The sequence below is a fragment of the Pseudoalteromonas mucoides genome (assembly GCF_049257175.1).
Taxonomy (GTDB): domain Bacteria; phylum Pseudomonadota; class Gammaproteobacteria; order Enterobacterales; family Alteromonadaceae; genus Pseudoalteromonas.
On sequence record NZ_JBMMUC010000009.1, the window covers coordinates 1 to 192,768 of the forward strand.

At 40.1% G+C, this 192,768-nt stretch carries 157 protein-coding genes, 25 tRNA genes and 4 pseudogenes; 81 read left to right on the forward strand and 105 right to left on the reverse strand.

Annotation, left to right across the window (positions count from 1 at the left end):
- From AAEU30_RS11110 to AAEU30_RS11130, 5 genes and pseudogenes are all read right to left on the reverse strand, one after another.
- Window positions 1–1,041: pseudogene (locus AAEU30_RS11110) on the reverse strand (transposase); the annotation flags it as partial.
- 349 nt (window positions 1,042–1,390) lie between these two features.
- Window positions 1,391–1,957 (reverse strand): hypothetical protein, encoded by a 567-nt coding sequence (locus AAEU30_RS11115; protein ID WP_421960567.1) that lies wholly within the window; start codon window positions 1,955–1,957, stop codon window positions 1,391–1,393.
- 120 nt (window positions 1,958–2,077) lie between these two features.
- Window positions 2,078–2,386 carry a hypothetical protein gene (locus tag AAEU30_RS11120; protein ID WP_200911295.1) on the reverse strand — a complete coding sequence of 103 codons (309 nt, stop codon included), beginning with the start codon at window positions 2,384–2,386 and terminating at the stop codon, window positions 2,078–2,080.
- Between the two features lie 119 nt (window positions 2,387–2,505).
- A complete protein-coding gene (locus AAEU30_RS11125; RefSeq protein WP_421960568.1) occupies window positions 2,506–2,784 on the reverse strand; it encodes a hypothetical protein in 279 nt (92 codons plus the stop codon).
- A gap of 130 nt (window positions 2,785–2,914) precedes the next feature.
- The gene (locus AAEU30_RS11130) at window positions 2,915–3,379 is read right to left on the reverse strand and encodes a hypothetical protein (RefSeq protein ID WP_421960569.1); all 465 of its coding nucleotides are present in this window, start codon (window positions 3,377–3,379) and stop codon (window positions 2,915–2,917) included.
- 377 nt (window positions 3,380–3,756) lie between these two features.
- Here AAEU30_RS11130 and AAEU30_RS11135 point away from each other — a divergent pair, with 377 nt between their 5' ends.
- Window positions 3,757–4,257 (forward strand): hypothetical protein, encoded by a 501-nt coding sequence (locus tag AAEU30_RS11135; RefSeq protein WP_421960570.1) that lies wholly within the window; start codon window positions 3,757–3,759, stop codon window positions 4,255–4,257.
- A gap of 217 nt (window positions 4,258–4,474) precedes the next feature.
- Window positions 4,475–5,446 (forward strand): integron integrase, encoded by a 972-nt coding sequence (locus tag AAEU30_RS11140; RefSeq protein ID WP_421960571.1) that lies wholly within the window; start codon window positions 4,475–4,477, stop codon window positions 5,444–5,446.
- A gap of 148 nt (window positions 5,447–5,594) precedes the next feature.
- Here the strand turns inward: AAEU30_RS11140 and AAEU30_RS11145 are convergent, their stop codons facing one another.
- The 6 genes from AAEU30_RS11145 to AAEU30_RS11170 all read right to left on the reverse strand — a co-directional run bounded on the left by AAEU30_RS11145 (window position 5,595) and on the right by AAEU30_RS11170 (window position 17,780).
- Window positions 5,595–8,000 (reverse strand): glycoside hydrolase family 15 protein, encoded by a 2,406-nt coding sequence (locus AAEU30_RS11145; RefSeq protein ID WP_421960572.1) that lies wholly within the window; start codon window positions 7,998–8,000, stop codon window positions 5,595–5,597.
- A 44-nt stretch (window positions 8,001–8,044) separates the two neighbouring features.
- Window positions 8,045–9,532, reverse strand: coding sequence for an MFS transporter (locus AAEU30_RS11150; protein ID WP_421960698.1), 1,488 nt, complete (start codon window positions 9,530–9,532; stop codon window positions 8,045–8,047).
- Window positions 9,522–11,417, reverse strand: a complete 1,896-nt coding sequence (locus AAEU30_RS11155; RefSeq protein ID WP_421960573.1) for an alpha-amylase family protein — start codon at window positions 11,415–11,417, stop codon at window positions 9,522–9,524. The genes AAEU30_RS11150 and AAEU30_RS11155 overlap by 11 nt, the downstream gene beginning before the upstream one ends.
- Before the next feature lie 116 nt (window positions 11,418–11,533).
- The gene (locus AAEU30_RS11160; RefSeq protein ID WP_421960574.1) at window positions 11,534–13,390 is read right to left on the reverse strand and encodes a glycoside hydrolase family 13 protein; all 1,857 of its coding nucleotides are present in this window, start codon (window positions 13,388–13,390) and stop codon (window positions 11,534–11,536) included.
- 1 nt (window position 13,391) lies between these two features.
- Window positions 13,392–14,891, reverse strand: a complete 1,500-nt coding sequence (locus AAEU30_RS11165) for a tryptophan halogenase family protein (protein ID WP_421960575.1) — start codon at window positions 14,889–14,891, stop codon at window positions 13,392–13,394.
- Between the two features lie 96 nt (window positions 14,892–14,987).
- Complete coding sequence (locus AAEU30_RS11170; RefSeq protein ID WP_421960576.1) at window positions 14,988–17,780, reverse strand: TonB-dependent receptor; 2,793 nt, start codon at window positions 17,778–17,780, stop codon at window positions 14,988–14,990.
- 700 nt (window positions 17,781–18,480) lie between these two features.
- Here AAEU30_RS11170 and AAEU30_RS11175 point away from each other — a divergent pair.
- On the forward strand, window positions 18,481–20,106 hold the full coding sequence (locus AAEU30_RS11175; RefSeq protein ID WP_421960577.1) for an alpha-glucosidase: 1,626 nt from the start codon (window positions 18,481–18,483) through the stop codon (window positions 20,104–20,106).
- Window positions 20,107–20,206: 100 nt separating this feature from the next.
- Here AAEU30_RS11175 and AAEU30_RS11180 read toward each other — a convergent pair whose 3' ends face one another.
- The 7 genes from AAEU30_RS11180 to AAEU30_RS11210 form a co-directional block, all read right to left on the reverse strand.
- Window positions 20,207–20,761: a YceB family lipoprotein gene (locus AAEU30_RS11180; protein ID WP_421960578.1), complete on the reverse strand. Its 555-nt coding sequence runs from the start codon at window positions 20,759–20,761 to the stop codon at window positions 20,207–20,209.
- Between the two features lie 63 nt (window positions 20,762–20,824).
- A complete protein-coding gene (locus AAEU30_RS11185; protein WP_421960579.1) occupies window positions 20,825–23,506 on the reverse strand; it encodes a DUF349 domain-containing protein in 2,682 nt (893 codons plus the stop codon).
- Window positions 23,496–23,777 carry a YeaC family protein gene (locus AAEU30_RS11190; RefSeq protein WP_087533641.1) on the reverse strand — a complete coding sequence of 94 codons (282 nt, stop codon included), beginning with the start codon at window positions 23,775–23,777 and terminating at the stop codon, window positions 23,496–23,498. Before AAEU30_RS11190 ends, AAEU30_RS11185 begins: the two co-directional genes overlap by 11 nt.
- Before the next feature lies 1 nt (window position 23,778).
- Window positions 23,779–24,105 (reverse strand): hypothetical protein, encoded by a 327-nt coding sequence (locus AAEU30_RS11195; RefSeq protein WP_087533642.1) that lies wholly within the window; start codon window positions 24,103–24,105, stop codon window positions 23,779–23,781.
- Between the two features lie 149 nt (window positions 24,106–24,254).
- Complete coding sequence (locus AAEU30_RS11200; protein WP_421960580.1) at window positions 24,255–25,769, reverse strand: alanine/glycine:cation symporter family protein; 1,515 nt, start codon at window positions 25,767–25,769, stop codon at window positions 24,255–24,257.
- A 318-nt stretch (window positions 25,770–26,087) separates the two neighbouring features.
- Window positions 26,088–27,218, reverse strand: coding sequence for a M14 family metallopeptidase (locus AAEU30_RS11205; RefSeq protein WP_421960581.1), 1,131 nt, complete (start codon window positions 27,216–27,218; stop codon window positions 26,088–26,090).
- Between the two features lie 209 nt (window positions 27,219–27,427).
- Window positions 27,428–28,870: a glyceraldehyde-3-phosphate dehydrogenase gene (locus AAEU30_RS11210; protein WP_421960582.1), complete on the reverse strand. Its 1,443-nt coding sequence runs from the start codon at window positions 28,868–28,870 to the stop codon at window positions 27,428–27,430.
- Window positions 28,871–29,047: 177 nt separating this feature from the next.
- Between AAEU30_RS11210 and AAEU30_RS11215 the strand changes: the two genes are divergently transcribed.
- A complete protein-coding gene (locus AAEU30_RS11215; protein ID WP_421960583.1) occupies window positions 29,048–29,848 on the forward strand; it encodes a DUF2989 domain-containing protein in 801 nt (266 codons plus the stop codon).
- A gap of 46 nt (window positions 29,849–29,894) precedes the next feature.
- Here AAEU30_RS11215 and ihfA read toward each other — a convergent pair whose 3' ends face one another.
- The 5 genes from ihfA to AAEU30_RS11240 form a co-directional block, all read right to left on the reverse strand.
- Window positions 29,895–30,194 carry an integration host factor subunit alpha gene (ihfA, locus tag AAEU30_RS11220; protein ID WP_002960690.1) on the reverse strand — a complete coding sequence of 100 codons (300 nt, stop codon included), beginning with the start codon at window positions 30,192–30,194 and terminating at the stop codon, window positions 29,895–29,897.
- Window positions 30,195–30,196: 2 nt separating this feature from the next.
- Window positions 30,197–32,584, reverse strand: coding sequence for a phenylalanine--tRNA ligase subunit beta (gene pheT / locus AAEU30_RS11225; RefSeq protein ID WP_421960584.1), 2,388 nt, complete (start codon window positions 32,582–32,584; stop codon window positions 30,197–30,199).
- A 15-nt stretch (window positions 32,585–32,599) separates the two neighbouring features.
- A complete protein-coding gene (pheS, locus tag AAEU30_RS11230; protein ID WP_421960585.1) occupies window positions 32,600–33,580 on the reverse strand; it encodes a phenylalanine--tRNA ligase subunit alpha in 981 nt (326 codons plus the stop codon).
- 143 nt (window positions 33,581–33,723) lie between these two features.
- Window positions 33,724–34,434, reverse strand: coding sequence for a DnaA inactivator Hda (hda, locus tag AAEU30_RS11235; protein ID WP_421960586.1), 711 nt, complete (start codon window positions 34,432–34,434; stop codon window positions 33,724–33,726).
- Window positions 34,434–35,489 carry a DUF8605 domain-containing protein gene (locus AAEU30_RS11240; RefSeq protein WP_421960587.1) on the reverse strand — a complete coding sequence of 352 codons (1,056 nt, stop codon included), beginning with the start codon at window positions 35,487–35,489 and terminating at the stop codon, window positions 34,434–34,436. The genes hda and AAEU30_RS11240 overlap by 1 nt, the downstream gene beginning before the upstream one ends.
- A gap of 211 nt (window positions 35,490–35,700) precedes the next feature.
- Here AAEU30_RS11240 and AAEU30_RS11245 point away from each other — a divergent pair, with 211 nt between their 5' ends.
- The 3 genes from AAEU30_RS11245 (at window position 35,701) to AAEU30_RS11255 (ending at window position 38,433) form a co-directional block, all read left to right on the forward strand.
- Window positions 35,701–36,324, forward strand: coding sequence for a LysE family translocator (locus tag AAEU30_RS11245; RefSeq protein WP_421960588.1), 624 nt, complete (start codon window positions 35,701–35,703; stop codon window positions 36,322–36,324).
- Between the two features lie 555 nt (window positions 36,325–36,879).
- The gene (gene cysK / locus AAEU30_RS11250) at window positions 36,880–37,848 is read left to right on the forward strand and encodes a cysteine synthase A (RefSeq protein WP_421960589.1); all 969 of its coding nucleotides are present in this window, start codon (window positions 36,880–36,882) and stop codon (window positions 37,846–37,848) included.
- Window positions 37,849–37,992: 144 nt separating this feature from the next.
- Window positions 37,993–38,433 (forward strand): hypothetical protein, encoded by a 441-nt coding sequence (locus AAEU30_RS11255; RefSeq protein WP_421960590.1) that lies wholly within the window; start codon window positions 37,993–37,995, stop codon window positions 38,431–38,433.
- 48 nt (window positions 38,434–38,481) lie between these two features.
- Here the strand turns inward: AAEU30_RS11255 and AAEU30_RS11260 are convergent, their stop codons facing one another.
- Entirely contained in the window at window positions 38,482–40,758 is a 2,277-nt protein-coding gene (locus AAEU30_RS11260; protein ID WP_421960591.1) for an acyl-CoA dehydrogenase, read from the reverse strand.
- A gap of 181 nt (window positions 40,759–40,939) precedes the next feature.
- On the opposite strand from AAEU30_RS11260, the gene AAEU30_RS11265 reads away from it, so the two are divergent.
- Together AAEU30_RS11265 and AAEU30_RS11270 are read left to right on the forward strand one after the other, a co-directional pair.
- On the forward strand, window positions 40,940–42,784 hold the full coding sequence (locus AAEU30_RS11265) for a M2 family metallopeptidase (RefSeq protein WP_421960592.1): 1,845 nt from the start codon (window positions 40,940–40,942) through the stop codon (window positions 42,782–42,784).
- 362 nt (window positions 42,785–43,146) lie between these two features.
- Window positions 43,147–44,196 carry a polysaccharide lyase family 7 protein gene (locus AAEU30_RS11270; RefSeq protein ID WP_421960699.1) on the forward strand — a complete coding sequence of 350 codons (1,050 nt, stop codon included), beginning with the start codon at window positions 43,147–43,149 and terminating at the stop codon, window positions 44,194–44,196.
- Window positions 44,197–44,268: 72 nt separating this feature from the next.
- Here AAEU30_RS11270 and AAEU30_RS11275 read toward each other — a convergent pair whose 3' ends face one another.
- Window positions 44,269–45,066, reverse strand: a complete 798-nt coding sequence (locus AAEU30_RS11275; protein ID WP_421960593.1) for a M48 family metallopeptidase — start codon at window positions 45,064–45,066, stop codon at window positions 44,269–44,271.
- Window positions 45,067–45,255: 189 nt separating this feature from the next.
- Here AAEU30_RS11275 and AAEU30_RS11280 point away from each other — a divergent pair, with 189 nt between their 5' ends.
- Window positions 45,256–46,452, forward strand: a complete 1,197-nt coding sequence (locus AAEU30_RS11280) for a Bcr/CflA family efflux MFS transporter (RefSeq protein WP_421960594.1) — start codon at window positions 45,256–45,258, stop codon at window positions 46,450–46,452.
- 31 nt (window positions 46,453–46,483) lie between these two features.
- On the opposite strand, the gene grpE is transcribed toward AAEU30_RS11280, so the two are convergent.
- Both grpE and AAEU30_RS11290 read right to left on the reverse strand, forming a co-directional pair.
- The gene (gene grpE / locus AAEU30_RS11285) at window positions 46,484–47,092 is read right to left on the reverse strand and encodes a nucleotide exchange factor GrpE (RefSeq protein ID WP_087533658.1); all 609 of its coding nucleotides are present in this window, start codon (window positions 47,090–47,092) and stop codon (window positions 46,484–46,486) included.
- A gap of 58 nt (window positions 47,093–47,150) precedes the next feature.
- Window positions 47,151–48,116 carry an HrcA family transcriptional regulator gene (locus tag AAEU30_RS11290; protein WP_421960595.1) on the reverse strand — a complete coding sequence of 322 codons (966 nt, stop codon included), beginning with the start codon at window positions 48,114–48,116 and terminating at the stop codon, window positions 47,151–47,153.
- A 105-nt stretch (window positions 48,117–48,221) separates the two neighbouring features.
- Here AAEU30_RS11290 and nadK point away from each other — a divergent pair, with 105 nt between their 5' ends.
- The 5 genes from nadK to AAEU30_RS11315 all read left to right on the forward strand — a co-directional run bounded on the left by nadK (window position 48,222) and on the right by AAEU30_RS11315 (window position 52,522).
- A complete protein-coding gene (gene nadK / locus AAEU30_RS11295) occupies window positions 48,222–49,106 on the forward strand; it encodes an NAD(+) kinase (RefSeq protein WP_421960700.1) in 885 nt (294 codons plus the stop codon).
- A 77-nt stretch (window positions 49,107–49,183) separates the two neighbouring features.
- Window positions 49,184–49,741, forward strand: a complete 558-nt coding sequence (locus tag AAEU30_RS11300) for a hypothetical protein (RefSeq protein WP_421960596.1) — start codon at window positions 49,184–49,186, stop codon at window positions 49,739–49,741.
- A 215-nt stretch (window positions 49,742–49,956) separates the two neighbouring features.
- On the forward strand, window positions 49,957–51,630 hold the full coding sequence (recN, locus tag AAEU30_RS11305; RefSeq protein WP_421960597.1) for a DNA repair protein RecN: 1,674 nt from the start codon (window positions 49,957–49,959) through the stop codon (window positions 51,628–51,630).
- A gap of 50 nt (window positions 51,631–51,680) precedes the next feature.
- Window positions 51,681–52,100, forward strand: a complete 420-nt coding sequence (locus tag AAEU30_RS11310) for a hypothetical protein (RefSeq protein ID WP_421960598.1) — start codon at window positions 51,681–51,683, stop codon at window positions 52,098–52,100.
- A gap of 98 nt (window positions 52,101–52,198) precedes the next feature.
- On the forward strand, window positions 52,199–52,522 hold the full coding sequence (locus AAEU30_RS11315) for a hypothetical protein (protein ID WP_421960599.1): 324 nt from the start codon (window positions 52,199–52,201) through the stop codon (window positions 52,520–52,522).
- Window positions 52,523–52,823: 301 nt separating this feature from the next.
- Here AAEU30_RS11315 and AAEU30_RS11320 read toward each other — a convergent pair whose 3' ends face one another.
- From AAEU30_RS11320 to gltB, 5 genes are all read right to left on the reverse strand, one after another.
- Window positions 52,824–53,333: a hypothetical protein gene (locus tag AAEU30_RS11320; RefSeq protein ID WP_421960600.1), complete on the reverse strand. Its 510-nt coding sequence runs from the start codon at window positions 53,331–53,333 to the stop codon at window positions 52,824–52,826.
- 557 nt (window positions 53,334–53,890) lie between these two features.
- On the reverse strand, window positions 53,891–54,817 hold the full coding sequence (locus tag AAEU30_RS11325; RefSeq protein WP_421960601.1) for a DMT family transporter: 927 nt from the start codon (window positions 54,815–54,817) through the stop codon (window positions 53,891–53,893).
- 100 nt (window positions 54,818–54,917) lie between these two features.
- A complete protein-coding gene (locus AAEU30_RS11330; RefSeq protein WP_421960602.1) occupies window positions 54,918–55,625 on the reverse strand; it encodes a helix-turn-helix domain-containing protein in 708 nt (235 codons plus the stop codon).
- A gap of 505 nt (window positions 55,626–56,130) precedes the next feature.
- Complete coding sequence (locus AAEU30_RS11335) at window positions 56,131–57,546, reverse strand: FAD-dependent oxidoreductase (protein ID WP_421960603.1); 1,416 nt, start codon at window positions 57,544–57,546, stop codon at window positions 56,131–56,133.
- 9 nt (window positions 57,547–57,555) lie between these two features.
- Window positions 57,556–62,013 carry a glutamate synthase large subunit gene (gene gltB / locus AAEU30_RS11340; protein WP_421960604.1) on the reverse strand — a complete coding sequence of 1,486 codons (4,458 nt, stop codon included), beginning with the start codon at window positions 62,011–62,013 and terminating at the stop codon, window positions 57,556–57,558.
- A 791-nt stretch (window positions 62,014–62,804) separates the two neighbouring features.
- On the opposite strand from gltB, the gene AAEU30_RS11345 reads away from it, so the two are divergent.
- The 6 genes from AAEU30_RS11345 (at window position 62,805) to AAEU30_RS11370 (ending at window position 70,096) form a co-directional block, all read left to right on the forward strand.
- Entirely contained in the window at window positions 62,805–64,058 is a 1,254-nt protein-coding gene (locus AAEU30_RS11345) for an efflux RND transporter periplasmic adaptor subunit (RefSeq protein WP_421960605.1), read from the forward strand.
- Window positions 64,059–64,098: 40 nt separating this feature from the next.
- Window positions 64,099–64,809 (forward strand): ABC transporter ATP-binding protein, encoded by a 711-nt coding sequence (locus AAEU30_RS11350; RefSeq protein WP_421960606.1) that lies wholly within the window; start codon window positions 64,099–64,101, stop codon window positions 64,807–64,809.
- Between the two features lie 3 nt (window positions 64,810–64,812).
- Window positions 64,813–66,126 carry an ABC transporter permease gene (locus AAEU30_RS11355; protein WP_421960607.1) on the forward strand — a complete coding sequence of 438 codons (1,314 nt, stop codon included), beginning with the start codon at window positions 64,813–64,815 and terminating at the stop codon, window positions 66,124–66,126.
- A 10-nt stretch (window positions 66,127–66,136) separates the two neighbouring features.
- A complete protein-coding gene (locus AAEU30_RS11360) occupies window positions 66,137–67,345 on the forward strand; it encodes an ABC transporter permease (RefSeq protein WP_421960608.1) in 1,209 nt (402 codons plus the stop codon).
- Between the two features lie 100 nt (window positions 67,346–67,445).
- Window positions 67,446–68,783: a sigma-54-dependent transcriptional regulator gene (locus AAEU30_RS11365; RefSeq protein WP_421960609.1), complete on the forward strand. Its 1,338-nt coding sequence runs from the start codon at window positions 67,446–67,448 to the stop codon at window positions 68,781–68,783.
- Entirely contained in the window at window positions 68,783–70,096 is a 1,314-nt protein-coding gene (locus AAEU30_RS11370) for a sensor histidine kinase (protein WP_421960610.1), read from the forward strand. The genes AAEU30_RS11365 and AAEU30_RS11370 overlap by 1 nt, the downstream gene beginning before the upstream one ends.
- Window positions 70,097–70,140: 44 nt before the next feature.
- Here the strand turns inward: AAEU30_RS11370 and AAEU30_RS11375 are convergent, their stop codons facing one another.
- Window positions 70,141–70,479 (reverse strand): Grx4 family monothiol glutaredoxin, encoded by a 339-nt coding sequence (locus AAEU30_RS11375; protein ID WP_016709200.1) that lies wholly within the window; start codon window positions 70,477–70,479, stop codon window positions 70,141–70,143.
- Between the two features lie 276 nt (window positions 70,480–70,755).
- Between AAEU30_RS11375 and AAEU30_RS11380 the strand changes: the two genes are divergently transcribed.
- The 4 genes from AAEU30_RS11380 to AAEU30_RS11395 all read left to right on the forward strand — a co-directional run bounded on the left by AAEU30_RS11380 (window position 70,756) and on the right by AAEU30_RS11395 (window position 76,346).
- The gene (locus AAEU30_RS11380) at window positions 70,756–71,337 is read left to right on the forward strand and encodes a superoxide dismutase (RefSeq protein WP_087533674.1); all 582 of its coding nucleotides are present in this window, start codon (window positions 70,756–70,758) and stop codon (window positions 71,335–71,337) included.
- Between the two features lie 235 nt (window positions 71,338–71,572).
- A complete protein-coding gene (locus AAEU30_RS11385) occupies window positions 71,573–73,495 on the forward strand; it encodes a PrkA family serine protein kinase (RefSeq protein WP_290210770.1) in 1,923 nt (640 codons plus the stop codon).
- Between the two features lie 31 nt (window positions 73,496–73,526).
- Window positions 73,527–74,810 (forward strand): YeaH/YhbH family protein, encoded by a 1,284-nt coding sequence (locus tag AAEU30_RS11390; RefSeq protein WP_421960611.1) that lies wholly within the window; start codon window positions 73,527–73,529, stop codon window positions 74,808–74,810.
- Between the two features lie 21 nt (window positions 74,811–74,831).
- Window positions 74,832–76,346, forward strand: a complete 1,515-nt coding sequence (locus AAEU30_RS11395) for a SpoVR family protein (RefSeq protein ID WP_421960612.1) — start codon at window positions 74,832–74,834, stop codon at window positions 76,344–76,346.
- 26 nt (window positions 76,347–76,372) lie between these two features.
- Here AAEU30_RS11395 and AAEU30_RS11400 read toward each other — a convergent pair whose 3' ends face one another.
- Together AAEU30_RS11400 and AAEU30_RS11405 are read right to left on the reverse strand one after the other, a co-directional pair.
- A complete protein-coding gene (locus tag AAEU30_RS11400) occupies window positions 76,373–77,335 on the reverse strand; it encodes a sensor domain-containing diguanylate cyclase (RefSeq protein ID WP_421960613.1) in 963 nt (320 codons plus the stop codon).
- A gap of 4 nt (window positions 77,336–77,339) precedes the next feature.
- Window positions 77,340–78,344, reverse strand: coding sequence for a response regulator (locus tag AAEU30_RS11405; protein ID WP_290210766.1), 1,005 nt, complete (start codon window positions 78,342–78,344; stop codon window positions 77,340–77,342).
- Between the two features lie 204 nt (window positions 78,345–78,548).
- On the opposite strand from AAEU30_RS11405, the gene tpx reads away from it, so the two are divergent.
- Window positions 78,549–79,130 carry a thiol peroxidase gene (gene tpx / locus AAEU30_RS11410; protein WP_421960614.1) on the forward strand — a complete coding sequence of 194 codons (582 nt, stop codon included), beginning with the start codon at window positions 78,549–78,551 and terminating at the stop codon, window positions 79,128–79,130.
- A 76-nt stretch (window positions 79,131–79,206) separates the two neighbouring features.
- On the opposite strand, the gene adk is transcribed toward tpx, so the two are convergent.
- Both adk and htpG read right to left on the reverse strand, forming a co-directional pair.
- Window positions 79,207–79,851 (reverse strand): adenylate kinase, encoded by a 645-nt coding sequence (gene adk / locus AAEU30_RS11415; RefSeq protein ID WP_421960615.1) that lies wholly within the window; start codon window positions 79,849–79,851, stop codon window positions 79,207–79,209.
- 175 nt (window positions 79,852–80,026) lie between these two features.
- Window positions 80,027–81,943 (reverse strand): molecular chaperone HtpG, encoded by a 1,917-nt coding sequence (htpG, locus tag AAEU30_RS11420; protein WP_421960616.1) that lies wholly within the window; start codon window positions 81,941–81,943, stop codon window positions 80,027–80,029.
- Window positions 81,944–82,448: 505 nt separating this feature from the next.
- On the opposite strand from htpG, the gene AAEU30_RS11425 reads away from it, so the two are divergent.
- Window positions 82,449–82,643 (forward strand): hypothetical protein, encoded by a 195-nt coding sequence (locus tag AAEU30_RS11425; RefSeq protein WP_421960617.1) that lies wholly within the window; start codon window positions 82,449–82,451, stop codon window positions 82,641–82,643.
- A gap of 283 nt (window positions 82,644–82,926) precedes the next feature.
- A pseudogene (locus AAEU30_RS11430) lies at window positions 82,927–83,895 on the forward strand (IS30 family transposase).
- Between the two features lie 60 nt (window positions 83,896–83,955).
- Here AAEU30_RS11430 and AAEU30_RS11435 read toward each other — a convergent pair.
- From AAEU30_RS11435 to AAEU30_RS11445, 3 genes are all read right to left on the reverse strand, one after another.
- Window positions 83,956–84,873, reverse strand: coding sequence for a class I SAM-dependent methyltransferase (locus AAEU30_RS11435; protein ID WP_421960618.1), 918 nt, complete (start codon window positions 84,871–84,873; stop codon window positions 83,956–83,958).
- A 111-nt stretch (window positions 84,874–84,984) separates the two neighbouring features.
- The gene (locus AAEU30_RS11440; protein WP_421960619.1) at window positions 84,985–87,630 is read right to left on the reverse strand and encodes a TonB-dependent receptor domain-containing protein; all 2,646 of its coding nucleotides are present in this window, start codon (window positions 87,628–87,630) and stop codon (window positions 84,985–84,987) included.
- A 260-nt stretch (window positions 87,631–87,890) separates the two neighbouring features.
- Window positions 87,891–90,248, reverse strand: a complete 2,358-nt coding sequence (locus AAEU30_RS11445) for a DNA polymerase II (RefSeq protein WP_421960620.1) — start codon at window positions 90,246–90,248, stop codon at window positions 87,891–87,893.
- Window positions 90,249–90,308: 60 nt separating this feature from the next.
- On the opposite strand from AAEU30_RS11445, the gene dinG reads away from it, so the two are divergent.
- The 5 genes from dinG to AAEU30_RS11470 all read left to right on the forward strand — a co-directional run bounded on the left by dinG (window position 90,309) and on the right by AAEU30_RS11470 (window position 94,272).
- Window positions 90,309–92,384, forward strand: coding sequence for an ATP-dependent DNA helicase DinG (dinG, locus tag AAEU30_RS11450; RefSeq protein ID WP_421960621.1), 2,076 nt, complete (start codon window positions 90,309–90,311; stop codon window positions 92,382–92,384).
- Window positions 92,384–93,160 carry a sulfite exporter TauE/SafE family protein gene (locus AAEU30_RS11455; RefSeq protein WP_421960622.1) on the forward strand — a complete coding sequence of 259 codons (777 nt, stop codon included), beginning with the start codon at window positions 92,384–92,386 and terminating at the stop codon, window positions 93,158–93,160. The genes dinG and AAEU30_RS11455 overlap by 1 nt, the downstream gene beginning before the upstream one ends.
- 1 nt (window position 93,161) lies before the next feature.
- Window positions 93,162–93,770, forward strand: coding sequence for a primosomal replication protein (locus AAEU30_RS11460; RefSeq protein ID WP_421960623.1), 609 nt, complete (start codon window positions 93,162–93,164; stop codon window positions 93,768–93,770).
- Window positions 93,771–93,848: 78 nt separating this feature from the next.
- Window positions 93,849–94,121, forward strand: a complete 273-nt coding sequence (locus AAEU30_RS11465) for a late competence development ComFB family protein (RefSeq protein ID WP_421960624.1) — start codon at window positions 93,849–93,851, stop codon at window positions 94,119–94,121.
- Window positions 94,114–94,272, forward strand: coding sequence for a DUF2496 domain-containing protein (locus AAEU30_RS11470; RefSeq protein WP_421960625.1), 159 nt, complete (start codon window positions 94,114–94,116; stop codon window positions 94,270–94,272). The genes AAEU30_RS11465 and AAEU30_RS11470 overlap by 8 nt, the downstream gene beginning before the upstream one ends.
- Before the next feature lie 19 nt (window positions 94,273–94,291).
- Here the strand turns inward: AAEU30_RS11470 and AAEU30_RS11475 are convergent, their stop codons facing one another.
- Both AAEU30_RS11475 and AAEU30_RS11480 read right to left on the reverse strand, forming a co-directional pair.
- On the reverse strand, window positions 94,292–95,326 hold the full coding sequence (locus AAEU30_RS11475; protein WP_421960626.1) for an isoaspartyl peptidase/L-asparaginase family protein: 1,035 nt from the start codon (window positions 95,324–95,326) through the stop codon (window positions 94,292–94,294).
- Between the two features lie 125 nt (window positions 95,327–95,451).
- Window positions 95,452–96,156 carry a SapC family protein gene (locus AAEU30_RS11480; protein WP_421960627.1) on the reverse strand — a complete coding sequence of 235 codons (705 nt, stop codon included), beginning with the start codon at window positions 96,154–96,156 and terminating at the stop codon, window positions 95,452–95,454.
- A 606-nt stretch (window positions 96,157–96,762) separates the two neighbouring features.
- Between AAEU30_RS11480 and AAEU30_RS11485 the strand changes: the two genes are divergently transcribed.
- Window positions 96,763–97,479 (forward strand): DUF6445 family protein, encoded by a 717-nt coding sequence (locus AAEU30_RS11485; RefSeq protein ID WP_421960628.1) that lies wholly within the window; start codon window positions 96,763–96,765, stop codon window positions 97,477–97,479.
- Window positions 97,480–97,511: 32 nt separating this feature from the next.
- Here the strand turns inward: AAEU30_RS11485 and AAEU30_RS11490 are convergent, their stop codons facing one another.
- From AAEU30_RS11490 to pgi, 5 genes are all read right to left on the reverse strand, one after another.
- Window positions 97,512–99,047, reverse strand: a complete 1,536-nt coding sequence (locus AAEU30_RS11490) for a tryptophan halogenase family protein (RefSeq protein WP_421960629.1) — start codon at window positions 99,045–99,047, stop codon at window positions 97,512–97,514.
- A 101-nt stretch (window positions 99,048–99,148) separates the two neighbouring features.
- On the reverse strand, window positions 99,149–101,767 hold the full coding sequence (locus AAEU30_RS11495; protein ID WP_421960630.1) for a TonB-dependent receptor: 2,619 nt from the start codon (window positions 101,765–101,767) through the stop codon (window positions 99,149–99,151).
- Window positions 101,768–102,631: 864 nt separating this feature from the next.
- Entirely contained in the window at window positions 102,632–103,342 is a 711-nt protein-coding gene (pgl, locus tag AAEU30_RS11500) for a 6-phosphogluconolactonase (protein ID WP_421960631.1), read from the reverse strand.
- Between the two features lie 2 nt (window positions 103,343–103,344).
- Window positions 103,345–104,817, reverse strand: coding sequence for a glucose-6-phosphate dehydrogenase (gene zwf / locus AAEU30_RS11505; protein WP_421960632.1), 1,473 nt, complete (start codon window positions 104,815–104,817; stop codon window positions 103,345–103,347).
- Window positions 104,818–105,079: 262 nt separating this feature from the next.
- Entirely contained in the window at window positions 105,080–106,723 is a 1,644-nt protein-coding gene (pgi, locus tag AAEU30_RS11510) for a glucose-6-phosphate isomerase (protein WP_421960633.1), read from the reverse strand.
- A gap of 349 nt (window positions 106,724–107,072) precedes the next feature.
- Between pgi and AAEU30_RS11515 the strand changes: the two genes are divergently transcribed.
- Window positions 107,073–108,101, forward strand: coding sequence for a LacI family DNA-binding transcriptional regulator (locus AAEU30_RS11515; RefSeq protein ID WP_421960634.1), 1,029 nt, complete (start codon window positions 107,073–107,075; stop codon window positions 108,099–108,101).
- Between the two features lie 55 nt (window positions 108,102–108,156).
- Here AAEU30_RS11515 and AAEU30_RS11520 read toward each other — a convergent pair whose 3' ends face one another.
- The 3 genes from AAEU30_RS11520 to AAEU30_RS11530 all read right to left on the reverse strand — a co-directional run bounded on the left by AAEU30_RS11520 (window position 108,157) and on the right by AAEU30_RS11530 (window position 111,819).
- Window positions 108,157–110,412 (reverse strand): aminotransferase class V-fold PLP-dependent enzyme, encoded by a 2,256-nt coding sequence (locus AAEU30_RS11520; RefSeq protein WP_421960635.1) that lies wholly within the window; start codon window positions 110,410–110,412, stop codon window positions 108,157–108,159.
- A 113-nt stretch (window positions 110,413–110,525) separates the two neighbouring features.
- Window positions 110,526–111,608, reverse strand: coding sequence for an AI-2E family transporter (locus tag AAEU30_RS11525; RefSeq protein WP_421960636.1), 1,083 nt, complete (start codon window positions 111,606–111,608; stop codon window positions 110,526–110,528).
- Window positions 111,601–111,819: a hypothetical protein gene (locus AAEU30_RS11530; RefSeq protein ID WP_421960637.1), complete on the reverse strand. Its 219-nt coding sequence runs from the start codon at window positions 111,817–111,819 to the stop codon at window positions 111,601–111,603. Before AAEU30_RS11530 ends, AAEU30_RS11525 begins: the two co-directional genes overlap by 8 nt.
- Window positions 111,820–111,956: 137 nt before the next feature.
- On the opposite strand from AAEU30_RS11530, the gene AAEU30_RS11535 reads away from it, so the two are divergent.
- The 5 genes from AAEU30_RS11535 to AAEU30_RS11555 are packed head-to-tail and all read left to right on the forward strand — an operon-like array spanning window position 111,957 to window position 115,485.
- Window positions 111,957–112,622 (forward strand): hypothetical protein, encoded by a 666-nt coding sequence (locus tag AAEU30_RS11535; protein WP_421960638.1) that lies wholly within the window; start codon window positions 111,957–111,959, stop codon window positions 112,620–112,622.
- Window position 112,623: 1 nt separating this feature from the next.
- Window positions 112,624–114,084, forward strand: coding sequence for a beta-barrel assembly-enhancing protease (gene bepA, locus AAEU30_RS11540; RefSeq protein ID WP_421960639.1), 1,461 nt, complete (start codon window positions 112,624–112,626; stop codon window positions 114,082–114,084).
- A 53-nt stretch (window positions 114,085–114,137) separates the two neighbouring features.
- Window positions 114,138–114,485, forward strand: a complete 348-nt coding sequence (gene arsC, locus AAEU30_RS11545) for an arsenate reductase (glutaredoxin) (RefSeq protein ID WP_421960640.1) — start codon at window positions 114,138–114,140, stop codon at window positions 114,483–114,485.
- On the forward strand, window positions 114,485–115,039 hold the full coding sequence (gene wrbA, locus AAEU30_RS11550; protein WP_421960641.1) for an NAD(P)H:quinone oxidoreductase: 555 nt from the start codon (window positions 114,485–114,487) through the stop codon (window positions 115,037–115,039). The genes arsC and wrbA overlap by 1 nt, the downstream gene beginning before the upstream one ends.
- Window positions 115,036–115,485: a DUF2069 domain-containing protein gene (locus tag AAEU30_RS11555; protein WP_421960642.1), complete on the forward strand. Its 450-nt coding sequence runs from the start codon at window positions 115,036–115,038 to the stop codon at window positions 115,483–115,485. The genes wrbA and AAEU30_RS11555 overlap by 4 nt, the downstream gene beginning before the upstream one ends.
- A 66-nt stretch (window positions 115,486–115,551) precedes the next feature.
- On the opposite strand, the gene AAEU30_RS11560 is transcribed toward AAEU30_RS11555, so the two are convergent.
- Together AAEU30_RS11560 and AAEU30_RS11565 are read right to left on the reverse strand one after the other, a co-directional pair.
- Window positions 115,552–116,889 carry an ankyrin repeat domain-containing protein gene (locus AAEU30_RS11560; protein ID WP_421960643.1) on the reverse strand — a complete coding sequence of 446 codons (1,338 nt, stop codon included), beginning with the start codon at window positions 116,887–116,889 and terminating at the stop codon, window positions 115,552–115,554.
- Window positions 116,890–117,143: 254 nt separating this feature from the next.
- The gene (locus AAEU30_RS11565) at window positions 117,144–117,731 is read right to left on the reverse strand and encodes an MlaC/ttg2D family ABC transporter substrate-binding protein (RefSeq protein WP_421960701.1); all 588 of its coding nucleotides are present in this window, start codon (window positions 117,729–117,731) and stop codon (window positions 117,144–117,146) included.
- A gap of 243 nt (window positions 117,732–117,974) precedes the next feature.
- Between AAEU30_RS11565 and AAEU30_RS11570 the strand changes: the two genes are divergently transcribed.
- The 6 genes from AAEU30_RS11570 to AAEU30_RS11595 all read left to right on the forward strand — a co-directional run bounded on the left by AAEU30_RS11570 (window position 117,975) and on the right by AAEU30_RS11595 (window position 122,340).
- Window positions 117,975–118,508 carry an acyloxyacyl hydrolase gene (locus tag AAEU30_RS11570; protein ID WP_421960644.1) on the forward strand — a complete coding sequence of 178 codons (534 nt, stop codon included), beginning with the start codon at window positions 117,975–117,977 and terminating at the stop codon, window positions 118,506–118,508.
- Between the two features lie 53 nt (window positions 118,509–118,561).
- Window positions 118,562–118,693 (forward strand): DUF2897 family protein, encoded by a 132-nt coding sequence (locus AAEU30_RS11575; RefSeq protein WP_421960645.1) that lies wholly within the window; start codon window positions 118,562–118,564, stop codon window positions 118,691–118,693.
- A gap of 511 nt (window positions 118,694–119,204) precedes the next feature.
- A complete protein-coding gene (locus AAEU30_RS11580; protein ID WP_058558405.1) occupies window positions 119,205–120,092 on the forward strand; it encodes a LysR substrate-binding domain-containing protein in 888 nt (295 codons plus the stop codon).
- 53 nt (window positions 120,093–120,145) lie between these two features.
- Entirely contained in the window at window positions 120,146–120,910 is a 765-nt protein-coding gene (locus AAEU30_RS11585; protein WP_421960646.1) for an ElyC/SanA/YdcF family protein, read from the forward strand.
- Between the two features lie 100 nt (window positions 120,911–121,010).
- On the forward strand, window positions 121,011–122,039 hold the full coding sequence (locus AAEU30_RS11590; protein WP_421960647.1) for a DUF3549 family protein: 1,029 nt from the start codon (window positions 121,011–121,013) through the stop codon (window positions 122,037–122,039).
- 1 nt (window position 122,040) lies between these two features.
- Window positions 122,041–122,340 carry a DUF3301 domain-containing protein gene (locus tag AAEU30_RS11595; RefSeq protein WP_421960648.1) on the forward strand — a complete coding sequence of 100 codons (300 nt, stop codon included), beginning with the start codon at window positions 122,041–122,043 and terminating at the stop codon, window positions 122,338–122,340.
- Between the two features lie 1,127 nt (window positions 122,341–123,467).
- Here AAEU30_RS11595 and AAEU30_RS11600 read toward each other — a convergent pair.
- The 10 genes from AAEU30_RS11600 to AAEU30_RS11645 all read right to left on the reverse strand — a co-directional run bounded on the left by AAEU30_RS11600 (window position 123,468) and on the right by AAEU30_RS11645 (window position 124,768).
- Window positions 123,468–123,559: transfer RNA gene (locus tag AAEU30_RS11600), tRNA-OTHER, on the reverse strand.
- A 63-nt stretch (window positions 123,560–123,622) separates the two neighbouring features.
- Window positions 123,623–123,714, reverse strand: a tRNA-OTHER gene (locus AAEU30_RS11605).
- Window positions 123,715–123,778: 64 nt separating this feature from the next.
- Window positions 123,779–123,870, reverse strand: a tRNA-OTHER gene (locus AAEU30_RS11610).
- A gap of 63 nt (window positions 123,871–123,933) precedes the next feature.
- Window positions 123,934–124,009 (reverse strand) — tRNA-Val (locus tag AAEU30_RS11615).
- A gap of 19 nt (window positions 124,010–124,028) precedes the next feature.
- Window positions 124,029–124,104, reverse strand: a tRNA-Val gene (locus AAEU30_RS11620).
- Between the two features lie 38 nt (window positions 124,105–124,142).
- A tRNA-Val gene (locus AAEU30_RS11625) sits at window positions 124,143–124,218 on the reverse strand.
- Between the two features lie 16 nt (window positions 124,219–124,234).
- A tRNA-Val gene (locus AAEU30_RS11630) sits at window positions 124,235–124,310 on the reverse strand.
- Between the two features lie 33 nt (window positions 124,311–124,343).
- A tRNA-Val gene (locus AAEU30_RS11635) sits at window positions 124,344–124,419 on the reverse strand.
- Between the two features lie 49 nt (window positions 124,420–124,468).
- Window positions 124,469–124,544, reverse strand: a tRNA-Val gene (locus tag AAEU30_RS11640).
- A 148-nt stretch (window positions 124,545–124,692) separates the two neighbouring features.
- Window positions 124,693–124,768 (reverse strand) — tRNA-Val (locus AAEU30_RS11645).
- Between the two features lie 820 nt (window positions 124,769–125,588).
- On the opposite strand from AAEU30_RS11645, the gene AAEU30_RS11650 reads away from it, so the two are divergent.
- From AAEU30_RS11650 to AAEU30_RS11680, 7 genes are all read left to right on the forward strand, one after another.
- Window positions 125,589–125,664, forward strand: a tRNA-Ala gene (locus AAEU30_RS11650).
- Window positions 125,665–125,704: 40 nt separating this feature from the next.
- A tRNA-Glu gene (locus tag AAEU30_RS11655) sits at window positions 125,705–125,780 on the forward strand.
- Between the two features lie 137 nt (window positions 125,781–125,917).
- Window positions 125,918–125,993 (forward strand) — tRNA-Glu (locus AAEU30_RS11660).
- Between the two features lie 80 nt (window positions 125,994–126,073).
- A tRNA-Glu gene (locus tag AAEU30_RS11665) sits at window positions 126,074–126,149 on the forward strand.
- A 170-nt stretch (window positions 126,150–126,319) separates the two neighbouring features.
- A tRNA-Glu gene (locus AAEU30_RS11670) sits at window positions 126,320–126,395 on the forward strand.
- A 204-nt stretch (window positions 126,396–126,599) separates the two neighbouring features.
- Window positions 126,600–128,237, forward strand: coding sequence for a response regulator (locus AAEU30_RS11675; RefSeq protein ID WP_421960649.1), 1,638 nt, complete (start codon window positions 126,600–126,602; stop codon window positions 128,235–128,237).
- A 121-nt stretch (window positions 128,238–128,358) separates the two neighbouring features.
- Window positions 128,359–128,544 (forward strand): response regulator, encoded by a 186-nt coding sequence (locus tag AAEU30_RS11680; protein WP_421960650.1) that lies wholly within the window; start codon window positions 128,359–128,361, stop codon window positions 128,542–128,544.
- 14 nt (window positions 128,545–128,558) lie between these two features.
- Here AAEU30_RS11680 and msrB read toward each other — a convergent pair whose 3' ends face one another.
- From msrB to AAEU30_RS11720, 8 genes are all read right to left on the reverse strand, one after another.
- On the reverse strand, window positions 128,559–128,999 hold the full coding sequence (msrB, locus tag AAEU30_RS11685) for a peptide-methionine (R)-S-oxide reductase MsrB (RefSeq protein ID WP_421960651.1): 441 nt from the start codon (window positions 128,997–128,999) through the stop codon (window positions 128,559–128,561).
- Window positions 129,000–129,034: 35 nt separating this feature from the next.
- Window positions 129,035–129,475 (reverse strand): hypothetical protein, encoded by a 441-nt coding sequence (locus AAEU30_RS11690; protein WP_421960652.1) that lies wholly within the window; start codon window positions 129,473–129,475, stop codon window positions 129,035–129,037.
- Window positions 129,476–129,492: 17 nt separating this feature from the next.
- On the reverse strand, window positions 129,493–129,990 hold the full coding sequence (locus AAEU30_RS11695) for a DUF2919 domain-containing protein (RefSeq protein WP_421960702.1): 498 nt from the start codon (window positions 129,988–129,990) through the stop codon (window positions 129,493–129,495).
- Complete coding sequence (locus AAEU30_RS11700) at window positions 129,987–130,331, reverse strand: DUF3392 family protein (protein ID WP_421960653.1); 345 nt, start codon at window positions 130,329–130,331, stop codon at window positions 129,987–129,989. The genes AAEU30_RS11695 and AAEU30_RS11700 overlap by 4 nt, the downstream gene beginning before the upstream one ends.
- Window positions 130,324–132,345: an NAD-dependent DNA ligase LigA gene (gene ligA / locus AAEU30_RS11705; protein ID WP_421960654.1), complete on the reverse strand. Its 2,022-nt coding sequence runs from the start codon at window positions 132,343–132,345 to the stop codon at window positions 130,324–130,326. The genes AAEU30_RS11700 and ligA overlap by 8 nt, the downstream gene beginning before the upstream one ends.
- Window positions 132,346–132,436: 91 nt before the next feature.
- A complete protein-coding gene (zipA, locus tag AAEU30_RS11710) occupies window positions 132,437–133,189 on the reverse strand; it encodes a cell division protein ZipA (RefSeq protein ID WP_421960655.1) in 753 nt (250 codons plus the stop codon).
- Between the two features lie 38 nt (window positions 133,190–133,227).
- Window positions 133,228–136,623: a chromosome segregation SMC family protein gene (locus AAEU30_RS11715; protein ID WP_421960656.1), complete on the reverse strand. Its 3,396-nt coding sequence runs from the start codon at window positions 136,621–136,623 to the stop codon at window positions 133,228–133,230.
- Window positions 136,624–136,690: 67 nt separating this feature from the next.
- Window positions 136,691–137,422, reverse strand: a complete 732-nt coding sequence (locus AAEU30_RS11720) for an RNA methyltransferase (protein ID WP_421960657.1) — start codon at window positions 137,420–137,422, stop codon at window positions 136,691–136,693.
- A gap of 176 nt (window positions 137,423–137,598) precedes the next feature.
- Here AAEU30_RS11720 and AAEU30_RS11725 point away from each other — a divergent pair, with 176 nt between their 5' ends.
- Genes AAEU30_RS11725 through AAEU30_RS11735 form a run of 3 tightly spaced genes read left to right on the forward strand, consistent with a single transcriptional unit; the run spans window position 137,599 to window position 140,023 of the window.
- Window positions 137,599–138,696 (forward strand): YjgN family protein, encoded by a 1,098-nt coding sequence (locus tag AAEU30_RS11725; RefSeq protein WP_421960658.1) that lies wholly within the window; start codon window positions 137,599–137,601, stop codon window positions 138,694–138,696.
- Window positions 138,696–139,733: a M48 family metallopeptidase gene (locus tag AAEU30_RS11730; RefSeq protein ID WP_421960659.1), complete on the forward strand. Its 1,038-nt coding sequence runs from the start codon at window positions 138,696–138,698 to the stop codon at window positions 139,731–139,733. The genes AAEU30_RS11725 and AAEU30_RS11730 overlap by 1 nt, the downstream gene beginning before the upstream one ends.
- Window positions 139,730–140,023 (forward strand): hypothetical protein, encoded by a 294-nt coding sequence (locus AAEU30_RS11735; protein WP_421960660.1) that lies wholly within the window; start codon window positions 139,730–139,732, stop codon window positions 140,021–140,023. The genes AAEU30_RS11730 and AAEU30_RS11735 overlap by 4 nt, the downstream gene beginning before the upstream one ends.
- A 45-nt stretch (window positions 140,024–140,068) precedes the next feature.
- On the opposite strand, the gene speB is transcribed toward AAEU30_RS11735, so the two are convergent.
- The 15 genes and pseudogenes from speB to AAEU30_RS11810 form a co-directional block, all read right to left on the reverse strand.
- The gene (speB, locus tag AAEU30_RS11740; protein ID WP_421960661.1) at window positions 140,069–140,992 is read right to left on the reverse strand and encodes an agmatinase; all 924 of its coding nucleotides are present in this window, start codon (window positions 140,990–140,992) and stop codon (window positions 140,069–140,071) included.
- A gap of 1 nt (window position 140,993) precedes the next feature.
- Window positions 140,994–142,907, reverse strand: coding sequence for a biosynthetic arginine decarboxylase (gene speA / locus AAEU30_RS11745; RefSeq protein ID WP_421960662.1), 1,914 nt, complete (start codon window positions 142,905–142,907; stop codon window positions 140,994–140,996).
- 210 nt (window positions 142,908–143,117) lie between these two features.
- On the reverse strand, window positions 143,118–143,579 hold the full coding sequence (locus AAEU30_RS11750; protein ID WP_421960663.1) for a GNAT family N-acetyltransferase: 462 nt from the start codon (window positions 143,577–143,579) through the stop codon (window positions 143,118–143,120).
- 138 nt (window positions 143,580–143,717) lie between these two features.
- Window positions 143,718–144,338, reverse strand: a complete 621-nt coding sequence (locus AAEU30_RS11755; RefSeq protein ID WP_421960664.1) for a sulfotransferase — start codon at window positions 144,336–144,338, stop codon at window positions 143,718–143,720.
- A gap of 32 nt (window positions 144,339–144,370) precedes the next feature.
- Window positions 144,371–145,545 (reverse strand): annotated as a pseudogene (locus tag AAEU30_RS11760) (IS3 family transposase).
- A 61-nt stretch (window positions 145,546–145,606) separates the two neighbouring features.
- Window positions 145,607–145,885 carry a hypothetical protein gene (locus AAEU30_RS11765; protein WP_421960665.1) on the reverse strand — a complete coding sequence of 93 codons (279 nt, stop codon included), beginning with the start codon at window positions 145,883–145,885 and terminating at the stop codon, window positions 145,607–145,609.
- 358 nt (window positions 145,886–146,243) lie between these two features.
- Window positions 146,244–147,289 (reverse strand): annotated as a pseudogene (locus AAEU30_RS11770) (transposase).
- Between the two features lie 277 nt (window positions 147,290–147,566).
- Window positions 147,567–147,974: a DUF6210 family protein gene (locus AAEU30_RS11775; protein WP_054205977.1), complete on the reverse strand. Its 408-nt coding sequence runs from the start codon at window positions 147,972–147,974 to the stop codon at window positions 147,567–147,569.
- Between the two features lie 17 nt (window positions 147,975–147,991).
- Window positions 147,992–149,017: a DUF1308 domain-containing protein gene (locus AAEU30_RS11780; protein WP_421960703.1), complete on the reverse strand. Its 1,026-nt coding sequence runs from the start codon at window positions 149,015–149,017 to the stop codon at window positions 147,992–147,994.
- A 48-nt stretch (window positions 149,018–149,065) separates the two neighbouring features.
- The gene (locus tag AAEU30_RS11785; protein ID WP_421960666.1) at window positions 149,066–149,623 is read right to left on the reverse strand and encodes a YjaZ family protein; all 558 of its coding nucleotides are present in this window, start codon (window positions 149,621–149,623) and stop codon (window positions 149,066–149,068) included.
- Window positions 149,624–149,815: 192 nt separating this feature from the next.
- Window positions 149,816–150,763, reverse strand: a complete 948-nt coding sequence (locus AAEU30_RS11790) for a tyrosine-type recombinase/integrase (RefSeq protein ID WP_421960667.1) — start codon at window positions 150,761–150,763, stop codon at window positions 149,816–149,818.
- On the reverse strand, window positions 150,750–151,229 hold the full coding sequence (locus AAEU30_RS11795; RefSeq protein ID WP_421960668.1) for a hypothetical protein: 480 nt from the start codon (window positions 151,227–151,229) through the stop codon (window positions 150,750–150,752). Before AAEU30_RS11795 ends, AAEU30_RS11790 begins: the two co-directional genes overlap by 14 nt.
- Window positions 151,226–151,981: an IS21-like element helper ATPase IstB gene (gene istB / locus AAEU30_RS11800; protein WP_421960669.1), complete on the reverse strand. Its 756-nt coding sequence runs from the start codon at window positions 151,979–151,981 to the stop codon at window positions 151,226–151,228. Before istB ends, AAEU30_RS11795 begins: the two co-directional genes overlap by 4 nt.
- Window position 151,982: 1 nt before the next feature.
- Entirely contained in the window at window positions 151,983–153,518 is a 1,536-nt protein-coding gene (gene istA / locus AAEU30_RS11805; protein ID WP_421960670.1) for an IS21 family transposase, read from the reverse strand.
- A gap of 229 nt (window positions 153,519–153,747) precedes the next feature.
- Window positions 153,748–154,044 carry a hypothetical protein gene (locus AAEU30_RS11810; protein WP_421960671.1) on the reverse strand — a complete coding sequence of 99 codons (297 nt, stop codon included), beginning with the start codon at window positions 154,042–154,044 and terminating at the stop codon, window positions 153,748–153,750.
- Window positions 154,045–154,226: 182 nt separating this feature from the next.
- Here AAEU30_RS11810 and AAEU30_RS11815 point away from each other — a divergent pair, with 182 nt between their 5' ends.
- Window positions 154,227–155,189, forward strand: a complete 963-nt coding sequence (locus AAEU30_RS11815; protein WP_421960672.1) for a hypothetical protein — start codon at window positions 154,227–154,229, stop codon at window positions 155,187–155,189.
- Between the two features lie 252 nt (window positions 155,190–155,441).
- Here AAEU30_RS11815 and AAEU30_RS11820 read toward each other — a convergent pair whose 3' ends face one another.
- The 3 genes from AAEU30_RS11820 to AAEU30_RS11830 all read right to left on the reverse strand — a co-directional run bounded on the left by AAEU30_RS11820 (window position 155,442) and on the right by AAEU30_RS11830 (window position 158,467).
- A complete protein-coding gene (locus AAEU30_RS11820; RefSeq protein ID WP_421960673.1) occupies window positions 155,442–155,885 on the reverse strand; it encodes a hypothetical protein in 444 nt (147 codons plus the stop codon).
- 12 nt (window positions 155,886–155,897) lie between these two features.
- On the reverse strand, window positions 155,898–157,811 hold the full coding sequence (locus AAEU30_RS11825; protein WP_421960674.1) for an RHS repeat domain-containing protein: 1,914 nt from the start codon (window positions 157,809–157,811) through the stop codon (window positions 155,898–155,900).
- A 311-nt stretch (window positions 157,812–158,122) separates the two neighbouring features.
- Window positions 158,123–158,467, reverse strand: coding sequence for a hypothetical protein (locus AAEU30_RS11830; protein WP_421960675.1), 345 nt, complete (start codon window positions 158,465–158,467; stop codon window positions 158,123–158,125).
- Window positions 158,468–158,670: 203 nt separating this feature from the next.
- Between AAEU30_RS11830 and cysZ the strand changes: the two genes are divergently transcribed.
- Window positions 158,671–159,381 (forward strand): sulfate transporter CysZ, encoded by a 711-nt coding sequence (gene cysZ, locus AAEU30_RS11835; protein ID WP_421960704.1) that lies wholly within the window; start codon window positions 158,671–158,673, stop codon window positions 159,379–159,381.
- A gap of 49 nt (window positions 159,382–159,430) precedes the next feature.
- Here the strand turns inward: cysZ and AAEU30_RS11840 are convergent, their stop codons facing one another.
- From AAEU30_RS11840 to hemA, 13 genes are all read right to left on the reverse strand, one after another.
- Complete coding sequence (locus tag AAEU30_RS11840; protein ID WP_421960676.1) at window positions 159,431–159,784, reverse strand: YkgJ family cysteine cluster protein; 354 nt, start codon at window positions 159,782–159,784, stop codon at window positions 159,431–159,433.
- 175 nt (window positions 159,785–159,959) lie between these two features.
- Complete coding sequence (gene rlmM, locus AAEU30_RS11845) at window positions 159,960–161,045, reverse strand: 23S rRNA (cytidine(2498)-2'-O)-methyltransferase RlmM (RefSeq protein WP_421960677.1); 1,086 nt, start codon at window positions 161,043–161,045, stop codon at window positions 159,960–159,962.
- 39 nt (window positions 161,046–161,084) lie between these two features.
- Window positions 161,085–161,453, reverse strand: a complete 369-nt coding sequence (locus AAEU30_RS11850) for a DUF423 domain-containing protein (RefSeq protein WP_421960678.1) — start codon at window positions 161,451–161,453, stop codon at window positions 161,085–161,087.
- A 20-nt stretch (window positions 161,454–161,473) separates the two neighbouring features.
- On the reverse strand, window positions 161,474–162,100 hold the full coding sequence (locus tag AAEU30_RS11855) for an alpha/beta family hydrolase (RefSeq protein WP_421960679.1): 627 nt from the start codon (window positions 162,098–162,100) through the stop codon (window positions 161,474–161,476).
- 2 nt (window positions 162,101–162,102) lie between these two features.
- Window positions 162,103–162,999 (reverse strand): transcriptional regulator GcvA, encoded by an 897-nt coding sequence (locus AAEU30_RS11860; protein ID WP_087534247.1) that lies wholly within the window; start codon window positions 162,997–162,999, stop codon window positions 162,103–162,105.
- Between the two features lie 120 nt (window positions 163,000–163,119).
- The gene (gene kdsA / locus AAEU30_RS11865; RefSeq protein WP_290210737.1) at window positions 163,120–163,974 is read right to left on the reverse strand and encodes a 3-deoxy-8-phosphooctulonate synthase; all 855 of its coding nucleotides are present in this window, start codon (window positions 163,972–163,974) and stop codon (window positions 163,120–163,122) included.
- A 9-nt stretch (window positions 163,975–163,983) separates the two neighbouring features.
- Window positions 163,984–165,237 (reverse strand): DUF819 family protein, encoded by a 1,254-nt coding sequence (locus AAEU30_RS11870; RefSeq protein ID WP_087534245.1) that lies wholly within the window; start codon window positions 165,235–165,237, stop codon window positions 163,984–163,986.
- Between the two features lie 17 nt (window positions 165,238–165,254).
- Window positions 165,255–166,082, reverse strand: a complete 828-nt coding sequence (locus AAEU30_RS11875; protein ID WP_421960680.1) for a tetratricopeptide repeat protein — start codon at window positions 166,080–166,082, stop codon at window positions 165,255–165,257.
- Window positions 166,083–166,207: 125 nt separating this feature from the next.
- Window positions 166,208–166,582, reverse strand: coding sequence for a SirB2 family protein (locus AAEU30_RS11880; RefSeq protein ID WP_421960681.1), 375 nt, complete (start codon window positions 166,580–166,582; stop codon window positions 166,208–166,210).
- Window positions 166,583–166,630: 48 nt separating this feature from the next.
- Entirely contained in the window at window positions 166,631–168,169 is a 1,539-nt protein-coding gene (locus AAEU30_RS11885; protein WP_421960682.1) for a DUF3369 domain-containing protein, read from the reverse strand.
- 53 nt (window positions 168,170–168,222) lie between these two features.
- Window positions 168,223–169,065 carry a peptide chain release factor N(5)-glutamine methyltransferase gene (gene prmC / locus AAEU30_RS11890; protein ID WP_421960683.1) on the reverse strand — a complete coding sequence of 281 codons (843 nt, stop codon included), beginning with the start codon at window positions 169,063–169,065 and terminating at the stop codon, window positions 168,223–168,225.
- A gap of 2 nt (window positions 169,066–169,067) precedes the next feature.
- On the reverse strand, window positions 169,068–170,153 hold the full coding sequence (gene prfA / locus AAEU30_RS11895; protein ID WP_099296051.1) for a peptide chain release factor 1: 1,086 nt from the start codon (window positions 170,151–170,153) through the stop codon (window positions 169,068–169,070).
- A gap of 7 nt (window positions 170,154–170,160) precedes the next feature.
- Window positions 170,161–171,417 (reverse strand): glutamyl-tRNA reductase, encoded by a 1,257-nt coding sequence (gene hemA, locus AAEU30_RS11900; protein WP_421960684.1) that lies wholly within the window; start codon window positions 171,415–171,417, stop codon window positions 170,161–170,163.
- Between the two features lie 83 nt (window positions 171,418–171,500).
- Between hemA and lolB the strand changes: the two genes are divergently transcribed.
- The 16 genes from lolB (at window position 171,501) to AAEU30_RS11980 (ending at window position 178,136) form a co-directional block, all read left to right on the forward strand.
- Complete coding sequence (gene lolB, locus AAEU30_RS11905) at window positions 171,501–172,097, forward strand: lipoprotein insertase outer membrane protein LolB (protein ID WP_421960685.1); 597 nt, start codon at window positions 171,501–171,503, stop codon at window positions 172,095–172,097.
- A complete protein-coding gene (gene ispE / locus AAEU30_RS11910; RefSeq protein WP_421960686.1) occupies window positions 172,090–172,971 on the forward strand; it encodes a 4-(cytidine 5'-diphospho)-2-C-methyl-D-erythritol kinase in 882 nt (293 codons plus the stop codon). Before lolB ends, ispE begins: the two co-directional genes overlap by 8 nt.
- 76 nt (window positions 172,972–173,047) lie before the next feature.
- Window positions 173,048–173,995 (forward strand): ribose-phosphate pyrophosphokinase, encoded by a 948-nt coding sequence (locus AAEU30_RS11915; RefSeq protein ID WP_421960687.1) that lies wholly within the window; start codon window positions 173,048–173,050, stop codon window positions 173,993–173,995.
- A gap of 151 nt (window positions 173,996–174,146) precedes the next feature.
- Window positions 174,147–174,764, forward strand: a complete 618-nt coding sequence (locus AAEU30_RS11920) for a 50S ribosomal protein L25/general stress protein Ctc (protein ID WP_421960688.1) — start codon at window positions 174,147–174,149, stop codon at window positions 174,762–174,764.
- A gap of 18 nt (window positions 174,765–174,782) precedes the next feature.
- Window positions 174,783–175,367: an aminoacyl-tRNA hydrolase gene (pth, locus tag AAEU30_RS11925; protein ID WP_356948027.1), complete on the forward strand. Its 585-nt coding sequence runs from the start codon at window positions 174,783–174,785 to the stop codon at window positions 175,365–175,367.
- Window positions 175,368–175,416: 49 nt separating this feature from the next.
- Window positions 175,417–176,508, forward strand: a complete 1,092-nt coding sequence (gene ychF / locus AAEU30_RS11930) for a redox-regulated ATPase YchF (protein ID WP_421960689.1) — start codon at window positions 175,417–175,419, stop codon at window positions 176,506–176,508.
- Between the two features lie 278 nt (window positions 176,509–176,786).
- Window positions 176,787–176,863, forward strand: a tRNA-Met gene (locus AAEU30_RS11935).
- A gap of 142 nt (window positions 176,864–177,005) precedes the next feature.
- Window positions 177,006–177,090 (forward strand) — tRNA-Leu (locus tag AAEU30_RS11940).
- 39 nt (window positions 177,091–177,129) lie between these two features.
- A tRNA-Gln gene (locus AAEU30_RS11945) sits at window positions 177,130–177,204 on the forward strand.
- A gap of 5 nt (window positions 177,205–177,209) precedes the next feature.
- Window positions 177,210–177,286, forward strand: a tRNA-Met gene (locus AAEU30_RS11950).
- 169 nt (window positions 177,287–177,455) lie between these two features.
- Window positions 177,456–177,540 (forward strand) — tRNA-Leu (locus tag AAEU30_RS11955).
- 40 nt (window positions 177,541–177,580) lie between these two features.
- A tRNA-Gln gene (locus AAEU30_RS11960) sits at window positions 177,581–177,655 on the forward strand.
- Window positions 177,656–177,696: 41 nt separating this feature from the next.
- Window positions 177,697–177,781, forward strand: a tRNA-Leu gene (locus tag AAEU30_RS11965).
- Window positions 177,782–177,821: 40 nt separating this feature from the next.
- Window positions 177,822–177,896, forward strand: a tRNA-Gln gene (locus AAEU30_RS11970).
- Window positions 177,897–177,937: 41 nt separating this feature from the next.
- Window positions 177,938–178,022 (forward strand) — tRNA-Leu (locus tag AAEU30_RS11975).
- Window positions 178,023–178,061: 39 nt separating this feature from the next.
- A tRNA-Gln gene (locus AAEU30_RS11980) sits at window positions 178,062–178,136 on the forward strand.
- A 120-nt stretch (window positions 178,137–178,256) separates the two neighbouring features.
- Here the strand turns inward: AAEU30_RS11980 and AAEU30_RS11985 are convergent.
- Window positions 178,257–179,426, reverse strand: coding sequence for an FAD-dependent monooxygenase (locus tag AAEU30_RS11985; RefSeq protein ID WP_421960690.1), 1,170 nt, complete (start codon window positions 179,424–179,426; stop codon window positions 178,257–178,259).
- Window positions 179,427–179,696: 270 nt separating this feature from the next.
- On the opposite strand from AAEU30_RS11985, the gene miaB reads away from it, so the two are divergent.
- Genes miaB through lnt form a run of 5 tightly spaced genes read left to right on the forward strand, consistent with a single transcriptional unit; the run spans window position 179,697 to window position 185,159 of the window.
- The gene (miaB, locus tag AAEU30_RS11990) at window positions 179,697–181,142 is read left to right on the forward strand and encodes a tRNA (N6-isopentenyl adenosine(37)-C2)-methylthiotransferase MiaB (RefSeq protein ID WP_421960691.1); all 1,446 of its coding nucleotides are present in this window, start codon (window positions 179,697–179,699) and stop codon (window positions 181,140–181,142) included.
- A gap of 51 nt (window positions 181,143–181,193) precedes the next feature.
- The gene (locus AAEU30_RS11995; RefSeq protein WP_290210760.1) at window positions 181,194–182,255 is read left to right on the forward strand and encodes a PhoH family protein; all 1,062 of its coding nucleotides are present in this window, start codon (window positions 181,194–181,196) and stop codon (window positions 182,253–182,255) included.
- 4 nt (window positions 182,256–182,259) lie between these two features.
- A complete protein-coding gene (gene ybeY / locus AAEU30_RS12000) occupies window positions 182,260–182,718 on the forward strand; it encodes an rRNA maturation RNase YbeY (RefSeq protein ID WP_256826926.1) in 459 nt (152 codons plus the stop codon).
- Between the two features lie 22 nt (window positions 182,719–182,740).
- Window positions 182,741–183,625 carry a CNNM family magnesium/cobalt transport protein CorC gene (gene corC / locus AAEU30_RS12005; protein ID WP_290210725.1) on the forward strand — a complete coding sequence of 295 codons (885 nt, stop codon included), beginning with the start codon at window positions 182,741–182,743 and terminating at the stop codon, window positions 183,623–183,625.
- Window positions 183,606–185,159: an apolipoprotein N-acyltransferase gene (gene lnt / locus AAEU30_RS12010; protein ID WP_421960692.1), complete on the forward strand. Its 1,554-nt coding sequence runs from the start codon at window positions 183,606–183,608 to the stop codon at window positions 185,157–185,159. Before corC ends, lnt begins: the two co-directional genes overlap by 20 nt.
- 216 nt (window positions 185,160–185,375) lie before the next feature.
- On the opposite strand, the gene AAEU30_RS12015 is transcribed toward lnt, so the two are convergent.
- Window positions 185,376–186,140, reverse strand: coding sequence for a class II glutamine amidotransferase (locus AAEU30_RS12015; RefSeq protein WP_421960693.1), 765 nt, complete (start codon window positions 186,138–186,140; stop codon window positions 185,376–185,378).
- A 229-nt stretch (window positions 186,141–186,369) separates the two neighbouring features.
- On the opposite strand from AAEU30_RS12015, the gene fadE reads away from it, so the two are divergent.
- On the forward strand, window positions 186,370–188,826 hold the full coding sequence (fadE, locus tag AAEU30_RS12020; protein ID WP_421960694.1) for an acyl-CoA dehydrogenase FadE: 2,457 nt from the start codon (window positions 186,370–186,372) through the stop codon (window positions 188,824–188,826).
- Window positions 188,827–188,837: 11 nt separating this feature from the next.
- Here fadE and AAEU30_RS12025 read toward each other — a convergent pair whose 3' ends face one another.
- Together AAEU30_RS12025 and AAEU30_RS12030 are read right to left on the reverse strand one after the other, a co-directional pair.
- A complete protein-coding gene (locus tag AAEU30_RS12025) occupies window positions 188,838–189,947 on the reverse strand; it encodes a DUF6136 family protein (protein WP_421960695.1) in 1,110 nt (369 codons plus the stop codon).
- Window positions 189,944–190,534, reverse strand: coding sequence for an ABC transporter ATP-binding protein (locus tag AAEU30_RS12030; protein ID WP_421960696.1), 591 nt, complete (start codon window positions 190,532–190,534; stop codon window positions 189,944–189,946). The genes AAEU30_RS12025 and AAEU30_RS12030 overlap by 4 nt, the downstream gene beginning before the upstream one ends.
- Before the next feature lie 162 nt (window positions 190,535–190,696).
- On the opposite strand from AAEU30_RS12030, the gene AAEU30_RS12035 reads away from it, so the two are divergent.
- A complete protein-coding gene (locus AAEU30_RS12035) occupies window positions 190,697–192,640 on the forward strand; it encodes a S9 family peptidase (RefSeq protein WP_421960697.1) in 1,944 nt (647 codons plus the stop codon).
- Window positions 192,641–192,768 lie beyond the last annotated feature (128 nt).

Here is a 192,768-nt window from a genome sequence, read left to right on the forward strand (position 1 = left end):
CGAATAACTTTTCACAGTTACTCATGTTTGTTCGCCGTTTGCGGTTGAGGTTTTCACAATAACTTTCATGTGATGATGCCCTGCCTACTGCACCATGAAACACACGTGTAAATTGAGTGGTTATTTTTAACCAGTTTTCTGGGGATATATTTAATCTTTCTAGTAAAGGAAGACTAGAATTATCAATATGCCCTCGTTTATCCTCCCGTACTATTCGTCCTGTTAACTCAACAAGTTCAAGGTATGATTTAACCTCAAATGGCAGTCCTTTAGGCATTATTTGACGCGACATACCTGCAAAGCGAAGTAACTGTTTAGGTTGCTTACCTTCTGTCGCGCTTGTTAAACATTTTTGAACACTGGTATGGTCAGACTCTTCTAGGGTATTAGCCATTTTCGCTCTAATGGGGTTTAAGTCTACATAGGCCATACATGCTGCAAGTGCTGCTTCGTCTAACAAAGCTTGTGATTTAAAGCGACCTTCCCACAAAGTTGTAAGGAACAACTTTGAACGCCTTAGGCGGCCCGAAGGGTGAGCGCCATGGATGGCAGCGAATAAAACCGGCCTGTGCAGTTGTCTTCCTTATTCGCTTTGCGCGCTATATCTTCATTTAGCAACCGCATAAACCAGCTAATGTTTGATAAGCGTTCGCGATACTGTTTGACCGTTTGATTAAAAAAGATGAGCTCTGATTTGCTTAGCTTCTCACCTTGTACGTATTTCTGCGTTAGCAAGGTGCCTTTACACAGTTTATGCCAGCGCATAACAATTGCTTTGTCATTCAACCTGTTTGCTTTTTTATCATCAACATAGAGTACTAAGTGGCTGTGGTTACTCATTACGGCATAAGCACACACATCAATACAAAATACCTTGGCTAACTCTAATAGCTTATCTTCAACCCAACCTCTGCGGTGTTCGTAGGATTGGCCAGTAAAATGATCTTCACCACATAAAAATGCACGCCGAACGCAACGTGAAATACAGTGATAATACTTTGTATCTGCCAAACTTACTTGCCGTTTTCTTGCAGTAGCCATATTTCACCCTATTTGTTTTTTATACTAATTAAACTTTAGTAAAAAATTGACGAAATACAAACTTTAGGATGGGTGTCTTCTCTATTTTGCTAACGATATTCGTAAAAAACATTATCAATAATGCTGTTAGCAGCTTTACTAGAAAGTTGACTGTCAAACCATCTTTGCTGTGACACAACTTTACAGTTTGGACACTTAAATTTTTTACTTTTGAATTCAGGAATCATTTCCAGCAGATACTCCAGTTTGATTTTGCATATAACGCCTTACTAAGCGGCGCAAAATTGTTGGCTAAAATGTACGAGGAACGAGTGCTAGCCAACTGTTTAGCGTCCGTTTGAGTAACTTGTTATATGCTTGTATGACAAAGTGTTTCTATCATTTTTTCTATATAGGTTACAACTTGTTCAATTTGACTTTTAAAATTGTCTACACTTATGTAGTCAACACCTCCAAGAGTCTCTTTCCCTTTTTTATCTGATGCATATCTAAAAGAAAATGAATCTTCATCAATTTGGTTAAATTGATTAACAATAATGCGCTCTTTATGTGATGTTGAGGTAAACACGAGAGTTATATTCTCTTGTTTTATAAAAGTATCATATTGTTTTATTGCGGCGTCCCAAAGTGGCAGTAATTTGTGCTGTGCAAGAATATTGTCATTTCTTTTATAGCCTAATTTATTATCTAACTCACGAATAAGGTCTTTTAATGTTAACTCTATATATTGCCGATAAAGAAATACAACAGGAAATACCAAAGTATCTTTTTCAGTTGTTGATCTACCACCATAATCTAAAGTTAACTCACGCGCGGCGGCTTTATAACCTTCGTTATAGAAGGGAGACTTATTGTTCATCCATCCAATGTCTGCATTGGAGTGATCTTTTTCTATACCTTCAAATAATTTTGCCAAGTTATACTCCGTAGTTTGAAAAGCATATAACGCCCGCCTAACACGCAATGTGTTGGCATGGCTTTTTGCGTTGTTTGCCAAAACCATGACAACTTTACATTGTCGGAGTTTAGGCGCTTGTTATATTTTGTCTTTCACAATTCTAACGTGGTATAGCGTTATTTGGTCATTTACTTCACGTAAACTTGTATCTAAATCGGCGACCTTTTCTCGGACTGCTTGCATTCCACTGGAACTCGTTTGAAGTGTTTCCGCTAATTTATATTGATGTTCTATTAGCTTAAGGTAGTGCTCTTTCATTGCTAGTAAAGCATTCAATCTACCAATGTCGTTCGCACGCTTAGCTTGATTTGCTGACCACCTTGCATATAAAGCAGAAAGAGCTCCAACGATTAGAGCTATAATTGATACCACCAGAGAAGTTTCCATACACCTAGCTTCCAATAAAAATATAACGCCTACTTAAGCGGAAAAAACAGTTGGCTAAAATGTTGAACGGAGTGAAAACAGCCAACTGTATTTTTTCCGTTTGAAGTTCTTGTTATGTGCTATTTAGCTAAGCACATTTTGATAACTTCTAAAGCTAGTGCACAAGCAGCAATAATTACGGCAGCTAAAGTAAGGCGATTTAAACTTTTAGTTAACTTTGTAGATGAATCATTAGCGCTTGCTATTTCTTGTGTTAAAGCTTCAGTATTAACAGCTAACTTTTCAAGTGCTGATGCAGATCTATTTACAGATGATAAAATAGTATTTTTACTCAGAGTTTCATAAAACGTTTTTTCAACGTCAGCTAAAGTTCTTTCTGAATTATCTGAATCTTTCAATGAAACCTCCATGGCACATAACGCTTTGCTAAGCGGAAAATAATGGTTGGCTATAATGCGCGTAGCGCAAGCCAACTGTTATTTTTCCGTTTGAGCAACTTGTTAGTTGTTTCGTTAATTGCAAAACACTTCAAGCATAGGTGTCGACTTTTGTCAATCCTGACTTAACTTGATAATCCATTGGTAGTGAATGATTAAACGACAATAACTCTTTAAAAATTTCTTGGTCTGATGAACCTTGTGATTTCATTTCATTGAACAACTCGATTCGTTGTCCCGTCACTTTTGATGCGACTTCATCAAACTCTTCGGACATACCCGCCCAATTCTTGTACGCTACAGGATCAGAAAGTGGGGGGGCGTCATTTAAATTCATCAATAACTTATCAGGTATAAATGCAACGACTTCAGCCATTTCTTTAGCGAATAAAGGATCTGCTTCGACATCCGGAATGAATGTATCCAAGCCATGTCGTACATTTTCTGTACTTTTCGTTTCCTGTACAGTTGAAGGTACAATAGAATTTTTAACCTCGGAAGTTTTGTACTGTAATAATGAATTAGCTACGCTTAAAGTATTTGTGATCTGTGTCATAGGTCGTCTCCATAGTCAATGTCCAATATCATGCAGGAAGTGCGCCAAATTAGAAATAACTCTACTACCTTTCGGTAAAGAGAAGTCGATATATTGGATTGCCGTCGTGCGGTCTATCTTTGCCGTTTGTTGCCATTCAATGAACTAAATACTGCCTATCATTGTTAATTGCTCAATAAGGAAGATTAGATTTTTCAGCACTCCCATTACCAAACTAAATAATTGAACCACACGCAAAATAACCGTTGAGCACACAAGAACAAAAGCAATTTAACGAAATTTATGCCGACAACTAACCTTTGCGCTATGCGGCTAAGCGTAGCGTGTCCGACATAAGTGCGTTGTTATATTGCAATTAAACAGAAGAGTAAAAAAGAATGAAAACACCTAAAATTTTAGATCCGTGTTGCGGTAGTAAGATGTTTTGGTTTGATCATGATAACCCAGACGTTTTATTTGGTGATATTCGTGATGAAAGCCATATTTTGTGCGATGGCAGAAAGCTAGAAATAAAACCTGATCAAATACTAGATTTTAGAAACTTACCTTTTGATGATGGAAGTTTTAAATTAGTGGTGTTTGATCCTCCTCATTTTGTCAGAGCTGGGGATAACGGTTGGCAAAAGAAAAAATACGGAAAGCTTAACGAAAGCTGGAAAGAAGATTTAAAACTCGGTTTTTCAGAATGTTTTCGTGTGTTGGCCACAAATGGTGTTTTGATTTTCAAGTGGAACGAAACACAGATTAAAACAAGCGAAATATTAAAGCTAACCGATGAAAAGCCACTATTTGGTCACGTGTCAGGAAAGCGAGCTAATACGCATTGGGTTTGTTTTATGAAAACAGCAATAAGCACAAAGCTCGATATTGCAATATAACAACTTTATCAAAGGACACTTTCCTCTTTTTATGAGCAATGTATGTCCTATTATTTATTCTTATAATTAATAACAAATACTGTAACACATTGCCAGCTTTAAACTTTAAGTCGGGCTGTTCTTTTAATAATGTGTAAAAAAAGGAAAGTGTCCTTATTTCTTGACTTAGAAGGAAAATCACCAACACTGTATATAAACACAGTTAATAGCATTTAAAATGAAAACTAAATCCCCTTTTCTTAATAATCTTATCGACTATATGTATAGCCATCACTATGCTAAAAAGTCTATTGAAACTTATGTATTTTGGACTAGTGCCTATATCCATTTCCATAATAAGCGTCATCCAGCCAGTATGGGGAATAATGAAGTAGAAATATTTTTAAATCACCTAACAGTCACTAAGAAAGTGGCAGCGAAAACACAAGCAACCGCTTTAAATGCACTTGCTTTTTTATATAAACATATTATTAGGAATGAGCTTTCATTAGATTTAAATTTCATTAAGAGTAGCCGTCAGCAGAAACTTCCTGTCGTACTTACACAAGCTGAGGTATCGCTATTTTTTAAACATATAAATAAACGACATTATTTGATAGCAAGTTTACTATATGGAAGTGGTTTAAGGCTGATGGAAGCAGTAAAAATAAGAGTTCATGATATTGACTTCGACTATAAAAACATACGCATTTGGAACGGAAAAGGTAATAAAAATCGTATTGTGACACTTGCTGAAGAATTAATACCAATGCTAAGAAATCAAATAATTCAAGTTGATGAATATTTACAGTTAGATTTAAAAAATGATGCGTACGCCGGTGTATGGATGCCTTATCGACTTAGTAAAAAATACCCAAGTGCTAATAAGTCATTACAATGGCAGTTTCTGTTCCCATCACATAAATTAAGTACAGACCCTGAAACAGGAGAAATAAGACGCCACCACTTAGATCATTCAGGGGTAAGAAAGGCAGTAAAATTGTCTTCGGCAAGAGCACAAATTAATAAACATGTTACACCGCATACCTTACGCCATTCGTTTGCAACGCATTTACTCCAAAATGGCGCTGATATTCGAACGGTTCAAGCGCAATTAGGCCATAGCGATGTGCGAACAACTCAGATATATACACATGTTTTACAACAAGGTGCCAATGGCGTGGTGAGTCCATTTTCGAGATTATCATAGGTAAAATCAAGGTATTTTATTTATGTATAATACGCAATATAAAATCGCTGATACATAACTTGATACAGCATTAATATTTTAAATTTCCATAAAAGCCACGGCTATAAACCGTGGCTTTTGAGTGCTCAGTATTACTGATTAAACAAACTTACTTTAGTGCTTTTTCAACCACTGGGTAGTGATCCCATACGTGTTTGTCGCTTAATGAGCGTACCAGTTTAACGTACTCTGCATGTGTCCACGCAAGTGGTGTGGCAGAGTTGGTGCCCTCGCCAAGTTGGTAGCCTGCTTTGTTGTTGCCTACGCCATCCCATACTTGCTCAGGTAGCATCATGCCTTCGTTGGCAAACTGCTCTAACCCTTTCACATAAGTGTTTTTAATAGATTGTTGCTTGTCTGCGTTTAACGATTGTGTGGCATTTGCAGCGGCTATTTCATAATGACCGCGCTCACCAGTGAAAAACGGCCATACACGACCACGTTGCCCAGGGGTATTTTGCCCGCCTTCGGCGTAGTTGGTGCCAGTTACTTCGTCTTCGCCATAACCGTCATTACCATAGCGGCGATAGCCTGGAAATGAACCGCTGCCATCGCTAAACTGGTAGCTGTATTTAACTTGTAAATTATCGGCTAATGTTTCATCGTCATACTCAGGTAGGGTTTTTACAATACTTGGGGCGAGTGCATCGCGCACGCCATAACGTACTAGCTCTAAAAAGCCACCGTCTAAAATTTGCTTTTTATTAAAGCCTTCGCGGCCATTATTGGCATTAATTTTAGTATTTGAATTGGCGTCTTTATCTTGGCCGATACGAATAAAATACTCACCGTCTGAATTGCTTGATTCTAAATTACCTGCGGTGGTGAACATCATGCTTTCAATATCACTATTGTATTTTTTAGCGGTTTCAAGGTATCGCTTAGCGTTTTTGTCATCACCAGCAAGTGTAGCAATATCAGCGGCGGTAATTAAACCTGCTACAACAGCAGCGGTTGTTGAAGGTGAGTAACCTTCTTGCTCTTCCCAGCGCTCTTGTTGTGTGGCTGGCGGCGTGATTTGCATGTCGTTCCACAAAATTTTAGCAAGACCACCATCAACTAAAAAATCAGCAGCAGGTTTTAACATACGGCCGTACCAATCAGTTAGCTCTGCATCGGTTAACACATCGGCTTGGTGCAGTTTCCACGCAAGCATAATAGGCATGGCTGTTTGGTCAAGCTGTACGCCTACCCATTCAAGCTCACCGTCAACGTGCGTTTTTTGTAAAAACCAGCCAGTATCGCCATTGTTGCCTGGTGTATTAGCGTTTACTTGTACTTTTTCAAGGTATTCGAATGCAGTTTTAGCCGTGGCGGTATCGCCCATTGCCATAAAAGCCATGGCTACTTGATAAAAGTCACGTACCCATACCGCTTTGTAACCGGTTGAACCCGTTTTTGCTGATACTGTTTCGCCCCACGGATTTGATAACGACGCAATAAGCGCGCCCGCATGTGTTTTGTCTTCTTGCGCTTTTAACACCATGGCACTGGTGTAAAGAAGTTTACCGTTATCAGCCGTTTGCGCTGTCATGGTGTTAATTGGTGCAAGGTTTTGTAGGTAATCTTGCCAGCCCAACGCTTCGCCTTTACCATTATAGTTATCAAGTACTTGTTGATAGCCACGATTTAAGCTGGCTTGACCTTCTTTAAAGCTTGTTTGCTCGTTGTTACCAAAACTCAGAGTTAAATCAAATTGGCTGTTTTTGCCAATCTCACCCAACTCAGCGAGTAAGCTCACATTACCTGATTGCTCACCGGTGTTGGTATAAACATTATTTAGTTGCTGTGAGGTTTTAAGATCACTTAGGCCATCGCTCTTGCCTGTAAAACCAACACTGGTTTGTTTAAACGGTTTTGCGCCTTGCAGTGATAAGTAATTATCACCCTGCCAAGCAACCAAGCCTTGCTCCGTTGTTTTTGCAAAGTCATCAAGGCCGTTGTTATTTATATATGGGTTAACCGTTACATAGGCTTTAACGCCTTCAAGCTTGGTATTAAAAATACTGCGTACAAACAAGGTTTGGCCATCTGGGTCGGTAAATATGTGTTTTTCTAGGCTAAAGCGGCCTTGCTTGTCACTGCTGGTTACTTTGTAAGCCAGTGATAACGGGCGACCTTGCGCATCTTTGTATAAATAATCAATCGTAACATCAAGGTCGTCGGCTTCTGTGACGGTAAAGTCTTTACCGACGACCACAAACTGCATGTCTTTAATTTGCGCTTGGTGAATAAGCCCAAACATGGTTTCAGTGATCATGCCTTTAGCAATCGAAAACCATACTTTTGATACTGTGCCTGTTGCTGCATTATCGCTGTATGCGCCGTTTTGGTATTGCTCAAATGACGTGCCAATACCGGTTTTACCTGAGTATGCCCAAAATGGCTCTGCGCCAGGCGCACCCGGTGCTGATAATTGCGAAGTGACGTGTGTATCTGTTTTTGCTTGTTCTGTGCTGCAAGCTGTTAAACCGAGCATAAGTAAACTTGTGGTGATGATGTTGTATTTTTTCATTTTTTACCCTTAATTCTTTCTCTTAGTGATAGAGCGTGCAAACGTTACTGTGTGTGCTTAACACGCAACACAGCAACAGCCGCCAATACAAATGACACAGCGCCTAGCACTAATGCATATATAGGTTGATTCTCAAAAAAGTGACGTAAAATGAGGCCAAGTACGCTAGCTGCCAGTAATTGTGGGATCACAATAAAGAAATTAAAAATCCCCATATATACGCCCATTTTGTGGCTCGGTACTGAGGTACTTAACATGGCGTACGGCAGTGATAAAATAGACGCCCACGCAAAACCAATGCCTATCATTGGCCAAATAAGTAACGTTGGATCTTTGATGACAATAAAGCTAACCAGCCCTAGCGCACCTAATATTAAGTTGATGGCATGCGCGAGCTTTAAACCCACACGTTTTACGATGATCGGGATACATAACGCGGCAATTGCGGCAAAACCGTTGTAAGCAGCAAACAAAATACCGACCCAATCAGCGCCGTTATTGTACGCCGCAGAGCTGGTATCGCTGCTACCATAATGAAAACTGGTCACCGCTGACGTGGTGTAAATCCACATTGCAAACAGTGCAAACCAACTAAAAAACTGCACCCAGGCGAGTTGCTTCATCGCCTCTGGCATAGTGAATACGTCATTTACTACTTGGTAAAAACCGCCTGTCGTTGCTTGCTTTGCCTTAAGTGCACCCGCAATAAATTGAATAACGCCAAAGCTCACTAAGCCACCAGCTAGTAGGTAAAGCTCTTTTTCAAGACTTAGCCCTGTTACAAGCCCAAGCACAGCTAAACCAAGTACAGTAAAAATAATACCGCCTTTCGTAAAGTTAACTGTATTGGTTATATTTTGTGGTTCATCAGCGCGGTCTTGCTCGTTAAATTTAGCCAGTTGCTCAGGTGAATATTCTTTGGTGGTTAGAATCGTCCAGCCAACGGCAATTAATAAAATGACTCCGCCAAAGTAGAATGAATACTTCACAGAATCTGGAATTTGCCCCAGTGGTGCGGTATTAGCAATATCAAACCAGTTGGTCATCATCCACGGTAATGCTGACGCCACAACCGCACCTACACCAATAAAAAAGCTTTGCATGGCATAGCCCGTTGCTCGCTGTTTTTTTGGAAGATTATCGCCCACTAAAGCACGAAATGGTTCCATGGTTACGTTGATAGAAGCATCCATGATCCACAGCATACCTGCCGCTATCCATAATGTAGGAGAGTTAGGCATAATAAACAGTGATAAGGTCGTTAAAATAGCGCCGTATAAAAAGAACGGACGACGACGCCCTAGTTTGCCCCAGGTTTTATCGCTCCAATACCCTATGATTGGCTGCACAATTAAGCCTGTTAACGGCGCTGCCACCCATAAAATAGGAATGTCATCAACGTTTGCACCCAATGTTTGAAATATTCGGCTCACGTTACCGTTTTGCAGCGCAAAGCCAAATTGAATACCTAAAAAGCCAAAACACATATTCCATATTTGCCAAAAGCTTAAATCGGGTTTGTTATCTCTCATCATGTGCTCCAGTGGTTAATACTGCACTGCTAAGCGCATTTAAAGTTAAACTGATTTGTGCCTGTTGTTCGGTGATATTCATCATTGCGGTTTGGTTTGCTTCAAGTAAATCCAGTAACTTAAACTCGCCACGTTCATCATTAACTAAGGTAGTCATTGGTATTTCAATGGTGACTGTGGTTTGTACGCTCGAAAAATTACTCACAAGCCACAGTTGTTGCTTGCCAATATTGCGGCTAAACGCGGCAACCTGCTCATTGCCTATTACCGTAAGTGGTTGCATGTCACCGGCCACAATTGCTGGGTGCTTACTCAGTGCCATCACTGATTTATAATATTCACGTAATTGGCTTTGTTCAGCAGTTAACGCGCCACCGTCGAATTTGCCATTGTTCATCCATGCTTGATGCGCTGGCACGCCAATATAATCAAAAATACTGGTACGGGTTGGTTTACCAAAGCCTGCATCTTCAGAGCCGTCTTCACCCACATCTTGTCCAAAATATAACAGTGTCGGAGCACGGCTAATAAGGTTTGATACCACCAGCGCTGGTTTACCTTTGTCAGCACTGCCGGCAAAGTCAGGGCTTGCGATACGTTGCTCGTCATGATTTTCTAAAAAGTGCAGCATGTGTTGTTCAATATCTGCAACGGCTTGCTGTGGTGCAAAAATGCTGTTTGCAGCTTGCTTGCCTTGCATAACGCCTTTAAGCGTGTCGTAAAAGCCTACTTTGTCGTAGAGGTAATCCATCTTCCCTTGATGAATATAAGGGCGGTATAAAGTTGGGTTGTATACTTCGGCTAGCAAAAATGCATCTGGGTTATGCATTTTAATCGACGAGTTTAAAAAACTCCAAAACTCCACTGGTACCATTTCAGCCATATCATAGCGAAAGCCATCTACGCCTTTATCAAGCCAGTACAGCGCAATGTCTCTAAATTTGTACCAGCTGTTAGGTAAATCTTTGTCTTGCCAAAACTCAAAGTGGGCACGTAAATCTTTATTGGCATAATCGCTTGGTAAAGTGGGAAAGTCATAACTGCCGTCAGGTTTCACCCCATAGTTAACTTTAACTGTTTCGTACCAGTCGTTTATATCTGGTTTAGCAGCACGCGCGCCGTTACCCGTCCACTTTGCGGGTGTTTCATCAAATAGGTTATCGGCTAATGGATGCGTGTTACCACCAAGTACTTGGTAGCCTTCGCTGGTTGGCACTTGAAACGACTGCCCTGTTACATAATAAAAGTTATTATCGCGAGCATACTCTACGCTGGTGTCATCTTGTTCACCAAAGTCTTTTACACCAGCAGGTTTTGCGCTTGATTGATAATGGCGCGCAACATGATTTGGCACGATATCAATAACTACTTTCATTCCATGTTGATGAGTGCGCTCTATTAATGTTGAAAACTCTTCTAATCGACGTTCAGGGTTTATTGCTAAATCTGGGTTTACATCGTAATAGTCTTTAATCGCATAAGGTGAGCCTGCACGCCCTTTTACAACATCAGGGTCATCTTGGCTAATTCCATACTGGCTGTAGTCGCCCACTAATGCGTGATGTAACACACCGGTATACCAAATATGAGTTGTGCCAAGCTCTTTAATACCCGCTAAAGCCGCATCATTAAAGTCACTAAATGTGCCTACACCATTTTGCTCTTTTGTGCCCCAAGGCACATTGGCCGTTTGCGTATTACCAAACAGACGGGTAAACACTTGGTATACCACTGGCTTTGAATGTTCACTAAAGTGCTGCTTTGCAACTTGTTGCTCATTTGCTTTAGGCTCAGGTTTCTCAGAGCAAGCAGTTAAAAGTACACTGCTAGCTAAAAGCAACGAGCCGTACTTAAGTGAGCTAATTGTGGTTTTGTTTGTTGTCATAATCTTCTTACTTATCCAGACGGTTTAACAAGATGTAATTAAACCGTCATTTTTATTATAGCTATGATATTAATGTGAACTGCCGATGACTGACAGTATTTGCATACGTATTCACGTTATTCAATCACCAATACAACGGCGCTCATCGCAGGTAAGGTGAGCGGTTTGGTTAGTTTCACTTTTTGCTTGTTGAATAAGCCGGTTGCACTTTTATGGTTGCCTATAACTTCACGCATGTAATCTAACGACCACGTTTTAGCTGTGGTATTTTTATTTAAAAACACCAACACAGTTTGTTGTTCGCTAACACGGGCGTAGCTATACACCCCCTCTTTTGGGCTAAAGTGTGTCAGCTTTCCTTTTGCAATCGCGGGGCTGTTTTTTCTAAAGTTAAGCAGTGTTGTTATGGTTTGCTGCATATCTACTTGATCAGCGTTTAGGCCTTGGCCTGTAAACGCGTTCGTTTTTTGTCCTGCAAAGCCACCGGGAAAATCAATACGTATATCACCATGGTCGTTACTGCCCGTGTTATCTAATAGCACCTCAGTGCCATAATACATTTGGGCAATACCACGCGTGGTAAGCAACATGGTCATCGCCATTTTGGTTTTTGCTAGGTCTTGTTCAAGCTCTGTATAAACGCGACTCATATCGTGGTTATCTGCAAACACGAGTAAGTTATCTGGGTTTGGGTATAAAAAATCATTCGCCAAAGACTCATACACTTTGACCCAACCTGTATTCCAGCTTTCGTCTTCATTAAGTGCTTGAATGAGCGATTCTTGCAATGAAAAGTCCATTACACTTGGCAGGCTTGACGTATAGCCATCGCTATTTATTTTTCCAGCTTGCCAGTACGAAGCAATCGCAGGGTTTGAAGTCCACTCTTCGCCCACAATATTAAATGCGGGGTACTCAGTCATAATCGCTTTGGTCCAATCGGCTAAGAATGCCTTGTCTGAATATGAATAAGTGTCAACGCGAATACCGCTTAAGTCGGCGTATTCAATCCACCAAATCGCATTTTGGATAAGGTAAGTAGCTAATAAAGGCTGACGCTGATTTAGATCAGGCATGGTTGAGACAAACCAGCCATCACTAAACTGGCGTTTATCAAACTCACTGGCATGCGGGTCTTGAATTGTTTGCCGCGCGTGGCTTGTGGCATTTTTACCGTTTGCAAAATCACCATTAAAATTTATCCAGTCAGCGGTGGGTTTATCTTTCATCCACACATGCTCTGAGCCAAAATGATTCAGTACTAAGTCCATTACCAAGCCGATGCCGTGTTGCTTAGCAATAGATGATAACTCACGGTAAAGTTCATTTGAGCCCATACGTGAGTCTATGTTGTAAAAGTCTGTTATGGCATAACCATGGTATGAGTAGCTTGGCATGTTGTTTTCAAGCGGTGGAGTCAACCATAACTGCGTGACACCTAATTCATCTAGGTAGGGTAATGCATTGATAATACCTTGAATATCGCCACCATGACGCCCCCCTCGCTCACTTGGGTTTGCAGCCTCCGACATACCGCGTACCGAGTCGTTACTGCTATCGCCATTGGCAAAACGGTCAGGGTTAATTAAATAAATGGTATCGCCACTATCAAAGCCTTGGCGCTCTGCACTTTGCTTATCGCGTGCAAGTAGTGGGTATTCAAACTGTTCACCCGTTTGGCTTTTAAAGAGTAACATGCCCGGCTTGGCACTTGGGCTAATATCAAGGTTTATAAAGGCGTAATTTACATTATCAGTTTTGGTAATACTTTTTAGCTCAACGCCTGAGTATGGCACCATTTGCCACTGCTGTTTTGCAACCTCAGTTTCATGCAACATGATTTGCAATGAGCCGTTTTGCATGCCCACCCACCAATTTTGTGGTGATACAGTCATTGCATTAGCTGTTAACGCTGTGGCTAGACAAGTCGTTAATAATGAGCTGGCTAAAAGTGTGTGAATGAGTTTGTTCATTTTAATTGTTTTTCATCCTGTGTAAAAATTCATTATGGGTCGGCAATTGGTTTACTGTACCGTCAATTAAGGTTTTTAAATTTGTAAATAGCTCTGCTAATTGCTCGTCGTTGAGGGCATTGGCTAAAGGGTGAAAATCTTCGGCAATAAGGCCTTGTCCTATCATGACTTGTTGCCACGCAACTTCGGCAAATAGCTCGTCGTCTTGACGTATAATTTTGCCTGTGGCTTTAAAAAGCTCGATTTTCTTTTGCAGAGTGTCTGGAATACTCATTTGCTTACATTGACGCCAAAATGCACTGTCAGTGCGTTCGGTTAATTTGTAATGCAAAATGATAAAATCTCGTATGCGCTCAAATTCTGTTTGGCTTTGTTGGTTGAAGGTATCAACCAAGGTTTCATCAATTCCGTTATGCGGGAAAAGCTTAATTAGCCGAATAGCTGCCGTTTGAATTAAATGAATACTGGTTGACTCTAATGGTTCTAAAAAGCCACTCGATAACCCCACCGATACCACATTTTTATGCCACTGTTTACGGCGACGCCCCGTTTTAAAACGAATAACTCTCGGCTCAGTGATAGGCTCGCCGGGTAGATTAGCTAATAACTGTTGTTTAGCTTGTTCATCCGTCATATGGCGGCTTGAAAACACCAAGCCATTACCAACCCGGTGCTGAAGTGGTATTTGCCATTGCCAACCCGCATTGTGGGCAATTGAGCGTGTGTAAGGAACGGGATCAGCTGCGCTTTTAGTTTGTACTGCAATTGCACTATCACACGCTAACCAATGCGACCAATCTTCAAAACCGGTATTGAGGGTTTGCTCAATTAACAAGGCACGTAACCCAGTACAATCAATAAATAGGTCACCGGATATTGACTGCCCATCATCAAGCGCTAAGGCGCGAACAAAACCGCTCTCTTCACATTGTTTTACGGTGGCTATTTTACCTTCAATACGTTTAACGCCGCGCGAAATTGTAAGCTCTTTTAAAAATTCGCCATATAGGGTGGCATCAAAATGGTAAGCATAGTTTAAGCCTGTAAGCTGTGTGTTTGGTATATGCGTTAAGTGGGCAAACTTATGCTGTTTGGCAGCTTGGTAATTGAGGGAAAAGTCCCAAAAGTCTGACGCTGTACCTTGTTGCTTGGCCCTTAACCAAAAATGGTAAAATTCACAAAATGGAAAATCTTTGCCAATATCGCCAAAGGCGTGCATATATTTATGATTTTGCTTTTGCCAGTTTTCAAACTCGATCCCCAATTTAATCGTCGCTTGGGTTGCTTTAATAAACTCGTTCTCTGGTATACCTAATGCCGCATTAAGATGAAGTATCGGCGGAATACTCGCCTCACCTACGCCTACAGTACCTATTTGATCTGACTCAACAAGGGTAATGTTAACAACCTTGCCGAGCACTTTATTAAGTAGTGCTGCGGTTATCCATCCAGCCGTGCCACCGCCCGCTATTACCACGTTTTTTATTTGTTTATTCTGCATAGCCCCTGCTCCACTTGCTTTTACTTAAGTGTAGTCGATATAAAAAAGCCCTTGTAAAACAATTCACAAGGGCCAAATATCTTAACTAAATTTTAGTTAAAGCTTGTAGCTGAAACCTAGAATAAAGTTACGTCCATAATCTTGGTAATCACGAACTTGCAAGGCATTATCACCACTTAATGTTGTAAATGGTTCTTCAGTGATATTTTGAACTTGGAATGTCACATTTAAGCCATCTAAGCTCTCAACACCTGCTTCGCCAAAATCGTAGCCAACTTGTACGTCCCAAATTGTTTCACCTAAGATATTCACTTGCTGAGTTTCATAACCTGCGTTGTAAATATCACCTTTAAAGTCGCTGCGTTTACGCATGCTGGTACGCGCTTGGAAGCCATAGTTTTCATAATAAAAAGTTAAGCTTTCTATTTTATCCGACAGACCAGGTAGCTCGTACTCGTTACCATTTTGATCTTCAACATCTTGTTCAATCCCAGTATGGCTGGCAATTAAACCAAACCCTTCTAATGAGTCGCTAAAAACGTTAAACGGTAGAGCAAGAGACAATTCATAACCCCAAAGGTCTCCACCACCACCATTCACTTTACCAGATGCAGTACCGCTACTATTCTCAGGTACCTCTCCCGTTGAAGGATCAGCCACTCCTGACATATCAACTTCGTATACACCATCAAATATCCATTGATTTAAGTCTTTATAAAATATAGCCGCTGAGAAGTAACCTTCTGCACTAAAGTAGTTTTCATAAGTAAAGTCAAAACCCGTTGCTTCTTTTGGCTCAAGTGAAGGGTTACCACCAGATACTGACCAATAGTTGCCGTTTTCATCCGGGCGTTCAGAGTTGTAGCTCGCATTAACTGAAGCATTCATCTCATCTAAGCGAGCTCGTGAGATGGTTTTTGCTGCACCGAAACGGATTGTTTGATCTTCATCAAGCGCCAAAGATAAATTAATGCTTGGTAAAACATGACTATAATCATGTGACACATTATTAGGAACAGCCTCAACCAGACCCGTATCATTATTAGGCACTGCCGCAAAACCTTGCGAAGATTGCTCAGTTCTCACATAACGAACACCAAAGTTACCTGTAAGCGGTAGTTCACCTACTTCGGCATTAATATCTGCTTGTACAAAAAAGGCAGTGACTTTTTCTTGCACTGTGTATGATTGCGTCGTGTGTTTTATATCCGTTAAACTTTCTTGGATTGAGCCATAATACCCATCATCTACCAGTGCACGGGTATCATAGGCAATTATATCCCCCATGCCGATAAAATCTAAACTAGCAATTCCGAGACGATATTGCTCTGGCACAACAAGCGTACCTGGATTATCTAATGAGAAGTCACTTAATGTTAAGTAATATCCCTCAGACTTTTTGCTCTTCTCGCGGTCGCGATATGACATACCAAAACTAACTTTGCTTAAGTAATCATTTTCTAATAGCTTACTTGCCGCTAGCTTTAAAGTATGCAGTTCATCGTTAACCTCAGGGGCATTGATAAAGCCATCTTGGGCTGTATCTTGATAAGATGTACCTGACAAACCGTATTTATCATTAAGCGCCGCGCTAGTCCCCCAAGATAAAGGGCCGCCTAACTGAATCAGATTATAATCACTATAATCAAGCTCGTGGCTAAATTGTGCGCCTGTGTTACCACCATCAAGTGAATAACCAATGTTGTCAGCAATACCATTTGCATCACCACGGCCGGTGCCAGAGTAACTTTGTAAGCTCCAATCCTTTCGCTCAACTTCAGACAAGCTCGCATCAAACTCTACCGACCATGAGTCGTCAATATCATATTTAGTATTAAAGCCAAACTGCGTTAGTTCAGCATCTCGTTCTTCAACATCGTTACGAACTACTACACGTTGACCTTGCGTTACAGCACTGGTGATAAATCCTGTTTCAGGGTCTACAGTGGCTGAATCAGCCGAAATTGAGCCTTGTCCCCAAGCAAATGGTACTTCGATACCTCGTAGAATTTTTTCATCTGAAAAATCCACATATAAGGCATCAAATGTCATACTTAAGCGATCTGTTGGTGCGGCTTCAACTACTAGCATTGCGGAATCACGCTCAAGGGTTGATGAACGCACGAATGGTTTTGCACCACCTAAGATTGAATAATTTTGTCCATCAACCTCGAATTCAGGATACCCCCAAGAGTTCCAACGCTTTTCTTGATTAGGTGAGCTCATGGTGTTGTAGGCAAATGCGACACCAATCGTGTCATCTGCAAACTGGTCAATGTACGAAACCGTGCCACGGAAACCTTGATCATCGCCATCAGGGTTGAGCTTATCAAAGCCTGACTGCTCTAATTGACCATTAAACATGATCACACGCTCACCTTTACTTAACGGTTTTACAGTTTGCATGTCGATAACACCCGCAATACCCTCAGCGTCGAGGCTAGCGCTTGGTGTTTTATATACGGTAACACCGCTCATTATTTCTGATGGGTAAAGGTCGAACTCAACACCACGGTTATCACCAATTGATACTTGCTCACGACCATTAAAGGTCGTTGCACTTTCATTTTCGCTAAAGCCACGAACACTCACTCGGCTTGCGCGGCCATCAAGGCGTTGTGCTGTTAGACCTGGTAAACGAGCAATTGATTCAGCAATAGATGTATCTGGAAGTTTACCGATATCTTCTGCAGAGATAGATTCAACCACTTCTGATGAAAAACGCTTTGTATTGATTGACTCTACTACGCTGCCACGAAAACCTTTAACTTCGATGACTTCAACGTCACTCTTTGCTGTTGGTTGTTCTTGTTGTGCGTATGAAGCGAAACTGCTAATACCTGCTGTTGCAAGTGCAATTGTTAATATACTTGGTTTGAACATAGACATGATGTTTTCCCGTTACCCATATTTTGTATTACTACCGTAATAACGTGCTTGTGATAGAAGCGATGTTATTCGTTAGCTGATTTTGTTGTCAGGATGAATATTAACGCTGGCTTTATTTTATTAACAACTTTATGCATACGTATTCAGGCTAGTGCAAAAACAATCTATTTAACAAAGTTTTCACAAACCAAGTGGCAACACCTTGTTTTTATAAGGATAAACAACAACAGTTATAGTGCAACTAATCAGTAAATTAATTTCGCCAACCACACTTAGTGTATTTTCACTCTTTTAACCTCTAAGCATTTAATTTCAAACAAACTTGATAATATAGCGCACTAAAAATTGTTACTTTTTACAATAGAAAATTGGTAAGACCATTATGAGCGTGCACCAACAACTCGCAAACCCTTTTAAAATCGCACCAAAATGAACGGAGTAGAATGTTAATTTTTATTAAGCTGTAATTGGTAAGGTTTTATGATGAGAGGATATTGTGTTGTTAAAGCGCAATTTGCTGTGCTGTATCTATAGCTTTTGAAATCTATTTATCATGCATACGTATGCAGGCTTTTTACAGTCTTGTAGCCTTCACGTATGCTTTTTAAAAAATAACGTGGCGAAGTAGTAGCCACATATAAGATTGACGTAATCACTACGACTAATGTGGTGAAGCAGCATTGTCACGATGGAGAAAAACATGGCTCAGCAGCAATGGTATAAAGGTGCGGTTATTTATCAAGTTTACCCGCGCAGTTTTCAAGATACCAATGGCGATGGAATTGGTGATTTAAAAGGGATCATCTCTCGAATTGACTATATTAAAAGTCTTGGTGTTGATGCTATTTGGATCTCACCATTTTTTAAGTCCCCTATGAAAGACTTTGGCTATGATATCAGTGATTATCGTGATATTGACCCATTGTTTGGTGACTTAAATGACTTTGATGATTTAATTGCTCAAGCTCACCAGCGTGATATTAAAATTATTATTGACCAAGTATTAAGTCATACGTCAGACCAACATCAATGGTTTTTAGACAGCCGTGAAGATAAAACCAATGATAAATCTGACTGGTACGTATGGGCAGACTCAAAACCAGATGGTACACAACCAAATAATTGGTTAAGTATTTTTGGTGGGCCTGCTTGGCAATGGGAGCCGCGTCGTGGCCAATACTACCTACATAATTTTTTAACTGAGCAACCTGATCTAAACTTTCATAACCCAGATGTTCGTAAAGCGGTTTTGGATAACGTGGAGTTTTGGCTTAAAAAAGGGGTAGATGGCTTTAGATTGGATGCAATTAACTTTTGTTATCACGATGCACAGCTGCGTGACAACCCTGCTAAGCCGCCTGAAAAACGCCAAGGTCGCGGCTTTAGTGAAGATAACCCGTATGCGTTTCAATATCATCACTACAATAACACGCAGCCTGAAAATATCAGCTTCATGCAGGATATTCGTGCCTTACTCAACAAATACCCAGGCACGGTATCATTAGGTGAAATATCATCAGAAGACTCACTCGCTACAATGGCTGAATACACTTCAGGTGGTGATAAGCTGCACATGGGTTACAGCTTTGAGCTTCTTACAAATGACTACAGTAGCGAATACATTCGTACAACAGTTGAAACATTAGAGAATAGAATGACTGAAGGCTGGCCATGCTGGGCGTTCAGTAATCATGATGTGGAACGTGTTGCGAGCCGCTGGAGCAGTGATAGCAGTATTAATCCAGCGCAATGTAAGATGCTCAGTGCCCTATTAGCTTCACTACGTGGCAGTGTTTGTATGTATCAAGGTGAAGAACTAGGACTTGGTGAAGCAAACGTTGCATTTGAAGACTTACAAGACCCATACGGCATTACCTTCTGGCCAAACTTTAAAGGCCGTGATGGCTGTCGAACTCCGATGCCTTGGCATAATGATAACTGCGAACAAGCTGGGTTTTCTCATGCGAAACCTTGGTTGCCTGTTGATGCGAATCATAAGAAGCAAGCAGTAGATGAACAAGATGCTAATTCCGACTCTATTTTAAATGCTTTTCGTGAATTTATGGCATGGCGAAAAAACCAAGCTGTATTAGTTGAAGGTGACATTGAGTTTATCGATACAGCTGAGCCGTTACTTGCCTTCTATCGTCGCTTTGAAAATAAAACAATGCTATGTGTATTCAACTTAGCTGGCAGTAATGCATCTCTTACAATGAGAAATACAATAGTTAACACTCATGAGGAGCTTGCTCATCACACTGGCACTGTAACAGATAACACGTTAACCCTGCCCGGTTTTGGTTGTTTTTACGCAGATGTGAATTAGTTTAGCCCTTAGCAAATTCCCCCCTGGAATCAAAAAGCCCTGAACATCAGGGCTTTTTTGTCAATATGCGTTTTAGGTCTGTCTACTTAACTTGCACCTATTATATACTCGGCACGAGTTTTATCGCACCTTGCTCAACTTTCATATCTAATGGCAGTTTACTTAATAATGCCACTTTTGGGTCATTCATATTAAGCGTATACACAGGATTGACCGCTAAAAAGCCATTAATAACTTTCATTGCTTCATCATCAAGTACACCTAAATTTCCTTTAAAGCCACCTGCGTCGATTGATGAATCCAGTAACTTTACATTACGTAAAAATACGGCCTTTTTCTCGCTGTCATAAAATGGCGCACCTTCTATCTGTAGCTTCAGCCGCACAGGGTATTTAATAGCAAAGGCATTAATAATTGCACTTGAATCAGCACCCAGCACCACTACATCACGGTTGTCAGGGCCTACATTCACACTAAGGTCGTTGACATCAAATTGTACCGGTAACCCCATTAACTTAACTTGTTCACTCAGCTTTGGTAATTGCTGGTTAAGAACAGACTCTATTTCACTGTTTGTAAATGAATAAACAGACACACCATTGGTGGTATTACATGCTGACAAAAATAAGCAGCCAATTAATAAAATATACTTCATGAAACTTCCTTTAAAAATAAAGCCGCAAAATGCGGCTTTATTATTGTGTAACGTATTTATTTACTAAACACTGAAAACCGTTTTTAAGCGTGTTAGTGTGTCAGTATCAACTGAACCCCCACTGAGCGCTAATAATTGTTTTAGATAAAAATGTAAGTCAGCTTGCTCACCGCGGTGCTTATCATCCAACATGGCAACTTGCTCAGCCATACGTTCACTGCCTGCTGGGCTTGTAACGTTAGCTAAAATTTCCATGCGGATAAGTAACTGTGCAACCGAAAGTGGCGTGCTAGCATTACCTTGCCATTGTGCAGGGATCGGCTGTTGGTTCTCTAGGGCGCTAAACAAAGCGGCAAAATCAGCTTTTGCAGCTTGCTCTGTCAACCGGGCTAACTTAGCATCAATATTGCTAAGCAATGTGCTCACTCTATTTGCCAGTTCTTTTGCATTAGGCAATGCCGTGACTTTTGTTTTTAAATCAAGCAACTGCGCTTTTTGATTTACCGCTCCAAGGGCATCTTCAAGTTCAGCTAATTGCTGTGCAATTATTGCATTGTCGGCATCTTGTTGTTCTTTATGTTGAGCGAACTCTTCACTGCGCTTAGCGAAGGTTAGGTCGTTAAATTGACGAAACTTTTGCCACAGCGCATTTTCAGCTTTAACACCTGCAAACCCCACTTTTTGCCACTGTTGCTGTAGCTCTTTGAGCTGCTGACACGCGCTGGCTAAATCGTCTGATTGGCTAAGTTGCTGTGCTTGCTCTACTAAGGCATTTTTAGCTGCGCTATTTGCTTTATGAAACGCATTAAGTGCATTAAATACAGCTTGTTGATGCGGTTTATACTGCTCTTGTAATGCTCGATATACTTTAGGCTCAACATTACCAGCGTTGCGCCATGCCTTGTTTATGCGGTTGTACTGGCTTTCATAGTCTTTCCACTCAAACCCATCAATGCTGGTATCTGTTTGTGCAAGTGCCTGCATTTGCGCAATGACTGCTTCACGCTGTTGCTTAATTTGCTCACGTTGTTGCTCTAATTGCGCAAAATGCTCACGACATGGTGCAAACAATAGTTCAATTTTTTCATCAAACTCTTTGCCTTGAAGCTGCTCTTGCTCTGTGTCTAAACGGCCAAGCTCATTCCAACGACGACGTAATGTTTTCACTTCGTTAGCACGTACTTTAGCATCTGTACATGGTTGCTCAAGCTGCGCTGTGATCTCTGCCAGTAACTCTTCACGTTTAGGTGCAGATGCGTATTTTTGCCAATCACGCGCATCGGCAAGTTGCTGCTCAAGTTCATCTTTAAGTTTATCTAATTGCTGAGCGTAAACAGGAGTGAGTGTGTCATACAGCTCAATAAAGCCTTTAAACACACCAAAAGCAACATTAAAGCGCCCTTGTTCAATTAAGCGTTTAACATCACGGCCTTTACGGCTCGCCTGTTGCTGACTTTTTGTCAGTTGCGTGCTCAACGGCGCGACGGCTTCTTGCCAAGCTTGTTTCTTCGCCTTTAATTGCGCTTTAAAAGGGCCTTGCAATGACACTGGTAATTGCTTTAAAGGCGTATTTGCTGCTTTTAATGCGTTATTAAAATCACTATTTACTTGGTCAAATGTACTCTTATCAACTTCGGTAGGAACTGTATTTAACACGTCAAATGCAAGTTTAAAGTCACTAATTGCTTGAGTTAATTGTGGTAATTGCGCAACTTGCTTAAACAACTGAGTCAGTTTACCTACTACTTGTGTTTTTTGTTCGCTATTACCAAGTTCACTTTGCGCAATTGCAACTTGCGCTTGTTCAACTTTTGCATCTAACCAGTCTTGTTGTATTTGCTCTGGAGTTTCTAAACCAAGCTGTAATGCATTCTCAATTTCTTCACTTAAAGCTTCGAGGTTAGCCAGCGCTAACACTTCGTGTTGCTTTTGTATTAATAGAGCTTGCTGCTGCTCATACTGCGCATTAAGCTGCGCTAAATGCGCATCTAATTTTGCCGTGATTGATTGGTACTTTTCGTCTAAAACAGCTACTTGCTCTGCATTTAGCCACTTTAGTTCTATTGCTTGCCACTGGGCGACTAATAGTTGGTTTTGCTGATTTACCTGTTCATAATCTTGTTTGTCACGTAATGCATTGAGCTTGGCTAAAATAACACGTGTTTCATTGTGTACTTGCACTGGCATTTCGACAGCTAAACGTTCATTTTCTAAATGTGTTTGTAAGGCTGTTTTAGCTTCACCCTGAGCATGCTTTACTAAATTTTTAGCTAATTGTTGATTTATAACTAATTCAACTAGCTGCTGCTGTAGTTCAACAGCGCCTTCTTTAAACGCCTTTTCGGTTAATTTAGGGTTCGCTAAACGCTTTAGTAGTTTAACTCTTACTTGTAGCTCTTTTTCAGCAAAAGCGAGCTTTTCTAAAGTTTTAACCGGCGCAAAACGTTCAATGTATTCATTCTTTATATCACTGGTAAGTGATTGTTCATTATTTAAAACTGCATTAGAAATATGCTGTTCAGCTAAATCTTTTAAACTTTGATCTTGCTTATATGCTTTCCACCAAAGTACTAAATTATCTACTTTATTAAGTGCTTTCTTACGAATTTCAGCAGATGTGTCATCTAAAGCAAGGGTGTTCAGAATAGTCGCATCACGTTGGGCATCTAGCTGTTCTATCGCTGCTAAACGGATGTGTAGTTTTGGATGCTTCCATTTAGGGGTAAAAAGGTGTTTAAAGATCATGTTCACTAAACCTTGCTATTTCGTTATCTGCGGTGAATTCTTTTTGTAGTTGTGCTTTAGTTTTTTGTACCATTTCGCCATTTGAGCCAATGGTAAATTGCTCGTTAGACTGGGCTACTTTAGCTTGATAAAGCATAACCAGCTGTACGGTTTGTTCTTTTTGCTCATCACTTAATACTGTGCCATCAGGCCATTTTCCTGTTGCAGCGCCATACTGCAAGCGTTCAAATAATTCAGGGGTAATGCTATTTACAAGATTGTCGATGTTCATGTCATTTTTTCTTCTTGAGTGTTACTAAAATAACGCGGTTAATTAAATACCAAATACAACCAATGCCAATCGCAGCAGTACATGCGTACCAATTGGCGCTTTTTGGCTCTGGCTGTAAGAAATATAAGCAGAAGAAACCACCTAAGAATATAAATAATGCGAAAAAGGAGTGGTTCATAAACATTTGCTGTTTTTGAATGCGTTTTTCACGCGCTAATTGCTGGCGTTGCTCGTCGTTAAGCTCTGCCACATTATTTTCACAGTGAGGGCACTGCTTATGTTTATCTGATATCGACTTATTACAATTAGGACAACTAACAATCGCCATACATCTCTCCATACTTCGCATAAAAAAAGCGCCTTGCGGCGCTCTTTATTGTACGTGTTTTATTGGTCGATGTCTTTTTTGAATTTCACTCAATTGTGAAGATTCGAAAAAAATGCAAGCTGCACAGCGATATCAACAAATTAAATGCGTTAGTCTGCTAGATTGCTTTTTTCTTTTCTCTTTTGTTCTAAGCGTTTTTCCCAGAAAGTCGCATTTTTAATGCCTAATTTAATAGGGTCAAATGTGATTTCTCCGCCCGCTTTCTTTTGTTCTTCGTAATCGCGCAAACAGTTCAAAGCAGGCTTTGCAACAAAGAAAATAGCCAATATACCAACAATGTTGATCCACGCCATTAGGCCCACACCGATATCGCCAATGCTCCAGATGTAGCCGGAGTTATTAACCATGCCGTATGCCACCATAAACATAATAACCAACTTCACGATTAAAAGTGGGATACTGCCTTTAAAGTAGCGATTTAAGTAAGCCACATTGGTTTCTGCTATGTAGTAGTACGCAAGTATCGTTGTAAATGCGAAGAAGAATAAAGCGACACCAACAAAAGCTTCACCAAAACCACCAAATACACTAAATAAAGCCATTTGCGTAAATGCAGCTGAGCCAACTTCAGTTGCAGCATCAACATTTTGTACAATAAATTGCCCCGCAGGTAATTCACCAACAATATTATATTGTTTAGTGATTAATATCATGAACGCGGTAGCCGTACATACAAATATAGTATCAACATACACTGAAAATGCTTGTACTAAGCCTTGCTGTGCTGGGTGATCAACTTCTGCAGCAGCGGCTGCATGTGGACCTGTACCTTGGCCGGCTTCGTTAGAATAAATACCACGTTTAACACCCCAACCTATCGCAGCACCAAAACCAGCTTGCGCGGTGAATGCATCCGTAAGAATTAATGAGAAAATACCCGGTACTTTATCCACGTTTAAAAATACAACGATCAACGCTAATACAATGTAACCAAGCGCCATAAATGGCACAACTATTTGGGTAAAGTTTGCAATACGCTTAATGCCGCCAAAAATAATAAAGGCTAACACAATTAAAATAATGGCTAGTGCTACAAGCTTAAACGTACCAACTTCACCAAAACTCGTTGTTACCATTTCACCATTACCAAATACTTGGGTAAACGCGTTACCAACGGCATTGGCTTGAACACCAGGTAGAAATACTCCACAGGCAATGATTGCAGAAACAGCAAATAAAATACCTAACCACTTTTGCTCTAGACAACGGTCAAAATAATAAGCTGGGCCACCACGATATTGGCCGTCTTCTTCTGTTTTATAAATTTGTCCTAATGTAGACTCTGCATAAGCAGTACTGGCACCTAAAAAGGCAACAATCCACATCCAAAAAATGGCACCTGGACCACCAAAGCCAATAGCAGCAGCCACACCGGCAATGTTACCTACACCTACACGGCCAGATAACGAAACAGCTAACGCTTGAAAAGATGAAATACCCGTAGTTGAACGATTAGAAGTGAGTAATAGTTTACACATTTCTTTAAAGTGTCTAACTTGCGCAAAGCGAGTTAGAATTGAATAAAATAGACCTGCGCCTAGACATAAGTAAATGAGTGCGCTACTCCAAACTACGTCATTAACGGCACTTACAAAAGCTTCCATGGATATCCTCTATAATTATATTTTTTATTTTTAGTTACGAGACTCTGTTTAGTTACTCAGAATGCGCGACATACGTAATAAATAAGAAAGCTTAATTAACTTTCAGCTTTTTCATATTAACTTAAACCAACCGCTTTAGTTAACACTTAATTTTCATAATTACTAATTTATTCAACTGTCCGCACAAATTTTATAAAATCTTATTTAATTTTTTGTTTTATATTTAAACAACTAAAGAGTTTCCTGCTGAATTTATAATAAAGTTATCGCTCATATTGTGATGGGCATCACCCTTAGCTAATGCCCATTACTTAGTGATTATCTAAGCTTATCAACCACATTAACAATTGCTGCTAATGTGTCTTGACCAAACTGATAAGAGCGACGATCAGACCAGCCATAATCTGGATCCGGTAAGCCATCATTATCTTTAAATGGCATTTCAACGGTGTAAGCAAGTGCATTAAACTCTTGTGCAACCGCAGAGGAGCCAACGGTTAAGTTAGCTTGCCCTGGTTCGTCTTTGTCATAGCCATGAACATCCTGAAATTCAGGTGTTACGATATGCATTGCTGCTTTAAAGCTATCTTCTAAACCTTTTAAGCGTTCGTCATAACATGGGATACCTTCGCTACCAGCAAAGAAGTTATACGGGATAGCTTCATCACCGTGGATATCTAAATGCATGTCTAAGCCCGTCTCACGCATTTTATTAAGCACTAAGTACACTTCAGGGCTATTTTCCATGCTTGGTGTTTGCCATTCACGATTTAAGTTAACCCCTTTAGCATTAGTACGTAAGTGTCCACGAGCACTGCCATCTGGATTCATGTTAGGCACTATATAGAATACCGCTTTTGAAAGTAACGCCGCTGCATGTGGGTCTTCGTCATCGAGAAGCTTATGTAATACACCTTCAACAAACCATTCAGCCATGGTTTCGCCCGGGTGTTGACGTGCGGTGATCCAAATTGTTTTTTTGTTCTCATCGCTATCACCACCTACGCGTAATACACTCATATCACGGCCGTCGAGTGTTTCACCTAAGGTTTCTAGCTGACATGCTTCTTGACTTTGTGCCCATGTAATTAAGTCTAGATGACGCTCATAGCTGTAAGGTGCAAAGTATGCAAAATAGACTGTGCCGCACTCAGGCTCAATCTCAAAGCTTAATGTGCCCTCTTCGTAGCTTGACGGTACACGAAACCAAGTTTGACGGTCATAAGATGCAACTGCATGATAACCTACCCAGCCATCTGGGTACGCTGAGTTTTCAAGGTTGTTGATGTGTAGCTTATGATTTTGAAAAGGTGTGGTCTCGAGACGGAAGTGAAACCATTGGAAAAAGTCAGACTGGTGATCTTTGTTGATCTCAAGCTGTATATTTAATGGATCAGTGGCTTCAATAACATTGATATTACCACTGTCAAAATTACTGGTGATTTTCATCTAAAATAAACCTTTAGGTTAAAAGTAACTCCTAACAGTCAGTCGCTTGTCAGTTAGAAATTAAACAACACCCCAATGAAAGGATGCTTTGTTAGTAAAATGTAGCTGAGTAAAGTTACCCTACCACACGCTTAAAGCTTTGGAAAAAGTTCACGATTAAAAAAGCCAGCATTCGCTGGCTTTTTGTAAATATTTATAGCTATTACAGATTAACGTGGCAAGCTTGGGAATGAAACCTCAGCCATATCACGCATACAACGCACAACCTGACAGCTGTAGCCAAATTCATTATCGTACCAAACATAAAGTACAACACGGTTGCCATCAACAATCGTTGCTTGTGAATCAACAACACCAGCGTAACGACTGCCGACTAAGTCAGTTGATACGATTTCTGTAGAGGCGGTGTAATCAATTTGATCACGTAAATCAGAATGCAGTGCAGCATCACGTAAGAAAGAGTTTAACTCTTCTACTGATGTGTCTTTTGCTAAGTTAAGGTTCAAAATGGCTAAAGATACATTTGGCGTCGGAACACGGATAGCATTACCTGTCAGCTTACCTTCAAGTTCTGGTAGCGCTTTTGATACTGCTTTCGCAGCACCCGTTTCGGTAATTACCATGTTAAGTGCCGCAGCACGGCCACGACGCTCAGCTTTATGGTAGTTATCAATCAAGTTTTGGTCATTGGTATAAGAATGCACCGTTTCAACATGACCGTTGTTAATACCAAACTTATCGTTTAATGCTTTAAGTGTTGGTGTAATTGCGTTTGTTGTACAGCTTGCCGCACACACAATTTTATCTTCAGGTAAAATATCTTGGTTATTTACACCATAAACGATATTTTTGATATTACCTTTTGCAGGGGCTGTTAATAATACTTTTGCAGCACCTTTTGACTCTAGGTGTTGACCAAGGCCTGCTTCATCTTTCCAGATACCCGTGTTATCAACAACTAATGCATTTTCAATACCGTAAGCGGTGTAATCCACTTCACTTGGCGAGTTAGCATAGATAACTTGGATGTAGCTACCATTTGCTTTAATTGCATTACGCTCTTTATCAATGGTGATAGAGCCATTGAATGGTCCATGAATTGAATCACGACGTAAAAGGCTTGCACGTTTTTCAAGGTCACCCTCTTTACCGCCACGCACAACAATTGCACGTAAACGTAAGTCAGCATACGGGCCTGATTTTTCGATTAGCAAACGCGCTAATAAACGACCAATACGGCCAAAGCCATATAATACAACATCACGCGGCTCTTTTGCTTTTGAGTTAATGATTTCAGCTAGCTCATCATTTAAGTATTCTTCAACTGAACGGCCTTTAGCAGCATCGTTAAATAAATAACCATAGGCAAGTTTACCAATATCAATGCGTGCTGAGTTTAAATCCATTTTGCTGATAGCTTCTAAAAACGGGAAGCTTTCACGTAAACGCAGTTTAGTGCCTTCGAATTGTGCCACTGTTTTATGAGATTTAATGATATCAATGGTGCTTGCATTAACAAGCGGACGACCATAAACGGCAATTTCAACACCACGACTACGGTAAAGTTTACCAATAATCGGTTGCATGCTTTCAGCGTAATCTTGGCGTTCTTGCCAGCTATTTGTATATTCTAACTCGTGAGATGAGGTCATGTTTTTTACCTAATTAAACAATTTTTGAACGGATAACCATAATGCGAATTATGCATGTGAGAGCAACTCGCTAGTATGGGCAGGGCTATTCTAATTTAAACTCACATTATTCTCCACTGTTACAGATCAATTCATTGGGTTAGAATAAATAACAAGATATTACTATGGGGTTAAGGGATGTTGCTCAGAGCAAGTGTATTATTGAGTTTATTAGCACTAACCGGCTGTGAAGAGCCGCTTACGCAAGCAAAGGTGTGTAAAGAAACTCCAGGGTTATGTAACGATTTAAATAAAGACAGCCACTGTAAAAAACAACGTGCTGATGTAATCATGGCACGATACCATGAATATAAGCAGCCTACAGAAGAAAACAAGTACGCCCTGTTACAAGGCTTTGAAGAGTATAGTCAGTGTGTATCACTTGCAGCAAAAATTGAACACATCAAACTAAAAGAAAAAACGACGTCACGTGTTGAAGGTCATTTAACAAGCATTAAAGAGATGACACGAATTTATCAAGATACCAAAGGCACTAATCACCCTGGGTTACTTTATTATCATTGGTCTCGCAATAATGATCAGTCTGCATTGACTAAACTTTTAGCACTTGAAGATGATCCAAGTGTAACGCAAGATGCACAGATGCAATTTTTCTTAGCATCTTACTACATTAAGTTTGATGAAGAAAAAACCATTGATTTACTCTACAAAACGTTGGAACTCAATGAAGCAGATCAAATTCCAAACCCTGAAGTGTATATGACGCTAGTGAGTTTATTTAACAAGCACGAAAAATATAAACACGCATATACCTTTGCCCGCGTCGCTCAGTTATCTGGCATAAAAAATATTGATATTTTACCAATTGAGCACCAATTAACAGCCACAGGTAAAAGTTTAGACAGTTTGGAGGCACTGGCACAGCAAACATACGACAGCATTCAAAGCGGTCAATTTGTATCCCCGCGAGGATTTTAGTTTCGCAATAGCCATAAAAGAAAAAGGCAGCTTACGCTGCCTTTTTTTATTTTGCTTTACTGGTGCCTACTTCGACACGGGTCTTTAATTTCTGACCCGGTCTAAAAGTGACCACTCGACGCGCCGAAATAGGAATATCTTCTCCTGTTTTCGGGTTACGTCCAGGCCTTTCTTTTTTATCACGAAGATCAAAGTTACCAAATCCAGAGAGCTTAACCTGCTCGCCTTTTTCAAGCGCTGAGCGGATTTCTTCAAAAAACGCTTCAACTAAATCTTTGGCATCTTTCTTATTGATCCCGAGTTTTTCAAATAGGTGTTCAGCTATGTCGGCTTTAGTAAGCGCCATATCTAGTCCCTCAACGATGCATTAAACTGTTCGGCCAATGCGGCCACCACGTTATCAACTACCTGATTGATATCTTTCTCTTCGAGTGTTCTATCAACCGCCTGCAGTGTTAGAGCAATCGCCAAACTCTTATAATTTGGCTCAATACCTTTGCCCTTATACACATCGAATAAGTTTAGGTCAACCAATTGATTTCCGCCAACTTTTTCTATCACTGATAAAATGTCGCCAGATTTCACCTGATCTTCCACTAAAATAGCGATGTCGCGGCGGTTTGAAGGGAACTTAGATACCCCTACAGCTTCAGGTAAATTTCTTTTTTCAATTGCTGACATTTCAATTTCAAATACATAAGCCGCATTATTAATATCTAGCGATTTTTGTACTTGAGGGTGAATGGCACCAAAGAAACCTACTTTTTTGCCATCAACATAGATAGCTGCAGATTGACCTGGGTGTAAACCATCAGATTGCTCTGCTTTGATCTCAAAACGATTTATATCATTAGTTAATGAAAGTAATGCTTCAACATCACCTTTTAAATCATAAAAATCAACATTACGCTTTTCTTCAACCCAATGCTCACCATGAGCAAGGCCCGTAATAACACCACCAATAACTGCCACTTGGTTAACGCCGTTTTCTGCGTTTTCATCACGTAAGAATTTAAGGCCATGTTCGAATAAACGAATTCGAGGCTGCTGACGGTTTTGGTTATAAACCAATGACGCTAACAATCCTGGCATCAAACTTACACGCATTGCTGACATATCACTTGAGATCGGGTGCGGTAAGATAAGTGCATCGCTGTCTGGGTGCAAAATAGTTTGCGCTTTTGGATCAACAAAGCTGTAAGTAATGGCTTCTTGATAACCACGTGTCACAAGTGCATTGCGAAATTTATTCACGGCAATGGTTGCTTCATTATGCGTCGTCATTTTCAATTTAGCTGTAGGTGCTACATTTGGAATACTGTTGTAACCAAATACACGCGCTACTTCTTCAATTAAATCTTCTTCGATGCGAATATCAAAGCGGTAGCTTGGTACATCTGCACTCCACACACCATCAACAATTTTCACATCAAGACCTAAGCGCGTTAGGATATCCGTTACTTTTTCATCTGCGATGTGATGACCTATTACGCGGTCTAAGCGTTCGCGGCGCAAGCGTACTTCTGTTACTTTTGGTAACTTGTCTTTAGCAACGGCTTCAACAACGGGACCAGCTTCACCACCGACTATATCAAGTAATAATGCTGTTGCACGTTCCATGGCATCATGTTGCAAAGCAAAATCAACACCGCGTTCATAACGATGCGATGCATCAGTGTGCAAGCCGTAGCTACGTGCTTGTCCAGCAATAGCTACTGGGTTGAAAAACGCGCTTTCTAATAAAATGTCAGACGTTTTCTCAGTTACACCTGATTGCTCACCACCAAAAATACCGGCAATTGCCAACGCTTTACTGTGATCGGCTATTACTAAGGTTGACTCATTTAGCTTTGCAGTGTTGCCGTCAAGTAGAACAAGTTCTTCACCTGCATTTGCACTGCGAACTTTAATGCCGCCTTCAATCGCATTTAAGTCAAACGCATGCATTGGGTGACCAAGTTCAAGCAACACAAAGTTAGTTACATCAACCACAGGGTCGATTGAGCGAATACCACTACGGCGTAGTTTTTCTACCATCCAAAGCGGTGTTTCTGCATCAAGGTTAATGCCTTTAATTACACGTCCTAAATAACGAGGACAAGCATCTTCATTAACTAGCTCAATTGATACTTTATCGTCAATTGTGGCTTTAACTACTGGAATTTCTAGCGCTTTAACATCAATACTGTTAAGTACACCTACTTCACGAGCAATCCCTTTGATACCTAAGCAGTCACCACGGTTAGGTGTTAAATCAACATCAATGATATTGTCATCAAGCCCTAAATATTCACGTAAATCAGTGCCAACAGGGGCGTCTAATGGCAATTCCATAATGCCATCGCCCTCTTCGCTAATACCTAGCTCAACAAACGCACATAACATGCCGTGAGATGGTTGACCACGAAGCTTGGCTTTCTTAATTTTAAAATCACCCGGTAATACAGCACCTACAGTTGCTACTGCAACCTTAATACCTTGACGACAATTTGGTGCGCCACACACAATATCAAGTAGCTCATCGCCACCAACATTGATTTTTGTTACACGTAATTTGTCTGCATCAGGATGTTGACCACATTCAACAACTTCACCAACCACAACACCGTTAAATTTGGCTGCTGCTGGCTCTACAGCATCAACTTCAAGACCGGCCATCGATAACTGTTCCGAAAGAGCCTGCGTGTCAATTGCAGGATTAACCCACTCTCTTAACCACTTTTCACTAAATTTCATTTTATATCTTCACTCTTAACGGAACTGGTTTAGGAATTTTAAATCGTTTTCGAAAAACGCACGTAAGTCATTTACGCCATAGCGCAACATAGTTAAACGCTCTACACCCATACCAAAGGCAAAACCGGTGTATTTTTCAGGATCAATACCCACTGATTTAAGTACATTAGGGTGAACCATGCCGCAACCTAATACTTCTAACCATTTACCATTTTTACCCATCACATCTACTTCAGCTGACGGTTCTGTGAATGGGAAGTAAGATGGACGGAAACGAATTTCCATGTCTTCTTCAAAGAAGTTACGTAAGAAATCGTGCAAAATACCTTTAAGCTCTGTGAAGCTCACATCTGTATCGACCATTAGGCCTTCAACCTGATGGAACATTGGTGTGTGTGTTTGATCGTAATCATTACGATAAACACGGCCCGGAGAAATAATTCTCAGTGGTGGCTGCTCAGTTTCCATAGTACGTATTTGTACACCACTTGTTTGGGTACGTAACACAAGCTTTGGATTAAAATAGAAGGTATCGTGATCAGCACGTGCTGGATGATGCTCAGGAATATTTAGCGCATCGAAGTTATGAAAATCATCTTCAACTTCAGGACCTGATTTTACAGCAAAACCTAATTCACCAAAAAAGCTTTCAATACGCTCAATTGTACGTGTAACTGGGTGAAGGCCACCAGTAGGCATAACGCGTCCTGGCAGTGTTACATCAATTGTTTCTGCGGCAAGTTTTTCTTCAAGTGCTTTGCTAGCAAGTAATTCGCGTTTTGCGTTAATCGCGACTTGTACATCTTGTTTTGCTTGATTGATAACTTGACCGGCTTCTTTACGCTCTTCTGGCGCAATCTTACCAAGCGTTTTTAATAAGCTGGTGATTTCGCCCTTTTTACCAAGATAATTTACCCTGATATCTTCAAGCTGCGCGATTTCATTGGCACTGGCAACGGCCTCAAGTGCTTGCGCTAATATATTTTCTAAGTTCATTCGATACCTGATCTTTCACAGAAGGTGATTACATTTTTGTTGACTAATGATAACTGAAAGCAAGGACTAGATTCTAGGCTTTATACTAATCTTATTGAATTCTTTCTGATTAGTAAGCACCTAATAGCAGGTAAAAGCCGATTTTATAGCTTTAATGCCGATTTTATGAAGGGAATGGTCAGTTTTCTTTGCGCAGCCATAGACGCATGATCGAGTTTATCTAGTACTTCTAACAGCGCTCTCATATCACGGCTTAGACGAGTTAATAAAAAACGAGCACATTCATCACTAAGTTCAAGTCCTCGCATATTTGCACGTTTTACTAACGCTTCAGCCTTATCATCATCACTCATTGAGCGAATTTGAAACGTCGTTCCCCATTTAAGTCGAGAAACCAAATCCGGCAGTGTGATATTAAGCATATCTGGGAGTAAATCCGCGGTGACCACTAGACACTTACCAGGCTCGTTAAAACGGTTAAAAAAGTTAAATAATGCTTTTTCCCAAGCATCATTACCCGCAACTAAGTGCACGTCATCTATGCACAACACATCTAAAGCATCTAGGCCATCAAGTACCATAGGGCCAAAATCAATTACTTCACGCATTGACAGCAACATGGTTGATAAACCACGTTCTTGAGCATGAATGCAGGTAGCATATAATAGGTGAGATTTACCAGAATCACCTAGCCCACACAAATAAGTGTATTGAAAAGTAGTTGTTAGACTTTTGAACGCATTTTTTAAATGGCTCACTTCCAAAGAGTTCTCACCACCAAAATATGATGCAAACGTTTCATCATCTGGTAGCGTTACAGGCAGCGCCATTTGAACGGGCTCTAATGCCTGCATTATAAGCCGACCCATTGGTAATCAAGGTCATTTTCAGACGCAACCTGATAAAACGCTCTAGGGTCAACAAAGGCTTCAAATGTACGGTCTAACTCCAGCGCTTTTTTAAAGTCACTTAACGAGCCAGTATGATTAACTTCAAAGTAAACAGTTTGCGTATCACGTGAGCGAATAATTACTTTTGTAACCACACTTAAGCTTTGTAAACGTCGTTTAGCTAGCTCGATGTCTACAAAGTTTTTTGTGCCTTTAAGCTTAAATACTGCTTGGGCAAGTTGTCCTGTCGCATTTGGATCAATAGCATATTCAGCGGCAAGCCCAGCAGCTAAGCTATCTATCATAAGGGCAATAGTTTGTTGTTTATCACCCGTTAAACGATTTGCTTCAAATAAGTCATCATTTGTGAAGCGCCAATCAAGCACCCAGTTATCGCTGTCTTGCTGCGTGTATAATCGTGCAGTAATACTTCGCTCAGCTCTGTATCTGCTCGATGCTTGTTCTACTGGCTCAGAAAAATTCCCCCATACCTCAGGGATACCTACTAATGCTCTGTCTTGTAAATCAAGTAACGGGACCACGACGGGTAAACCACGGCGAGATGCAGTGTCATAAATAAGCTGCTCGAGTTGCGGGTAACTCTCTTGAGTAACAAGCTCTCTACGCCAGTTATCTTCGATTGCTAACCAGATTGCAACTAAAGGTCTACGAGTTCCCCATAGCGGCAGGTTAAGCTCCTTAACCAATGCATTAATTTTATTGGCTTCAAATTTTACAACAAGATTAAGCGTGCCATCTACTTTCTCATCATATTCAAATTTAAGCATATAATCAGAGATATCTTTACTACGCTGTTTCGCAAGTGGGTTTTGATCGGCATACGGATCACCACTTACTTTTACCAAAACATTCAATAGTGCAGCACGACTTGCCGTTAAGCGTGCATCTCGGGATTTATCTTCAACTTTGAGTATATCTTGATATAAATCAGTAACCTCAACAGCTTTAATCGAATAGCTGAAGAATATAGCAGTAAGTAAAATTAATAATCTAGACACAGGCCATTAGTTCTTGGTTTTAAACTAATTTGATCCTAATTCAAAGCACCGCACAAAGCAAAAATATATTCAAAATACCAAGCTATTTTATGTTTCTAATCACAGTGAAGCCTTAACTCTATGTTTATTCCTATAAAGATAGCTGATTCCTTGGTCTAGAGCGCTACTTCTTGATATTGTCTACGCCAGATAATTTGCAGTGAGTATTTTGATGTTTGATTTAGCAATATTGGCGGTATTTATACCGACATTCTTTTTTGTATCAATCACACCCGGTATGTGTATGACACTAGCAATGACACTCGGTATGAGTATCGGCGTCAGACGGACTATGTGGATGATGCTAGGTGAGTTACTGGGTGTAGCCTTAGTTGCTATAGCTGCCGTATTAGGCGTGGCAAGTATCATGTTAAATTACCCGCAGGCATTTTCAATCTTAAAATGGGCCGGCGGTGCATATTTAGTCTTTATAGGCATTAGCATGTGGCGCGATGAGACTAAACTCAATCTAGATAATCATCAAAAGAGTAAAATAAGTCGCAAAACATTATTTAGCCAAGGGTTGGTGACTGCTATGGCTAACCCCAAAGGTTGGGCCTTTATGATCTCGTTACTGCCCCCTTTTATTAATCTTGACTATGCTATTACTCCTCAACTGAGTATTTTGGTCGCTATAATACTTGTTAGTGAATTTGTTTGTATGATGGCCTATGCAACGGGTGGTAAAAGTTTACGCTTATTTTTAAACCGCGGCGATAATATCAAATGGATGAACGCAATCGCTGGCAGCTTAATGATAGCAGTAGGTGTCTGGTTGGCTATTGGATTACATTAAAGAGAGAACTAGGAGTGTGCATGTAGATAAACATCAAACTAAAATATCACTGACATATGTATAATCCGTGCTGAAGGCACATTAATAAACCACAACTGCATTATAAAAAGAATTTTAATAACAAAAAACATACAAAACTTAAAAGTTAATTTCATTTTATTATAAGCCGAATAGATCTATACCCAAACCATCTCAAGATACGAGCTTCAGTTGGAGTTCAAAGCGATTTAGGCAAGGCATTGATTGCAAATAATAGTGGTTCTATTGTTAAAATCAATAACGCAGTATTAATCGCTTTTAAACCAACCCGTAGGGCGTTTCACAGGAACTTACTCTCATCGTTGTTACTTCTTAAAAGGGACTACCATTCTTGCAAAATAACGCCTTGATATTAAGCCCCTGTGAAACGCTGAATTCTGTATTTTGAGTTGGTTTGGGTATATCTTATACCCAAACTTTACTTTAGTTTTTTTTATTGAGCAGTAAAGTGTAGCTATTACAGATCGATTGCTATAATTCGATCCCGATTGAACAAATTGCACCCAAGGGACCACTATGTCTACAATTTTTGAAGATAATTCACTCAGCATTGGTAACACACCACTGGTAAAACTTAATCGAGTTACATCAGGCAATGTATTCGCTAAAATTGAATCTCGTAACCCAAGCTTTAGTGTTAAATGCCGTATCGGTGCATCAATGATTTGGGAAGCTGAAAAGTCAGGTCAATTAACAGCCGACAAAGAGCTAATTGAGCCAACTTCGGGTAATACGGGTATCGCTCTTGCGTTTGTTGCTGCTTCTCGCGGTTATAAACTTACGCTTACTATGCCTAATACAATGAGCTTAGAGCGTCGTAAGCTATTAAAAGCATTAGGTGCTAATTTAGTACTTACCGAAGGTGCTAAAGGTATGAATGGCGCAATCGAAAAAGCAAAAGAGATCCAAGCAAGCGATCCAGCTAAATTCATCTTGCTACAACAATTTGAAAACCCAGCGAACCCTAAAATTCACTTTGAAACAACAGGCCCTGAGATTTTCAATGCAACTGACGGCAAAGTTGATTTCTTCGTAGCGGGTGTAGGTACTGGTGGTACAATTACTGGGGTAAGCCGCTATTTAAAACAAGAGAAAGGCTTAGATGTAAAATCAATTGCGGTAGAGCCTACAAACTCTCCTGTTATTAGCCAAACACTAGCAGGTGAAGACGTGACACCTGGGCCTCATAAAATTCAAGGTATCGGTGCTGGCTTTATTCCTGGAAACTTAGATTTAGATGTTATTGATGCAGCTGAGCAAGTGTCTAATGAAGATGCTATTGCTATGGCGCACCAGTTAATGAAAGATGAAGGTATTTTAGTCGGTATTTCATCTGGTGCTGCAGTGGTTGCCGCAAAACGTATTGCTGAACTACCAGAAAATGCAGACAAAAATATTGTTGTTATCTTACCAAGTGCTACAGAGCGCTATTTATCTAGCCCATTATTTGCTGAAGAGTTCTCTGAACAAGAGCTTGTACAATAAATAGTAACTGATTGTCTAAAGGATGCTAATTAGCATCCTTTTTTATTATTTATTGTCGTTTAAAGCACTATTATAAGTGATTAACTTTACATATACCTCGTTTAGTCTCACACTAAATCATCAATAATAATTCAACTATTGCAAATGAAATTATTTCTAACTATTTGCACATTCATTTGTGCACTCATGCTACAAGGTTGTGGCGATGACGGTATCCCTTCAGGCGAAAACAATACCCCTGGCGAAAGTGCCGCGCTCTATTTTGATACATTGTACAATGCTAAAGATCTCAACAAAGCAATGACAATGGCAACACCTAAGCTTGCTCGTATTATGAAATCATACGGAACCGCAAAGCAATTTGCGCGAAACTTAGTCAACATGCAGTACGATGAAGTTGTTATTGAAGTTGATATGACCAATATGAGTCTTCGTGAGCAATACGGCGAAAAAGCAAACATTAACTTAATATTCACTGGTTATTTTAACGGGGATAAAATAGATGATATGCGCAGCGTCAAAATGGTCCGTAAAAAAGGCAAATGGTACGTTGATAAAATAAACGCCGACCCATTTGCCAGATAAGACACAAAGTTAAAATATAAAGCCTCGCTACTGACGAGGCTTTTTTATCTATAGCTCGCCTTGTTTATAATTATCGACAGCGATTGCTTGTTTTCTTAACTCATTTGCTTGATGTAACCTTTGCCCTTCCTCTGATGTAATGAGCTGTTTTTCAATCGCATTATTTATTGCAGTTTCAATATCAGCATTGCGATTTAGCGTACCTTCACGTTGCCATTTTTTTAATCGCTTAAACGCATTAGCGGTATCATGCATAGCAATGAATGCATTTTCCATGACGCCTGTGCCAGCATTTTCATCAACATAACATAAATGTGTTAAGCGGTTTCTAAATACGCCCGGCTGCGTCATGTGTTCACACATCGTTTGTGCAATATCATCACTAGGACGGTGATAATGATTACCCAATGGGAAAACAATACGTTTTAATAAAAAGTTAACCACTGGATTTGAGAAGTTTTTAAAGAAACCATCAAACGCTTGGCCTATTTCAAACAATGAACGCTCTACTGAATATTGCACAAAGGCTAAGTCAGCTTGCTGGCGACCTTCGTCTTCAAAACGCTTTAACACTGTTGACGCGAGATAAAGATGACTTAGTACATCACCTAGCCGAGCAGAAATCATCTCTTTACGTTTAAGCTCCCCGCCTAAAATAAGCATGGCTACATCTGTACAAAATGCTAAACCTCGGCTCATTCTACCTAGCTGTTTATAATAGTTAGTTGTGGCACCACAAACAGGCGATTTTGCAAAAACACTACGCGTTAAACCATGAATAAACGCCATCCCTGCATTAGTACCTGCAAAAATAATATGCTGTAGTAGCAATGAGTCAAACTCTTTTAATGCTAAGTCGTCATCTTCCATTGCCGCCGCTTCCATTTCTTTAAGCACAAATGGATGGCATCGCGTAGCCCCTTGACCAAAAATCATTAAGTTGCGAGTTAGAATATTGGCACCTTCCACAGTAATAGAAACAGGAATTCCCATGTAACCATGAGCTAAGTAGTTATTAGGGCCAACTTGAATTCCTTTACCAGAATGAATATCCATCGCATCGTTCATTACGGTACGACCCATTTCTGTCATATGATACTTAGCAATAGCTGTAACCACTGACGGGCTTAATTTAAGATCGATTGCACCAGCTGTCATTAACCTACAGGCTTCTAGGCTATAAGTTAGCCCACCTATACGGGCAAGCGCTTCTTGAACCCCCTCAAATTGGCCAATTGATAAACCAAACTGCTGACGAACCATGGCATAAGCCGAAGTCATACGTGAACATAAATGCCCTGTTGCACTGCTAAGTGCAGGCAATGATATGCCTCGCCCAGCACTTAAACATTCAACTAACATACGCCAACCTCGGCCAGCGCCTTGTTGACCGCCTATGATCCAATCAAGTGGTATAAATACGTCTTTACCGTAAGTGGTGCCGTTCATAAATGCCATGTTCAGTGGAAAATGGCGCTCACCGGTTTCAACACCTGGATGGTCAGTTGGGATCAACGCACAGGTAATTCCTAGCTCTTTGTCTTTTCCTAATAAGGAATCAGGGTCATACATTTTGAATGCAAGGCCCAGTACTGTAGCCACAGGCGCTAATGTTATATAGCGTTTTGACCAATTCAAACGTAAACCAATTATTTCCTCACCATTGAACTCCCTCTTACAAACAACCCCTGAGTCTGGAATACTGCCGGCATCAGAGCCCGCTTCAGGACCTGTAAGCGCAAAACACGGGACGTCTTCGCCAGTCGCAAGTGTAGGCAACCAACGTTCTTGTTGTTCTTTAGTCCCGTAATGAAGTAAAAGCTCACCAGGCCCTAAGCTATTTGGAACCATAACAGTTACAGCCGCAGTTAAACTTTTAGTCGCTATTTTTGCCACTATCGTAGAGTTTGCTATTGCACTGAACTGACGACCACCGAATTGCTCTGGAATAATAAGCGCAAAAAAGCCCTTTACCTTTAAGTAATCCCATACCTCTTTTGGCAAATCTTTATCTTTTTGCACAATTTGGTAGTCATCTAGCATTGCTAACAAGGTTTCAACTTCGTTATCTAAAAAGGCACGTTCTTTTTCGCTTAACTCTGGTTTAGGGTAACTGTGCAAAACCTGCCAATCGGGGTTACCACTAAATAATTCCCCATCCCACCAGACATCACCCGCTTCCATTGCTTCTCGCTCTGTTTGCGATAATGGAGGAAGGACTTTTTTGAAAAACTTAAATGCTGGGCGACTAATTAAGCTAATGCGAATATCTTTTACCGCAAAAATAACTATCACCACGACCAGTAATAATATGAACACGGACATGGAAACGATCCTTTTAATTAATAAAAATGACTTGCTTCAATTATGACCGATCCTTTTATAAATACAATGTCAGTGTAAATATCTGCTTCCCATTTAGGTTTAACCCTACTTCGATAAATTTTGCCTAAGTTAAAGACACTGCTATTATCCTAGCGGATTAATAACAAATATAAGGATCAACATGACTACTCCACACTTTAAACTCAGTTTAAGCGCCTTAATGGTGGCAAGCACCTTAGCGCTATCTGGCTGCAATAAAGATACAACAAAAAGCGATACGATAGCTGCAACACCAGCGCCAGTTAATGCAAAAGATGCACACGCTTTTATTGATGAAACAGAGCAAGAACTCAATGCACTTTATTTAGAATCAAGCCGCGCAGAGTGGATTTACGCAAACTTTATCACGCATGATACAGCTGCATTGTCAGCAGAAGTAAACCGTAAAATGACCGAAGCCGTCGTTCGACTAGCCAATGAAGCTGCAAAGTTTGACGAGTTAGAGCTTGACTATGATGCTCGTCGAAAACTTAACAAATTAAAACTCGCACTGACGTTGCCTGCCCCACAAGACGCAGAAAAAACAGCAAAGCTTTCGCAACTCGTTGCTGAGCTAGGTGGAATATACGGTAAAGGTAAATACTGTAAAGATGACGGTAGTTGTTTAAGCTTAGGTGATATGACGGCAAAAATGGCAACCAGCCGTGATTACAACGAGCTGCTTGATTTGTGGCAAGGCTGGCGTCAAGTTTCTAAGCCAATGCGTCCGCTTTATGAGCAACAAGTAGCCTTAACCAACGAAGGTGCGAAAGAGCTAGGTTATGTAGATACTGGCGCTATGTGGCGCAGTAAATATGATATGCCTGCCGATGATTTTGCAACAGAGCTTGATCGCATTTGGGGGCAAGTTAAACCGCTTTATGACTCTTTACATTGTCACGTTCGCGCTAAACTTGGCGAAAAATACGGTGAAGATAAAGTACCGCAAGATCAACCTATCCCAGCCCATCTTTTAGGTAACATGTGGGCACAAACATGGGGCAATATTTATGATGTTGTTGCTCCTGAAAACGCCGATCCAGGTTACGATGTAACTGCGTTACTGAGCGAGTACAATTATGATGAGCTAAAAATGGTGCGTGGCGCTGAAACGTTTTTCACATCAATGGGTTTTGACCCATTACCAGAGACTTTTTACGAACGTTCGTTATTTACAAAGCCACAAGATCGCGACGTACAATGTCATGCCTCTGCGTGGAATATAGACAGTAAAGATGACCTACGTATAAAGATGTGTATCCAACGCACAGGTGAAGAATTCTCAGTTATCCATCATGAACTAGGCCACAACTTTTACCAGCGTGCGTACAATACTCAACCGCTTTATTATCAAGAAAGTGCTAATGATGGATTTCACGAAGCCATCGGTGACACTATAGCCTTATCAGTGACTCCTGGTTACCTAAAAGAAATTGGTTTATTAGAGCAAGTTCCAGACGAATCTAAAGACATTGGATTACTAATGAAAATGGCGCTCGATAAAGTTGCGTTTATTCCATTTGGCTTGTTAGTAGATCAATGGCGTTGGAAAGTATTCTCTGGTGAAGTAACGCCTGAGAACTATAACCAAGCTTGGTGGGATTTACGTCAAAAGTATCAAGGTGTTCAAGCGCCAATAGCCCGTACCGAAGCCGACTTTGATCCAGGTGCTAAATACCATGTTCCAGGTAATACACCTTATACCCGTTACTTCTTAGCACATATCTTACAATTTGATTTTCACCGTAGTCTATGTGAAATAGCAGGAAACGAAGAAGCGATTCACCGTTGCTCTGTTTATAACTCAAAAGAAGCCGGCGAAAAACTCAACGCCATGCTAGAAATGGGCTCAAGCAGACCTTGGCAAGAAGCACTTGCAACAGTAACAGGTAAATCAGAGATGGATGCGACAGCACTACTCGATTATTTTGCGCCATTACAAAAATACTTAGATGAACAAAACCAAGGCCGCCAATGTGGCTGGTAAGCTAAGTTTTTAATAGTAAAGTCACTAAGCCCGTGCCCTACGGGCTTAGTTTTTTATATAGCCACTCTTTTCTGCGCACAGACATTTCAGCATAAATATTCGTATTCACCTTCATCATTCAACATTCAACATTCAACATCGTATATAACCTGACACAGTTAATTGGCATGACAAAAAATGAAAACAGAAAATCTCAACTCTTATTTTTATTTTATTAATTGGTATGGTTGATTTAATTAATTGGTCTGTTATATTTTGTTAATTGGTTTTAACACACACGTAAAATTAAAGAGATATAAATGAAAAATAATCGACTTAAACAATGTGTTTTTTATGGCACGGTGATACCACTTTCTCTTTCAATGCTAGCAGCATGTAGCAGCAATGGCAGTAGCCAACCTAAAAATACAGGTAACAGCGCTAACTTAGTTCCTGCCGATAAATTTGATTTAAGTCAATGGAAGATAACCTTACCAATGGATCAAGACGGTAATGGTAAAATAGACGAGATAGATGTAGAAGAAATTCAAACCTACGCTCACCCTGATTACTTTTACTTAGATGAACAAGGCGGCATGGTATTTACCAGCCCGAATAAAGCGATCACCACTGCGACATCAAGTAATACCCGTAGCGAGTTACGCCAGATGATCCGTGGCACAAACACTAAGATTAAAACTAAGAACTCACGAAATAATTTTGCTCTTGCAGCACACCCTTTATCAGAAAGATTTGGGGCTGTTGGTGGCAAAATGGAAGCAACGTTAAAAGTTGACCATGTTGCTGTTCGTGCAGGCCATGCTGATAAACCACCTGCTTACAGTGTAGTTGTAGGACAAATACATGCAGGTAAAGATAAAGCTTTAATTGAAAAAGATTTTGGTTTCGGTTGGGGTAATGAGCCAATAAAAATTTATTACAAAAAATGGCCAAACCACGAAACAGGCTCAGTATTTTGGAACTATGAACGTAACTTACCAAAAGATGATCCGAATCGTACAGATATTACCTACCCTGTATGGGGTAATACGTGGGAGAACTCTGATGCGCCTGGTTCTGCTGGAATAGCACTAGGTGAGGAGTTTAGCTACGAGATAAATGTATATCAAAGCACGATGCACCTAACTTTTACAGCACCAGGAAAACCAACTGTAGAGTATTCAATTGACTTATCAAATAATGTTGATGCTAACGGTAAAGTTGATAAATATGATCACCCATTAGGTTATTTAGCCGATTGGCATTACTTTAAAGCAGGCGCCTATAACCAATGTAGTACCAAAGATTCACCAGGCGGTTGGTACACTGCTTGCCCTGGTACCGGTGATTGGAAAACCGATAAAGCAAATGGTGACTATACACAAGTTACATTTTCTAAACTCGTTTTAAGTGAAGCTACACCTGTAAACTAAGATTAAAAATAATTCCCCTGAACAATAAAGCCTGTATATTTACAGGCTTTTATCATTTTAGCTCGACTTACATTACAAAGAACACTGAGGGTTTTTACCTGAGCTATTTGCTACTTTTTGCTCTGAGAGTGCTTCTGACATGTTCGCCTGTAATTCTTTTATTCGATTTCCCGGCGCTGGGTGAGTCGACATAAACTCAGGTGTTTCACCACTTCCCGCTTGACTCATATTTTGCCAAAGTGTGACTGACTCTTGTGGATTAAAACCCGCTTTAGCCATTAAATCCAAACCAATAATATCGGCTTCTGATTCATGTGAGCGGCTAAATGGCAAAATAACGCCATATTGAGCACCAAGTCCTAAACCTTGCATTATTTCATTGCGATATTGCACGTTCCCCATATCAAGCGCGGCACTGCCCACTTGCATGCCTGTTTGTAAAATTGAACTTTGTGAAACACGTTCATTAGAATGCTCTGCAATAACGTGGCCTACTTCATGACCTATCACCGTTGCTAATTGGTCTTGGTTTTTAGCAACTTGCAGCAAACCTGTATGAACGCCAATATAGCCCCCTGGTAATGCAAATGCATTCGCAGAGTCTTCTTCAAACACCACAACTTCCCATTTCTGAGACGCGTATTGTTGAGGTAGTACAGCAATTACATCTTCAGCAATACATTTAACGTAAGCATTAACGCTAGGATCATTATTAATCTGTTGGTTTTGCTTCATATCAGCAAAACTTTGCTGGCCCATTTGGCTCATTTCTTGATCAGAATAAAGCGCAAGCTGAGTGCGACCTGTCGGTGATGTTTTACAACCTGCCAAAACAGCCGTTGCAAGTACCGCTAAAACTAGCTTTTTCATTGTATTCCCTCAACTCATATTCAGTAACTTAGATATTAACAATAATATAGCAAAACATGCCTTAATTTAATATTACTAAGGCAAGTAACTTGCTATAACTTAAATAATGATTACTTAGCACGCAAACTAAGTTCCGTGTTCTAATATTGGCTGCTACAATAGCTATTCTTTTCATTTCTCGAGTGGATCATGCACGTTCAAGACTCTTTCAGTAAGCGTATTTTACTCCCCCTACTTGCCAGTATTGTTGCAATCACACCATTAGCAATTGATATGTATTTACCTGCTATGCTAGTCATTGCAAATGATCTAAATACGACTATGCCCAATGTGCAAATATCGCTAAGCCTTTATTTAGCGGGTTATGCTTTAGGCATGCTTTTTTTTGGGCCAATTGCCGACCAACTTGGCCGCCGTGTGTTAGCTAAAACCGGATTGGCTCTATTTGGTATAAGTTCACTCGCGCTGGCTTTTTGTAGCGATATACACATATTTTGGGGTCTTCGCGTTGTGCAAGCCTTTACTGGAGCAGCAGCAACGGTTGTTGTGCCTGGTATTATTCGCCATATTTATCAAAAAGACACGGCAAAAGGTATGTCTTATGTATCGATGATAATGATGGTCGCGCCACTTATAGCACCGACGGTCGGCTCTATGATTTTAGGCTTTTCACAGTGGCAAACTATTTTTATTGTACTGGCAAGTTACAGCTTTGTTATCTTAGCATTGGCGCAAATACATTTAATTGATATACCAATTTTCAAAAGCCCACTCAAAGGTTTTACGCTCTTTTTTGATAGCTACAAAACCGTATTTAGTAATAAAGATGCTCGAGCAGACATAGCCAGTTCGATGTTTGTCTCATTTGCCTTTTTTTGTTTTTTAACTGCCGTTCCGTTTGTGTACCTCGACTACTTTAAAGTCTCAGAGCAGTTGTTTGGCTTACTGTTTGCTTTTAATGTAATGGCCTTAATGTGTGGTAACTTTTTAAACACCCGATTGGTACCACGCATTGGCTCACGAAAAATGCTCTATTATGGTTTATTTGTTGGCTTTATTGCGGGTAGCTCACTACTTAGCTTTAGTATTTTACACTTATCATTGTATTTTATTGTTGCAGCTATTGCCCCATTAATGATGAGTTTAGGTGTCATCGCAAGTAATGCTGATGCTCTTATCTTAATGAAATTTGAAGAAAAGTCAGGTACTGCAACTGCGGTAATTGGCACTTTACGCTTTGGCAGTGGCGCCTTGGTGGGGCCAATTTTAGCCCTTATGCACGCGCAAAGTGCAGTGCCTTTTTCAAGCCTAATGTTTAGTGCTTTAGTACTTACTTTAATTGCTCAATTGTGGCACCGAGCCAGAAACAAAAAAAATGCCTCATAATGAGGCATTTTTTCAAACTGAGAGTCACAAATTATTCTGCAGCTTTAGACACCATCACCATTGCCGGGCGTAATAAACGACCGTTTAATGTGTAGCCTTTTTGCATTACAGCTAGCACTGTATTTGGTGATACATCGTTGCTTGGCTGGATTGACATTGCCTGATGGAACTCAGGGTTAAACTGTTCACCTTGTGGATTTACAATTTCAACACCAAATTTTGCAACCGCATCATTAAAGCTCTTAACCGTCATATCAATACCTTCAAGTAACGGCTTTAACGTTTCATTTTCTTTATCAGAAAACTCAATTGCACGTTCTAGGTTATCAATAACAGGTAGTAATTCGTTAGCGAATTTTTCGAGGGCAAATTTATGCGCTTTCTCTACGTCTTGTGCAGCACGACGACGAATATTTTCAACATCAGCAGCAGCGCGAACGACACCATCTTTTTGATCATTAATAGTTTGCTTTGCTGCTTCAAGCTCAGCATATAGCATAGCAATTTCAGCTTCAGGGCTTACTTCTTCAGCTTCATGGGCATCTGCAGCTTCAACCGCGGCTTCAACATCTGCTTGCATTTGATCTAATTCTTCGTTGAGTTCAACTTCTTGCTCTGGTGATTTTGTCTGCTCAGACATAATTTAAGTACTCCAATTCTTTACAATTGCGATAATTATGGGGATTGAATCAAAAGATTCAAGAGTCAGATGACTCGATTAATCTAAATTCTTGTATGATTGCTTCAATTTGCGCCGATTTAGGGCAAATAACACAAAATCGACTTTGATATTCCTGGTTCTGAAAATACGGCACACTGATCACCATTAACTCATCGCAATCTGTAAATGGCAGTTGATCGGTATTAAGCACAGATACGCCATTTTTAAAAGCGAGCTTATCTTCTACAAAATTTAAGAAAGATACACCAATGTTTAAACTTTGTTGGCAGTCAATTTGTCGGTAAAGATAATTCTCACCAACCACAATACTGTTATCTGAACCAAGCTTTTGGCTTAATTCTCGTGTCCACTGATTTAATGAATCATGACAATTACGCGGTGCAGTATTTGCCATTGCCTGCATACGATACAAACCTTCCATTAAAGTTTGTTGACTAAATACCGTGTTTAACCAAGTAGCAAACTGATACCGTACTGTGTCTGAAGCATCATTGGGTTTGTGAATACAAATATTATGGCTTTGACCTGCTCTATCGAGTAATAAAATAAGCCAGTCGTTGCTGTCAAAATCAAGGACTTCTACTCTAAAAACATGTTGCGAGCTTACTTGCGGTAAACCAACACAACAGCACACTTGGTATTTTTGACTTAGCCCATGAGCTAATTCAACGAGTTGCGCCTGAGCTGGCTGCCAATATTGAGCAATGTCAGTTAATGGGAAAAACTCGCTCAGCCAATAATCAAAGCCCGCATTAGTCGGAACGCGCCCCGCTGAAGTATGTGGCGAATATAACAGCCCAAACTTTTCAAGACGTGACATAGCATTACGTACCGTTGCAGAGCATACAGCCATGCCTTTTTGCTTAGCTATACGGCTTGATGCCACAGGTAAACCTTCACCATTACAATAGAGGCTCATTACGGCGGAAAATATTTGCTGATCTCGCGGATTTAAATTCATAGTATCTACATCTTGCTGCATATAGGGTATATCGGGGCAACGAGAAGTTATTTCAAGACTCTGAGGTTTTCAAAGCAATCATTTTTGAGTTACCCTAGCGATATTATAACTATTCGCGTAAACATCATGGAATCACCGTTTAAAACCATAGGCTTAATTGGCAAAGCAAATCACGATGGCGCAGCCACTACCTTACAACGCCTTTATACATTTTTAAATGCGTTAGGATTTAACGTGATTGTTGAACAGCGCACTGGACACCAACTTGCTGATATACCAAAAGACAAGCTAGTTAAACTCATAGAGCTCGGGGAACGAGCGGATTTAGCCATTGTCGTTGGCGGTGATGGTAACATGCTTGGTGCAGCACGTGTTTTAGCTCGGTTTAATGTCGCCGTTATTGGTGTAAACCGAGGGAACTTAGGCTTTCTGACAGATTTAAACCCCGAAGGTTTTGAAGCAAGCTTAGAGCAAGTACTAAGTGGTCAATATATAGAAGAAAACCGCTTTTTACTTGAAGTAGAAGTGTATCGTCATGAAGAACTTAAAAGTGCAAATTCAGCAGTAAATGAAGCTGTACTCCATGCCGATAAAGTCGCTCATATGATTGAATTTGAGGCCTTTATAAACGACGCATTTGTGTTTTCGCAACGCTCGGATGGTCTAATCGTATCAACACCAACAGGCTCAACTGCTTATTCACTCTCAGGTGGTGGACCAATACTCACCCCAGAGTTAAACGCAATCTCTTTAGTGCCTATGTTTCCGCATACACTTTCAAGCCGTCCATTAGTTGTGGATGCTGACAATGAAGTAAGGCTAAAGCTTAGCCTCGAAAACACCGACAGTTTACAAGTGAGTTGCGATAGCCATGTGGTATTAGCTGTGCTCCCAGGTGACGAAGTAGTAATAAAAAAAGCTGATAAAAAACTCCGCTTAATACACCCAAAAGACTACTCTTACTACCACGTATTACGTACTAAATTAAATTGGGGCAGTCGTTTGTATTAATTTATTGCGCTTAACTCTACTTTAGCGCAAAATAAGAAAAAATTAATAAAAGACCTTTTCAGGGACGCACTTTCGAAATGACTTACGTTGTATTTTTAGCTTTGCTGTTATTAATTACTCTATTAGGCACCTATCTCGTCATTGAGAATAACCGCCGTAATGCGCGCGAAGCCGAAAAGCGATTGTTTAACAGTAGAGTGGCCGAAGTTACCACTCACTTAAAATCAAAGCTAAACGAATTTTGTGAAGCAAAAATTATAAAGCCAAAATACGTGGCACGTATTCAGGTCATTGCGAGTAACTTTTTCGTTGTCCAGCCACACACTGATGAAAACTTACTATACCTTGAGCGTATTGTTGATTCATTTATTACCACGGTTAATAGCGAACTTGCGAAAACCTATGTGACTGGTGAGCGTGGTAAATTATCAGAACAACTGTCGTTATTTGTCGCCGACTTGCCTTATGGCGGGATTGAATACAACCGTACTTTTTATTACGAAATACTCCCTTCTCTTATAAAAACCTTGGAGTCAGCAGAGCTTAGCAGCAATGGCGACGACTACATAACAACAACGGATATTAGCAGCGATTCAGCAGAACAAGATAACAGCATAAATAGTAATATTGCATAACTGGGCTGGGTGAGCAATTCACCCACACTAATGATTTAAAAATTTTCTATATTACTCAACTACCTATTACAGTTTATCCTGCCACATTTAGCCCCTCCACTGTTCATTACTCTTTCCAGTATGTGTATAAAATTTGAATTAATTTAAAAATTTAATTTGCAAAAAACCAAAACACTGTATAAATTAACAGTTAATTGACTGGATGGATAAACAGTATGTTAATTGGATTAGAAATAAAAAACTTCGCAATTGTAAGCAACCTTAGCACTGAGTGGCACAGTGGCATGACAGCGATAACTGGTGAAACAGGTGCTGGTAAATCGATTGCTATCGATGCACTCTCATTATGCCTAGGAGAGCGCGCAGAGGCCTCAGCTGTTCGCCCAGGTACAGAGCGTGCAGAGATTTGCGCGCAATTTGATATCACCGAATTACCAAATGCAGTGCAATTCCTAGAGCAAAATTTACTATCCAATGACGACAATGAATGCTTGCTGCGCCGCGTTATTTGTAAAAATGGCCGCAGCAAAAGCTATATAAATGGCAGCCCAGTTACGGCAGCTCAATTAAAAGAGCTTGGCCAACATCTTATTTCGATTCATGGGCAACATGCCCATCAGCACCTGTTAAAAGCGGATCATCAACTCCATTTGCTAGACGCTTATGCTGGGCATGTTGAACTTGTTGAGGCTGTGCGAAGCCAATATAAGCACTATCAAAGTTTACAAAAAGAGTTCACTGCGCTTGAACAAGCCCAGCAACAGCAAGCTGCGCAAAAACAGTTACTGGAATACCAAGTAGCTGAATTAGACGAGTTTGCTTTACAACAAGATGAATTCAGCGCTATTGAGGCTGAACATCACAAGTTAAGCCACAGCCAGACGATTCTTGAGTCTTGTCAGCGAGAGTTGCAACACTTGTACGAAAGCGACGAGCAAAATGCGTGTTCTATTTTACAACACAGCGCCCAAAAATTTGCTGAATTAGCGCACTACGATGCAAGTTTGTCTGGTGTGGCAACCTTGCTAGAAGAAGCCGCTGTACAAGTAGAGGAAGCCAGCCGCGAAATAAGAAGCTACGCGGAAAAAACTGAGCTTGATCCTAACCGCTTAGTCGAAGTTGAAGAGCGTCTTAGCGGAGCTATGGATTTAGCCCGAAAACACCATATTAAACCACAAGAGCTGGTTGATTTTCATCAGTCTATTAGCCAAGAGCTTGAATCGATCAGTAACAACTCAACTCGATTAGAGCAACTTGAAGAAGCAATAGCACAAGCACTTGTTACATACCAACAAGCCGCTGATGAATTAAGTAAAAGTCGCTCGCAAGCTGCTAATACATTGAACACCTTGATCAGCGCAAGTATGGTTAACCTCTCAATGGAAAATGGTCAGTTTGAAATAGCACTAAACAAAGAGCCTGAGCGAGCACCAAACAGCTTAGGTTTTGACTCAATTGCCTTTTTAGTATCAACCAACCCAGGTCAACCGTTACAGCCTTTATCAAAAGTGGCTTCGGGTGGTGAATTATCGAGAATTAGCTTAGCAATCCAAGTCATTATTGCGCAAAAAGTGACAACACCAACCCTCATTTTTGATGAGGTAGATGTAGGTATTTCAGGTCCTACTGCATCAGCGGTTGGTAAATTACTGCGTCAACTTGGTAAGTCTACCCAAGTAATTTGTGTAACCCACCTACCCCAAGTTGCCAGTTCTGGTCATCAACAACTGTTTGTAGCAAAAGAAATTTCCGATGGTGAAACGTTTACTCACATGCAGAGTTTAAATAAAAATGGCCGTATTGATGAGATTGCACGCTTACTCGCTGGCGATAACATAAGCAAAATGGCACGAGCAAACGCCAAAGAGCTCATTTCTGCCCATGGCTAAATTTAATACTAAATATAACGATATAAACACACTGATAATAGATATTAATAATGAATACTAACTCTCTTAAAACTATCACCGTTACTTTTTGCATTCTGTTATTAAGTGGCTGTAAAGACTATATCCAACAATCGAGCGCATTAACTGCTGTTAATTTGCAACCGGTTTTGACATTTTCATTTATTTGTATTTTGTTTATACCCATGCTCAGTTTACTGTTATTTGGCTTCAGCTTTTTTAAACACCTGAAGTTTAAAGTTAACTTACAAAAGTTTCTTCATGGTGCATTAGTACTAATGCTAACTCTGGCGTGGTTAATTGAACTGAACCTAACCAATAGCGCCCAAAATAGGTTAGATTTAGTCATTACCTTAGCAGCCTTAGCGATTCAAATGGCCGTCGTATTACTCGCTTTTATCTCGCTCAACAAACAACAAAAGCTGTATAATCGAGCAAAGAATTTTTTGTAATCTTTCTTGTACATCTAAAGGTGCATACATTTAATTTACAAAATTGACACATATTAAAACGCCGCTTACACTCAATAAAAATTAAAATCACGGAGTGAATGATGAACGCAACTCTTGCAAAAGTAACCCAACTAAAAACAAGTTACGCAACAATACAATTAGGCGCTGCAAAAGCTGATGGACGTTTAACGTTAACCGAGCATTTACTCCACTTTGAAGCCCTTAATAAACAGTTAAACTTAGGTAGTTACGCCATTAAACGCGACACCATAGCACGCGTTGAAAGATGCACAGCAAAAGCCGCAGGCATAATCCCTATCAGCAAGTCCGGTATTAAAATCACCACTACAGATAAACATTGTCTAGAATTCATCATCGCAGAGCCCGATGCTTGGCTACAAAGCTTGCAAGCTAGTCATTAATAAGGTTAAAGGTACGAGGGGCTAGGTTAAAGGTTCTAGGCAATAGGCGCTAGGAAGCCACATTTAGCTCAGTGTTTAATTTATCACCGTAGGTTGGGTTGAGTGCAACGAAACCCAACAATCAATATTAAAATTTTAGTTGCTGCTTAAGCCGTGAAGCAAACGCTCTTCCACTCGCTTGGACACAAATGATTTAGAGCTTAGGGGTGGCTTGGTTCCATTCACCAGACATTGGTAAATCGTGATATGTGAAGTCAAGATTTGAACCTTCTGACCTGGTGATTTGAGAGTTAGCTGTGCTTCAATATCGAGTATATTTGTACTCTTTTTTTGTTTTGCGCCAAATATATATTCCTCCAATCAAAAATAAAGCAATAATAAAAGGTGTCAACATGTTGTCTGTCTTCCAAGCTTGTTCTGAATCTTCATACGAACGAACAAGGAGTCCATTCACTTTTAACTCAAAAAAATCATAATATACCTTCGAAGAGTAGATCGGAGAATGAGTATCAGAAGTCTCATATAAGATAGTAACAAGCTGATCTTTTGAATTCAAAAGAGACTCTTCAACAATGCTTTGCCCATTTGATTTTGATGGGTAATTAAAATTCATTGGATCATCAACAAACCCGAAGCGTATTCCATAATCGTATGCTTGAACCCAATTAACAAAACCACTTTTTTCTACAAGATCCGTTTTAAAAGGAAGACCACTATTAACCTGATTTAGATTTACAAATCCGATGACCAAGCCTAATGCTATGCTAATAACTGATAAACATAAATTTCTATAATACGTCAATTTTGTCATTTATTAACTCAAATAAGTTTCTTGTTACTTCGCATATTTAGAGCCAGTTCAGGCTCAAGGGCTTTAATATGCCAATTATAGTCATTCAAATAAAAAGTGGCAAAAGGCAAGACGCGACCCCACTCCCACCACCTTTTCGACCCCACTCCCACCACCTTTTCGACCCCACTCCCACCACCTTTTGATGACAACGAACCTATCCGTGGAGGACTGGTGCGATGACGATATGTTTGTTGTTGAGCCAATCACTGAAGATCACCCAAACTACTTACATAGAAAAGTTATCTTTGATCAAGATCTTTGATTTACTGAAGGCGGTAAAATTGGGGTGATCCATATCTAACGCCCGCAATACCAATGTCTGATATTGGCACTTTAGCGAAGTTCAGCTGTGAGCGTGAGGCTGACTGTGAGAAATTATGATGTATGAAGTCAATACCCGTCTCTTTGGTTATTACATTTTATGAACGTTCGTTACGAGCATGAATGTTTTTTACTTTATATAAATGAATTATACCCTATGGCAGGCTTTTAAAAGCATTGTTAATGCTCTTAAGCTACATAGATTTAATAGGTAATCTTAATTGCTTTTGAGGTTTGATGGTTTGCATTAATAGGCATAGTGATACCAAAGCCACACCTATCCAACCAATTATCTTAAACCTTTCACCAATAACGAAAACGGCTAAAACAGTTGCAACTAATGGTTCTATTAGGGTAATTAATGTCGCTTTACTTGCATTTATATAATTCAAGCCAAAACCAAATAATAAGTATCCTAAAAACATTGGAATTACTGCCATATACAAAGATACCAATGCATTGGTTGCGCTTGAAAATAAGTTATCGCCTGTAAACCATAATGAAGGGAGTAATAATAAAGCAGCACAACCGAACAGTCCTGACATTGACGATTTTGAATGAACTCCACTTTCAATTAAACTCCTTGCTGCCCATGAATAACCTGCATAGGTTAATCCAGCAATACACCCCAAAAGAATACCTAGGCTTTGTTGATTAATACTGTATGAAGGATCATTACTCTGATCTCTACCTAACGTTAATAGAGTAATACCTATAGCTCCAATAACAAAACTCAGTACCCATTCCAGTGATATGTTTTTTTTACTAATTAGGCTTTCAAGGATTGCAGCAAAAAAAGGTGCCGTAGCAATTGAAACTACAGTGCCAATTGCAACACCTGATAAACGCATTGAACTATAAAACGCTAATGGATAAATAGCGACAGAAGCGGCACCTAAAAGTAATACCTTAGGCTGTGCAATCATGAGTTTATAATCTATAAATAACGTTTTCCGTGCTGTAATAACAAGTAGCACTCCCCCTATTCCCATAGAGAATGCACCAATTGCAAACGAACTCACATTAGGGGAATAGCTTGCTGCGGTGCCTGTTGTCCCCCACAAAAAACTAGCAATAATGATAGCAATTACACCTTTTAAACTTCCGTGATGACTTTGCATAGCGAAACCTGTTTTTTATTATTTCAATACAGAAATTGTATGCTAATGATGAAGGAGTTTTTAACAATTAAGACGCTATCGTTGACAATAAAGACTAAGTTTACTTTTTGAATTTATTAGGTGGTAGACCAAAGTATTGTGAAAACTTTCGGCTAAAGGCTGACGGTTCTTTGTAGCCTACTTTTTCACCAATGATTGATAGTGGATAATCTGTGTGTGTTAGTAAAGCTTGCGCTTTTTCCATACGAAGTTTGGTTACGTATTTCATCACAGTCATATTTGTTTGTTGCTTAAATAGTTTCTTAAACTGCGTTTCGCTTAGAAAAGCAGATTCAGCCAGGCGTTTAATGTGAAGTTGCTCTGCAATATTTTGCTCTATGAAGGATATTGCTGTACCAATACGGTCATCTACTTTTGGCAATAAGGGTTGCTCTGCAAGCAGTAAACTGAACATTTCAAACATCGCCTGTTCTAATTCAGCATTAACTTTATTTTCTAATTGGTTTTCGATAAAGGTTAAGTAACTTTTAAGAGATGAGTTAATCGCAAAAACAATACAGTGAGAGGATGAAATATTTAGGGGTAGGTTTTTCATGTCCACAACTACAAATCTAGCTTCAGTATCTGCAGTGAACAAGTGCTCTTCATTGGCTTTAACTACAACACATTCACTTGGCGCAACTTTACCATTGAAATCACCAACGAATATATTTATTACACCACGTAAAGGTAAAACCAATTGATTAAAGTGATGTGAGTGACGGGTTGGTTTTGTGCTATAGGAACGAATGGATAATAGATTTTTCATAATAACAGAAATGTATGGCCTTATTTCATCCTGATTCTGGTTATACATAGTAGAGCAATGGATGACAAAGTGAAGTGTTAGTTTTATTGGCTCACAACAATATGGAATAAACACTAAAACGATAGAGATTTTTTTACACTTAATTTAAATTCCTACAAACCATTATGGGGCAGAAACGAACTTACCCGAATGACCTAATGTGGTGGTACGAAGCTGTCTGCGTTTTACCTTTGCGACTTAAATATAATCTTAATATCTCCTCTTAAGCGCAGCGCCTCTTGGCCTCTTTGTTAATATCACTTAAATGGCTTTCCTACAATTCAGATCACTCAATAATGTAAGAGCTTGATACCGAATGAAAGGTATTTTTGCTGGTTTCGTTACACTCAAGCCAACCTACGGCGGTTAATTTAACACCGAGCAAGCTTAAAACTTCTCGCTTTTATGGCCCATAAAAAAAGCAAGCCAGTTGGCTTGCTTTTTATATTCTTAAATCTTCAAAAAATTACACTTCTAAGTAGTCCATAATGCCTTCAGCGGCATTACGTCCTTCGAAGATTGCCGTAACTACTAAATCAGAGCCGCGAACGATATCGCCACCAGCAAAGATTTTTGGATTTGTCGTTTGATGAGTAAATTCGCCCTGCTCCGGTGCGTTGATTCCGCCCCAGTGGTTAATTTCAACATCGTATTTTTCTAACCAATCCATTTTGTGTGGTTTAAAGCCAAACGCCATAAGTACTTGGTCGGCTTCGATTACATGCTCTGAGCCAGGTACGACTTCTGCACGGCTACGGCCGTTTTCATCAGGTTCACCCATTTGAGTTTTAACCATTCTGACGCCAGCAACATGGCCTTTGTCGTCAAGCTCAATACCTGTAGGTTGTACGTTAAAGGTAAATTCTACGCCTTCTTCTTTGGCATTTTTAACTTCACGCTTCGAACCAGGCATATTTTCTTCATCACGGCGATAGGCACAAATTACTTTGTCAGCGCCTTGACGAATCGATGTACGAACACAGTCCATCGCTGTATCACCACCACCGAGGACCACAACTTTTTGCTTAGCCATATCGATGTAGGCTTGGTTTGTCTCGTCATAGCCCATTACGCGGTTGGTATTGCCAATTAAGAACGGTAGTGCATCATGTACACCCGGTGCATCTTCATTTTCAAGGCCTGCACGCATACTTTGATACGTACCTACACCTAAAAATACAGCATCGTAATCAGCTAAAATCTCATCCATGGTGATATCAACACCGACTTCAACATTAAGTTTAAACTCAACGCCCATTTCAGTGAATATTTCGCGGCGCTTTTGCATGACTTCTTTTTCAAGTTTGAAAGAAGGAATACCAAAGGTTAATAGCCCACCAATCTCTGGGTGACGATCAAATACCACTGGTTTCACACCATTACGCACTAGAATATCTGCACAACCTAGTCCCGCAGGGCCTGCACCAATAATGGCAACTTTTTTATCTGTCCACGTCACATAAGACATGTCAGGTTTCCAGCCCATTTTAAATGCAGTATCAGTGATATATTTTTCAATATTACCGATAGTTACTGCACCAAACTCTTCATCTAAAGTACATGAGCCTTCACATAATCTATCTTGTGGACAAACTCGGCCACATACTTCAGGTAAACTGTTGGTACGGTGAGACAGCTCTGCTGCCTCTAATATGCGGCCTGTACGAATTAACTTTAACCACTGTGGGATATAGTTATGTACTGGGCATTTCCACTCACAATATGGGTTACCACAATCAAGGCAGCGATCCGCTTGTGAGTTTACTTGAGTCTCTGAAAAGGGTTCGTAAATTTCAACAAACGATTTCTTACGTGACGAAATAGGTTTCTTACGGGGATCAACCCGTTGCACGTCTATAAATTGATATACATTCTCGCTCATACTACCCCCTTACTGTGCTTGAACACGAAGTTCTGCACTACTACGAGCGCGATGCCCGAGTAAACTTTTCACATCACTTGATTTTGGCTTAACTAACTTAAACTTAGGTAAGTAAGCTTCAAAGTTCGCTAAAATATTTTCTGCACGGCTTGAACCTGTTGACTCTAAGTGCTCTGCAATTAGGCCGCGTAGATGCTCTTGGTGAGAATTGAGCTCATCCAATAACACTATTTCAACGAGCTCTGGGTTAATGCGTTTTTCAAAGTCATTTCGTTCATCTAAAATATACGCAAAACCACCTGTCATACCAGCACCAAAGTTAACGCCAACGCTGCCTAGTACACACACAACACCACCGGTCATGTATTCACAGCCGTTATCACCTAGGCCTTCAACAACCGCTTGTACACCTGAGTTACGCACAGCAAAACGCTCACCAGCACAGCCTGCAGCAAATAATTTACCGCCTGTTGCACCGTACAAACACGTATTACCGGCAATCGTGGCTTTGTGGCTTTCAAAAGAAGAGCCTAGCGGTGGACGAATAACTAACTTACCGCCAGCCATGCCTTTACCAACATAATCGTTTGCATCACCTACTAACGTCATCTCAAGGCCGCCTGCATTCCACACACCAAATGATTGACCGGCAGTACCGTGCAATTCAATTGACACAGGATCAGCAGCCATACCTTGGTTACCGTGTTTATCAGCTATATAGCCTGATAACATCGCTCCAACTGAACGGTCGGTATTACAAATACGATTAACCAGTGAAATTCCCGTACTTTCATCGATTGCTTGTTGTGCTTTTTCAAGTAACGTTTCGTTTAATTTACCTAAGTAATGTGACGAATTCGGTGCGCTACAATAAAGTGTTTCGCCCGTAGGGTTATTTGGCTGAGCAATCACAGAAGATAAATCAATCTTTTGTTGTTTAGCCGTTTTGCCTTCAATCGCTTCAAGTAAATCTAAACGACCAATTAAGTCGGTTAAATTTGCTACACCAAGGCTTGCCATGATTTCGCGTGCTTCTTGTGCAATAAACTTAAAGTAGTTCATCGCCATTTCTGGCAGACCATGGTAATGCTTTTGACGCAGTGTATCGTCTTGTGTTGCAACACCGGTCGCACAGTTGTTTAAGTGACAAATACGTAAGTATTTACAGCCTAGTGCAACCATAGGTCCAGTACCAAAACCAAAGCTTTCAGCACCTAAAATAGCGGCTTTAATAATGTCTAAACCTGTTTTTAATCCGCCATCTGTTTGTAGACGAATACGGTGACGTAAGCCATTTTCAACCAATGCTTGTTGGGTCTCTGCAAGACCAAGCTCCCAGGGGCTACCCGCATACTTCACGGACGTTAATGGACTCGCACCGGTACCACCGTCATAACCAGATATTGTTATTAAATCGGCATAGGCTTTTGCAACACCTGTTGCAATCGTACCCACACCTGGCTCTGATACTAGTTTGACCGAGATCAGAGCTTTAGGATTTACTTGTTTTAAATCAAAAATTAGCTGGGCTAAATCTTCAATTGAATAAATATCGTGATGTGGTGGAGGCGAAATAAGCGTCACACCTGGCACTGAGTAACGTAGCTTAGCGATATACGGGGTTACTTTTTCACCCGGTAATTGACCACCTTCGCCTGGTTTTGCACCTTGCGCCACTTTGATTTGAATTACATCTGCACTACGTAAGTAATGTGGTGTTACACCAAATCGGCCTGATGCAACTTGCTTAATACGCGAGTTTTTCTCAGTCCCGTAGCGTAGTTTATCTTCACCACCCTCACCTGAATTTGAGCAACCGCCTAAACGGTTCATCGCAATAGCCAGTGCTTCATGTGCTTCTGGTGACAACGCACCAATACTCATTGCCGCAGAGTCAAAGCGTTTATATAACTCAGTAGCAGGCTCAACATCATCGATGCTAATGCCTTCTGCTGGTAATTTAAGCGCTAGCATGTCACGTAAAGTTGAAATTGGGCGCTTATTAACTAAATCGGCATACACGTTGTAATCTGTGTATTCACCAGAGCGCACTGCTTTTTGCAATGTTTGGATAACGTCTGGGTTATAGGCGTGATACTCACCACCGTGCACATATTTTAGTAAGCCACCGTGGCTTAATAGTTTACGCTTGCTATGTGCCAGTTTATGAAGTTTGCGTTGATCTTCATCAAAATCGCTAAAACATGCCCCTTTAATGCGACTAGCAACACCGTTAAAGCAAGTATCAACTATCGCGTCAGACAAGCCGACGGCTTCAAATAACATTGAACAACGATATGACGCAACGGTACTAATACCCATTTTCGACATAATCTTATAAAGGCCTTTGTTTATCGCATTACGATATGCAAGGGTCACTTCACAGTAGCTTTTGTTGATCACTTTAGAGTCGCTCATTGCAACCAGTGATTCATACGCTAGGTATGGGTAAATTGCCGTTGCACCAAAGCCAATTAAAACCGCAAACTGGTGCGCATCACGTACGCTACCGGTTTCAATAATAATGTTTGACTCGCAACGTAAGTTATTATCAACAAGACGCTTTTGCACAGCACCCACCGCCATAGCAGCAGGAATTGGTAATTGATTTTCATCAAAATTGCGGTCACTAAGAAACAACATCACACAGCCACCGGCTGCTTTTTCTTGTGCTTCGTCACAAATACGTGTTACCGCATTGGCTAGGCCTTCTTCTTGGCTATAAGTAATATCAATTTTACAGTAGCTGTAGTGAGCTTGGTCGGCACTAAGTAGCTGCTGCATGTCTGCATACATCAAAATAGGCGTATCAAACTGCAAGCGTTTAGCGTGGCCTGTGGTTTCGTTAAATACGTTTTGCTCACTACCAATACAGGTAGCCAAAGACATCACGTGATTTTCACGTAGTGGATCAATCGGCGGGTTGGTTACTTGCGCAAATTTTTGGCGGAAGTAATCAAACAACGAACGGTTACCCTCAGACAGTACGGCAAACGGTGTATCATCACCCATAGAACCCGTAGCTTCTTGACCTATTTCACCCATTACACGAATAACACTGTCTAGCTCTTCGTTAGTAAAGCCAAACATTTTTTGATATTTCAGTAAGGTTTCATCGTCAAATGAACGGTTACCTGCATCTTGCTCTGATAACTTTTCAAACGGTGTTAAGCGTTTAACATTTTCTTCAAGCCAAGCTTTGTATGGGTGGCGTGCTTTTAAATCTTGGTCGATTTCATCAGAGTGCCAAATTTTGCCAAGTTGGGTATCAATAACAAGAAGCTCACCGGGACCTACGCGGCCTTTTTCAACCACTTCATCGGCGGTGTAATCCCAAATACCTACTTCTGAGGCAAGTGTAATAAAGCCATCTTGCGTGATCACATAACGCGCTGGACGTAAACCGTTACGGTCTAGGTTACAGGCTGCAAAGCGACCATCAGACATAACGATACCCGCAGGGCCATCCCACGGTTCCATATGCATTGAGTTAAAGTCATAAAACGCACGTAAATCATCGTCCATGGCACGGTTCTTCTGCCATGCAGGTGGCACAAGCATACGCATTGCACGGAATAGATCCATACCACCCGCTAAGAATAGCTCAAGCATATTATCTAAGCTTGATGAATCTGAGCCAGTTTCATTAACAAATGGGGCTGCACTTTGCAGATCAGGAATAAGTGGTGATGCAAACTTATACGAACGCGCACGCGCCCACTGACGATTCCCTTGAATCGTATTGATCTCACCATTGTGCGCTAAATAACGGAACGGCTGAGCTAAAGGCCAACGTGGCTGTGTATTTGTTGAAAAACGCTGATGGAAAACACAAATCGCACTGGTCATGCGAATATCTGCTAAGTCTAAATAAAAGTTAGGTAAATCTACCGGCATCATTAAGCCTTTGTAGATAGTCACAAGCCCTGACAGACTTGCAATGTAAAAACCTTCATCGCTGCTTAGGCGTTTTTCAGCACGACGACGTGCCACATATAAACGACGCTCTAAATCTTTTGGACGCCAACCTTCAGGTGCATTAATAAAAATCTGTTCAAAGTTTGGTAATTGTTTTTTGGCAATAGGCCCTAAACATGAAGCATCTGTAGGTACGACACGCCAACCTTTAATATTCAGTGTTTCTTTTTCGAGTTCTTCACTCAATATGTCTTTTGCGGTTTGTGCTAATACAGGATCTGGATTTAAGAAAATCATGCCTACTGCATAATTTTTACCCAGATGCCAATCGTTCTCAGCTGCGATCGCGCGAAAAAAGCTATCTGGTTTTTGTAATAATAAACCACAGCCATCACCTGTTTTACCATCGGCAGAAATACCACCACGGTGTTCCATACGGTCAAGACCGGTGATCGCGGTTCGAATTAAGCGATGACTAGCTTGACCATTGACCTGGGCTATTAAGCCAAAGCCACAATTATCTTTTTCTAATTTTGAGTCGTATAACATAGACCCCTCCCCTTGCTACAACAGCTAGCTATTAAAGATCTTCTCGACGGTTTGCTAGCAGACAGTCAAAACTATCGCCAATTGTATGTAGAGTCAATAAAATTTTGAATACATATTCACATTCTTGAATATTTCTCACTTAAGCGCAATCTTTATATTTATATCACTTTTTAACATTTAGCGCCTTTTTAGCCATTATTTTTTTATGACACTGGTGTCATATTTAACAAGTTGTAAAAAAACCAACCTTTCAAATATCCAGTTTACGTAAACGTAAGGTGGCGCGATTAGTGAATAATTATTCACTCACACATTTCAATAACACCAACACAAGGGCCGAGGTTCAACTCAAGAACCTGTCTGAAAAACCTAAAAAACACGGACAGTTAGAGTAATCACCCTCATTTTAAAATTAAGTCACTTATTGCTAGCAAGTTAATTAATGCATAAATATAAACTGGCCAGTTATTTTTTGCATAGATTACGCATAGATTAGCGTGATTTACTGGGCGTGCTGTGTAACGCACAGGTAAAGTTCGTCATTGAAAGTGTCCGCGGCGGACACTTAATCTGTCCGCGGACACTCTTAGAATTCATCAAAATTAAAAATAACCTTAAAATACAATGAATTGTAAATTGGCATGATATTCGAATAGTAAAGAGTAAGTTTTTAACAGGACACTATTATGTTTACTCTCAGTTTATTTTTAATCTCACCTATCACCATGTTTGCAGTGAGTTTGATGATTTCGTATCTCGAAGATTAAACATAATAAAAAATAGGACGCCTCATGATTAAAGATACTAGCGCGCAGGATATTTCTGTCAGCAAGCGCAAAAACTATAAAAAACCATTAATGATACTAATCGCGCTATTGGCATTCGTTGCCTTATGTGTAAAGGCATTTATGGGAACTGAGCAAGGTACAATATCAGTAGCTAGAAACACCTTACAAATTGCACCTGTCAGTTTAAAAACTCTAACAAGAGATGTTTCTGCCAGTGGTAAAGTTGTTGCGGCCAATGCACCTAAAGTGTATAGCCCTGAACGTGGTTATGTAGATTTGCACGTCAAAGCCGGTGACAAAGTGAGTGAAAATGCGGTGATTGCAATAGTAGACAGCCCCGAACTTACCAATGAGCTCAAGCAACAACAGTCAGTATTAGCTCGCCTTGAGGGTGAATTACAACGTAAACATTTAGAAGCTAGACGACAAAAACTGAGCTTAACTAAGGCATTGGATCTTGCGCAAGTAGAACTCAACGCCGCAGATAGAGAAAACCGCCGCGCAAAGTTATCAATCGAGAAAAGTTTGATCAGCCAAATTGATTTAGAAAAAGCGGTGGATGATCTCGCCCGTGCAAAGCTCTCGTACAAACATGCCGAGCAAGAAGTTGCGCTTGCTAATGACACACTCGCTTTTGAACTACAAGCCGCAGAGCGTGACCTCACACGCCAACAACTCATTGTTGATGAATTAAACCGTCAAGTTAGCAATTTAACCATCAAAGCAAGTGTAACGGGGATTGTTGGTAACCTTTTAGTGCAACAAAAAGAGGCTGTAACTCAAAGCCAACCTCTAATGACACTGGTTGATTTAAGTAACTTTGAAGCCCAGCTGCAAGTACCTGAAAGCTATGCCAATGAACTTGGCCTCGGGATGGAAGTTGAATTGTTACTAGGCGCAAGAAAAGTAACCGGTACGCTCTCTGCAATTTCGCCTGAGGTAAATAACCGCGAGGTCACAACCCGAGTAAGATTTAATAAAGCACTCTCTGGCATTCGCCAAAACCAGCGATTGACCGCACGCATTCTATTAGAGAACCGTGACAACGTTTTACAAGTTAAACGCGGTGCATTTATGCAACAAGGCGGAACGCAAGTTTTCAAAGTAACAGGTGATACAGCCCAACGAGTAGACATTGCTATCGGTGCAACCAGTATAAATGCCATTGAGTTAATTACCGGTGTCGAGCCTGGTGACGAACTTATTATTTCAAGTTATGACAACTTTAAAGACGCATCAACATTATTACTTCGTTAACAGCGACAACTAATTAAGAACGAATAAAAAGGATAAGCACATGCTAAAAATGAACAACATTAGTAAAATATATCAAACCGAAATGGTACAAACTCATGCTTTACGCGACTTCAGCTTACAAGTGGATGAAGGTGAATTCATTGCAGTAACAGGCCCTAGTGGCTCAGGTAAAACCACCTTTTTAAATATAGCAGGCATGTTAGAACCATTCTCTGAAGGTGAATATTTACTAGACGGTATAGATGTAGGTAAATTAAACGATAACCAACGGGCTGATGTTCGTAATCAAAAAATTGGCTTTATCTTCCAAGGGTTCAATTTGATCCCTGACCTTAATTTATTCGAAAACATTGAAGTACCACTGCGCTACAGAGGCATTAAAGCCAATGAACGTAAGCGTCGTATAGAGCAATGTCTTGAACAAGTTGGCCTTGCATCACGCGCGAAGCACTTACCACAGCAGTTATCTGGTGGCCAACAACAACGTGTGGCGATTGCCCGCGCACTTGCAGGTGAACCTCGCTTTTTATTAGCGGATGAACCAACTGGTAATCTTGATAGCTTAATGGCACGCCAAGTGATGGAGTTACTTGAGCAAATAAATCGTGACGGCGCCACCATTGTGATGGTGACCCACGACCCTGAACTCGCTCGTCGTGCACCTCGCAATATTCAAGTGGTTGACGGCCAACTTGCTGACTTTACCTTATATCAAGGTGCACAAAATCTTAAAAATGCGGCTGGAGTGTAACTTATGCTACTACATTATCTCGATTTAAGTTGGCGCAGCTTCAAGCGCACACCTTTAGTGAGCTTTTTAATGGTACTGGCGATAGCCATTGGTATCGGCATAACCATGACCAGTTTAAGTGTTTATCACATGATGTCGGCAGACCCCATCCCGCATAAGAGCAGTCAATTGTATAATGTACAGCTGCAAACCATGGATGAAGGCCATACTTGGTGGACGGGTGACGATATTCCTATGCAACTGACTTATCAAGATGCAGAAAATTTATACAACGCCCCTATTCCTGACAAAAAAGTGGCCATGATGCGCACGGGCTTTTCGGTGTATTTAGACTCAGATGAAGTGAAGCCGTTTATTAGTAACGCCCGCATGACCACACCTGATTTTTTTAACATGTTTGATGTGTCATTTATTTATGGCGGTGTTTGGAGTGAGCAACAAGAACAATCTGCAGCCCCTGTTGTGGTGATTTCAAAAGAGCTGAACGATAAGTTGTTTGCGGGTGAAAACTCAATTGGCAAGCTAGTTTATCTCGATGACGATAGCTATCAAGTTGTTGGCGTGATTAATGACTGGCCCCTAAACCTAAAATTTTATGACTTAAATAATGGCGCGTTTAATAAAGTAGAAGATTTATTTTTACCCTTTAGTTTAATCAAAGCAAAAGAGCTTACTAGCTGGGGCAATAGCAATGGCTGGAAACATGAAAATATAAATAGCTTTGCCGATAGACTGCAATCGGAAATAGTGTGGATCCAATTTTGGGCACAGCTTGGTACACCAGAGCAAAAAACAGCATACGGTAATTACCTCACATCTTACATTGAAGAGCAAAAAAAACGAGGCCGCTTCACTCGCGAAAAGCCTGAATATAGCCTGCGTGATGTAAATCAATGGATGGAGTACAACAATGTGGTCAGTGAAGATAATAAAATACTGGTTGGTCTAAGCTTTATGTTTTTAGCGGTGTGTTTAGCCAATATTTTAGGATTACTTCTTGCCAAATTTTTACGCCGCGCACCTGAGGTGGGTGTACGCCGAGCACTTGGAGCCAGTAAACGACAAGTTTTTCTTCAGCATTTAGTTGAAGTAGCCATGCTTGGTTTTATTGGTGGTTTGCTCGGGATTGTACTTGCACAAATAGGCCTATTTGGCGTAAGACAAAGCTACAATTACTACGCTAATCTCGCCACAATGGATTTAACCATGTTATTGAGTGCACCCGTTATCGCGATAACAACATGCATTATTGCTGGGCTATACCCTGCATGGCTAGTATGTAAAACCAACCCTGCTATTTATCTTAAGAGCCAATAAGGAGCCACTCATGTTAGAAATAAAACCGATATTTCATGCCCTTTGCCGCTCAAAGGTAGGCGCAGTACTGTTATTGATCCAAATTGCGATTACCACTGCTATAGTCAGTAATGCCGCATTTATCATTCAAGATAGAATTGCTTTTTTGAATCAAGAAACCGGTTATCCAGAGCAAGACTTGTTTAAGTTCAACGTGATGACTTTTGGTAAAGATGTAGATTTAAGCCAGCAGTTTGAACTAGATGAGGCCATGTTAAGGGCCCTACCTGGGGTTGAAAGTGCCGCGCAAAGTAGCAGTATTCCGTTATCTGGCAGTGGCAGTGCTTCTAGCTTTAATTTAAAGCCAGCACCACAAGAAAGTAAAAGTGTGCGCACTGCTTACTTTTTTATTGATGAGCACGGCCTTGACACTTACGGCGTAAAATTGATTTCAGGGCGTAATTTTAGTGAAGATGAAGTACTCATCACTAATTCACCGACAGATAGAACAACTAACGTCACTGTCATTACCGAGGCGTTAGCCAATGAGTTATTTCCTGAAAGTGATGCCCTAGGAAAAACCATTTATTTTGGTGACTTGCCACTAAAAGTCATCGGTATCACAGCGCCAATGAAAGGCCCTTGGTTAAAAGACTCTCACCCCAATAATGTTGCGCTTATTCCGTATATTCAAAGCAGAACTTATGCCCAATTTGCTGTCAGAGCAAAGCCCGGACAACGTGCTGCTGTAATGAAAGATATTGAAAGCCTGATGCTTAAAAATTACAGCAAACGCGTAATTAATAATATTAGAGGGCTCGATGAGTTGAAAGATGAATATATGGCTGCGGATAAACTTATGATGCGTATGCTGATTGTGCTTATCACTATTTTAGTGCTGGTAACTGCATTAGGTATCTTTGGTTTAACGCTGTTCAACATCAGCAAGCGGACTAAACAAATAGGCACCCGACGCGCACTAGGCGCGAGAAAGTCAGCCATTATTAATTACTTTTTAGTTGAGAATGCCTTGATCTGTAGTGTTGGCTTATTTTTAGGTGTAATTGCAGCACTATTGCTTGGTCAAATGTTAATGCAACATTTTTCTATTGCTGCTTTACCACCGAGCTATATTGCGATTACTGCTGTAATGGTGTTTTTCATGAGCCTACTTGCAGTATTAGGCCCGGCTAAACGCGCTGCTAATATTTCGCCGAGTATCGCAACTAGAACAATATAAAGCTGCTCCCAACCTATGCTACACTGGGTTAACACGGTGTAGCATTTTCACTCATTACTTAATAAAAATAGTACATAATAAAAACAGCGATTAAACACACATGGAAAAAATACTTATCGTTGATGATAACCCTGCCGTTTTACAGGCCTTATCATTACTGCTCGAGATACATGATTTTGCAGTGGTCACCGCCTCTACCCCATTTGAAGCGCTACAAGTAGTACAATACCAACGTATCTCTTTAGTGATCCAAGATATGAATTTCACCGCTGATACAACTTCAGGTGAAGAGGGCAAAGCGCTCTTTTATCAATTACGCACGATTAACCCCCACCTACCCATTATTTTGATCACCGCATGGACAGAGCTTGAAACTGCAATAGAGTTAGTAAAAGCGGGCGCTGCAGATTACTTACCAAAGCCATGGGATGATGTAAAACTGCTGACTTGCGTGAATAATTTAGTCGAACTGGGTAAAGCAAAACAGCAAAATGCAACCTATGAACGCCACCAGCAAGAGCGGAATGCCAGCTTAAGCAGTGCTGACTTAGTTGGCTTGATTTATAAAAGCACCGCAATGGAAAGTATTTTAACTATGGCTATTCAAGTAGCGAAGTCTGATGCCTCGGTGCTTATCACAGGTCCAAATGGCAGTGGTAAAGAGCGCATAGCCCAAATCATTCAAGCTAACTCATTACTGAGTACCCAGCCATTTATTACAGTTAATGCAGGCGCCCTGCCCCATGAGCTTATTGAAGCAGAGCTATTTGGCGCAGAGGCCGGCGCTTACACTGGTATCACTAAACAACGAATAGGTCGTTTTGAAGCCGCAGATGGTGGCACCTTATTTTTAGATGAAATTGGTAACCTGCCACTGTCAGGTCAAATGAAACTATTACGTGTATTACAAACAGGTGAATTTGAACGCTTAGGCTCAACTCAAACTCGTAAAGTAAAAGTACGGGTGATTTCTGCCACCAACGAAGATTTACATACAGCTATAAGCGCTGGTAAATTTAGAGAAGATTTATATTATCGGCTCAACGTTATCGAGCTTAACTTGCCCAGCCTCGCTGAAAGACCTGATGATATATTACCACTTGCTCAGCACTTTTTAGATCACCGTGAGCTCACACTCGATACTGAACACGCACTATTAGCGCACAGTTGGCCGGGCAATGTCCGTGAACTTGAAAATGCCTGTAAACGCGCAGCCGTGCTTAAGCCATCGGGTACTATTAACTTATCTGACTTTGCGCTGCAAACCAGCAAAGCGCAAAGTACAACTACGGTGACATCAACGCGAGAAATCACTAAGCAAGAGATTGAAGACGCGATGCACCGTCATCAAGGTGTTATTGCCAAAGTTGCCAGACAATTTGGTATGAGTCGCCAAGCCTTATACCGTCGTTTGCAAAAGTTTGAGATTGATTATTAATGACCAGTAACCGCATCAATTTAACTATCACGCAACAGCTGGCCTTAATTAGCGCAGTAGCTGCTTTAGTGCCTGTGTGGTTTATAAGTTGGCTAACCCAACTTTCTTGGCAATGGGTTGTCAGTGTCAGTGCTATTAGCATTTTGATCAGTGGCTATCTAGCCTTGCGATTAGCTAAACCACTCGTTCAAGGTGTACAGTCTTTAGAGACGGGACTGCTCAATTTTAAAGATGGCGAACTGTCGTCACTGCTTGCCTATAAAGCGAATAATGAAGTCGGCAAATTATGCCAACTGTACAACCAAACTGCAAAGCAGTTACGCCAAGAAAAACAGTGGATTTATCAACGTGAATTAATGTTAGATAAAGTATTACAAAGCTCACCGCAAGCGGTTATTTTAAAGAACGATCAAGGCTTTATCGTTTACAGTAACCACAGTGCCAGGGACTTACTCAATGCTAAAAGTTCACTTGAAGGTAGCCAATTTTCAACGTTATTTGTTGATGTTCATCCGCAGTTAGTTAACGCCCTTGAGCGCGGAGTAGACGGTTTATTTACCCTTGATAATCAGCAACAAGAATCACAAACGTGGCATTTAGCCACTGGCAAACTGTTACTCAACAACCAGTATCATACTTTATACGTGTTTAAACAATTAACCCGCGAATTAAGCCGGCAAGAAGTAGAAGTCTGGAAAAAAGTGATACGTATAATCAGTCACGAGCTTAATAATTCCCTCGGGCCTATGTCCTCCATGTTACACAGTGGAAAAATTCTCAGCGAAAAAGTCGATGAACCAAGACTTAGTCGCGTATTTTCAACAATTGAAGAACGCATTAAACATTTAAACGAATTTGTTCAAGGGTATGGTAAGTTTGCCAAATTACCCACCCCACAACTTACTCGCATTAAATGGCCACAGCTATTAAAACAATTACAGAATCAATGGGCATTTTGTTTGAATGCACACGCTGATGTAACTACCTATGCCGATCACACACAAATCGAGCAACTGTTAATCAACTTATTGAAAAACGCCCATGAGTCAGAATCAAACATTGAGCAGATAAGCGTGAACTTGTCACAAGATGCAAATTGTACGCGAATAACAATTAGCGATCAGGGTAAAGGAATGAGTGAACAAGTGATGGCAAATGCCTTGATCCCATTTTATTCCACCAAAGCGACTGGCAGCGGCTTAGGCCTGGCACTATGCCGTGAAATAGTTGAGGCACATCATGGTCAAATTAGCTTACATAATCAGCCTAATGGCGGTCTCAGTGTGCATGTAGTTCTGCCAAATAAGCAATAAAAAAGGCCGCAATTTAGTGCGGCCTTTAAACATTCGCGAGAAGGTTATTCTGCGTCTGCTTCTTTATATTTTGCAGCTGTTTCAGTGATCAATGGTTGTAATTCACCACGTTGAAACATTTCGATGATAATGTCACAACCACCGATTAACTCGCCTTCAACCCATAGTTGTGGGAATGTTGGCCAGTTAGCGTATGCTGGAAGTTCAGCACGGATATCAGGGTTGAGTAAAATATCAACATAAGCAAACGGTTCACCGCATGACATAAGTGCTTGAGATGCTTGTGAAGAAAAACCACAATTTGGTAATTTAGGCGATCCTTTCATATAAAGGATAATTGGATTTTCAGAAATTTGCTGTTTAATTTTATCAATGGTTTCCATCTACAACCTCAAAGTGACGATAGCTGAACATATTCATGGCTTGAAAAATTTTCATTTAGCCTCATATATGTATCTTAAAGTGGGCAAATAAAGCCACAATCGAAATAGTCTTGCATTTGCAACGCTGTTTGGCATTGCTGTTTGCTAAAACTTGAGTAAAATACTCAACAATTATAGTAACACTATAATCCCATTTGGTATAGGTAACTACCCTGTTTGTGCAGGTATTAACTATTACTATTTGGACTATCAACCAAAAGAAGATGGAGATAAAAAATGGCATTTGAACTACCGTCACTACCCTATGCAATTGATGCACTTGAGCCACATATTTCACAAGAAACTTTAGAGTTTCACCATGGTAAGCACCACAACACTTACGTGACTAAACTTAACGGTTTGATCCCAGGTACTGAATTTGAAGGCAAATCACTTGAAGAAATCGTATGTTCTTCAACTGGTGGCGTATTTAACAACGCTGCACAAATTTGGAACCATACTTTCTACTGGAACAGTCTATCTCCAAACGGCGGTGGTGAAGCAACGGGCGCGGTTGCTGATGCTATCAACGCAAAATGGGGTTCATTCGACGCATTTAAAGATGCATTAAATGATAAAGCAGTAAACAACTTCGGTTCAAGCTGGACGTGGTTAGTAAAACTTGCTGATGGCACATTAGACATCGTAAACACGTCTAACGCAGCAACTCCACTTACTGACGAAGGTGTGACACCTATCCTAACTGTTGATTTGTGGGAACACGCTTACTACATTGATTACCGTAACGTGCGTCCAGACTACCTAAAAGGTTTTTGGTCACTTGTTAACTGGGAATTCGCGAACGCAAACTTCGCATAATTAACTTATCAGTTAGTTAAAAATTGATAAAAAGACGCTACGGCGTCTTTTTTTATGCCTGGCATTTATGTGTCACACGCACTCATAACTAAATCTTATCACTGTGAGAATATTTCAATTAAATTCTTAATTTTATTGCGCAAAGAATCAAAATCGTGACTACCCTTAACTTAACCTTTGCTTTTTTCTTTCATTCAAAACTGGTTTTTTTAGCGGGTTTTCGGAGGTTTCTACTATGAGTATATTTGAGCATTATCAATCACGATACGAAGCAGCAAAAGAAGAAGAGTACAGTATCGAAGAATTTCTCGATATTTGTAAAAAAGACAAAGCAGCTTACGCCAGCGCCCCTGAACGATTACTCATGGCTATTGGTGAGCCACAAATGGTTGATACTTCAACCGATGCTCGGTTAAGCCGATTATTTTCCAATCGCGTTGTTGCACGTTACCCCGCCTTTAATGATTTTTATGGTATGGAAGATGCCATAGAACAAATAGTGTCTTATCTGAAACACGCCGCACAAGGCTTAGAAGAATGTAAGCAAGTACTGTATTTACTTGGTCCAGTCGGGGGCGGTAAGTCTTCGATTGCTGAAAAGCTAAAGTACTTAATGCAACAGGTACCCATTTATTCAATTAAAGGCTCGCCGGTGAACGATCACCCTTTGGCACTCTTTGATGCCAACGAAGATGCCGAGCTACTAGAGAAAGAATATGGTATTAAACCACGTTATTTAAAAACCATTATGTCGCCATGGGCAACTAAACGACTGCATGAATTTAATGGTGATATTAGCCAGTTTAGAGTTGTAAAACGCTACCCTTCAATTTTAAATCAAATTGCCATTGCAAAAACTGAACCCGGCGATGAAAACAACCAAGATATCTCTGCTCTTGTAGGTAAAGTGGATATTCGTCAGTTAGAGCATTTTGCCCAAAGCGATCCAGATGCTTACGCATATTCAGGCTCATTGTGCCTTGCGAATCAAGGCTTGATGGAATTTGTTGAGATGTTTAAAGCGCCTATTAAAGTGCTGCATCCATTGTTAACAGCAACCCAAGAAGGCAACTACAACGGCACCGAAGGCATCAGTGCCCTGCCCTTTAATGGGATGATTTTAGCCCATTCAAATGAATCAGAATGGCAAACCTTTAAAAATAATAAAAACAACGAAGCATTCTTAGACCGTGTGTATATCGTTAAAGTCCCTTACTGTTTACGTGTCTCTGAAGAGATAAAGATTTATGACAAACTCCTTGAGCACAGTGAGCTCTACAATGCCCCATGTGCGCCAGGGACACTCGAAACATTAGCTAAATTTACCACCTTATCGCGCTTAAAAGAGCCAGAAAATTCCAGCATTTATTCAAAAATGCGTGTCTATGACGGTGAAAGCCTCAAAGACACCGATCCTAAAGCCAAATCATATCAAGAATACCGTGATTATGCCGGCGTAGACGAAGGCATGACTGGGCTGTCTACCCGCTTTGCGTTTAAGATTTTATCTCGGGTATTTAATTTTGACACCCTTGAAGTAGCAGCCAACCCGGTGCATTTATTTTACGTACTTGAACAACAAATAGAACGCGAGCAATTTTCTGCCGATGTCGAAGAGCGCTACCTGAGTCATCTAAAAGGTTACCTTATACCTCAATATGTAGAGTTTATCGGTAAAGAGCTGCAAACCGCATATTTAGAATCATACTCTGAATATGGCCAAAACATTTTCGACCGTTATGTCACTTATGCCGACTTTTGGATTCAAGATCAAGAGTACCGCGACCCTGACACCGGCCAGTTATTTGACCGTGCAGCACTTAATGCGGAACTTGAGAAAATTGAAAAGCCTGCTGGTATTTCCAACCCGAAAGATTTTAGAAACGAAATAGTGAACTTTGTATTACGAGCACGGGCTCATAATAACGGTAAAAACCCCTTGTGGACCAGTTACGAAAAACTGCGCACCGTGATTGAGAAAAAAATGTTCTCAAATACCGAAGAGTTACTACCGGTTATTTCGTTTAATGCTAAAACATCCGCAGAAGATCAGAAAAAACACGAAGATTTTGTTAACCGTATGGTCGAAAAAGGCTACACCCAAAAACAAGTTCGCTTGCTATCAGAGTGGTACTTACGCGTTCGTAAATCACAGTAGTTAGTGACTGATGTACTTTTAGGGGGTCTCTATGGCGCACTTTATAGACCGTCGCCTGAACGGTAAAAACAAGAGCACGTTAAATCGTCAACGGTTTATCAGGCGTTATAAAAAGCAAATAAAAGAAGCAGTGTCTGATGCGATTAACAAACGCAGTGTGACTGACACAAGCAGCGGAGAAAGCATATCTATTCCGCAACGAGATATTAGTGAGCCTATTTTTCATCAAGGCAAAGGCGGCGATCGTGAGCAAATTCACCCTGGTAACGATCAATTCTCTACCGGTGATAAAATACAACGTCCACAAGGGGGTCAAGGTGGTGGCGCCGGTGAAGGCGAAGCAAGTGACTCAGGCGAAGGCCAAGATGATTTTGTGTTTTCAATATCAAAAGATGAATACCTAGACTTACTGTTTGAAGACTTAGAACTACCTAATTTACAGCAGAACCAACTTGATAAATTAGTGCAAATGAAAACCCACCGAGCTGGTTTTTGCAGCGATGGTATGCCCAGTAATATTGATATTGTTCGTTCATTACAAGGCTCCCTAGCCAGACGTGTAGCTATGAGCGCCAGCAAGAAACGCCGCTTAAAGGAGCTTAACGAACAACTTGCCATACTGCTCGCAGAAGCACAGCCTGATCTAGCTGCAATAACTTTACTAGAACAAGAAATTGCGCAATTAGAGCTGCAAATAAAAGCGGTGCCTTTTATAGATAATTACGATTTGCGTTTTCGTAACTATGAAAAACAGCCTCACCCCACCAGCAAAGCCGTGATGTTTTGCATTATGGATGTGTCTGGCTCGATGGATCAAGCGACCAAAGACATGGCTAAGCGGTTTTATATTTTGCTGTATCAGTTTTTAACCCGTAGCTATAAAGACATAGAGGTGGTCTATATTCGCCATCATACCCAAGCTAAAGAGGTGGACGAGCAAGAGTTTTTCTACTCCCAAGAAACCGGCGGCACTATTGTTTCAAGTGCGCTTAAATTAATGAACGAAATAATTAAAGAGCGTTACAACGCATCGCAGTGGAACATATACGCAGCACAAGCATCCGATGGTGATAATTGGGCTGATGACTCCCCCCAATGTTCTGAACTTTTGCGTAATAAATTACTTGATGATGTACGGTATTACGCTTATATCGAAATCACCACCCGTGCACATCAAAGTCTTTGGCGAGAATATCAAAACATTTGCCAAAGCCATGACAACTTTGCCATGCAGCATATTAAAACGGTTGAAGACATCTATCCAATTTTTCGCGAGCTATTTAAGAAAAGTCGTCAACATCAAGGTGCGGCGTAAATTTCGCAGCGAGGCATTTATATGACCGATAAACGTATTAGTGATGGTCCTGATTGGACATTTGATTTATTACAACAATACCAAGACGAGATTGCTCGCGTTGCCGAGCATTATCGCCTAGATACTTACCCAAACCAAATTGAAGTGATCACCGCAGAACAAATGATGGATGCTTATTCAAGCGTCGGGATGCCTATTGGTTACAGCCATTGGTCATACGGAAAAAAGTTTATTCAAACCGAGCAAAACTACAAGCGCGGGCAGATGGGTCTTGCCTATGAAATTGTTATCAACTCAGACCCTTGTATTGCCTATTTGATGGAAGAAAATACCCTTCCCATGCAAGCACTGGTAATGGCTCACGCTTGTTACGGCCATAACTCATTTTTTAAAGGCAATTACTTATTCAAAACATGGACTGATGCCAGCTCTATAATCGACTATTTATTATTTGCAAAAAATTATATCGCTCGCTGTGAAGAAAAATATGGTATCGATGATGTAGAAAACCTTATTGATTCATGTCACGCTTTAATGAACTATGGTGTAGACAGGTATAAACGACCCCAGCAAATTTCACTTTTTGAGGAGCAGAAGCGCCAGCAAGAACGTGAAGAATATATGCAATCTCAAGTCAATGAGCTATGGCGTACAATTCCAACACAGCAGCAGGAAACAAAAAAGCGAGAGCGTCACTTTCCTTCAGAGCCACAAGAAAATATTTTGTATTTCATTGAGAAAAATGCGCCATTATTAGAATCATGGCAACGAGAAATTATTCGCATTGTACGTAAAATATCGCAATACTTTTACCCGCAAAAACAAACTCAAGTCATGAACGAGGGCTGGGCAACATTTTGGCATTATACTATTTTGAATCACTTGTACGATGAAGGAAAACTCACTGACTCGTTTATGTTAGAGTTTTTGCAAAGTCATACTAATGTGGTTTATCAACCGCCCTATAACAGCCAGTATTACTCAGGTATTAACCCCTATGCCCTTGGCTTTAATATGATGGTTGATATTCGCCGTATTTGTGAGAACCCCACAGAAGAGGATAAACAATGGTTTCCTGAGTATGCCGGCAGTAATTGGTTAGATACATTGCATTTTGCAATGCAGAACTTTAAAGATGAAAGCTTTATAAGCCAATTTTTATCCCCTAAACTTATTCGAGATTTTAAACTCTTTACCATTATTGATCATGAAAAAGACCCGACCTTAGAAGTAGGCGCGATACATGATGACAGTGGCTATCACAAAGTGCGTGAAGCATTATCTGCACAATATAATTTGAGTAATCTTGAACCAAATATACAGGTTTATGATGTAGATGTTCGTGGTGATCGCTCATTAACTCTGCGCTATGTTCCACATAAAAACATTCCGCTAGCAAAATCGCAAGATGAAGTGTTGAAACACCTTTATAGACTATGGGGCTTTAAAGTTAAGTTAGAGCAGCAATCACAAACGGGTGATGTGAGTATCCTTGGCCAGTGCCCGTTAGATGACTCGAGACACAGCACAGAATAAAAATGACGCCAATGCGTCATTTTTCTTTATAAATTTTTGTAATCAGTAATGCAGTTTCGGCCATTATCTTTAGACGCATATAGAGCTTTGTCAGCGGCTTCAATCCACTTTTCATAACGTTCAAAATTCTCATCAAAACTAGCATAGCCAATACTCACCGTCATTTTGATTTGTTGTCCATCAAAGTAAACAGATGAGTTTTCAATTAAGCTACGCAGCCTTTCAGCAAACGTCTCAGCACCTTCTTTATCACTATCAAGTAACGTTACAGCAAACTCTTCTCCACCATAGCGTCCTGCTATATCGGTTTCTCTGAGGGTTTTACGTAGTAAATCTGCAATATGGCGTAATGCTTCATCGCCACAGCGATGGCCATATTCGTCATTGATTTTCTTAAAGTGATCAATATCAAACATTAATAAAGTACTGTTACCTGCATTGCGCTTAATACGTAAAAACTCTTGGCGTAAGGTGTCTTCCCAATGACCCCGGTTATTTAGCTGGGTTAATGCATCTGTTTGACTCATTTGTTCGAGCTTGCGGTTTACTTCTTCTAATTCTTTTTTATTTACCGCTTCATCTGTTACATCATAAAGAATGACGCAAATATGGCTTACCTCACCCATGGTATTTGAAAGTGGAATAAAGGTCGCATTTTGGTACATGTGATCCGCTTTACCTGTGATTGGTCGGTAGTTTTTAAAGCGGAAGATATACGGCTGCTGCTCCCAGATAGTAAATGAGCGGTTCTTTAAAATAAATACAGATTCTGATTTGCTACGAAACCACTTTTCATCAATAGAGGGAAATAAATCAAATAAATCTTTATCTTTGACTGCGCTTGGCAACATACCGGAATGGTTTTCCATAAAGCCATTCCAAATACACACTTTATAGTCGCGGTCGAGTACCACTAAACCGACATCAACGGTGTTAAACATATCCATTAACCAATGGATTTCATTCATATTAAAATCAGCTGCTGGCATAATGTTAGTCTTCTAGTAGGTAAGCAACTTTGTATTTCAAAGTTTTAAGTGAATCTTCGGTAAATAACAGCATAAGGTCACAGTTAATATTGTGATTTTCAATACCGTAGCTGATCTCTATTGCTAAAGTACGTTGCCAACGAGATTTATTCGCCCTTACTAAATCTGACACATCACAATGTTGCCCTAACACCACAGGGTGCCCTTGGCTAAATGTCATATCTAATTGCCGCGAAAGCCCCGTTAAAATTGCACCAATTAAGATATTACTGATATCCATTAACAGCTCAAGCTCAACCTTATTATTAAGCTCTCCTTGGTAATTCATCAGTGAAGCAATTTCTTTAAAGCTTGAATCATTTAATAATAAAAGTGCTTCACCAGATACACCACCACCGATAAAGCCTTGGCATACCCCAGAAGTACTTGCGTTAGCATCAATGGAGCGTAGCGCCATATCAAGCTCATTAACTTCAAGAATATTCACATTAGGGATGGGTAACTCAACAAACACATTAAGAAGACGGGCAAGTAAGTCCCCTGCTTGTCCCATAGCGACGTTGGTTAACTCTTGATAGATATCTCTCACATCAGGATCAACTTGCTCTCCAAGCTGATGAGCAAGGCGCTCTCGCATCGCTTTATCTTTAATACCGTGATGTTCGATTATGTCGGCAAGTTTTTGCGCATCGCAGGGCTTTTGAATAAAATCAATCGCACCTAAGTCAAGTACACGTTGATGAGCGTTGGGCTGAATATCACCTGAAACAACAACAGTTAATACCGATAAAGATTGCTGTTGAATGGCTTGCAGCACTTCGTAGCCATCCATTTGTGGCATGTTTAAATCAAGAAACAGTATTTCTGGCTGAATTGCTTTAATTTGCTCAATACAATGAACACCATCCTCGGCAAACTCAACTTTGATATCCCAATCATCAGGTAACGAACGTGCCAGTTGGCGCCGTGCTAGCTTTGAGTCATCACAAATTAGTACCGATGTTGACATAACTTCTCTCTGTTGGTTCAGTTGTATACACAGACATTTACAACCTTTCTTTATTATTATTTGTCAGCTAATAAACATTTATTACTGCATTATGTTAATCAATGTAACCAAAATTTACAATTTTAAATTAGCGTAAACCCTTGGTGCACTGTGTTGATTATAATACACTGAGCGCAATTGCGTTAATTCTAAAGGAAATACCTTATGCTTCGTTTAATCACTTTTGCGTTATGCACGTTTTGTTCAGCTACTTTTGCGGCTAATATAGCCGAAAATAGCTTAGATGCAGGTAAAGTTTCTGCCCAATCAAAACCAATTACATTGCTTGGCACCGGTGTTGAAGTTAGTCAACAAGCGCCTAATTTTAAAGTGGTAAATGACTCTTTTTCGCCGATAACATTAAATGATTATAAAGGTCAGGCTGTGCTCATCAGTGTAGTGCCAAGCCTAGATACCGGAGTGTGTAGTATTCAAACCAAACACTTCAATGAAAAGGTGGCCGATAAGTTTCCCAATATAGTGATGCTTACTATCAGTGCTGACTTACCGTTTGCACAAAAGCGTTTTTGCAAAGCCGAAAATATAGATAAAATTACCGCTTTATCTGATTCAGTATGGCGTGACTTTGGTCAAAACTATGGCTTGATCATCAAAGATATGGGGCTACTCACTCGTGCTGTCTTTGTTTTAAACAGTGAACATAAAATTGTGTATAAGCAATTAGTGGATGATTTATCGAAAGAGCCTAACTATGAGCCTGTCATTAGCGCGATGAATGCGCTTTAAGCTATGATTTGCTAAAACCGCTGTTATAAAAAAACCGCCAAATTTGGCGGTTTTTTTTAGCTCTATCAAGCACAAATTAGCCTAATAGTTCACCTAACTGTTGGCTTACCGCTTCAACAGCTTGGGTGCCATCTAGCTTATGGTATTGCGTATTACCCGCTTTTGCTTCAGCTTGATAATAATCAACCAGTGGCATTGTTTGCTCATGGTAAATACCTAAACGTTTACGTACTGTTTCTTCAGTATCATCGGCGCGGATAATTAAATCTTCACCTGTTACGTCATCTTTACCTTCCACTTTTGGCGGATTATAAACAACGTGGTAAACGCGACCAGAGCCAGGGTGAACACGGCGTCCGCCCATACGTTCAACAATGATTTCATCAGCTACGTCAAACTCAATAACGTGATCAACCACTACGCCATTTTCTTTCATCGCGTCAGCTTGAGGGATCGTACGAGGGAAACCATCTAATAGGAAGCCTTTTTCACAGTCATCTTTGCCGATGCGTTCTTTTACTAGACCAATGATGATGTCATCAGAAATTAACTGACCCGCATCCATTACTTTTTTAGCTTCTAAACCCAGTGGCGTGCCTTCTTTAATTGCAGCTCGTAACATATCACCAGTAGAGATCTGTGGAATACCGTACTTGTCCATCAAAAACTGAGCTTGAGTGCCTTTACCTGCACCCGGCGCGCCCAAAAGAATAATGCGCATATCATTGTCCTCGGTTGATACCAAACTGAAAAAGCAGTTCAGTAATATTTATTTTTAAAGCCTGAATTCTTCCATAAGCGCTACAGATACTCAAGCAACTTATACTAATTAACTAGCCGTAGAATGCAAAAAAGGGACTTTCGCCCCTTTTTCAATCAAATGCTGAATTTAGCAATTACTTACTCATATCTAGCATTAATTTATTTAAACGAGTTACAAAACCCGCAGGGTCTTTTAATGTACCACGTTCAGCAAGCAATGCTTGGTCAAGCAGTACATGTGACCATTGGCCAAATTTATCTTCATCTTGCTCAACATTTAAATGCTTAACAAGCTGATGCTCAGGGTTTAGCTCAAAAATTGGTTTTGCTTCAGGAGCCGCTTGACCTACCGATTCCATTAGCTTTTGCATTTGTGAACTCATGTCGTTGTCATCCGCAACAACACACGCTGGTGAGTCTGTTAAGCGATGTGTGAAGCGTACGTCTTTTACGCTATCACCCAATGCTGTTTTAATACGCTCAACTAAACCTTCTACTTCTTTTTCTGACTCTTCTTGCGCTTTCTTCGTTTCTTCATCATCCAAGTTACCTAAGTCAAGATCGCCTCGGGTAATTGATTTAAATGGTTTTTCAGAAAACTCCGTTAAGTGGCTCATCATCCACTCATCAACACGGTCACTCATTAATAATACTTCGATACCTTTCTTGCGGAAGATCTCTAAGTGTGGTGAGCTTTTAGCTGCGGTGAATGAATCAGCAACAACATAGTAAATCGCATCTTGCTCTTCGTTCATACGCTCAATGTATTGCTCCAATGAAACGTTTTGAGCTTCTTCATCTGTGTGCGTTGAAGAGAAGCGTAGTAATTTAGCAATCGCTTCTTTGTTGGTCGCATCTTCAGCCGGACCTTCTTTCATTACTTGGCCAAATTCATTCCAAAATGTTTGGTAATCATCAGCTTTGTTTTTCGCCATGCGTTCAAGCATTTTTAAAATACGTGAAGTACACCCTTTGCGAATAGCTTGTGTCACTTTGTTATCTTGTAAGATTTCACGCGATACATTCAGCGGTAAATCGTTTGAATCTAGTAAACCTTTTACGAAGCGTAAGTAGCTTGGCATAAACTGCTCAGCGTCATCCATTACAAATACACGTTGTACGTAAAGTTTTAAGCCACTTTGACGCTCACGGTTCCATAAATCGAAAGGCGCTTTTTTAGGGATATAAAGCAGGCTTGTGTACTCAGTCTTACCTTCAACTTTATTGTGACCCCAGCTTAGCGGCTCTTCCCAGTCATGGCTTACGTGCTTATAGAACTCTTTATATTCATCTTCTGATATTTCAGACTTATCTCGCGTCCAAAGTGCTGTAGCGCGGTTAATGCTTTCCCACTCACCTGGAACAGCTGGGATTTTCTCACCATCTCCACCTTCAGACTCAGGTACTTCTGCTTTATACATTTGTACCGGTGTAGAAATGTGATCCGAGTATTTAGTTACGATGCTACGCAGGCGCCACTCATCAGCAAAATCTGCTTCGTCTTCACGAAGGTGCAGAATAATATCTGTACCACGTCCTTCTTTATCAATCTCTTCTAAGGTGTATTCGCCTTCACCTTGTGATTGCCATTCAACACCTTTTTCTTCGCCGGCTTTACGAGTACGAACAGTTACTAAGTCCGCCACAATAAACGCTGAATAAAAACCAACACCAAATTGACCAATTAACTGTGAATCTTTGCTTTGGTCGCCAGTTAGGTTTTTGAAGAACTCAGCAGTGCCTGATTTTGCAATAGTACCTAGTGAGCTGATAACTTCGTCACGGGTCATACCGATACCGTTATCTGAAATTGTCACTGTTTTGGCATCTTTATCAGCACTGATACGAACACGTAAGTCCGCATCACCTTGGTATAAGTCACCATTTGAAAGCGCTAAAAAGCGTAACTTGTCAGCCGCATCTGATGCATTCGACACAAGCTCACGTAAAAATATTTCTTTATTTGAATAAAGCGAATGGATCATTAGGTTTAATAAGCGACCTGTATCTGACCCAAACTCATGTTTTGTGATGTTTTTTTCTTCTGACATAAAATTACCCTATACTTTCTGGTACACAAGTTGGTACACAATCAAATTTGCTCTAGTAGCATGGCTTAGAATATTGTGTCCATAGTCGAACAATTCAAGAGTAAAAAAAGAATAAATTTGGGCTTCCATTTTAACCATTACCAAAGCTGCAAATCTGTTTACATTCATTTACAAAAGAAATTAAGTTATGTTATTTGCAAGAAAAAAATTACGGAGTGAAATTTCACAAATTAAAATTGCTGTTTTCGAATATGAGCGAATTAAAAATGAACTGAAAGAGGAAATGCTTTTTCTCTATAAACGATAAGTCTAAAGTAATTGATGCTAATGATAACTTCTTGAATGGTGTGAAATATAGCCGAGCTCAACTAGTTGGTAAACACCATGAGATTTTTCTCGCCTAATGAAGTTAACTCAGAAAAACATAAGAATTTTTGGTTAAAATTAAAACAGGGAGAATTTGTTTCTGGGAGATTTAAGCGGTTTGATAGTAGATGGAAATTTTTTGTGGTTAGAGGCTTCATATAACCCAGTTCATGGCGATACAGGTGAACTATATAAAGTAATCAAATTTGCTACTGTTATAACAGAACAAATGAACAGAGAAATTGAAAAAACCTCTGAGATAGCCTTTAATATTTCGCGAAGAACAGGTGAAAATGCAGATTTAGGCCTCATTGTCATTGGTATTACGATTTAAAAAGTCACAGCTCTATCTGAGGGTTTATCTAATGCAAGTAAAAAATAAATAATCTCGATACACAGTCAAATAATGCGGGAGCCGTAATGCATGATATCCAAACGGGAGCTAAAGAAATAGTTTTGACTATCAGGCAATTTAGGGATAGTTTATGACGGTATGCCGTCTACCCATGCTAATTAACCTCTTAGATTCAAACTGTAAGTGCATAACTTGTTTTGGCGAGATTAAGTGGTCAGTTGCTCACAAGCTAACTGCTTTTTCTACGGCAAGAGATTTTACAATGAGACATTACAAACAACTGACTTATGAGCAAAGGTGCCAGATCGATGCTCTAAAGGAAAGCGGTTTTACGCAACTAAAGTATTGCTGAGCTAACTAATTTATCGCAATCTACGATTTCAAGAGAGCTTTCTAGAAATACAGGCAAGTGAGGTTACAGATACAAACAAGCTCATGAGCGGGCTTTGTCTCGCCGAAGAAGTGCAAGAAAACCTCTTAAGATGACACTTGAAATGATGACTTTAATTACCCAGAAGCTTAATGAGAAGTGGAGTCCTGAACAAATAACGGGAGGTTGCGCAAGGAAAATAAACAATCTGTCAGTCATGAATGCATTTATCTATATATCTGGGAAAATAAAAAAGCAGGTGGTGAGTTATATCTACATTTGCGCCAACACGGTAAGAAATATCACAAGCGTAGTCATGGTAAGACAAACCGAGAGCAAATAAAAAATCGCGTTAGCATTGAAGAACGTCCACAAATAGTTGATGAGAAAGGCCGTATCGGAGATTAGGAAATAGATACCGTCATAGGTAAAGGTCATCGAGGCGCCCTGGTTACCATTGTAGAGCGGGTCACCCAATTCACTGTATCAACTCAGGTGGCAGGCAAAACAGCACGAGCCGTCACTGCGGCGACGATAGAACTATTAAGACCATATAGGTCAGCGCTTTATACCATCGCGGCTGACAATGGAAAAGAGTTCGCTTATCATGAGCAAATCACAGAGGCATTAAGTGTTCCTGTTTATTTTGCTCACCCTTATCACTCATGGGAGCGCAGATTGAATGAAAACACGAATGGATTACTACGCCAGTATTGGCCGAAGAGCACAGATTTTAAGGCGGTAACACCAGCGCAAGTTATGCCAGTACTTAAACAACTTAATAATCGTCCGAGGAAGACACTTGGATTTGAAACGCCTGCAAAATTGATGCAGGATCACTTAGCGGCTAAAGCCGCCTAAACGTTATGCACTTCAGATTTGAATCCGCGTCACTTAAAAATTCGTTTCAAATGAAAAATTTTAACTTTTTACTCCAGAAAGCATATACGAAAATACTTTACCTTCAATAAATACCGGTTCAAACGTCATTTGAATACCAACCTCAGAAAAAACATCCACAATGTCATTTATTTCAGAAGGTTCATAACCTACAGATAACTGTTGCTCAATTCTTATTTTATAAAGAGCATAATTTTGCCACATGTTTTCAAGTCTAAGTAATGAAATATTTTCGTTAGAAGTTTTAATAAGGGGCAGAATGTCTTCAATAACTCCGGAATTAGTAATCCCCCCTTTACTTGAAACATCAATTTTTTTTAATTCATCAATAATTTCCTTAGCAATTAAAAATATATTCTTTTTATTATCTTCACTTTTGCTTTCCAGTTTCAAACTTATCACTTTTTTTATGTTGAGGTATAAATCTTCGTTTTTCAACATATTATCCAAAGCGTTAATAATACAATCTGAGGTGCCTGTTACAAATGAGAGTTTTGAATGGACGTTATATAAAAAACAGCCACCTGACTTCAGTACTCTTGATGTTTCTATTGCAGCTTTTTTAGGTTCAGCGTATTCAAATGCGAAATTCGAAAAAAGAACATCCATCGAACCAGCTTCAAAAGGCATTTCCTCTATAGTTGTTTCATCGAAAACTTTGAGTTTTTTATCTGCCCTAAAAAGTAACTCATTCAATTGCACTTTGCTATAATCCATTGCATTCAATGTGAAATTTCTTCCTTCCAATACGTTAATTATAATAGAAGTTAAAAACCCATTACCACAACCTAACTCTAATAAACTAGAATTCTCTGGTATTTTTACATGACTAATAGCTTTTTCCCATATCAACTTAAGCTGCTTATCCGCAGTACTATCTTTAGGAAAGCAACTTGTAAGACCTGTACTCCAATAATTACCCCATGCTATTTCTGACATATACTATTACCTACGTTTAATTTCCGCCTATAAGTCACATCTATATGATCTTATTGATATAACAAATAAAAAAGGGAAGCATAGCTTCCCTTTTTATATTTTAATTACGTATTAAAATTTAATGCTATAGCCACCAAAGATTTCTCTGCCGTAGTGACCACGGATATAAAGCGTGTCATTGATCCAGTTACCTACATCATCATAAATTACACCTTTATCAAACAAGTTACGAGCACCAACGGTAACTCTACCGAAATTACCGAAATCATAAGCTGCAGTTAAGTTGTGAGTAATATAAGTAGGTCTATCCCCTGTAGATTCATTTATAATTGAGCCATCGCTATTAATTACCGGAGCGCTAACCATTCCTGTAGAAGCAATTGCATCAGTTACCCAGTTTACACTTAGGTTATCAACACTATAACCCAATTCAAACTGTGAACGCCACTTTGGTAAGCCTGGGTGGCCTTTATAATCTTGTGAAGGGCCACCAAAGTAAATATCTTCCAAAACTTCTAACAGGTAAGTTGTTTGCGAGCGTAAACGGAAGTCACCAAAGCCTGTCTCAAGTCTGTATGTTAGCTCTAAGTCTAAACCAGTACGGCCCGATACGGCACCATTATCTGCAGTCGTAACTATATCCTCAGAAAAAGCACCTTGTGCATTACGCTCATATGATAATGTTGGGTAAGCATCAAGAAGTTGATTTAGCACTCCACCAAAATCAGCATACATCAAATCTTGAACAGTAATATTTGCAACAATGTCTTCAACTTCAACATCAAAATAGTCAAGTTTAACAGACAAGTCTTCCACACCAGAATAAACAACCCCAATATTCATATACGTTGACGTTTCTGGTTTAAGGTTACTGTTACTCTTTATAATATTATCAAACTGTCCTTCAGGACATTCGTTTAATGGAATACCTTGCGCTTTACAAGCAGGGTAATCAGTAGCAAATGTTGCAGAGAAAGAATCTTGACCTAAAAGCTCATCTAAAGATGGCGCACGGAAACCTTTAGAATATGAACCACGAATTAAAAGATCTTCGGTTGGACGATATTCAGCTTTAAAGCTAGGTACGCCTTTTGAACCGACATCGCTGTAGTCATCGTAACGGTATGCACCTGAAAGTAGAAGTTCATCTGTTACAGGTAAGCTAATTTCATAAAAATAAGCATCATTTGTACGTGAACCAGCAGAAGTATTACCGGCACTACCACCTACTAAACCAGCTTCAGATTGAGAATCAAATTGAGAGCTGTACTGAGTTTCGTAACGTTCTGCACCAATATAGTGAGAAATCATACCACCAGGCAATTCACCTAATTCAAAGCCTGCACCAGCAAAGATGTGGTCAAAAACATTCTGGTTTTTACGATAAGTAGTAAGTGACATGTTAGACTGGCCGTCTTCAGTCCCTAAAGGGATATCATTAGCAAGGTTATAATATAAACCAGCATAACTTAAATAATCACGTCCTGTCTCATGGTAGTCTAACTTAGCTCTGTGATAAGAAACTTCCCATTCAACATTGTCTGCAATCATACCCTTGAAGCCAATAATGTAATCTTGTTGGTAATCTTCAATCAGGGTGCCACGAGGACCGATACCATACCAACGGAAATTACCATCAATTTCAACATCATACGGGTTGTGTTCATTGCCTACAGGAATACCATCCCAGTTTGCTGCTGCTGGTGCATATTGTCCGTATGATTCATTTTTACTGAACATAGCACGCGCATAAACTTCAACATCATCAAGAATTTCATAATCCATTGACGTCATAACTGCGTCACGATTTGTTGAAGCACTGTTAGTAGATACATTTGCATATGCGTATCCACACACTTCACCACCACCAATACCACCTAAAATAGTACCTTGGTCTAATGAACCTACAAAACCAGGTACGGTTGCAGTTAATTGATCACAAGCAGGTGATGCTTCACGATCGCCTGTAACAGGGTTAAAAATTGAAGCTCCATAGTAACTGATACCTACGGTATCATCGTAAATAGATATTATGCCATCACCGTTACGGTCTTCCATAGACGCAGCAGTGTAATCGCGCATTGAATCCGATATAAAGCCTTGCTCTTGATGATCGTATACAAATGTAATACTGCCTTTATCGCTAGACACACCAGCTGAAAATGACATTGTTTTAGTATCGCCACCCTCAGCATCTGGACGACCATATGAGATATCAAAACTAACACCTTCAAAGTCTTTCTTTAAAATAATATTGATTACACCAGCAATAGCATCAGAACCATATATAGCAGATGCACCATCTTTTAAAATTTCAATTCTTTCAACTGCCGCTGCTGGAATACTGCTTAGGTTGGCAGTCGAGCCGCCAAGAGTTGGAGAGCCGGCTAGTCTTTTGCCATCTAGTAGTACCAGAGTACGCCCAGCACCAATACCCAACAAGTTAATAGTAGACTGCGATTGAGCACCATTACCTGAGCTAGGTAAATCAGCACCAAAGCTATTACCTGTTAATGACTGAAGAGCATCTGATACTGATAGTCTACCAGCATCTTTCATGTCACTAAATGAGATTATTTCTACTGGTGACGCACCTTCAAGATCAGTACGTTTAATACGTGAGCCTGTTACTTGAATTCGTTCTACTTTTTCAACACCCTCTTCTGCAGCATTTGAACTTGCTGAAAATGCAGCTGTTGATGCTGCACCAAAAGCAATCGCTAAGCGAACAGCTTTTGAAACTTTATTGTTTAACATTTGATTCTCCCTGGACCACTATTTTGTGGTTATTTTTATTTAACTTCATTTAACAAGTAACAAACATATCTTGTTACCGATACAGGATATTAAACAAAAAAAACCAATCTTGCCAACCTTTGTTTACTTAAATTTAAATAAAAAAACAAAAAAAGCGTAAATATGAAGGTACAAACCATAAATTTTAGAGTTCTGCTGCAGTTCTGATAAAAAATCAATCAAATATAGTTAACATAAAGAAGGATTCTAGTTTCTTTATTCTAAAAAAGGGACCGCTGATGTGAGTTAAAATCACTCATTTTTTGTTTGAGATTAGTTAATATCATCTGTGCAATAGGTTTAATTTGCTTTTCAACATAAACGGCATAATCTAGTTTATTACCAGATTGGTGCAGCCGCGCACCATTGTGGGTATATACATACTCAATGGTTTGGCCTTTATGGACTTCAAAATCGGGGTTTTGCGATTGGTATAATTTTACAGCTTGAACATGTGGGGGGATATTTTTTTGATAATCAGCTAAATGTTGCCCTAGTCGTTTACGGTAAACCAATTTGTTATCAAACTCACCCGCATGTAAACGTTCTATATAACTTTCGATGATGGGTGTTAACATATCAGTTTCAAAATCATCGTCGAAAAGAGTTTCAAATAACTCTACTTGAAATTGCTGTGCAAGCTCAGTCCAATCACTGCGCACGGTTTCCATACCTTTGAACACCAGCTTTTTATCGCCATCATTATTAGTTTGACCCACATAGCGCTTTTTAGAGCCTGTTGCTTTTCCGCGTATGGTGGGCATAAAAAAAGGACTGTAATGAGTTTCAAATTCAATTTCCAAGTAGCTTTGTAAGTCAAACCGCTCTTTTATGTTTTCCTTCCACTTGGCATTGACTGTTAATGCCAGTTGATGACCTATGGCATTACATGCTTTTGCTGGCATTTTTTCATCAAGACTCACGAATGTAGAGTCAGTATCACCATATATAACGGTATACCCGAGTTCTTCAATCCATTTGCGTGTCGTTTGCATTATTTCGTGGCCACGTAGCGTAATAGAGCTTGATAACCGTGGATCGTAAAAACGACACCCTTTAGAACCCAACACACCATAAAGGCTGTTCATAATAATTTTTATGGCTTGAGATAGCATTGGCTGATTAGTCTCTTTAGCTACTTGCCTTGAAGAAGATAACTCTTTAATTAGTTGTGGTAGGTGATGTTCACTGCGAGAGAATAATGCCTCATGAAAGCCTGGTATTGCATCGTTTGTATTGTTTAACCCTTTGATTAGTCCCAATGGGTCAACACAAAAAGTTCGCATTATAGATGGATAGAGACTCTTAAAATCCAGTACTAATACATTTTTATAAAGCCCTGGAGTAGACTCCATAACATACCCGCCGGGGCTTTCAAAGGTTAAGCCATGCTCTCCTAAATTAGGTGCCACATAACCACTTCGATGCAATAAAGGTAAGTACAAATTGGTAAATGCTGCAACTGAGCCCCCCATCCGTTCCATCTCAAGCCCAGTTAACTCTGTACGAACAACTGCGAACTCTAATAAATTTAATTTTTCAAAAATACGATTAACCAGTACACAATCCTGCCGGTTGTAAGCCGCTAACGCTAGTTTGTCTTCATTATATTGGCGGATTATTTCAGCTAAACGATTATCGCTTTGAATTAATTTTTCTTCGCCTAGTACTTTATGACTTACGTTGGCTAAGGAGAAGCTATCAAAATGGTAGGTGGCATTTTTTAAAGTGTCTATCCCATCGACTACACAACGCCCAGGTATGGTTAATCGAGTAAAATTACCTTGTTTAACATATAGCGGGCTATTCCCACGGCCGATATAAAGTTTAACACTTAATTCCTCAGCCCTTCTAAACAGCACAGTAAAGTCAAATTCAATAACATTCCAGCCTATGATGATATCAGGGTCAACATGTTGGATTAGTGTTTGAAATTGTTTTAATAAATCGAGCTCATCATGACACCAGCGGATATTTTGCTCACACTCTGTAGGTTCTCCGATCATGAGTACACAATCAATCTCATCACCTACTAGGCCAATTGAGAACAATACCCCTTCACCACTACATTCAATATCTAAAGAGAGCGTTTTAAATGAAGGGTTATAATTATTTGCAGCTTTAAGTTGCGCATTATCAATTTGTAAGTAGCCATCTTGCTGAGTCACTTCCCCTGTTACATAGACACTGCCTCGAATAAAACGCTCCATTAAAAAGCGATCAGTATGGCGTATATCAGCTTCATAGATATCTAGCGATTGCTCTAGTACTGAGCGAGCTTGATATAATGCTTGTGTCGATAGAAAATAACAGCCAGTGCATTGAGCTGAGTCGAAGTGGCGCAGTGCCACCTTGTTAAAATGCACTAAAATTTGTTGTTCTTGCAATAATGTTTGCGCTTTTTGTACATCAGCAGAGCGAATAAAAAACACGGCTTGCTGATCAGGGATCATTACTTTAATAGGCCCAACATCACTACTGAGCCAATAACACAGGGTGATCCCTTGTTCAGCATTATATTTATTAGGCCCATATTGTTGCCTAGAAAGTATAAAGCCTTGATAGATAGCTTGTGTCAATGTTCAATCCCAATTAATATACAGCACTGTAATTATATACATACTTTAGGTTATTCACCCATGCTTTCTGATCCCTTAAAAGCCACAATTCGAAAAATTCATAAGCATGTGGCTGATAACCTCAATGATTATCGTCCTCGCAGCAGCCAAAACTACTTGGTCGCTGAAATTGCGAAAACCCTTGCGGGTGAATACCATAAAAAACAACGTATTTGTGTAATAGAAGCAGGTACGGGTACGGGTAAGTCCCTCGCCTATTGCTTAGGCGCATTGCCTTTAGCACTTGCCCAAAAAAAGAAACTTGTTATTTCAACAGCAACCGTTGCATTGCAAGAACAACTGATCAATAAAGAGCTGCCTTTTTTTAAAACGCATTCAGGCCTCGATTTTAAGTTTGATTTAGTAAAAGGGCGCCAACGCTATATATGTGCGCATAAACTTCATAATGCTGTAAACGGCGATAGTCAAACACAAATGGAGTTTATGCCCACTCTTACATCGCCATTGAGTACCATGGAAGCAAAGTGTTTGAAACAGCTCTATGATGCCTATACAAATAAAAAGTGGCTAGGAGACAGAGATAGTTGGGCTGATACAATTCCCGACCGAGTCTGGGGGTTAATTGTTTGCGATAAACACGCTTGTCAGCGACAAATGAAAGCACACCAAACCTGCCCTTTTCAACTTGCTCGCCAACGTTTAATGCAAATGGATGTATTAGTTATTAATCACTCATTACTGCTAGCAGATTTAGATTTAGGTGGTGGTAAAATCTTACCCGAGCCTGACAATACAATATATGTCATAGATGAAGCACATCATCTTGCCCATATAACCCGTGATTTTTCATCGGCTGCAGCCACAATAAAGGGCACGATTGACTGGCTTGATAAATTAGTAAAATTTAGCGGTAAAATGGCTAAAGTCATAGTCGGCCAAAAAGCGATTGGGCAAAATTTTAAACTGTGCGACAGTATTAATGACGCCAATAAAGACTTAAAAGTCGTGAGAGATATCTTAGACAACGCCGATTTCAGCTACTCTAAAGATGATACCTACCGCTTTGAACATGGTGAAATACCGGAATCACTACACAATAAAGCAAAAGATATCAGCGAAGCCACTTTAGATGCTCTGCGCTGCTTAAATAAAATGCACGACACAATAGTACAAGATGTCAGTGATGGGGATATCAAACCCTATATTGCAGATCCAATTTTGGCTGAAAGTGGACACTATATAAATCGCTTAGAGCAATTAAATAAGTTGTGGTTTAGTTATGCAACTAAAGGGGAAGGCATTCCTCATGCTCGTTGGATAAAACGGTTAGAGTACAAAAACCATCATGACCACTTACTCAGTGACTGCCCAATTGAAGTGGGTTATTACTTAAAAGACAAACTTTGGCGACAATGTGCTGGCGCCGTTTTATGTTCAGCTACATTGACTGCACTGGGTTCATTTGATCACTTTGCCTATGAAAGTGGTCTTGCTAAAGAAGAAGGGGTTAAGTATTTAAAAGTCCCTTCTCCTTTTGACTACCCAAATCAAGCAACATTGCATATTCCAAAATCGATTATTGAACCAACTCATAAGGATTTTAGCGACCATTTAGCTAAAATCCTTCCAGAGCATTTAAATAAAGAGAAAGCTAACTTAGTGTTGTTTGCCTCTTATTGGCAAATGGATCATGTAGTGAAAGCATTACGTACTAAAAACATCAGCATCTTAGTACAAGGTGAAATGTCACGTGAAGCACTGTTAAAACAGCACACAAAAAACATAGATGAGGGAAAAGGCAGTGTACTATTTGGTACTCAAAGCTTATCCGAAGGACTTGATTTACCCGGGAAATATCTTGAAAATTTAGTGATCACTAAAATCCCTTTTGCTGTTCCTACCTCCCCTATTGAGGAAGCCCAAGCTGAGTTTGTACAAAGTAAAGGTGGTAATCCATTTTTATCTATTACTGTCCCTGATGCGGCGAAGAAATTAGTACAAAGCTGTGGTAGACTGCTGCGCAAAGAGAACGATCAAGGCCTTATTACAGTGCTTGATCGTCGTTTAGTAACCAAGCGATATGGTAAAGCCATGCTTGATACATTGCCACCTTTTAAAAGACAAATAGATTACTAATGTTTGAACTTGCACTTGATCCAACAACATGGGCGCTCTTATGTGCCGTGGCACTGGCTGCGGGCTTTATTGACGCGATAGCCGGAGGTGGCGGAATGCTGACTGTTCCGGCGTTGTTAACTGCGGGCTTACCGCCTCATTTAACATTAGGCACCAATAAACTTGCTGCTAGTTTTGGCTCACTCACCGCCAGTGTTACTTATTTTCGTAAGCAATTATTTAATCCTCGATTTTGGGCAGCCTCTATCATTGCAACAGCATTAGGCGCACTAATAGGCACTTTAATAGTTGATTACTTAAGCATAGAGTTTTTAAATAAACTTTTGCCCATTGTTATTATACTTGTCGCTTGCTATAGCCTTTTCGGTAATCTTAGTAATGTAGAAGATGATGCATTACCACCAATGAATCGTGCTACAAAAATTAAGCAGTGGCTACAGGGTTTAAGTTTAGGCTTCTTTGATGGTTTAGCAGGACCGGGAACAGGGACGTTTTGGACGGCATCAAATAGCTTACTTTATAAAATGAGCTTGTTGTTAAATTGCGGCCTAGCACGGTCTATGAACTTTGTTTCTAACTTTGTATCACTTATTACATTTGTAGCCCTTGGCCACGTTAATTTTTTACTTGGTATTACTATGGGGTTCTTTTTAATGTTTGGTGCTTGGCTGGGAGCACATTCAGCCATTCGCTTTGGCAGTAAATTTATTCGACCTGTGTTTAATACTGTGGTCATTATCTTAGCACTAAAGCTAATTTATGAGGCCTATTTGTAATATGCAATCAGCAGCGTTTGATAAACTTTGCCAGCAAGTGGCTACCTTAAAACAACAAGCAACACAGTTTGATAACGCCAAGTTACTGACCAAAAACCGTTATATGCAAGCACAGCCAAGTTTATTTGACCGACGAGTATTTTCGACTAAAAGTATGAGTTTAGCAGACTATGTCACTGAGATTGAAGAAGAGGTAAGCAACCTCCCTCCACCAGATCACCGTCATGCCTATAATTACGCGCTAGAGCGAATAGGCAATCAAGTACAAGCTGTGTTTAATGTTATAAAATCCACGCCTATTTGGGCAAAAGAAAATAAAAATACCTTTAAACCGCGTAATAAGCCAAAAGTTTACCAACAAGCTGTTAAGAAAATTATGCAGCCTGTGCATGAGCTCTATGATGAGTTAAAACAAAATCATGAGTTTGAGCGTCGTTTAGTGCTTATGATTGAAGAACGAAAATTACAGATGCAAAACGTAGGGCCTGCAAAAGCCAAAGAACTTAATTTAGAAATATTAACAATACACGGTCGACTAGGTCGATGTCGCAAAGCTATTTCAGCCACAGAAGAAAAAATCCAAATCGTCGAGAAACAGCAATTACGCTAACTTTATAACCAATGTCGATTTATTTTCAGTCCTAGTATAAACTGAAAACAGGTTAACATCTTAATGGTAGGTAAGTTTGTGCGATTACATGACGATATACATAATTATTATGAAAAAATAGTTGTTGAAGAAATAATAAAACGCCAACTAGACAAACAATATAATGCTGACGTTATGGCTGATTTTTGTTGTACTGTACTAAACCAGCTGCCACCTCGTTATATACGTTTTGATATTGACATGGCTTTTTACTTACCAGTACAAGAACGCCTTCATATGGAGGAAAGAGTAAATACAGCGATTGAAGTTGCAATTAGTCAAATAGCAAAAAAACAGGTCATTAATGAATAACGATTTAAACCAAGCTCCAACCTATGTAAAGCTCGCAGTTGATTTGATCATGGTTTTAGAACAAAGTGATGTGAGTCCTGAAGACGTACTGCAAGCATTAGAGATTGTAAAAAGTGATTACACTAATAAGCTTGCAGCGGATCAACAATAGTCATTGGTTATAAATCAAATTATTCGCCTTTAAATATACCCACATATGTTGCTTGGGTATTCGACTTACTTGCCCGATACATACCTGAAGTATTAAAAGGCAAGCTTATATTTCCTGATTTATCCACAATGATAACGCCTCCAGTGCCACCGATTGGTTTGAGCACATCATGTATGACTTCATCACCCGCTTGCGCGATAGACTTATTTTGATATTTAACGCGCGCACAAATGTCAGCAGCCACATTATAACGAATAAAGTACTCCCCGTGACCTGTCGCAGACACTGCACACGATTCATTCTCAGCAAATGTACCAGCGCCGATAACAGGCGCATCGCCAATACGACCAAAGCGTTTTGCAGTCATTCCTCCCGTCGAAGTACCTGCAGCTAAGTTACCATTTTTATCCAGCGCGACTGCACCCACAGTACCTACTTTATAATTGACTGGTAAAGCGTGATGTAACGCTTGATAGTCTTTGCCTGTTGTATTGGCCTGGTCTAATTTTTCTTTGGCTTTTAACAAAGATTTATAACGGTTATCAGTATCAAACAAGTTATTTTCAACCAGCGGCACACCTTGTTGTTTTGCAAACTCTTCTGCACCTTGACCACTAAGCATGACATGCACTGACTCTTCCATTACTAAACGAGCTAGATTAATTGGGTTTTCTATATGCTTAACTCCTGCAACCGCACCAGCTTGACGATCTCGCCCATCCATTATTGACGCATCTAACTCATGAGAGCCATCATAGGTATATACCGCCCCACGTCCTGCATTAAAATATGGGGAGTTTTCTAAAACATTAATTGCCGCTGTAACAGCATCAAGACTTTCGCCTCCGCCCTCAAGAACTTTATACCCGGTTTCAACAGCTTCTGTTAATTTAGCGCGATAGGCTTTCTCTTGCTCTGGTGTAAACCGGCTTTTCTCAATTGTTCCTGCACCACCATGAATAGCGATAGCAAAAGGTGCTTCTGCACTAAGGGCATAGGGGCTTAAAATTGCGGTCGTTGTACTAAACAATGTCGTTAAAAGTAACTTCTTCATAGTGCTAGTTCGCCTTGAGTTATGATTAGTCTAATGTGAATAAACTTACCTTTAATTTCAAGCTTTAGCAGATAAAAGGCACAAAAAAAGCGCCAGAAGGCGCTTTTTAAATTTTAACTTGCTAATTACGCTTGTTGCGCTTTTAAACGAGCTAGACGAGCTACTTGGTGAGTAGACGTTAGGAATGAATAAATCGGTGCTAAATAACCACGTTTACGAAGGTCTAAGAAATCTTCATCGCTTAGCTCATTAAGTTTTTTCTCATCGATAAGATAGATACCATTAATATCTTTTTTCTCACCCTTGATATCTACTGTAAGCGTTTGTGCTACAAGTAGTTCTTTATCCGCTAAGAATTTAGTGAACGCTTCTGTTACTTGAGAAAACTCAATGAATGATACTAATGCTTCTTTACGACGCTTTAAGTAATCCGTTTCTTCACCGTTTTCAAATAAGGCATTACCTTCTGCTTCACCCACTAATGGGCTTGCTTCGTCAATCACGATACCGTATTGGTCTTCTTGAGGGTGCTTAACAAGACCAAGTGGGTAGCGAGTTGTAGCCATAGGTGCAAATGCCGCTGTCCATTTACCATCTTGTACAAAAAGGTTTTCGCCCGGCTCTAGGCCAAACATTGCAACAGCTTGAAATTGACCTGTTTCGTTATTTTTAACGAAAGACATTGGAAATTCATTTGCTACACGTGCAAACTCATGTGCAACTACAGGCACTAGGTGTTGAGTTTTTAAAAATTCTACATTAATGCCATTTTGAATTTTAGTGTTGGCATGTTTTTCGTTGTGTAAAGGCTGTACTTGTTGCTCCGCCATGTTACTGCTCCGTTATTTATAAATTATATTTTTTGCTGTTAGGCTCTAAGGCTAAAGGTTTTGACGGCAAAAAGGAAGTGAAAACTTTGTGACAATTGTACGTATTTGTTCGCTTAATTATCGCGTTATTAACTTAATTGGGTCTGTAATTAATTTATCAACTATATAGAATGCTTTTCCCTGAGGATTTTATTAGTTAATTATAAGTAAACCTTTATTTTCAATGGCTTATTGAAACAATAAATTTCAAAATATTACCTTTGAAAAGTGGAATTATTTTATACAAGCTGCGAATAGCAATTACTGTATTACTCTGTGCCATATTTACTAGCGCAAATTAGTGTAATGCAGCCACTAACTTTGAATCAAAAAATACTTTTTATTATGCTTTTTGACAGTGCTGTTTAACCTGAGTATATTAGGGTCTATTATTTTAAAGGGTTCAAAGTTGCTCACTTTAGGAGTGTTAGATCGTCCTGCGATCACGTCACATAACTGTTTGGGTATACTCTGAACTAAAAGAAGCGACTAACCCTAATTAGTTATGTCAAAAATATAAGTTAGCACCCCAATTCACTTTAATACCTACCATAAAAAGAAAAGAACATGAGAAACCTAACAGTTAATCCTAAAATAAAAATAGAGAAGTTAATTGTTCCTGAGACAGATATATATGCATTTGTCATTGATGACTTTTTGTTGGATATGTCAAGTGTGATGCATTTCGCTGAAAATATAGCCTATTTCAACCCCATGTTTTCTGATAACTCTTTTTATCCTGGGGTTCGTGATCACATGCCCCAACCATATCAAAGACTGCTGCTTACCTTTTTCCAAAATGAGATACTACCCAAAATTAAAGGGTATAGTTATACGTCGGCAACTTTGCATAAAAGCTTATTATCGCTCATTTCATGTAAACCAACAGATTTAATAAACGACCAAAAAGTGCCACATATAGATTCATGTGATCCAAGAGACTATGCTTTCGTTCATTATCTATCGAATAAGGAGCTTGGCGGTACAAGCATATACAAATATATACCTGAGAATATTGTTGAGTTTAAGGATGAACATAAACCCTTGTTAGCAAAGATGGTTCGTGACATGAAAAATAAACCTGAAGAGCACAACGGCTATTTATCCAATTCCACGAGTATCTTTGAGCAAGTATTAAAAATTGAAGCTAAATTTAATCGACTTGTGATTTATCAGGGGAACCTATTACACAGTGCAAATATTACATCTGCGGCTAGTTATTCAAGAGATCCTAAAGTAGGCAGGTTATCAATTGCTTCTTTTGCTAGCATTAAAAATGATTAAATATTTTATATGCTAGCAATATCCGCCATAAGCTAAATAGATTGAAGACCAAACTCCTTAATTTTATTTAATAACTCTCTATGGTTTGGTAGTTTTTCTTTTAAGTATAGATCTATATTTCCGCGAACTTTTAACCGCTCCAGCGAGCGTTTTGTTTCTTCCGTCGTATTTTTATACGGTTGGGTATTATAATTCATCCCATAAAGAACAAATAAAAAATTCTCTAAATAAAACACTTCAAACTGACTGAAAAAATCATCCCGTACAGGTGTAAAATCTTGCCATAATTTTAACTTTTTCTGCAGTGAATCTGGAATTGTTTTAATGTCCTTATTTGCCAACCAAAATGGTGAGTCGCAGCGATCCGATAGACAATAATGTAACTTAATGAAATCAACTACCCGCTCCCAAGCATAAACCATAGCATGGTTAAAGCGTTGCTCAAGGCTCTCTAATTGTGATGTACACGAAGGAAAACGTTGAGTTAAATATTTAGCTGAGAAATCGGTTAACAATATAGACGTCGCTTCTAGCGGCTCAAGAAAACCTTGAGCTAGTCCCAAGGCTAGACAGTTTTTATGCCAAAACTTTTCTCTGTAACCTACCTTCATGGGTATTTTCCGGTACGAGAGATCTTGCTTTGAGTCTCCTAAATAATGGTCGAGTTTTAAACTTGCTTCTTCATCACTCATATAGCTATCTGAATAAACAAAGCCCACACCACGGCGGTTTGTTAGGGCGATATCCCATATCCACCCTGCTTGATGAGCGGTAGCAATCGTGTACGGAGGAATGTCTGAATCAGCTTGAGTGGGTACTTGTACGACTAAGGCTGAATTAATTAATAACGTATCAGAGACATCTACAAATGGAACTTTTAATGTTTTATCTATCAATAAAGATTCAAACCCAGAGCAATCTATATAGAAATCAAAATCTAACTGTCCAAGTTTATCTGTTAACAGTGATGAAATACTACCATCGCTTGCTAAGTTGACATCAACAACATTTGCAAACAAATGTGTTACTGCAAATTTTTCCTTGGCATTTTTTGCTAGAAGCTGGGCAAACTTCCCTGCATTCAAGTGATACGCATACGCTAAGTCTCCCTGATATTCAGGAGTGGTTATACCTTTAGGTGCAAGTCCTGCCTCGCATATTAGGTGTTGAGAAGATAGGTGCTCAGCGTATGAATTTGTAAGATTTTCAGTACATAACCAATGGGGTGTCAGGTCTTTAATGTCTTGTGGGTGCGGAGCATCAAATAAGTGATGATAAAAGTTATTCTCCCCATGTTTGTCTTTATCCATCCAATTCACAAATTTGATGGATTGCTTAAATGTGACATCACACTCTTTAATAAAGTCGGTTTCGCTAATGCCAAAACTCGCCAATGTCTTTCTTATATCTGGCACTGTGCCTTCACCAACGCCTATTGGCGGAATATCTGGAGATTCAATCAAAGTGACTGATACCCCTGGACGTTTCAACATTTCTTTACCAATGTGGTTTGCGGCCATCCACCCAGCAGTACCGCCACCCAAGATTACAACTTTCTTAATATCCATAAAACACCTAATGGTTAAATTTTAACTTGGCACAATATTGACCTATCGAAAACAAAAAGCCCAGCAATGCTGGGCTTTTAAATTAAGAATAACTATGTCACTTAGAAGCGCATTGTTACACCTAACTTATAGCGTGCTTCGCCTTCAAAGCTCCACACTGGGAAGTCATTTAACAGATCCGGATTCGGTAATGTTGTTGATGGATCATTATTACCTAGTTGAATGCTGTCTTCCTCAGTCAGATTAATACCTTCAAAAGTTACATCTAAGTAGTCAGTTACAGAGTATGTAGCACTGAAATCTAGCTGACCATATGCTTGGTGTTCACGGTTACCATACCAGCCTGGAGCTTCACGAATAATGAACTCTGAACGCCAGTTATAAGCTAAACGTGCTGAGAAATCATCATTTTCATAAAAACCAACTACGTTATAAGTATTCTTTGATGAATCAGAGAACACACCTACACGGTCTGGGTAGTTTTCTGCAGGGGCGTCTGCATCTGCATAAGTATAGTTAAATGAGTAACCTAAACCATTATCAAATGAGTCTTGAATTTGGAACTCAATACCTTCAATTGAACCACCAGTTCCATTTGTTGAAGAACTTACAGTCCAACAATCGTTCACGCCTTCACCACATGGAGAAACACCTGCATCTGGGTTAGTTGTGTAAACAGGAATATCAACACCTATTTGTTGATTAGTCTGTTGTTGTGTAGAGATGAACGAGCTCACTTCTTTTGTGAAGTAAGTAACGCTTATCATCGCATCGTCGTCAAAATACCATTCCACGCCGATATCAGCTTGGAATGCTTTAAATGGGCTTAAACCAACATTACCAGTTTGTAGTACTTCATTGTATGGACGGTTATCTGTATAACCGGCTAAACTACGTGTTGCAAACAAGTCAGCGTAATTTGGACGAGAAATAACCTGTGCTGCTGATGTACGTAAGATTACATCGTCAGCTAAATCCATAACAACGTTTAAGCTTGGTAAAAATTCACTGTAATCTGCTTTATCAGTCGATAAAGTTGAATTGTATACGCCTGAATCACTTAAGTCGTAGTAATCAGATTCAATATCCGTCGAAATATAACGAACACCTAAGTTACCGCGAATACCATCAGCGTCAAAGTCAGCCATCGCATAAATCGCTAAATTTTCTTCTTCAACAGTACCGTAAGCTTGCGGACGAGCGGTATAACCTTCTGTCATCGCTAATGAATCAGCAATCATCAGATCCATATTAGGCTCAGGTAATGTAAAACCACCACCGGCAGTGGTTGTACCAGGGTAGTACTCAGCGGCAGTACGCGTAGGCACTAAATCTAGATTTACATTAGCTGCATTACCGTCTTGTACAACCTTGTGATCAGCATAACGTAAACCAGTTTTAATACCTGTAACAACGCCAAAATCTACTGGGATTTCGAAGTCTAGATTTAAGTAAGATTCTTCATCTGAATCAGGGTTATATTCTGGCGCCCACGTTTGCGGTCCAAATGTATCCGGTAAAATACTTGAATCATATGATTGGTTAGCTAAATTAAATTTCGTAACGTCACCAGTCATATCCATAGTGCCATTAAGATCACTATTGTTAGTTGTAAACATACCATAGTTTGCAGTTGTCACATCACTGTCTGCACTGGTGCTACCGATACGACCTTTGAAAGTGAATAATTCTGAATCATATTTCCAGTCTAAGTCGATAGAATCAGACTTCATGCTCGCCTTACGCGCCCACGTTTGAAAGAAAGCAGTTCCATTACCGTCTATAGTACGAGAAACACAATTACCTGATGCGTTAGTTTGCTCACATGAGCCCTCACCAGGGAAAACAATGATCTGCGAGTTAGCATTGTTAGCACCCATTTCAAGGCTTGTATAAGTTAAACCGAATAGTAAAGATTCTGTTGGTTGGTATTGCATAGCTACATTAAATGCAGTACGTTCACGATCTTGTTGGAATGTGGTTGGTGCCATACCGCCACTCCAGCCGCCTGAAGATTCAATACCATTTCGTTGATAATCAACTTCTGATAGTGAGCCTGCAGCCAAAATACCAAATGTTTCACTATTATTTTTCCAGCTGTATAGGCCAGATAATTCAGGGTCAGTCTCTTCTGAAATCGTACCGTAATCAGCTTTAACACTTGCAAATACAGTATTTGCATCTAAATCTAGTGGTTTACGTGTTTTAACGATAACAGTACCACCGATACCACCCTCAACTAAATTAGCTTGTGATGATTTATAAACTTCTAAACCACCCACTAATTCTGATGGTAATAGTGAGTAATTGAAGCTACGGTCAACTGCTTGCTGATCAAACCAGCTAGTAGAAGCAACGGTGTGACCATCAAGTAATGTACGAGTAAGTTGTGCAGAAGCACCACGGATTGAAACTTGCTGACCTTGACCGAACTGACGAGATACACTCACGCCTGAAATACGACCAAGAGACTCACCTACATCGCCATCAGGGAATTTACCAACATCTTCAGCTGTTACAACATCCACAACAGCATTAGAAAAACGCTTACCGTTTAAGTTTTCTTTATTTGAAGCGCGAATACCACGTACTTCAATGACTTCTACATCTTCTTTTACTTGAGTTTCTTCAGCTGCGAATGCAGCACCAGTGAATCCGGCACTCATTACAAGCCCGATATTTACTGCTAATAAGCTTTTTTTAAAATTTTTAGCTAACACAGGATTCCCCTTGAATCATTTTGTTGGTTTTATATATCACTTCTGCCCAGTGATGATGACAACGCTGTCATCTAGTAACAAACCATACACTCTAAATTACATTTGTGCTACATCTTTTTAGCTAGTTTGTATAAAAAACTAGCCAACAATACAGTAAGTCATTGATTATTATGTAAAATAAAAAAGTTCAATTATGATTTATTACATTTTAACGAGGTGAATATATCATGATATGCTAAAAAATGAGAATGGTATTATACCCATTTAAGGTAAAAGTGAATTTTTAGGTTTTACTCTGTGTAAAAATTTCGTTCCACTTAGAGCATAGAAAGAGACTCGTATGAGCCTGTCTCTATTGTAAAGAAGATTTCTCACAACGCAGATTGCTAAATTTAATAATCGTTATTTTAGGGCAAATAAAATAGCGAACAGGGAATCATTAATAATTATCATTAGCAATGACAGCGTTGTCATTTTGTATTATAGAGAGCTATACGACCTATGTCTATAGTTATTTTATAGAGTAATCCATTCTCTAAAAGGTAATTGTTAGCCACCGACAGATGACGTAACCTTCCGCCTAAATAACTCTATTTATTAATTGTTTAGCAACACACCGATTAAATTAATCGCAAGCATATATGTTTTAAATATTTGGTACAGGAAGTAAATTTTAACAACATCGTATCAATGAAGTGAGGAGTACTTGTGTGAGTTGCTTCTAATATTGTTTTGAGCTGCTGGGATTAGGATGTGACAGGTTTTTTAGCTCTAATATTTTTACTATATTAATAAAAAAAGTACAGGCATGAAGCCTGCACTTTTTTCATAAAATAACTATTTAAGAGAGATGCCGTTAAACGTTTACGGCGCCCAGTAAACTTCTATATTTATAGTTGGATGATTTAATACAGCCCTAAGAGGCATATCGCTGACATCTCCACCCGCTTTAGCCGTTTTATAAACAGCCAACTTCTCTTCGCCGCTTATCAACAACTTGACCACTTTAGATTGGGCGATAGCAGATAAAGTTAACGTCATTCGTTCAGTAATACTACCCGTCACGTCACTTTCAATAGCATTAATCGCGCATACCAATTGTGATGTAGTTAAACCTAGTTTTAGGCCTTCTGCATGTGGGAACAACGAAGCAGTGTGGCCATCAGGCCCCATACCTAAAATAGTAACATCAAAAGTTTGCTTGAGTTGTTGGTATGCTTTTTCACATTCTTCACTACCCTGCGCTGCCGTTTCTGCATCATTTTTCATGGTAATAAAATTTGCCGCAGCGCCATGATTCTGCAATAAAGTGCTTTTTATAAAAGCTTCATTACTCTTTTCATGACATGCATCGACCCAGCGCTCATCAACCATTGCTACATCGATATTTTTCCAATCTAACTCTAAATTAGAAAGATGCTTATAAGCAGGCGCTGGTGACGATCCACCCGAAACCATTAAAACAGCACGGCCATCATTATTAATACCTGATACCAGGCTTTGTTCAAGACTGGCTGATAATTCAGCAGTTAATTCTTCTTTAGAATCAAAAAATTTCTCAATAATTGTTGCCATAGTTATGCCTTGTCACCAGTGTTAAACCAAACATGATTGTTTTCAGCAAGTAACTCATCGGCATCATCGGGACCCCAACTACCAGCACGATACAATGCTGGTTTACCTTTATCTTGCCAACGCTCTACAATTGGGTCAATCCATTTCCATGCTTGACGTACTTCATCACGGTGGATAAATAATGAGGGGTTATTTGCAGCAGCATCAAGCATTAAACGTTTATAAGCATCAGAGTGGAAACCATTACTGTAAGCCTGAGACAGCTCAATGTTCATGGTTACAGGCTCTAATTGCATTTCAAGGTTATCAAGTCGCTTTGACATCAAGGTAAGTTGAATGGTTTCTTCAGGTTGTAAGCGGATCACAAGGCGATTTGGCTCAATCTTACCCACATTATCACCATACACATTGTGTGATACTTTTTTATATTCAACCACAATTTCAGCACAACGCTTAGCCATACGCTTACCTGTCCGAAGGTAAAATGGCACACCGGCCCAACGCCAGTTATCAATATGCGCGCGAATAGCAACGAAGGTCTCTGTTTTACTTGCACCTTCATTTAACTCTTCTAAATACCCTGGTACAATTTTGCCATCTAAATCACCCGGTACATATTGACCACGAATAATATTGTCATCTACATCAGTATCTACTAGAGGACGTAGCGACTCTAATACTTTTAGTTTTTCTGTGCGGATACTGTTTGCATTTAGCTTATTGGGTGATTCCATCGCCACTAAACATAGAAGTTGTAATAAGTGGTTTTGCACCATGTCGCGTAGAGCACCAGCTTTATCATAAAAACCGGCACGGCTCTCTAGGCCAACCGTTTCTGAAAGACTAATTTGGATATTATCAATTGATTTTGCATCCCACATATTTTCAAATAATGAATTTGAAAAACGCAGTGCCATTAAGTTCTGAACGGTTTCTTTGCCTAAGTAGTGATCTATTCGGAAAATTTGATCTTCAGTAAAGTATTCCGCAATTTTTGCATTGATCTCTTCAGCTGATTGGCCGCAGTAGCCAATTGGTTTCTCTACAACCACGCGTGAAGTTGATGTGATCAAGCCTTTGGTAGATAAAATCTCACAACAGCTGCCATATACAGCTGGCGGTAATGATAAATAAAATACACGCGATTTATCTTGTGCATCTTCATCAAGGATATTTTTTAGTTTATCCCAGTCATCATCAGCTTCGGTTACGTTGGTTACAACTGGCACTAAGTACGTTGCAAACGCTTTCCAATCTTTAGTGTTAAACTCGCCTTTTCCTAAAAATTGCTTAAGCGCTTCATGTGCGGTTTCTATATATTCTGCACGTTTACTTTCTTCTCGAACGGTCGGTAAAATGCGCGAACCTTGTGGTAGGTTGCCTTCTTGATATGCGCGATACATTGCAGGAAGTAACTTACGTAATGCAAGGTCTCCGCCGCCCCCAAAAATTACAATATCAAAAGGATTTAGCATAATTTACTCTCTAAATTTACTATGCCCTGTTGTCAACTACATAAACCGCAGTACAGGCATATATTCTTGTTGTTTAGGTGATATCAGCTTTTAGCATCAATTGAAAAAGCCTGTTGAATTCGCTTGTTTTTGGCTGGTTAAATGAGTCTTAGGGGCTCTGCATATCCTCTCACAAATATACAGGCCCTAAGAACTCCAGCGCTACCCGTTCAAAGGTATTTGGTTTGTAATACACGTAAATAACGCATATTACTAAAATTGTTTAAGCGCGATGCGCTTTGTAGTAACTCATTAAACCCTGAGTTGAACTATCGTGAGGGTGATTAACATCATCATCAAGTAGTTCAGCTTCGATTTTAGATGCTAGGCCTTTACCTAACTCTACACCCCATTGGTCAAATGAACATATTTCCAAAATTATGCCTTGGCAAAATATTTTGTGTTCATAAAGCGCGATTAATCGACCGACTGCTTTAGCATCAACAACATCGAGTAAGATTGATGTGGTTGGACGGTTACCTTTATGAATTTTATGATTTACTAGCAGCTCAATCTCAGAATCAGACTTTCCTTTTGCAGCTAAATCAGTACGAACTTGCTCTGCATCAACGCCCATCATCATCGCTTCTGTTTGTGCAAAGAAGTTAGACAACAAAATATCATGATGTTTGCCAACGTTAACTTGTGGCTTAACTGATGCAATAAAATCAGCCGGTACAACAACATTACCTTGGTGCAGGCACTGATAAAACGCATGTTGACCATTAATACCTGTCATGCCCCAAATAATCGGAACCGTGGTGTAATTTACAGTTTCACCCGCAAAATTCACATGTTTACCATTACTTTCCATCTCACCTTGTTGTAAATATGCAGGCAACATATGCAAAGCTTGGTCATAAGGTAAAATAGCTTGCACATCATGCCCTAAAAAGCTGGTATTCCACACACTTAGCAAGGCCATTAATAATGGTACATTTTGCTCATTTGGGGCTGTTTTGAAATGTTCATCAACTTCAAACGCACCTTCAAGGATAGCTTCAAAAGCTTCAAAGCCTAAATAAAGAGCGATTGGTAATCCTATCGCACTCCATAATGAAAAGCGACCACCAACCCAATCCCACATAGTGAATACGTTTTCATCAGCAATACCAAAGGCCGCTGTTTTCTCTAAGTTGGTACTGACAGCAACAAAATGTTTAGCAATCGCTTGACTGTCTTGAGCTGACTCTAAAAACCACTCAACCGCTGTTTTAGCGTTAGTCATGGTCTCTGAGGTCGTAAATGTTTTTGATGAAATAACGAATAAAGTCGTTTCTGGGTCGATTTCTTTCAATACTGACGAAATTTGAACGCCATCAGCATTGGAAACATAATGAACCTTTAGAGTATCGTCTGCGTAACTTTTTAACGCTTCAGTTGCCATCTGTGGCCCAAGGTTAGACCCTCCAACACCGATACTTACTACTGATTTGACAGCTTTACCTGTGTAACCAAGCCACTGCCCTGAACGTACTTTTTCAACAAATACTTTTATCTTTTCAAGTTCATTATTCACTACCTCACTGACATTTTCGCCATCCACAACCAGTGAAGAACTTTTGCGATTTCGTAATGCAGTATGTAGTACGGCTCTGTCTTCGGTGATATTAATTTTTTCACCGCTGAACATCTTATCTCGCCAAGAAGCAAGATCACACGCTTGTGCTAATGTGTGTAATTCAGCCATCACAGAGCTATCAATTAATTGCTTTGAATAATCAAATAATACACCGGGGATCTGAGTAGAGAATTGCTCGAACCGCGTGCTATCGTTGGCGAATAAATCTTTAAGATGAGCTTTCTTCATCTTATCTGCACTTACTTGTAATGCCTGCCAACTAGCTAACTGTGAACGACAACTCATTTTTAACATCCCCTTTGGACTTGCAACAAACTGATTTATAACTATCTTTTATAACAGTAGAAGAAAAAATAGCGTAACAACCTACAAACAAGGTTAACGATAAGTTAAAATGACAACGCTGTCAATCTTCTGCTTTTATATTTTATGAAGGAGATAATAACGCATATTTACTCATTTGACACCGGTATCATAAAAATTATCTCAATTATTTTACTGCTATTTTAGCGCAACATTAGATACACTAACTGGTCTTGATGAAGAATTAATGACTCGCCTACTTATTTAGGCTAAAACACTGAGCTTCATGAATTCATGACAACGCAAAAACAACAACCTAAAAAGTAATTGTATGAAAGTAACTATAAATGATGTAGCGAAACTCGCTGGAGTTTCGATGAAGACTGTTTCGCGAGTAATCAATAAAGAACCTTCCGTACGCAAAAAAACATATGATGTGGTAATGGAAGCAGTTAACGAGCTTAACTACCAACCTAACCTTGCGGCGCGTAATCTAGCGGGTACTTCATCGTTTACAGTTGGTTTAGTATATGACAACCCTAATGCTTACTACGTCATTGATATGCAAAATGGTGTTTTATCACGTTGTAAAGACGAAGGTTATGAATTGGTAATTCACCCATGCAGCTACACCGATGACAACATGGAAGATGATTTTAAAACCATGATAAAGCGTTCTCGTTTAGCAGGTTTAGTGCTGACCCCACCGCTTTCAGAGCAAAGTAGTATTACGAATATGTTGGATGAATTAAATATTCACTATGTCCGAGTGCTATCAGGTCGACCGACTGATGAAGATCAAGATACCTGTATTTATGTAAACGATTACAAAGCGGCCTACGAAATAACCACTCATTTACTTACACTCGGCCATAAAAACATTGGCTTTATTTGTGGTGATAAAGAGCATAAATCAACCAGTGAGCGTTTAGAAGGATATAAAGCTGCACTTGAAGATCATAATAGCCAAACAAACAGTGACTTCATATATGACGGGAAATATTCGTTTGAATCAGGTGTTGAAGGTGCTAAAGCGTTATTAGCCGATAATAATAAATTAGCAATCACGGCTATTTTAGGCGGCAACGATGAAATGGCTGCAGGCGCTCTGTTTGCTTCGCGTTTAATGGGAATACAAATACCCGAGCAATTATCAATTACCGGCTTTGAGAACTCGCCGTTCTCTCGTCAAACTTGGCCTAAATTGACAACGGCTCATCAAGAAAATGATGTTATCTCACAGCATGCTGCTCGCTTATTGTTTACTAAGACACGAGGCGCACGTAACCAAGATAAAGATATTATAACTTCATTCACGCCCTCAATTGTGGTCAGAGACAGCTCAGGCCCTAAGCTTTAATACTAATATGTAATATGGCGCTCTACTGAGCGCCATTTTTTTGCATCAAAAGCTATTATAACAACGCCATTCCACCATCTAAATTATATACCTGTTCAAAACCAAGTTGTGTAAGATTGGCAGCTGCTTGCTTAGAGCGATTACCACTTCGGCACAATAGAACATAACATCGAGACTTGTCTAATTGGCCATCGGCACACGCATTAGCCATTCTACTTAATGGAATGTTTATAACGCGGTGCTTATCTATATTAAATAAGTGTGGTAACGCAGTTACGCCATGCTCATAAGGCTCGCGTGTATCAATTAAATAAGCGTTCGCATCATTTAATAACGCCTTTGCATGAACGATATCCACTTGCGAAGCTGAGAAACTATCTAATTTAGCTGCATACCCACAAAGACTTGCAAACTTGCCAGTGCTTTGAGTGTCATGTGCGCTTTTTTGCTCAGCAAATTCAACAACTGAGATCTGATTGTTTAATAAAGCGAACAACAGCGGTGTTTGTATAATTTGGGTTTGCCAGTTTATTGCGAAACATTGCTGATAATCATGGCCAGAGCAGATGATACTCTCTTCTGCCAAAACGTTATTTAGGTTAACTAGAGATTCAGCCATTTGCACGGCACTGCCGCCTTTTAAACTAGTATTACCAAGACCTGCAGGTAAAAGTAAATCACCACAAAAGCAATAAAGCACTTTTGACGTTTTATTACAGCGTAACATGTAACTAAAGCTATCAATGCTATGCCCTGGAGTAGCAATCCGCTCTACCCTAGTCTGCCCTAATTCAATTACTGATGAGGCAGCTGGCCAGCCTAATTGTTCTGATTCACAATAGTTTATATGTTCTGAAAAGGCGGCAGTATACAATTCCACAGATGACATACGGTCTTGGTGTTCATGAGTATCTAAAATAGCTTTTACTGTAAGGTCCTGCGTAGTAACTATTTTTTCTAATCGCGGCAATAACTCTGCGATTGGATCAATAATTATCGCTTCTCTTTTTCTTGTAACATATAACCAGCAGCATGCTCCTTGGTGGCGGTATTGAGTTAAACCAAGCGCACATGCTTCTTGCTGTGGTGATTCAGAATCTGACACTATTAAGCAATTTGCTTGCAAAATAACTTTAAGTGAACGAATCCGCTCACAAGCAAAATCTATATCAGTTTGCGTGGTTGCCGGACCAAACGACAAGCGTAGTGCATTTTCACTTTGCCAATTTGAAGCGCCCATAGCGTCGAGCACGAAACTTCTACTAGCACCCGAGCTACACGCAGAGCCGCCGCTAATACGTATACCTGCGGCATCAAATAAATCCATCACTTCTTTGCTGCTAAATTCGTTAACTGAAAAGTTAAGGGTGGTAGGCACACTCTGATCAAAATTATGATTAAACGTCAGTTCACCAAATGTATAATTTAACGCAGCATGTAATTTATTTCGGTAGCCGTGAAGTATGTCTATGCTTTTAAACGTGTCATCGTTGCTATCTAATAACAAAGAAAAAAGTTTATTAAGCCCAGCAATACCCGGGAGGTTTTCGGTACCTGACCGCATACCGCTTTCTTGACCTCCCCCGGCAATAAATGGCGTATATGCACTGCCCTGACGAATATATAAAACCCCTATCCCTTTCGGTGCATACAGTTTATGCCCTGAAAACGGTGCGTAATCAATACTTGTTTTACTCAACTCTAGTGCCGTTTTACCTAATGCTTGCACGCAATCAACCATCCAAGCAACCTCAGTGTTTTTTGCGCGAATTGTGGTTTCTATAGCAGCTAAGTCTTGATAAACGCCGGTTTCATTATTCACTGCCATAGTGCATATCATCAAAGCGCTTTGAGCATGTTGTGCAATAAATTCTAAATCTAAAATGCCTTCACTTGATACCGGGATTGCCAATACTTGTGCATTAATTCCCAACACTTCATTCCAATGTATTAAAGTATTTGGCACCGCTTTATGCTCGGTTGCGCCATATAAAAGCACAGGTTGCTCAATCGTATGCTGCTTTGCTGCGATGAGGGTAGAAACGACCGCGGTTTGTATACCTTCTGTGGCGCCTGAGGTAAATAATATATCACCATCATGCGCACCAATGACTTTTCGTGCCTTATTACGAGTTTGTTCTAACAAATGTTTTGCTTGAATACCTGTTATATGTGAAGACGACGGGTTACCAAAGCAAATTTGCATAGTATGTGAAACAACTTCTGCGATGCAGGGGAGAACGGGAGTTGTTGCGTTCGCATCAAGATAAATTTGAGATGTTGAATCAGAAGAAAGTAAAAGATCAGACATTAAAAACGCACCATATTACCAAAAGATATATCTTATAACGCATTCTACATAAATTTAATGGCGTGCGTAATAATCAATTTATCTCTATGGTGCGTTATCTATACCATTTAAGACTAAAGCTGTTGGTTATGCTCAATCAGTCGCTCTTCTTGCTTGCTCGACCATGCATTAATTAGTGCCTTTACAAGTGAAGCCAGAGGAATTGCAAAAAACACGCCCCAGAACCCCCAAAGCCCACCAAAAAATAACACCGCAACAATAATAAAAACCGGGTTTAAGTCTACCGCTTCAGAAAAAAGTAATGGCACAAGAACATTTCCATCAAGCGCTTGGATAATGCCGTAAACAATTAAAATGGTCCAAAACTGTGTTTCTAAGCCAAACTGGAACAGCGCCACTGCTGCAACGGGGATTGTAACTAAAGCAGCACCCACAAAAGGGATCAGTACAGAAAAACCAACGAGCACGCCAAGCAGTGCTGCATAACGAAGATCTAGGACTGTAAAAGCAATAAACGATGCCGAACCCACAATTAAAATTTCAAACACTTTGCCACGAATATAATTCATAATTTGCTGATTCATTTCATGCCAAACCTGTAAAATCAGGCGACGCTGTTTAGGGATCAACTTTTCTGCGCTCATGATTAACTCGATCTTGTCCTTTAACATAAAAAATACTAGCAAAGGTACTAAGATCAGATATATAAGCCAAGCAGCTACATCTTTAAGTGAAGTCAATGACGCAGAGAGCACGACTTGGCCAAATTCAATTACTTTATTTTCAACATTAGCAACTACAGACTGCACTTGCTCAGCAGTAATGAGGCTTGGATAATCGTCCGGCAATTGCAATAAGAATGCTTTACCTTGCTCTATCATGTGTGGAGATTCTTGCACTAGATTACTGGCCTGTTGCCACAAAACTGGACCCATACCAATAATTAATGTCAGCATGACACCTGTAAACACCAACATAACAAGAATTGTAGCGCTAAAGCGGCGTAACCCTAAACGCTCAAGATGAGCAACAGGCCAATCTAATAAATAAGCGATAACTAACGCAACTAATACTGGCACAATAAATGAACCAAAGAAGTAAAACAGTGCTATAAGCGCTATTAATAAAAAAAGTAAGGTAACTGAGTGAGGATCTGAGAACTTTCGTTCGTACCAGGTTTTTACATATTCAAACACGTAATGGCTCCACAAATAATAGCCCAAGCTGCGGCTCTAATTTGTAATGATAATGATGTTTTTGCAAAAAACGTTCTATATCTGACGTCGTTTGCTCTAATGAGAAAATAAATTTAATCGGCTGCTTGTTACAGTTTGCCTGTTTTAAGCCTAACTTAAATTGAATAAATTGCTGCGGACAATTATATGTTCGTAAATCGTGCTCTAACATAACTCATATTCTCCCAGGATAAAATGCATAAAAAGTCTCATAACGCTGGTCTGTTATTTAGCGCATTTGAAATTTTTCTTAAAACCCGCAGCGCAATAGTTTATCCTTAGTAAATAAATTGTAGTAAGGATATATTCATGCCCGGGACGCATAATAAAGCGCTACTACCAAGTAATCCAACATTAAAAGAGATTAACTGGTATAAAAAGCAGATTAATTGGGGTGAATTACCACCATTTTATCATATGGTTGCATCTTCTGTTAGTGAATCTGAGGGCATCCTAGAACACGGTTTTGATAATGCCGTTAAACGCTTAATAGATAAACGCAATTGGAACTTAGACATACTCGAAGGCTCTGAAAATTCAATCGGCGAGATCCATTGTAATAAAAAACCGCGCATAGCTTTGCACCAAATTTTTACTGACCGAGGTTTTGAGCTATGGGCACTTCCTTATGCTAAGGAAGTAACAATAGATCAATATGTTAAAGATAATCGCTTTATGGAGTTTAAAGTATGGGATCCTGTCACCATGAAAAGCTTGATCAGAATAAATCAATTACATAAGTTTATCGGCTTTTATTTTGAACGTGGCGATAAAGCAGATAAAGCTTTGATCCTCCACGCTCACAAAGCAGTTCATAAAATAATTACTTTTTTACAAAGAGAATTGAACGTAGTAAAGCTCGATGGTGTCACAATAAAAGATTTCTACCAATTGTGCGAAAAAGACAGCCGTGCATGCAATGACGAAATTGATATAGCAAAGCTAATGCTTGGCGACACAATCAACAAGGAATAAAATGCGACTAAAATCAGCCTTTATCACCGCAATCAGTGCGTTGCTTACAATAAGCGTACTCAGCAGTGAGCCTTTAAAGGCGCAAACTAACTTTAAATTACCAGACTTAGGTACTTCTGCATTACAAGCTTTACCACTTGAAAAAGAGCAAGCCATTGGTGAAGTCATGATGATGCAAATTCGAGGCTCATCCCCCGTTATTAGCGATCCTGTACTTGATGAATATTTAACAACCCTTGGTCGAAAGTTAGTGGCTAACGCAAATGATGTGCGCTTCCCCTTTTCTTTTTTTTGGATCAATAACCCTGAAATTAATGCCTTTGCTTTTTACGGCGGTCATGTGGGCGTGCATACGGGGTTGATGGCACAATCAGACAATGAAAGCCAATTCGCGTCCGTACTAGGCCATGAAATTGCGCACGTAACACAGCGCCACCTAGCTCGTAGAATTCAACAGCAGCAAGATAATAACGCACTCACAATTGCGGGGATGATAGCCGGTATTTTAGCAACGGTTGTTTCACCTGATGCGGGTATTGCGATTATTTCCGCCAACCAAACTCAAGCCGCCTTTAGCCAACTAACACACAGCCGCTCAGCTGAACAAGAAGCGGATCGTATTGGTATGCAAACACTTAACAATGCTGGTTTTGACCCCTATGCATCGAGCGAATTTTTAACCAAACTTGCTGCGCAAATTCGCTACAAATACCAGCCACCAGCGTTCTTACTTACTCATCCCTTACCAGAATCTAGGGTATCAGACGTACGTTTACGCGCACAACAATATGAAAAGCGCCAGTATCCTACTAGTTTAGAGTTTAATTTGGCAAAGAGCCGTGTGGTTGCCCGTTATCATCATAAACCCAAAGATGCTGAGAACTTGTTTAGAAAACTAATTAAAGAAAACAGTTTTTACAATACCACAGCCCTTAAGTATGGGCTGGGAATTAGTCTACTTGATCAAAAAAAATTGGATGGTGCGGCAGAGATATTAGAAGAGTTACTTGCGTCGGATCCGAAAAACCTATTTTACATTGATACTCATACCGACTTACTCATTGCCCAAGAAAAGGCTGACGAAGCTGTTAAGTTTTTGGCAAACCTACACCACAACCGACCGAATAACCAAGTAATTACTTTAAATTACGCTAATGCAGCTTTAGAGGCAAAGCAGTACCCAGTAGCAGAGCAGTTGCTTAAGTCTTTTTTACTTGAAAAGCCAGATCATAACTTGGCGAAACAATTACTCGCAGATACCTACAAAAAACAAGATAACTTGGCTGCGTATCACGAAGCTAATGCTGATGTACTCGCTCAGTATGGTGCCTATTTAAAAGCGGCTGACGAAGTGCAAAAAGCGTTAAATTTTGTGGAGCCGCAAGAACGGGTTAAACAACAGAGATTAAAAGCGTTACTAACACAATATAGGCAAATGCAAAAAGAACTCGCGAGACTTTAAGTCTCGCGTAAGTTGCCCTAAAATAGCCCCACTTTAGTTAAAGGATATTTATTATGTCAGTCTCTATTTATCATAATCCACGTTGTTCTAAATCTCGTGAAACACTTGCATTACTTGAAGAAAAGTCAATAACTCCAGACGTTATCGAGTACTTAAAAACGCCATTAAATGAAGCTCAACTAAAAACACTTATAGACCAATTAGGGTTTGATTCTGCTCGTCAGATGATGCGTACCAAAGAAGACATATACAAAGAGCTCAATTTAAAAGAGCAAGCAAACGAAGATGCGCTTATCAAAGCAATGGCGCAAAACCCTAAATTAATTGAACGCCCTATTGTGGTTAACAACAATAAAGCAGCCATTGGTCGTCCTCCTGAAAATGTATTAAGCGTACTTTAATGCAACCAACTATTATTGTTCTTTACCACTCGAGTCACGGCTCAGTCGCCGCCATGGCACATGAAATTGCCGATGCAATTGAACTTCAAGGGGCCGTAGCATTACTTCGTACGTTTGTGGTCAAAAACCCAGAAGACATTGTTATCAGCAAAGAAGAGCTAGTAAGCTGCGATGGTCTTGCATTTGGCACTCCCACTCGCTTTGGGATGATGGCTTCGCAAGCAAAATCATTTTGGGAGACCACGAGTGATTTATGGTTAAAAGGTCAACTGATTGATAAACCGGCCTGTGTATTCTCATCATCAAGCAGTATGCACGGTGGAAATGAGGCTACGCTACTTAATTTATCATTGCCATTATTGCATCATGGAATGATGTTGATGGGTGTCCCGTATGAAGTTCCTGAGTTACTCGCAACACAATCGGGTGGTACTCCTTACGGAGCCAGCCATGTAGCTGGTTCGAATAACAGCTCCCAGCTGAGTAAAGACGAAATTAAGATCTGCCAAAGTGTTGGCCAAAGACTGGTTAAAATCACGAGAAAATTACAATGACAACTGAAAAAACAACCAGCATAGCTAAAAAGCCAGTGACGGTTCGATTCCAACGTATTGCATTATTTGGTTACTTTGGACTTTTAATACTGATGCCAATTTGGCTCTATTTAATAGCACCACGTGAAGGCCACAGTAATGGCTTTATTTTCGCGGTTTATATTCTTCCTTTACTTTTGCCTTTAAAAGGCATTTTACAAGACAAGCCTTATACATATGCATGGGCAAACTTTATTGTCATGTTTTATTTCATCCATGGCTTTACATTATTATGGGTTGCTCAAGGCCAGCTTATCTGGGTATTACTGGAGTTACTCTTCGCAAGTGCCATGTTTATAGGCTGTACTTACTATGCTCGTCATCGAGGTCAAGAGTTAGGGCTTAAGATACGTAAGCTTAAAGAAGAGCTAGCAGAAGAAAAAGCCGCCCATGAAGACAAGCATTAATAATAATTAGTTTTAAATACAAAAACGCGCTATTTAGCGCGTTTTTAGCTAATGGCTTTCATAAAATCAGACTAACTCGCTCAATGTAGCTAATGCTACAATACTGGCAAGCCCTAATTGGGCGATCAAACTCATAAACGAAAAACACCGTAAAACAAATAAACCCCAAGGATGTTTGATGTGTGGGTATAAAGCGCAGCGTTTTAGGCTCATGGCGAAAAAGAAGCAAATAACCGACAACATAGTAAGACTTAATGTTAGTTCACTCTTTATCGCAAGTGTTTCATCGAAAAAGAAAAACAACTGTAATGGCAATAGCAAAGTAACAATTGCATGTAATCCGTGCACTTTTTTAATTCGTGCAAACTGCCCGTCAGGTGAAAGCTCTTTTATACCAAAGTCTCGTTCTAAGCATTTGACTAATTGCGTTGCTTTTATGCTCACCGCTAAACGGTAACAGCTCAGCCCTTCGTTATTGCGTACTCGAAAGTCATACCCTGATTTAAGTAATAACACCATGAGCGGTTCATTTTTGGCGATAACGGCATAATGCAATGCAGTATTACCTAACTTATCCGTGTGTGTTTTATCTTGCTTATCGAGCAAAATTTGGACTAGGTTTACATAACCCTTTTCTACCGCCCACATAAATGCGGTTTTGTTATCATCATCACTTAACGTGCCTGTCGCACCTTGTTCAATAAAGCGCATAGCCATTGTTTGCTTTGCTGTATCAAAGCTAAGGTGCGCCAATAAAGCTTGCTCTAATAAAAGTGCAGAATCTACATCAGGAGAGACTTGGGTTAGTAAGGTGAAATAATCTTTGCCACTTGCTACTTTTTCAGCGGCTAGCTCGCTTAAGCGCTCAATATCATTTACTGACTGAGGAATGAATTGGCTGAAACGCTCTCTAAAATCAACCTCTTTCCATATTGCTAATGCATCCTCAGCACTGATCTTGCTCCCTGTATTGAGCGCATGTTCAATCACCGTAAAATAGCGTTTAGTAAACAAATGACCAATAAGGGAAAGTGGTGTATCAATAGCTGCTTGCGCTGCAATGCTAGCGTACTTTTCTAGCCGTTGACACATCAATAATACAAGGCTTTCTGGGGTATAATCATTGTCGTAATAATAGTCTTTTGCGGCACTTATATAATGCTGCGCCTCTTCATCGTACTCACTGATATGCTGAAAAAAACATTCTTCAAACGGTTCAAGCGGAGTTAACCATGTGAGGTAATAAATTGGGGGCAATACTGTGGTGCAAACACCATCATCTTCTTCAGTGGAGCGACAAGCAGGCCACGCTTCTAAAGCGTCTAAAATAAATGCCCCGTTTTGCTCAATAAGTCCTTTGACTAATAGCGGGTATTCTTTAGGCCAAATTAGTACATTTTCCATTAAATCAACACAACTCCAGTGTCTAAAATGCTCGGGGGATAAGTGAGTGCTTAGTTATAACAACCTAAAACTGACACTGCGCTTAATACTATTTAATACTCAAGCATAATCTACTAGTTAGCTCAAATACTTGGCCATATTCTAGCATACCTTGATCCACGCGCTAGACTAAAGAGTGTGATTTTAAAGAATAATAGAAAACGACAAACTGCTTACTCAGTTTGTCGTTTTAGGTTGGAGACTTACTTAAAAGGTTATTTTTTACTTAATTCAGCTGTCACTTGTGTCAGCCCTACTTCAGAAATTCTCTGAATAACTTCTTTTTGTTTTGCACTTAGTAATGAAATACCTTCAGCAACGATGTCGTACACTTTCCAGCTACCATCTTTACTTTGACGTAACTTAAAATGTAGGTCAATTGTTGGCGCGCTGGTGTCTATGATCTGTGTTTTGACCGTAGCGAAATCACCAGAAACCACATTTGTCTCATCTGCAAATTTAATTTCTTGTCCAGTGTATTTCATTAACGCACCGGCATAAGTTGCACTCAAGTAATGTTCAACTGAAGAAATGAACGCACTCGCTTGCGCACGGTCAATTCCTTTAATATGTTTACCTAGTAGTTTATATGAGACAAATTTCACATCCATATGAGGCATCAAATATTTATCCACAACGGCAGTCATTTCACTTTTACTTGCCGTTCCCTGATTATTTACTTTACTGATTTCACTAAACAACTGCTCGCCCACTTGAGTTAATAGCTGCACAGGTGATTGCTGAGCATTAGCAAAAAGGGAACTACTAAAAAATAATGTAATAATAAATAGATAGTGCTTCATTGAAATCATTGTGTGTCTCCTTTATGTGTGAGTGGGTAATTTACCTGTTTTGTATGCTTACAAAAAGAATCTAAACGGCACATTATTAATGGCAAATTCGCACCAATCAAAATATCTCTTCATAATCAGGTTGTTACTTCTTCAAATATCTAATTGCAGAGGGAAAGTGTCTTTTAGTCGCTTGAATTCATACTAATCATGCCCCTATTTTGTAAATATCAATTACATCTATGGGCGCTTCTAATGACTTACAAACAAGTATTTAAATATATTTTTATGGTATTAACTTTCCTAGCTAGTACTAACAGCTTTGCACTGTCAAATCATGGCTATGCACTCGACTATGTTCAAGGCGAAGGGGACGTTAAAGGACTAAAACTAGCCTATCAATACCATGCTCCACAGCTTCAATCTATTTTGAAAAATAGCCATATTTATTTAGAATCTAGCATCAATATTTGGGAGTACGGCGCTGAAAATAAACATCAAACTAACTTGGTGCTAGCGATATCGCCAGTGCTCCAATACCCTATAGGGCACATAAAAAACATTCCTATATCGATAGAAGCAGGGATCGGGTTTTCTCTTATCAATGACACTTATTTCGCAGGAAAAAATGTAAGTACACACTATCAGTTTGAAGATAGATTCGGCTTTGTTGCCGAGTTTGATGAAGTGACGGCTGCTTTACGATACCTGCATTACTCAAACGCAGGTTTTAAACGCCCTAACCCTGGACTCGATTTTATATCCTTATCTTTTGCCAAACGTTTTTAACGTTTGTGTGATTTGCTACACTATTCGCACATCACACAAAAGAGTTTAAGCAAATGCAACTTTGGCACATTTTGATCATAGTTTTGGTTTTGGCCATAATCATCGGGAATATAATGCTATTAAAGCATTCAGCAAACATTGGCTTTAAAGTATCAAATAAAGATACAAAAAAGAATGAAGAATGATTACTTTCACCCTTATTCAGCATCCTTTAATTTTAAGCAATGATGAGCTCATGTCGGTTTAGGCTATATTTTGCAAAATATAACCTAAGCCGACGCAAATCCAAATGTTTCACAATCTATTCCTATCATACCTTCAGCTTCAATTCCTGAGTCACTGCGAATCAACCCTACTATAAATTATTTAATAATTCGTTATCTATCCGAAAGGTTACATTGCAAGTAGGTTGACAGTGCATTGGCTAACTAATTTTGAGCAGCAGGTTGATTCTTTAAAGAAAGGTGTGCTTCTGATAAACCTACGTTCCAACATGAGGTAAATTCATAAAAATAATTAAATGAATAATAAAAAACAATTTGACAGCGCTGTCAAATAAACGCCATGGTTAAACAGCAACATTTAAGCAACGTTAACAGCCATTTTTAGCCATCTAGACGTTGAAGCATCTTAAATAAAAGCGTAGTATGTTTAAAATCTGAGTGAACCTCACTTTTTCCATGAGAATTATTAAAGATGATTGATGTAAAACACTTGAAGACCATTGCCACATTAAAAGAAACCGGTTCTTTGGTGAATACCGCCCGTGAGCTTTTTTTAACTCAGTCCGCTTTATCTCACCAGATCAAAGATTTAGAGAATAAGCTAGATTGTCAGTTATTCGAACGCAAAACCCAACCTGTGCGTTTTACGCCGCAAGGTATGTTGCTGTTAGAATTAGCAAATGAAGTACTGCCTAGAGTTGAGGCAACCAAGTGCCGTTTAAAAGAAAGCTTAAATCAGCCAATTTCACAGCTGCGCTTAAGTGTAGAATGTCACGCTTGCTTTCATTGGTTATTACCAACAATTAAAGAATTTAATAATTTTTGGCCTGATATTAAAGTCGATTACGAACGTGGCTTTAGCTATGATGCCATTCCAGATTTACTCAATGAAGAGCTAGATTTAGTATTAACTTCGGATATACGTGAACCTGATAAACTTGAATACGCACACCTTTTTGACTTCAAGTTAAAGTTAATTGTCGCACCAGATCACGAACTTGCTAAAAAAGCATACGTTACAGCGCTAGACTTAAAAAACGAAACTATTATTTCTTATCCAATTCCTCGTGAACGTCAGGATATATTTAAGCATTTCATCCAAAATGCACGATTTGATGGCACACTCAAAAATGTTGACCAAGGGCTGTTAATTTTCCAATTAGTAAGCGCAGGGATGGGTGTTGCAGCATTACCCGATTGGCTGGTAACCCCATATGAAAGCCAAGGGTTAATAAAATCAATACCCCTAGGCGCACTTGGGCTTACTCGTCCAATGTATTTGGCGATGAAGAAGAATATGAAAGACAACCCCGTTTATCGTCATTTTTTAAATACCTGTAAACTAAATAACGGTCGATAATCTCAAGTATTCACAGTAGCATAGACACAAATTTAGTTAATAATGCTACTGTGATGTTTGAACTTAAAAAAATTATCGGCGCAATGCTGATGCCCCTCCCTTTATTAGGTATTGCTTGTGTAATTTGCCTATGCATGACTTTTCGCAGCAATAAAGTACTTTCACTTTTTGGCTTACTAGCGATAAGCTGCCTACTTTTGATCAGCACACCTTTTTTTGCCCAAAAAATTATTTCACCCGATACACAATTACATTATGTTTTTGACGTTAATAAACACACAACCCTTGATAAAATTGTGGTACTTGGATGTGACGTTAACCCAAACCCACACTTAACAGCCAACAGCCAGCTTGGAAATTGTGCCAAAAGCCGCTTAGTCGAAGGACTACGTTTGGCATATAAGTACCCAAATTCACAGCTTATTGTATCTGGTGGAGGTATAGGTAAAGTCACAAATAGTAGTTTAATGCGTCAAACTGCTATCAGCTTAGGTGTCAATGCAACTCGCATCAAGCAAAATCCATCTGCAATGGATACTGCAGATGAAGCCAAATTATTAGCACCTGCACTCGTAGATTTCAAGGTTGCGTTAGTAACCTCAGCGAACCACATAACCCGAGCCAAAAGTTTATTTAACGCCCAAGGTATAGAAATTATTCCTGCAGCAACTGATTACTATGACTTTTCAGCATGGCCGATACATAAACAGTTTATTCCCAGTGCTGGCGTATTAAAAGCGGTTACCAGTCAGTGGCATGAAGTAATTGGTAAAGCATGGATTTCATTACGGCGCTGGCTTGACCCTGAAGCACTGTAGCTAAAGTTATACTCTTGTATAGACATATTTGTGCTGTTCCCTCAAAAGCTGCTATGAAGTATAATTTGCTTTATATAGTGGTATAAATTTTGAGAACATAATGACTGAGCAGTTAGCAACTTTAGGCCAGCTCCTTGATGGAGCTGGTACACAATGGCGTGCGTTTGATATTGGCAGGCACATTACAAAGTTTGAGAAAAAACAGTTTAACGCCATTGAACAAGCACAAATCCCCTACCCATACCCACTTGCTGGCCATGCTTGGATTGCTATCCAATTTTGGGACAGTGCAGCCAGTAAAGAACCTTATGTATGGTTTTTAAAATTCCCTGTGGATGAGCAAAGTAAGCTTGTGTGTGCAAGCCGTGATCATTTTGCCAATATGGTTATTGAAGCGCTAGGCAATGATCTAACAAGTGAGCAAGCTGATGGTAAACTTGATAATAACCCCTATGTTTTTACCCCCAATGCAAATAAACTTGCAGCATTCAACGCACAACTAAAAGTACTATTGAGGCAACCTGCTTCTGAGTATTATGAATACGCACAGCTTTATTTCAGTGGTAAGCTCGGTTTAGAAAATTGGCAAAATGTTGCAGTACAAGGTATCGCTGACTTTGCGTTACGTTTGGAAGATGATACCAATCTATCAAACTTGCAAAAAGCATGGCCGCATTTACCGCTAGAAGTACTTCAACCTTTAAGTGCTATGCTTGAACATGTTCAAATACCTGTTAATTTCGCACAGCAGCTTCTAGAACATGCTTTAACAGCAATCCAGCATAAAGATACTCTTTCATTAATTTGTGCACTGAGAGCCATGTCAAAAGCTCAAGCACATGGTATAACGGCTAAACTTGTAGACGAAATTTTAGCATCTGAAATCGCAACTGATTCAGATATCTTACTTACAATTGCAGGGCGCTGTTTTTCGCAGCTAGAAGACCCTGAACGTTTACACATTTTTATGGATAACTGCGCACATCACCAAGCGATTGAGGAACTTTTCCCAAGTATTTTTGCTGACTTAGTTGCAATTCCAACTATTCGCCCGCATCTATTAGCATTATTACGTAAAGAAAACCGCAGCGAAAAACTCGCTCGTGCAATCGGAAGGTTATTCTCTTAACATGGCAAGCTTATGGACATTCATTATTATCGGCAGCGTAATTTACCTGTTTTGGCTTAATCGAAAAATTGCTGAAGCTGCAAATGCGCATGCTAAGCGTCAAACTGAACAATTACAAGTTCAATTAATGAGTGTCGCCTGTACTAAACGCCGTTTTGGGATCTTGAAAAACGGCAAGCCAGGTGTAAAAAGTGAGTTCATGTTTGAGTTTTCAAGTGATGGTCAGAGCGTATATCAAGGGGTTTTGTCTATGGAAAACGAAATGCTGAAAAGTGTTGTCGTACCACCGCATAAGATCTAGTTAGAAAGTTATTTTAGATGAGTCTTAATTAAACAACAACGCCAGAAACTAAGGCGTAACTTATAGTTACGCCCCAATCTGACTTCATCCATAATCAGGCATCCATACCTACGCCGAAGCTACCTTTTTTATCTTTCCCCTGAACGGGTATACATCCAAAATACACCCTCACATCGCATCTATGCGATATCCTACACATCCTAGTGCTGTCCTCTTGCCATCTTTGGCAGTCCTGCGCTTCCAAGCACTCCTATTACTTCCTGTAATATAATCCTTTGATTATTCCTTTTCATTAGCTCCGCTAATGTCTGCATCCAGGCAGCTTCCTAAACCGTCCCTGTCATCCATGAAGTTTTATCCATTTGGCATCTTGCCTAGCTTCTTGCTAATTTGCCGTATTCCATTTCCTTGGCATCAGCTCAATCATTGAGCCTGTATCGTCTTGATGAAGTAAAGTTTACGCTAATGCAGACTTAGTGATAGGTATAAATAGTAATTATTTTCATGTAACACTTTTGAAAAACAACGAAACAATATTAAAATCAACACCTTACCAATTTTAAGTCAACGTCCCATTGAATTATAAGTGATAATGCGTACAACAATGTAAGATATATCGTACACTGTAATTTCCAATATGCCGCTTAAGCTATATCTCTAATGTACTCAATAAATGTAATGGCTTCTGTAAATTCAGCGAAAGTGGCACCATTCTTAAGAGGTAAAGTATTTGCTTTGTAGAATGCTCGCTCAGAGCTGGTGATAACCCTTTGCGTAAAGGTACTGGTCTCTCTCGTCATTTTTATAAATGAACAGCAATATTAGTTTAACTAAACTAGGCTTTCGATAAAGAGTATTCGGGGTTTAAATTTAAAAGAATACTTTAATTGAATTTTATAAGTGGGTGAGTAGTCAGGCAACTGAAACAACGCATGGTAGAGAAAAACTGTAATATGGTACACCATTTAAAAATGGTGGGTCGTACTGGACTTGAACCAGTGACCCTCGCCATTATTTGTAAAGGGAGGCGGTGCTCTCTTTTTTACAACTGAGTTAATTACCCGAATAGGCTTTTTACGATAATAGTCAGAAGAATTAAGATTAGATGCTGTAGAAATGTTTATATTTGGTGGGTGATACTGGACTTGAACCAGTGACCCTCGCCATTATTTGTAAAGGGAGGCGATGCTCTCTTTTCTTACAACTGAGTTAATTACCCGAATAGGCTTTTTACGATAATAGTCAGAAGAATAAAGTTAGATGCTGTAGAAATGATTATATTTGGTGGGTGATACTGGACTTGAACCAGTGACTCTCGCCATTATTTGTAAAGGGAGGCGATGCTCTCTTTTCTTACAACTGAGTTAATTACCCGAATAGGATTTTTACGATAATAATCAGAAGAATTAAGATTAGATGCTGTAAAAATGTTTATATTTGGTGGGTGATACTGGACTTGAACCAGTGACCCTCGCCATTATTTGTAAAGGGAGGCGGTGCTCTCTTTTCTTACAACTGAGTTAATTACCCGAATAGGCTTTTTACGATAATAGTCAGAAGAATAAAGTTAGATGCTGGAGAAATGATTATATTTGGTGGGTGATACTGGACTTGAACCAGTGACCCTCGCCTTGTAAGGGCGATGCTCTCCCAACTGAGCTAATCACCCAAATATAATTTTGATTAAATGGTGGGTCGTACTGGACTTGAACCAGTGACCCTCGCCTTGTAAGGGCGATGCTCTCCCAACTGAGCTAACGACCCCAAATAATCAGTTTTCTTTGCAGTTACCATTTTAGAAATGGTGGGTCGTACTGGACTTGAACCAGTGACCCTCGCCTTGTAAGGGCGATGCTCTCCCAACTGAGCTAACGACCCGCAAAGAGTATCTAAATGGTGGGTGATACTGGACTTGAACCAGTGACCCTCGCCTTGTAAGGGCGATGCTCTCCCAACTGAGCTAATCACCCATTTAGATTATTGTAATATACACCATTTAAAAATGGTGGGTCGTACTGGACTTGAACCAGTGACCCTCGCCTTGTAAGGGCGATGCTCTCCCAACTGAGCTAACGACCCATATTACGTTCTTAAAAATGACTATTAACATAATAACAGGTTTTATATGTGGTGGGTGATACTGGACTTGAACCAGTGACCCTCGCCTTGTAAGGGCGATGCTCTCCCAACTGAGCTAATCACCCACATATAAATACTACTATTAAAATAAATAGTACTGGACTTTAACCAGTGAACCTCACCATTACTTCTAAATAGCGGTGACATTCTCTTTCTAACTGTTCTAACGACCAGAATAGAATTTAGATATATAACTTAACCACCAAAAAATAATGGTGGGTCGTACTGGACTTGAACCAGTGACCCTCGCCTTGTAAGGGCGATGCTCTCCCAACTGAGCTAACGACCCATATCTAAAAACAACACATTGCCGCGTTGTTGTGGGGCGCTATTATAGATAGAGTTGCAAATGTGTCAACACTTGAATGAGTAAAAATAGTTTAGATGTGGTTTTTATAATCAACAAGATGGCGGAAAGCACATTTTATAGCCATATTGCTGCGATTTTGTCTCGTTACTTTTAATTTTAACTAAAACACAATGTGCCAGTGAGTGATGTAGCAATAGAATTGTATAGACTTCACTGGTTTTAGCAAAATCAGAATCTAATAACCTTATCGCTAGAGTTGGGTAAAAACTTTACGGCGCTCTCTAAATTAAAAGAGCAACCTATTTTCAAGCTTTCTTGTCACTCTTTCGATTATATTTAATAGCCTCTGTTAGCAAGCTATTTCATAATGAATAAAACACGTCCCATTTTTGCATTTCACAAAGCTCAGGAAAAACTTGTAACCCAATTAATAAATTGCCTCCCCCTTTACTTTGCATAACCCTGTTATTCACCAGCATTTACGCTTTTGAATTGATACTTTATAAAACAAATTCACCGAAAGTTTATTTTCCTTATAAATGTATACCTTATATACACGCATTAAATTGACAAATTGCGAGTTTAACCAGATCCAGAACCTCATTTATGAACAAAAACAATACTTCAGTTCAAAAAACAAACCACAGAGTGTATAGATTATCCAGTTTGTTGAAAAATAGGGCGTTTGAATAAAGTTACTGAAAAAAATGTTGACATTATTTGGGTGGCTGCATAGAATGCGCCCCGCACTCAGCGATACACAGCTCGATTTACTCAGCAGTGTAAAGCAAAGTAAGTCGGGGCTATAGCTCAGCTGGGAGAGCGCTTCGCTGGCAGCGAAGAGGTCTGCGGTTCGATCCCGCATAGCTCCACCAAACTTATTGTTGTGCTTGTCCTAGGGTAGCAGTTTTCTGTGTCCCCATCGTCTAGAGGCCTAGGACACCGCCCTTTCACGGCGGTAACAGGGGTTCGAATCCCCTTGGGGACGCCAATCTGATTTATCAGTGGCGGTTTTACCGAGAAAATAGCGAAGCAAATAAAGCTCGAGTCTTTACTTGCATTTATTCGCATTACCTTAACTCAAGATTTGAGTATAACTAATCACTTGTCCTAGTGACACATTTTTGTGTCCCCATCGTCTAGAGGCCTAGGACACCGCCCTTTCACGGCGGTAACAGGGGTTCGAATCCCCTTGGGGACGCCACTTATTATAAGTGTTGTGTTATGAAAACACTCGTCTGAATCGAGTTTAACTATTCAGTTGTCCTAGTGACACATTTCTGTGTCCCCATCGTCTAGAGGCCTAGGACACCGCCCTTTCACGGCGGTAACAGGGGTTCGAATCCCCTTGGGGACGCCACTTATTACAAGTGTTGTGTTATGAAAACTACTCGCCTGAATCGAGTTTAACTATTCAGTTGTCCTAGTGACACAGAAAATATTTCTGATAAGATAATGCCATTCGCCTCGCAGGCTCGGTCTCATCTTACGCAGAAATAGCAAATCAGTGATTTGCAAACCAATTTCTGCGTCCCCATCGTCTAGAGGCCTAGGACACCGCCCTTTCACGGCGGTAACAGGGGTTCGAATCCCCTTGGGGACGCCACCTATTTTTTATAGGTGAAGAGTTATGTCAAAAATAAAACCTATTACACCCTTTCAAATCATTCTTCGCAAAATATATTTGTTTACAATCAAGTCAGTATAAAAAATAAAAAACATCAATGATAACGAATAAATTTTAAATTCTCTTGTAAGCTACTAGACTGTTTATTATAGTCACCTATACATTTACTTGGTTTTAAGCTTAATGCCAGCAAAGATTTTTTCTAACGCAAAAATACTTATAGTTGAAGAGCAACCTCTTGCTCAAAGCTATATGAAGCAATCGCTTGAAAAGCTCGGCTTTCGGCAATTACGCTTTGCTGATCATGCTATTTCTGCAAAAGAACAATGTCTAACAGAACAGTTCGATTTAATTGTTTGTTCATTTAATTTAAGTAAACATCAAGATGGCTATCAATTATATGAAGAGCTTAGAGTTAAAAGATTAATTAAAAACTCAACGGGTTTTATTTTCATCTCAGCAGAGACTACAGGCTCATTAGTTCACAGTGTGCTAGAACTGCAGCCTGATGATTTTCTTGTTAAACCATTCACAATATACGAACTTAAAACACGTATTGAAAAGATTCTATTACGCAAAACAAACCTGCAAAAAGTATATGACCTAATTGATGATGGTAATGATTCAAAAGCACTTAAATTTATCAACACCGCATTAGAAAAGAAAACCAGCACCTATAGTGCTATTTTATTACGGCTAAAAGGTGATGTTTTATTAAGGCTTAAACGTAATGAAGAAGCAAAAAGCTTTTTTAAGTCTGTACTAGATATACAAAAGTTCGCATGGGCAAAGGTAGGTCTAGTCGAATCACTCATAGCTAATAATGAACACATTCTCGCGCAACGTATGCTTAAAACAATGTTGAGCCGCCATGAAACCCGATTAGTAGCTTTAGATTTACTAGGCTCTTTAGAAATAAAATTAAATCAATTTGAGTTAGCGCAAGACTTTCTAAGCGAAGCTGCTGAAATAGCGCCGAGAAATCTTAACCGACAAAAGTCATTAAGCCATGTAGCACAGCTTAACCATGACTACGAAAAAAATTACGCAACTCAAAAAGATATTGCTCAGTTTGCCAAACATTCAATTCATGATCACCCTGATGTTTACTTGAATGCAGCCCGCGCTGGTATCGACTTTGCCCTAACGACAGATCAAAGTGATCAAATACAACGCATTACACGCCAAACTAATAAATATTTAAATGATCTGAAAGGGCAGTTTCCCAATAGCCAGAACCAAGCTCAAATCGATGTGCTTAATGCCCGCTTACACTACCTAAAGGATGAGCATAAAAAAGCAAAAATGCTTATTGAGCAACTTGATGACGATACCCATATACGATCAATAGATGGCGCACTTGATAAAGCAAAGGCCTTTCACGAATTAGGCTTTCAAAATAAAGCACAAACACTGTTTAATAAAATAATCAGTCATTGTGAAACCCACCCAAATGTGAGTGATCCAGTCTATCTTCGTTATATTCAACAGCAACAAAGTGAACGCCGAGATATAAAAATGGGCCCTAAAGAACTCAATAATCATGCTGTCACTCAGTTTAACCGAGGCCACCTAAATACTGCTCTAGAGGCATTCAGCCAAGCCTTTAGAATAATGCCTCGCAACGCAAGCATTGCACTAAATTTATTACAATGTTTATTCGATAGCACAAAGAACAATAGCCAAAGTCTTAATTTGATAATGGCTAAAAAGTGCTATGCTTTACTTGTACAAACAAATCTAGACTCCGAGCAACAACAAAGATTTGATAAAATTACACAGCAAGCCAATACTATGGGCTTAGTATTAACGAATAATTAGTTACCACTCTAATATCGGGGAATCTATTGAAATCCCAGATATCACCTATGCCAAGTCTCAAAGTAACACTAATCACATTAACTTCCCTGCTATAACTAGCTACAACTTCGAGCCAAGTAAAATGTTAATCGTTGATGACATTACTTATAACCGAGATTTTTTAGCCTCATTTTTATCACGTTGGCCATTCACAATTGATGTTGCAGAAAATGGCAAAATCGCATTACAGAAAGTCGCGAAATGTCAGCCTGACTTAATTATTATGGATATGAAAAATGCCGGTTATGGGTGGCTTAGAAGTAACTAAACAGTAACGATTTGTTATAATTTTTTTAGTGCTAACGCGTTTACGCAATAGCGCAAACCGCTAGGCATTGGGCCATCAGGAAAAACATGACCTAAGTGAGCATCGCAGACGTTACAAACAGCTTCTATGCGTTGCATCCCGTGACTGATATCACTGTTGTAGGCAATTGCATTTATTTGCGCGGGCTGAGTAAATGATGGCCAACCTGTACCACTGTCAAACTTTTCATCGCCATCAAATAGCACATTATCACAACAAATGCAGGCATATGTACCAGGCTCAAATAAAGTGCAGCTGTCTGAGCTATGAGGTCGCTCAGTGCCCTTGTTACGGGTTACATAAAACGCTTCATCTGTTAATTGAGCTTGCCACTGTTCATCATTTTTAATTATTTTTTTACTTGGCTCTGGATTGCCTTGAATAGCAAAGTTTAGAATATCATTCCACGTCAACATAACTTACCTCTTTGTTTATGTAATCAATTAGGGCTTTAGTCAATTTTCATTGACTGCTTTTCTCTTGTTGTAAGTATAGAATTAAAGTAATTAATCAAATGAGTTTTACTGCTTGGCAGACTCGTTGAAAACACGCATTCAGCATCGATAAAAATAGCCACTGAATCCTCATCACATTTTATATGTTTAATACTCTCTATTGAGACCCAGTGGGGGCCTGAAGTTCGATCAAAAAAACCAGTAAGTGTAAACAGGATTAAATGCTGCTGGTTCCTCTGAATGAGCTTACTTAAGCTGTTACGCTCTCTAAACAAAGGTGTAAGACGATAACAACATGAGATAAATACAAAGACCCACAAAGCAATTAAGAATACAAACCAAGGCTGTGCAAGTAATGGTGTGAATAAGCAAATTAAAAATAATACGCAACCAATCGCTGCAACGACCAATGCTAATTGCTTATTAATTTTGTACATTATTAGCTCCTAATAACTTACGATGATTTATCTTTATTTTCAGGCTCAGGCCAATCATTAAAAAACACCGTTAAATATCGGCTTTTAGCCAAGTATAATAGCACCCATAACACCACGACCATTTGTAGTGCTAAAAACATTGAAAACTGATAATAGCTATGTGCGGCTTGAATAATTAGCCAGGTTAAATCAAGTGCGGCACATGTAAGCAAAGGCCAGCGCATAAAACGCCATATTTTGGCTAACCGAAAGGCACTTTGCACATTTTTTTGTGGCCTGCGTAAACAAAACACAACCGCAGGAATAATGGCAACGGCACCGATTGCCAGTGCACTAAAAAAATCATGCTTTGAGCGAAAAACCAAAGACATAATATCTAATTCAGGACGGCGACTTAGCGCGGCGATTACCCAAATAAAATAAGCACGCAGAAGCACAAGCAAGCTTAAGTGAAATGCAATCGGCGTACGGTATGTACCATATTTATCCCAGTACTCTGGACCATAGCGCATTATAATTGGTTCTTCTTATCTGCAATCACACCTAATATGGCAAAAGCACATATCACCATAACCCCTAACCACTGGCTACCAAACAGCATTAACAGTTTACTCAGCAGCGGTGCTACAAATACCACTAACAAACCAAATCCGAAACCGGTGATCAAAACAAACACCGCAACCCGAATAATAAAATGGCGGCGCGCAACAAAGCGTTTAGTGACTTTAATAATATCATTGGCATATAACGACACTAAACACACAACTAACAATAAGGCTATATTAGGCAAGAACGGCCCTAGCCACTGTCCAAAGCTCAAGGCAACGCCCTTAAACACTGCCAGTACGTTATCCATTATGCTTTGCCAGCAACGCGATTAAGTCATCCTCTGTAAGGATCTCAATACCTAAGTCTTGTGCTTTGGTAAGCTTTGAACCCGCCTTTTCACCAGCAATAAGCGCATCGGTTTTTGCTGAAACACTGCCCGACACTTTAGCTCCTAATGCTTGTAAACGTGCTTTTGCATCGTTACGGTTCAGCTCAGTGAGCGTGCCGGTGAGAACATAGGTTAACCCAGCTAATGGTTGCTCATCTTCGCTTACGGGCGCTAATTCTGGCCAATGTATACCCTGTTCAATAAGCGCGTTAACCACATCTGTATTATGTGGCTCGGCAAAAAAACTACTCACATGCTTTGCGACAATTTCGCCAACATCACTCACTTCAATCAAGGCTTCGATACTTGCTTGAGTAACATTTTCAAGTGTTAAAAAATGTGTTGCTAAATTTTGTGCTGTCGCCTCACCAACCTCTCGAATCCCTAAAGAGTATAAAAATTTAGCCAACGTAGTGTGCTTTGCCTCTTCCAAGGCGCTAACCAAGTTTTTAGCCGACTTAGGTCCCATTCGCTCAAGTGATTCAAAGTGGCCCTGCTTTAATATGAATAGATCTGCAGGTGTTTTTACCAACTCTCTATCGACTAACTGATCAACAATTTTATCGCCAAGACCATCTATATCTAGCGCTTTACGAGAAGCGAAATGTTTAATCGCTTGTTTGCGCTGTGCTTGGCAAACAAGCCCCCCCGTACAACGTGCAACCGCTTCACCTTCGACTTTTTCAACGTGAGAGTCACAAATAGGGCACGCTGTTGGAAAAACAATATCTTTGGCATCATCAGGGCGGCGTTCAAGTACAACCTGCGTTATTTGCGGTATCACATCACCTGCTCGGCGGATAATAACAGTATCGCCTACTTTTACGCCTAAGCGAGCGATTTCATCACCATTGTGTAATGTTGCATTTGACACTGTAACACCGCCGACAAAGACAGGTTCAAGACGAGCTACTGGTGTAATTGCCCCTGTGCGCCCTACTTGAAACTCAACATCAAGTAACTGAGTAATCTCTTCTTGTGCTGGGAATTTATAAGCAATAGCCCAGCGCGGCGCACGGGCAACAAAACCTAAACGCTCTTGCATCGCTTTGTTGTTGAGTTTAATAACTACGCCATCAATTTCATATTTTAAGCTGCTTCTTCGCTGTAAAATATCTTGATAATAATCCAATGCGGCTTTTTCACCTTCCACCAGCTTGGTCTCAGGGCAAAGCGGAAGTCCCCAGTCAGTGAGTTTTGCTAATTGTTGATAATGCTCACTTGGTAACTCGCCATCGGTAACCACACCGATACTATATGCATAAAACATCAGTGGCCGTTTGGCGGTTATTTTTGAATCTAATTGGCGCAAGCTCCCTGCTGCAGCATTTCGTGGATTAACAAATACTTTTTCGCCACGCTTTTCAGCCTCAGCATTGAGTTTGTCAAACCCCGCGCTATTCATAAATACTTCACCACGTATTTCAATTTCTTGTGGGAAATCATCGCCGCGCAACTTCAGCGGCACATTACGAATCGTTTTTACATTCTGAGTAATGTTTTCACCTGTTTGGCCATCTCCACGAGTTGCAGCCTGAACAAGCACCCCGTCCCGATATAAAATAGACACAGCAAGACCATCTAACTTGGGCTCGCAACAAAAAGTAAGTTCGCTATTATCCATTAAGCGCTCTTTTACTCGACGATTAAACGCAGCAAATTCTTCTTCACTAAATGCATTATCAAGTGAAAGCATCGGCACCTGATGAGCGACTTGTTCAAATTTAGCAAGAGCAGCTCCGCCGACCTTTTGGGTTGGAGAGTCAGCGCTAAAATACTCAGGGTTAGCGGTTTCTAACGCACTTAATTCTCTTAATAGGCGGTCGTATTCAGCATCAGGAATAGAGGGATTATCGAGTACATAATAATTATAATTATGATCATCTAATTGCTGACGTAGCGCACTAATTTGCGTTAAAACTGGAGTAGACATACTGGCCTCTAAAACATAAAAAAGCCACTTAAACGAGTGATCGCCTAGTGGCTTAAAAAATTCTTAAAAAGTTAATTTATTGAATAAGCTATTAAGCGCTGAAGCTTCTCACTTTTTCAACGTACTCACGTACACTGTCAACGGTCATTTCTTCGCGTTGTGAATCTAAAATAGTGGCACCAAACTCATCAGCAAGCTTCTTCGCTGCACTGTGCAGCATATTAAATGCAGCAAGGCCATCACCATCACACGGTAGCGTCATAAATAAGCTGATACCTGCGGTACTAAACTGTTCCATATTATCAATATCAAACGTACCCGGGTTATACATATTAACCAAGCGGAATAAAACAGGGCCAAGTCCGGCTGGATCTAAGTGGCGATTAAAAAAGCCTTCATCAGAATATTTAAAGCCAAGTGTATTTATTGCCGGTAATAACTTACTGCCTTCCATTGCCAAACCTTCAGGCATTTGGATGTGGACAATAATAAAGTCAGCCGCAGGAGCTTGTGACTCACTTTGCTCTTTCGGTTCTTCGACTGTTTCTTCAACGTGGTTTTGAGCAACGCCCTGCTCAACACCAGGTTGCGTTTGGGGTTGTTCATCCGAAGCTGAAAAGCTAAGATCACCAAATTGTGGCTCATCACGCTCAGGTGAACGCTCTTCAATAGGCTCTGTCACGTTCTGTCGCTGGACTGGGGCTTGCTCAGTTGGTTCAACTCGCTCATTGGCGTTTGCTGCTGGCGCATCTTTTTTACGAACTGACCACAGGCCATGTATTAATAATCCACCAATGACAATTACACTGATAATGATTAAAACCCATCTTAATTGTTCGGCCATCCCCTCACCTTTTATTATTTGATCTGCCAAAAATAGAATTATGCATGTGCCATTTGCACTGCTTGTTCAATATCAACTGCAACCATGCGTGATACGCCCGGCTCAGCCATTGTAACACCAGTCAATCGTCCTGCCATTTCCATAGCGATTTTATTATGACTAATGTATATAAATTGCACCGATTGTGACATTTCTTCCACTAAACGGCAAAACCTGCCAACATTCGCATCATCAAGTGGTGCATCAACCTCGTCCAGCATACAGAAAGGAGCTGGATTGAGCCTGAATATTGAAAACACTAATGATAATGCGGTCAGCGCTTTTTCTCCACCACTTAAAAGGTGAATTGTTGAATTTTTCTTGCCCGGAGGCCTTGCCATTATACTAACACCACTTTCGAGTAAATCATCACTGGTTAATTCAAGGTATGCGCTACCGCCACCAAATACTTTAGGGAATAACTCACCGAAGTCTTGATTGACTTGATCAAACGTTGCTTTAAAGCGCGTTTTTGTTTCTCTATCAATTTTGTGAATTGCCCCTTCAAGGCTTGAAAGTGCATTCGTTAAATCATCAAGTTGCTGCTCTAGGTATTCACTGCGTTGTTTAGCCTGTTCAAATTCATCGATGGCCGCTAAATTTACTGCGCCTAATTCATTCACACTTTGCGCTACACGATTAAGCTGTGCTTGCATTGTGGATAAATTTGCAGAGTCAGGTAATTGCTCTAATACCGTTTTTAAATTCTGCTCAAGTTCAGTTAATGGCTCTAATGCGGCTTGCGCTTTTACTATTAGGCTTTGTTCTTCAAGGGCGAGAGCTTGCAGCTTCTCTTGTAAAGAGCTCAATTCCCCCTGAGATGATTTAAGTGCAGTTTGCTTATCCGACAGCGCCGTTTTTGCTTGGGCTAAAAGAGTCGTTAACGTTGTTAATTCAGCTTCACCTTGTTGATGCTGCTCAAGCAGTATTAATATTTGCTCAGCACTTTCTTCTAATGGGATCACCAACTCTTCAATTTGATTCGTTAGCTCTACAACAGATTCACTGGCTGTGTCATAAGCACTCAATGCGTGCTGTAACTTAGTTTCACTGAGCTGACATTCACTGCGAGCTTTTTGCTCCGCTAAGTTAGCTTGATGCGCTTGGGTTTTATACTGGTCCAATACGCCAGTGTGCTGCTTACATTCGCTATCGCATTGTTGCAGTGTCTGTTGTGCTTGTTCAAGTTGCGCTGATAAATCATGCTTTTGAAGCTCCAACTGTTCTATAAGCTTTTGTTGTTGCTGTATCGCTGTATTAATTGTTTGCTGTTCATCAAGTAGCTGCTGTCGCTTAGTAGAGAGTTTTTCTTGTTGGATTTGCCACTGCGTTAACTGCTCTTTAAGCATATCTCGTCGTGTACTGGCTGACGCGATCTGTTGCGCTAATTGATGTACAGCGTTTTTTAGATTATCAATCTGGAGTAATAAATCACTGTGTACACTTTTATGTTTAGTTACGTCCGCTTGAAAGCTGTCCAGTTCCGACTGCAGTGAGATAGCCAGCTCTTTTGCATCATTAAGCTGCTTGTGTTTTAACAGTAATGAACTATCAGCACTCGCTTGGTTACTTACATGCCAGTTTCGTCCATGCATATTAGCTTTGTCATCAATTACAGCAAGCCAAAACTCATCATCGAAAATACTTTGCTCAAAATGATTAGTAAAAGCTATACGTTCTAATAAATCAGGGTATACACCCTGCTCAATCAATGCTGCAACAGAACCAGCCTTCGCATTCTTTTTACTGGGCCAAACACTATTGGTACCTGCTTCTGGCTTAACGGCTAACTGCGTTAAATTTAAAAGGGCATGTTCAACTATGTGTTCAAAGCTCGGCTTTACCTCAAGTTGCGCTAATAAAGTGTCAATCCCTTGGTTATTGTCATCAATGAGCATACTTGTTAAGCCGGCTATTTTAGCTTTATTCTCGTTCGCAGCTTGTACTTTATCTTGCTGTGCAATTTGACTTTGTGTTAATGCCTCATAAGCGGCTTGCGTATTATGGGTTACTTTGTTTAGCGCACTTTGTTTTGCCGCAAGCTCTTTGGTTAAAGATTGCATTAACGTTTGTTGTTCATCTAGCTGCTTTGCAATTGAGTTTTGTGCAAGCTCTGTCGCTTGCTGGTCAACATCTGTTAATTGCTCAATAGTGTACTGCAAGCTTTGCTGCTGTTGAGCCTGTGTATTTAACTCATTATTGTGACTGTTTGACACCGCTTGAAACTGCTCACTCAAAGCTTGCCATTGGCTATTTGCATGCTGCTTTTGTTGTTGTGATTGCTCAACTTGCAGTGCTATTTGCGCTACTTGCTCATCACATATGAGTGTGTGCTCTATCGCGTTTTGTAAGGCTTCAGCAAGCTCACTCGTATGACCTTGTTGCTGCAATTGCAGTTCTTGGTTTTGTAACTGAAGGTTTTGCTGCTTAATTAGGCTTTGACTTAATGTTTGATGTTGCTGCTTTAAGTTGATTTGTTGTTGTTCAATACGAGTCAGCTGGGTATGCGTATTATGTTGAGCTTGTTGCGCATCATCAAGCTGTTGCTGGCGTTGTTGCACTTGGACTTCAAGGCTTGCTAGTACATCATCGTGGCCCGCATTGGCTTGCTTATAAAAATCTATTTGTTCTTTTAATTTAGTGATCTGTTGATTTTTATCCACTTGCTGTTGGTGCAGTTTTTGCCATTTTAATACCGCTATTTGTCCTTTTAGCGTGCGCTCTTGGGCTTTTAACTCTTTAAACTTCTTGGCCTCAACTGATTGTAAAGCGAGCTTATCAACTTGCGCTTGCAACTCTTGACGAACATCAAGTAAACGCTCTAGGTTTTCACGAGTGCTTTTAATACGAGTTTGGGTTTCTCGACGACGCTCTTTGTACTTGGATACCCCAGCAGCTTCTTCAAGGAATATACGTAAATCAGCGGGCTTACTTTCAATTAAACGCGAGATCATCCCTTGTTCGATAATCGCATAACTGCGCGGGCCAAGTCCCGTACCTAAAAATATATCGGTAATATCACGTTTACGACACTTGCTACCATTTAAAAAATACAGCGATTGACCATCACGCGTTACTAAACGCTTAATAGCAACTTGGTTACGATCGGCAAAGGTATTAGGTAGATGGCCTTGAGTATTATCAAAAATAAGCTCAACAGATGCTTGGGAAATTGGTTTACGATTGGTTGAGCCATTAAAAATAACATCGGTCATAGCATCACCACGCAGGTTTTTTGCCGAGCTTTCACCTAATACCCAACGCACTGCATCAATAACGTTTGATTTGCCACAGCCATTGGGGCCAACGACACACGTCATTTGATCAGGGAATGGGATTTTAGTGGGCTCTACAAAGGATTTAAAGCCCGCTAATTTTATGGTGCTCAAACGCATCTATTTGGTTTACCGATTGTTATTATTATCTATCAAGTACTAATCTAACCTATTTTGAGACAAAAGGTTAAGCTTGGCGTTTAAAGTTATCTAAAATAATACCTGTAGCCATCGCAACATTTAATGACTCAGCAGCACCAAATGCCGGAATGGTGATTTTATTACTGACTAAAGCTGCGCATTCACTGCGAATGCCGTGCGACTCACTGCCCATAAGTAACACACCTGTTTGCGATAATTCAGTCTTGTGTAGGTTTTCACCTTCTAAAAATGCACCATAAATTGGTAAGTTTAATGAAGATAAATAAGCTGGTAACTCAACTTGGCTTACTGCAACGCGCACGAACGACCCCATTGTGGCACTGATTGTTTTTGGATTGTATGGGTCTGCGCTATCAATACTTGCCACGATATGTTTTATACCATACCAATCGGCAACACGGATAATCGTGCCTAAATTACCTGGGTCTGAAATCCCATCAAGGGCTAAAATTAATCCTTGTGCAGTTGGTAATTCTACTTTCGGCATCGCAACAACCGCAATCGCAGCATTATTAGAAACCAACGTACTGGCTTTTGTTAGGCTGTCTTCATCAGCTTCAATCATACTCACTTTATTAAACTGAGTCTGATACTGAGCAATAAATGCAGGCGTCGCAAATACATCTACAACCGCCAAATCACTTGCTAACAACTCAAGTACATTTTTTTCACCTTGTACAAGGTATTGATTATATTGTTTGCGGTACTTTTTTTGACCTAATGCACGAATTAATTTGAGTTGGTTTTTTGAAATCATAACAGCCTCATAAAATGACGCCGTGAGTATAGCAGATCTAACACACAATTCTAAAATTGATACCTCATACTGAGTTATAAAAAGTAAACATAATCAGTGAGTACTGTCAATTGTGATTGATTAAAACGTATTTCTTTAGTAAATTTTTGGACCTAACATAAGGAATTGGAAATAAAATGGAACCCACTACTGATCAAAACGAAACAGCAACAAACGAATCAAACCGAACTATATTTCAAGGGCGAGTACAATTTGGCGGTCAAGCCGGTGAGTTTTTTGGTATTTGGTCGGTAAATATTTTACTCAGTATTCTAACTCTCGGTATTTATTCTGCTTGGGCTAAAGTACGTACTTATCGTTATTTTTATAGCAATACGAAAATAGACGGCCACAGCTTTGATTACTTAGCAACGCCCATACAAATTTTAAAAGGTCGTATTTTAGCAATCGTTGTATTTATTATTTATAGCTTAGTTGTACAATTTTTACCTGTTATTGGTCTGTTATTCGCCCTTGGCTTTTTATTTTCAATGCCATGGATCATCAATCAAGGACTGCGCTTTAATATGCGTATGACCCGTCATCGTAATGTACGCTTTGCGTTTTCAGGAAATTACGGTGATGCATTAATTAATTTTGTTCTACTGCCTATAGCAAGTGTATTCACGTTATACTTATTACTGCCTTATGCACTCAAACGTATTGACCAATATTTACATGAAAACATCAGTTACGGTAATAAACCGATTAATGTAAACCTTGAAGGCGCCACCTATTATATGGCGGCATTAATCACCATTGGTGTTGCGATTGGCGGCTTAGTTATATTTGGCATTTTTGCAGGTTCAGTCGGTGCAGCTATGAGTTTAACCAGCTTTGATGTTGATAATTTTAATGTCTCTACATTAATTTTCCCTCTGATGATTGTGGCACTTTATGTGGCTTTTCTAACAATTTTACGCGGCGTGTATATGTCGATAATTCGTAATCATATTTTTAATAGCAGTGAATTTGAAGATGTTGCTAGCTTTAAATCTGACTTGAAACCAGCTGATTACGCGCTACTTTTGTTTACGAATGCGCTGGCGATTATTTTTACCTTAGGACTCGCTTACCCTTGGGCAAAAATACGCAGAGCACGATTACTTGCTGCGGCCACTGAAGTAACGATTTACGCAGGCGCGCTTGCTATTATTGATACCTCAGAAGAACAGCAATCATCGTTTGCTGAAGAAGCGGCAAATGTGTTTGATATTGATATTTCACTTACTTGATGAGTAAACATCATATTAAAGGCTGCTATTATTACCCTAATAGCAGCCAACACCAACACTGCTTTGCAACAATCAATGACAGCCAAATACAGCTTGTTGATACACAGCAAAATACGCTTTTATCTGTACTTATTACTGAGTGCCAAATAGACAGCCCGCTTCGTGGTGTTGCTTCAGAATTAAGCTTTGCTGACGGCGGCCGCTTTGTTCCTGAAGATATCAGCCATCGCTGGGGATTTACTGATAAAAAAACGGGCATGATTGAACGCCTCGAAAAATCTAAGCCCCTCATAGTTGCCTCAATCATTTTAATACCTTTATTACTGTGGTTTATTTTATATCGCGGCATCCCTGCTATCGCTGTGTATAGTGTCAGTTTAGCCTCACCTGCTACTGTAGAGGCAATGGGCGAGCAAACTCTTAACGTGATTGAAAAAGTAGCATTAGCACCCACTCAAATACCTGATGAAACTCAAAATGATATACAGCTGACATGGCTGCAAATGCTCGATAGGTTACATTTAGATAGTGCTCGGTATAGGCTCTCTTTTTACCAATCAGATTATTTTGCTGCCAATGCCTTTGCATTGCCCCATGGGCGAGTGATTGTTACCGATGAATTAGTCATTTTACTCAAAGATAAACCGGATGCATTGCGGGCAATTTTACTTCATGAAATAGGCCATGTTGAATACCATCATGGTATTCGATTAGCAGCGCAAGCGACTGCCAGCACTATAGTGTTAGCGATTATTTTTGGTGACTTAGAAGGGATCACTGAGATAGTACTTGGCTCTAGCTCCTCTTTTTTGCAGCAAGCGTTTTCACGGGATATGGAACGAGAAGCCGACAAATTCGCTATCGAGAAACTAATTACTTTAGGTTACTCTAATCATGATTTTACCAATGCCATACAGGCACTGCAAAAAAAATTAGATGAGCAAACACAACTTGATGAGTCGTGGCTTAAATATTTATCTACACATCCTAGTTCTCAAGAACGCATTGATTTTGCGAGGCAGTACACACCACAATGACACCTGAGTTAACATTAATCACCTTGGTTATTACCGTAATCGCACTAGGTTATGGGGTTATTTACCCGCGCTTTGCTGGCAATGACTTTGTAAAAGTATCAAGCCAAGACTTGTTCGCGACAACCATTACATTAGTCGTTGCAGGGAGTCTTTATTATGACTCTAGCGTTGAGTTTAGTTGGTTAATCTTTAAGATTAATTGGTTTTGGTTCACGTTTTTAACCTATGTCCTCATCGAAGTTCCTGTATGTTTGGCTTATGCAAAAAAACATAATATGAAGTTCAAGTAAATTATGTAAAAAGCGCCTACATGGCGCTTTTATTGAAGTGCTCAATCAGTACTTATGTTTTAACGTCCATAAATGCAGTAATTCATTAGCAATGGTCGCTGCTGCAATGGCGGTGAGTTCACTTTGATCGTACGACGGCGACACTTCTACAACATCCATTCCCACCATATTTATGCCTTTGAGTGCGCGTAATATTTTCAGCACTTTATCGCTGCTTAGCCCGCCACAAACAGGTGTGCCAGTTCCTGGTGCAAATGCGGGATCTAAACAATCAATATCAAAGGTAACATACACAGGTAATTCCCCCACCCGCGCTAAAATTTGCTCAGCAATGGTTTGCGCCGATAAGTCATTCGCAGCCATCGCATCAATGACGGCAAATTCATGCTTGCTTTGATCAAAATCAGTACGAATACCAATTTGAATACTGTGCTCTACCTCTATCAGCCCCTCCATTGGGGCATGATAAAACATAGTACCGTGATCATAACGCGAGCCATTACTATAGGTATCTGTATGCGCATCAAAATGCACTAAAGCCATTTTGCCAAAGCGTTTAGCGTGGGCGCGAAGTAAAGGCAAAGTAACAAAGTGATCCCCCCCAAGGCCAAGCAATGTTTTACCCTGACGTAAAATTTGCTCCGCGGCTAATTCAAGCTGGGCGGTAAAATACTCAGGGTCGCCAACTGGGTAGGTAAAATCCCCAGCATCGACTAATTTTAAACGCTCAAATAACGGGAACGTCCACGGGTATTTTGTTTCTTCCCACGCTAAATGCACCGATGCACGACGAATTGCATCAGGCCCTAAACGTGCACCAGGGCGACCCGACGTCGCCAAGTCAAACGGTAAACCAAGCACCACCACATCTGCATTGATGTCGGTGATCTTTTGCACCATGGGCTGGCGTAAAAACGTCATACCATTGGAGTACAGTGAGTGATCGGTATGATCAAACAAGGTCGTCATATTAAAGCTCTTCTAAATAAGTATAACCGTCTAAACCTGCTTGTAACTCATCAAGCACACTTTGCTGCTCGCTTGCAGGTAATTTACCGGCCACCAGCTGCGCATAAGAAGACTGAAAGCCTTCAACATCCAAGTGGACATAACGCATCATGTCTGCCACTGTGTCACCTTGGTTTATCTCTACTATGCTGGCATCACCTAGCTCATCCATAGTAATCATCGCACTGTGGGTATCACCAAATAAATTATGCATATCACCTAAAATTTCTTGGTAGGCTCCTACCAAAAAGAAGCCCATTAAGTACGGTTTTTCAGCACTAAACTCTGGCACCGGCAGTGTACATTCAATGCCTTGACCATCAACATAATGATCAAGTGCACCGTCTGAGTCACAGGTTATATCAAGTAAGACCGCACGCTTTTTCGGCGCTTCGGTCAAACCACTTAATGGTAGTACCGGAAACACTTGATCAATTCCCCACGCATCAGGCAGTGACTGAAACAATGAAAAATTAACAAAAAACTTATCCGCTAATCGTGCATTAAGTTCATCAATAATAGGCCGGTGAAAACGGTTTTTATTATCCATATGTTTGTTAAGCTCATAACATACACGTAAGTTAATTTGCTCCGCCCACGCACGCTGAGTTAAATCTAACAATCCCATTGCAAATTGGTTATGCGCCTCAGCTAAATCACCTTGGCTATCATGATAAATCTCAATTAATGCACGATCATCAGTAAGTACGTGTAATTGCTGCCACGACTGCCACATATTTTTCAGTAATAACGGTGCGTCATCCGCTGGTGCTTGAATGTCCTCTGGCACATAGCTTTCTGTGCCAATAACATTTGAAATAAGTACCGCATGGTGCGCCGTGAGTGCACGCCCAGACTCTGATATAATCGTCGGAAATGGTTGCTTATACTGCTTACAAATATCGCCGATGGTATACACAATATTATTAGCATACTCACCTAAGCTGTAATTCATAGAGTTGTGAGATTGGCTCCGTGTGCCGTCATAATCAACCGCCAAGCCACCGCCAACATCTAGGCAGTCAATTTGTGCGCCTAATTTTCGCAGTTCACAATAAAAACGCGCCGCTTCACTCACGCCTAGACGAACATCACGAATATTGGCCATTTGCGAGCCTAGGTGAAAATGTACTAACTGCACTAAATCAAGTTGGTCAGATTCTTTTAATTTATTTACCACATGCAATACTTGTGATGCCGATAAACCAAACTTTGATTTTTCGCCGCCACTGGCTTGCCATTTTCCTTTACCTTGCGACGCTAGACGCACACGAATACCAATGCGTGGTTTTACATTGAGCTCTCTAGCTTGGTTAAGCACCATGTCGAGCTCAGAGAGTTTTTCTAGCACGATATAGACTTTATGACCGAGCTTTTCGCCAATCAATGCAAGGCGCACGTACTCTTTATCTTTGTAGCCATTACATACAATCACCGCGCTGGTTTTTTCTGCCAATGCTAATACCGTTAATAGCTCAGGCTTACTACCTGCTTCTAGGCCCAGTTGTTTCTTTTCAATATTTGCTTGGCTGGCAACAATTTCTTCAACCACTTCACGTTGTTGGTTTACTTTTATTGGGTAAACCAGTAAGTAATCCTTCGGGTAACCGTAGCTTTCAATTGCAGTATTAAAAGCTGCACATAGGCTGTGAACGCGATGATGTAATATCTGCGGAAAACGTACTAAAGCAGGCAGGCTCAAGCCTTTATCTTCAAGCTGTTTGGCAATATCAATTAATGCAATGGTTTGCTCTGGAGCATCAGCTTTGGGTGCAACATACACATCACCTTGATCATTAATACCAAAAAAACCTTGGCTCCAATGACGAACGTTGTAACTCGTGCGAGCTTGTTCTAGTGATGTTGTCTCTTTCATTTATCTTTCTCTTTGATTTAATGGTGCCGAAATCATTACCGGCGAATTGCGCGCATTAAAAGAAAAAAAGACTATTGTGTCCAACAAGTATTTTTACTCGTAACGAGTGAATTTTAAAATGCTAAAGCGAGAGAATAAAAAGACGAGGTTAGATGCTTAAAACAGCATAAGCACCCAAGAATTAGGAGAGGTTATTTTAATCGTCAAATCTTATTGATTCAGACCCAACTCCATAAACAAGCTTTGTGGGTTTTCACTGTAGCTACCAAATGGACCACATGGTTGGAAACCTAAGTTTTCATATAAACTAATTGATTTTTTTTGCTTAGGGCCGGTTTCTAAACGAATTAAAGGAATTTCCTCCTCTCCTGCATGATGCAGCAAAATCTGCATAATACGGCGAGACAGACCTTTTCCACGATAGCTAGGCTTTACATATAAGCGGCGAATTTCACCGTAAGGCGGGTTATCAAATTGTTTAACGATAGCACCGCAGGCCACTATGCCATCTTCGTTTTTCAGGCCTATTGCATAAACGTTATCTTGGCTTAGCTCGTCTAAAGTAAGAGACTGCGCAGTTGCGACGGGGTACAAGGAGCAAATAAGTCGGTCGATATCGGTAAAAACATTAATCACATCCTGGTCATTGGGGTTTAAATCGACTAACTGCATAGAACATCTCAATTTTATATTAAAATTTTGTTGTCAAACTATACCGAATTGTAACAAATGAACAACCTTGTTCGGCCTATTTTTTACTACTTTAAACTTATAACCTAAAAATATTACCTTAATATGGTCGTATAATGTTCAGGCATAATCAAAAAACTTTCGATGCTCTACACCTGCTAAGTTAGCATTTACTTTATTTGGGTGTTTATACTCACGCCAGTTGGCGACATTACGGCCCACATTCAACTGCGCAAAATCAGCCTCCCCTTGTATGGGTAAGCCTAAAAATTGTTTTAATGTTAAAAGGCTTCCCGGTTCACTGACATCTATCGATAAAAAATCATCACGATCTTTAAAATAGTTAAAAACGGCTTGTTGATGCTCAAGAAAATGGCGAGTCAGGGTTGCAGTACATAACGGATGAATATCTGGAAAGGTCTGATGAAAGCTTCGCTTGAGGACTGGGCTGAAATGTCCACTTTTTAGCTCTAAATGTGGCGCCATTTTTTCAAGTAACATGGTGATTGACGGTAGCCACTTTTCTAAATCACGGTTTAGATATACAAACTTTGAATTTGGAAATAACTTATCTAAATGCATATAATCGCTAAAACAGGGCGCGTCTGATACAGCGTCAGCCACTTCAAACGCTTTTTTAGTAAAAGCCGTATGCGCAACTTGTAAACCGAGCTCAAGTAACGCCACACTAATACTGGTTGTGCCGGTTCGTGGCAACCCAATAATAAATATTTTAGACATGCTAAGTGCTCATAAAGAAGGAACTGTTGTGGTCAACTAATTCCGGACAGTGAATTAAGTTTTTCTTCTGCTACAGCAGGAGCAACCATTTGATTATGGTTATGCGGCCTGCGCCAGTTATAGTAATCCATCAAATAATAGCTAATATCTTTTTCAGCTTCTTGATAATTACGATAACCCAATGAGGGAACCCATTCTGTTTTTAAACTTCTAAATAGGCGCTCCATTGGCGCATTATCCCAGCAATTCCCTCGGCGACTCATACTTTGCTCAATCCGGTAATGCCATAGTCTTTGTCGAAACTTTTTTGCGCTGTACTGACTGCCTTGGTCTGAATGAAACATCACTCCAGATGGTCTGCCTCGTTGCTCGTATGCTCTATCTAATGCTTTAATAACTAAGTCAGTATCAGGCTTATCAGACATTGCCCAGCCAACCACACGACGAGCAAATAAATCGATAATAACAGCCAAATAAGACCATTTCTTACCTGTCCAAATATACGTAATATCCCCACACCAAACTTGGTTTGGGCTCTTTACTTCAAATTCACGATTAAGTCTGTTTGGAATGTCTGGTCGCTCTACCGTCGCTAATTTATATGAATGAGGCCCAGGTTGTTTACAGACCAATCCCATATCACGCATTATATGGCGAACTTTAAAGACGCCTACAGGTAAGTCAGCGTCTTTTAGCATTGCCACCAACATACGGCTACCAGCAGCTCCACGACTGAGTGAAAATAACTCATTAATCGTTGACCTAAGTTGCACCTCTTCAAGTTTAATTGATGTCACACGCTGCTTAAAATCGTAATAACTCGAACGCGGAACATTAAATACGCTACAGACCATTTCCACTGACTCATGCTCACTTAATTGGTCTATCAACGAATATTGTTCATCTCGTCTGACATTAAAAGAGCGGTGGTGATATCAAGTAGTCAGTGCAACATTGTTTTTTCTCTTTCAAGCCGATTAATTTTAGCTTCAAGCTCCTGAATTCTAAGCTGCTCAGGAGTAAGCTCTTTAGAGTTTAGTGTTGTGCCACCACGCTCTTCTTGCAATTGCTTAACCCAACGACGAAGAGCTGTTTCACCGAGTGCTAGTGAGCGAGCAGCTTCTGGAAATGAGTATCCATCATCAAGAACTAATTTTGCTGAATTAAATTTAAACTCTTGAGAAAAAGAGCGACGTTGTTTTGTCATTGAATCACAACAAAATAAGAAAAAGGCAAGACACGACCTCGTTTACTTTCACAAACCTAACTTAACTCTCTTTCGAATTTAAGAAATCTTTAACTATATTTATCTTTTCAACAAGCTCTCTCTCACTTACATATACTCTTGGATATTTAGCTAAGTCTTCTTCCACTTCACTGTATCTCCCAGTAAGCTCAGATAGGCAATCTAGCTGTTCTGCAAATTCTTCACTATATTCTGTCTGATCTTCACCTAAATCATGCAGCCTATAAAAGTCATCACAAAAACTTTTAATATTTTTATCACCTTCCGTAAAAGTTAACAGAAGTTCGCGCAAATTGTTCATTATGGGACTCATCAGTTTACTGCCTTTAAAGGACCAATTGCTTTTTCAGTATATTTAAAATGCATAATTTGGTTCGACTTTCGATGATATAGAACCTCTAAATTATATAATTTATTTGTAGGAACATTGTTTTTTATACTTTTTTATTCATTCTCATAAATAAACTAGACAGCCACTTTAATTAGTAAATAAAACTGTGCTACTTAGTTAACTTTTTTTGAACTAAAAACTTATCTCTTTTTCTTCATCACTTGCACATTATTCATTACGCAAGCGTTTATCACTGTTAAACCTAAATTACACGCATAAAAATAACTGCATGATTGCAGTTTTAATTCTTTATTGAAAGCTTTTAACTTTATGCCAATAACTTTTCGCTGTTGCTGACGTTGCTACGTCGTTTCCTGTTTAAGTTTTCACAGTAACTCTCTTGTGAGGTCGTCCTACCTACTGCGCCATGAAATACGCGCGTAAATTTCGTAGTCAGTTTTAACCAGTTTTCTGGGGAAATATTGACTCTTTCTAGTAAAGGTAAATGTGTGCTTTCAATATACCCGCGTTTACCTTCTCGTATACAACGTCCTGTTAATTCAACCAGTTCAAGATAGGATTTAAGTTCAAACGGTAAGCCTTTTGGCATGATTTGACGTGGCATGCCGGCAAAGCGCAATAGTTTTTTTGGTTGCTTGCCTTCTGTTGCGCTTTTTATTCGTGCTTGAACACTTGTATGTGATGACTCTTCTGGCGTGTTTGCCATTTGGGCCCTGATAGGATTTAAATCAACGTAGGCCATACAGGCTGCCAATGCTGCTTCATCAAGAAGTGCTTGTGACTTAAAGCGTCCTTCCCACAAAGTTGTAAGGAACAACTTTGAACGCCTTAGGCGGCCCGAAGGGTGAGCGCCATGGATGGCAGCGAATAAAATCGGCCTGTACAGTTATCTTCTTTATTCGCTTTACGAGCAATACCTTCATTTAATAGCCGCATAAACCAGCTAATACTTGCTAACCGTTCACGGTATTGTTTGACTGTTTGATTAAAAAAGATGAGTTCTGCTTTACTTAGCTTTTCACCTTGTACGTATTTCTGCGTTAGTAAAGTGCCTTTACAGAGTTTATGCCAGCGGATAACGATTGCTTTGTCATTTAGCCGACTCGCTTTTTTATCATCAACATAGAGTACTAAGTGGGTGTGGTTACTCATTACAGCATAAGCACACACATCAATACAAAATACTTTGGCTAACTCTAACAGCTTATCTTCAACCCAGCCCCTGCGATGCTCAAAAGACTGACCTGTAAAACGATCTTCACCGCACAAGAAAGCACGTCGAACACAACGTGAAATACAGTGATAGTACTTTGTATCTGCCAAACTTACTTGACGTTTTCTTGCGATTGCCATGGAACACCCTGTTTGTTTTTCATACTAATTTAAAGTTAGTAAAAAATACGGGAAATACAAACTTTAGGATGGGTGTCTTCTTTATTTTTTGTCTTCTTTATTTTTTGGTGTCTTCTTTATTTTTTATTTCTAGGAAGTGGCACTGACACAGATTGCACGGCCTGCTGCTAGCAAATGCGCAGTTCTACAGGGATAAGCCGCGCACTTGATAGCCTTTACACGGTAATTGAACCTGCTCTATTACACAAACGAGGCCATCCTTTTAGCTTGTTTACAATTAGTCACTATTAGACCAAGTTAAGATACCCTTCATCTCATTTTCACAACTTATAGGATTACTCTCCGTGCTCTTTATAATTACGTATACCCATGACTCAATTGAATCTTCTAGCTTTGTAGTATCAACTGAAATTCCGTTTGTTTCAGGGTTATTTTGCAATAGCTTATCTATAGACATTGCCAACTTTGTACTAACTGATTCTGAGTTTTTAAAAAGCTGACTTAATTTATATTCTAGAGAAGATTCAAAATCATAAGGGTCGCAATCAAAATTGAAAGGAACAAAATACCCTTCCATTTCAGAATGAAAGCAAGCTGTCCCTCCAGTCTGGTTAAAGTAAACGCAATTAGATTTAGCCTGAATAATTAAACCAGCGCCTACCATGTCCCATAAACATATCTTCATTACTTTATTTTCCTTTTCTAAAACGAGTGAGGGCTATGAATATATGAGTCAAGCACAACCCCTTGATTTGCAGCAGCCCTAACAAATCTTTGGTCTGAAGTAATAGTTCGAATACCAAGTCTATCACCTGTTCCAAATATTCGTTGATCTGGCATTTTTATAGTTCGCGTAGGGAGCAAGTTCATAACTCTTATAGATGGCATGTCCGGAATAGCGCTGACCGTTGATAAAAACGCGGAAGCATTTGCTATCACGTCTGGTCTACCATTACGCCTAACAGCAACTACAAATTCGCCAAGAGCAGTTTGAGTCATCAATCGAGCATTATTACCCATAGCTGCAAGGATTTCACCTTGAATGGGTGAAGCTGGGCCTGATAGCGCCCTAGCCGTGCCAGTATCAATATTGATAGCACCTTGCCTAACTCGTTCTAGAGTTTCATTTTCTGTTAATGATTCAGCTGGGATTAGTGGATGGACAGCTTCAGGTGTAGAGCCAGGAGTTGAAAGAGACAGAGCTACCGTCGTTAAGGCTCGCCCTAGAGCTGAAAGAATAGTTTCCCCAGAAATACCCTCAGCGGCTAGAGGTAATGCGACAGCAGCTCCAGATAAAGCACCTCCATTGGTACTATTATTACCTTTTGCAGTTGTCGATGGTGAACCAATATCTGCGGTTTCTACTGATGACGATTGACTTGAACTTTGCTGCTGCGTTCCATTACTTGAGTTAGAAGAATTATATGTATTTCCACTTCGCTTATTTTGTTTTCTGAATAGATCTTCAATAGGTTTATCCCAACAGCTAAGTGGAGCACTACATTCGGGACGACGACCTGACACGTCAATGGACTCATACCCAGTTGGATCTATTCCAGACAACGGATTATTCATTATGTAAGAATAAGGGTTAATGCTCTGACTATTCGTTGGGCTTTGAATAACAGGGTCTACAGACATAAACCGCCCAAGATTGTAATCGTACACCCGCCCGTTCATATGAATTAATCGGCTTAGTTTAGCAAAGGGTTTTAAAGAGCTTTTTATAGCTCTGAGGTTACAGGAATAAAATAAACTATTAAATAACTTTTAGATTTAACGTGATGAGGGCTTTGGTAATTTTTTGCCTGTCAGTAAATTATGACAAATTACCCAAAAGTTAACCTTTTTCGTTTTCGAGGGTCTACTTGGAAGTGGGTAAGCACTTTCAACGTGAAAACGCATTTTACCTCGCTCTTTCCAAACCCTAAACACAACTTGATAGAAAATATCATTGCCATTTTCATCTTTTAACTTACATGTGCAATAGCGGCTATATCCGCCGTGATAGCAAAACTGATCAGGCAAACTTTCTAGTATTTGAGGTAGATGAAACGATAACGCGTACCGTTTTGTGCAAAACGCTCTTGAGTCTTCAGGTTTATGGGGATATAGCGCTACTTCATTTGTAGCACTTAATTTCGTACTATCAACGGTAAATACATGATGGGAAATTGTTATGTATAAAGTGTAATGCTCATCACGCTCAGGATGAGTATAGGTATGTTTTCTAGCATTTAAATGTTTAAAATTAATCTCGGTGCCTTGGAAGTTAAATGACTTCCAAAATTGATACTCATTATCTGCGAGATTAAAAAGGTTTTTTGCGTTCATGTTATTTTTTATTAGGCTAGAAATAACAAAGGCTCCAACAAGGGAGCCTTCGCCAAGTATTACTTGGATTCAGAACATCATTACCGGACACTGCCTCGACCTATAAAAGGTTACGTGGTGTCATACTTAAAAAGTATGTCTGCTGCACCATGTACACATTATTGCCGTTATTGACGACCATGTCAACCTCCCTTAGCGTTGAGCCGCTGGGTGCGTGTTGTTATAGACTTCTTTTAGCTTAGCCATACTCACATGCACATACACTTGCGTTGTTGATAAATCGGCATGACCTAAAAAAGCCTGTACATGGCGAATATCCGCACCATTATCAACCATGTGTGTCGCCGCAGCATGGCGGTATTGATTACATACACCTTGCTTACGTACACCCGCACGTTTAATGTATTTAGCAACCAGCTCTGACAACTGTGCAACCCGAAATGGTTTGCCATTATTCGCAATAAACAACGTGTTGCCTGAATGCTCATTCACCAGCGTACCCCTTACTTCCTTTAGGTAGCGATAAATCCAAAAGCAGGCGCTTTTCGCGATAGGTACATAGCGGTCTTTAAAGCCTTTACCTTGATTCACCCTCAGTTTGTATTGCTCAAAGTCCACATCATCGATGTGCAAAGACTGTAGTTCAAAGCGACGAATACCAGCGGCGTAATACGTTTCCATGATAGCTCTATCGCGCACACCCATTGCACCGTAATGTTCGGTTTGCTGTAGCACCTTATCCACATCTGGCTCACTTAAAATTGGCTTAGGTAAACGTCTGCCGTTTTTAGGTAATTCAAAATGCTCAGTGGCATTTGTTGCAAGCACACCTTTTATAAACAACGTGCGCACCATGACTTTAACAGCCGTTAGCCGATAACGAATGGTAGCCCGACATAACGGTTCACCATTTAGTAGCTTACGATACTGGTTTAAGTATTGCTGGTAATTATCAAGAAGCTCCGTATCAACCCTATCCAATGTTGTGATACCTTGCTTTGCTGCCCATGTGTTAAACAACGCTAAAGCAGCTTGTTTACTAACCGCTGTGTTTTCACTTTGCCCTTTTGCGCGGCACAGCGCACAGTAATAATCAATGCATGGCACTATTGCTAACGTTGCTGGTTTAATGAGTGACATAACGTTCTCCCCATTTCATCAGGTGAAACACCAATGGCTTAGGGTACAGTGCACCATTAAACCACTGAATAATACGAGGCGCTGGCCGACTTGGGCAAATCAATTTAATACCACACACAGCCAGCAACGTCCCCTCATGGTAAATAGGCTCAACAATGCAGCCACGAAAGACTTCATGGCCGTTGGCAGTAACAAGCCCTACACATTTTAGTACGTGACGAAAACTTGCACCATCTATTGTGCTACTGGTTTTAATGTAACGATTTAAGCTACGGTCGCAATAACCAAGGTGATATTGAATAATTGCCTCATGACTAATGCCTCTACGTGCGAGCTTATTACATGCGGTATCATCATTTAAAAGTCGTGTATGGTATATATCAAACAGCTGTTTGATATATACCTCATCAATATTGATGCGCTGTAACATCTGCTCGAACTCATCAATTGTTTCAATCTCATTCATGATCCGTCTCCTTGGATGTTTTTATAGCGTTTACGCATTGAGCCTCCTTGTAATTCAAGGCGATGAGCACGGTGAACAATCCTATCCATAATGGCATCCGCCATCGTGATTTCACCGATGTACTCATGCCACTTACTCACGGGTAATTGAGTGGTGATTAAAAGTGAGCCTGATTCGATACGCTCTTCAACCAACTCTAGAATGTCTTGGCGATTGCGCTCATTCAATGGCACCATTGCCCAGTCATCTAAAATTAGTAATTTAAACTTGGCTAATTGTGCACGCAGGTTAGGTAATGAGCCGTCTCTGCGAGCAATATCTAGCTCTTCCAGTAACAATGCAAACCTTTTATACAATACGGGGATATTGAATTTAATGGCTTGGTTCGCCAGCGCACACGCTATCCAACTTTTGCCAACGCCGGTTGGCCCCGTAATAATAAGAAACTGATTGCGTTGCATCCAGTCACACTGCACTAGATTCACAAAATGACTTTTATCAATACCACGCTTTGCTAAGTAGTCCATATTCTCAATACAAGCTTGTGCTTGCTTTAACTTGGCGGCTTTAAACATACGCTCACGCTTTTTTTGGGACTTAAACTGCATTTCTTCACAGGTTAAGAAGGCCAGCACATCAAGTAGAGGCAGGGACAACATATCAGGGCTTTCAAGTACTTTTTGTAAAGCGCCCGCCATACCCATTAAACGTAATGTCTGTAGGTTTTCGAATACACTGTGTTCATTACTCATTTTACTGCCCTCCATTAACGTAATACTCCGCACCACGAATGTTATGGTGAAGCGGCAAAGATTGCTGCGTAGGTACATCATCTGGTATTTCATCAAGGTGGCATTGTAAAATAGACCGCACACTAGTCACTGTGCGTGACTTTATGTCACAGGCACAATGACAAGCATTTTCAAATCGTATTGCCCCGTATTGTTTTGCCAGTGTTTGCAGGTTGGTGCACGCTTTACACCCTTGCATTGAGTAATCTGGTAAGTTGTCAAATTGCGCCATCACCAGCGCAAGCGCACTTTGTCCGATGTGCTCTGCCCATTGAATAAAATGAGCCTTTGATTGCTCTGCATACATACGATGGCTTTTAGGACGGTGTTGCGGCTCAGTTGTCGCGCCACCTTGCACAAAACTGCGTACATGGATAGCCATTAGCTTATGCTGAAAGTAAATTTCAACCTTGCTGTTTGTAACCTTGATATCCACCGCTTGGCTTGTTAATTCATAAGGCACAGAATACGCATGTCCATGCACATAAATGTGATAATCTCGATTCACTTTTTGCTGGTGTATCCAACGCCCAATTTCAAAGGGTTGTTGAGGCAGTGGTTTTAAGGTTTGACACTCTTGCTCTTGGAATCGTTGTGAGCGATTACCTTCAAAGCGCTTAAAAGGCCGTTGATTTAATTGTTCAAGCAAAGAACGTAAAGCACGGTTAATTTCATCAATGCTAAAAAACTGACGACGACTCAATACCACGATTATCCAACGAGTTACCAGCAACACACCTATTTCAGCCAATGATTTATCTTGTGGCCTGCGTACACGAGCAGGTTCAATAACAAAATCGTAATGCTCGGCCATTTCTTGGTAACTGGTATTAATAACAGGTGTTTTGCCAGGCTTTGTCACCGCTGATTTTAAGTTATCAGGTACCACAAGCTGGGTCACACCACCGTAATGATCAAACATGGCTTGATGTGCAGACAACCAGTCTTCAAGTTTTTGTGAACGCACAGCAATGGCAAACACGTATTGAGCATAGCCTGTGACACCTACAAATATTTCGGCATAGTGCTGCTTGCATGCAACTGAGTCATACCAAGGAATACGCTTACCAGAAAAGTCCACAAAGGTTACTTCGCCTGGCAAGTAGTACTGGCGCATTGTCACATCAATTGAGTCAACAAAGTCACGATAGTAATGTGTAAATTGTGAGTAACTATAAGCATCCTCGGGGTTGAGACTACGGTACTCCTCCCAAAGTTGGATCAAGGTTTGATGTTTAGTTTGCATCAGTTGATGAACATAATGCCAATCAGGCAACCGTTTGCTACTGTCTGCTTGTTTTGGCTCTGAAAATAGCCGAACAAGCTGGTTGTCACTGTATTCATTTACTCGCTCGAGGGTGAGCGTTACTCCTTCAAGCTTCTTACGATACCGTCGCACTGTATTCGGGGCGACCCCCACCAGTTTTGCGATACGACGATTTGAATAAGGTGTGGTTAATAGCAAACGAAGAAGTTGCCGTAATATTTGTGCGCTCATACGCACCTCCTTAATTTCAATTTTAAAGAAATCAAGGCACACGCCGACCTGCATCTCATCACAGGATGAAACTTGACAGATAGGTAAAGGAAAGCTTAAATAGAAGAGTCGAAGGGCGTGAACCAAACGACATTTTCAGAAAAAGTCAGCACTGTCATGCTGGCTTTTTCACCTTCTGAGCCTTACTAAATTGTGCCTGAGTATTCGTACTTAAGTAACTGTGTGCAATTTAATCCATAGGCTTGTCCTTAGGTGTATATTGGTTTTCAATGCGCTGCTTAGCCAACCAAACAGCAATATCTTTCACAAGTGCAAATCGCCCCTTCCTGCCCTTAATCGTAAACAGTTCCACCGGGAAAGATTGTTGTGACATATGTTTGCGTAACGAATGGATACTGCGATAGCCCATCGCTTCAGATAGCTTCTCCCCTGTGAGTAGTGGAGAGCCATAATTTTTCATCAGCTCGAGCTCTAACGCCAAAGCCAGTACTTTCAATCTTTCCTCCTCGCTATTCATCAGCAGCATGGTAGTCACCTATTAAGACTTAATATGATTTATTAAGAATATGTAGTTTTGCTAAACTTACATAAGGCTTTCTTTTTTAATTAAAGGCACGAGTAAAACAATGCTATATACTGTGAACATTCATATTTTCAATGAGTTAGTGCTTTTGAACGGAGTTTGGCATTCAAATTGCCAAATTTTAGATGTACACCTTTGAGCATTATTTAACGCTATCGAGGCGAACAAAGTCCTTAGCAACGCGATATTGGTGCGCCTGTTTAAAGGCACACCTCAACGCGAAAAGTGCTTATGAGATAAAAAGAAAGTTATTAACCGATGAAGAGTGGGAAAATAAAGGCAATGACTGGTTAAATAAGTCGTCTCGGTTTTTTAATAAAAAAGAAGCGGGTGAGCCAGTGATCCGGTTTGACGTTGTTAGAGAAATTGATGAACGCTTAAATAGTGACTTCAGCTCATTAGCAATACTCTGTCATCCACTTTGGCAGCTTTTAGATAACACGCAGCCAACAGACCTGTTTATAAATCAAGTTTTAGCGCACTTACCCTACAACTACGCCAGTCTTTTATTCAAAGAAAATAGTCACGGCCAACTCATTAAAAAAACAAAACTGACTCAAAAAGCAAGACACAAGTTAATTCATAGTCATGATATTCATGCGTTAACATGCTGGCTAGCCTTTTGCCTAGAGAAAAAAGCGGTAGGATATAATCAAATTGACATCAACCAATTATGTGCAATTAAATATTTATTAAAGATAGCTATCGTTACACCATTTTCGTCAATTTCTGATGATTTTTATGCATATGTAAATGAGATGTTTAGCCCGCTGTACTCGCACATGCCTGTGATGCGCTATCGTATTTTAATACCTAATAAAAATAACGACTATACCCATTTCAGCCTCCCTATGAGGTTAATATCTGGCAGCTGTTTAACCATACAGCCAACGCTTGATTTGTATAAAAAACTATGTGAACAAGCTATTAATATTGGGCTAGTTGCTAATTCTTTTGAAGGGATGAATCGTTTCTATAACTTCATTTGCCATACAGAAATCGTTGAGCTTATAAACATTTTATTCCAACCAACTCCACCAACGAGCTTAAAGGCACTCAAACAACAAATTCTGTCTCGATTCATTTAATTTATTGCGAACAACCACCACATAAATACAATTCATTATGAGCAGCTTAAACCAGTACTGTGTTCAGGCAAACTCAGTAAGCAGTGTCACTAAAAAACAGCAGAGCTAGCTATTTGAGCCAGCGCCACTATTTAGTGGCACTGACACAGATTGCACGGCCTGCTGCTAGCAAGTGCGCAGTTCTACTGAGATTGGCTGCACACTTGATAGCTTTCTAAAGAGCAATCACAAGCAAGACAAAGGATAAATTCATTAAGGTTTACATATAATTTTATTACCTGCTAAATAGTAAATACCATCCAGAGTTCCAACTAATGATGGTAAATTAGAGAAACACTGAGAAGTATACTTAATAGGGAAGTAATTCCTTATTTTTTGCTGTTCATTATTATAATCTTCCCATGTAGCTTCAATCATACCGTTCCATAAATTGATACACTCATCATTTTTAGTAAATATTACTGGCTGAATATATTCAACTGAATTAGATTTATTCCAATAAACATATCCCATGTAAATATTACCTAAACTATCTTCAAAATTAGTTCGAACTAACAGCTGATAATTTTTAAAATAGTCTTCTTTTTTAAGCGGACGTACTGTAAGTTCATCTTCAACTGAGTCATCCAATGGGAAATACCACACTGGACACCCCTTAACATCTTCTTCTTTTAAATCATATACTTGCTTATCCAAATCTAATCACCCTTATTGTATCAGATGTTCAATTGACCGATATAAATCAGGTCGTCCTAAATCATTATATGCTTTTTCTAACCCTGTTCTTATTTGTTCTGAACTATATTCAGCTTTTTTACCTCCAATCATTGGGGGGAGATACTTTCTAATTGCACCGTGCATGGATTTTGGATTTCCCGCACCTGTATGAGAAAACTGCGTTATCATTGTAGCAGGATGATTTTTCATCATACTTTCCGTGTACCCTAACATCTTCCCTAAATACCTAGGTAAAATATGATGCGCTTGAAAGCCTTTCGCAATTCCTTGCAAATTGGCGAAAGTAGGGCTAATTATTGGTATGGAAAATGATGCTCTTATCCCTTGCTGAGCTTTACTTGCCATAGTTCCAGGAATTATTAATGTAGCATACTGTTCCCACCCTGCTTCTTTTTCATATGCATCCATATCAGCAACACTTTGTGGAGATGGATGTAACCAAGGGAGTCGCGAACTATTTCCGTACAAAATATCAAATGACGCAGTCTTAACTACTGACTTAAGATAACCAAAGGCAGGACTACCTGATATCGGCGTTATACTTCCTGAAGTAAAGTCACTTAAGTTATTAGCAGTTTCGCTCGGCGAGTTTATATCTGGTAAATTTGGCCCTGTCGCTCGCGCTTTCTCTTGTTTATTTGGTGCTCCATTACTAGGTGTATTGTTTATGGGTGAATTAGGGTTATCACTATTACCATGTCGACTCGTATCTCCAGATGCTGCGCTATCACTAGGGTTATTTTGTTCTTCCTTTGCACAAGGATCCGGAGCGCAAGTTATCACAATCTCAAGAGGTTCCTCTTCATAGCCTGAAGGATCATACCCATTCACAGGGTTATTCATTATGTAAGAATAAGGGTTAATGCTCTGGCTATTCATTGGGCTTTGAATAACGGGATCAACACTCATAAACCGACCAAGGTTATAATCGTACACCCGACCGTTCATATGAATGAGCTCTACATTATCTAAATGTTCGTGGTCAGTAAAGCCGCGATTGGTTTTTGCTGTGGCTTTATCACCTAGTTTTGAATCTCCAAATGGTTTTAACCCACCACTGGCTAGACGTGGTTTACCAAACGGGTCAAAGTTACGCTGGGCTTCTACTTGCCCGTTATGGTCAGTAAATACTCGCGCACTGCCTAGACGGTCACGGTGAGTGTAGCGGATGGTTGCGCCTTCTCCTGTGGTTTGGCTTATGACTGCAATATCATCAATATAGGCCCGCCATGTGGTTTTACTGCCTATTATTTCCTCTTCGTACAACTTATCACTGTAGAAGGTGGTCACGCTGCCGTTCACTTGCTTAAAGCGCATATGCTCAGGGCCATAAGTAAAATTGAGGGTTTTTCCGTCTTTTTTGATTTGTGTGGGTTTATCCATCGCGTTATACGTGGCACTGGTTAAACCATCACCGCTCGTCATGTTACCGCGTACGTCGTAACTAAATGTGCGCCAGCTACCGCCACGGTAAACCCGTTTAACTGCATTCGGCCCACCTGTGGTGCCGTTTTCATAATCATACTGCGATGCGTAGTCTGATTTTGATAAAAGATTACCCACGGCGTCATAGCTGTAGTTGATGGTGGTAATGCGATTGACTGCGTTGGTGGTTAAGCGATGCAACACATCGTAAGTGTAACTTTCGCTAAAACTGTGCTGGTTGCCAATACTCCCCGTGGTGATATCAACGGCTTTTAAATTACCAAAGCCATCATACGCGGAATAATCAATATTCATGAGCGCGCTGTTATTTTTTGCAATGGTTTTTAACGTCATCTGACCGTTTTTACGGCTGTAAGCGGTATTTTCGATTAACCCATTGCCGAGCGTGCTTTGGGTGACATTACCAAACGCATCATGCTCGCTGATGGTTTTGTACACATAGTCACTGGCGGCATTCTTTACCTGCGTTTGATAGCCTGCGTCATTGTAGTTATATTCAAGGGTGAGATTGTTAGGGTAACGTAGCCCTTTTACTCGGCCATAGTTACTATCGTAAAACGTAGTGGTAGTGTAGCTTTTACCACTGCCTGCAATGGTTTGACTGCTTGGCCGGCCTCGGTTGTCATAGCTATAGGTTTTTGTAACACCATTACCTGTCGCTTGATTTAATTGTCCAAGGCCATAAGTTGCACCGTCGTATGTGTAGTTGAGTGTACTTTCACCTGTCGCGGTGCGCCGTGTTACTCGGCCTAATAATCGGTGACATAAGTGAGTGTTTTACTGCCAACGCGCGCCTCTCGTTGCAACTCTCCAAAGCCATTATACTCAAAGTTAGTGACGCCTTGGTTAGGGTCATTCACCTGTGTTTTTTGGCCTAAGGCATTGTATTTAGCAACAATATCATTACCATTGGCATCTTGGATGATAATCGGTAGTCCCTGATTATTATAGCTGTAGCGGGTAACACCGTTATCTGCATCCACCGTTTGCATGAGCTGTTTTAGGCTGTTGTAAGTACGTGACATCTCCAAGGTGATGCCATAACAATCTTCGCTCACGGTTAAGTTTGTTGTCAGCCCATTATAATCTAACAATTTGAAAATAAAACCATCCTACAATAGCATGAATTTCACACCACAAAACTTAATAATTTACAGTGTTTACACTTTTTAAACTTTATTCGTTATTAAAAAAATACTTTGTTACCTAAAAATCCTGTTCAAAAAAACTGAGCAATTTATACTGCGCTTAATGATAAAAATGATCTGAGGTATTTAGCGTGCAGTTTGCTCAAGGTATGGAGTATTTTTTTTCCGGTTTTAAGTTGATCACTCAAAAAGGTATCAAGCGTTTCGTATTTATTCCTTTATTAATCAATATTGCGCTATTTGGTAGCTCACTGTTTTTTTTATATGGCTGGCTAACCGAAGGGTTTGCTTATTTAAACAATATGCTCCCTAGCTGGCTAAGTTGGCTTGAATGGTTAATGTGGCCGATTGCCGTATTAGTTATTTTATTTAGCTACAGTATGGTGTTTACGGTGATCACTAACTTTATTGCCGCCCCCTTTAATGGTTTACTGAGTGAAAAAGTAGAGCTTTATTTAACCGGTCAAAAAATTAATGATGATGGCTTAGCGGATATTGTTAAAGACGTGCCGCGAATGCTTGGCCGTGAGTGGACAAAACTTTGCTACTATTTACCTCGCGCTATCGGTTTCTTTATTTTGTTATGGGTATTGCCTGTGATTGGCCAAGTGCTGTGGGTGATGTTTACTTGCTGGATGTATGCGGTGCAATATAAAGATTATCCATTTGATAACCATAAAATCAATTTTAACGAAATGAAGCAAGACCTAAAACAAAAGCAAACGTTGTCGTACGGGTTTGGTTTAGCTGTGATGCTGCTGACAGCTATTCCAATAGTTAATTTAATTGTGATGCCTGTGGCTGTTTGCGGAGCTACGCGTTTATGGGTCGATCACTACCGATCGAATTACCGCTCATAGCAGTGCAAGGGGACCCTATCACAAAATGTACGGTCCCCCTTACCAGTATTTACACCAAAACTTGGCGTGTATTAGCAATAAAGTGATGGACTTCTTGCTCGATTTTGATGTCTACTGGCTTTTCTGGCTTACGGTCATTTGGGCAAGGCATTCTGGGAGTAGTACCAAATAAGCGGCAAATTAATGGGCGCTCATCATAAACAGTGCAACCTTTAGGACCAAGATGCACACAGTTAAAATCATTTAGCGCCGCTTCATGCTCTGCATCTGTTTTTACTGGTAATCGAGACATTTCTTCAGACGAAGTTGTCACGGGCCCACAGCAATCATGGCAGCCTTCAACACATTCGAACGATGGAATATTAGCGCGTAATCGCAAGATTACTTTTTGGTTTTTGTACATTTATATTTACCTTTTATTATGCAGCGCATTCATGCCGTAACTTAGCTAATTCTCCATAACCCTATATTAGGCGTTATGTGCAATAACTTGCAATGTTATGTTAGTGTAAACTTACGCCATAACGTAAAAACACAGCTAATGCTGTGCTTTTATATATCCAAACTTTGCAAGTTTATTAACTATATAGACTTTGTGGCACTTTAGTGACGTTCAAGTGCACGGTTATCTCTTCCCTATCATGATAAAGATGCTTAGCTTGTAATTCATAACTGATACCGTATTTATTAAGCTCTTCTTTGATCATTGATAAGCATTCATACACACTATCAAAACGCTTTTTCATTGGCAGCTTTAGGTTAAAGATAAGCTCTTTAGCATACGCATTTACAGCCCAATCAATCATTAAGTTTGTTACTTTGGTTGGCTTTTCTACCATGTCACACACGAGCCATTGAATATTGCGCTTTTCTGGGCGGTATTTAAAACCATCGGCTCTAAAGTGCTTTACTTGGCCTGTTTCCATTAAATCATCGTTCATTGGGCCATTATCAATCGCGCTGACAAACATGCCGCGGCGCACTAGTTGATATGTCCATCCACCAGGACATGCGCCCAAATCTACGCCGCGCATTCCTGCTTGTACCCGTGACTCAACTTCATTCGGCGGTATAAATACATTAAATGCTTCGTCAAGCTTTAAGGTAGATCGGCTCGGTGCATCACTTGGCATACGCAAACGCAAAATACCCATAAAGAATGGTGAATTATTGTAGCTATATGAATGTCCAACGTAGGCTGTATTGTTAGTCAAAAACATCACGTGCATAACCGGACGGTTAGCTTTAGGCTCACGTAACACGGTGTTTTGTTTTTCTAATGCCTTTTTGAGCGGTGTCGATATTTTTTTACAAAATGTTAAAAGCTCTTTGCCTTCATTAGTATCCGGGGTTTCTACACGTAGTTCTGAGCACAGCGGAAAATCTGCTGCTGCGGTTTTAATCTCACCAACCCGGTCTTCAACGGGCATATTCTCAAGTAACGTTGCTGCAAACCATTGGCGTGCAAACACCATGTTTTTAAAATCGACTTTTTTTATGATCTCGTCACTGTGTGATGACTCAAAGCACTCATAAACCACATAACCTGTGTTAGGTTTGGCTTTCACATAACCGGCAAAACCTTGTTCTGCAGCATGAAAGGTTATTTCTGCTGCGGCATCATTTTCAAACCCACTACGACAATAAATCACTACGCTTGACATAAAAACCCTTAAATTGCGCATTCTGCGCGATACTCTTTATTAAAATTTAAACCGTGCAACTTGCACTAAAATAATCAACCAACCAACTATAAAACACAGTCCGCCTAAAGGAGTAATTGGCCCAAGCCACTTTTGCCCAGTCACTGCGAGTAAATATAAACTCCCACTAAAGAGTAAGATACCCGCGATAAAAAACCAGCCAGCAACAGTTAAATTTAAACCCCACTTAATCAAAATAGCCACAGCAATAAGTGCAAGGCCATGGACCATTTGATACTCAGCAGCGGTTTTAAATACGCCGATAGCATATTCAGAAACACGACTTTTTAAACCATGGGCGGCAAATGCGCCAAGTACAACTGATAACATACAAAACACACTACCCGCCATTAAAAATAATTTAATCATCTGCTTTACCTTTAATTCAACTAACAATGCTGCTTAATAAATTTACTTGCGTGCTGTGCTGCCATCTGTAAATTTTGCTCAAGCGTCGTGCCACTTTTTTTACGTGGTTTTAAAGAATGATCGCCATCCGTTAACCAGACAAATTCAGGGCGTTTATCGAGCGTGAGCACATTTAACTCTTCACGAGTGCCAAATGTATCTCGCTCACCTTGGAGCACCAAAAACGGGCAGGGTATTTGGCCAAAATGCTCAATACGCAACTTCTCGGGCTTACCCGGAGGATGAAATGGATAGCCGAAAGCCAACACACCGTTAATCTTTTTATTTGTTTCACTCGCCAGCATAGAGGCCATTCTTCCCCCCATTGACTTACCACCAATAAATAATGGCAATGTTGGCTCTGCTTGTTCAATTACTTGGGCAAAATAAGCAAGTAATTTGGGAGCTCGCTCAGGCGGTCTGCGCTTATTCGTTTGTTTGGCGATTTGCATATATTCAAAATCAAAGAGCCCTACATTAATACCCTGTTCGGCTAGCAAATTTGCCATCTGTTGCATAAATTCAGAGTCACTGCCTGCACCTGCACCATGGGCAAAAATAAACTGTGCGTAGGCAGGCTGTTTCGCTTTTATCCATTGTATCGTCATTTTTAAAACTCTTGTTCTTGCTCTACTAAATCAAGCATCCACTCTTTAAAGGAGACTATTTTACCCAGCTCCGATTGTGATTCACGATTCACCAAGTAGTAGGCATTTTTACTTTCTAAACTATGGCTAAAAGGGATCACCAAACGTCCTGCGTCAATATCTGGTTTTGCTAAAACACTGTTACCAATTGCAACGCCTTGACCATGCACCGCAGCTTGGAGCACCATAGAAGAGTGACTAAAGATAGGTCCTTGGTTCACTTGTACATTACGTACACCGGCGGTTTTCATCCAGGTCTTCCAGTTTTTTCGCGTAGTATCATGCAACAATGTGTGATTAGCTAAATCGCTTGGTTGATCAAGAGGTTTAGGCCCAGTTAACAACATAGGACTACATAAGGGCACCAGGTATTCGGTGTGTAGTTTATGTGTTTGCACCCCACTCCAATGACCACGGCCATAATAAATAGCCACATCAACATCATCAGAGAGCGAATTTTCGTCTTGATCTTGCGCCTTTATTCGTACATCAATCTCAGGGTGTAACTCATTAAATAAACTAAGTCTTGGTACTAACCACTGAATTGCAAAACTCGGGGTTAGGCTTACCGTTAGGGAGCCTTTCGCACCTCGCGCTAGCAGTTTTTCTGTCGCATCGATTAACTGGGTAAAGATTTCTTTTATATCTAAAAAGTAACCCTGCCCTTCCTCGGTCAATAATAACGAGCGGTTTTTACGCAAAAACAGCTTTAAACCAAGGTGTTCTTCAAGTGTTTTAATTTGATGGCTCACTGCTGCCTGAGTGACATAAAGCTCTTCAGCTGCTTTGGTGAAACTCAAATGACGAGCAGCTGCTTCAAATGCTTTTAGGGCATTCAATGGCGGGACGCGACGAGACATATTAACCACTCTTAGAATTAGTTTTTCTTATGAGTAGATTATATACCCATGCCAAGGTTGTGTATATTCGAGACATAAAAAAGCGACTTTATAAGCCGCTTTGTTTATCAAATCTTGTAATTATAAATCGCTGGCACTGGTATCCAGTGGTGCAAAGCTTTTAATTAAATCATCAACTGCTTTCATTTGGCTCAAGTAGCCTTCTAATTTACTCAATGCAAGGGCACAAGGTCCATCGCATTTTGCTTCATTAGGATTAGGGTGAGCTTCAATGAATAACCCAGCTAGCCCTAATGCCATGCCGCTGCGTGCAAGTTCAGCGGCTTGTGCGCGACGCCCATCTGCTGAATCAGCACGCCCTCCTGGGCGCTGTAACGCGTGTGTTGCGTCAAAGATAACAGGAGCCATTGGCTTCATGTCATCCATACCAAGCATATCAACAACTAGGTTGTTATATCCAAAGCTAGAGCCACGCTCGCATAGTGCAACATTATTATTGCCAGCCTCATTGAACTTAGTAATGATATGGCGCATTTCATGAGGTGCTAAAAACTGTGGCTTTTTCACATTAATTACAGCACCTGTTTTTGCCATTGCAACAACAAGGTCAGTTTGACGAGCTAAAAATGCAGGCAACTGTATCACGTCAACAACTTCAGCAACCGGTGCGGCTTGATGCGGCTCATGTACATCGGTGATTAAAGGTACGTTAAAGGTTTTTTTAATTTCCTCAAAAATCTTTAGTCCTTCTTCCATACCTGGACCGCGATAAGAGTTGATTGACGAGCGGTTTGCTTTATCAAACGACGCCTTAAATACATACGGTATATTCAGTTTGCTGGTCACTTCTACATAGTGTTCAGCAATGCGCATGGCTAAATCACGCGACTCTAATACGTTCATACCACCGAACAGAACAAACGGTTTGTCGTTTGCAAGTTCAATGTCGTTAATTTTAATTAAATGATTGTTCATCGTTAGTCCTTAAGGTGCAACTGCTTGCATCATTAATCCACAAATATAAGCCATATAAGTACCCACACCGTAGCCCATTACCGCTAATAATACACCTACTGGCGCAAGTGACGGGTGAAACGCCGATGCGACCACAGGTGCTGATGCGGCTCCGCCAACATTCGCTTGTGAGCCAACGGCCATATAAAATAAGGGGGCTTTAATAATTTTAGCTACAATCAGCATCAAGCTTGCATGAGTTAACATCCAAATTAAGCCGATAACAAAATACATAGGCGATTCAAGAATAGCTGTAATATTCATGTGTAAACCAATTGAGGCAACTAAAATATATAAAAAGCTCGACGCTACTTTAGATGCGCCAAATGATTCAATATGGCGTACTTTAGTAAAAGATAAACTAATACCTATGGTTGTTGAGATAACAATTAACCAGAAAAATTTACTATTTAAGCTGTACTCTTGTGCCCACGGGAAATTCGCACCAAAGAAAGGACCTAAAAAGTCAGCACAAAAATGGGCAAGCCCCGTAATACCAAATGCAATGGCAATAATCGTCATATAATCATTAAGTGTAGGCATACGTGCATGTTCTGCATGATACTTCTCTACACGATTTTTTAAGTCTTCAATTGCACTGGTATCTGCCCCTGTTTTAGCATCAATCGCTTTATGGTTAGCAGCCATTAATAATAATACCGCCATCCATAAGTTTGCCACAATGACATCAACAGTCACCATCGCAGAGAATATGTCACCGCCAACATCAAACATTTCTTTCATTGAAGCTTGGTTCGCGCCACCGCCAATCCAACTACCGGCAATGGTCGTCATTCCACGCCAAACAGCATCAGGGCCATGACCACCTACTGCATCAGGGTAAACTGCACTCATTACAAGTATGGCTAAAGGCCCACCAATAACAATACCCACCGTGCCTGTTAAAAACATGATAAGGGCTTTGGGGCCTAAATTTATGATTGCTTTTAAATCAATACTGATTGTCAGTAAAATTAAGCATGCTGGTAATAAGTAGCGCGAGGCAACGTAATACACGTTAGAAGAATGGCCATCAACAATACCAAAGGTGTTCAGTAGTGAGGGTAAAAAGTAACACAGCAATAATGCAGGGACATATTTGTAAAACTTTTTAAGTGCACTATTTTCGCTGTGCGATGTTTTAAAAATAAAGCCGAGAATTACAGCTAATAAACCAAATACAACAGCATCATTGGTGATCAATGCAGTATGGGTGTCAGCCATGTTGATTCCTTAAAATTTTAGTGGTGAGTTTTATTATTATCTTCGAGTTCTTCAATCTGATGTTGAATAATTTCAATAGCAGGATCATCTGGGCATTCATCTATAAAAAATTGCAGATCATCACGTGCCATTTTCGGGCAATCTAGTTGATTGAGCAAGTAGCCACGATCGCGACGCTCATACGGATCATCACCCAACATTTCCATCAGCATTTCTACACATGTTAAAGCATGGCCAAATTTATTTTCGCTGATAAACGCCCACTTTTGTTGGGCTAAATAAAGCTTATAAACGTCTTCATCAAAGATGAGTTCTAACGGCTCTTGCTCATCGCCATTTTCTTCGCTGGCATTTTCAGGAATGATATACCAACTTTGCTGACCTGAACTAGGTTCGAGTACATAGCCTTCTTCATCGCTAATGGCAACATGAACGTTCACGTCGTTATTAGAAATACACACGCTAGCATCATAGTCCGCATGCTGTAATAAGTGACACAACAAAATACCCAAGGTCGTTGGTGAGCCGCTACGCATAGCCAATGTATAGGTAAAGCTATTTAAGGTGTATTCAGGTACTTTTAAGCTGGATACACTAAACATCCACTTGGTGTAAAACATATCAAGTAGGGTATCAAGTCGGTCATGAATATCGTCTTGTTGCTGGCACAGCTCAGTAATTTGGTTTTCAAATTCACTTAGGGTAGCAAAGCTTTGGCTTAGGAGAGCCTGAGGATCCCATTTAGCTTCTGCGCTTATACAACGATACAAAGCTGCGGGAACAAATGCATCATAATTTTCATCTTGATAGGTTTCGTTTTCATCTTCAAACCAAGGTGTGGTCATTAATACTGCAACATCTGTTATTAATACGAAGAGTTAGTTTACCTAGTTTTTAGCCCAGTTACCAACGCGTTTACAGCCCAAAGGTATGAAGATATACCGATGAGCTGATTTTACGGCATATTTTATTAAAGGAGCAACGCGGTTTTTGTCACTGCCAGCTTACCTATTAACGCGATAACAGCGGTGGTTACTACTAAAAACGCTAATTTCGCTGCCAATGCTTTTTGTTTACTCGCAATAATGCCAAAGGCAATATACGCAACAACCAAAATTATTTTCTCTAATAACCACATTTGTTCAAGTGGATTTATTTTGGCAATGGCCATTAATGTAATTGCTGAGATAAGCAAGAATGTGTCTGTTGCGTGGCTACCTATAAATACCACTTTATTTTTAGCAATGACACCACTACCTAAACGTGAGAACGATCGTACATAAAATAAAAGTATACTTAAAACGGCGATTGCCATGTGTGTGTGTTTTACTGCTAAATAATCCATATGCCCCTAACTACTCTTTAATGTTAATTTTGAACCCAGTATTAATTTTTAATCTGGGTATAACGCTAATATTTTTTCTAATTCATCCACTTGTTGATTAAATACATCAACTAACTTTGGCTCAAAATGTTTGCCTTTTTGCTCGTTAATTTCATTCACAACAGCCTCAACACTCCACGCTTCTTTGTAACAACGTTTATGGCGGAGCGCATCATATACATCAGCTAGTGCCACAATGCGACCAAATATGTGAATATTTCCACCTGCTAACCCTTGTGGATACCCAGTACCATCCCATTTTTCATGATGATCGCGTGCTATCTCAGCCCCAGCCTTAACAATATCGCGTTTCGACCCTTTTAATATTGCATGGCCTTTTTGCGCATGGGTTTGCATTATTGCCCATTCTTCATCAGTTAGCTTGGCCGGTTTATTCAAAATAGCATCAGGAATGCCCACCTTACCCACATCGTGCAGCGGTGAAGCTAAGCGAATTAATTCAGCGTCTCGCTTTGATAAACCATAGCCTAAGGCTAATGAGTTACATATATGCGACACCCGCTTCACATGATTACCAGTTTCTGTTGATCGTTGCTCAAGTGCTTCACTTAAGCGCAAAACAAGTTCTTGTTGCGTGGCTTCAACTTCTGATTGCAGTTGCACGTTTTCATAAGCTAGCTGCACATTTTGTGAAAATATCTCTATCAAATGACGTTGAGTATCTGTTAAGTATTGCGGAATACCTGAAATAAACAGCATTGAATTATGGTTATACTCACTACAACAATAGGCAAATAGGTAATTATTTTTATAAACAATTGTTTTATCTTGCAGTGCTTGTTTGCATGCAAGTAATTGCTCAGTATTAAGCACGTCTTCAATTGCTTTACCTTCGCTGCGTTCAAAGTCTCCTCGGCCAGAAAAAACAACTAACTTTTTTTGATTATCATCAGGGTTACTCGCCACAAGGCTGGTTGCATACATCGCTTTATCAACCGTCCCTAGTAAAGAGGTTAGCTGCTGCATAACCCCTTCGATGAAGTTTTCTAATGAATGAGCGGTAAAGATATCTCTTGAGGCTTTAATTATTTTTTCTAACCCTTGGCGAGATTGCTCAATTGATAAAATATCGCGATATGAACGTAAACTCGACATCACCACAGTAAATAACTTTTGTGCGGTAAGCTCTGTCTTCGATTTGTAATCGTTTATATCGTAATTCACAATCACTTGGCGTTCAGGGGCTTGCCCTGGCTGACCAGTACGAAGAATAATTCTGATATGATTATTTTTTGCTGTTTCGCGGATATACTGAGCGACTTTCAAACCTGCGTCATCGGTTTCCATGACAACATCAAGTAATACAATGGCCGCATCAGGGTGATTATCAATCATTGTTTTGGCTTCTTCGCCTGAATAGGCACTAATAAACTCTAAACGTTTATCTTGAAACTCAAAGTCACTTAAAGCCAGTTTAGTTACTGCATGTACTTCAGGTTCATCATCAACAATAATGACTTTCCAGGTTCCCTGAACAATATTACTTACTTCTTCTTGTGGCTCATCCGAAAACAAAAAATCATCCATCACACTGGGTCCTTTGAAGGCTGTTACATTTTATTCTCACAGCGCTTTGTTGTTTATTTTGGCCACTGTGCGAACGTTACACGATCGTTATTTGCTAAATCTTTCACTGTAAGTATATTTGTATACGCCATTTGTGCAAAAAAACTATGCACTTTAGTACTTTGTTGATACCCATGCTCGAATATTAAATAGCCATTTGGCGCTAAATAATTCCTCGCTTGAGTGATAATATGCTTAATATCAGCCATACCATCATCATCAGCAACCAATGCTGAGAGTGGTTCAAAACGCACATCCCCTTGGGTCAGGTGTTCATCATCATGCTCAATATAGGGCGGATTACTCACTATTAAATCAAACTTTTGATTACTTACTTCACTAAACCAATCACTTTGTAAAAAAGTAACCTGCTGTAAGCCTAATCGCTGTTTATTTATTGTAGATAATGCAACTGCTTGTGCTATGCGGTCAACCCCTGTTATTTGCCAGTTTGCTTTTTCAGAGGCTAATGCAAGCGCTATTGCACCAGTACCCGTGCCCAAGTCGAGTACTTTCGCATCTTCTTTGAGTGGTAAGTCTAGTGCAACTTCAACTAAGGTTTCTGTATCAGGTCGAGGGATAAGCGTTGTGGCGTTAACCTGCAGTGGTAAACTCCAAAACTCTCGCGTGCCGGTGATATGCGCAACAGGTTCACCATTTAAACGGCGCTGACAATAACTATCAAACAGCTGTTTTTGCTCCACCGTAAGTTGCTTTTCAGGCCAACTAAATAAATAGCTACGAGGTTTGTTTAATACCTCAAGCAGTAATACTTGGGCATCCAACTTGGCGCTGTCAGTGCTATTTTGCAAAAGTAAAGTAGCACTGTGGATTGCCGATTCAACCGTGTCTGTCACCGTTATTCATCGCCCATCGCAGCGAGTAAATCAGCTTGATGTTCTTGCATAAGCGGCTCAACAACACAGCCTAAATCCCCAGCGACAACTTCATTTAAACGATACAGTGTTAAGTTAATACGGTGATCTGTAATACGCCCTTGCGGATAGTTATAAGTACGAATACGCTCAGAACGGTCACCACTTCCCACTAAGTTCCGGCGCTCAGATGCTTCTGCCGCATGGCGCTTTTCATCTTCGGCTTGTTGTAAGCGAGCAGCAAGTACTGACATCGCTTTAGCACGGTTTTTATGTTGTGAACGCTCATCCTGACACTCGACCACAACTCCCGTTGGAATGTGGGTAATACGTATTGCTGAGTCAGTTTTATTAACGTGCTGACCACCGGCACCTGATGCACGAAACGTATCAACTTTAATATCTGCGGTGTTTATTTCAATGGCTTCCGCCTCAGGAATTTCAGCCATAACCGCTACGGTACACGCAGAGGTATGAACACGCCCTTGCGACTCAGTTTCTGGCACACGTTGTACGCGGTGCGCACCTGATTCAAATTTAAGTTGGCCGTAAACACCTTCACCACTGATGTTTGCAATCACCTCTTTAAAGCCGCCATGCTCACCTTCATTGGTGCTCACAACTTCCACTTTCCACTTTTTCGTCTCAGCATAACGGGTATACATACGGAATAAGTCTCCCGCAAAAATAGCCGCTTCATCACCACCTGTTCCTGCACGTACTTCAAGAAACACGTTATTATTATCACGCGGGTCTTTTGGCAGCATCAGCACTTGAATTTGATCTTCAATAATTTGAATTTGTGATTTTGCTTCTTTGTATTCTTCTTGCGCCATTTCACGCATATCAGGGTCAGAATCTTTTAGCATTTCTTCTGCGGTAGCAACATCGTCTTGTGACTGTTGATACGATAAAAACGCTTTTACGATTTCTTCCAGCTCTGAGTATTCTTTTGAAAGAGCACGAAAGCGATTTTGATCGCTTATAACAGAGGGGTCACTTAGCAGCGCTTGCACTTCTTCATAACGCTCAACTAAGGTTTCTAATTTACGATAAACGGACTCTTTCATGTAACTGCTATTCCTGATCAATACCTAACATTTTCTTTAATTGGCTTAACTGATCAACTTCACCTTTTTTAGCCGCATCTTGAATTGCACGGGTAGGCGCGTGCATTAAACGGTTGGTTAATTTGTTGGCCAGCTCTAAAATTACTTTTTCTGCGTCTTTTCCGGTTGTTAATTGGCTTATAGCCTTATCAACCAGCTCAGACTTTATATCTTGTACATCTTGACGATAACTGCGAATTAGATCGACAGAATCAAGTGAACGCATCCACATTGCAAATTCGGCACTGCGATGAGTAATAATATCTTGTGCTTCTTCTGCGGCTTGCTCGCGTGAGGCGATATTCTCGCTCACAATGGCTTGTAAGTCATCAACGGAATATAAATAGGCAGCATCAAGCTCCCCTACTTGGCTTTCAATATCCCGTGGAACCGCAATATCTATAAATAACATTGGCTTATTGCGACGTTGTTTAAGCGCTTGTTCCACCACACCTTTACCAATAATAGGCAACGTACTAGCGGTGGAGCTAATTACAATGTCGGCTTGGTGCAAACGCTCAGGTAATTGTGCTAACGCGATGACGTCAGCGGATACGTCTTGGGCTAGAGAGCGTGCGCGTTCTATTGTGCGATTAGCAACCGTAATTTGCTGCGGTTCGTTTTGGTATAAATGTTTGGCAACCAACTCAATGGTTTCACCTGCGCCGATAAGCAATACTTTAGTTTTGTTCAGTTTTCCGTATATATGCTTTGCTAAATTAACTGCGGCATATGCAACAGATACGGCGCTTGCTCCAATGTCAGTTTCAGTGCGCACTTGTTTTGCCACTGAAAACGTTTTTTGAAATAAACGGTCAAATACCACATCCACTGAGTTGTGGTTTTTTGCACTATTATAAGCCTGTTTTATTTGGCCAAGTATTTGTGGCTCACCTAAAACAAGCGAATCTAAACCACAAGAGACCCGCATCAAATGATTGATGGCTTCGTTATCTTGGTGGCAATATATATTTTTGCTCAGTTCTTGTTCATCTAACCCATGGAAACTGGCTAACCATTGCAACAGTATTTGGGAATTTTGCTGAGCAAGGCTACAATAGATTTCTGTACGGTTACAGGTTGATACTATAACCGCTTCATTAAACTGATCATGATCACTCAATTGCTGTAATGCTTCTGATAATTGCTCTGGTGAAAAGGCGACTTTTTCACGCAGTTCTACAGATGCGGTTTTATGATTAATACCAAGTGCTACTATGGTCATATGTGCCAAATATTGCTAAGCCATGCTCGAAAGGCAGTAATTTTATCAAAAATCATTGGAATATGGAAAGTAAGGAACGACATTTGATTCGACTATATTTGATTTTACTCACATTTTTTTTATTTTTAAGTGGTTGCGCACAGCGAATTGACCCACAAACGTCTCTTTATGTTGATTGGAAAGCAAAACTTTCAGCGCAAAATACATGGCAAGTTGAGGGGAAGCTGGCTTTTATTAGCCCTGATGAGCGTCAATCTGCCAATTTAAATTGGCAACAACAAGATGATTTGAATCAACTGGTACTCACCTCCTTTATTGGTACTCGTGTATTAGCACTTAAACAAGATGCCCAAGGTGCTGAGCTTGAGTACGATGGTGATACCTACCACGATACCAATGCAGCACAATTATTAAATCGTTTAACTGGATTTACTATCCCAATGGATAGTGCCGATGATTGGCTCAAAGGCACGGTTTCGAATGAGTCTTTGCAAGTAGATGAACTTGGCCGCGCGAAGAATGTAATGTGGCAGTCTCTTAACGGTCAAAAATGGCATATTAGCTACGGTGATTATCAACAATATGCAGGATTTTGGTTACCGAAAAGACTAACTTTGAAACATCAAAATATCAAAATAAAAATTCAATTATACCAATGGTACTTCAACGAACATGACTGATAGCACACTAACTCAATTTTCATTAATAGCCCCTGCTAAACTCAATTTATTTTTACATATAAATGGTCGCCGTGACGATGGCTACCATGAACTTGAAACCCTGTTCACATTTTTAAATTACGGCGATCAATTAGAGTTTACCTTATTAAATACCAATACAATTGAGGTAACTGGTGACACTAAAAATATCCCGTTAACTGACAACTTAATTTATAAAGCAGCTGTATTATTGCAAAAGCATACAAAAACCAGCCTAGGCGCAAAAATAAATTTAACTAAAGTTTTACCAATGGGAGGCGGTGTTGGCGGTGGCTCTTCAGATGCTGCAACCACCCTTTTAGCACTTAATACATTATGGCAGTGTAAGCTTTCTCTTACTGAATTAGCTCGCTTGGGTGTGACACTTGGCGCAGACGTTCCTGTATTTATAAATGGTCGAAGTGCCTTAGCACAAGGGATTGGTGAGAAGTTGATCGATGTTGAGCTTGAACAAAAATGGTATTGTGTTGTTCACCCAAGTGAGCATGTAAGTACCGCAAAAATTTTTACTCACCCTGATTTAACACGCAATACACCCAAGCTTAAAGGTGATTGGCAACAGCTGGTTTTACGTAATGACTGCGAGCCATTAGTTAAAAAGCTCTGTCCTGAGGTTGAAAAAACCCTCCAGTGGTTGCTAAAATACGCTCCGTCTAAGATGACTGGTACAGGCTCATGTTGTTTTGTTGAATTTGCAACGCAAATAGAAGCACAACATGTTCTTGAAAACCTCCCCCATAATTGGGATGGTTTTGTTACCAGTAGCGTTAATACCTCTCCTGCCCATACGCAGTTGAACGCAATTCATTTAAGCAATCAAGTAACGTACAAGTAAAATACAATGTAAGTTAACAAATGACGCATTTGCCTCGTTTGTTAGTCCCAAAATTCAGTGCCTGAGGAACCCTACCGTGCCTGACATAAAGCTCTTCGCTGGTAACGCAACACCTGAGTTAGCTCAAAAAGTTGCAAAACGTTTATATATTGAAGTTGGCGATGCTGTTGTTGGCCGTTTTAGCGACGGTGAGATCAGTGTTCAAATAAATGAAAATGTTCGTGGCTCGGATGTTTTTATTGTGCAATCAACCTGTGCCCCTACTAACGATAACTTAATGGAGTTAATCGTTATGGTTGATGCATTACGTCGTGCATCTGCAGGTCGTATTACAGCCGTCATTCCTTATTTTGGTTATGCACGTCAAGATCGTCGTGTACGTTCTGCCCGCGTACCAATTACAGCAAAAGTAGTTGCTGATTTTCTATCGAGTGTAGGTGTTGACCGTGTTGTTATGGTTGATTTACACGCAGAGCAAATCCAAGGCTTCTTTGATGTGCCAGTTGATAACGTGTTTGGTAGCCCTGTGCTACTTGAAGACATGAAAAACCGTAACTTCGAAGATGTTGTTGTGGTATCTCCTGATATTGGTGGTGTAGTCCGTGCTCGTGCAATTGCTAAACTACTCAACGATACCGATCTTGCTATTATTGATAAACGTCGCCCACAAGCAAACGTTTCTCAAGTAATGCATATTATTGGTGATGTTGAAGGCCGTGATTGTATCATTGTCGATGACATGATCGACACTGGCGGTACTTTATGTAAAGCAGCAGAAGCACTTAAAGAACACGGTGCAAAACGTGTTTTCGCTTATGCAACTCACCCAATTCTTTCTGGGGTTGCAGCTGAAAACATCCGTAATTCTGTCATTGACGAAGTAATTGTTACCGATTCAATCCCATTATCTGAAGAGCTAAAAGCGATTGACAAGATTAAAGTACTGACACTTGCAGATATGCTTGCTGAAACGATTCGTCGTATTAGCAACGAAGAGTCTATCTCTGCGATGTTTGAACATTAAGCACACTAGTTTACAGTGATGAAAGCGCCTAATTGGCGCTTTTTTTTTACCCTGTGTTTCTTTTACTAAGAGGTGGTGGTATGATAGCGCGCCTTTTGGCTAGGGACCTTGGTCGCAAAGGCCCTAACACTTTTAAATTATTGGAGACATTATGTCTAATACAACTTACACTTATGACGCTGAACTTCGCGTAGAAACTGGTACTGGTGCGAGCCGCCGCCTACGTCGCGAAGACAAAGTACCTGCAATCCTTTACGGTGCAGAAAAAGAAGCAGTAGCGCTTACTCTTGCTCATAAAGATATGATCAAAGCACAAGAAAGCGAAGGTTTTTACACTCACATTCTTACGCTTAACATTGGCGGCGAGTCTGTTGAAGCTATCTTAAAAGATATCCAACGTCACCCATTCAAGCCTAAGCTTACTCACCTTGATTTCCAACGTGTTGACGCTACTCATAAACTTCACACTAAAGTTCCTCTTCACTTCATCGGCGAAGATAAAGTAACTAAACTTGGTGCTACTGTTGTTCACCAGTTAACTGAAGTTGAAATCACATGTCTTCCAAAAGCACTTCCAGAATTCGTTGAAGTTAACGTTTCTGACCTAGTAGCTGGTGATTCAATCCACCTTTCTGAGCTTAAGCTTCCTTCTGGCGTTCAATCAGTTGAACTTGCTAAAGGTGAAGGCCATGATCAGTCAATCGTTACTGTTAAAGCTAACAAAGCAGCTCCAGCTGAAGACGAAGAAGCTTCAGACGCTGCAGAATAATATTTAAGGTCTTGCACCTTGAATTCTATTCAAATGCTTGTGGGCCTGGCTAATCCAGGCCCCGAATACGCAAACACACGCCACAATGCAGGTGCTTGGTTCATCGAGCAACTCGCAGCACGCTACAACTGTACGCTTAAACACGATCCTAAATATCACGGCCTAACCGGCAAAGTGATCATTCAAGGCCAAGAATTCAAATTATTGATCCCCACCACCTACATGAATTTAAGTGGTAAGTCGGTCAGTAGTTTAGCCAATTTTTTCAAAATCCCTATTGAAAACATCTTAGTTGCACATGATGAAATGGATTTAGACCCCGGCGTTGCTAAATTAAAAAAAGGCGGCGGACATGGCGGTCATAATGGTTTAAAAGACATTATTGCAAAAATGGCAAATCAAAAAGATTTTATGCGTTTACGCGTTGGTATAGGTCATCCTGGACATCGTGAAATGGTCACTGGTTGGGTGCTTGGAAAAGCAGCCAAAGAAGACCAAGAAAAGATGGATGCCGCTGTAGATGAAGCAGTTCGTTGTATGGAAATACTTGCAAAAGACGGTGTGTTAAAAGCACAAAACAGACTTCATTCGTTTAAACCCTAGTAACATCGTTATTAAATCGGTTAAACGGATCTAAACAAGGTATCTTACTATGGGTTTTAAATGTGGTATCGTTGGTTTACCAAATGTTGGTAAATCTACATTATTTAATGCATTAACTAAAGCGGGCATTGAAGCCGCTAACTTCCCTTTTTGTACCATCGAACCAAACACAGGTGTGGTTCCGGTTCCTGACGCACGCTTAGACGAACTTGCTAAAATCGTTAACCCTCAGCGCATTCTTCCCACCAGTATGGAGTTTGTTGATATTGCAGGGTTAGTAAAAGGCGCATCAAAAGGTGAAGGTCTTGGTAACCAATTTTTAGCTAACATTCGTGAAACAGATGCGATTGGTCATGTTGTTCGTTGCTTTGAAGACGAAAATGTCATTCACGTTGCAGGTACTATTGATCCAGCTGACGATATCGACGTAATTAACACTGAGCTCGTACTTGCTGATATGGACAGTGCAGAGAAAGCGCTTTTCCGTAATGCCAAAAAAGCGAAAGGCGGTGATAAAGATGCAAAAGATCAAAATGCTGCACTTGAAAAAGTAAAAGTACACCTTGATGAGGGGTTAACCTTACGTTCTTTAGAGCTAACTAAAGAAGAAAAAGCAGCCATTGCTTCTATCAACTTCTTAACTATCAAACCAACGATGTATATTGCTAACGTTGCTGAAGATGGTTTTGAAAATAACCCGCTCCTTGACCGCGTACGTGAAATTGCAGCAGCAGAAGATGCGGTCGTTGTTCCGGTATGTGCAGCGATTGAATCAGAGCTTTCTGAGCTTGAGGAAGAAGACAAACTTGAATTTATGGCTGACCTTGGTTTAGAAGAACCTGGTCTTAACCTCGTAATCCGTGGTGGCTATGAATTACTTCATCTTCAAACTTACTTTACGGCTGGTGTAAAAGAAGTTCGTGCATGGACCATTCCTGTAGGTGCAACCGCACCACAAGCAGCGGGTAAGATCCATACCGACTTTGAACGTGGCTTTATCCGCGCACAAACGATTGCTTATGATGACTACATCTCTTTTAAAGGGGAAAGTGGTGCAAAAGAAGCAGGTAAAATGCGTCAAGAAGGTAAAGAGTACATTGTTAAAGATGGCGATGTAATGAACTTCTTGTTCAACGTATAGTTACTATTTACGCTAAATAATGTTTAGCGATGATTTTAAAGGCTCGTATTTACGAGCCTTTTTTGTTTTTGTGCTATTATCGAATAATAGTGACGCGAGTATTGATGCTCATTTACTTGTTAAAAAAACAGCGTTTTTAATAAAAAATAGCCTCTTAGCTTAATTTTCCTGCAAACAAACCCTGATAAGTGTTTTTTTGCAAAAAAGGTGTTGACGGATTTAGGTCATATCAGCATAATACGCCCCGCACTCAGCGATGAAGTGCTAACAAAAAAGATGGCTAAGTAGCTCAGCTGGTTAGAGCACATCACTCATAATGATGGGGTCACAGGTTCAAATCCCGTCTTAGCCACCATTCTTTTTTGTACTCAATGAAGAGTTTAAAATAACTACCTAGTGTTTTATTACACAAAGTATGCGGGAGTGGCGGAATTGGCAGTTGTCTTGAATTAGACGCTGGATTTAGGTTCCAAAACAGTATTACCTGTATATTCGATGCGGGAGTGGCGGAATTGGTAGACGCGCTGGATTTAGGTTCCAGTAACTTAGGTTGTGAGAGTTCAAGTCTCTCCTTCCGCACCATGTTCTTGATAAGAACTAAAACTATCAATTGTTTTCTGTTGGGATATCGCCAAGCGGTAAGGCACCAGGTTTTGATCCTGGCATTCCCAGGTTCAAATCCTGGTATCCCAGCCAACAATGGCTAAGTAGCTCAGCTGGTTAGAGCACATCACTCATAATGATGGGGTCACAGGTTCAAATCCCGTCTTAGCCACCATTTCTTCTTTTAGAAGTGGATCTGCAAGAGTTAAATTGCACTCAATGAAGAGTTTAAAATAACTACCATGTGTTTTATTACACAAGTATGCGGGAGTGGCGGAATTGGCAGTTGTCTTGAATTAGACGCTGGATTTAGGTTCCAAAACAGTATTACCTGTATATTCGATGCGGGAGTGGCGGAATTGGTAGACGCGCTGGATTTAGGTTCCAGTAACTTCGGTTGTGAGAGTTCAAGTCTCTCCTTCCGCACCATGTTCTTGATAAGAACTAAAACTATCAAATAATTCTTAGTTGGGATATCGCCAAGCGGTAAGGCACCAGGTTTTGATCCTGGCATTCCCAGGTTCAAATCCTGGTATCCCAGCCAACTTCTTATACCAAAGAAATGTTGCTTAAGAATATAGAACTGCGGGAGTGGCGGAATTGGTAGACGCGCTGGATTTAGGTTCCAGTAACTTCGGTTGTGAGAGTTCAAGTCTCTCCTTCCGCACCATGTTCTTGATAAGAACTAAAATTATCAAATAATTCTTAGTTGGGATATCGCCAAGCGGTAAGGCACCAGGTTTTGATCCTGGCATTCCCAGGTTCAAATCCTGGTATCCCAGCCAACTTCTTCTACCAAAGAAATGTTGTTTAAGAATATAGAACTGCGGGAGTGGCGGAATTGGTAGACGCGCTGGATTTAGGTTCCAGTAACTTCGGTTGTGAGAGTTCAAGTCTCTCCTTCCGCACCATGTTCTTAATTAGAACTAAAACTCATCCAAATTTAGAGTTGGGATATCGCCAAGCGGTAAGGCACCAGGTTTTGATCCTGGCATTCCCAGGTTCAAATCCTGGTATCCCAGCCAATTTCTTATTACTTCTCTTGAATCATCACTATCTTCATTTATATTTTTTAATCTTTAATCTTTAATCTTTAATCTTTAATCAAATTAGTGTGAGTGAGCTTTCCCCACTCGAGCGTAAAGTTATTTCATTTCACCACTAATCGCGTATTTCAAAACCCAGTTTTTTACCGGACCAGCATTATTCGCTAATTTCAAAAAGCGATTACGTGCCCATTGCAACGGTGTCAGTTGATTCGAAAAACCAAAATAACAGGCATCCATCATACTCATCATCAGTAAGTTTGCTTTTCGACGGCTCTGCTCGTAGTGTTTAAGGTGTATTGCAGCACCTATGTCATCTACCGTTGCTAAAATATCACCAAGGGCTGCTACATCTTGAAAGCCTAGATTAACTCCCTGTCCAGCTAAAGGGTTTATAGTGTGAGCCGCATCTCCGACTAACACTAAACGTCCTGATGAATATTGATTAGCGTGTTGACGAGCAAGTGGAAATACAGCTTGGTTAACAATTTCGAAATCACCCGCTAGTGGCGCAAAATTTTCGATTATTTGTTGTTTTAACTGATCTGTAGGTAATTTATTTAAACGTTGTAACTTAGCTGCGTCGTCGTACCAGATTAAATTAGCGTAAGGTGCTTGCATAGGTAAAAATGCAACTGGGCCACTAGGTTTAAATTGTTGCCATGTTTTAATTTGCTGCGCAGCATCAAGTTTAATTAAAACCCCCATACAGTGTTGTTGGTATTGCCAACCAGTTACTCCAATATTTGCTTTTGCGCGTAATTGGGATTGACCACCGTCTGCTGCAATAACTAAATCGGCACTGTAACGCTCTTCACCATAAATTAAAGTAATATCTTGCGCTGTTTGTTCAATGACACAAATCGCTGACTTAATATCAAGTACTTCAATGTCATGCTGCTTAAATTGCTGCCAAAGACTAGCTTGTATTAATTTATTCTCAATTAGATGACCCAAATGTGTGGTATTAATATCTTTACAATCAAACAATAGGTTATCGCCAACACGTTCAAACGCTTCTAATTGCTGGTATGGCGCTAAGCGTGACTGTTTTAAATGTGTCATCGCACCGAGATCATCTAACAGGTTTTCAGAAAAACGATTAATAGCTGATACGCGTATATCGATAGTGTCGCTTTGCAGTATTTGCTCAGCATTGATAGGTCGTTGTTCTATCACACGTACAACACAACCTTGCTTCGCTAATTTTACAGCCATTGCTGCGCCGACCATACCACCGCCAACAACGATAACTTTGTTTTTTTGCATATTTTTAATCACAACTAAGGTCACTAATTATGATGTTGATTGTAACGTACTTAGTTGAAAAAATGCGAGTTGCTTTAATCCTTAGCCGTACTATTACACACTTTGTTTGATTTCAAACCACAAAGATCAAATCTATACTTGGATCTGGGCGGGTATCCAGATAAAATACGCGTCCTTTAAGTTAGCGGGCATTTAAATGCTCACATCACTTAATCCTGTTTCTAGCACACTTTAGTGCCACTACCGAATTGAAAACGAGGCTATATTTCAATGAGTAAAAAGCTGCATATTAAAACTTGGGGTTGTCAGATGAATGAGTACGACTCTCAGAAAATGGCGGATCTCCTCGATGCAACCAACGGCTATCAGTTAACTGAAGAAGCCGGTGAAGCAGATGTCATTCTACTCAATACGTGTTCAATTCGTGAAAAAGCACAAGAAAAGGTGTTTCATCAACTGGGGCGTTGGAAGTTATTAAAAGATGACAAGCCTGATTTAATTATTGGTGTTGGTGGTTGTGTTGCCTCTCAAGAAGGCGACTCTATTCGTCAACGTGCTCCTTTTGTTGATGTCATTTTTGGCCCGCAAACGTTACATCGTTTACCTGAAATGATAAAACAAGTACAAGGTAATAAAGGCAGTTCAGTGGTTGATATTTCATTCCCTGAGATTGAAAAATTTGACCGCCTACCAGAGCCTAAAGCAGAAGGTCCAAGTGCATTTGTTTCAATCATGGAAGGCTGCTCAAAATACTGTACTTTCTGCGTAGTACCTTATACTCGTGGTGAAGAAGTAAGTCGCCCACTTGATGACGTGTTACTTGAAGTTGCTCAACTTGCTGAGCAAGGTGTACGTGAAGTTAACCTACTTGGACAAAACGTAAACGCCTACCGCGGTGAAACTTACGATGGTGAGATTTGTTACTTCTCAGATTTAATTCGTTATGTTGCTGCCATTGATGGTATTGACCGTATTCGTTATACCACATCGCATCCTGTAGAATTTACACCTGATATTATTGACGCCTATGCAGATGTACCTGAGCTAGTTGATCACTTACATTTACCTGTGCAAAGTGGTTCTGACCGTATTTTAAACTTAATGAAGCGCGGCCATACAGCACTTGAGTACAAATCAACAATTCGTAAACTGCGTAAAATTCGCCCGAATTTAAGCATGTCATCTGATTTCATTATTGGTTTCCCTGGTGAAAGCAAGATGGACTTTGAAGCCACAATGAACCTAATTAACGACATTGGTTTTGATATGAGCTTTAGCTTTATCTACAGTGCGCGTCCAGGTACACCTGCCGCTGACTTACCCGATGATGTATCTGAGCAAGAGAAAAAAGAGCGTTTATACTTATTACAAAACCGTATTACTCAAATGGCACAGCAAATAAGCCGCCAAATGTTTAATACCGAGCAACGTATACTCGTTGAAGGGCCATCGAAGAAAAACCCGATGGAGCTGCGTGGCCGAACTGAAAACAACCGCGTTGTGAACTTTGTAGGACCACATAATGTGATCGGTCAGTTTGTTGATGTACGTATCACTGAAGCACTACCTAACTCTTTACGTGGTGACTTAATTCGTACAGAATCAGAAATGAACTTACGCCGTGATGTTGCCCCTGCTGAAATTTTAAGTAAAGCAGCGCAACCTGAACCTCAAGTAACGCCGAATGAAATCGGTGTTGCGACATTCGTTCCGTAGGCGATAATGACTGTGCCGGCAATAGCTGGCACACCAAAACAGGAAGCAATTTTGAGTAATCAATTAAAAAAATTAGAGATTTATTTAGAACCCTCCGACAATAAGCGCCTTTCTTCTTTATGCGGCCCGTTTGACGAAAATATCAAGCAAATTGAACGCCGTTTGGGCGTCGAAATCACTCATCGCGATAACTACTTTAAAATTACAGGTAAAACCACCAGTGCCTTTGCTGCAATGGAAATTGTTAAAGACCTGTATGTTGAAACACAGCCTGTGCGTGGCGTAGTTAATGACATTGAACCCAATACAGTACATTTAGCCATAACTGAATCAACTGCCCTCGAACAAGACGAGTTAAGCGAATATGGCAAAGAAGTAGTAATAAAAACGCGTCGAGGCGTAATTAAACCTCGTAACGATAATCAAGGGCATTATGTATCGAATATATTTCGTCACGATATTACCTTTGGTATTGGACCTGCAGGTACGGGTAAAACATACCTAGCAGTAGCCGCAGCCGTTGATGCCCTAGAGCGTCAAGAAATACGCCGAATATTACTTACCCGCCCCGCTGTTGAAGCTGGTGAAAGGTTAGGTTTCTTACCTGGTGATTTAAGCCAAAAAATCGACCCATACCTGCGACCGTTATACGATGCGTTATTTGAAATGATGGGTTTTGAAAAAGTTGAAAAGCTACTTGAACAAAATGTTATTGAAGTAGCGCCACTTGCTTTTATGCGTGGTCGTACACTAAACGACGCCTTTATTATTTTAGATGAAAGCCAAAATACCACTGTAGAACAAATGAAAATGTTCTTAACACGTATCGGCTTTAACTCTAAAGCGGTAATCACTGGTGATATCACCCAAGTTGATTTACCACGCGGTGCTCGCTCTGGCCTTCGACATGCTATTGAAGTGCTCAGTGATGTTGAAGAAGTCAGTTTTAACTTTTTCCAATCACACGATGTTGTTCGCCACCCTGTTGTTGCCCGTATTGTTGAAGCCTATGAGCGCAACGATGAAGCAGACCGAATTAAACGCGCCGAAAAACAACGCGCTAAAGATTTACTCGCTAATGCCGAGCAATCAGACCCTGAGACTAAAGAGTAATACTGTGACAACAGAACTTGATTTACAAATAGCCTGTGAGTTTGACAACTTACCGAGCCTTGAACAATTCGCATTATGGGCTAACAAAGTACTCAGTCAATATCGCGACGAATCAGAGCTAACCATTGTTATTGCTGATGAAGAACAAAGCCAACAGCTAAATAATGATTACCGTGGTAAAAATAAGCCGACAAATGTTTTGTCGTTTGAATTTGAAGCACCACCGGGGATTGAACTCCCATTAGTAGGTGATTTAATCATTTGCCCAGCGATTGTTTTAGCCGAAGCAAATGAACAAGAAAAGACCTTTCATGACCACTTTGCTCATATGGTGATCCACGGATGCTTGCATTTACTTGGATTTGACCATATAAAGGATGAAGATGCGAATGAGATGGAAAGCATAGAAAAGCAATTACTTGCCGATCTAGGCATAGCAGACCCATATCGGGACGATATTTAAATTAACGGAGCAGATAGACGCAATGAGCGACGATAACTCGCAGACTAGCCAGGGTTCTTCTAGCAAGACCTGGTTGGGTAGAATTACCCAAATGTTGCAAGGGGAACCCCAGAATAGAGAAGAGCTGGTTGAAGTAATTGCCGATGCGCAAGAACGGGATGTCATTGATCCTGAAACCAAAGAGATGATTGAAGGTGTGCTTGGTGTATCTGAGCTTAAAGTGCGAGACATCATGATCCCGCGCTCACAAATGATCACCTTAGAAGTTGACGCACAGCTAGAACAATTAATTCCGATGATGGTTGATTCAACGCATTCACGTTTTCCTGTGGTATGCGAAGACAAAGACCATGTAGAAGGTATTTTATTAGCAAAAGATTTATTGCCATTAATATTAAATAAAGACGACCAATTACCCTCATTACGCGATTACTTACGCCCAGCCGTTGTGGTGCCTGAAAGTAAACGCGTAGACACACTATTGAATGAGTTTCGCCAACAACGCTACCACATGGCTATTGTTATTGATGAATACGGTGGTGTGTCAGGGCTTGTTACAATAGAAGATATCTTAGAAATCATCGTTGGCGAAATTGAAGACGAACACGATGAAGAAGAAGAACAACAAGATATTCGCCAACTTGCCAAACATGTATATGTAGTGCAAGCGCTAACACCTGTAGATGATTTTAACGAAAAATTTAAAACAGGCTACAGCACACAAGAAGCCGACACAATTGGCGGCACTGTGTTGCATGCGTTTGGCCATATGCCAGGACGCGGCGAAACCATCGAAATCGATGGCCTACAATTTAAAGTAACTAATGCAGATAACCGTCGGTTATTGCAACTACAAGTTACTGTACCTAAGGCTGAAGACAGCGACAGTGAAGACAATACTGACTAACTGCCTACATTTAGCTAAAGATAAAAAAGCATGGCTCGCACTGGTTGCGGGCCTCTTTTTAACTTTAAGCTACGCTCCATTCGGGATTTGGCCCCTGACCTTTGTTTGCCTAATCGTGGCAATTTACACTTCACATAACCAACAATACGGTAAAAAGCCCAGCAAACAAGCCGCTAAATATGGCTTTCTGTTTGGTCTAGGATGGTTTGGTGCTGGTATAAGTTGGGTGCATGTGTCTATAGCCACTTTTGGTGGTATGCCGCTAGCAGCCTCAGTGCTCCTTATGGTACTGCTATGTGCCTATCTAGCTATTTACCCTGCCCTTGCCTTTATGTTTGCTACACGCTTTGCGAGCGGCCCACATAGCTATGGGTTATTACTTATTAGCAGTTTTGCTGTTACAGAGTATTTACGTGGTGTAGTGCTGACTGGCTTTCCTTGGCTAAGCTTTGGTTACACACTAACCGATAGCCCATTAAATTATTTAGCCCCCACGCTCGGTGAGTTTGGTCTAACATTAATCTGTATTGCCATCGCATTTTCATTTTACCAATTACTGTTCAATCGCAGCTTAAAGAGCACTATTGCAACGACAGCCTTAATTGCCCTCATTTCACTGGTTGGCAATTTATCTCAAAGCCCTCACTATAACGATAAAACCATCAGCACATTACTCGTTCAGGGTAATATAAAGCAACATTTGCGGTTTGAGCCCAGTGAATTTTGGACCACCATGAGTAAGTACCAAGACATGACGCGCCCTCACTGGAACGCTGACTTAGTCGTTTGGCCAGAAGCTGCGGTGCCTGAAATAGAAGCCCTCGCCGACAGCTTCTTAGTCGGTCTTGATAGCGCCGCCTCATTTAATAAAACAGCTCTCATTACGGGTATTGTAGACTACCAGCTTGATACCAAAACTATATTCAACACCCTGATAGTACTGGGTAATAAAGAACGTAGTGATGAGCACGGCCACTATCAATACCTAGGTAAAAATCGCTATAGAAAACACCAGTTACTGCCGATTGGTGAGTTTGTACCATTTGAAGATATTTTACGCCCTATCGCGCCCTTGTTTGATTTACCCATGTCATCATTCACACGGGGTGATGAAGTACAAAACAACCTACGCGCCAATGGCTTAAATATTCTTCCTGCTATTTGCTACGAAATCGCCTTTGCTAACCTCGTACGTGGCAATTACCACAGCGAGTCTGATATTTTGTTTACGGTCAGTAACGATGCCTGGTTTGGTGCCTCCCACGGCCCTCATCAACATATGCAAATAGCCCGTATGCGTGCCCTTGAATTACAACGCCCGCTTATTCGCGTAACAAATAATGGCATCAGCGGTGTCTACGACCCTATCAGTCAAACTCAAATCAGCATGCCACAGTTCAAAGCAGAAACCCTAAAAGTGAACGTTAAGCTTATTGAAGGTGATAGCATTTATAGTCAATATGGTAATTTGCCAGTGTGGATAGTAGTGGTGTTGATGGGTTTTGTGGGAGTGGTTATAAGATTAAAGCTTTAAACAAGATGTAAAATTATCTTTATTGATAACTTTCCCTTGGCCCAGCTAGCTTTGATGTAATTTCTTAACTAACGAAATTTTAACTTCTTAGTTTGCCGTTAGAGTATGTAATTAATTACATACTCTAGGAATCTATGAGCTTGTGTTAAGTGAGTACTATGCTTCAAATAGTTAGCTAAATCTTGAAACTTAATTAAAGTGGTAGTACTTCTAAAACTAAATTAATTCACCCATTTTAAATAACGCGAACTCACCTGGTTCCATTTTTTGCCAACGTTCATCGTTTGTTAATGGGCGAGTTGCAATCACAGTAACCACATCATTAGGTGTGGTTTCTTGTTGAAAATCAACCACCATATCGGCATCTATTAAAGTTGCTTTACCAAATGGTGCGCGGCGGGTGATCCAATGTAAGTTATTAGTACAATACGCTAATACATAAACCCCATCAGTAAGCAGCATATTGAACACCCCCTTTTCTCTGAGCGTGTGCGAAAGCTTTGCCGCATAACGAAATACGGACGCCATATTTGATGGACGTTTTGGGTATTTTTCACGAATTTTATCGAGTAACCAACAAAAAGCCAGCTCGCTATCAGTATTGCCAACTGGTCGGTAATAATCAGGTTTTAAATCATGATAATTCGAAAGCTGACCGTTATGGGCATAGGTGATCTCACGCCCCCACAACTCGCGAGTAAATGGATGAGTGTTTTCAAGACAAACACGACCACGATTACCTTGGCGAATGTGGCTTATCACCGAGACACTTTTTATTGGATATGCTTTAACTAACTTGGCAATTTCAGACTGGCAGCTAGGCTCTGGATCTTTAAAAGTACGACAGCCCTTGCCTTCATAAAAGGTAATACCCCAACCATCTTTATGAGGACCTGTGTTACCACCGCGCTCTAAAAGACCTGAAAAACTAAAACATATATCTGTCGGCACATTCGCCGACATGCCAAGCAACTCACACATAAAATAAATTAACCCTTAAACACTATGTTTATACAAACGAAGAATTGAGATATAGGCTAGCATTGTTAAACATAAGCAACACCAAGGCAAGCTTATGTTAGCCCCTTATCCTATACTCTTTATAAACATGTGAATAAACTCACTGATAATCTTAGTTAGCCACTTGATAATTACCGATTCTAGCGCTACTCTAACGAAGGTGGTCTGACCTCTATTAAGGATTAAGTACATGACACTCATATTTATACTCGGTTTAATCGTGTTGCTCAGCATCGCGAGTTACCACAGAGCGAGCTGGAACACAGCCCTTGGCGTTTCTATCGCAACCCTTGTTATCGGTACCTTTGCGGGTGCTTTTGGCGCAATCAGCTGGTTAATCTTTTTAATCATCGCTGTGCCACTGTCTGTTACTGGCATTCGCCAGCAATATATTATAAAACCAATCTTTGCTGCGTTTAAAAAAGTAACACCTACAATGTCTGACACTGAAAAGTCAGCTATTGATGCAGGTACTACTTGGTGGGAAGCTGATTTATTTTGCGGTCGCCCTGATTGGCAAAAACTACATCAATATCCAATGCCTAAACTCACCATTGAAGAGCAAGCGTTTATTGATGGCCCAGTTGAAACCGTATGTAGTATGCTGGATGATTGGGAAGCTACTCACGAGCTAACCGATTTACCAGAAGATGTATGGCAATATCTAAAAGATAATAAATTCTTTGCCATGATCATCAAAAAAGAATACGGCGGCTTACAGTTTTCTGCGTTTGCACAATCGTGTGTATTACAAAAGCTAACCAGTAAATCTACTTTGCTTTCGTCAATTGTGGGTGTACCTAACTCACTAGGTCCTGGCGAGTTACTACAGCACTACGGTACAGAAGAGCAAAAGAATCATTACTTACCGCGTTTAGCAAGCGGTGCAGAAATTCCATGTTTTGCCCTAACCTCTCCGGAAGCTGGTTCTGATGCCAGTGCAATTCCTGATTACGGCGTTGTATGTAAAGGTATGTGGGAAGGCGAAGAAGTTGTTGGTATAAGCTTAACATGGAACAAACGTTACATTACGCTTGCGCCAGTAGCGACAGTACTTGGCCTTGCGTTTAAAATGCAAGATCCTGACGGCCTTTTAGGTGATACAAAAGATCTTGGTATTACCTGTGCGCTTATCCCTACGGATATGCCTGGTGTTGAAATTGGCCGTCGCCATTTCCCACTTAATGTGCCGTTCCAAAATGGCCCAACTCGCGGTAAAGACATTTTTGTACCACTTGATTACATTATTGGTGGCCCAGAAATGGCTGGTCAAGGCTGGCGTATGCTGGTTGAATGTTTATCTGTTGGTCGTGCAATTACCCTGCCTTCAAACTCTGTGGGTGGCATTAAAACAATCGCCCTGGCCAGTGGTTCATATAGCCGCATTCGTCGCCAGTTCCGTTTACCTATCGGTCAAATGGAAGGGGTTGAAGAATCACTTGCTAAACTTGCAGGCTACGCTTACAGCTCAGATGCAGCAGTTAGCATGTCTACCGGCGCGGTAGACTTAGGTGAAAAGCCATCGGTTGTTTCAGCGATTATTAAATATCACTTAACTGAGCAAATGCGTGATTCAACCATTCATGCAATGGATGTTCATGGTGGTAAAGGTATCATGCTTGGGCCAAATAACTATTTAGGCCGTGGCTATCAAGGTGCGCCAATTGCCATTACCGTTGAAGGCGCAAATATCTTGACCCGTAACATGATTATTTACGGTCAAGGGGCTATCCGTTGTCATCCATTCGTTTTAACTGAGTTAAATGCATGTTCAATTGAAGACCGTGAAGAAGCACTTGCGGTATTTGATAAAGCATTAATGGGTCACATTGGTTTTACTATTTCTAATTTAGTACGTACTAAGTGGCTAGCGTTTACTGGCGCACGCTTTGCTAGTACGCCTTATAAAGATGAAACAGCTGAGTTTTACCGTATCGCATCACGCTTTAGTGCCTCACTTGCGTTAATGTCAGATATCAGTATGGCGGTATTTGGTGGTTCATTAAAACGTAAAGAACGTATCTCTGCACGTTTAGGTGATTTACTAAGCTACCTATACTTAGTGTCTGCTACGCTAAAACGCTATAACGACGAAGGCCGTAAAAAAGAAGACTTTGCGCTTGTTCAATGGAGCTGCCAAGATCACCTTTATCATTGCCAACGTGCATTAGCTGATTTAATTAACAATATGCCATCAGCGCCGTTACGTGCAGCACTTAAGCTTATGTTATTCCCGTTTGGTCGCCCGGTTCGTAAACCAACAGACAAACTTGAGCACAAATTGGCACAGCTATTACAAGTTCCAAGTGAAACCCGTAACCGCCTTGCAAGTTATGTATACTTAACCAATGAACCACTTAACTTAGTGGGTCGCCAAGAGCAAACGCTTAAAGACGTGCTAGCTGTTGAGCCTTTATTTGATAAAGTATGTCGTGAGAAAGGCGTTAAGTTACCGTTCTTCCAACTTGATAAAGTAGCGCAGATGGGCCTTGATGCCGGTATTCTTACGCAAGCCGAAGCTGACAAGCTGGCTGATGTTGAAAAAGCGCGCTTAGATGTTATTAACGTTGATGACTTTGACCCTGCTGATTTATTAGCAGGTAAAGCCGCACGCAAAAGTGCAGACAACAAGGCTGATGCAGCTTAACTGATTAGCAGTTAATACACAGCCAGTAACAAACCTGTTATAACCATCCAAACCAGCGCATAATGCGCTGGTTTTTTTTGTGCTAAGATCTGTTGTAGTAAACACCAAACAACTCCTATTACTAGCAACAAGTTACTTGCGTGATTAAATAAAGCCCCCAAACCAACCAGTGCGAATAATAAAACAATTAAGCTAGGAATAAATAAGCTAACAAAGAATGCTGTTTGCTTATTCTGCATTTTAAAAAATACATTATATTGTTGATGAAGGTGACGACAATCAAATTGTAATGAACTACTAAACAGCACCACAAAGGCAAGTGATAAAATGCTGAATATAGCAGCTAAATCAGCGCGCTCTTGCAACAACACTTTGGATGCCATAAATACACACAGCAATAAAGCCCCTCGCCAAATTAGAGCCCAGCTATTATGTATAAAAAATAATAACCAAAAACCTGCAAGTGAACTCAACTTTACCTTTGCGGTAAAACAAAAAGGCACCATCAAGGTACTTAGGGCAAACAGCAGCATAAAACCACACTGATAAATCAGTGGATTGGCATCTAGCGGTAACGTTACCCAGATTGCGGATAACAAAAAACCATAAGCAAGCGCTATTGGCCTGTATAAACATAAAATGCCAAGCACTAATTGTAATAGTAAAAACAGCAAGAAATGCGGCACTCTAAGCCACTGACTCACACTAAGATCAATCGCGATAATAAGGCTCGCAATCAACCAGACATTACTTAACAGCAAAAGTTTAATATCCATCAAACCAAGCCAATACCGCTTTACTAATGTCTGTTGAAACGCACGCTGAGCGGTATTTTTTATCGCCGATTTCATTGCACTTAACATGACACTTTGCAACAGCAAGTACAGCCAAGCCATCTGTGCACCATACTGAGGTGCATCGCTGCTATCGATAATTTTCCCCAGTCCTAAAAATAGCAGTAAAATCATACCAAGCATGGCAGAGCCAAGTACCACTAGAAATAACAAACCAAAGTTTTTAAGCTGCAGCAATAATTGCGTGAGTTCAGTTTTGTAGGCCTGATATCGATAACCCATAAAGCAGCGATACTGCCCAATTGCTTGTGTTAAACTGGCAATCATAAAGGCATACACTCAAAGCCATGCTCAATAAATGGCGCGGGTTCATGACAGGTGATAATTATTTGCCCGTCTGGTTTATCAATTAAATATTCATCAAGTAAATTTAGTAAATACTGGATACTGGTTTGATCAAGGGCAGCGCTCGGTTCATCTAATAGCAAATACGGGGCATTGCGCATAAGCGCTAATATTAATTGGCATTTCTTTTGGTTACCTGAGGACAACGCATCAAAACGCGTATTTAAAAATTCATTAAAATTGAAGCCAGATATCAATGAGTTGGGCCAGCTACAGCCTAGGGTATTTATGACTAAATCTATAAGCTGTCTTGCTGTTAAAAAATCAGGTAAAGAAATACAGTCTGAGGCTATGGCAACTTGCTTATGTGGTTCTGATAATGTATTTCCTGCAAATAGAACTTGCCCACTTTGACGCGTTTCAAGCTCTGCTAAGATCATTAATAACGTTGTTTTCCCCTGGCCATTAGGCGCTTCAATACATAGCTTAGGCGCTATAAATTGTACGTTATAATCACTGTACAATATGTTTTCAGCAAACTGTTTATGTAACCCAATGACTTCTATCATAAATACTCCTTGATGTAGAAAATGAATTATAACTGCTTTTCTATTTTAGTGCGGTACACGCTTTGTAACACTTTATTGCTGTTTGAAAATGCGAAATACTTGCGTTTAAAAAACGTTCGGTTAACACTAAAAGTCTATAACTATAATCCAAGGAATGTACCTATGAAAAAAGCCCTCAAACTTGCCTGTATCACTTGTGCAGTATCTATTGCGTTAGCTGGTTGCAGTCAATCTAATAACTCAACCTCTGCCCCCGTGGTTGCTGAGCAAACACAGCAAGTCAAAACATATAATGCAAAAACCTTTTTTGATACAACATCTATTATGGGCAGTAGCTTTTCCCCCTCTGGCGATAAGGTACTTGTCAGTAGTGATGAAAGCGGTATTTACAGCTTATATGAGGTTGATGTTAAAACTGGCAGCAAAACTCGCTTAACCAATTTTGAAGACAGCACCTACCCAGTACGCTACTTCCCTAATGATGAGCGCGTATTATTCACCAAAGACTCAGGCGGTAACGAACGATACCATGTTTACGTGCGCGAAGCTGATGGCACCATCAAAGACTTAACCCCTGGCGATGAAACGCGTGCAAGCTTTGCAGGCTTTACTAAAGACGGCAGTCAATTTTTTATTACCAGTAATCAACGTGATGCCAAGTTTATGGACTTATACCGAGTCGATAGTAAAACGTATCAAGTCACGCCTGTGTATCAAAACACCCTTGGTTTAGATGTAGGTGCAATTAGCCCTGATGGACGTTACATTGCCCTATCTAAAAACAATACCAACAAAGACAGCGATACTTTCATCCTAGATACTTTTAAAAAAACACTCAAACCGCAATTAATATCTAAACACGATACACCGGCTCAATATACGCCTGATACCTTCTCTGTAGACAGCAAATATTTATACTACTCTACAGATGCTAAAGGAGAGTTTTCACAGGTATGGCGTTATGAGTTAGCCACAGGCGAACATACTCCTGCTTTAAAGGATGACTGGGATGTCAGCTTTATATATTTCTCTCATTCTGGCCGCTATCAGGTAAGTGGTGTTAATGCTGATGCAAGCACCAAAGTGACCGTAAAAGATACCAATACCGGTAAAGAAATCGCTATGCCTAAATTGCCAGCTGGGAATCTACGCAGTGTGAACTTCTCACGCGATGAGAAAACCATGGCGTTTTACTTAAACTCAGACACTTCACCAAGCAATTTATTTGTCTGGCAAGTTGGTAGTAATGAAGCCAAACAACTCACAAACACATTAAGTGATGATATCAATCAGAACGACTTAGTAGAGAGTAGCATCGTGCGCTTTAAAAGTTTTGATGGTTTAGACATACCAGGCGTTTTGTATAAACCAAAACAAGCCAGCAGCAATAATAAAGTACCTGCGCTTATCTGGGTGCATGGCGGCCCTGGCGGCCAAAGCCGAACAGGCTACAGTGCGATGCAACAGCACCTAGTTAATCACGGCTATGCTATTTTTGCCGTCAATAACCGTGGCAGCTCTGGGTACGGTAAAACATTTTTCCATTTAGATGATAAAAAACATGGCACTGATGATTTACAAGATATTGTCTACGGTAAAAAACACTTACAAAGCTTAGATTGGGTCGATGCAGATAAAATTGGCATCATGGGTGGAAGCTACGGCGGCTTTATGACCGCAGCAGCACTAGCCTTTGAGCCAGAAGAGTTCAAAGTAGGCATCAATATTTTTGGTGTGACTAACTGGGTGAGAACGCTGAACTCAATTCCACCTTGGTGGGAAAGCTTTAAAAAAGCGCTGTACGATGAAATGGGCGACCCAGCGACAGATGGCGAGCGTCACCGTGCTATTTCTCCGCTGTTTCATGCCGATAACATCACTAAACCTCTAATGGTAATTCAAGGTGCTAACGATCCGCGAGTATTACAAGTTGAAAGCGATGAACTAGTTGCCGCAGTAAAAGCTAATGGTGTGCCAGTCGAGTATGTATTATTTGACGATGAAGGCCATGGTTTTAGCAAAAAAGAAAACCGTATCAGCGCCTCTAACGCGTATCTAAACTTTTTGGATACTTACTTAAAAGAGTTATTTGGCCCACAAGGATAATTGTAGGTAGTGTTCAAAAATCTGTGTCATTTCAGTAAACTGATAAAAACAGGAATGACACATGACAAATCAATTCAACTTCGAAGATGCAGTTAAGGCACTTCAATCCGGTAAAAAACTTAATGGTA

Coding starts and splice junctions, on each gene's coding strand:
- AAEU30_RS11120 (WP_200911295.1), bottom strand. CDS start 2,386: ATGGAAACTTCTCTGGTGGTATCAATTATAGCTCTAATCGTTGGAGCT.
- AAEU30_RS11130 (WP_421960569.1), bottom strand. CDS start 3,379: ATGACACAGATCACAAATACTTTAAGCGTAGCTAATTCATTATTACAG.
- AAEU30_RS11135 (WP_421960570.1), top strand. CDS start 3,757: ATGAAAACACCTAAAATTTTAGATCCGTGTTGCGGTAGTAAGATGTTT.
- AAEU30_RS11140 (WP_421960571.1), top strand. CDS start 4,475: ATGAAAACTAAATCCCCTTTTCTTAATAATCTTATCGACTATATGTAT.
- AAEU30_RS11145 (WP_421960572.1), bottom strand. CDS start 8,000: ATGAAAAAATACAACATCATCACCACAAGTTTACTTATGCTCGGTTTA.
- AAEU30_RS11150 (WP_421960698.1), bottom strand. CDS start 9,532: ATGAGAGATAACAAACCCGATTTAAGCTTTTGGCAAATATGGAATATG.
- AAEU30_RS11155 (WP_421960573.1), bottom strand. CDS start 11,417: ATGACAACAAACAAAACCACAATTAGCTCACTTAAGTACGGCTCGTTG.
- AAEU30_RS11160 (WP_421960574.1), bottom strand. CDS start 13,390: ATGAACAAACTCATTCACACACTTTTAGCCAGCTCATTATTAACGACT.
- AAEU30_RS11165 (WP_421960575.1), bottom strand. CDS start 14,891: ATGCAGAATAAACAAATAAAAAACGTGGTAATAGCGGGCGGTGGCACG.
- AAEU30_RS11170 (WP_421960576.1), bottom strand. CDS start 17,780: ATGTCTATGTTCAAACCAAGTATATTAACAATTGCACTTGCAACAGCA.
- AAEU30_RS11175 (WP_421960577.1), top strand. CDS start 18,481: ATGGCTCAGCAGCAATGGTATAAAGGTGCGGTTATTTATCAAGTTTAC.
- AAEU30_RS11180 (WP_421960578.1), bottom strand. CDS start 20,761: ATGAAGTATATTTTATTAATTGGCTGCTTATTTTTGTCAGCATGTAAT.
- AAEU30_RS11185 (WP_421960579.1), bottom strand. CDS start 23,506: ATGATCTTTAAACACCTTTTTACCCCTAAATGGAAGCATCCAAAACTA.
- AAEU30_RS11190 (WP_087533641.1), bottom strand. CDS start 23,777: ATGAACATCGACAATCTTGTAAATAGCATTACCCCTGAATTATTTGAA.
- AAEU30_RS11195 (WP_087533642.1), bottom strand. CDS start 24,105: ATGGCGATTGTTAGTTGTCCTAATTGTAATAAGTCGATATCAGATAAA.
- AAEU30_RS11200 (WP_421960580.1), bottom strand. CDS start 25,769: ATGGAAGCTTTTGTAAGTGCCGTTAATGACGTAGTTTGGAGTAGCGCA.
- AAEU30_RS11205 (WP_421960581.1), bottom strand. CDS start 27,218: ATGAAAATCACCAGTAATTTTGACAGTGGTAATATCAATGTTATTGAA.
- AAEU30_RS11210 (WP_421960582.1), bottom strand. CDS start 28,870: ATGACCTCATCTCACGAGTTAGAATATACAAATAGCTGGCAAGAACGC.
- AAEU30_RS11215 (WP_421960583.1), top strand. CDS start 29,048: ATGTTGCTCAGAGCAAGTGTATTATTGAGTTTATTAGCACTAACCGGC.
- ihfA (WP_002960690.1), bottom strand. CDS start 30,194: ATGGCGCTTACTAAAGCCGACATAGCTGAACACCTATTTGAAAAACTC.
- pheT (WP_421960584.1), bottom strand. CDS start 32,584: ATGAAATTTAGTGAAAAGTGGTTAAGAGAGTGGGTTAATCCTGCAATT.
- pheS (WP_421960585.1), bottom strand. CDS start 33,580: ATGAACTTAGAAAATATATTAGCGCAAGCACTTGAGGCCGTTGCCAGT.
- hda (WP_421960586.1), bottom strand. CDS start 34,434: ATGCAGGCATTAGAGCCCGTTCAAATGGCGCTGCCTGTAACGCTACCA.
- AAEU30_RS11245 (WP_421960588.1), top strand. CDS start 35,701: ATGTTTGATTTAGCAATATTGGCGGTATTTATACCGACATTCTTTTTT.
- cysK (WP_421960589.1), top strand. CDS start 36,880: ATGTCTACAATTTTTGAAGATAATTCACTCAGCATTGGTAACACACCA.
- AAEU30_RS11255 (WP_421960590.1), top strand. CDS start 37,993: ATGAAATTATTTCTAACTATTTGCACATTCATTTGTGCACTCATGCTA.
- AAEU30_RS11260 (WP_421960591.1), bottom strand. CDS start 40,758: ATGTCCGTGTTCATATTATTACTGGTCGTGGTGATAGTTATTTTTGCG.
- AAEU30_RS11265 (WP_421960592.1), top strand. CDS start 40,940: ATGACTACTCCACACTTTAAACTCAGTTTAAGCGCCTTAATGGTGGCA.
- AAEU30_RS11270 (WP_421960699.1), top strand. CDS start 43,147: ATGCTAGCAGCATGTAGCAGCAATGGCAGTAGCCAACCTAAAAATACA.
- AAEU30_RS11275 (WP_421960593.1), bottom strand. CDS start 45,066: ATGAAAAAGCTAGTTTTAGCGGTACTTGCAACGGCTGTTTTGGCAGGT.
- AAEU30_RS11280 (WP_421960594.1), top strand. CDS start 45,256: ATGCACGTTCAAGACTCTTTCAGTAAGCGTATTTTACTCCCCCTACTT.
- grpE (WP_087533658.1), bottom strand. CDS start 47,092: ATGTCTGAGCAGACAAAATCACCAGAGCAAGAAGTTGAACTCAACGAA.
- AAEU30_RS11290 (WP_421960595.1), bottom strand. CDS start 48,116: ATGCAGCAAGATGTAGATACTATGAATTTAAATCCGCGAGATCAGCAA.
- nadK (WP_421960700.1), top strand. CDS start 48,222: ATGGAATCACCGTTTAAAACCATAGGCTTAATTGGCAAAGCAAATCAC.
- AAEU30_RS11300 (WP_421960596.1), top strand. CDS start 49,184: ATGACTTACGTTGTATTTTTAGCTTTGCTGTTATTAATTACTCTATTA.
- recN (WP_421960597.1), top strand. CDS start 49,957: ATGTTAATTGGATTAGAAATAAAAAACTTCGCAATTGTAAGCAACCTT.
- AAEU30_RS11310 (WP_421960598.1), top strand. CDS start 51,681: ATGAATACTAACTCTCTTAAAACTATCACCGTTACTTTTTGCATTCTG.
- AAEU30_RS11315 (WP_421960599.1), top strand. CDS start 52,199: ATGATGAACGCAACTCTTGCAAAAGTAACCCAACTAAAAACAAGTTAC.
- AAEU30_RS11320 (WP_421960600.1), bottom strand. CDS start 53,333: ATGACAAAATTGACGTATTATAGAAATTTATGTTTATCAGTTATTAGC.
- AAEU30_RS11325 (WP_421960601.1), bottom strand. CDS start 54,817: ATGCAAAGTCATCACGGAAGTTTAAAAGGTGTAATTGCTATCATTATT.
- AAEU30_RS11330 (WP_421960602.1), bottom strand. CDS start 55,625: ATGAAAAATCTATTATCCATTCGTTCCTATAGCACAAAACCAACCCGT.
- AAEU30_RS11335 (WP_421960603.1), bottom strand. CDS start 57,546: ATGAGCGAGAATGTATATCAATTTATAGACGTGCAACGGGTTGATCCC.
- gltB (WP_421960604.1), bottom strand. CDS start 62,013: ATGTTATACGACTCAAAATTAGAAAAAGATAATTGTGGCTTTGGCTTA.
- AAEU30_RS11345 (WP_421960605.1), top strand. CDS start 62,805: ATGATTAAAGATACTAGCGCGCAGGATATTTCTGTCAGCAAGCGCAAA.
- AAEU30_RS11350 (WP_421960606.1), top strand. CDS start 64,099: ATGCTAAAAATGAACAACATTAGTAAAATATATCAAACCGAAATGGTA.
- AAEU30_RS11355 (WP_421960607.1), top strand. CDS start 64,813: ATGCTACTACATTATCTCGATTTAAGTTGGCGCAGCTTCAAGCGCACA.
- AAEU30_RS11360 (WP_421960608.1), top strand. CDS start 66,137: ATGTTAGAAATAAAACCGATATTTCATGCCCTTTGCCGCTCAAAGGTA.
- AAEU30_RS11365 (WP_421960609.1), top strand. CDS start 67,446: ATGGAAAAAATACTTATCGTTGATGATAACCCTGCCGTTTTACAGGCC.
- AAEU30_RS11370 (WP_421960610.1), top strand. CDS start 68,783: ATGACCAGTAACCGCATCAATTTAACTATCACGCAACAGCTGGCCTTA.
- AAEU30_RS11375 (WP_016709200.1), bottom strand. CDS start 70,479: ATGGAAACCATTGATAAAATTAAACAGCAAATTTCTGAAAATCCAATT.
- AAEU30_RS11380 (WP_087533674.1), top strand. CDS start 70,756: ATGGCATTTGAACTACCGTCACTACCCTATGCAATTGATGCACTTGAG.
- AAEU30_RS11385 (WP_290210770.1), top strand. CDS start 71,573: ATGAGTATATTTGAGCATTATCAATCACGATACGAAGCAGCAAAAGAA.
- AAEU30_RS11390 (WP_421960611.1), top strand. CDS start 73,527: ATGGCGCACTTTATAGACCGTCGCCTGAACGGTAAAAACAAGAGCACG.
- AAEU30_RS11395 (WP_421960612.1), top strand. CDS start 74,832: ATGACCGATAAACGTATTAGTGATGGTCCTGATTGGACATTTGATTTA.
- AAEU30_RS11400 (WP_421960613.1), bottom strand. CDS start 77,335: ATGCCAGCAGCTGATTTTAATATGAATGAAATCCATTGGTTAATGGAT.
- AAEU30_RS11405 (WP_290210766.1), bottom strand. CDS start 78,344: ATGTCAACATCGGTACTAATTTGTGATGACTCAAAGCTAGCACGGCGC.
- tpx (WP_421960614.1), top strand. CDS start 78,549: ATGCTTCGTTTAATCACTTTTGCGTTATGCACGTTTTGTTCAGCTACT.
- adk (WP_421960615.1), bottom strand. CDS start 79,851: ATGCGCATTATTCTTTTGGGCGCGCCGGGTGCAGGTAAAGGCACTCAA.
- htpG (WP_421960616.1), bottom strand. CDS start 81,943: ATGTCAGAAGAAAAAAACATCACAAAACATGAGTTTGGGTCAGATACA.
- AAEU30_RS11435 (WP_421960618.1), bottom strand. CDS start 84,873: ATGTCAGAAATAGCATGGGGTAATTATTGGAGTACAGGTCTTACAAGT.
- AAEU30_RS11440 (WP_421960619.1), bottom strand. CDS start 87,630: ATGTTAAACAATAAAGTTTCAAAAGCTGTTCGCTTAGCGATTGCTTTT.
- dinG (WP_421960621.1), top strand. CDS start 90,309: ATGCTTTCTGATCCCTTAAAAGCCACAATTCGAAAAATTCATAAGCAT.
- AAEU30_RS11455 (WP_421960622.1), top strand. CDS start 92,384: ATGTTTGAACTTGCACTTGATCCAACAACATGGGCGCTCTTATGTGCC.
- AAEU30_RS11460 (WP_421960623.1), top strand. CDS start 93,162: ATGCAATCAGCAGCGTTTGATAAACTTTGCCAGCAAGTGGCTACCTTA.
- AAEU30_RS11470 (WP_421960625.1), top strand. CDS start 94,114: ATGAATAACGATTTAAACCAAGCTCCAACCTATGTAAAGCTCGCAGTT.
- AAEU30_RS11475 (WP_421960626.1), bottom strand. CDS start 95,326: ATGAAGAAGTTACTTTTAACGACATTGTTTAGTACAACGACCGCAATT.
- AAEU30_RS11480 (WP_421960627.1), bottom strand. CDS start 96,156: ATGGCGGAGCAACAAGTACAGCCTTTACACAACGAAAAACATGCCAAC.
- AAEU30_RS11485 (WP_421960628.1), top strand. CDS start 96,763: ATGAGAAACCTAACAGTTAATCCTAAAATAAAAATAGAGAAGTTAATT.
- AAEU30_RS11490 (WP_421960629.1), bottom strand. CDS start 99,047: ATGGATATTAAGAAAGTTGTAATCTTGGGTGGCGGTACTGCTGGGTGG.
- pgl (WP_421960631.1), bottom strand. CDS start 103,342: ATGGCAACAATTATTGAGAAATTTTTTGATTCTAAAGAAGAATTAACT.
- zwf (WP_421960632.1), bottom strand. CDS start 104,817: ATGCTAAATCCTTTTGATATTGTAATTTTTGGGGGCGGCGGAGACCTT.
- pgi (WP_421960633.1), bottom strand. CDS start 106,723: ATGAGTTGTCGTTCACAGTTAGCTAGTTGGCAGGCATTACAAGTAAGT.
- AAEU30_RS11515 (WP_421960634.1), top strand. CDS start 107,073: ATGAAAGTAACTATAAATGATGTAGCGAAACTCGCTGGAGTTTCGATG.
- AAEU30_RS11520 (WP_421960635.1), bottom strand. CDS start 110,412: ATGTCTGATCTTTTACTTTCTTCTGATTCAACATCTCAAATTTATCTT.
- AAEU30_RS11530 (WP_421960637.1), bottom strand. CDS start 111,819: ATGTTAGAGCACGATTTACGAACATATAATTGTCCGCAGCAATTTATT.
- AAEU30_RS11535 (WP_421960638.1), top strand. CDS start 111,957: ATGCCCGGGACGCATAATAAAGCGCTACTACCAAGTAATCCAACATTA.
- bepA (WP_421960639.1), top strand. CDS start 112,624: ATGCGACTAAAATCAGCCTTTATCACCGCAATCAGTGCGTTGCTTACA.
- arsC (WP_421960640.1), top strand. CDS start 114,138: ATGTCAGTCTCTATTTATCATAATCCACGTTGTTCTAAATCTCGTGAA.
- wrbA (WP_421960641.1), top strand. CDS start 114,485: ATGCAACCAACTATTATTGTTCTTTACCACTCGAGTCACGGCTCAGTC.
- AAEU30_RS11555 (WP_421960642.1), top strand. CDS start 115,036: ATGACAACTGAAAAAACAACCAGCATAGCTAAAAAGCCAGTGACGGTT.
- AAEU30_RS11560 (WP_421960643.1), bottom strand. CDS start 116,889: ATGGAAAATGTACTAATTTGGCCTAAAGAATACCCGCTATTAGTCAAA.
- AAEU30_RS11565 (WP_421960701.1), bottom strand. CDS start 117,731: ATGAAGCACTATCTATTTATTATTACATTATTTTTTAGTAGTTCCCTT.
- AAEU30_RS11570 (WP_421960644.1), top strand. CDS start 117,975: ATGACTTACAAACAAGTATTTAAATATATTTTTATGGTATTAACTTTC.
- AAEU30_RS11575 (WP_421960645.1), top strand. CDS start 118,562: ATGCAACTTTGGCACATTTTGATCATAGTTTTGGTTTTGGCCATAATC.
- AAEU30_RS11580 (WP_058558405.1), top strand. CDS start 119,205: ATGATTGATGTAAAACACTTGAAGACCATTGCCACATTAAAAGAAACC.
- AAEU30_RS11585 (WP_421960646.1), top strand. CDS start 120,146: ATGTTTGAACTTAAAAAAATTATCGGCGCAATGCTGATGCCCCTCCCT.
- AAEU30_RS11590 (WP_421960647.1), top strand. CDS start 121,011: ATGACTGAGCAGTTAGCAACTTTAGGCCAGCTCCTTGATGGAGCTGGT.
- AAEU30_RS11595 (WP_421960648.1), top strand. CDS start 122,041: ATGGCAAGCTTATGGACATTCATTATTATCGGCAGCGTAATTTACCTG.
- AAEU30_RS11675 (WP_421960649.1), top strand. CDS start 126,600: ATGCCAGCAAAGATTTTTTCTAACGCAAAAATACTTATAGTTGAAGAG.
- AAEU30_RS11680 (WP_421960650.1), top strand. CDS start 128,359: ATGTTAATCGTTGATGACATTACTTATAACCGAGATTTTTTAGCCTCA.
- msrB (WP_421960651.1), bottom strand. CDS start 128,999: ATGTTGACGTGGAATGATATTCTAAACTTTGCTATTCAAGGCAATCCA.
- AAEU30_RS11690 (WP_421960652.1), bottom strand. CDS start 129,475: ATGTACAAAATTAATAAGCAATTAGCATTGGTCGTTGCAGCGATTGGT.
- AAEU30_RS11700 (WP_421960653.1), bottom strand. CDS start 130,331: ATGGATAACGTACTGGCAGTGTTTAAGGGCGTTGCCTTGAGCTTTGGA.
- ligA (WP_421960654.1), bottom strand. CDS start 132,345: ATGTCTACTCCAGTTTTAACGCAAATTAGTGCGCTACGTCAGCAATTA.
- zipA (WP_421960655.1), bottom strand. CDS start 133,189: ATGGCCGAACAATTAAGATGGGTTTTAATCATTATCAGTGTAATTGTC.
- AAEU30_RS11715 (WP_421960656.1), bottom strand. CDS start 136,623: ATGCGTTTGAGCACCATAAAATTAGCGGGCTTTAAATCCTTTGTAGAG.
- AAEU30_RS11720 (WP_421960657.1), bottom strand. CDS start 137,422: ATGATTTCAAAAAACCAACTCAAATTAATTCGTGCATTAGGTCAAAAA.
- AAEU30_RS11725 (WP_421960658.1), top strand. CDS start 137,599: ATGGAACCCACTACTGATCAAAACGAAACAGCAACAAACGAATCAAAC.
- AAEU30_RS11730 (WP_421960659.1), top strand. CDS start 138,696: ATGAGTAAACATCATATTAAAGGCTGCTATTATTACCCTAATAGCAGC.
- AAEU30_RS11735 (WP_421960660.1), top strand. CDS start 139,730: ATGACACCTGAGTTAACATTAATCACCTTGGTTATTACCGTAATCGCA.
- speB (WP_421960661.1), bottom strand. CDS start 140,992: ATGACGACCTTGTTTGATCATACCGATCACTCACTGTACTCCAATGGT.
- speA (WP_421960662.1), bottom strand. CDS start 142,907: ATGAAAGAGACAACATCACTAGAACAAGCTCGCACGAGTTACAACGTT.
- AAEU30_RS11750 (WP_421960663.1), bottom strand. CDS start 143,579: ATGCAGTTAGTCGATTTAAACCCCAATGACCAGGATGTGATTAATGTT.
- AAEU30_RS11755 (WP_421960664.1), bottom strand. CDS start 144,338: ATGTCTAAAATATTTATTATTGGGTTGCCACGAACCGGCACAACCAGT.
- AAEU30_RS11765 (WP_421960665.1), bottom strand. CDS start 145,885: ATGAACAATTTGCGCGAACTTCTGTTAACTTTTACGGAAGGTGATAAA.
- AAEU30_RS11775 (WP_054205977.1), bottom strand. CDS start 147,974: ATGAAGATATGTTTATGGGACATGGTAGGCGCTGGTTTAATTATTCAG.
- AAEU30_RS11785 (WP_421960666.1), bottom strand. CDS start 149,623: ATGAACGCAAAAAACCTTTTTAATCTCGCAGATAATGAGTATCAATTT.
- AAEU30_RS11790 (WP_421960667.1), bottom strand. CDS start 150,763: ATGTCACTCATTAAACCAGCAACGTTAGCAATAGTGCCATGCATTGAT.
- AAEU30_RS11795 (WP_421960668.1), bottom strand. CDS start 151,229: ATGAATGAGATTGAAACAATTGATGAGTTCGAGCAGATGTTACAGCGC.
- istB (WP_421960669.1), bottom strand. CDS start 151,981: ATGAGTAATGAACACAGTGTATTCGAAAACCTACAGACATTACGTTTA.
- istA (WP_421960670.1), bottom strand. CDS start 153,518: ATGAGCGCACAAATATTACGGCAACTTCTTCGTTTGCTATTAACCACA.
- AAEU30_RS11810 (WP_421960671.1), bottom strand. CDS start 154,044: ATGCTGCTGATGAATAGCGAGGAGGAAAGATTGAAAGTACTGGCTTTG.
- AAEU30_RS11815 (WP_421960672.1), top strand. CDS start 154,227: ATGTACACCTTTGAGCATTATTTAACGCTATCGAGGCGAACAAAGTCC.
- cysZ (WP_421960704.1), top strand. CDS start 158,671: ATGGAGTATTTTTTTTCCGGTTTTAAGTTGATCACTCAAAAAGGTATC.
- AAEU30_RS11840 (WP_421960676.1), bottom strand. CDS start 159,784: ATGTACAAAAACCAAAAAGTAATCTTGCGATTACGCGCTAATATTCCA.
- rlmM (WP_421960677.1), bottom strand. CDS start 161,045: ATGTCAAGCGTAGTGATTTATTGTCGTAGTGGGTTTGAAAATGATGCC.
- AAEU30_RS11850 (WP_421960678.1), bottom strand. CDS start 161,453: ATGATTAAATTATTTTTAATGGCGGGTAGTGTGTTTTGTATGTTATCA.
- AAEU30_RS11855 (WP_421960679.1), bottom strand. CDS start 162,100: ATGACGATACAATGGATAAAAGCGAAACAGCCTGCCTACGCACAGTTT.
- AAEU30_RS11860 (WP_087534247.1), bottom strand. CDS start 162,999: ATGTCTCGTCGCGTCCCGCCATTGAATGCCCTAAAAGCATTTGAAGCA.
- kdsA (WP_290210737.1), bottom strand. CDS start 163,974: ATGAACAATCATTTAATTAAAATTAACGACATTGAACTTGCAAACGAC.
- AAEU30_RS11870 (WP_087534245.1), bottom strand. CDS start 165,237: ATGGCTGACACCCATACTGCATTGATCACCAATGATGCTGTTGTATTT.
- AAEU30_RS11875 (WP_421960680.1), bottom strand. CDS start 166,082: ATGACCACACCTTGGTTTGAAGATGAAAACGAAACCTATCAAGATGAA.
- AAEU30_RS11880 (WP_421960681.1), bottom strand. CDS start 166,582: ATGGATTATTTAGCAGTAAAACACACACACATGGCAATCGCCGTTTTA.
- AAEU30_RS11885 (WP_421960682.1), bottom strand. CDS start 168,169: ATGGATGATTTTTTGTTTTCGGATGAGCCACAAGAAGAAGTAAGTAAT.
- prfA (WP_099296051.1), bottom strand. CDS start 170,153: ATGAAAGAGTCCGTTTATCGTAAATTAGAAACCTTAGTTGAGCGTTAT.
- hemA (WP_421960684.1), bottom strand. CDS start 171,417: ATGACCATAGTAGCACTTGGTATTAATCATAAAACCGCATCTGTAGAA.
- ispE (WP_421960686.1), top strand. CDS start 172,090: ATGACTGATAGCACACTAACTCAATTTTCATTAATAGCCCCTGCTAAA.
- AAEU30_RS11920 (WP_421960688.1), top strand. CDS start 174,147: ATGTCTAATACAACTTACACTTATGACGCTGAACTTCGCGTAGAAACT.
- ychF (WP_421960689.1), top strand. CDS start 175,417: ATGGGTTTTAAATGTGGTATCGTTGGTTTACCAAATGTTGGTAAATCT.
- AAEU30_RS11985 (WP_421960690.1), bottom strand. CDS start 179,426: ATGCAAAAAAACAAAGTTATCGTTGTTGGCGGTGGTATGGTCGGCGCA.
- miaB (WP_421960691.1), top strand. CDS start 179,697: ATGAGTAAAAAGCTGCATATTAAAACTTGGGGTTGTCAGATGAATGAG.
- corC (WP_290210725.1), top strand. CDS start 182,741: ATGAGCGACGATAACTCGCAGACTAGCCAGGGTTCTTCTAGCAAGACC.
- AAEU30_RS12015 (WP_421960693.1), bottom strand. CDS start 186,140: ATGTGTGAGTTGCTTGGCATGTCGGCGAATGTGCCGACAGATATATGT.
- fadE (WP_421960694.1), top strand. CDS start 186,370: ATGACACTCATATTTATACTCGGTTTAATCGTGTTGCTCAGCATCGCG.
- AAEU30_RS12025 (WP_421960695.1), bottom strand. CDS start 189,947: ATGATTGCCAGTTTAACACAAGCAATTGGGCAGTATCGCTGCTTTATG.
- AAEU30_RS12030 (WP_421960696.1), bottom strand. CDS start 190,534: ATGATAGAAGTCATTGGGTTACATAAACAGTTTGCTGAAAACATATTG.
- AAEU30_RS12035 (WP_421960697.1), top strand. CDS start 190,697: ATGAAAAAAGCCCTCAAACTTGCCTGTATCACTTGTGCAGTATCTATT.